Source organism: Peribacillus sp. NPDC101481, from assembly GCF_044767165.1.
Taxonomy (GTDB): Bacteria; Bacillota; Bacilli; order Bacillales; family DSM-1321; genus Peribacillus.
In genome coordinates, this window is the sequence record NZ_JBIWNJ010000004.1 from 169,259 (window position 1) to 348,291 (window position 179,033).

At 41.4% G+C, this 179,033-nt stretch carries 165 protein-coding genes, 2 rRNA genes, 1 pseudogene, 4 riboswitches and 1 other annotated feature (1 of these 173 cut by a window edge); of the genes and pseudogenes, 41 read left to right on the top strand and 127 right to left on the bottom strand.

From position 1 onward, the window contains the following. The 3 genes and pseudogenes from ribH to ribE all read right to left on the bottom strand — a co-directional run. Positions 1 to 294 carry the 5' portion of a 6,7-dimethyl-8-ribityllumazine synthase gene (gene ribH, locus ACIROD_RS22475; protein WP_048685088.1) on the bottom strand. The gene continues 177 nt to the left of window position 1, outside the view, so only the first 294 of its 471 coding nucleotides appear in the window; its start codon is at positions 292 to 294; the stop codon falls past the left edge of the window. 77 nt (positions 295 to 371) lie between these two features. Then, a pseudogene (ribB, locus tag ACIROD_RS22480) lies at positions 372 to 1,010 on the bottom strand (3,4-dihydroxy-2-butanone-4-phosphate synthase); the annotation flags it as partial. Positions 1,011 to 1,028: 18 nt separating this feature from the next. Next, positions 1,029 to 1,667, bottom strand: a complete 639-nt coding sequence (gene ribE / locus ACIROD_RS22485; protein ID WP_101224897.1) for a riboflavin synthase — start codon at positions 1,665 to 1,667, stop codon at positions 1,029 to 1,031. Between the two features lie 146 nt (positions 1,668 to 1,813). Next, positions 1,814 to 1,944: riboswitch (FMN riboswitch) on the bottom strand. 202 nt (positions 1,945 to 2,146) lie between these two features. Here ribE and ACIROD_RS22490 point away from each other — a divergent pair. Beyond that, positions 2,147 to 2,884: a TspO/MBR family protein gene (locus ACIROD_RS22490; RefSeq protein WP_402944452.1), complete on the top strand. Its 738-nt coding sequence runs from the start codon at positions 2,147 to 2,149 to the stop codon at positions 2,882 to 2,884. On the opposite strand, the gene megL is transcribed toward ACIROD_RS22490, so the two are convergent. The 4 genes from megL to putP form a co-directional block, all read right to left on the bottom strand. Next, complete coding sequence (gene megL, locus ACIROD_RS22495) at positions 2,881 to 4,056, bottom strand: methionine gamma-lyase (protein WP_402944455.1); 1,176 nt, start codon at positions 4,054 to 4,056, stop codon at positions 2,881 to 2,883. The genes ACIROD_RS22490 and megL overlap by 4 nt on opposite strands. Positions 4,057 to 4,268: 212 nt before the next feature. Further along, positions 4,269 to 5,405, bottom strand: coding sequence for a DEAD/DEAH box helicase (locus tag ACIROD_RS22500; protein ID WP_402944458.1), 1,137 nt, complete (start codon positions 5,403 to 5,405; stop codon positions 4,269 to 4,271). A 47-nt stretch (positions 5,406 to 5,452) separates the two neighbouring features. Beyond that, positions 5,453 to 6,778 (bottom strand): ATP-binding protein, encoded by a 1,326-nt coding sequence (locus tag ACIROD_RS22505; protein ID WP_402944462.1) that lies wholly within the window; start codon positions 6,776 to 6,778, stop codon positions 5,453 to 5,455. A gap of 114 nt (positions 6,779 to 6,892) precedes the next feature. Next, positions 6,893 to 8,362, bottom strand: a complete 1,470-nt coding sequence (putP, locus tag ACIROD_RS22510; RefSeq protein ID WP_230177863.1) for a sodium/proline symporter PutP — start codon at positions 8,360 to 8,362, stop codon at positions 6,893 to 6,895. Positions 8,363 to 8,513: 151 nt separating this feature from the next. On the opposite strand from putP, the gene ACIROD_RS22515 reads away from it, so the two are divergent. Beyond that, positions 8,514 to 10,562: a molybdopterin oxidoreductase family protein gene (locus ACIROD_RS22515; protein WP_402944466.1), complete on the top strand. Its 2,049-nt coding sequence runs from the start codon at positions 8,514 to 8,516 to the stop codon at positions 10,560 to 10,562. Positions 10,563 to 10,892: 330 nt separating this feature from the next. Here the strand turns inward: ACIROD_RS22515 and ACIROD_RS22520 are convergent, their stop codons facing one another. The 3 genes from ACIROD_RS22520 to ACIROD_RS22530 form a co-directional block, all read right to left on the bottom strand. Next, on the bottom strand, positions 10,893 to 12,413 hold the full coding sequence (locus tag ACIROD_RS22520) for an aldehyde dehydrogenase family protein (RefSeq protein ID WP_402944469.1): 1,521 nt from the start codon (positions 12,411 to 12,413) through the stop codon (positions 10,893 to 10,895). A gap of 217 nt (positions 12,414 to 12,630) precedes the next feature. After that, positions 12,631 to 14,064 (bottom strand): aldehyde dehydrogenase family protein, encoded by a 1,434-nt coding sequence (locus ACIROD_RS22525; RefSeq protein ID WP_402944788.1) that lies wholly within the window; start codon positions 14,062 to 14,064, stop codon positions 12,631 to 12,633. Between the two features lie 18 nt (positions 14,065 to 14,082). Further along, positions 14,083 to 15,408, bottom strand: a complete 1,326-nt coding sequence (locus ACIROD_RS22530; protein WP_101224905.1) for an aminotransferase family protein — start codon at positions 15,406 to 15,408, stop codon at positions 14,083 to 14,085. Positions 15,409 to 15,814: 406 nt separating this feature from the next. Here ACIROD_RS22530 and rpoN point away from each other — a divergent pair, with 406 nt between their 5' ends. Continuing rightward, positions 15,815 to 17,158, top strand: a complete 1,344-nt coding sequence (rpoN, locus tag ACIROD_RS22535) for an RNA polymerase factor sigma-54 (protein ID WP_402944474.1) — start codon at positions 15,815 to 15,817, stop codon at positions 17,156 to 17,158. A gap of 117 nt (positions 17,159 to 17,275) precedes the next feature. Here the strand turns inward: rpoN and bluB are convergent, their stop codons facing one another. From bluB to dacB, 3 genes are all read right to left on the bottom strand, one after another. Next, positions 17,276 to 17,917, bottom strand: coding sequence for a 5,6-dimethylbenzimidazole synthase (gene bluB / locus ACIROD_RS22540; protein WP_101224907.1), 642 nt, complete (start codon positions 17,915 to 17,917; stop codon positions 17,276 to 17,278). Between the two features lie 91 nt (positions 17,918 to 18,008). Further along, positions 18,009 to 18,614, bottom strand: coding sequence for a uridine kinase family protein (locus ACIROD_RS22545; protein ID WP_402944479.1), 606 nt, complete (start codon positions 18,612 to 18,614; stop codon positions 18,009 to 18,011). A 296-nt stretch (positions 18,615 to 18,910) separates the two neighbouring features. After that, positions 18,911 to 20,332 carry a D-alanyl-D-alanine carboxypeptidase/D-alanyl-D-alanine endopeptidase gene (gene dacB, locus ACIROD_RS22550; protein WP_402944791.1) on the bottom strand — a complete coding sequence of 474 codons (1,422 nt, stop codon included), beginning with the start codon at positions 20,330 to 20,332 and terminating at the stop codon, positions 18,911 to 18,913. A 301-nt stretch (positions 20,333 to 20,633) separates the two neighbouring features. On the opposite strand from dacB, the gene ACIROD_RS22555 reads away from it, so the two are divergent. The 3 genes from ACIROD_RS22555 (at position 20,634) to ACIROD_RS22565 (ending at position 24,799) form a co-directional block, all read left to right on the top strand. After that, positions 20,634 to 21,128, top strand: a complete 495-nt coding sequence (locus tag ACIROD_RS22555; RefSeq protein WP_034305830.1) for a PH domain-containing protein — start codon at positions 20,634 to 20,636, stop codon at positions 21,126 to 21,128. Continuing rightward, entirely contained in the window at positions 21,128 to 22,600 is a 1,473-nt protein-coding gene (locus ACIROD_RS22560; RefSeq protein WP_101224910.1) for a PH domain-containing protein, read from the top strand. The genes ACIROD_RS22555 and ACIROD_RS22560 overlap by 1 nt, the downstream gene beginning before the upstream one ends. Positions 22,601 to 22,804: 204 nt before the next feature. Then, positions 22,805 to 24,799: a methyl-accepting chemotaxis protein gene (locus ACIROD_RS22565; RefSeq protein WP_402944483.1), complete on the top strand. Its 1,995-nt coding sequence runs from the start codon at positions 22,805 to 22,807 to the stop codon at positions 24,797 to 24,799. A gap of 49 nt (positions 24,800 to 24,848) precedes the next feature. Here the strand turns inward: ACIROD_RS22565 and ACIROD_RS22570 are convergent, their stop codons facing one another. After that, a complete protein-coding gene (locus tag ACIROD_RS22570; protein ID WP_241590034.1) occupies positions 24,849 to 25,355 on the bottom strand; it encodes a general stress protein in 507 nt (168 codons plus the stop codon). Positions 25,356 to 25,518: 163 nt separating this feature from the next. Here ACIROD_RS22570 and ACIROD_RS22575 point away from each other — a divergent pair, with 163 nt between their 5' ends. The 5 genes from ACIROD_RS22575 (at position 25,519) to ACIROD_RS22595 (ending at position 31,721) form a co-directional block, all read left to right on the top strand. After that, on the top strand, positions 25,519 to 26,583 hold the full coding sequence (locus ACIROD_RS22575) for a M20 family metallopeptidase (RefSeq protein ID WP_260356441.1): 1,065 nt from the start codon (positions 25,519 to 25,521) through the stop codon (positions 26,581 to 26,583). A 392-nt stretch (positions 26,584 to 26,975) separates the two neighbouring features. Continuing rightward, positions 26,976 to 27,533 carry a 3D domain-containing protein gene (locus tag ACIROD_RS22580; protein WP_101224913.1) on the top strand — a complete coding sequence of 186 codons (558 nt, stop codon included), beginning with the start codon at positions 26,976 to 26,978 and terminating at the stop codon, positions 27,531 to 27,533. A 157-nt stretch (positions 27,534 to 27,690) separates the two neighbouring features. Next, positions 27,691 to 28,602 (top strand): ketopantoate reductase family protein, encoded by a 912-nt coding sequence (locus ACIROD_RS22585; RefSeq protein ID WP_402944489.1) that lies wholly within the window; start codon positions 27,691 to 27,693, stop codon positions 28,600 to 28,602. Between the two features lie 228 nt (positions 28,603 to 28,830). After that, positions 28,831 to 30,099, top strand: coding sequence for a dicarboxylate/amino acid:cation symporter (locus tag ACIROD_RS22590; RefSeq protein WP_230177878.1), 1,269 nt, complete (start codon positions 28,831 to 28,833; stop codon positions 30,097 to 30,099). A gap of 203 nt (positions 30,100 to 30,302) precedes the next feature. Beyond that, entirely contained in the window at positions 30,303 to 31,721 is a 1,419-nt protein-coding gene (locus tag ACIROD_RS22595) for an NAD-dependent succinate-semialdehyde dehydrogenase (protein ID WP_402944494.1), read from the top strand. A gap of 44 nt (positions 31,722 to 31,765) precedes the next feature. On the opposite strand, the gene ACIROD_RS22600 is transcribed toward ACIROD_RS22595, so the two are convergent. The 9 genes from ACIROD_RS22600 to ACIROD_RS22640 all read right to left on the bottom strand — a co-directional run bounded on the left by ACIROD_RS22600 (position 31,766) and on the right by ACIROD_RS22640 (position 44,136). Beyond that, on the bottom strand, positions 31,766 to 32,872 hold the full coding sequence (locus ACIROD_RS22600; protein WP_101224917.1) for an AI-2E family transporter: 1,107 nt from the start codon (positions 32,870 to 32,872) through the stop codon (positions 31,766 to 31,768). Between the two features lie 337 nt (positions 32,873 to 33,209). Next, positions 33,210 to 34,736, bottom strand: coding sequence for a succinyl-CoA:acetate CoA-transferase ScpC (scpC, locus tag ACIROD_RS22605; RefSeq protein WP_101224918.1), 1,527 nt, complete (start codon positions 34,734 to 34,736; stop codon positions 33,210 to 33,212). A gap of 130 nt (positions 34,737 to 34,866) precedes the next feature. Further along, positions 34,867 to 35,517 (bottom strand): LytTR family DNA-binding domain-containing protein, encoded by a 651-nt coding sequence (locus tag ACIROD_RS22610; protein ID WP_133351753.1) that lies wholly within the window; start codon positions 35,515 to 35,517, stop codon positions 34,867 to 34,869. A gap of 570 nt (positions 35,518 to 36,087) precedes the next feature. After that, entirely contained in the window at positions 36,088 to 36,450 is a 363-nt protein-coding gene (locus ACIROD_RS22615) for a P-II family nitrogen regulator (RefSeq protein WP_063235326.1), read from the bottom strand. Between the two features lie 15 nt (positions 36,451 to 36,465). After that, on the bottom strand, positions 36,466 to 37,680 hold the full coding sequence (locus ACIROD_RS22620; protein WP_230177882.1) for an ammonium transporter: 1,215 nt from the start codon (positions 37,678 to 37,680) through the stop codon (positions 36,466 to 36,468). Positions 37,681 to 37,984: 304 nt separating this feature from the next. After that, positions 37,985 to 38,188, bottom strand: a complete 204-nt coding sequence (locus tag ACIROD_RS22625) for a YbdD/YjiX family protein (RefSeq protein WP_101224922.1) — start codon at positions 38,186 to 38,188, stop codon at positions 37,985 to 37,987. A 13-nt stretch (positions 38,189 to 38,201) separates the two neighbouring features. Further along, positions 38,202 to 40,256: a carbon starvation CstA family protein gene (locus tag ACIROD_RS22630; RefSeq protein WP_101225040.1), complete on the bottom strand. Its 2,055-nt coding sequence runs from the start codon at positions 40,254 to 40,256 to the stop codon at positions 38,202 to 38,204. A gap of 366 nt (positions 40,257 to 40,622) precedes the next feature. Next, entirely contained in the window at positions 40,623 to 42,488 is a 1,866-nt protein-coding gene (locus ACIROD_RS22635) for an ABC transporter ATP-binding protein (RefSeq protein ID WP_402944501.1), read from the bottom strand. Further along, positions 42,388 to 44,136, bottom strand: a complete 1,749-nt coding sequence (locus tag ACIROD_RS22640; protein ID WP_402944505.1) for an ABC transporter ATP-binding protein — start codon at positions 44,134 to 44,136, stop codon at positions 42,388 to 42,390. The genes ACIROD_RS22635 and ACIROD_RS22640 overlap by 101 nt, the downstream gene beginning before the upstream one ends. A gap of 448 nt (positions 44,137 to 44,584) precedes the next feature. Here ACIROD_RS22640 and ACIROD_RS22645 point away from each other — a divergent pair, with 448 nt between their 5' ends. Then, on the top strand, positions 44,585 to 45,145 hold the full coding sequence (locus ACIROD_RS22645; RefSeq protein ID WP_402944507.1) for a nitroreductase family protein: 561 nt from the start codon (positions 44,585 to 44,587) through the stop codon (positions 45,143 to 45,145). Between the two features lie 664 nt (positions 45,146 to 45,809). Here the strand turns inward: ACIROD_RS22645 and ACIROD_RS22650 are convergent. Both ACIROD_RS22650 and queF read right to left on the bottom strand, forming a co-directional pair. Beyond that, positions 45,810 to 47,156 carry an aspartate kinase gene (locus tag ACIROD_RS22650; protein ID WP_402944510.1) on the bottom strand — a complete coding sequence of 449 codons (1,347 nt, stop codon included), beginning with the start codon at positions 47,154 to 47,156 and terminating at the stop codon, positions 45,810 to 45,812. A gap of 204 nt (positions 47,157 to 47,360) precedes the next feature. Further along, positions 47,361 to 47,861 carry a preQ(1) synthase gene (gene queF / locus ACIROD_RS22655; RefSeq protein ID WP_034305880.1) on the bottom strand — a complete coding sequence of 167 codons (501 nt, stop codon included), beginning with the start codon at positions 47,859 to 47,861 and terminating at the stop codon, positions 47,361 to 47,363. Positions 47,862 to 48,164: 303 nt separating this feature from the next. Between queF and ACIROD_RS22660 the strand changes: the two genes are divergently transcribed. Next, the gene (locus ACIROD_RS22660) at positions 48,165 to 49,001 is read left to right on the top strand and encodes a DMT family transporter (RefSeq protein ID WP_101224928.1); all 837 of its coding nucleotides are present in this window, start codon (positions 48,165 to 48,167) and stop codon (positions 48,999 to 49,001) included. A 124-nt stretch (positions 49,002 to 49,125) separates the two neighbouring features. Then, positions 49,126 to 49,383: a BA3454 family stress response protein gene (locus tag ACIROD_RS22665; RefSeq protein ID WP_230177886.1), complete on the top strand. Its 258-nt coding sequence runs from the start codon at positions 49,126 to 49,128 to the stop codon at positions 49,381 to 49,383. A gap of 584 nt (positions 49,384 to 49,967) precedes the next feature. Here the strand turns inward: ACIROD_RS22665 and ACIROD_RS22670 are convergent. From ACIROD_RS22670 to ACIROD_RS22705, 8 genes are all read right to left on the bottom strand, one after another. Beyond that, positions 49,968 to 50,417, bottom strand: coding sequence for a YfmQ family protein (locus tag ACIROD_RS22670; protein ID WP_260356415.1), 450 nt, complete (start codon positions 50,415 to 50,417; stop codon positions 49,968 to 49,970). A 307-nt stretch (positions 50,418 to 50,724) separates the two neighbouring features. After that, positions 50,725 to 51,009, bottom strand: coding sequence for a cytochrome aa3 quinol oxidase subunit IV (gene qoxD / locus ACIROD_RS22675; RefSeq protein WP_101224930.1), 285 nt, complete (start codon positions 51,007 to 51,009; stop codon positions 50,725 to 50,727). A 1-nt stretch (position 51,010) separates the two neighbouring features. After that, positions 51,011 to 51,607: a cytochrome aa3 quinol oxidase subunit III gene (gene qoxC / locus ACIROD_RS22680; RefSeq protein WP_101224931.1), complete on the bottom strand. Its 597-nt coding sequence runs from the start codon at positions 51,605 to 51,607 to the stop codon at positions 51,011 to 51,013. Continuing rightward, complete coding sequence (gene qoxB / locus ACIROD_RS22685; protein ID WP_101224932.1) at positions 51,607 to 53,553, bottom strand: cytochrome aa3 quinol oxidase subunit I; 1,947 nt, start codon at positions 53,551 to 53,553, stop codon at positions 51,607 to 51,609. The genes qoxC and qoxB overlap by 1 nt, the downstream gene beginning before the upstream one ends. 73 nt (positions 53,554 to 53,626) lie before the next feature. Next, positions 53,627 to 54,556 (bottom strand): cytochrome aa3 quinol oxidase subunit II, encoded by a 930-nt coding sequence (gene qoxA / locus ACIROD_RS22690; RefSeq protein WP_101224933.1) that lies wholly within the window; start codon positions 54,554 to 54,556, stop codon positions 53,627 to 53,629. 1,046 nt (positions 54,557 to 55,602) lie between these two features. After that, complete coding sequence (locus tag ACIROD_RS22695) at positions 55,603 to 55,917, bottom strand: hypothetical protein (protein ID WP_101224934.1); 315 nt, start codon at positions 55,915 to 55,917, stop codon at positions 55,603 to 55,605. Positions 55,918 to 56,172: 255 nt separating this feature from the next. After that, positions 56,173 to 57,408, bottom strand: a complete 1,236-nt coding sequence (locus tag ACIROD_RS22700; protein ID WP_402944520.1) for a S1C family serine protease — start codon at positions 57,406 to 57,408, stop codon at positions 56,173 to 56,175. A 195-nt stretch (positions 57,409 to 57,603) separates the two neighbouring features. Further along, entirely contained in the window at positions 57,604 to 58,293 is a 690-nt protein-coding gene (locus ACIROD_RS22705; RefSeq protein WP_402944523.1) for a hypothetical protein, read from the bottom strand. Positions 58,294 to 58,481: 188 nt separating this feature from the next. Between ACIROD_RS22705 and ACIROD_RS22710 the strand changes: the two genes are divergently transcribed. Further along, on the top strand, positions 58,482 to 58,838 hold the full coding sequence (locus tag ACIROD_RS22710; protein WP_402944526.1) for a hydrolase: 357 nt from the start codon (positions 58,482 to 58,484) through the stop codon (positions 58,836 to 58,838). Between the two features lie 119 nt (positions 58,839 to 58,957). Here the strand turns inward: ACIROD_RS22710 and ACIROD_RS22715 are convergent, their stop codons facing one another. From ACIROD_RS22715 to ACIROD_RS22760, 10 genes are all read right to left on the bottom strand, one after another. Beyond that, positions 58,958 to 59,410 (bottom strand): helix-turn-helix domain-containing protein, encoded by a 453-nt coding sequence (locus ACIROD_RS22715; RefSeq protein WP_101224937.1) that lies wholly within the window; start codon positions 59,408 to 59,410, stop codon positions 58,958 to 58,960. A 629-nt stretch (positions 59,411 to 60,039) separates the two neighbouring features. Further along, positions 60,040 to 60,294, bottom strand: a complete 255-nt coding sequence (locus ACIROD_RS22720) for a YciI family protein (protein ID WP_101224938.1) — start codon at positions 60,292 to 60,294, stop codon at positions 60,040 to 60,042. A gap of 12 nt (positions 60,295 to 60,306) precedes the next feature. Beyond that, a complete protein-coding gene (locus ACIROD_RS22725) occupies positions 60,307 to 61,749 on the bottom strand; it encodes an aldehyde dehydrogenase family protein (RefSeq protein WP_402944531.1) in 1,443 nt (480 codons plus the stop codon). A gap of 37 nt (positions 61,750 to 61,786) precedes the next feature. After that, positions 61,787 to 62,092: a hypothetical protein gene (locus ACIROD_RS22730; RefSeq protein ID WP_101224939.1), complete on the bottom strand. Its 306-nt coding sequence runs from the start codon at positions 62,090 to 62,092 to the stop codon at positions 61,787 to 61,789. Positions 62,093 to 62,196: 104 nt separating this feature from the next. Continuing rightward, positions 62,197 to 62,757 (bottom strand): NADPH-dependent FMN reductase, encoded by a 561-nt coding sequence (locus tag ACIROD_RS22735; protein ID WP_402944534.1) that lies wholly within the window; start codon positions 62,755 to 62,757, stop codon positions 62,197 to 62,199. A 57-nt stretch (positions 62,758 to 62,814) separates the two neighbouring features. Then, positions 62,815 to 64,299, bottom strand: coding sequence for an aldehyde dehydrogenase (locus ACIROD_RS22740; RefSeq protein ID WP_402944537.1), 1,485 nt, complete (start codon positions 64,297 to 64,299; stop codon positions 62,815 to 62,817). Continuing rightward, positions 64,296 to 65,108, bottom strand: a complete 813-nt coding sequence (locus ACIROD_RS22745) for an alpha/beta fold hydrolase (RefSeq protein WP_402944541.1) — start codon at positions 65,106 to 65,108, stop codon at positions 64,296 to 64,298. Before ACIROD_RS22745 ends, ACIROD_RS22740 begins: the two co-directional genes overlap by 4 nt. After that, entirely contained in the window at positions 65,108 to 65,686 is a 579-nt protein-coding gene (locus ACIROD_RS22750; RefSeq protein WP_057278565.1) for an amino acid synthesis family protein, read from the bottom strand. The genes ACIROD_RS22745 and ACIROD_RS22750 overlap by 1 nt, the downstream gene beginning before the upstream one ends. Further along, the gene (locus ACIROD_RS22755) at positions 65,687 to 66,832 is read right to left on the bottom strand and encodes an LLM class flavin-dependent oxidoreductase (protein ID WP_101224942.1); all 1,146 of its coding nucleotides are present in this window, start codon (positions 66,830 to 66,832) and stop codon (positions 65,687 to 65,689) included. Between the two features lie 20 nt (positions 66,833 to 66,852). Continuing rightward, positions 66,853 to 67,560 (bottom strand): GntR family transcriptional regulator, encoded by a 708-nt coding sequence (locus ACIROD_RS22760; RefSeq protein ID WP_230177894.1) that lies wholly within the window; start codon positions 67,558 to 67,560, stop codon positions 66,853 to 66,855. Between the two features lie 327 nt (positions 67,561 to 67,887). Here ACIROD_RS22760 and ACIROD_RS22765 point away from each other — a divergent pair, with 327 nt between their 5' ends. Next, on the top strand, positions 67,888 to 69,300 hold the full coding sequence (locus tag ACIROD_RS22765; RefSeq protein ID WP_402944547.1) for a purine-cytosine permease family protein: 1,413 nt from the start codon (positions 67,888 to 67,890) through the stop codon (positions 69,298 to 69,300). Positions 69,301 to 69,649: 349 nt separating this feature from the next. Here the strand turns inward: ACIROD_RS22765 and ACIROD_RS22770 are convergent, their stop codons facing one another. Together ACIROD_RS22770 and ACIROD_RS22775 are read right to left on the bottom strand one after the other, a co-directional pair. Beyond that, the gene (locus tag ACIROD_RS22770) at positions 69,650 to 70,633 is read right to left on the bottom strand and encodes a ketoacyl-ACP synthase III (RefSeq protein ID WP_101224945.1); all 984 of its coding nucleotides are present in this window, start codon (positions 70,631 to 70,633) and stop codon (positions 69,650 to 69,652) included. A 305-nt stretch (positions 70,634 to 70,938) separates the two neighbouring features. Then, complete coding sequence (locus ACIROD_RS22775) at positions 70,939 to 71,289, bottom strand: winged helix-turn-helix transcriptional regulator (protein WP_101224946.1); 351 nt, start codon at positions 71,287 to 71,289, stop codon at positions 70,939 to 70,941. 125 nt (positions 71,290 to 71,414) lie between these two features. On the opposite strand from ACIROD_RS22775, the gene ACIROD_RS22780 reads away from it, so the two are divergent. After that, the gene (locus ACIROD_RS22780; protein WP_260356388.1) at positions 71,415 to 72,038 is read left to right on the top strand and encodes a nitroreductase family protein; all 624 of its coding nucleotides are present in this window, start codon (positions 71,415 to 71,417) and stop codon (positions 72,036 to 72,038) included. Positions 72,039 to 72,210: 172 nt separating this feature from the next. Here the strand turns inward: ACIROD_RS22780 and ACIROD_RS22785 are convergent, their stop codons facing one another. The 5 genes from ACIROD_RS22785 to ACIROD_RS22805 form a co-directional block, all read right to left on the bottom strand. Next, positions 72,211 to 73,215: an ABC transporter permease gene (locus ACIROD_RS22785; RefSeq protein ID WP_101224948.1), complete on the bottom strand. Its 1,005-nt coding sequence runs from the start codon at positions 73,213 to 73,215 to the stop codon at positions 72,211 to 72,213. Between the two features lies 1 nt (position 73,216). Further along, positions 73,217 to 74,719, bottom strand: a complete 1,503-nt coding sequence (locus tag ACIROD_RS22790) for a sugar ABC transporter ATP-binding protein (protein WP_402944558.1) — start codon at positions 74,717 to 74,719, stop codon at positions 73,217 to 73,219. A gap of 57 nt (positions 74,720 to 74,776) precedes the next feature. Then, positions 74,777 to 75,889, bottom strand: coding sequence for a sugar ABC transporter substrate-binding protein (locus ACIROD_RS22795; protein WP_101224950.1), 1,113 nt, complete (start codon positions 75,887 to 75,889; stop codon positions 74,777 to 74,779). A gap of 115 nt (positions 75,890 to 76,004) precedes the next feature. Then, positions 76,005 to 76,110: riboswitch (SAM riboswitch) on the bottom strand. A gap of 95 nt (positions 76,111 to 76,205) precedes the next feature. Then, entirely contained in the window at positions 76,206 to 78,947 is a 2,742-nt protein-coding gene (locus tag ACIROD_RS22800; protein ID WP_402944562.1) for a GTPase domain-containing protein, read from the bottom strand. A gap of 449 nt (positions 78,948 to 79,396) precedes the next feature. Further along, on the bottom strand, positions 79,397 to 79,570 hold the full coding sequence (locus ACIROD_RS22805) for a hypothetical protein (protein ID WP_164468807.1): 174 nt from the start codon (positions 79,568 to 79,570) through the stop codon (positions 79,397 to 79,399). Positions 79,571 to 79,777: 207 nt separating this feature from the next. Beyond that, positions 79,778 to 80,024, top strand: a binding site (T-box leader). A gap of 98 nt (positions 80,025 to 80,122) precedes the next feature. On the opposite strand from ACIROD_RS22805, the gene brnQ reads away from it, so the two are divergent. From brnQ to rluF, 4 genes are all read left to right on the top strand, one after another. Continuing rightward, positions 80,123 to 81,454: a branched-chain amino acid transport system II carrier protein gene (brnQ, locus tag ACIROD_RS22810; RefSeq protein ID WP_402944565.1), complete on the top strand. Its 1,332-nt coding sequence runs from the start codon at positions 80,123 to 80,125 to the stop codon at positions 81,452 to 81,454. 122 nt (positions 81,455 to 81,576) lie between these two features. Then, on the top strand, positions 81,577 to 82,509 hold the full coding sequence (locus ACIROD_RS22815) for an aldo/keto reductase (RefSeq protein ID WP_101224952.1): 933 nt from the start codon (positions 81,577 to 81,579) through the stop codon (positions 82,507 to 82,509). Positions 82,510 to 82,674: 165 nt separating this feature from the next. Further along, positions 82,675 to 83,574, top strand: coding sequence for a DMT family transporter (locus tag ACIROD_RS22820; RefSeq protein ID WP_402944567.1), 900 nt, complete (start codon positions 82,675 to 82,677; stop codon positions 83,572 to 83,574). Positions 83,575 to 83,688: 114 nt separating this feature from the next. Then, on the top strand, positions 83,689 to 84,396 hold the full coding sequence (gene rluF, locus ACIROD_RS22825; protein WP_402944570.1) for a 23S rRNA pseudouridine(2604) synthase RluF: 708 nt from the start codon (positions 83,689 to 83,691) through the stop codon (positions 84,394 to 84,396). Between the two features lie 411 nt (positions 84,397 to 84,807). Here rluF and ACIROD_RS22830 read toward each other — a convergent pair whose 3' ends face one another. From ACIROD_RS22830 to ACIROD_RS22895, 14 genes are all read right to left on the bottom strand, one after another. Beyond that, positions 84,808 to 85,557 (bottom strand): ABC transporter permease, encoded by a 750-nt coding sequence (locus ACIROD_RS22830; protein WP_101224955.1) that lies wholly within the window; start codon positions 85,555 to 85,557, stop codon positions 84,808 to 84,810. Continuing rightward, entirely contained in the window at positions 85,558 to 86,319 is a 762-nt protein-coding gene (locus ACIROD_RS22835; RefSeq protein WP_230177908.1) for an ABC transporter ATP-binding protein, read from the bottom strand. It lies immediately after the preceding gene. A gap of 199 nt (positions 86,320 to 86,518) precedes the next feature. Continuing rightward, the gene (locus ACIROD_RS22840) at positions 86,519 to 86,872 is read right to left on the bottom strand and encodes a DUF1048 domain-containing protein (RefSeq protein WP_101224957.1); all 354 of its coding nucleotides are present in this window, start codon (positions 86,870 to 86,872) and stop codon (positions 86,519 to 86,521) included. Between the two features lie 71 nt (positions 86,873 to 86,943). Then, positions 86,944 to 87,264, bottom strand: coding sequence for a PadR family transcriptional regulator (locus ACIROD_RS22845; RefSeq protein ID WP_142644260.1), 321 nt, complete (start codon positions 87,262 to 87,264; stop codon positions 86,944 to 86,946). 729 nt (positions 87,265 to 87,993) lie between these two features. Next, the gene (locus ACIROD_RS22850) at positions 87,994 to 88,962 is read right to left on the bottom strand and encodes a sugar phosphate isomerase/epimerase family protein (protein ID WP_101224959.1); all 969 of its coding nucleotides are present in this window, start codon (positions 88,960 to 88,962) and stop codon (positions 87,994 to 87,996) included. A gap of 22 nt (positions 88,963 to 88,984) precedes the next feature. Next, positions 88,985 to 90,025, bottom strand: coding sequence for a Gfo/Idh/MocA family protein (locus ACIROD_RS22855; RefSeq protein ID WP_034305944.1), 1,041 nt, complete (start codon positions 90,023 to 90,025; stop codon positions 88,985 to 88,987). A gap of 17 nt (positions 90,026 to 90,042) precedes the next feature. Next, a complete protein-coding gene (locus ACIROD_RS22860; RefSeq protein ID WP_402944579.1) occupies positions 90,043 to 91,065 on the bottom strand; it encodes a Gfo/Idh/MocA family protein in 1,023 nt (340 codons plus the stop codon). Positions 91,066 to 91,083: 18 nt separating this feature from the next. Beyond that, positions 91,084 to 91,803, bottom strand: a complete 720-nt coding sequence (locus ACIROD_RS22865) for a ThuA domain-containing protein (RefSeq protein ID WP_402944582.1) — start codon at positions 91,801 to 91,803, stop codon at positions 91,084 to 91,086. A gap of 227 nt (positions 91,804 to 92,030) precedes the next feature. Then, positions 92,031 to 93,065 (bottom strand): LacI family DNA-binding transcriptional regulator, encoded by a 1,035-nt coding sequence (locus ACIROD_RS22870; RefSeq protein WP_101225045.1) that lies wholly within the window; start codon positions 93,063 to 93,065, stop codon positions 92,031 to 92,033. A 57-nt stretch (positions 93,066 to 93,122) separates the two neighbouring features. Then, on the bottom strand, positions 93,123 to 93,941 hold the full coding sequence (locus tag ACIROD_RS22875) for a carbohydrate ABC transporter permease (RefSeq protein WP_101224962.1): 819 nt from the start codon (positions 93,939 to 93,941) through the stop codon (positions 93,123 to 93,125). Continuing rightward, positions 93,941 to 94,801: a carbohydrate ABC transporter permease gene (locus tag ACIROD_RS22880; RefSeq protein WP_098370419.1), complete on the bottom strand. Its 861-nt coding sequence runs from the start codon at positions 94,799 to 94,801 to the stop codon at positions 93,941 to 93,943. The genes ACIROD_RS22875 and ACIROD_RS22880 overlap by 1 nt, the downstream gene beginning before the upstream one ends. Positions 94,802 to 94,968: 167 nt before the next feature. Beyond that, on the bottom strand, positions 94,969 to 96,258 hold the full coding sequence (locus ACIROD_RS22885) for an ABC transporter substrate-binding protein (protein ID WP_101224963.1): 1,290 nt from the start codon (positions 96,256 to 96,258) through the stop codon (positions 94,969 to 94,971). Between the two features lie 362 nt (positions 96,259 to 96,620). Then, positions 96,621 to 96,806 carry a hypothetical protein gene (locus tag ACIROD_RS22890; protein ID WP_034305959.1) on the bottom strand — a complete coding sequence of 62 codons (186 nt, stop codon included), beginning with the start codon at positions 96,804 to 96,806 and terminating at the stop codon, positions 96,621 to 96,623. Positions 96,807 to 96,960: 154 nt separating this feature from the next. Next, the gene (locus tag ACIROD_RS22895; protein WP_101224964.1) at positions 96,961 to 97,800 is read right to left on the bottom strand and encodes a YitT family protein; all 840 of its coding nucleotides are present in this window, start codon (positions 97,798 to 97,800) and stop codon (positions 96,961 to 96,963) included. A 399-nt stretch (positions 97,801 to 98,199) separates the two neighbouring features. Here ACIROD_RS22895 and bioF point away from each other — a divergent pair, with 399 nt between their 5' ends. Genes bioF through bioC form a run of 3 tightly spaced genes read left to right on the top strand, consistent with a single transcriptional unit; the run spans position 98,200 to position 100,956 of the window. Next, positions 98,200 to 99,399 carry an 8-amino-7-oxononanoate synthase gene (gene bioF / locus ACIROD_RS22900; protein WP_402944591.1) on the top strand — a complete coding sequence of 400 codons (1,200 nt, stop codon included), beginning with the start codon at positions 98,200 to 98,202 and terminating at the stop codon, positions 99,397 to 99,399. Further along, on the top strand, positions 99,396 to 100,142 hold the full coding sequence (locus ACIROD_RS22905; protein ID WP_402944594.1) for an alpha/beta fold hydrolase: 747 nt from the start codon (positions 99,396 to 99,398) through the stop codon (positions 100,140 to 100,142). The genes bioF and ACIROD_RS22905 overlap by 4 nt, the downstream gene beginning before the upstream one ends. Beyond that, on the top strand, positions 100,135 to 100,956 hold the full coding sequence (gene bioC, locus ACIROD_RS22910; protein WP_402944596.1) for a malonyl-ACP O-methyltransferase BioC: 822 nt from the start codon (positions 100,135 to 100,137) through the stop codon (positions 100,954 to 100,956). Before ACIROD_RS22905 ends, bioC begins: the two co-directional genes overlap by 8 nt. Positions 100,957 to 101,123: 167 nt before the next feature. Here the strand turns inward: bioC and ACIROD_RS22915 are convergent, their stop codons facing one another. From ACIROD_RS22915 to ACIROD_RS22930, 4 genes are all read right to left on the bottom strand, one after another. After that, the gene (locus ACIROD_RS22915; protein ID WP_101224968.1) at positions 101,124 to 101,801 is read right to left on the bottom strand and encodes an ABC transporter ATP-binding protein; all 678 of its coding nucleotides are present in this window, start codon (positions 101,799 to 101,801) and stop codon (positions 101,124 to 101,126) included. Next, positions 101,798 to 102,904: an ABC transporter permease gene (locus ACIROD_RS22920; RefSeq protein WP_101224969.1), complete on the bottom strand. Its 1,107-nt coding sequence runs from the start codon at positions 102,902 to 102,904 to the stop codon at positions 101,798 to 101,800. Before ACIROD_RS22920 ends, ACIROD_RS22915 begins: the two co-directional genes overlap by 4 nt. A gap of 99 nt (positions 102,905 to 103,003) precedes the next feature. Then, a complete protein-coding gene (locus tag ACIROD_RS22925; protein ID WP_402944600.1) occupies positions 103,004 to 104,383 on the bottom strand; it encodes a sensor histidine kinase in 1,380 nt (459 codons plus the stop codon). Beyond that, on the bottom strand, positions 104,380 to 105,099 hold the full coding sequence (locus ACIROD_RS22930) for a response regulator transcription factor (protein ID WP_101225046.1): 720 nt from the start codon (positions 105,097 to 105,099) through the stop codon (positions 104,380 to 104,382). Before ACIROD_RS22930 ends, ACIROD_RS22925 begins: the two co-directional genes overlap by 4 nt. Before the next feature lie 316 nt (positions 105,100 to 105,415). On the opposite strand from ACIROD_RS22930, the gene ACIROD_RS22935 reads away from it, so the two are divergent. Continuing rightward, entirely contained in the window at positions 105,416 to 106,387 is a 972-nt protein-coding gene (locus ACIROD_RS22935; RefSeq protein ID WP_402944609.1) for a bile acid:sodium symporter family protein, read from the top strand. Positions 106,388 to 106,631: 244 nt separating this feature from the next. Next, positions 106,632 to 107,888: a DUF445 domain-containing protein gene (locus ACIROD_RS22940; RefSeq protein ID WP_402944612.1), complete on the top strand. Its 1,257-nt coding sequence runs from the start codon at positions 106,632 to 106,634 to the stop codon at positions 107,886 to 107,888. A 135-nt stretch (positions 107,889 to 108,023) separates the two neighbouring features. On the opposite strand, the gene ACIROD_RS22945 is transcribed toward ACIROD_RS22940, so the two are convergent. The 13 genes from ACIROD_RS22945 to ACIROD_RS23005 all read right to left on the bottom strand — a co-directional run bounded on the left by ACIROD_RS22945 (position 108,024) and on the right by ACIROD_RS23005 (position 118,111). Then, positions 108,024 to 108,407, bottom strand: coding sequence for a hypothetical protein (locus ACIROD_RS22945; protein WP_402944617.1), 384 nt, complete (start codon positions 108,405 to 108,407; stop codon positions 108,024 to 108,026). A gap of 24 nt (positions 108,408 to 108,431) precedes the next feature. Beyond that, positions 108,432 to 108,707: a hypothetical protein gene (locus tag ACIROD_RS22950; protein WP_402944620.1), complete on the bottom strand. Its 276-nt coding sequence runs from the start codon at positions 108,705 to 108,707 to the stop codon at positions 108,432 to 108,434. Between the two features lie 333 nt (positions 108,708 to 109,040). Then, positions 109,041 to 109,244 (bottom strand): hypothetical protein, encoded by a 204-nt coding sequence (locus tag ACIROD_RS22955; RefSeq protein WP_402944622.1) that lies wholly within the window; start codon positions 109,242 to 109,244, stop codon positions 109,041 to 109,043. Between the two features lie 110 nt (positions 109,245 to 109,354). Next, positions 109,355 to 110,377, bottom strand: coding sequence for an ADP-ribosylglycohydrolase family protein (locus ACIROD_RS22960; RefSeq protein ID WP_402944625.1), 1,023 nt, complete (start codon positions 110,375 to 110,377; stop codon positions 109,355 to 109,357). Between the two features lie 344 nt (positions 110,378 to 110,721). Next, positions 110,722 to 110,961: a hypothetical protein gene (locus ACIROD_RS22965; RefSeq protein WP_402944627.1), complete on the bottom strand. Its 240-nt coding sequence runs from the start codon at positions 110,959 to 110,961 to the stop codon at positions 110,722 to 110,724. A 148-nt stretch (positions 110,962 to 111,109) separates the two neighbouring features. After that, positions 111,110 to 111,544, bottom strand: a complete 435-nt coding sequence (locus ACIROD_RS22970; protein ID WP_402944629.1) for a hypothetical protein — start codon at positions 111,542 to 111,544, stop codon at positions 111,110 to 111,112. A 176-nt stretch (positions 111,545 to 111,720) separates the two neighbouring features. Beyond that, positions 111,721 to 112,077: an Imm3 family immunity protein gene (locus tag ACIROD_RS22975; RefSeq protein WP_402944631.1), complete on the bottom strand. Its 357-nt coding sequence runs from the start codon at positions 112,075 to 112,077 to the stop codon at positions 111,721 to 111,723. 28 nt (positions 112,078 to 112,105) lie between these two features. Next, positions 112,106 to 112,651, bottom strand: coding sequence for a deaminase domain-containing protein (locus tag ACIROD_RS22980; protein ID WP_402944632.1), 546 nt, complete (start codon positions 112,649 to 112,651; stop codon positions 112,106 to 112,108). A gap of 683 nt (positions 112,652 to 113,334) precedes the next feature. Next, positions 113,335 to 113,799, bottom strand: coding sequence for a hypothetical protein (locus ACIROD_RS22985; RefSeq protein WP_402944796.1), 465 nt, complete (start codon positions 113,797 to 113,799; stop codon positions 113,335 to 113,337). A 2-nt stretch (positions 113,800 to 113,801) separates the two neighbouring features. Further along, the gene (locus ACIROD_RS22990) at positions 113,802 to 115,766 is read right to left on the bottom strand and encodes a ribonuclease YeeF family protein (protein WP_402944635.1); all 1,965 of its coding nucleotides are present in this window, start codon (positions 115,764 to 115,766) and stop codon (positions 113,802 to 113,804) included. Then, positions 115,763 to 116,050: a YwqI/YxiC family protein gene (locus tag ACIROD_RS22995; RefSeq protein ID WP_402944638.1), complete on the bottom strand. Its 288-nt coding sequence runs from the start codon at positions 116,048 to 116,050 to the stop codon at positions 115,763 to 115,765. The genes ACIROD_RS22990 and ACIROD_RS22995 overlap by 4 nt, the downstream gene beginning before the upstream one ends. After that, a complete protein-coding gene (locus ACIROD_RS23000) occupies positions 116,050 to 116,475 on the bottom strand; it encodes a YwqH-like family protein (protein WP_230177927.1) in 426 nt (141 codons plus the stop codon). The genes ACIROD_RS22995 and ACIROD_RS23000 overlap by 1 nt, the downstream gene beginning before the upstream one ends. Positions 116,476 to 116,707: 232 nt before the next feature. Further along, complete coding sequence (locus ACIROD_RS23005) at positions 116,708 to 118,111, bottom strand: M28 family peptidase (protein WP_402944641.1); 1,404 nt, start codon at positions 118,109 to 118,111, stop codon at positions 116,708 to 116,710. A gap of 271 nt (positions 118,112 to 118,382) precedes the next feature. Between ACIROD_RS23005 and ACIROD_RS23010 the strand changes: the two genes are divergently transcribed. From ACIROD_RS23010 to ACIROD_RS23020, 3 genes are read left to right on the top strand one after another with little or no spacing between them, the layout of a single operon-like run. Beyond that, a complete protein-coding gene (locus ACIROD_RS23010) occupies positions 118,383 to 119,531 on the top strand; it encodes an iron-containing alcohol dehydrogenase (protein ID WP_402944644.1) in 1,149 nt (382 codons plus the stop codon). 12 nt (positions 119,532 to 119,543) lie between these two features. Continuing rightward, on the top strand, positions 119,544 to 121,157 hold the full coding sequence (locus ACIROD_RS23015; RefSeq protein WP_402944647.1) for an ATP-binding protein: 1,614 nt from the start codon (positions 119,544 to 119,546) through the stop codon (positions 121,155 to 121,157). A 4-nt stretch (positions 121,158 to 121,161) separates the two neighbouring features. Next, positions 121,162 to 122,592 (top strand): sigma-54-dependent transcriptional regulator, encoded by a 1,431-nt coding sequence (locus tag ACIROD_RS23020; protein WP_402944649.1) that lies wholly within the window; start codon positions 121,162 to 121,164, stop codon positions 122,590 to 122,592. Between the two features lie 42 nt (positions 122,593 to 122,634). Here the strand turns inward: ACIROD_RS23020 and adhP are convergent, their stop codons facing one another. Beyond that, positions 122,635 to 123,648, bottom strand: coding sequence for an alcohol dehydrogenase AdhP (gene adhP, locus ACIROD_RS23025; RefSeq protein ID WP_402944799.1), 1,014 nt, complete (start codon positions 123,646 to 123,648; stop codon positions 122,635 to 122,637). A 298-nt stretch (positions 123,649 to 123,946) separates the two neighbouring features. Between adhP and ACIROD_RS23030 the strand changes: the two genes are divergently transcribed. Then, a complete protein-coding gene (locus ACIROD_RS23030; protein ID WP_101224982.1) occupies positions 123,947 to 124,243 on the top strand; it encodes a DUF3892 domain-containing protein in 297 nt (98 codons plus the stop codon). Positions 124,244 to 124,324: 81 nt separating this feature from the next. Here ACIROD_RS23030 and ACIROD_RS23035 read toward each other — a convergent pair whose 3' ends face one another. Together ACIROD_RS23035 and ACIROD_RS23040 are read right to left on the bottom strand one after the other, a co-directional pair. Then, on the bottom strand, positions 124,325 to 125,137 hold the full coding sequence (locus ACIROD_RS23035; RefSeq protein ID WP_402944653.1) for a hypothetical protein: 813 nt from the start codon (positions 125,135 to 125,137) through the stop codon (positions 124,325 to 124,327). Positions 125,138 to 125,272: 135 nt separating this feature from the next. Next, positions 125,273 to 125,794 carry a YbaK/EbsC family protein gene (locus ACIROD_RS23040; RefSeq protein ID WP_402944655.1) on the bottom strand — a complete coding sequence of 174 codons (522 nt, stop codon included), beginning with the start codon at positions 125,792 to 125,794 and terminating at the stop codon, positions 125,273 to 125,275. A 167-nt stretch (positions 125,795 to 125,961) separates the two neighbouring features. After that, a riboswitch (PreQ1 riboswitch) is annotated at positions 125,962 to 126,006 on the top strand. 6 nt (positions 126,007 to 126,012) lie between these two features. Between ACIROD_RS23040 and ACIROD_RS23045 the strand changes: the two genes are divergently transcribed. The 3 genes from ACIROD_RS23045 to ACIROD_RS23055 all read left to right on the top strand — a co-directional run bounded on the left by ACIROD_RS23045 (position 126,013) and on the right by ACIROD_RS23055 (position 129,024). Beyond that, positions 126,013 to 126,498 (top strand): QueT transporter family protein, encoded by a 486-nt coding sequence (locus ACIROD_RS23045; RefSeq protein ID WP_402944659.1) that lies wholly within the window; start codon positions 126,013 to 126,015, stop codon positions 126,496 to 126,498. Positions 126,499 to 126,621: 123 nt separating this feature from the next. Next, positions 126,622 to 127,278: a TVP38/TMEM64 family protein gene (locus tag ACIROD_RS23050; protein WP_230177933.1), complete on the top strand. Its 657-nt coding sequence runs from the start codon at positions 126,622 to 126,624 to the stop codon at positions 127,276 to 127,278. A gap of 114 nt (positions 127,279 to 127,392) precedes the next feature. After that, positions 127,393 to 129,024: a PAS domain S-box protein gene (locus ACIROD_RS23055; RefSeq protein WP_402944663.1), complete on the top strand. Its 1,632-nt coding sequence runs from the start codon at positions 127,393 to 127,395 to the stop codon at positions 129,022 to 129,024. A gap of 51 nt (positions 129,025 to 129,075) precedes the next feature. On the opposite strand, the gene ACIROD_RS23060 is transcribed toward ACIROD_RS23055, so the two are convergent. Next, positions 129,076 to 130,569, bottom strand: coding sequence for a cadherin-like beta sandwich domain-containing protein (locus ACIROD_RS23060; RefSeq protein ID WP_402944666.1), 1,494 nt, complete (start codon positions 130,567 to 130,569; stop codon positions 129,076 to 129,078). A 302-nt stretch (positions 130,570 to 130,871) separates the two neighbouring features. On the opposite strand from ACIROD_RS23060, the gene ACIROD_RS23065 reads away from it, so the two are divergent. After that, positions 130,872 to 132,506 (top strand): copper resistance protein CopC, encoded by a 1,635-nt coding sequence (locus ACIROD_RS23065; RefSeq protein ID WP_402944669.1) that lies wholly within the window; start codon positions 130,872 to 130,874, stop codon positions 132,504 to 132,506. A gap of 18 nt (positions 132,507 to 132,524) precedes the next feature. Beyond that, positions 132,525 to 133,187, top strand: coding sequence for a YcnI family copper-binding membrane protein (locus ACIROD_RS23070; protein ID WP_402944672.1), 663 nt, complete (start codon positions 132,525 to 132,527; stop codon positions 133,185 to 133,187). Positions 133,188 to 133,233: 46 nt separating this feature from the next. On the opposite strand, the gene ACIROD_RS23075 is transcribed toward ACIROD_RS23070, so the two are convergent. The 5 genes from ACIROD_RS23075 to ACIROD_RS23095 all read right to left on the bottom strand — a co-directional run bounded on the left by ACIROD_RS23075 (position 133,234) and on the right by ACIROD_RS23095 (position 137,671). Then, positions 133,234 to 134,232 carry a S8 family peptidase gene (locus tag ACIROD_RS23075; protein WP_402944675.1) on the bottom strand — a complete coding sequence of 333 codons (999 nt, stop codon included), beginning with the start codon at positions 134,230 to 134,232 and terminating at the stop codon, positions 133,234 to 133,236. A gap of 333 nt (positions 134,233 to 134,565) precedes the next feature. Then, the gene (locus ACIROD_RS23080; protein WP_402944679.1) at positions 134,566 to 135,072 is read right to left on the bottom strand and encodes an SEC-C metal-binding domain-containing protein; all 507 of its coding nucleotides are present in this window, start codon (positions 135,070 to 135,072) and stop codon (positions 134,566 to 134,568) included. Positions 135,073 to 135,264: 192 nt separating this feature from the next. Next, positions 135,265 to 135,834 carry a nitroreductase family protein gene (locus ACIROD_RS23085; RefSeq protein WP_402944682.1) on the bottom strand — a complete coding sequence of 190 codons (570 nt, stop codon included), beginning with the start codon at positions 135,832 to 135,834 and terminating at the stop codon, positions 135,265 to 135,267. Positions 135,835 to 135,845: 11 nt separating this feature from the next. After that, positions 135,846 to 137,018: a toxic anion resistance protein gene (locus tag ACIROD_RS23090; RefSeq protein ID WP_402944685.1), complete on the bottom strand. Its 1,173-nt coding sequence runs from the start codon at positions 137,016 to 137,018 to the stop codon at positions 135,846 to 135,848. Then, complete coding sequence (locus tag ACIROD_RS23095; protein ID WP_101224994.1) at positions 137,015 to 137,671, bottom strand: 5-bromo-4-chloroindolyl phosphate hydrolysis family protein; 657 nt, start codon at positions 137,669 to 137,671, stop codon at positions 137,015 to 137,017. The genes ACIROD_RS23090 and ACIROD_RS23095 overlap by 4 nt, the downstream gene beginning before the upstream one ends. A gap of 354 nt (positions 137,672 to 138,025) precedes the next feature. Between ACIROD_RS23095 and ACIROD_RS23100 the strand changes: the two genes are divergently transcribed. Continuing rightward, entirely contained in the window at positions 138,026 to 138,358 is a 333-nt protein-coding gene (locus tag ACIROD_RS23100; RefSeq protein WP_427574747.1) for a hypothetical protein, read from the top strand. Positions 138,359 to 138,703: 345 nt separating this feature from the next. On the opposite strand, the gene ACIROD_RS23105 is transcribed toward ACIROD_RS23100, so the two are convergent. From ACIROD_RS23105 to ACIROD_RS23115, 3 genes are read right to left on the bottom strand one after another with little or no spacing between them, the layout of a single operon-like run. Then, complete coding sequence (locus ACIROD_RS23105; protein WP_101224995.1) at positions 138,704 to 138,931, bottom strand: group-specific protein; 228 nt, start codon at positions 138,929 to 138,931, stop codon at positions 138,704 to 138,706. 47 nt (positions 138,932 to 138,978) lie between these two features. Continuing rightward, complete coding sequence (locus ACIROD_RS23110) at positions 138,979 to 140,256, bottom strand: ammonium transporter (protein ID WP_402944690.1); 1,278 nt, start codon at positions 140,254 to 140,256, stop codon at positions 138,979 to 138,981. Continuing rightward, complete coding sequence (locus ACIROD_RS23115; RefSeq protein WP_402944693.1) at positions 140,253 to 140,429, bottom strand: hypothetical protein; 177 nt, start codon at positions 140,427 to 140,429, stop codon at positions 140,253 to 140,255. Before ACIROD_RS23115 ends, ACIROD_RS23110 begins: the two co-directional genes overlap by 4 nt. A gap of 493 nt (positions 140,430 to 140,922) precedes the next feature. Between ACIROD_RS23115 and ACIROD_RS23120 the strand changes: the two genes are divergently transcribed. From ACIROD_RS23120 to ACIROD_RS23135, 4 genes are all read left to right on the top strand, one after another. Continuing rightward, positions 140,923 to 141,126: a DUF1657 domain-containing protein gene (locus ACIROD_RS23120; RefSeq protein WP_101224998.1), complete on the top strand. Its 204-nt coding sequence runs from the start codon at positions 140,923 to 140,925 to the stop codon at positions 141,124 to 141,126. Positions 141,127 to 141,360: 234 nt separating this feature from the next. Then, positions 141,361 to 142,365 (top strand): stage V sporulation protein AD, encoded by a 1,005-nt coding sequence (gene spoVAD, locus ACIROD_RS23125; RefSeq protein WP_101224999.1) that lies wholly within the window; start codon positions 141,361 to 141,363, stop codon positions 142,363 to 142,365. Between the two features lie 230 nt (positions 142,366 to 142,595). Beyond that, entirely contained in the window at positions 142,596 to 142,802 is a 207-nt protein-coding gene (locus tag ACIROD_RS23130; RefSeq protein WP_101225000.1) for a DUF1657 domain-containing protein, read from the top strand. 30 nt (positions 142,803 to 142,832) lie between these two features. Then, positions 142,833 to 143,693 carry a DUF421 domain-containing protein gene (locus ACIROD_RS23135; protein WP_402944698.1) on the top strand — a complete coding sequence of 287 codons (861 nt, stop codon included), beginning with the start codon at positions 142,833 to 142,835 and terminating at the stop codon, positions 143,691 to 143,693. On the opposite strand, the gene ACIROD_RS23140 is transcribed toward ACIROD_RS23135, so the two are convergent. From ACIROD_RS23140 to ACIROD_RS23230, 19 genes are all read right to left on the bottom strand, one after another. Beyond that, positions 143,690 to 144,214, bottom strand: coding sequence for a YitT family protein (locus ACIROD_RS23140; protein WP_402944701.1), 525 nt, complete (start codon positions 144,212 to 144,214; stop codon positions 143,690 to 143,692). The two genes, ACIROD_RS23135 and ACIROD_RS23140, sit on opposite strands and share 4 nt — an antisense overlap. A gap of 329 nt (positions 144,215 to 144,543) precedes the next feature. Continuing rightward, positions 144,544 to 145,914, bottom strand: a complete 1,371-nt coding sequence (rlmD, locus tag ACIROD_RS23145; protein WP_101225003.1) for a 23S rRNA (uracil(1939)-C(5))-methyltransferase RlmD — start codon at positions 145,912 to 145,914, stop codon at positions 144,544 to 144,546. 231 nt (positions 145,915 to 146,145) lie between these two features. After that, positions 146,146 to 146,328 (bottom strand): hypothetical protein, encoded by a 183-nt coding sequence (locus ACIROD_RS23150; protein ID WP_157831128.1) that lies wholly within the window; start codon positions 146,326 to 146,328, stop codon positions 146,146 to 146,148. A 38-nt stretch (positions 146,329 to 146,366) separates the two neighbouring features. Next, positions 146,367 to 146,942 carry a GNAT family N-acetyltransferase gene (locus ACIROD_RS23155; protein WP_101225005.1) on the bottom strand — a complete coding sequence of 192 codons (576 nt, stop codon included), beginning with the start codon at positions 146,940 to 146,942 and terminating at the stop codon, positions 146,367 to 146,369. Between the two features lie 62 nt (positions 146,943 to 147,004). Continuing rightward, positions 147,005 to 147,919 (bottom strand): diacylglycerol kinase, encoded by a 915-nt coding sequence (locus ACIROD_RS23160; protein WP_101225006.1) that lies wholly within the window; start codon positions 147,917 to 147,919, stop codon positions 147,005 to 147,007. A 180-nt stretch (positions 147,920 to 148,099) separates the two neighbouring features. Then, positions 148,100 to 149,026, bottom strand: coding sequence for a LiaF transmembrane domain-containing protein (locus ACIROD_RS23165; RefSeq protein ID WP_402944707.1), 927 nt, complete (start codon positions 149,024 to 149,026; stop codon positions 148,100 to 148,102). Continuing rightward, positions 149,023 to 150,087: a hypothetical protein gene (locus tag ACIROD_RS23170; protein WP_402944710.1), complete on the bottom strand. Its 1,065-nt coding sequence runs from the start codon at positions 150,085 to 150,087 to the stop codon at positions 149,023 to 149,025. The genes ACIROD_RS23165 and ACIROD_RS23170 overlap by 4 nt, the downstream gene beginning before the upstream one ends. Continuing rightward, entirely contained in the window at positions 150,080 to 150,547 is a 468-nt protein-coding gene (locus tag ACIROD_RS23175) for a hypothetical protein (RefSeq protein WP_402944713.1), read from the bottom strand. The genes ACIROD_RS23170 and ACIROD_RS23175 overlap by 8 nt, the downstream gene beginning before the upstream one ends. Next, positions 150,544 to 151,086: an RNA polymerase sigma factor gene (locus ACIROD_RS23180; RefSeq protein ID WP_230177948.1), complete on the bottom strand. Its 543-nt coding sequence runs from the start codon at positions 151,084 to 151,086 to the stop codon at positions 150,544 to 150,546. Before ACIROD_RS23180 ends, ACIROD_RS23175 begins: the two co-directional genes overlap by 4 nt. A 154-nt stretch (positions 151,087 to 151,240) precedes the next feature. Next, positions 151,241 to 152,668, bottom strand: coding sequence for an Asp-tRNA(Asn)/Glu-tRNA(Gln) amidotransferase subunit GatB (gatB, locus tag ACIROD_RS23185; protein ID WP_101225011.1), 1,428 nt, complete (start codon positions 152,666 to 152,668; stop codon positions 151,241 to 151,243). A 12-nt stretch (positions 152,669 to 152,680) separates the two neighbouring features. Further along, complete coding sequence (gatA, locus tag ACIROD_RS23190; RefSeq protein ID WP_402944718.1) at positions 152,681 to 154,141, bottom strand: Asp-tRNA(Asn)/Glu-tRNA(Gln) amidotransferase subunit GatA; 1,461 nt, start codon at positions 154,139 to 154,141, stop codon at positions 152,681 to 152,683. A gap of 12 nt (positions 154,142 to 154,153) precedes the next feature. Further along, positions 154,154 to 154,444: an Asp-tRNA(Asn)/Glu-tRNA(Gln) amidotransferase subunit GatC gene (gatC, locus tag ACIROD_RS23195; protein ID WP_076372748.1), complete on the bottom strand. Its 291-nt coding sequence runs from the start codon at positions 154,442 to 154,444 to the stop codon at positions 154,154 to 154,156. Between the two features lie 350 nt (positions 154,445 to 154,794). Then, the gene (locus tag ACIROD_RS23200) at positions 154,795 to 155,964 is read right to left on the bottom strand and encodes a CamS family sex pheromone protein (protein WP_402944721.1); all 1,170 of its coding nucleotides are present in this window, start codon (positions 155,962 to 155,964) and stop codon (positions 154,795 to 154,797) included. Between the two features lie 11 nt (positions 155,965 to 155,975). Then, positions 155,976 to 157,982, bottom strand: coding sequence for an NAD-dependent DNA ligase LigA (ligA, locus tag ACIROD_RS23205; RefSeq protein ID WP_402944725.1), 2,007 nt, complete (start codon positions 157,980 to 157,982; stop codon positions 155,976 to 155,978). 101 nt (positions 157,983 to 158,083) lie between these two features. Continuing rightward, on the bottom strand, positions 158,084 to 160,330 hold the full coding sequence (gene pcrA / locus ACIROD_RS23210) for a DNA helicase PcrA (RefSeq protein ID WP_402944728.1): 2,247 nt from the start codon (positions 160,328 to 160,330) through the stop codon (positions 158,084 to 158,086). 61 nt (positions 160,331 to 160,391) lie between these two features. Beyond that, a complete protein-coding gene (pcrB, locus tag ACIROD_RS23215) occupies positions 160,392 to 161,075 on the bottom strand; it encodes a heptaprenylglyceryl phosphate synthase (RefSeq protein ID WP_063235730.1) in 684 nt (227 codons plus the stop codon). 220 nt (positions 161,076 to 161,295) lie between these two features. After that, the gene (locus ACIROD_RS23220; protein WP_034306094.1) at positions 161,296 to 161,610 is read right to left on the bottom strand and encodes a YerC/YecD family TrpR-related protein; all 315 of its coding nucleotides are present in this window, start codon (positions 161,608 to 161,610) and stop codon (positions 161,296 to 161,298) included. A gap of 26 nt (positions 161,611 to 161,636) precedes the next feature. Then, the gene (locus ACIROD_RS23225) at positions 161,637 to 162,674 is read right to left on the bottom strand and encodes a DUF3048 domain-containing protein (RefSeq protein WP_101225017.1); all 1,038 of its coding nucleotides are present in this window, start codon (positions 162,672 to 162,674) and stop codon (positions 161,637 to 161,639) included. A 43-nt stretch (positions 162,675 to 162,717) separates the two neighbouring features. After that, positions 162,718 to 164,463: an adenine deaminase C-terminal domain-containing protein gene (locus ACIROD_RS23230; RefSeq protein WP_402944733.1), complete on the bottom strand. Its 1,746-nt coding sequence runs from the start codon at positions 164,461 to 164,463 to the stop codon at positions 162,718 to 162,720. Positions 164,464 to 164,610: 147 nt separating this feature from the next. Between ACIROD_RS23230 and ACIROD_RS23235 the strand changes: the two genes are divergently transcribed. Next, positions 164,611 to 164,877: a YgaP-like transmembrane domain gene (locus ACIROD_RS23235; RefSeq protein ID WP_402944736.1), complete on the top strand. Its 267-nt coding sequence runs from the start codon at positions 164,611 to 164,613 to the stop codon at positions 164,875 to 164,877. A gap of 49 nt (positions 164,878 to 164,926) precedes the next feature. Here ACIROD_RS23235 and purD read toward each other — a convergent pair whose 3' ends face one another. The 15 genes from purD to ACIROD_RS23310 all read right to left on the bottom strand — a co-directional run. Beyond that, on the bottom strand, positions 164,927 to 166,201 hold the full coding sequence (purD, locus tag ACIROD_RS23240; RefSeq protein ID WP_101225049.1) for a phosphoribosylamine--glycine ligase: 1,275 nt from the start codon (positions 166,199 to 166,201) through the stop codon (positions 164,927 to 164,929). A gap of 19 nt (positions 166,202 to 166,220) precedes the next feature. After that, entirely contained in the window at positions 166,221 to 167,756 is a 1,536-nt protein-coding gene (gene purH / locus ACIROD_RS23245) for a bifunctional phosphoribosylaminoimidazolecarboxamide formyltransferase/IMP cyclohydrolase (RefSeq protein WP_230177955.1), read from the bottom strand. A gap of 18 nt (positions 167,757 to 167,774) precedes the next feature. Then, entirely contained in the window at positions 167,775 to 168,350 is a 576-nt protein-coding gene (gene purN / locus ACIROD_RS23250) for a phosphoribosylglycinamide formyltransferase (RefSeq protein WP_101225021.1), read from the bottom strand. After that, on the bottom strand, positions 168,350 to 169,375 hold the full coding sequence (gene purM / locus ACIROD_RS23255) for a phosphoribosylformylglycinamidine cyclo-ligase (RefSeq protein WP_034306111.1): 1,026 nt from the start codon (positions 169,373 to 169,375) through the stop codon (positions 168,350 to 168,352). The genes purN and purM overlap by 1 nt, the downstream gene beginning before the upstream one ends. A 42-nt stretch (positions 169,376 to 169,417) precedes the next feature. Then, complete coding sequence (gene purF / locus ACIROD_RS23260; RefSeq protein ID WP_134784427.1) at positions 169,418 to 170,833, bottom strand: amidophosphoribosyltransferase; 1,416 nt, start codon at positions 170,831 to 170,833, stop codon at positions 169,418 to 169,420. Next, positions 170,818 to 173,037: a phosphoribosylformylglycinamidine synthase subunit PurL gene (purL, locus tag ACIROD_RS23265; RefSeq protein WP_402944744.1), complete on the bottom strand. Its 2,220-nt coding sequence runs from the start codon at positions 173,035 to 173,037 to the stop codon at positions 170,818 to 170,820. The genes purF and purL overlap by 16 nt, the downstream gene beginning before the upstream one ends. Beyond that, positions 173,021 to 173,707 carry a phosphoribosylformylglycinamidine synthase subunit PurQ gene (gene purQ, locus ACIROD_RS23270; protein ID WP_402944747.1) on the bottom strand — a complete coding sequence of 229 codons (687 nt, stop codon included), beginning with the start codon at positions 173,705 to 173,707 and terminating at the stop codon, positions 173,021 to 173,023. Before purQ ends, purL begins: the two co-directional genes overlap by 17 nt. Beyond that, positions 173,704 to 173,958 (bottom strand): phosphoribosylformylglycinamidine synthase subunit PurS, encoded by a 255-nt coding sequence (purS, locus tag ACIROD_RS23275; protein WP_034306118.1) that lies wholly within the window; start codon positions 173,956 to 173,958, stop codon positions 173,704 to 173,706. The genes purQ and purS overlap by 4 nt, the downstream gene beginning before the upstream one ends. Then, complete coding sequence (purC, locus tag ACIROD_RS23280) at positions 173,951 to 174,670, bottom strand: phosphoribosylaminoimidazolesuccinocarboxamide synthase (protein WP_402944750.1); 720 nt, start codon at positions 174,668 to 174,670, stop codon at positions 173,951 to 173,953. Before purC ends, purS begins: the two co-directional genes overlap by 8 nt. Positions 174,671 to 174,773: 103 nt before the next feature. Further along, on the bottom strand, positions 174,774 to 176,066 hold the full coding sequence (purB, locus tag ACIROD_RS23285) for an adenylosuccinate lyase (protein ID WP_402944753.1): 1,293 nt from the start codon (positions 176,064 to 176,066) through the stop codon (positions 174,774 to 174,776). After that, positions 176,063 to 177,223, bottom strand: coding sequence for a 5-(carboxyamino)imidazole ribonucleotide synthase (gene purK, locus ACIROD_RS23290; protein ID WP_402944756.1), 1,161 nt, complete (start codon positions 177,221 to 177,223; stop codon positions 176,063 to 176,065). Before purK ends, purB begins: the two co-directional genes overlap by 4 nt. Then, entirely contained in the window at positions 177,207 to 177,695 is a 489-nt protein-coding gene (gene purE, locus ACIROD_RS23295; RefSeq protein WP_076372819.1) for a 5-(carboxyamino)imidazole ribonucleotide mutase, read from the bottom strand. Before purE ends, purK begins: the two co-directional genes overlap by 17 nt. 179 nt (positions 177,696 to 177,874) lie before the next feature. Then, positions 177,875 to 177,976, bottom strand: a riboswitch (purine riboswitch). A 74-nt stretch (positions 177,977 to 178,050) separates the two neighbouring features. Next, positions 178,051 to 178,251 (bottom strand): NETI motif-containing protein, encoded by a 201-nt coding sequence (locus tag ACIROD_RS23300; RefSeq protein ID WP_402944759.1) that lies wholly within the window; start codon positions 178,249 to 178,251, stop codon positions 178,051 to 178,053. 513 nt (positions 178,252 to 178,764) lie between these two features. Beyond that, positions 178,765 to 178,880 (bottom strand): 5S ribosomal RNA (rrf, locus tag ACIROD_RS23305). A gap of 64 nt (positions 178,881 to 178,944) precedes the next feature. After that, a 23S ribosomal RNA gene (locus tag ACIROD_RS23310) occupies positions 178,945 to 179,033 on the bottom strand; the annotation flags it as partial.

A 179,033-nucleotide genomic window follows, 5' to 3' on the forward strand; every position in this document is an offset into this window, starting at 1 on the left:
AGCCGCTTCATTACAGACATAATCATAATGTGAAGTGGCACCCCTGATTACCGTTCCAAGACCGATTACCGCATCATATTTACCTGTATTCACAAGTTTTTTTGCAATTAACGGTAGTTCAAAAGCACCCGGGACCCAAGCGATGTCAACATCATTCTCATCAACGCCATGACGCTTAAGGCCATCCAATGCCCCTCCTAAAAGCTTGCTTGTGATAAACTCATTAAATCTTCCTACCACGATACCGACTTTCAATCCTGATCCGATTAATTGTGCTTCAATAGTTTTCCCCATGTCCAATTCCTCCTAATTTTAAAAAACAATATAATTTTTTGTTCTGTAAGATGTAATTACTTAAATCCTCAAGCTTTCGGGATGTTCAGTTCAAGCTCCTGGTTCCCGATAGTATCATTTTGTTGAAGATACCTAATCAAATCGGCTATCGTAATGAACTTCAGGTTGAATTTATCAGCGATGACTTCTAAATCGGATACCCGGGCCATCGATCCATCTTCATTCATGATTTCACAAATGACACCAGCTGGAGCGGCACCGCATAACTTCGCCAAGTCCACCGATGCCTCTGTATGTCCCGCCCTCCTTAATACGCCGCCTTCTTTTGCGACTATCGGAAAAGTGTGACCAGGCCTTTGGAAATCTTCAGCGACCGAATCTTCATTAAGAAGCTCAAGGATGGTCAAGGACCTTTCAAAAGCACTGATTCCTGTAGAGGTGCTTTTATGATCGACACTTACCGTAAAAGCAGTGCCATGATGATCGGTATTTTCTCCAACCATAGGATGCAGTTTCAATTTCGCTGCCAGTTCTTCAGTGATGGTTGTACAAATCAAACCACGTCCATGAGTCGCCATGAAATTAATCGCTTCAGGTGTCGCCTTTTCGGCCAGCACTACAAAATCCCCTTCATTTTCACGGTCTTCATCATCGGATACGATTACTACCTTGCCTGCCTTCAAATCTTCTAATGCTTCTTCTATTGTATGGAACATCATTACACCGCCCTTTTATTAGAATCCATGCTCTGCCAAAAACTCTAAATTAAGTCCTGGTTTTGGATTGCCATTTTTCATTTGATGTATTATATATTTCCCTATCATGTCGTTTTCGATGTTAACGATATCGCCAGCCGCTTTTTGTCCCAATATGGTATCCTGATGAGTCAATGGAATCAGTGATACAGTCAATAGGTTCCTTTCGATCCCAAATATCGTCAAGCTCGTTCCATCAATGGCCACGGATCCTTTTGGAATGCAAAAGGCACTGAGCCCCTCTTCCAATTGGATTACATAATAAACGGCATTTTCTTTCCGTTCTTTTTTGATGATCGTTCCGGTTCCGTCGATATGACCTGAAACAAAATGACCGCCAAACCTTCCCTGTGCACTCATGGCTCGTTCAAGATTCACAGGTGATCCCAATTTCAATGTCCGTATCGAGGAAGCTTTGACCGTTTCCGGCATCACGTCGACCGTAAACAAACTTTTCGTGAAGGACGTTACCGTTAAGCAGACCCCGTTTACTGAAATACTATCCCCCAGATGAACATCTTCAAGGATTTTTTCAGAACGAATCGATAACTCCATACTGCTTTTTCCTTTGTTCATGGAATGAACGGTACCGATATCCTCAATGATTCCCGTAAACATGTTTTTCCCCCTTTTATAAAATATAAAAAACCCCTTAGGATGACCTAAGGAGTTAGCAGGAGAAATGAGTGAAAAAAATTGTATACCTAAAAAGCCCAACATTTTCATTTTTGAAAAATTAGGCGTACGTATACACTTGGGTTCCACACGTCCTTCTCCCATCCAGACTTTACTGTCGGCTTTGGAATCTCACCAAATCCTGCCTTTAACAGGCTCGCGGGCTTAGAATTTCTTCATCACCGCCGGTTGGGATTTTCACCCGACCCCGAAGGACTAAAATAATATGAATCTTTGAATATTTTATCACCATAAAGTGAAGATGTAAAATTTCTAACCTTAAATGGTTCAATTGTTACAGAAACTTCCTCTCTTTATGGAAAAACGACCTCCAAAGTCCCCGATGTGCTCCAAAGAGGTTAATCAGGCTAAATATGTGGAATAGGGTTAGAGGATCACAATTCATATAAGGAGGAAGCCTTATGCTTATTTCCATCATCAACTTGATTTTCTATCTGTTCGTCGTCACGATAAATTTTTTAGCTAATTACCTGCCATTGAACGGCCAGACATCAGGAGAGATTTCCGATAAACTTGATGTCCTTTTCACTCCTGCAGGATATGTATTTTCCATATGGGGCTTGATCTATTTCCTGCTCGCCATCTGGGTATTCAGGCAGTTTTTAAGCAAACACCAAAACAGCCCTGCCTATAAGGCATCCTTCCCTTGGTTCGCTTTAAGCTGTGTCTTGAATGGCGCTTGGCTTTTGGCTTGGCACTATGAGCACTTTTTGTTATCCGTATTCATTATCATTGCTCTTTTGGCTACTTTAATGGTCATTTATACTAACATAAAAAAAGTGAAGCATGCGTCTTTCGACCTATTTCCGTTTTCCGTTTATACAGGCTGGGTAAGTGTTGCAACGATCGCTGACATTTCTTATTACCTCACGTATATCAAATGGGGAAGTTTTGGGGTTTCCAGTTCAACATGGACGATCGTCCTGCTGATTGCAGCAACAATCCTGGCTTTTGTCTTTGCAGGTAAAAACCGGGATTGGTGCTATCCTCTCGTATTCGTTTGGGCGTTCATAGGCATCGGGATACGAAATAGCTCCGCCTATCCGGTAATTACGGACATTTCTTATATCCTGGCTGTCATCACTTTTATCGTATCCATCACCATCTTCATTAAAAGCAGAAGGAATATGGTAGCCTAAAATGCTTGCTGAAGATCTTGCCAGACATCCTGCCAAGCTTCTAGGCCAACTGAGAGACGGACCAGCTGGTCACTGATGCCCATTTGTTTCCGTGAGTCTTCAGGAACTGCAGAGTGCGTCATGGTAGCGGGATGCTGGATCAATGTTTCGGCATCCCCAAGACTTACGGCAATTTTGATTAGTTTCAATTTATTGAGGAATTCCTGTGCATCCTGTTTTGTGCCATGCAATTCGAAAGAGATAAGGCCGCCGCCATGTTTCATCTGTTTTTGCATTATATAATGATCCGGTGAAGCTTCATCACCTGGATAATATACCTTTTTCACTTTTGGATGTTTCTTAAGTTCATGAAAGATTTCCATTGCATTGGACGAATGACGGTCCATCCTGACAGGCAAGGTCTTTAACCCCCGCAATAGTAACCAGGCATCGAAAGGTGAAATGATTCCACCGATATCCTTCTGTGTAGTCCCTGCTACCTGATTCATGAATTCCTTCTTACCTACGACAAGTCCTGCAACGACATCCCCATGCCCGCAAAGATATTTCGTAGCGCTATGAAGGACGATATCACAGCCATACTCAAGCGGTCTCTGTAGATATGGCGTCGAAAACGTATTATCCACTACGACCGTCACATTATGTTCCTTCGCAACTTTCACCACCATCGGTAAATCAATCATTTTCATCGTCGGATTGATCGGGGTTTCTACATAGATGCAGGTCGTTTCCGGCCGAATCATTTTCCTTACCTGTTCTTCTGTATCCATCTCACAAAAATCATGAGTGATGCGGTATTTATTTTTCATAAGCTGCAGAAGGCCAAATGTACAACCATATAACCCCTGTGAGCATAGGATGTGGTCATCTGTTTTCGTTAACGCAAAAAGCACAGCTGAAACGGCGGCCATGCCTGAACCGAAAGCAAGGCCAGCTTCCCCGCCTTCCAAAGCGGCAATCTTTTCTTCAAGCACATGTACCGTTGGATTTCCAAGTCGTGAATATATATATCCATCTTCCATACCGGCGAAACGCCTCTCCCCTTGCTCGGCATTTTCGAAAGTGAATGTTGAGGTTTGAAATAAGGGTGTTGCCAAGCTTCCTAAATGCTTCTTCGAGTCATATCCTTCATGGATGACTGCCGTTTCAAACTTTTTATACTTTCCTGTCATACCGTCTCCTCCTAACCTATGTCTATTGCTATCATATGTCAAAAACCTATATAAAGGAAGCGTTTTCATTCATGGTCATCACCTATAAATGAACCCCTGAATTTAGTAAAGATGATATGATTTCCGTAGGGCAATAGATGAACAAGTTCAGATGGATTTACCCGGGCATTCGTAAAAAAGGGACAGCCGCCATGGCCGCCCCTTTTTCCGAATCATTCATCGACTACGATGTTTCCACCATAGAAGGTTACTCTCGTTAATGGCAGCTCTAGTTCACGAGCCATTTTTTTCAACTCTCGCTCTTCTCTTTCCGTTACGATTGAAATGACAGTGCCATCTGCACCTGCACGCCCAGTTCTACCCGATCTATGGATATATTGTTCGATGTTGTCAGCCATATCAATATGAACGACCGCAGTAAGGCCTTTTATATCTAGCCCCCTTGCCGCTACATCCGTTGCTATCAGCATCGGGGATTTTCCTGAACGAAGCTTGCGCAGCGCTTTCTCCCTGTCGACTTTATTGGATTCGCCGTGAAGCACGCCCATTTCAATACCTTTATAGCTCAGCTTTTCATGTAAGACGCTCAGCTCTGCTATATCATTCAGGAAGGCAAGGGCCTTCACATCTTTAAGTCTTGTGATTTTCTCTAGAATCTTGGACTTTTCCCGTCTCTCAACAACAAAGTAAAGATGGTCCACCTTTGATTCCATTTTTTCATGCTTATCAACCTTGATCATTTCGGGTTCATTCATGAATCCCCTGGCCGCTTTTTCCGTTTCCTCCGGCAGGGTCGCTGAAAACACCATGATTTGCCGGTCTTTTAGCGTTGTTTTGATAATATTATTTATCGTTCCCATATGCTCCGGAGTGATCAATTGGTCACCTTCATCAAGTACTATCGTCTTAACTTCGTGCATTTTCAATTTCTTTTGGGCAATCAATTCGTAAATCCGTCCCGGTGTTCCAGCAATCACCTGTGGACGCTTCTTCAGTTTGTCCAATTGCCTTTTCACATTTGCACCGCCGATGAATGCTGCGCCCGTAATGCCGCTTCCCTCTGACCAAATGCGAATTTCTTCATTGATTTGCATGACCAGTTCTCGTGATGATGCCAAAATCAAAGCTTGGTGCGATTTTTTTTCAGGATCTATCTTTTCCAGCAATGGCAGTAAATATGCTAATGTTTTCCCTGTACCTGTCGGTGATTCGGCCATGATATCTTTTCCCTCGACAATCACGGGAATTGCTTTCGTTTGAATCGGGGTAAGTTGTCCGAATCCGGACTTTTTCCAGACCTCTTGTATATATGGTTTTCTATCGTTTATTAATGCGGGTAATTCGCTCATATCGTTCTCCTTTAATATAAAACTTTTCCTATCTTTCATAGTACCATTTATTCTTGTCCAGTAGCCAACGGAATGCGAATTGTAACCGTCGTCCCTTTGTTTATCTCACTTTCAAAATCCATTTCCCCCTGAAGGCGATGAACGATCTTCCGGCAAATTGCAAGCCCGATCCCTGTGCCCTTTTCCTTCGTTGAGTAAAAAGGCTCACCAATCCGTTCAAGACGCTCGGGCCCCATTCCCATGCCATTATCACTCACGCTGACTACAGCTTGTCCATCGATGATTTGCAGTGAAATTTCAATTTCGCCATTATCCTTTATCGCTTCAATGCTGTTCTTTATGATATTGATTACCAACTGTTTAAGTTCAATTGAATCAGCCATAATATAAATCGGTTCGGCAGTTTTAACCCTGAATCCCATTTCGATATTATTCAAATTCGTTTCTGCCTTCATCAATGTGAAAACCTGCTGTAAACAGTCGGCAAGATCGATCCTGCGAAATGCGACATCCTGTTTCTTCCCGAGAACCAAAAGTTCGCTTGAGATAATATTGATTCGGTCAATTTCCTTCAACATGATATCGGAATGCTGCGGGTTTACTTCCTGGGTCATATCCATTAACTGTACGAATCCTTTTAACGATGTAAGTGGGTTCCTTATCTCATGTGCGACGGCGGCAGCCAGATGTCCGATAACAGATAGCTTTTCAGACATGATCATCAATTCCTCTTCGCGCCGCAATTCAGTAATATCCCTAACGATTGCATATACCCCTAGCATTTCCGCGTGAACGATGATCGGTAAAAAGGTCACACGGATTATCCGTTTTTCATCACTGCTATTCTGGATGGTCGTTTCGAATTTAACAGCCTCTCCTTGAAGGGACTGTAAAAAGAATTCAGATACTTTTTCACTTTCATTCCAGTTGAGGAGATGATTCGCATTCCTGCCTTTCAAATTGTCACTATTATGCCCCAACAGTTTCTCAGCTTCCGGGTTTAGCGAAACTACATTTCCTTCGAGATTCAGCTCAAGGACACAATCCGGGTTATGCTTGAACAGCGACCGATACTGTTCATCCTTCAGAATGAATTCCTGTTGGGACCTCAACATTTTCCCCGTCCAATACCTGATTATGAAGTATAGGAAAAGCCCGGTTATGAAAATGAACATCCAGCCTTTGGAATGTTGAAACATTGCATATATCTGAACATCTGCCCTTGCCTGTGTCATAGAGATGTAATCCGTAACGACAATCCATAAGACCCCAATGGTTATATATATAAAAGCCACTTTACATGCAATTTTATGAGATTGGTTCATATTTTTTCCTTTGTATTGTTTTTGGTTTATTATTCCCAAATCACTCAAAAAAAGCCCTCATGTTTTCAACATAAGGACTCTATCGATATTGTACCATATATATTGCAATCATTGTTTTATATAGCTAAAAAATCCAGAGCATTTTAACTGGACCTTCAATGATCAAGAGAGGTTTTTAATGGCTTGATTGAATTCTTCTTCTATATCTTTTGTAGGCTTGGCCGATAATAAGCTGCAAACGATCACCGCTATTGAACCAGCAATGAAACCAGGAATGATTTCGTATACTTCAGCGAACTTATCGATCATATCCCAAACGATCACGGTTGCCGTACCGACAATCATTCCCGCCAGGGCTCCCCATTTCGTCATCCGCTTCCAGTATAGGCTTAATAGAATGACAGGACCGAATGCCGCTCCGAAACCAGCCCATGCATAACCCACCAATTTAAGGATTGTACCGCTTGGATTAAACGCCAATAATAAGGCAATGGCAGATATCGCCAATACACCAAACCGACCTACCAGCACTAATTCCTTATCAGATGCTTTCGGCCGAATGAACTGCTTATAGAAATCATCGGTCAGGGCACTTGCCGATACTAACAGCTGAGATGCAATCGTACTCATGACCGCTGCTAAAATCGCAGCCAACAAAAAGCCTGTAATTAGGGAAGGAAACAGTTCTTTTGCTAAAATGATGAAGACGGACTCAGCATTTTTTTCCCCTAAAGGACTGCTTGTCAGGTTAAAATAAGCAATCCCCACCAACCCGGTGAACATCGCTCCGACGATGGCAAAAATCATCCAGCCCATACCGATTCGCCGTGCGCTTTTCAATTCTTTAACAGATGAAACCGCCATGAATCGAACGATTATATGAGGCTGCCCGAAATAACCAAGCCCCCATGCCAGAAGAGATATGATGCCAATGGTCGATGTTCCTTCAAAAACATGCAATAAATTCGGATTGATCGATTTTATTTCATTGAAAGTGGGATCCCAGCCTCCAATATTTACAATTGTGACAACCGGGACTAGAATTAAGGCAATGAACATAATCGTACCTTGTACGAAGTCCGTCCAGCTAACAGCCAGGAATCCGCCGAATAATGTATAAAGAATAACGACGCTCGCTGTCAGCCAGATGCCCCACCGGTAATCCAAATTGAAAGCCGTGCGGAAAAGCTCACCGCCTGCTACCATGCCTGAAGATGTGTAAAAGGTGAAGAAAATTAAAATGACCGATGCCGATACCACTTTTAAGACCCGGGAGCCATCCTTGAACCGATTTCCCAAGAAGTCGGGAATCGTAATCGAATTACCGGCCAATTCCGTATATGTCCGAAGTCTTGGTGCCACGAATAGCCAGTTTAAATAAGACCCTGCACACAGGCCGACGACAATCCAGCCAGCACTCAATCCGCTTATGTACATTGCACCCGGAAGACCCATCAACAGCCAGCCGCTCATATCGGAAGCACCTGCACTCAATGCAGTTACAGCCGGGCCCAAGTTCCGTCCGCCAAGCATGTAATCGGTTAAGTTTGCCGTTTTCCGATAGGCCAAATAACCAATTAACAGCATGCCTGCCATGTATATTCCAATTGATATTATAATTCCGTAATCCAAAAATGAATCCCCCTAGGTTAATTTTTCATCTAGTAAGCTTATCAGAAAAAAAAACATATGTTAAGAAGTTCTTGCACCTTTCACCGATTTCACTTTCAATATAATTAAGAAAATTCATTTTATTAGATTAAATTATAAGGAGGAATACGCCATGCAATCCTATATCAATCAGCCAGATGGAGTCTTTCCCTCTGTTTGCTCTCTTGACTGTCCTGATCAATGCGGTTTACTGCTGCACAAAAAAGATGGGAAAATCATTAAAGTTCAAGGAGACCCTGATCATCCAGTCACAAAAGGGAATATTTGCAACAAAGTCCGCAACATGACTGCCCGTCTATATGACCCAAATCGCTTAAAGCAGCCATTAAAGCGCATCGGTCCGAAAGGAGAAGGGAAATTCGCTCCAATCAGCTGGGAAGAGGCCATTGACACAATCACTTCCAAATGGAAAGACCTGATCGATATGCATGGTCCGGAAAGCATACTTCCCTACAGCTTTTACGGAAACATGGGCAACCTTAGCGCTGAAGGAATGGATCGCCGTTTTTTCCACAGGCTCGGTGCAAGCATGCTTGAACGCTCCATTTGTAACGCGGCCGGCTCAGTCGGATACAGCTATACAATGGGTGGTTCATTCGGCACCGACCCAGAAGAAACGATTCATACAAAACTTTTCATCATGTGGGGCATTAACGCTGTGAGCACAAATATGCACCAAGTAACGCTTGCCCAGCAAGCCCGAAAAAACGGGGCCAAAGTAGTTGTCATTGACGTACATAAAAACCAAACAGGCAAGTGGGCGGATTGGTTCATTCCCATTCTGCCTGGTACAGATAGTGCGCTCGCCCTCGGATTAATGCATATCCTATATACCGAGAATCTAGTCGACCAGGCCTTTCTCGATGAATACACAGTGGGTGCTGCTGAATTGCGCGAACACGTCCGCCAATATGACCCTGCGACGGTCTCCGCGATCACTGGAGTTCCAATTGATGACTTATATGAATTAGCCAGGATGTACGGCACGACCAGTCCATCATTCGTCCGGATAGGCAATGGCCTGCAGCACCATGACAATGGCGGCATGGCAGTACGCACCATTGCCTGCCTGCCTGCCCTTACCGGCCAATGGATGGCGGAAGGCGGCGGAGCCATCAAAGGGAATTCAGGATATCTCGCGTTTAATACAAATGCCTTAAGACGTCCGGATTTATTGCAAAATAAAGCTACACGGACCATTAATATGAACCAAATCGGGCAAGCTCTTCTGGAAAAAGAAAACCCGATTCGCTCCATGTTTGTTTACGGCTCCAATCCAGCACTTGTCGCTCCAAATGCAAATAAGGTACAGGAGGGTCTAATGCGGGAAGATCTATTCACAGTGGTCCATGACCTATTCTTAACCGAAACGGCCATGTTTGCCGACATCGTCCTTCCTGCCACGTCATCTTATGAAACGGAGGATTTTTATAATTCATACTGGCATAATTACGTCCAAATACAAAAACCTGTAGTCGAAAAATATGGCGAATCTAAATCGAATGTTGAATTGTTCAAACTGTTGGCTGTTGGAATGGGATTTGAGGAACAAGCATTTAGAGATTCAGAGGAAGATATGATACGGCAGGCGCTGGATTTTCCCGACAACCCGCATTTGGAAGGCATCACCTATGACTCCCTTTCGAGGAATCAATTTCTCAAAGCCAAAATGCGGCCGATGTTCCCAGGCAAACTCCCGACACCAAGCGGTAAAATCGAACTTTATTCCGAAAGGATGAAGCGGGATGGATACGAGCCTTTGCCAACATATACACCCATCATTAAAGACAGCGACCTGCCATTTTTATTCATACCGGCACCTAATCACAATTTCTTGAATTCAACCTTTTCAAATAATGCCAAACATATCTCCATGGAAAAGGAACCAAAACTGCACATGAATGCCGCTGATGCCAAAACAATGGGGATAGCACCCGGAGATATCGTTAAAATCTGGAACGATCGCGGTGAATGTTTGCTTACCGCTGCTCCTGGAGAAAATGTGTTACCAGGCGTTCTTGTCAGCCAAGGCTTGTGGCAGAATACGCCCGAAACAAAGCAACACATTAATTCCCTTACCCCAGATCGGCTCGCAGATATGGGTAATGGCGCCGTTTTCTTCTCAGGACGGGTGGATCTTGAAAAAATCCAACAAAAGTAGATTAACGTTGAGCAATCTCTGAATATATAGCTGCGATTATTTGAAATATATCTCCGATTTTCGGAGTTTTATCTGCGATTCCGGCATTTTATCTGCAATTTCGGAGTTTTTATCTGCGATTCTCGGACTATTTCTCCAATTTTCGGAGTTTTATCTGCGATTCCAGCATTTTATCTGCAATTTCGGAGTTTTTATCTGCGATTCTCGGACTATTTCTCCAATTTCGGAGTTTTATCTGCAATTTCCCTGAATATATCTCCGATTTCAGAAATATATCTGCGATCTACAAAAAAGGCTGTTCCCTAAGGAACAGCCTTTTCGTCAAGCTATTTACTCTTCATCAAACCAGCCTGTTGGCTGGATATCCAAGTTGTTATTGATTTGCTTCACTTCCGTATAAGCTTCGTAACCGAAAGTTCCCAGTTCGCGTCCATTTCCGCTTTGCTTGAACCCTCCCCAAGGAGCTTCGTTATAAGTTGGGTGATATGAGTTAATCCACGTGATGCCTGCACGCACTTTTTTAATGACACGGTATGCTTTTGCGATATCATTCGTGAACACCGCTCCCGCTAAGCCGTATTTCGTATCATTGGCAAGTCGAAGAGCTTCCGCTTCATCCTTGAATTTTTGAACGACAAGCACCGGCCCAAAAATTTCTTCCTGCACAATCCGCATGTCCGGTGTCGTATCAACAAAAATAGTAGGTTCGACAAAGTAACCTTTATCCATGCCTTCTTCTTTAATTCGATTTCCACCGACGATTAATTTGGCACCTTCTTCTTTTCCGATTTGGATATACGATAATATTTTGTTCATATGGGCTTCTGAAACGATAGGTCCCATCTGGCTGTTTTCATCAGAACCTGAACCTACTTTGATCTTTTTCGCCTTCGCAGTAAGACTTGCAATGAACTGATCGTAAATGGACTCTTCCAACAACAAACGGGAGCCTGCTGAGCACACTTGTCCTTGATTACAGAAAATCCCATATAGAGCATAATCAACGGCAGTCTCAAAGTCAGAGTCCGCAAATACGATATTAGGCGATTTCCCGCCGAGCTCCAATGTCACTTTCTTTAGGTTACCCAGTGAAGCCTCCATGATCTTACGTCCTGTTGCCGTTCCTCCTGTAAAGGCTACTTTATCGATTTCGTCATGTTCGGCAATGGCTTGTCCGACAACTGGCCCCGCTCCTAAGACAAGGTTTGCGACACCCTTTGGCAATCCGACCTCATCCATGATTTCAAATAGTTTGACCGCTGTCACCGGAGTGATCTCAGATGGTTTGAATACAACGGAATTTCCTGCTGCAAGCGCCGGAGCCAGTTTCCAGGCTGACATCATTAGAGGGAAATTCCATGGGACGATCTGACCGCATACACCGATCGGTTCCCTTACGACCATCGCTTGCTGGCCGTCAGGAACTTCAAAAGTCTGACCTGTCGGTTTTGTAGCCAATCCTGCATAATATCTAAAACAGGCTGCTGAATCCGCTATATCATAACGAGCCTCACGCAATGGTTTCCCATTATCCAATGTTTCCAACGTAGCTAGTTCTTCAGCTTTTTCTTCTATTTTGTCGGCTATTTTGAATAAAATGCGAGCTCTTTCCACTGCAGGAGTTCCCCACCAACCACCTTCATAGAAAGCATATTTTGCTGCCTCGACCGCTGCATCCACATCTTCCTGTGTTCCTTCCGCAGCTTTGGCAATAACTTCCCCTGTAGCCGGATTCAATACATCCCTCTTCTCGCCTGAAGTCGAATTCACCCATTCCCCATTGATGAACATCTTTAAGTCCAGTGCTCCCGTTCCTTCTTTTTTCTTGTTATTTTGCAAAGTTTCCTGCATGTAATTTCCTCCTCGGTTTTAAGTTATCTACCTATATATTAGATATGAGCAAGATTCATGCCAGTTTGAAATATTAGGTAACTCACGGTTTTTTGCCCTTTCCTGTCTCATTTAAATTCAGTGGTGAATTACCTATTCATTTTTGCATAAGTCATGGGCCAAACTCTTTCAAGATTCATAGAAAAAAGAGATGAGCATCTGCTCACCTCTTTTCTGATTAATTCCGGTTAATAATGACCAATTTCATTTCCGTCATTTCTTCAATTGCATATTTCAGCCCCTCGCGGCCAGTTCCGCTTTTTTTGACTCCGCCATATGGCATGTTGTCGACACGGTAAGTTGGGATATCATTAATGATAACACCGCCGACTTCCAATTTTTCTGCGGCAGAAAGAGCCAGATTGATATTTTCTGTGTAAATCCCGGCCTGCAATCCGAATTCGGAATCATTGACCAAGTCAATCGCTTCCTCAACGGAAGAAACCTTATTGATCAAAACAATTGGAGCGAAGACTTCCTGACAAGATACCTTAAGCATTGCATCCACTTCCAGCAACACAGTTGGATGCAGGATATTCCCTTCAGATTTGCCTCCTGCTGCAACAATCGCACCGTGTTGTTTAGCTTCAGCGATCCAATCCAGGCTTCGCTGTACATCGCCAGCGCTGATCAATGCCGAAATATCCACCGACGGGTCCAAAGAATCTCCAAGTTTCAAGCCATTCGTTGCTTCTGTGAATTTTTTGACGAACTCATCATATACCTCTTCATGAACATATGCACGCTGTAAGGAAATACAGACCTGCCCTTGAAAAGCGAATGCTGCGGATACACAGCGTTGGATGATTTTATCGATATTGATCCCTTTATCAACGATGACAGCCGCATTCGAACCTAGTTCAAGACTCACTTTCTTTAACCCGGCCTTATTGCGGATCCCGATTCCGACAGCCGGACTTCCTGTAAACGAAATGCTCTTTACCCGTGAATCTGTGACTAATTTATCACCGATTACCGAGCCGCTTCCGGTAACTAAATTAAACGCACCTGCCGGCAAATCCGTTTCAGCTAATAGTTCAGCAAGGAATAGCGAAGATAGCGGTGTTTGGCTCGCAGGTTTCAGGATAAGTGTATTTCCGGCAGCAATCGCCGGGCCTACTTTATGAGCAACCAGGTTCATCGGAAAATTAAAAGGCGTAATCGCACCTACGACACCTAGAGGCTCACGGACTGTGTATCCTATTCTTCCTTCTCCGTCAGCTGTAGCATCCATCGTCAATGTTTCTCCATGAATCCGTTTTGCTTCCTCTGCTGCAAATTTATATGTGGCAATCGTCCGGGATACTTCAACCATTGCCGTTTTAATCGGTTTCGCTGCCTCTTTAGCAATTATTTCAGCTGCCTCATCTTTGCGGCTTTCCAAAAGGCTCGCAAGCTTTTCAAGTATGGCAGCACGTTTATGACTAGGTAAAGCTGCCATTGATTTTCTAGCTTGATAGGCTGATTCTATTGCCAACTCGACATCTTCAAGGCTTGCCGAAGGAATCTCCGCAAGAACTTCCCCGCTATAGGGAGACTTTAGTGTCGTGAAATTTTCAGCTTCTTGCCATTTACCATTAATGAATAATTTCTTTTTCAGCGTTTCTGTCATGACCATCACTTTCACCTCTTATAAAATTTCTTTTTCGACAGCAGTAAATGTCTCATCAAGGATTTCAATTATTCTTTCGACTTCCGATTTAGTAATGATTAAAGGCGGTGCGAATACGAGTGTATCTTGATCAAACGTAACAGACCGGCAAATCAAACCATTCTTCGCCGCTTCAGCAACCAGCCTTGGAGCAAGCTGAGTCTCAAAGCCTTCGCCTGTTTGTTTGTCCTTTACGATGGAGATGCCTCCAATTAATCCAAGTGCCCTGACATCACCAATAATCGGATGTTTGCTTTGAAGCTTCTTAAAGCCGGCAAGCAACTCTTCACCACGCTGTTTCGAGTTTTCTATCAGGTTTTCACGTTCAATTATTTCAATATTTTTCAAAGCAACCGCACAAGCCATAGGATGGCCACTGTATGTGTAGCCGTGTAAAAGCGTGCCTTTTGAAAGGGCAATGAAATCCTGATGCATCTTATCATTCAGGACGACCCCGCCTAACTGTGCATATCCGCTTGTCACACCTTTTGCAAAGCACATCATATCAGGTACAACACCAAAGTGTTCAATCCCAAAATAAGTCCCTGTTCTTCCGAAACCTGTAATGACTTCATCCGTCACCATTAAAATGCCGTATTCATTACAAATCTCCCTTACTTCTTTAAAATAGCCTTCAGGAGGAAGGTTCACGCCGCCGGCCCCTTGAATCGGTTCAGCGATAAATGCCGCAATCGTTTCCGGTCCTTCCTGTTCTATGACCTTACGCAACTCCTCAATGGAAGAACCGTCCACATGGTAAAAATCCGGTGCGATTGAATTCGTGAAGTCTCGGAACGGCTTCAGGCCAGTCGCACTTGTGGCTCCCATTGCCACTCCATGATAGGATTTCGAGCGGGAAATGATTTTTTGACGGTTAGGCTGCCCTTTCAAAAGCCAGTAATGTCGAGCAAGCTTGATTGCCGTATCATTCGACTCCGATCCACCTGAAGTGAAGAAAACTGCATTCAAATCCCCAGGAGCGATGGAAGCGATTTTGGCCGCTAAACGGATTGCCGGTTCATTGCTGAAAGTGGCGAAACTTGAGGTGAAAGCTAACTTCGCCATTTGTTCCTTTGCGACATCAGCCATCTCTTCTTGTCCATGTCCAATATTCACATTCCAAAGTGAAGCCATGCCATCAATTACAGTCCTGCCCGTTACATCCGTAAGATATATTCCCTTTCCTTCCTTAAAGATGAAACTTGGACCATCTGCCTGCTGTTGCTCAATTGACGTAGTCGGATGGATAAAATGCTTTTTATCCAAATCGATTAATTCCTGAATACCCGTAGTCTCTTTAATCATGTAAAAAACACCCTTCTCATGTATGGATTTTTTTCAAGCTAGTTTATTTTTTATATTTATATATATAGATATAGCAAGATGCATGCCAAATTATATGAGCCTTATATTAAAGGTATTCAAGTTAATACGATTCATAAGTGAATCATTAGGAGTGTGTGTTAATTCATATACAAATCATTTGATTCGTATTTGAATCACTCGACTCCCATTCATTAAATTAAATCTTAATTTACACAAATTTTTGAATCCCCCTCTTTATTTTCTAATTGATGTTATAAAACCTGACATACAATGTTGAATTTTCGGAAGATTTGTATTATTATCATGTTAATATTTTTTCATTCCTTTTGAACCGCTATGTTAATCTAAACGAAAGAAGTTGATATATATGCAGGTAGGATTTGAAATGTACCAAAAACAAACATTGAAATTGTCATTAACACCTGAATTACAGCAATCAATCAATATCCTTCAATATTCCTCCCATGAACTGATAGATTTCCTGAACCGACAGGCTTACGAAAATCCCGTTCTCGAAATTAGCTTTAAAGAACCCCTCGCATCATTTTCTGAATCTAGCATTCATACACATAAAATAAATTCTCAGATACGGTCCTATAAAAGTAAAAGTTTTAACGGAGACAATGATTACAACCCTATCAATAATTATTCAATCAACACAGAAACACTGGAAAGCCATTTACTGGAACAATTAAGTTTACTAAGTTCGTTGAAAGCATTTGAAAAGAGAATTCTCCAATTCTTGATTGGGAACTTAAATGAATATGGATTTCTTGAATTGGATGCCAATTGGGCTGCCTCTCATTTTTCCGTGTCCGTGGAAGAAATCGAAAATATGATTCAAGTATTGCAGTCCCTTGACCCCATTGGAGTCGGGGCTAAAGATCTGACCGACTGTTTACTCATTCAGCTGCGTGAGCATGAGGATTACAATGAATTGGCGTATAAGATCGTTAAAAAGCATTTAACGGATTTAGCAGAAAAACGCTACAGGAAAATTGCCGGTCTTTACCAGGTGACCGCTCAGGAAGTACAAGAGGCCTCGGATTTCATCCGTACGTTAAACCCGCGTCCAGTCAGTCACTTTTCCAATGATATGACTCATTACATAGTTCCGGATGTTTACGTGGAAAAAGATAAAGAAGGTTTTCTGATAACGGTCAACAATAGCTGCATGCCTAAACTTTCCATCAATCCTTTCTACAAGAACCACGTTGCTATGAATTCAGTTAATCCAGCTAAAGATTATATAAAGGGGCACATAAATGATGCCCAATTACTTTTAAAAGGGCTTGAGCAAAGGCAAATGACACTTTATAAAGTGACAGCATCAATCGTGGACGAACAGCGAGAGTTTTTCATGAAGGGAATTACTGGATTAAAACCTATGACACTGAAAGACATTTCGGAAAAACTTCAGCTTCATGAATCAACGATCAGCAGGGCGACGAGCAATAAATATATCCAGACGCCGCATGGCCTCTTTAAACTAAGGAACTTCTTTACTAGAGGGTTACACCGCGTGAACAGCCAAGCAACCGAATCAACGACCACCATCAAAGAAAAAATAAAGGTATTGATTGCCGATGAAGATAAGATAAGGCCTTTTTCAGATCAGAAACTTTGTCAAATATTCGAAAATGAAGGAACGAAGATCTCCCGCCGTACTATTGCAAAATACCGTGAAGATCTCGGTATACCGGGATCTTCAAAACGGCGCAGGTTTTAACTTAAAAAGACTCTTACAAAAGATGTATCTTTCGTAAGAGTCTTTTATGTCTTCATCACAACCAAAAAGCCCTGAACCAGAGCTTAATAAAAAGTTTTGGAATCTTAATATATCGTTTTATTTATTACCCCATTTATCCTCGAAAATAAGTTCATCCATCGGCCTTCTTTTTTCCCAATTAGCAAGTTCAAGAATGGGCTTATCCGGATATTGATCCGTATAGCCAATCGACAGGAGTGCAACGGGTTCTACATGCGGCGGAATCTCCAAAATATCACGAATATCATTTTTCTTATAAAAGCTTACCCACCCCATTGCCAATCCTTCCGCACAGGCAGCCAGCCACATATTTTGAATTGCGCAGGCTGTGGATAGAATATCGGTTTCCGGAATGGAGTTCCTCCCTAAAACATGGGAGCCGCCCCGTGTCGGGTCGCATGTAACACAAATGGTGTATGGTGCTTCTTTTAACCCTTCCACTTTCAAACTAAGAAACTTATTTTCTTTACCTCCTTCATAATGAATAGCGAGTGCCCTTCTTTCTTTATCCGCTGCCCATGCCAAACTGTTCTTGGTTTCCTGAGACGAAATCACGATGAAACTCCAAGGTTGCATGAATCCTACAGACGGCGCATGATGTGCAGCATCCAAAATTCTCCGGAGTATATCCTTTGCAATTGGCTTTGGCAAAAAACTCCTGATATCCCTACGGTTATAAATGGCTTTATATACGGCAGCTTGTTCTTCATTAGTAAACATAGTTTCCCCCCTGTTTCCGGCTCCCCAGAAATTTATCTAAACATACAATCTATTTTATAGGTAAACCCTTACAATTAAAATATCCCCGGATTCATCTCGTTCCGTCCACAACAAGATTCGCTCTTTCTTGAGGCCTTTGCGCACCCACATAGAGAACTTCATGAACCATCCAATTATCCTCCCACATTTGACGAGCATCTTCACCATCCCGCTCAAGGCCACGTTTCAAACGCTGATCACGGGGACATTCCACCCAAATCGTGAAATCATGGTACCCTGCCAATTCTTTACGGATAGAATACGTTCCTTCTATTATGACAAGGCCCCCAGCAGGAACCTCATGCCATTCGGCCATAGTGTCCGTTTCCCAATCATACCTTTGATACCTTCCTTCTCCTCCCTCCGTAAGCGGTTTCAGGATTTGGTTACAAACACGTTCCCAATCATAATCCGTTCCAATCGGCTTTTGGGATGGAGGCAGTTGAACCCTATCCGATGATGGCAAATAAAAGTCATCCATATGTACGACCGCGCTGCCCGGACATTCTGCCTGGATACGGGCAGCGAGTGTACTTTTTCCAGACCCGCCCCGGCCATCTATGGCCAATATATAGAGAGATCGTTCTTTGGAAATTTCATGAATTTTAGTTATAAGACTGCTAATCGTATACGGTCCATTAAGTGTTGGAAAGTTCATAAGCATTCCCCCTATACTACTTATTTCTATTCATCCTCCCTTAAATTCCTTCCTTGAGGGGATAAAATGAAAAAACTAAGATGAAGGTACTGTTATTAGTTTCAAACAAAAAATAGATTTGGTCCATCACTAAAAAAACGTTTAAGGTTCTTCGAACAGAAGTAAGCTGGACAGGGTATACTCTTCTTGGATTACAGGCGTTTAACTAACAGTCTTGGTAACTATATAAAAATGCTTAGGCTGAAGCCGACCTTTTTCTCGCATATCCTGAACTTCAACTTAGCTTTCCATGAATATTAATGGCCGCTTTCCAATAGGTTTTCCTGTTCTGCGAGCATTACGGCTATCTTATCCTGAATTGCCGTAATGCCTTTTTCTTCTACAAAATTATTCAAGATGATTGAAAATATGATTTTTTCCCCTCTTTTGGTCGTCACATAACCTGATAAGGAGCTCGTTCCTGAAATCGTCCCTGTTTTCGCACGAACATTCCCGGCTGCAAGTGTCCCTTTCATCCTCTTTCTAAGCGTACCGCCCACCATCCGATTTTCGTTGCCTGCAATCGGTAGAGCATTCAAGTAAGCAGGAAACCACGTTTTTTCCTGAACGGCATACAGCAGCTTCGTTATTTCATTCGCTGGAATCATATTGACTTGGGAAATTCCAGATCCATCACGCATCATGATCGTTTGCATATCGAGACCCATACTCTTCAGCTGATTTTGAGTAACCTTCAAACCATCTTTCCAGCTTCCCTCCCCTTCTGCCTCTTTGCCCATTTCCTTTACCAAAACCTCGGCATGGCTGTTATTGCTCAATTTCATGAAAGGAATAAGCAGCTGTGAAAGCGGCATGGACTGATGAGTGGCAATCATGTCCGCTCCTACTGGCGTTTTCCCTTTTTTCCTTTTTCCCAACACTTTAATTCCATGTTTCTTCATTGATTTTTCAAATAGGCTCAGCGCATATTCTGTGGGATCTTCCACCGAAATCCACTCTTTGGTCACCCCGGCATCTTCCGGAATGGTCCCGGTCACCGTAATGACTTGTGTGCCATGAGACCGTTCGACTTCAATCTTGTTATTAGCGTCAGCCGATACAGTTTTCGTTTTGTTGATGACCTTCACGTGATCGGTTTCAGGCTCCAGCTTCACCGTTGCCCTCTTCCCAGCCTTTTCCGCTGGGGTCATTTCCACGATGATGGTACCGGTATCGTAATCTTCATTCGGGGAAGCGGTTAAAGCCGAAACGGCTGCACCGTAATATTCCTGTTCATCGCTCCAAACTAAGTCTTGGGAATAACGAACATCATCATACCAAGAATCATCGCCTATAAGATCTCCGTGAACGAACTTAACTTGACTTTTCTTCAGTGAAGCTGCCAGCTCATCAAAATCCTTTTCCAATAATGTGGGATCTCCTTTTCCCTTCAGATATACATTGCCCTGCAGAACATGGCCAACCTGCACCCCTTTTATGTATAGTTCCGTTTGAAAAACATGATCTTCCCCTAAAGTTTCCAGCGCAGCTGCTGCAGTCAAAAGCTTAAGGTTCGAAGCAGGCCGCAATCTCGTTTGCGACCCCCGTTCATAAATCACTTCCCCCGTTTCAGCTGAACGGATGGAAATTCCCGTCAACGCCCCATCCAGTCCTGGCGAATGCTCCAATATTCGTTGAATTTCCTGCCCTAGGTTTCCATCATCATTCGCAGCCTGCATCGATTCTCCATTAAAAAAACAAATCAAAAACAGGAAGAATATAAAACTCAACTTCCTTTTATACGTCAAACCTATCACTCCCACTTTAGAAACTCACCACTTCTATCTTGTCCATTTTTCGATCATATAAAAGGAAAAGATCCACTAGAAAACTCCTTATTTATATACTCGGGAAACTGCAGGATTATTCGGCCGCCACTCCATGGTATGCGGCTGCCAATTTCTATACATGCACCTATAATAGGGAACTTTTTTGCAAGATAATCCGTATAAGTATAAAGACATAGTAAGGAGTGAATATATGTATTCCAAGATACAGCCACCAACGAAGAAAATATCCAAAGAATCAGTGAAGGTGTGGCGGATGACCGAAGCTATTACCAATCTCATTATCCTCGCCGTCCTTGGCATCCTATTATTTGTTGATGATTATTTCACTTGGAAAGAATGGATTGGATGGATTTTAAACGGACTTATCGTATTATCTTTTTTCCATGCTATCTGGTCCATCTTCATTGAACCGATACTGTTGCAAAAGTATTGGCGTTACGACGTGAACGAAGAATTCATTCAAACAAAACGTGGAGCCTGGAGTGAAACGCATGAACTCATTCCGATGACGAAGGTTCAATCCGTCAAATTGAACCAAGGACCGTTTTTGCGAAAATACAACCTTTATTCCCTAAGCATCGGAACAATGGGCGACTCTCATGACATACCAGCCATCCCCGAGAAGGAAGCGTATGAATTACGAGATAAAATTGCCCATTTCGCAAAAATTAAGGAAGTGGATTAATGATGGAAGAACAAGCAAAACGATTACACCCTATCAAAATCCCTTTCGAATTTTGGAAATTGCTGAAAGGAAATGTATTTTTCATAATCATGCTTTATGTCTTGAATTTCGGTTCTGAAAAGATGTATATGAAGGTACTCCAAATCGGCTTTCTAGTTTATCTGGTTTGGAAAGTCATTTCTGTCATCCTTAAATGGTATACATACAAATACCAAATCAAAGAAGGTACCTTATATATTACTTCAGGGCTTGTCTCAAAATCGTATCGAACTGTCCCGCTTCATAAGGTTCAGAATGTCCAGCAACGCACGACGTTATTTCATAAGATTTTCAGATTGACCTCTTTAACATTCGAAACAGGGATGACAGGTGATCAGGGTAGTGTACCTTTCGAGATGATTTCCCGAAAAGAGGCCGAACGGCTTGAGGGGGAATATGCTTCAAAACAGGAACTTCCGGTTAACGAAGCGGATATTCCCGAAGAACGAATTGCTGAGGATATGGAACCAGCCAATGAAAAAACGATTCATTTCACGCCAAGCAAACAAGATGTGCTGAAAGCTTCCTTTACATCACTCAGCTTCCTGGCTCTTATCCCGATATTGGCTACTTTATATAATACACTCGATGATTTTATCGATTTGGAGAATGCCGAAGGGTTTCTTGCCAAGTTATTGGATTCATGGTGGATCATTACCATCGTTTTTGCAGGCCTCATATGTGTCGCCGTTGCCTTCGGAATCGTTTCCACATTCGTTAAATATGGAAAATATGAAATTTCATCCGATCATGAGCGCATATATATCAAGAAAGGCGTACTGGACGAATCTGCTTTTTCCATTCGGAAAGAAAAAGTGCAAGCAGTCGAAATCACCCAATCAATCATTAAAAGATTGCTAGGGTTGGCAGAAGTGAAACTGATCAGTGCAGGAAGCACCGGTGATGAAGAGCTGGAAACGAACACCCTCTATCCTTTTTTATCAATTGAACGGGCATATGGGATGGTAGAAGAGATTTTACCCGCTTATAAAGTGGAACGATCAATGAAGTCACTATCGAAACAGGCCTTCAAAATCCGAATGCTGCGGCCCAGCTTTTTCTGGATTCTCACAACATTGGCAATCTATTATTTCAACGTCTCCCTATGGTATATCTCACTGATTCTACTCGTTCTCATTTATACATTGAGAATAATGGATTACAAAAATAGCCGTTACTTGTTAAATGATGAGTTCATTCAGTTCAAAGCCGGAAGTTTGGAAACATCACTATTCATAACCAAAAGGAGCAAGGTCATTCAAATTGAGGTGGAACGTTCGAAGCTGCAAAAGCTTTTCGGGCTTGCCACAATTGAAACGATCAACCGCTCCAAGCCTGTACACCATACAAAGCTCCAAGATGTATCCGTTGAATACGCAGACGAGTTTTACACATGGTATATGGACAGGACAAAAAATATCCAAGTCGAATAGTAATCATTGAAATGAAAGAGTTGACGACGGCAGTCAACTCTTTTTTTTATCCTCTATATCCCACTCCCTTCCCACCTTTGCACTTCATGACAAAATTAATATTGGAATTTTCTAACTTAATCACTTCAAAAACGCGAAAGAAGACCGAAATATCAAATAGAAGCCAAAATTAATTAGAAGTTTATAAGAAGGAGGTTTTTCCAAATGAGAAGACTGACAGACTGGTATTTTAATTCACTAAAAAAACAAATATTGATTCCCTTTTTAGCTTTGATCATGATAAGCGGAATGGCCATTTCCTACATGAGCTATAAAAATAGTATCGAGTTGACGACCCAGGAACTTACCGGAACGACGGAAGAACAAGTGAAGTCAATGAACGATTCTTTCGAGACCTTCTTTCAAAAAACGGAAAATCAATTGGATAGAATCAGTAAATATCCTATCATGATTTCTTATGATAAGAACCTCGAATCCATAATGGATGAATTTTCTTATACGCAAACCAGTAACTCTGAAATAAATGGTATATATCTCGGCACAGAGAAGGATGGAAAAGCATTTATATTCCCAGAAACTGAATTGCCGGCTGACTACGACCCAAGACAGAGGGATTGGTATCAATCCGCATTAAAACAAAAAAACAAGACCATTTGGACGGAACCTTATACCGATCAGGCTACGAATGAGCTTGTCATTACGGCAGCAAAAGCCATATATGATGATCGTGATGAATTAATAGGCGTGCTCGGTGTCGACATCTCGATCGATACATTGATCACGATGGTCAATAAAACGAAATTCGGCGAAACGGGCTATACAGTTTTGCTGGATCAGAAAGGGTCATTCGTTACACATCCAGACAAGAAAAAAATTCAACAGGATATATCAAAGGAAAATATTTTCAAAAAAATGAAAGGTGAATCCGGATCAATGATCGAGGAATTTGAAGGGCAAAGCCGGATCGTCGGATACGCCACAAATCCTACCACTGGATGGAGAATAGCAGGGGTAATGGAGGAAAATGAAGTGAAAGTCCGGGCAAGCCCGATGATAATCGATAATATCATCACACTTTTGATTGTCTTTACCGTCACTGCACTATCTGCCATCTTCATCACCCGTTCTTTAACAAATCCCATTAAAAAGCTGCAGGAATCCATAAGAAAAATGGCTAACGGCGATTTCACCTCCAGGAATTCCATTTCCAGAAAAGATGAGATAGGCCAACTTGCAGAAGACACCAGCTTAATGACGAGGAATATGAGTCATATGTTAGGAGTTGTCAACAACCTTTCCGATAAAGTATCGGATTCCTCCATGACGCTAGTGGCTAGTGCCGATGAAAATTCAGCGGCAGCTAACGAGGTGGCCATGACGATGGAACAAATAGCAACCGGTGCCATAGACCAAATCGAAGTCGGGCAGAATAACGAAATGGCCGTAAAGCTATTGGCTGACAAAATCAATGATCTTGAGGCGCAAACGGGCAAAATGGCCACGGAATCCGAAAATATGTTCAAGGCTTCCGAAAACGGAATCACTCAAGTACAAGGCCTGAAACAACAATTCAATGAGACGTCCCTGATATCCAATAAGATGAGCACGGCAGTCAAATCATTGGATGCACGATCCAATGATATTAGTGAGATCGTAAAGACCATAAGCGCCATTGCAGGGCAAACGAATTTACTCGCCCTGAATGCTGCCATCGAAGCAGCCAGGGCTGGTGAACACGGAAAAGGGTTTGCAGTCGTTGCCGATGAAGTGAAGAAATTGGCCGAACAGACGGAAAACTCACTGAAAGAAATCTCTGAAATCATTCAAGCCATGCAAACTGATACAACCAATACCGTGCTTTTGATTGATCAAGTCAATCAAAAAATTCATCTTCAGGATACTTCTGTAACGGATACGGAAAATGCCTTCAGTCACATTGCAGCCATCATCGCGAACACATTCAGCAATTTTGATGAAATCAAAAAGATGATGAACGATATGGTAAACGAGGTCACACGGATGGCAAGCAATGCAGAAAAATTAAATTCGATCAGTCAGGAAACTGCAGCAGGAACTGAAGAAGTATCTGCTTCCGTAGAACAAACGAATGCTTCCATGGAACAATTAAATGCCCTGGCTAGTGAATTGGATGCCCTATCCCAGGAAATGCACAAAGAAATAAAGAAGTTCACATTCTAATCACAAAAAAGACGGGTCCTAAGGGACCCGTCCTTTTTTAACTTACGACCTATAGAGTTCTTCTACCGTTCGTTAGCGTTTCATCGGTTTCCGTTATTCCTGAGTAAGAAGAACTGGATTTTCTCGCATCCGAATCGACTAACACAAGCAGCTTGCCACTCTTTACATCCGCTTCATAACGATTCGCCTCGTCTTCAGGTATGCCCATACCGATTAATGTACCGGCCAATCCGCCTGTACCAGCACCTACAGCCGCTCCGGCTAATGTTGCAGCTAGAGGTCCAGCTGCCAGTACCGGTCCGATTCCCGGAATTGCCAATGCACCCACACCTGCTAATAATCCGGCTGCACCGCCCAAAATACCTCCGGTCGCTGCACCAGCTGCGAGTCCCTCTTCAACTTTTGTACCCGTTTCTTCATTCACTGCATTTAATTCTTCTTTATCTTTAGCTACCACCGAAATATCTTCACGATCATATCCTTGGGCCTGTAATGACTCAACAGCCTTTATGGCTTCTTCTCCAGTTTCATATACACCAATTATGCGTTTATCCATATCTATCATCCTCCTTAAAGAATGTAAATTGTCGCTCCCCCTTTACATACCCCAGAGGATGAAAGTGCTAAACGTTATTTAACAGGAAAAAAATTTTAAGTTAACCCTTACTCAGAAAGGGTATATATAATCATAGTATGCATATTTTTAGGAGGTTTTCTTTTTGCTCATCGAGTTACTTAAAAATTTAGTATCTATCGACAGTTCATCGAAAGAAGGAGCTAACCAAGCAGTTGATTACTGTGCGGACTGGCTTAAAGATCAAGGACTTACCGTGAATGTGATCGTAAATAACGGTTATAAGATGCTTGTAAGCGAGATTGGCAGCGGAGATAAAACCCTAATTTGGAATGGCCATGTCGATGTTGTCAGCGGAACGCCGGATCAATTTTTCCCTGAGGTTCATGAAGGAAACTTATATGGACGCGGGACAGCCGATATGAAAGCTGGAGTTGCAGGGATGATGTGTGCATTTACCGAACTGAAAGATAAGGACTTAGGTTTGAAAATCCAGCTTCAAATCGTATCGGATGAAGAGATTGGCGGGTTGAACTGTTCCGGATATTTAGCGAAACATGGTTATAGAGGGGACTTTGTGATCTGTGCTGAACCGACGCAATTGGGAATCGGACTCCAGGCAAAGGGTGCCCTTCGTCTCGATATTGAAGTGTCCGGCAAATCCGCACACGGAAGCCGTCCATGGGAAGGCGTGAATGCAATTGAAAAGGCCTATGATCTTTATCAAAAAATAAAGGAACTTCCTTTCACCCGGGATCATACTCCCCTTTACTCTTCCCCTTCACTTAACCTAGCAAAAATAAAAGGCGGGGAGGTCTATAATAAGGTACCGGATGCCTGTTTGCTAAGTCTTGATATTCGCTATCTTCCTACGCAAACAATGGAAGATATCATTGCTCAGATCGAAAGTGTGACAGGAAATAATGTCCACCTTAATATGTACAGTAAACCTGTAAAAACCGAAGAGTCAGACCCATTCATCACTCTGCTCCGTCCGATTATCGAAAGAAACACCAAGCAAGACGCAGTCATTTTTGGACAACATGGCTCCGCAGATACCGTCTTTTTTGCGGCATATGATATCCCAGCGATTGAATTCGGACCAAAAGGTGAGAACTGGCATGGAGATAGGGAATGCGTCAATCTTGAATCGGTAGCAGTCTATCAAAAAATGCTTGTCGATTTCGCTTCTGAATTTGTTTTACATTAATCCAAATCATGAAAAAAAGCCGGCATCACATAGATGTCGGCTTTTTTCCGCATATCCTCTCCTACTAAAATAAACAGCATTCAATCGTCTATTATTACGTTGTTTTTTTACAAAATATACAGGACTTTAAAACCAGGGATTACACGTCCATATATTACCTCATTAAACAGGATACGCCATTACATCAACACTATTTAACAAAAATACGCTTATACTGACATAATAAATAATATATTTACATTTCTTAGATGAGTACTTTTGACCTAGTTTATATTACATTTATTTATCAAGGGAAACCTTTTTGTAACACAATTACTATTCCACCGAAACATTATTGTCATAAAGACCTGTTATTCTAAGTCTACGATTTAAAACAAAGGAGACTATTCATTTTGAAAAAAATACTACTTCCACTATTCACTGCTTTCTTTTTGGTATTTAGTTTTTCCGGAGTTTCATCGGCTGCTACTACTACATACAAAGTTAAAAGCGGCGACACACTATGGGGTATCGCCAATAAACATAATATAACAGTCAATCAACTCAAAAGTTGGAACAACCTGAAAAAAGATAACATCCATCCAAAACAAGTTTTAAAGGTCAAGAAAACATCGACCGCAGCTAAACCTAAAGCTAAAACATCATCATCATCAAAAAAATATAAAACGATCACGGTGAAGGCAACAGCATACACAGCAAACTGCAAAGGCTGCAGCGGGATTACAGCATCGGGTCTTAACTTAAAGAAAAACCCTAACGTAAAAGCAATCTCAGTCGACCCTAAAGTCATTCCACTTGGAACAAAAGTTCATGTAGAAGGATACGGGGATGCCATTGCTGCAGATAAAGGCGGCGCAATCAAAGGTAATAAAATTGACGTCTTCTACTCTTCTCACTCAAAAGCTATCAATTGGGGCAGAAAAACCGTTAAAGTAAAAATCTATAAATAATGATAAGCACCAGCCTGAAACCTTTCAGGCTGTTTTTTTTGTTTTTCCCATTCTTGCAAACAACTAAACAACCAGTTACCGTCAAACGGAAAACATTTACCGAAAATTCAGTCAATGTTATGATTAGTATATCTTAATCAAAAGAGAGGTGTGCGCTTTGAATATTGTCATTATAGGGGCTGGGGCACTCGGCTCCTACTTTGGGGGCAGGTTGCAGCAGGCCGGGCAGGATGTTCAATACCTTGTCCGAAAAAACCGCGCTAAACAATTGAAGGAAAACGGGATCAACTTAACCAGCCCACATGGAAACTACCAATTCAACGACCTTCATATCACAGAGAATGTAAATGATATAGAAAAGGTCGATCTTGTGATTCTCGCTGTAAAAGGCCAGCATCTGCCAGGCACTCTTACAGATTTAAAGGTGCTTGTTGAAAGGGGCGCAAAGGTCCTCCCGCTTTTGAATGGGTTGGAACATGTATCCATTTTACAGGACGAACTGGGCGAAGAAGCCGTCTTGGGAGGAAGCGCCTTCATCATAGCAACCCTTGATGAAAAAGGTCATGTCATTCACTCCAATGAAAATCACGATTTAATCTATGGCCCGCTTCATCCGTCACAAAAAAAGGTTTGTGATGAATTCGAACAGGCTACCGGGTCAGCTATCATGAAGGCAAGCAGAACGGAAAACATATTGATCAGGATGTGGATCAAATATATGTTCATCACCGCTTTTTCCGGCGTGACAACTGCATCTAACCTCCCTATCGGCACGATACGGAGATTCCCGGAAACCAATGGATTGCTAGAAAAGGTCCTTGTTGAAATGAAAGAGCTTGCAAATGCTTATGACGTCGGTATTACTGTGGAGAATATTGCTCAAGCGTTAGAAAACATGGCAGGTTTACCTGACGAATCCACCTCTTCCATGCACCAGGACCGCCGGAAGGGCCTAACCCTCGAAGTGGAACATTTACAGGGCGGTGCACTGCGCCTTGCCGAAAAGGCCGGTTTGAAACTTCCTGTGATCGGAACCCTATATGCACTCATAAAACCTTTTGAAAATTGATTTTCGCCAATACCGGTGCTCCACCGGTATTTTTTTTTGCAGCTTAGTAATCTATCTATATCCTAATGGCACTTTTAATTCCTCTTCTTCCCTTCAGTTATTAAAAATCCCCAAGACCAAAAAGAACAAAAAGAAAACAATATCACCAAAAGAATATTCTGATTCTTTCTTCTGTTACACTATTACCAAGTTAAGAAAGCGCTATCATATAATAAAGGAGAATGCACCTTGAAAATATTAAAAAATCTAACAGTTCAGGTCATCATCGGTATCATTCTGGGTATAACAGTCGGTTTCTTCTTCCCTGCTTTCGGTGAACAACTGAAGATATTAGCTGATTTATTTATTAAAATGATTAAAATGGTCATTGCACCAATCATCTTCTTAACCGTCGTAATCGGAATTGGCGGTATGGGTGATATGAAAAAGGTTGGCCGCATCGGCGGAAAGGCCCTGCTCTATTTTGAAATCGTTACCACTTTCGCACTTGCCATCGGTATCATCGTAGTCAATCTGCTGGGACCTGGTAAAGGCTTTAACATCGATTCAGTCGAGGGCGGAGATGTATCACAATATACAACAGCCGCTTCCGAAACGGAACATGGAGCCGTTGCTTTCATTTCTAATATCATTCCTGATAATGCCGTTGCAGCACTGGCCGGCGGAGACTTACTCCCTATTCTATTCTTTGCCGTATTATTCGGATTATCAATGGCGGCAATGGGACCGAAAGTGCAGCCAGTCGTTTCTTTCTTTCAGCATATTGCCGACATTTTCTTCGGCATCGTAGGTATGATCATGAAAGTTTCTCCATTGGCCGCATTTGGAGCAATGGCTTATACAATCGGTAAGTTTGGCCTTGGTTCTTTAACCTCGTTAGGACAATTAATGGGCAGCGTATATATCACAATGGCACTATTCATCATACTAATCCTTGGCTCGATCGCAAAAATGTACGGCTTTAATATTTTCAAGTTCATTGCCTATATAAAAGAAGAGATCCTCTTAGTTTTAGGAACATCTTCGTCGGAATCCGCCCTGCCAAGCGTGATGAAAAAACTCGAAAAATACGGTTGCTCAAAATCGGTAGTCGGTTTGGTTGTCCCAACAGGTTATTCTTTCAACCTTGATGGCACATCCATCTACTTATCCATGGCTGCAATTTTCATCGCCCAAGCATATGGTGTCGATTTAAGCATCTGGCAGGAATTGACCCTTCTGGGAATCTTGATGTTAACATCCAAAGGTGCTGCTGGTGTAACCGGATCCGGTTTCATTACCCTTGCTGCAACATTAGCTGCCTTCCCAATGATTCCAGTTGAAGGAATGGCATTACTGCTGGGTGTCGACCGCTTCATGTCTGAAGCACGTGCCATCACCAATCTAATCGGTAACAGTGTTGCTACAGTGGTCATTTCTAAATCAGAAGGTGAATTCAATCCAAACCAAGCCATCTCAGGTGATATGAATGAAGTGGCCGTCTCATCGGAAAAATAATCGAACACTAATGAAGAGGTGTGTAACTTGCACCTCTTTTTTTTATTGCTCCCTTTCTATCAATTAGCCAATTTTCTATAAATAGCCAATCAAATAAATTTCAGAATCAGTGAAAAGTGTTTATACTTTTATGTAACAGGTAAAAGTATAAAGTTAAAAGTTTTAGTAGTTTGATGGATTTAACCAAATTAGGAGGTTTTATCATGAAGGATTACGGATTATTTATTAACGGTGAGTGGTCGGATTTTGGATTGGATAAAATTGAAGTAAGAAACCCGGCAACGGATGAAATAGTTGCCACCGTTCCTAAAGGCGGTGCAACTGAAGCGGCGAAGGCTGCAGATGCCGCATATGAAGCCTTTACGGGCTGGGCTGCACTCTCAGTCTACGAACGCGCTGAACTGATTTGGAAATGGCATCGATTGATTGATGATAATAAAGAAGAACTGGCAAAAATCATGACTGAAGAGCAAGGCAAGCCCCTTAAAGAGGCTCTTGGTGAGATGACATATGCAAACGGATTTTTATCTTGGTTTGCCGAAGAAGGAAAACGGGTGTACGGCGAAACGATTCCTGCTTCCGTGTCCAATAAGCGTCTTTTCGTGACTAAACAGCCTGTCGGAGTTGTAGCTGTCATTACACCTTGGAACTTTCCTGCAGCCATGATTACAAGAAAAGTGGCACCAGCGCTTGCCGTCGGCTGCACAGTCGTCATTAAACCGGCAAACCTGACTCCAATAACAGCTTTAAAAATGGCTGAATTAGCTGAAGAAGCTGGCATTCCAAAAGGTGTCATCAATGTCGTGACAGGAAAATCATCAGAAATCGGTGAAACTTGGCTTCAAGATACGAGGGTTCGTAAATTGACGTTTACCGGTTCTACAGAAGTCGGCAAAACCCTTATGAGGGGCTCGGCTGACACAGTTAAGAAAATCTCGCTTGAACTCGGAGGACACGCACCAGCAATCGTTCTTGAGGATGCCGACCTTAATAAAGCGGTTGATGGCATCATCAGTTCAAAATTCCGTAACGCAGGACAAACATGCGTCTGTTCAAATCGCATTTATGTCCACGAAGCCATACAAGAAGCCTTCATCAAAAAGCTCGTTGCCAAGGTAAAGGAACTAAAGGTAGGAAACGGACTGGAAGATGGCGTCGATATCGGTCCGCTTATCGATCAAAATGCAGTGGATAAGGTTCAAAAACAAATAGATGAAGCAATCAGCAGCGGGGCTAAGCTCGAAGCTGGCGGTAAATCAATAAGCGGCCTTTTTCTTGAACCAACCGTACTGTCCAACATTGATGACAGCATGCTCTGCATGAAGGAAGAAACATTTGGTCCACTAGCTCCTATAGCCTCCTTTAAGACTGACGAGGAGGCAATCAAGAGGGCAAATGACTCCATCTTCGGTTTGGCAGCTTACGTCTTCACTGAAAATATCACCAAGGGCATCAAATTCACCGAGGCACTTGAATTTGGAATTGTAGGCTTGAACGATGGACTTCCTTCTGTTCCGCAAGCTCCATTTGGCGGATTCAAGCAAAGCGGACTCGGCCGTGAAGGCGGACACCAGGGCATCGAAGAATTCCTGGAAGTAAAATATATTTCCTTAGGTTTGTGACACTAAGAAAACGGGCCCGACTCAATTGAGTCGGGCCCGTTTTTTCATTCCAATATATCTTCTTCAAGCTTTTCCTCTTTTCGGATCCTGATGAATTTAACGATATTCAATACTATCGTTTTAACAACCGAGTAAGTCGGAACGGCCAAAATCATGCCGATGATACCGGCAATGTTTCCGGCCACGAGCAATAGGATGATGATGGTCAGCGGATGCGTGTTCAATTTTTTCCCAATGACTAGCGGTGAAATGAAATTGCCATCCAATTGCTGAATGACCGTTACAACCAGAATGACCAATAATGCCTCTGTCGGTGAATGAATCAATGCCACAATGACAGCAGGAGCGGCTCCGATAAACGGGCCTACATATGGAATGATATTGGTTACAGCACCAATCAGCGCGAATAAGAACGCATAAGGTAAACCAATGATCAAATACCCGATGAACGTTCCGATCCCGACAAACATGCAAACAAGCATCTGCCCTTGTATGTATGTAGTAAGCGTCCCGCCAGTTTCCTGAAGTACTGTTAAAGCTGGTTTTCTATAGCGAACCGGTACGAATTTCATAATGGCGGCCGGAAGCTTATCCCCATCCTTCAACATATAAAACAGGATGAAAGGAACCGTTACGACCACTAAAGTAATATTCGTCACTACGCTGAAAACGGAAGTTAAACTGTTCGTTATATTACTAGGTAAATCAGTCAAATATTTCTGAAGCGAATCCCCTACTTCTTGCAGAGGTACATAATCTTGTTCCACCGTCCATAAAAACCATTTTGACTCCGCTGAATCTTCAATGAACTTCCTTGTTTGATTGAAATAATCCGGAAGGTTATTGATTAAGTCCGTAACCTGTTTGGAAAGTGACGGGCCAACCAAACCGACCAATAAACTAATCAATCCCAGGAAAAATACATAAAGCAATAATATCGCCAATCCCCTAGGCACTCTTCTTTTAACGAGGAAATCAACAGTGGGATTGAACAGGAAATAGAGAAAACCTGAAATCAAGATGGGAAAGAACAATGTCGAGGTAAAAATCACGATTGGTTCAAAAAGAAAAGAAATCTTTGTACCAACATAAAAAAGTAAAGACAAAAGTAATAACTCTAACGTCCAAAAATGCAGTTTTTGCTTGAACAAATAATCTCCTCCACTATAAGCATTCTATATGACTCCTTATTTCTAAGGAAACGAAAAAATTCTATGTATGATAATCCTTCATTGTTAGCAGTTTACCATACTTCTATAACTTGAATGAATAATTATATACAAAAATAAAAGAAAAAAGCCTAAAGATACAGTTCCCTATCTTTTTGATGGTTAAGCATCATTTTACACTTTAAATCTTTTATATGTTAGAGGAAAAAAACTAATATGCACCATCATGCAAATTGAAAGATTCATGGTTTTCCACCCAATACGGGAAACGGACCCAAATAAAAAAAACCCCGCTGTATTGGCGGGGTGGTTTTGAGTCTTATTTTTGATCTTGAAGTACTGCTTCAAGCATCGTACCGTTTTTAGCTAGGTTTGTATGCCATGAAAATGCTTTTTCAAGAATGTGTGGAGTTTGATGCCCGCCAGTTTGCGCAACAGCTTCAGTGAAGTATGCACGAAGCTGTGGACGGTAGTCAGGATGCGCACAATTTTCAATGATTAACTCTACGCGCTCTTTTGGTGCCAAACCACGTAAATCAGCGATCCCTTGCTCTGTCACTAATACATCCACATCATGTTCAGTATGATCCACATGAGAAACGAAAGGAACGATACTGGAAATCTTGCCGCCTTTTGCATATGATTTCGTTACGAAAATGCCTAGGCGTGAGTTACGGGCAAAATCTCCCGATCCACCGATTCCATTCATCATTCTTGTCCCAGAAACATGTGTCGAGTTTACGTTACCATAGATATCACACTCTAACGCTGTATTGATTGAAATCAAGCCAAGACGGCGGATGATTTCAGGATGGTTAGATATTTCTTGTGGACGAAGAACTAGTTTATCACGGTATTTTTCAAGTTCACCGTAAACTTGTTTACCTTTTTCTTCAGCTAATGTGATCGAACACCCTGAAGCGAATTTCACTTTTCCAGCATCGATTAAATCAAATACCGCATCTTGCAGCACTTCTGAATAAACTTCCAAATCTTTAAATTCAGAATCAAGGAAGCCAGCGAATACAGCATTTGCCACTGAACCTACACCCGACTGAAGCGGAGCAAGGCTTTCAGTTAAACGGCCAGCCTTGATTTCTTCACGAAGGAAGTTAATGAGGTGGTTCGCGATTGTTGCAGTTTCTTCATCCGGCGGCACGATTGTAGAAGGTGCATCAAGATCTGTAGAAATGACGATTCCCATTACTTTTTCAGGGTCAACCGCAATACCGATCGATCCAAGGCGATCACTAGCTTTAGTCATAGGAATCGGTTCGCGTTTCCCTTGTTCAGCTGGTGTATATATATCATGCATCCCTTCCAATCCTTCTGGATGGGACACGTTCAATTCAATGATTACATGTTTAGCTTCTTGAACGAATATGGCTGAGTTACCTACAGAAGTTGTCGGGATGATCAACCCTTCTTCCGTAATCGCCAATGCTTCGATGATTGCAAAATCTATAGGTCCGACAATGCCTTGACGAACTTGTTCAGCTGTATGAGATAAATGTTGGTCCACATAAGTGACTTCATCAGCATTTATTTTATTGCGAATGCCTTTATCCGCTTGGAACGGCAAACGTTTGTTTATGATACCGGCTTCCGCCATATGTTGATCGACTTCCGGTCCTAATGAAGCACCAGTATAAACGTCAACTTTGAATTTTTCAGTTTTTGCTTTTTCAACTAGAGCCATCGGAATAACTTTAGCATCACCAGCACGGGTAAATCCACTCATCCCGAGTTTCATCCCATCTTTAATCCATGAAGCTGCTTCTTCCGCTGTAACTACTTTCCCCTTAAATTGTTCATTGCGAATTTTTTTGAAAACGCTTTCGTTCATACAAAAGACCCCCATTTTCGCTTTTCTTACACTTAATTTTACCAATCCTGTGTAATCGTCACATTCATTTTTGAATGAAAAGCCTTAAATAGGGCATAAACCAGCATTTTATTCACACAAGGGAGAATCATTAAAATCCTAAAGCCCTCCTGAATTGACTTGCATACGTTTGACTGACCTGGATTTTGGAATTGTCTTTCATTATCAGTAAAAATGTAGAATGAAAATCGGGAAGGATTTCTTGAATATAGTTGATATTGACGATGTACGAACGATGCACGCGAATGAATAAATCACTAGGTAAAATGAATTCCAATTCACTTAAATTCATTTTATGAAATCCACTCACACGTTCGGACTGAATTTTAGTTTTCCTATTTTGAGCTTCCAGATACATAATTTCATCATATGGAAGCGGTATCCAGCGATCTTCGGTTTTAATGGTCAAGAATGATGTAGGTAAAATTAATGGCTTTGTCGGCAAGATGGCCGTGACCGCTCCTAAAGGATTGCCCTGGTCCATGATAGGAACACTCAGCCCATAATAAGGTACGCCAAATACATTGCTTTCAACCTGCACCCCTATTTTTTTACGGACACTCAGTGCTTTATATGTCGCTGTGTTTTCACTGATTAAATCACCTGGTTTTATTCTTAAATCAACTTGTTTGCTCGGTTGATAATAAATGTATTTTTCGGAATCAGCCACAGAAATTGAAGCATCCTTCGGTACAAATTCCCTGATGATATTTAAAACGGATTCGACCGTAAATTGATCCATTTCCTTTCACCTCTTAAAAGAACATATTAATAATTTCCCTATTATTAAACAGGGCATTCATAAAATAATTCATCATTTTTTGGAAAACTTACATTTTTTTGAATTTATTATTCATAAAATTAAAGAAAAATTGAAATAACTAAGCGAAAAGCGTCAAAAAAGGCAAAAAAATCGTATTTAAATTTACATCCTTATTCATTATAGTTGGAAAGCTCCCCGATTTCCATGGGGGATTCAAGAAAAAAGTTTCCTTATATACTAACATTTAAATGTCGCGAGGGTGGAAATCAAACGCATAAAAAAGCCGCTCTCCCCATATAGGATAACGGCTAAGGGTCATTTTTTAAAACGGGGATTTTGAAACGAGGATTTTATTCTTAGAGATAGTATCTCTTCTAGATTTTTCAGTGGCAATTCCAATAAAAAGGGTCGGTCATCAGGTTGATATACATCCTCTGAAATGAGCGTATTAACGATCTTCTGTTTTTTTGCATTAACAATTCGGACCAGTCTCCCCATTTTCAGCTCCCTTTCTTTAATCAACTGTATCCGGCACATTCGGCCGGACATTCAGATGTCATTCTTTAACGCATCATGACCTTCTTTTCCGGTACGGATATTCACAACATTCGCCAATTCATAAATGAAGATTTTTCCGTCACCTGGTTTACCTGTACTCAGGAATTTCCTTGCTACATCCACAACATCCTGAACTGGCACTTCACACACGACGATTTCGATTTTCATTCGATCATGTAGTGACATTTCACGATTTCTGCCTCTATAGGTTTCCACATAACTTTTCTGAAGACCCGTTCCTTTTACTTCCGATACAGTCATTCCGCTTACCCCTATTTTTGCAAGTTCCGCTTTGAATTGTTCAAACTTGATCGGACGTGTAATGATTTCTATTTTGGTTAAAACCTCGGACATATGGGCAACCCCCTTTTAAATGGATTCGTGATAAGCTTTTTCTCCATGAAGTGTAAGATCAAGCCCCATTGACTCATCTTCTTCACTGACACGCAACGGTACGAAAAGGTTAATGACTTTAGCAACGACATATGTGACCACGGCAACGAAGATATATGTCGCAATGATCGCTACAAGCTGCTTCCACAACAAGTTGAAATCTCCATAGAATAAACCATCTGCACCGTTTTCGTTAACGGAAGTGGTCGCGAATAAACCTGTAGCGATCCCACCCCATGTCCCGCCGATCCCGTGCAATCCGAAAGCATCAAGTGCATCATCGTAACCGAGTTTATTCTTCAGGAAGAATACGCCCCAGAAACATACGGCACCACCAATGACACCGATGATGATGGAAGAGGCAGGGGTTACGAATCCGCAAGCAGGTGTAATGGCCACCAAGCCAGAAATAGCTCCTGATACCGCACCCAGCAATGTTGCCTTTTTATTAGCCATATACTCAACGATCAGCCAGCCTATGATACCAGCAGCGGCCGCAACAGCTGTATTGACGAATACATTCATCGCCACTTCATTGATTGTCAGTGCGCTTCCGACGTTGAAGCCGTACCAACCGAACCATATTAATGATCCGCCAAGGAATGTTAAAGGAAGATTATGCGGTGCACTGTCACCCGACTCTTTCCTTTTACCTAACATGATCGCTAAAACCAGACCTGCAACCCCTGAAGAAATATGAACAACGTTGCCGCCTGCAAAGTCAAGTGTACCAAGTTCCGCTAACCAGCCGCCTCCCCATACCCAGTGTGCAACGGGAGCGTATACGAATAAAGACCAAAGGATCGTAAAAATCAGGAATGCTGAAAATCTCATCCGCTCGGCAATGCCACCTGCAATGATCGAGACGGTTAAAACGGCAAAAGTCATTTGGAATAACATGAACAAACTATGAGGAATCGTTTCACTGTATGGTCCAGGTGCAAAGCCTACATCCTTTAAGCCAACCCAGTCCAGACCTCCCAGAAGTGTATTACCAGGTGAAAATGATAATGAATACCCAATCAGCACCCAAAGAATCGAAATGACAGCCAATGGCATATAGCTATGCATTGCCGTATTCAGGACATTTTTACTTTTTACCATCCCTCCATAAAACAGGGCAATCCCTGGTGTCATTAACCAAACCATCATTGTCGCCAAAAACATGAATACCGAATCTGCCATTTGCATACTGTTTTTTTCCCCCTTGTTTTTTATATATGTTATGTTTGTTAACACTATTATGTTATATTTTTTATCATATACTTAATTTTCTAATAATTCAACTTAATTTTTATATTTCATAAAAAAAATGTTAGGTTATATAACATCACTGTGAATAAAAGCTTAGATAATTTGATTTTTTTGTCTTATAATTAATTTTCCACCTTTTTACGACTCCATTACTATTACATTTCCCCTCTACCTATGCCCCACTTCAAAAAAACCAATAAAAAAAGGGCCCTCATATTGAGGACCCTCAAAAAATATTCAATTAACAGCAACGAGACACTTTCCCACCCTTTGCGTTATACCGTTCATCCTGGGCCTCGCAGAAAAATTCTTTCCTGGTTTTCACGCGCTCTTCAGGATGATGCTTTTTCATATGTGCCACATACGTATCATAACTTGGCACGCCGACGAGCAAACTGACGAATTGCTTTCTGTAGCTGAGAATTGTAATTATTCTTTTCAACATTGCTTTCCCTCCCTTATGACGACCTTGATACATAAGGCGTTTCATGTAAATCTATTTTCTGGTTCTTCAAGACTTTTATCCATAACCTAATGGCAGATATCAGGACAGTGATCACCACGATCATGAAGATGGCACATAGAGCAGCATCCACATAATCATTGACGATAACCCGCTTCATCTCGGCCAGATTGGCTGCAGGAGCAAGAACTTCCCCACTATCATAAGCCGCTTTAAATTTATCCTTATGTGCTAAAAAGCCAATTGCCGGGTTTTCATGGAACAGCTTCTGCCACCCTGCCGTCATGGTCACTATCAACAAGAATGTAGTGGGCACAAGAGTGACCCATGTGTACGCTTTTTTGCCCATTTTGAAAAGGACCGTCGTCCCAAGCAGCAACGCAATGGCGGAAAGCATCTGATTCGCAATTCCAAACAATGGCCAAAGGGTATTGATCCCGCCAAGAGGATCAATGACCCCTTGATAAAGGAAGTACCCCCAACCGATTACACAAATGGCAGTTGCAATTATATTAGGCAGCCATTTATTCGTTTCGGCAAATGGTTTGTAAAAGGTGCCGATGATATCCTGTATCATAAAACGTCCCACCCTGGTTCCTGCATCAATGGTGGTCAATATGAACAATGCCTCGAACAAGATCGCGAAATGATACCAGAACGCCATCAGGGACGCCCCCCCAATAACTTGCGAGAAGATATGGGCCATGCCGATTGCAAAGGTCGGTGCTCCTCCAGTACGGGATATGATGGTCTCTTCCCCAACATCGTCTGCAAGGCCGGTAATCATCTCAGGTGTCACAAGGAAACCCCAATCGGATATGGTAGCAGCCACTTGCGCTGGTTCCGTTCCCACAACGGCTCCCGGGCTGTTAATGGCAAAATAGATACCTGGCGTCAATACACATGCGGCAATCATCGCCATGATGGCTACAAAGGATTCAGTCAACATCGCCCCGTATCCGATTGGACGTGCATGCGATTCGCGTTCAATCATCTTAGGAGTTGTACCTGAGGAAACGAGTGCATGGAATCCCGATACCGCTCCACAAGCGATCGTAATGAATAGGAACGGGAATAAATTTCCGGAAAATACAGGTCCTGTTCCATCGATGAATTGAGTGACTGCAGGCATTTCAAGGCTCGGCATGACAATAAAGATACCAAGTGCAAGTCCGATGATAGTACCGATTTTCAAGAATGTACTTAAATAATCACGCGGTGCCAATAACATCCATACAGGCAAAACGGAGGCAACGAAACCGTAGACAATCAACATGATGGCAATCGTTTCCCCGCTGAAAGTGAACATTGGCGCCAATGTTGCACTCTCGGCTACAAAGCGGCCGAAATATAACGCGAGCATCAAAAGTATGATTCCGATAATCGACCCTTCACCAACCCGTCCCGGCCTTATATAACGCATGTAAATGCCCATAAGGACTGCAATCGGTATGGTCGAGGCAATCGTGAACATTCCCCACGGACTGCCCACCAGCGCTTTTACGACAACCAGGGCAAGTACCGCCAATAAAATGATCATGATACCGAGGATACCGATCATCGCTATCAAGCCTGTAATCGGTCCAATTTCCTCTTTGATCATCTCTCCCAAAGATTTGCCGTTACGGCGCATCGAACCGAAAAGAATGATGAAATCCTGTACGGCACCAGCCAAAACAACTCCGACTACAAGCCATAGCGTCCCTGGCAAATATCCCATCTGCGCTGCAAGGATGGGACCTACCAGAGGGCCAGCTCCGGCAATTGCTGCAAAATGGTGGCCAAACAACACCCATTTGTTTGTAGGAACATAATCTTTCCCATCATTATTCGCTTCCGATGGAGTCTGGCGATTGTCATCTAGCTCAAACACTTTCCGTGCAATGAATTTACTATAAAAGCGGTATGCAATTGAATAAACACAGAGAGCTGCAGTGACAATCCACATGGCATTGATGCTTTCCCCCCGGTTCAGCGCGACGAAACCAAAACTCACCGCCCCCAAAGCAGATATGATCCCCCAAAGTACGACTGACTTAAGCGCTTTCATTTTTTCCATCTCCCCTCCATTGAACTATTTTACAACTATAAAAAACCTTCATTTATAAGGGACCTGGGCTGAATTACTCCCCATGCCCATTAAATTTAAAGAATTTTATATATATTCTGAATTATATGTCACCATAAGGATTTTTAGCAATAGTAAATTGGTCAATTTGTAAAGTATTTTCCATTATTTTGTCGATAATTACCTCTTTTCCCACCAATATGGATTTATGAATTCACACTCTTTATAAGAATCGCATTGGGTAAATAACCCCATTTTTTGAAGGTGCATCATTAAATGAAACGGAAGTTGTCCTTGTTATTGGACCAACAACAAAAAAATGTGCGCCTGACGGCACACATTCTTTCTTCATCCAATCTGATTTCCCCTTAAAGAACTGCGAAATAGGTCGTAATAAAAACCCCTCTGCCGCAACAATTCATCATGGGATCCCTTTTCAATGACCCTTCCTTCATCAAGTACAAGGATTTGATCACTCTGCTGAATTGTATTCAATCTGTGGGCAATGACAAAACTTGTCCTTCCCTCCATCAAGCGGTGTAATGCTTCCTGGATTTTAAGTTCGGTAATCGTATCTATGCTACTTGTCGCTTCGTCCAAAATCAATAGAATGGGATCGGCTAAAATAGCCCTGGCAATCGATAATAACTGGCGCTGCCCCTGACTTATTCCACTGCCCTCTTGATTCAAGATGGTATCATATCGATCTGGCAGTTTCATGATAAAGGAATGGGCATTGGCAAGCTTGGCTGCATTCACCACTTCTTCATCTTCCGCCTCCAGTCGGCCGTAGCGGATATTTTCACGAATCGTACCTTGAAACAAGAAGGAATCCTGTAAAACGAAGCCCATATGCTTACGGAGACTAGACCTCGTCACCTGTTGGATATCCTGCCCATCAATCATTATCCGGCCGCTGCTCGGCTCGTAAAAACGGGCAAGAAGATTAATGATCGTGGTCTTACCGGCCCCAGTGGGACCTACAAGCGCGATGGTCTCCCCTTTTTCCGCCTGGAAATTAACATCATATATCGTTTGCTCCTCATCATTATACGAAAAGGAAACACCCTCAAAGACCACCTCACCGCGGACATCTCGAAGTTCAGAGGCCTGCTTCTCATCCACTTCCTCTTCTTCTTCATCAAGTATGGCGAAAACCCGCTCCGCACCGGCAACAGCTGAGAGGAGTGTATTGAATTGGTTAGCCAGGTCATTGAGCGGACGGGTGAATTGCCTTGAATACTCGGTGAAGATGACAATTACCCCGATGGAAACCGTTCCTATGCCACTCAGCGCCAAAAACCCGCCGACAGCAGCTATTACCGTGAAACTTAGGTTGTTCAGTAAATTCATCAGTTTTGGAATCAGCCCGGAGTATGATTGTGATAGGAAGCCGGCTTTCTTCAAGTTTTCACTCCGGATGATAAAATCCCGGATCACTTTATCTTCCTGTGAAAAAGCCTTTACGATCCGTTGTCCGGAAATCGTTTCTTCTATAAACCCATTCAGTTCCCCAAGGTTCTTCTGCTGTTGTTTAAACAGCTTTCCTGTCCGGTTCGTTATCCACTTCAGACCGAAGAACATAAGCGGAACGATGAATAAGGTTAAAACAGTTAATAAAGGGCTCAGATACAGCATGACTCCGATCGTCCCGACCAGTGTCAGCACACTTGAAAAAATCTGGATGACGGAACTATTCAAAGTGGAACTGACATTTTCTATATCATTCGTGACCCTACTCATCAATTCCCCATGCTGGCGCCGGTCAAAAAAGGGGATGGACAGCTGATGAAGCTTTTTAAATAATTGATTGCGCATTTCATAAACCGTATCCTGCGCGATTCCAATCATCCAATAATTCTGAAGCCACATGGATAGGGAATAGAATATATAGACTCCAAGAAGTCCGAAAAGAAGGGTGATCAGCCCCCCGCTATCTTTTGTGACAATATAATCATCAATGGCCATCCCAACAAAAAAGGGGCCAAGCAACCCCAAAACCGAGCTTATCAGCACCATGAAAAGGACACAAAATAACAGGCTTTTATTCGTTGCTAAGTAGGGAATGATCCTTTTTATCGTATTCCAGGAGTTGACCGGTTTAGACTTTGCCTTATCGGGAGATATTCTTTGACTCAAGCGAAATCCCCTCCTCCCCAAACTGTGAGTGAACGATTTTTCGATAAAGATCGCTTGTTTGAAGCAAATCCTCATGTTTCCCCAGTGCAAGGACTTGACCGCTTTCCAGCAACAAGATTTTGTCCGCCTCCATGGCTGTACTGATTTTTTGTGTAATGATGAGCGTTGTGCATGTATATTCCTTTAAAGCGGCAAGCAATTTACTTTCCGTTTTCAAATCCAGCGCACTCGTACTATCATCCAGAAGGAGAATCTTCGGTCTGCGCACCAATGCTCTTGCGATCGATAAGCGCTGTTTTTGCCCTCCGGACAGATTCACTCCTTTTTGCCCTAACTGGGTTTCATATCGCTTCGGAAGTTTCATTACGGTCTCATGCACCTGAGCATGCTTGGCCGCAGCCATGATTTCCTCCATCGAGGCACCTTCTTTTCCCCAAGCGACATTATTTTTTATGGTTCCTGAAAAAAGCAGCGCCTCTTGCGGTACATAGCCGATCCTTTTCCGCAGAGAATTCAGGGGGATATCTTTCAGAACTTGGTCATCAATTTGAATGGAGCCGCTTTCAACTTCGTATAATCTCGGAATCAGCTGAAACAGAGATGTTTTCCCTGATCCTGTCGCTCCTAAGATGGCAAGCGTTTCTCCCGGATCGATGGAGAAGGTCAGGTTTTTCAATATCGGCGTATCGGTTCCAGGATAACGAAAAGATACATCCAAAAACTTGATGCCTCCCCCATTTACGGCCCCACTCTTGCTTTCCGCCTTACCTTCATCAATATCTATCGGGGTTTCAAATATTTCCGTCACACGCTCCGCTGAAGCCTTCGCACGGGAAATGACCATGATCAGCCATGAAAAAACGGAAAGGGATGCCGCAATTCTTGTGGCATAGTTGACAATCGCCACAACTTCCCCTACCTGTATATCTCCCGTTGTTATAAATTCGCTTCCAAGCCAGAGAATGATCAGAATCGCCACATTCATGACCAACATCAGTACAGGCATCGTCGTTTCTATTAGACGAAGCGAAGTCACGGTCTTTCTTTTCAACTCTTCATTCGCATCGTCAAATCGGCCGATTTCATGCTCCTTACGAAGAAAAGCCTTGATCAAGCGCATGCCTATCAGGTTTTCCCTCATTACGCCATTAACATTATCGAGTTTTTTCTGTACGAGCTTAAACAGCTTGGCTGCTCGTTTCATAACCCATCTCAGGAAGAAAACAAGAATCGGAATTGAAATGACCAAAACAAGTGATAGTTTCAAATCGACCGCAATAGCCATTATCGCTCCGCCGATTACGATCAACGGCGCCCTCGCCATGATACGCAAGCCCATAAAAACCGTATTTTGAAGTTGTGTCACATCATTTGTCATCCTTGTTATCAACGAGGAAGTCGGGATATTATTCAAATTCGCAAAAGAAAACGCCTGTATTTTACCAAAAAGGCTTTTCCTGACATCATGTCCAAAGCTTTGACTTACATGTGATGCCGTAAATGAATTAACGATCCCGCCAAGAAATGAAAAAACAGAAAGTCCAACCATGACACTTCCCCATTTAATCACCACCGATAAATCTTTCTGCAAAATGCCATCATCAATTATTTTTGCTATAAATAAAGGTTGTAACAGCTCTACCCCGAGCTCGACAATCATTAAGGATAAAGCAAGAATGATCAAAAGCCAGTACGGCTTAAGAAATGAGGACAATTTTTTCATCTATGACACCTTCGATTCTTCTTATGTAGATAGCATTTTTTTATCCTCTCATTATACATTTTTATACAGATTTTTTAAAAGATTTTAACCGTTTTAAAGCATTGGTAAATATCTTGAATTTTTTTTATAAATACCCTTGACAAATAACAGGAAATAAGCGAAAATTCTAATTGATAATGATTTTCAATTTCATTATCGATCTCTGAAATTTGATAAGCAATTACGATATTCTCTTATCGTACCCTTTTGATATTGTACATAGATACAATGTCGCCCCGGCTTCTCTGTGCCTAGTAAAATTATATGCTCATTAGCGAATGCAAGTCACTAGAATATTGCCCCCTCTTTATTCAAGTAATTTATTCACGTTGGAAGCATATTAGGCAGCCGGGGATTATTTTTTTTCAACTATTAAACTTACATATATGATTAAAGGAGCAGGATGATCATGAAACTAGAAGATATCATTAAAGAACGGCGCAGCATCAAACGATTTAAGGACATTCCTGTTCCTATTGATACCATTCAATCATTATTGGAAACTTCGACATGGGCACCGAACCATAAAATGACCCAGCCATGGCGCTTCGTCGTGGTGCATGGTGATAGCCGTTTAAAACTCGCAGAAGCAACCCGTGCATTCATGGAAGGCAAAGAGAAGGACCCTGAAAAGAAAAAAGCAGCCGGACAGCGAGGATATAATAAACTTATAGGTGTACCGATGTTTGTCGCAGTGATCATGGAAGAGAATCCGAATCCCATGACACGTGAAGAAGATTATGCGGCTACAAGTGCCTTGATCCAGAATTTCAGCCTGCTTGCCTGGGAACAGGGAATCGGGATGATATGGGAAACATACGGCATGATACACAACATGGAGTTTCGTGAAGCTTTGGGCGTGAAACCAGGCGAGAAGATCGTCGGCAGCCTTCACGTTGGCTATCCCGATATGATTCCTGCCCCTCGTCCAAGGACCGCGATCGATCAACTCCTGACCATTATGGACTAACATAAAAGGAAAGCATCCAATCTTCTATTTGGAGACTCAGACTGTAGACAAACTTGATGAAAATCGAGTTTTCTACAGTTTTTTTATGGCTTTTACAATTTGAACGTTGATTTTCCGCTCCAGGCACTCGCTTTCCGCGGGCGGTCCGGGAGCCTCCTCGGCTTACGCCTGCGATGTCTCCTCTAGACGCGCTTTTCCCCCAGGAGTCTCGCCCCTTACACTCCAATCAACTTTGTTTTAACATATAGATAGAACTTATCCCTACATTCTTTTTTGTATTATTATAGAAGTATTTAACTTGGGTGATATGGATGCTTTCTAAACATGATTCTATTCAGCAAGATCAACTCAGTGAATCATTTGGCTCGTAAACTTGATGTGCCTTTGACATCTCTTTCATTTTTAATTTGGTGAAAGATATGTATTCAGAGGTTGGAGCGTCAACTCCGTTCTCCTCTAATTGCTTTAACCACTTGACAAATAGGTATTAAATTAATAAAGACGCCCTGAACCCTACAGCGCAACTGTTAGCTTGTAATGATTATCCCCACACGGTCATTGCCACTATCATAAAGAACCGAATGAAAAATCCAGCGTATGTATAGTGACTAAAAGCTCAATCAAAAAAACCCCCTTCTAAAAGGAGGTCCCTGAACGCCCATACTCAAAAGAACTCGTGATACAATGCCTGAATCGCCGTCTCTTCGTTGTGCCCTTTCACACCGAACATCATGCTTACCTCCGAAGAGCCCTGGTTGATCATCTCAATATTCACCTTAGCTTCGGCCAAGGCTTTTGACGCTCTTGCCGTTGTACCGACATTATGGCGCATTCCTTCACCTACAACCATGATCAAGGCAAGATCATGCTCCACATTCACTTCATCGGCATGCAGCTCTTTCTTGATTCGGGAAATGATTTTTCCCTCGGCTTCACCTTTCATCTGGTCCTGCCTTAGAATAAGCGTCACATCATCGATGCCTGATGGAATATGCTCATATGAAACTCCATAATCTTCAAGGATGTGCAGCAGTTTCCGGCCAAAGCCAACTTCCCGGTTCATCAAATATTTGCTAATGTAAATGCTGCAAAATCCTTTATCACTCGCAATCCCAATAACGGGCCCGTTCGTATTATCCCGTGTATTCACAATGCGGGTCCCTTGTGCCGCCGGATTGTTCGTATTCTGGATATGGACAGGTATTCCCGCACGGAATGCAGGAATCAGTGCCTCATCATGAAATACCGAGAAGCCTGCATAAGAAAGCTCACGCATCTCACGATAGGTTAATTCCCGGATTCCCTTCGGATTGGAAACCACATTTGGATTCACCGCATAAACGGCATCCACGTCCGTAAAGTTCTCATACAAATCAGCTTTGACCCCATTCGCAAGAATCGAACCAGTAATATCGGAACCGCTTCTTGAGAAGGTTAACACATCACCATCCAACGTATAACCGAAGAACCCCGGGAATACTACGATTCCAGGCTCATCACGCAGAGCATATAACCGATCATAAGACTCTGGCAGCACCTTGGTAAATCCACCTTCATCCGTTACGATCAAGCCGGCCTTCTTTGGATTTATATACTGCGCCTCTACACCACGGCTTTGGAAATATCCTGCGACCAGCTTCGCATTATTATCCTCGCCGCTGGCCTTCAAGGCATCCAGATAGCGCTTCGGGTTAGTTTGGTCTGCATGCAGCAGTGCCATTAAATTTTCATGAATCCCAGTGATGACACTCTCGGATATATCCAACTCTTCAGCAATGCTCGCATAGCGGGATACGACATCTTCTATCAAATGCTCTCCGTTATCCCCGCGCAGCTGCTGTTCCGCAGCTTCAATCAATAAATCCGTCACCTTTATATCATCGGAATTGCGTTTCCCTGGAGCCGAAACGACTACAATCTTTCTCTCTGGATCAGAAACAACAATTTCGAATACCTTCCTCAACTGTTCACCTGACGCAAGTGAACTTCCACCAAACTTCGCAACTTTCATCTCGACATCCCCTATTTTCGTAAATATTCTGTCAAAATCAACTCTCCCTATTATTACGCTTTTTCTCGAAACAATCAAGTGTAAATTCCATTATAGGAGGACATTTGTATTTTTAAAAAGGACATATCATCAAGACGAAGGATCAAGAATGGCTAAAAACAAATAAAAAGACAACGGGCATATGCCCATTGTCTCTCCTATTCTTTAGCGATTATCCACAGTTTCCGGGTATAAGTCATGGTTCATCAAGCGGTAATTCGCCATTTCCTCATACTTCGTGCCTGGTTTCCCATAATTCGTGTAAGGGTCGATGGAAATTCCGCCCCTAGGTGTAAACTTGCCCCAAACTTCAATATATTTAGGATCCATCAATTCGATTAAATCATTCATGATGATGTTCATGCAGTCTTCATGGAAATCACCGTGATTGCGGAAGCTGAATAAATAAAGTTTCAAAGACTTGCTTTCCACCATTTTCACACTGGGAATATAGCTGATGTAAATGGTAGCAAAGTCCGGCTGGCCCGTTATCGGACATAAGCTAGTGAATTCCGGGCAATTGAATTTGACGAAATAATCCCGGTTCGGATGCTTGTTATCGAATGACTCAAGGATTTCAGGCGCATAGTCAAATGTATATTTTGTTCCTTGATTACCAAGCAGTGTGATATCTTTTTTTAATTCTTCTTCTTTTCTTCCAGACATGAAAAGTCCTCCTAATCCCACGTTTCAGGGAGATTCATAAAATGGGCCTCTATATAACAAAAACCATATCTCCTCAAAGATATGGTTGATTCGCGAAAAATATCAAAGCCATAGTTTTTTTAAGAGGGTGATGCTATGAACCTCTCCCGATTATCGGGAAATATTTTAAAATTGTCTTAGTAAATATAAAAAAAAATAGTCAATCTGTCAATGCAACTCTCTTAAATTGGGTTTGATTCATTTATATATTCAGTTTAAAATGGAAAAAGCAGTTCAACCTATAAGAAAGAAGAGAATATACACATGTGGATTTTTGCAGCACTCATCACCAGCTTATGTTTCGGAATCAATAACAGCATTTTCAAATGGAGCAGCGGAAAAGGCTATTCCAAGATACATATCCAATTTTTCTTTTATTTTTCAGCTTTTATTTTGTCCATTATTTATGGAATGTTTATGGATGGTTTGCAGCTGAACTGGCTGTCCATCATGCTTGGTGCAGCAATTGGTGTACTGAACGCTAATGGTAACATCCAGATGGCAAGCGCCTTTGAAAAAGGGCCGGCAAGCTTGACATCACCATTAATCGCAGCGAATGCCATATTCCCCATACTCTGTGCAGCTTTAATTTTTCACGAACATATTTCTTCCTTGCAGTGGAGTGGAATAGTCTGCATGTTTCTCGCTACATTAGTTATCCAGTATACACCTAACGCCAAAGGTAACCATCAGTATGTCCCTTGGATCATGCACACAGTATTCTCCATCTTATCATTCGGAGTGCTCGGAATTCTAATGACGACATCAACACGTCTTCATTTAAACTCCCTTGATATCCTTGTATCAATGTATGGAGGCGGAATGCTTTATCTTCTTTCGGCTCTGGCCTTAAAAAAAGAAAAAATCAAGCTAAAGGAAGTCAAAATCGGTTCCTTAGTAGGTTTTTTAAGCATGATAGGCTATGGATGTTATTTCTTTGCATTGAACACCGGAATCGCAAGCATCATTTTTCCTGTCGTCAGCCTGAATTGTTTAGTTGTTGTATTCGCTGGATGTTATTTATTCAAGGAAAAACTAAAAACCTATCAAATTGCCGGTGTTCTTGCAGCATTAATCGGTATTATTTTAACTAAAATATGAATATAGTACGTTTACAAAAACAACCTGGCTGTCATGTGTACAAGCCAGGTTGTTTTCTATTTAATGGGAAATGGGGTAGGTCAAAAAAAAAATGTTGACACATCCGTAAAAATATCAGATAATTTTGAATATTAATTCTTTAGATTTAACAGCTTTTGAAATGTTTGAAAAATCCTCTGCCACGGGTATTAAAGAAATAGGTACAACCACCTCATTTAATTCTGAATCAAGAAAGGAAAGATGCATTATGGTAAAAGTTACAGTAACAGTTGATTTCCAAGGAAAATCTTATCAAACTAACGTCCTTACTAAACCGGGTACAGATCATGAAGTAATTTTACAACAAGCCCTTCATCAAGTTGAAAAGCAATGGAAAGCGTAAGAAGGCAGGCATCGCAATAGATACCTGCTTTTTTATTACCATTTTAATAATTTCCAAAATAAGTTTCATATGAACTATTAAAGATCCTCTTGCAGCAATTCCCTCACACTTTTAATTATTTTTATTCAAAAGACACTAAAATTAAGATGTCAGTTTGTGTACTAGAATTTTTTATAATAAAAAAAAATCCAATTGAAATGGGATTATATAATAAAAGTCTTTTAAAAAAGACGGTCTTTTAAAGGACCGTCTCAACTGTAGACAATTTAACCGTTGATTTCCATTCCAGGCACTCGCTTTCCGCGGGCGGTCCGGGAGCCTCCGTTCCAATCAACTTTGTTTTAAAATTTAGATAGAACCCCTTTTGTCCACAAACAAGCTAATAATTGATTTTCCTGCAGTTTTTGTTGAGGGTTTGTTAAATTCAATCGTTTATTTCCTCTCCTGGCACTCACTTTGCGCCTGCGAGGTCTCCCCTGGACGCGCTTTCCCCGCAAGGGTCTCGCACACACCATTCCAATCAACCTTGTTTTTAATTTAATACAGAACCCTTTTGTTTACAAACTGAGACCAAATTACTGTTATTAAACTAAATTTCTTATTAATGGCATGGAACGTTCTTGGAGGTTATCGGAAAACAGGCTATAAGAAATGACTTTCTTCTTGTACTGTTTAACTACATCCACTCGGTCATTGTAAATATACACAAATAACTTAACATCAATTTTGCCTTTTTTAGTATCAATGACTAATGGAGTCCCACTGTCCTCTGGATGTAAAAACAATTGCTCGTTACCCGGGAATATGTGATTTTTCTTCAAAAATCTGGCGTTATTAAAATAATTAATAACTTGAATTTTTTCTTCACCTTCCAAACGTTTTCCGTCAAAGGATACGATCGCATTCCCGCCACTAATTTCTGAGTGTATTTTAAATTTGCTGATAATCCAATTAACAGCATCGGTTGGAAGACAGGAAACCAATATTTTTAATAAGCTTAATATAATTGTCAAAATCAAAACCGGCAATGTCAATTCATCATCTCCGCTACATTTATAAATTAATTCTTTATAACTTATTATATCAATAGGGCTGGCAATTTTTCATAGAAGATGTGTCCGTTCTATTAACGTTTTACTTTGGGAAAACATTGTACTTAAACACAATTTACCCTTTATAAATATAATTTTCCGAAATGGTTATACTAAACATAATGGTTTCATCCACATCCTTCTTAACAAATTTCCATGAATGAGATGGATAGATCTGTATAAGAAATTATATTTATTAAAGTACAAAAAAACTGGGCGTCATCAAGACGCCCAGCTTTTCCGGAATCGATTATTGATATCCCCAAATCATTGTTAGCATTGTACCGAAAATTGTAACCAATGCAACGAACAATCCGTAATAAACGTTTGTGTAAATCGATGCTTTATCTTCAGACTCACCTGCGTGCATGAACATAACTAATTGCAGTGCAGCTTGCATGAAAGCTGTAACAAGTAGGATGATCACACCCATTTTTAGTGAGAGATCATACATAATAACTGATAGTGCGACCAAAGTCAGGACTAGAGAAAACGCAAATCCCATAACTTGGCCCCGTGGGAATAATTCTTTCATATTACATCATTCCTTTCAGGTAGACGAAACTGAAGATGAAGATCCAGACAACGTCCAAGAAATGCCAGTAAAGTGAAAAGATGAAAGCCTTGTTTGTTGTTTCTGGAGTCATACCGCGCTTTTTGATTTGCATGACGATGAAGGTTCCCCAGAATAAACCAAGTGTAACGTGAGCTCCATGCGTACCTAGTAATGTAAACAAACTAGATAAGAAAGCACTTGTTTGAATGGTTGCTCCTTCATGTACATACTCCACGAATTCATAAATTTCGACTCCCAAGAAGCCTAAACCAAGAATAAGGGTGATAATGAAGAAACCAATCGTTGCTTTCTGTCTGCCAAGTCTCATTGCATTGATTCCAAGACCTATGGTAAAACTACTGGTTAAAAGAAAGATTGTTTGGAACATCAGGGTTGGGACTTTAAAAAGATGTTCCCCTGTTGGACCATTTCCAGTTCCATTGACCAATACAAAATAAGTGGCGAACAGTGTAGCGAAAAGAGCTATTTCTGCTCCTAGGAAAATCCAGAATCCAAAAATCTTTAAGCGATTTTCTTCCGTGCTATATTCTAGTGGCAGCGAGTTATCTATTTTCATTACTTAGCACCTCGCAATTTATTTTCAGTTTCTTCGATCTCTTCAACAGAGATATAACGTCCGTGATCTTTTTCGAATGAACGGTGAATCATACAAGCAAAGATACCGATCGTTGCAATGATAGCAATGATCCACATGCTGAATACCATCGCAAAGCCCCAAACGAAGAAGATACAGCTCATGATAAACGGCACACCACTGTTATTTGGCATATGGATCTTTTCTACTTTACCGCCAAATAACTTAAAGCCTTTTTTCTTTGAATCCCAGAATGCTTCTGTAGAATCAACTGTTGGCACAATTGCAAAGTTATATTCAGGGATTGGTGTATGTGTAGCCCACTCTAGAGAACGTGCATCCCATGGATCGTTTGAAATATTTCTTGACGCATAACGAGTGCTCCAATAGATATTGTACACAATAAGTGCAAAACCTATTGCCAAGCCAATCGCTCCAACGAAAGAGAGCATATTCAATGGACCATACCCTGTTGATTCAGAGTACGTATACATACGACGTGCCTGCCCATCTAAACCAGTGATGAACATCGGGAAGAATGTAACATTAAAGCCGATTGTAATGAACCAGAACGACCATTTCCCAATTTTTTCGCTCAACATGAAACCGAACATTTTTGGCCACCAGTACGTGAAACCAGCAAGTACGGCAAATACAGTACCAGGGATTAAAACGTAGTGGAAGTGAGCTACTAAGAACATTGTATTATGGTATTGGTAGTCAGCACTTGCCATTGCAAGCATGACCCCTGTTACCCCACCGAGCGTGAAAATCGGAATGAAAGCTAAAGAGTAAAGCATCGGAACGGTAAAAACGATTTTACCTTTCCAAAGTGTGAACAACCAGTTGAAAATCTTAACACCGGTCGGGACGGCAATTGCCATCGTTGTAATCGAGAAGATACCATTAACCATTGCACCGTGACCCATTGTATAGAAATGGTGAGCCCATACAATGAAAGATAGAGTAGAAATAGCTACCATGGAGATAACCATCGAATTATACCCGTACAGGTTACGACGTGCAAATGTCGAAATGATTTCACTGTATATACCGAAAGCCGGAAGAATTACTATATAAACTTCAGGATGTCCCCAAACCCAGAACAAGTTCGCCCAAAGCATATCGCTACCGCCATTGGCCATCGTAAAGAATTGAGTTCCGAATAGACGATCCATTGTCATCAACGCAAGTGCCACTGTCAATACAGGGAAAGCGAAAACGATAATGAAGTTTGTGATCAAGATAGACCATGTGAACATTGGCATTTTCATTAAATTCATGCCAGGTGCTCTCATTTTCAAGATTGTTACGATAAAGTTGATACCAGTCAGTAATGTACCGATACCAGCTATTTGAATTGCAATCGCGTAATAGTTCGAACCTACTGATTCACTGAAATCATTACTTGCCAGCGGGAAGTAAGATGTCCAACCTGCATCAGGAGAACCACCGACTACGAAAGAGATGTTAAATAGCATTGCCCCCATGAAGAATAACCAGAAGCTTACTGCGTTCAGACGTGGGAATGCTACGTCACGCGCTCCAATTTGCAATGGTGTGACAATGTTCATTAACCCAATGATAAATGGCATAGCCATGAACAGGATCATGACGACCCCGTGTGTTGTAAATACCTCATTATAATGCTGCCCATCCAAAAGACCGTTATCTGGAATAGCCGTTTGAGCACGCATCATAAGAGCATCCACGCCACCACGGAAGAGCATAAGAAGTGCTGCCAAGATGTACATGATACCAATACGTTTATGGTCAACCGTTGTTAACCACTCACGCCATAAGTAACCCCATTTTTTAAAATAGGTAATTCCGGCAACAACCGCAATCATGGTTAAACCAATGGCAACCATGGATGCATAAATCGCAGGACTTGGATGAGGTACGGCAAATCGATCAAAGTAATCCATACTTTTGTGACTCCTTTCAGGAAAATATTCCTTATCTTGTAAACCTAGTTGTTTTATCGAACGAAATTAATTCTTAGTGATCATGATTCATGTTGCTGTGTTCTGAATGTTCATCGTGTGAATCCTTGGAATCATTTTCTTCCGTATCAGAAGATCCGTGGTCATGACCAGCATTTTCCCCTTCAGGAGCTGGAGAAAACTCTAAGTGAGTTCCAGTGTAAGTGGATTGTCCCACATGACCAGGTTTTAATAATTCATTGAATTTTTTCTCAGTAATCGGTTTAGCAGTAGCTTTAATTTCATCTACCCACTTATCGTATTCCTCTGCGGATAGTACATTAACGTTGAAAGTTTGCTGAGCAAAACCTGAACCACTGAAGTTTGAATTTCGACCCATATACTCTCCTGGTACATCAGCTGCTAAGTGCAACGTATTAACCATGTCCGACATCGCGTATTTTTGTCCTCCAAGTTGCGGAATCCAGAAACTTGAGATTGGACCGAATGAGTAAAGTTTAAATTCAATTGGTCGGTTAGTAGGTAAAAACAGATAGTTGACTGTTTCGATATCTTCTTCCGGATAACTAAAATGCCACTTCCAGTTTGAAGATGAAGCGTAAATAATTAAAGGTTCTTGATCACCGTATCCTTTAGGTGTTGCCTCAACTTCATTTGTTGTTTTAACAGTAACAACGGATAGGAAAGCGACGATTAGAATTGGGATCGCAACCCAAATTATTTCAAGAACCTTACTTCCTTCAATATGAGGCGGTTCATAATCATCACGTTGTTTGGAAGCACGATATTTCATTATCATGAAGATATACAGTACCATAACGACAAGGACGACAAAGGCCATTGTCCATATCGAAATCATAATAACATCTGCTTGTGTTGCAGCTACTGGCCCTTTAGGGTCCAAGACCATTAATGGGTTATCGCAACCGGTTAGCACAGTGGCAATAGTAAAAAGTATAGTTAATAGAGCCCATTTTATTTTCATAGTACTACCCCTTTCTTACATAATAAAATTCCAATTGGTAATTATTCGGACAAAGTGTTACCATGTTCACAAACCCCGACATACCAATATTAATCCCAAGTCTAAAAAAAGACAATACAAAGTGACATCTGTCACATAAAGTTCATTAAAGAGCAGTAAGAAGATGGTAAATGAACTGAAATGTTCGAAAATCTTCAGCAAATGAAATATAATAAATGTTTCATATCTTGCCTTTGAAAATTCACTTATCAGTGCAGGATTACAAATAGTACCGATCCTCTTTCCATTTAATATTACTTTAATATAATGAAATAAAAATTTCACATTATAGTCACCGTGTATATTGCCTCAAAACTCTTAAAGATTATGAATTATATTACCTATCTTGTCAATTAGGTATTTATCGTTAGATACCATGATTTAAACCGGATTTTTTTCACTCGGCCAAGGAGGTTGGTAAATGGTAGACACATGGGACACGATGTTGTCTCCATGCTTCAATACCCTTATGAACCAACACAGGTCAATATTATATATATATAAGGAAACAACGAGTTGAAATGAAATTGGGTTCTTTTTGCAATCCTTATGCCCTGTCAGTATTTTTAAACAGCCGTGTAGCAAAAGCGTAGTAAGTAATTCAGGTTTGCTATCAAATCTGCCTTTAGCAAAACCACTGCTCAATAACCCCATATTGATACCTATATCCCTTTCCCTTTTGAATTTTCATTTAAAAGTACATAAAAAAAAACCACAAAAAAAGGACTTCTTAAAAGTGTCCTTTTCTCGTAGATATTGTTTAAAATGTAATTGAGACTTCCTGGCGTGCAGGCAGTTGGTTTGGATGTACAAGCACATCGTGTGTTTGGCAATGACGAGTGGCAGTATATTGAATTAAAATGTAACAAATCGATAATTCGATTCTGATAATATGAAATGAAAGCGCATTCATTAATTGTGATCAAGTTGACTCAAATTCTGCAAGTTAGGTAAAAGAACAACTAGTTTTGTTTAGAAAAACAGTATATTGCGCTATATTCCTCGCTTTAGTTACTGAATTCTGTACTTCTGTTTGTTGGAGCTTTAGCCTTTGTTTTCATTTTTATGATTTTAGTCGTTTCCGGTTCAATTCTTTCGCCTTTACGTGTATTCATTACCATTTCCTCTGTCAGGACAAAAAATATACCAACTAGAAAAATGGCAGCTGCGCTTAATGTGATGGCGATTCCAACAGCGGTGAATATATAATCCTTATTGTAATCGCTTACAAAGAAACTTAAAGCAAAAATAATAATTCCGATTACACAACCTGTGCCCGATACCCATTTCACTGCATCTAACATCTTCTGATTAGCTTCCATAATTTCATCCCCTTTCTTTCTATTTTATGACATTTCACAAATTTGTCAAATCTTTTCTATTTTTTAACATATTCACGATGAAAACCTTGACAAATAGAAGGCGCCACCATTCACTTTTAGGTATTCAAGACTATATGAGCAAACTTCAAAACAGTGCAAATACACTATCTATTTTTCCGATATTAGCCCACTGTATACTATTAAAAAAACTCCAATAAAAGACCCCTGTTGAATAATCAGGGGCCTTACCTCATTCTATGGTTTTTGCAAGGTGATCGTTACCGTTTTCTCTTTAGTGCCTCGATATACTTTAATCTTTACTTTATCTCCGATTTTCTTATCTGTATATAAGTACTTCCTTAATGCAGCGGCAGTATTTATTTTCGTTCCATCAATCTCAACGATGATATCCTGTTGCTTAAGCCCTCCATTCGCCGCAGCCGATCCCGCCTCTATACTCGTCACCATTACGCCGGACTTTACGGCTTCTGGAACATTTTGAATGTAATATTGCGGCAGTTCTTCCATACTGGCCAAGCTGACTCCTAAATATGGGCGCGTGATTTTTCCATTTTCAATCAGCTCCGTAACAATCGGAATCACATCATTACTTGGTATGGCAAACCCTAAGCCTTCCACACCGTTTTCGGAAATCTTCAAACTGTTTATGCCGATCACTTCCCCAGCGGTGTTGATCAATGCACCCCCGCTATTGCCGGGATTGATCGCTGCATCTGTTTGAAGGACATCAAGTTCCCACTCCCCGTCCGAGGTATCGACTGAAATGGAGCGTCCGGTCGCACTGACGATCCCTTGTGTAACCGATCGTGAAAAATCAAGTCCAAGTGGGTTGCCAATTGCCAATACTTCTTCTCCTGGACGCATGCTATCGGAATTCCCGAATTTAATTCCCTCAGGTGCTTTCGAGGCATCAATTGTCAAAACCGCTAAATCAGTCAAAGCATCAGCCCCGACAACCGTCGCCGTTGCCTTTTGTCCATCATACAATGAAATTTCGACTTCCTTAGCGCCTTCAATAACATGATTGTTCGTGATGATATAGGCTTTCCCATCAGCTTTTTTATAGATGACCCCTGAGCCGGTGCCGCTTTCAACCGTTTCGCTCTCCGTGCTTTGCTGCTGGTACGGGTACTGGTTTTGCATCTCCTGTAAATTCACGACCCCGACTATCGATTTGGATGCTGATTCGACCATCTCTGCCCTATCATTTGAATCCGTACTTGTCGATAACTTTTCCGCCGTGACACTCTTATCCTTTTCAACACTTTCCGTTTGCTGTACACCTGCCGTTTTGGTTGACTCATTCACTGGACTATTCCCTTGACCTATAAAGTCCCCGCCAAATAGAAATACAGACGATGTAACCATAGCAGCAACCGTTCCGGAAACAAGGCTAGTTAGCCAAAGAGACTTACCCTTTTTCCGTTCTGCCTTTACTCTGACTTGCTCATCACCATTATAATTTTCCATCTTTATCCCTCCTATGATTGTCCTTTATCCTTTACTTGACTCAATCATAAACAGGAAATATTAAAAAATTCTTAAGAAATAACGAATAGGGCGACATTTTACAAAAATTATAAAATTTTATCGAATCCTGTATCTTGCCGCCTGCAAAATAAAAAGGCCTCAACAGGGGCCTTCAATTCGACCATACAGTTATCCTTACAAGACTTCATAAACTTCTTTAGTCTTCTTATTCACGCCATACCAGCCCCAAGTGGTTTTGTGGCCACTTTCCTGACTAGGTTCATCCACCTCGAAAACATGAAAAATGTAATCTCCCTTTTCGGCATCATGATCATATTCGATATCTAAATCAGGAAAATTTTCCATGTCCACATAATCCTTAACTAGCTTCTCTGCCTGAGATTTACTTAATGTACTAACCGAAGCCTTGCTCTCTTCTTTGCCTATTGTATCCGTTGCCGCCTCATCTTCTGCTTTGGATCCATTGGTTCCGTCCACGGTTGCTTCCTCCGCCGGCTCCGCCTCGTCATTTCCCTCTACTGCTTCTATCGTGGCGGAGTCTGATACCGGTTGCATTTCCACCGCCTTAGAAACCATTAGTTTACCTTCCCGGTATTTTGCTTTATATGCGGTTGCTTCTTCAAAATCTCTTTTGGCCGAATCAAAATCCTGTTCGTCGTATTTCTTCATTCCATTCGCCAGAAAACCTGAAAGATCCATTAACTCCCTTGCTTCCGGTGTATTTGCTTCTTTATAAGCTAATTCAAATGCCTCGTGGGCTTCTAAATAATTTTCCTCATTCAACTGACTTTTCCCTAAATCCATATTGGAATCATAATTCCTTGTTACGCAGCCTGAAGCAATCAACACCAAAAAAATAACCATGATTGACCTCTTCACTATATCACCCCTTGATTTTCCATATTATTCTGTAAATTCATCTTATACCATTTGATAAGAAATCCGATACCTCTATTTCCTATCTTTTTCATTAAGGAAATGTTTACATTGATGATTAAATTTTTACAAATAGTGGTACAGAATAGATAAACGCTTGAAAGGATGATCACATAATGATGCAGGAAAAACAGACCTATCATGTCGATTTGGTCAGCGGCGACGTACTCGGACAAAAACTTGAAGAGAATCCAAGCTTCACTGTACACGCAACTGATGAGGAACTTGCAGAATTGAAACAATGCTTGGAGGAACACCGGACAGATGACCTGGAAGCATATGCCCGTTCACATGTGCCCTACCTACTCTATCATCATGACCGGGCAAATGATAAATACGATGCAGCCATGAAAAGGCTTTATGCCCTCATTTATAAATTAGGGGATGAAACGGCACGAAACCATATTGAAGAAATCGGCATATTGAAAGATAACAAATTCGAGGGAAAAGAAGAAGTGCAAAAGTTCAAATAAGAAATAGGAACAGAACCTGATTCAAAGGTTCTGTTCTTTTAATATCATGTCCCCAATAAAAGGGAAAACAGAAGATTCTATTTTATGATTCACTATAAAGTTTTATAAGCAGAGTTCTTTTAATCTACATATTTATCCTTCAAATAATCTGAACCAATACCGCCAATGACCATCAAAGCTAATGGTAAAAAATTCGATACGACTGGCATGCTTTTCAAAATGGTAATATCTGTGCCGGCAAATTTATTAAGTCCAAAAATAATTAATTTAGACACTAACAAAAATGCTCCTATTAATAATACGATATCAAAAAACATTTTCCTTTTTGGAAATGCTAACTGCTTACTTTCCCTTATTATTTTTTCTTTCAATTCCTCGTCACTCCTTAATAATTCATCTACCGTAATTTGAAATAAATCACTTAAATTAATTAGTACTTCAATACTAGGATAATTTTTTCCCGTTTCCCATTTGGACACAGATTGGCGACTCACATGAATCTTCTCCGCAAGATCATTTTGTGACCAATTTCTTTTTTCCCGTTCTTTTTTTAATCGTTCGCTAAAAATCATAATGAGTTCATCGCCTTTCCTACTCCTAGTATTGTGAGATGAATTATGCAAAGTAAAGATAGTAATAAGCGCATTACTATGCAACTTATGAGTGACACCGAAGAAAACCTTGATATATCAAGGGAATCAGATTAATTTTCCGGAACTGCTGCAGAAGGGTAAAATTTTATAAGATTCCAGTTGATTTCAGAAATCCGCTCCCTTTTCGCCGACTGTCTGCCAAGCCTCATCAAAGCAAGCGACTCCGGGGTCGTAGCTAGCCAGTTAAGCAGCTACTCAATTCTATAATTTTTCAACTGAATAAGCCATCTTGCCATCACATAATTCAGCTTAATTCAAAAAAAGCCTTGTATAGACAAGACTTTTAAACCCATTTTTTCCTGCCTGTTTAACTACACGAAGCATTTTTTTATTTCGCTCTTTGATCCTTTTTCCACTAATACTTTCACAATATAACAACTGGTAGTTATCAAAGATAATTCCTCACTTTGGTATAACTTTACCTTTTCGTTATCGAGTTGCTTTGCACATAAAAAAGGTTGCCTCGGCAACCTCCCTTTAATGAAGGAACTGTCTCCAGATCCCAGTATATATTCATCGTATTGACACGCAATCATAACGTTTCATTATTAAATGTTCCATTCTTTTAATTCGAGTCTCCGCACTTTATGTACAACGTGAGGATCATTTTCCGCTAAAGAGAGTGCTTCTTCAAATGTGTCTGCAATATAAACAACCAAGCCGCCTGAGCCATCCGCAAAAGGGCCTCTTGCAAAAACCTTCCCTCTACGATCAAGTTCGTTTAAATACTCGATATGATGTGGACGAACTTCTATATTTTTTTCAGCATCAATCATATGTAAAATTGCTGCATAATAAGCCATGCTTTCCACTCCCTAATTTCGGTTCCAGACAACCAGCTTCATTTCTGTCATTTCTTCAACTGCATATTTTAATCCTTCACGTCCAGTTCCACTTTCCTTCACTCCACCGTACGGCATATTATCCACACGGAATGTCGGAATGTCGTTGATCATGACTCCACCAACTTGTAAATTTTCCGCTGCATCCAGTGCTGTACCTACATCGTTCGTATAAATCCCTGCCTGCAGGCCATAAATTGAATCATTCACCAAATCAATTGCTTGTTCTACTGATTGAATCTTGTTAATCAAAACGATTGGGGCGAACACTTCTTGACAAGATACCTTTGTGTGAGTATCTGCATCCAATATGACGGTCGGATGAAGGATATTGCCTTCCGTTATTCCACCTGTTGCAATCTTGGCTCCACCTTGTCTTGCCTCTTCAATCCAATTGAGGCTTCTTTCAACATCATTTTGGGAAATCAAAGCGGAAACATCCGTTTCTGGATCAAGCGGATCACCTAATTTTAATAGTTTGGTAGCTTCTATAAACTTTTCAACAAAGCGATCGTAGATTTCTTCATGAGCATAAACTCTTTGCAAAGAAATACATACTTGTCCCTGATTGGAAAACGCTCCCGTCACACAACGAGAAATGATCTTATCGATATCCACACCCCTGTCAATAATGACAGCGGCATTTGATCCCAGCTCCAGCGTCACTCGTTTCAATCCGGCTTTGTTGCGGATGCCAATCCCGACTCCTGGGCTGCCGGTAAAAGTAATCATACTTACTCTAGAATCAGTGACCAACTTGTCTCCAACCACTCTTCCTCCACCTGTGACCACATTTATTGCTCCTGCAGGCAATCCGGCTTCCTGTAATAATTCTCCGAGGAACAGAGAGGATAGAGGTGTTTGGCTTGCTGGCTTTAATACAATTGTATTACCTGAGGCGATGGCAGGACCTACTTTATGAGCGACTAGATTCATGGGGAAATTGAAAGGTGTTATGGCCCCAATCACTCCAATCGGTTCACGTACAGTGTAACCGAGTCGGTTTTCGCCACCTTGGGCGGCATCCAGCGAAAGCGTTTCTCCATGAATTCTTTTCGCTTCTTCAGCCGCAAACTTGTAGGTTTCAATTGTTCGCGCCACCTCGCCCTTAGCGGTTGTAACCGGCTTTGCTGATTCAATAGATATGATTTTTGCGGCTTCATCCGCGCGCTCTTCAAGAAGATGGGCCAATGTTTCCAGGATTTTCGCACGTTGATGGGCTGGCATTTTTGCCATCACCTTAGCAGCTTTTTGCGCCGCTTCAATAGCTTGGTCGGTTTCTTCGTCTGTGGCCAGGGGGATTTCAGCTATGACTTCTCCTGAATAAGGAGAACGAAGCAAACTATACTCCTTCGCCTCCACCCATTCCCCTTTAATTAGTAAATGTTTTTTTTCTACTTTATCTATGATTGTCATGTTCTCAGCCACCCTTCACTCTTTGTAAGTGCTTCATCTAAAGATTAGAGGCAATTTTTGAAACAGTCGATTCCATTCTTGGAAAATAATACTCTTCTAATTTTGTAGTTAAGCCACCGTGACCAAATTTACAGTGATTATTTTCACTCTCGGAACTTCGCTTAATAAATTCAAGAAAATACAATATACTATTGCGCCTTTCTAGAATGTTACTAATTCCTTGCTTATAAAACCAGGCATCGATGGTATTATAAACTCCTCTATTAATCCCATACTGTTCATTACAAACTTTAATAAAGGATAAATCAGTTAAGTTTATTATCTCTTCTACATCTAATAGCAATTTGTCCCCTCCTTGCTACTTAGCTCTGCTAATTGAAATGTACTCAATTCCAAAACGTTTTTTTATCAGCTGGAGTTTATTAAATCTCCTAAATCTACCGCCCTTTAGCTTAATTGATGCTCTGGTTTAGTACTTTTCAGTGCTTTTTGCATAAAAACGATTTCTTCACCCAGCATTGAAATACGTTCCAAAACTTCCTCATCAACCAGTTCGTTTTGTGAATTGAAATGGTCGTTATGAGCATAAACAGAGCCAGGTGCAACAAATGCACGGAAATAGCTGGCTATAGGTTTCAGCTGATTTTCAATGACTAAATAATGCTGGTAGGTTCCACCGGTAGCCACTAGCCCCATTACTTTATTACGGAAATCCTTCGGGGGGATCAAATCAAATAAGTTTTTAAGAGCTCCTGTAATTGACCCTTGGAATATTGGGGTTCCTATAATGTAAAAGTCTGCTGAGGTAACGATATCAATTACTTTTTTCGTATCTCCAGTGTATGTTGACGGATTACGGCCATCACAAAATTGAACATCATACTTTTTCAAATCAAGCAATTCGACTTCGATATCAGGATGGTTATTCTTAACTTCCTCTAAAACCTTTTCAATAACAACTTTCGTCTTCTTTCCTATTATCGTTCCTGAAATCCCCAGTAATTTCATTTCACTTTTCCTCCTTTTTAAACCTCTTAGATAAAAGTGCCTACCTAAAAATTCCCATTATCTCATTATGAACGGGTCAGGAATCGGTTCAGATGATGTATTGATCCAAACAACTTTATCTTGCATATATTCATGAATCGCTTCATAACCGCCTTCTCTTCCATAACCGCTTAGGCCAGATCCGCCGATTGCAGCAATTGGTGAAATACTTCGATAGGTATTCACCCAAACAATTCCAGCACGTATAGCTTTCGCGACTCGATGAGCTTTTGCAATATCACTCACCCAAATTCCAGCTGCCAATCCGTAATCAGTACTGTTTGCTAATTGAATAACCTCTTCTTCATCTTTAAAAGGGATAACACTTAACACAGGGCCAAATATTTCTTCCTTTGTAATACGGGAATTATTATCGTGATGCTCGAAGATCGTGGGTTCAAAATACCAACCTTTTTCTAAATATTCAGGCTTTTTGCCTCCGCAAACAAGTTTACCACCTTCATCTAACCCGATAGCCACGTATTTTTCGACTCGCTCCAATTGGGCCTGCGTAGCCAGCGGACCCATTTCTGTTTCATCTTGAAAAGGATCACCGATCTTGATTTTCGATACTCTGTCTACGAGTTTTTGCATCACTTCATCGTAAATATCAACATGTAAAAATGCACGCGAACCTGCCACACAACTTTGTCCTGAAGCACCAAAAATACCAGCTATGATACCCATCGCCGCATTATCCGGATTAGCATCCTCAAATACGATATTGGGTGATTTCCCTCCAAGTTCAAGCGATACCTGCGCAAAATTTTGAGCCGAATTACGAACAATATGCCGTGCTGATTCTGAACCTCCCGTAAAGGCCACACGCCTTACAAGAGGATGGGAGGTGAGTGTATCGCCTACAGGAGTTCCAAAGCCGGTAACTACATTGACTACACCAGGTGGAAAACCAGCTTCTTCTACCAGTTTCACCAATTCCAATAGAGAGGCCGAAGTCATTTCCGAAGGTTTAATGACTATGGTATTTCCTGCAATAAGTGCAGGTGCAAGCTTCAAGGTTGTTAAATAAAGAGGGGAATTCCAAGGAGTAATGGCGGCTACTACCCCCAGCGGCTCTTTGGATGTAAAAGCGAACATATCTTTTTTATCAATTGGTAAGGTTTGACCATGGATTTTATCTGCTAGACCCGCATAGTAATAGAAAAATTCAGGTAAATATTTTACCTGACCGCGCATTTCGCGTATTAATTTCCCATTATCCAGTGATTCGACTTTCGCAAGCTCTTCAGAGTGATCAGCAATCAGCTCTCCAAGATTTCTAACCAGACGCCCCCGCTCCGTGAATGTCATATTGGTCCATCCCGAATGCAGGAATGCATTATGCGCAGATTGAACGGCATGATTTACATCTTCAGCATTCCCTTTAGCGACTTGACACCAAGCTTCTTCGGTTGCAGGGTTATAACTATCGAAATATTCACCACTTGATGATTCTATCCATTCCCCGTTTATATACATCTGATATTTCTTCAGCTCTTTCACATCGAGTCACCCCTTTGCTTTTGTCTTTCAATAAACGACCTAATAGCTTCGTTCACTATTTTGGCTCCTTCTATCGGCAGCATATGCCTCATATTTGGTACTATCATTAATTCTGAATCCACAATCTTTTCATGCATTTGTCTTGCCATTTCGGGATTTGAACCTACATCATGCTCCCCTGTTATAATTTGGGTCGGTATATTAATCTGGTGGATCTGCGGCCACAAATCTTCATCCGCAGTTGCAAAAAGTGTATAGGCCGCTAAATATGAAGCAGCATCGTTTGTCTGAAGTCTTTCCCGAATTTCACTTACAGTTTCTTCCTTTGATTTCAAGAATTCAATATTAAACCATCGTTTAATGGCCGGTTCAATTGTTGCCAAAGGGCCCGTTATTTTCACTTCTTCCACTCTTTTTAAAACGGCTTTCCTCTGTTCCTTCGTCCGATTGGCCACTGCGTTCATAATTGTTAGCGTTTTCACTTTATCCGGATATTTTAATGCAAATGCCTGAGCGACCATACCACCCATGGAGAAACCAATAATATGACTTCCTTCAATCCGTAAGTGATTCATTAGTTCTTCTAACTGCTCAACAAACTGTGAAAGGGAATAAGGACCCGGAGGATGCTCAGATCCTCCGTGCCCAACCATGTCATATGTGATAACACGGAAATGTTTCGACAAATCTTCAACTTGTTTTTTCCACATCGTAAGATCAAGACCAACACCATGAATAAAGATAAGCGATTGCCCCATCCCTTTCTCTTCATAATGAAGCGAATCTTTTCCATGCAATGTAGTTGGCATTAAACCAGCCCCATTTCAACCATATCTTGATGCCTGTTTCCTGTTCTCGGATGAGGACGTCCTCCTGTAGAAGCCCCAATGGCAACAACGATCTCATCGGCCCTAGGTGCATCAGGTATAGAAGCTTCAAATGTAATGAAATGAGAGCGTTCAGACTCATCTGTCTTATGTACCATCGGTATGAGCACCGCAGATCCAGCGCCACCACGCTTATTAGTAAAGCTTAAGATACTCGTTCCTTTCACGGCGTCCCTGAATTTGTTACCGAATTTCAAAGTGTGGATAAAAGCTGATGCATGCTCAACCTCCCCATCAACACCCACGACAGCTGCCTTGCCGAATGCTTCGACGTCATCAGCGGAATCAATGTGCTTAAATAGTTCAGCAACTAATAGTTCGCCAATTTGCGGTGCAAATTCATCAATTTCCGGTTTTAAATTATCAACATATCCTCTTCCAGCCCATGGGTTTTTGATAACCGCCATAGTTGTTATCATCTTGATGGGATTCTCTACTTTTTTACCGCCCTCAATACGTGTTTCTTCTATAGCTGTATACACTTTACGAATATCTAACATTTACATTACCCCCAATTTAGTTTTTGTGAATCTTGGCATTACTTCTTCCGTGAACAATTTTAAACTTTTCATCATTTTTTCATGTGGCAAACCATTATGGTTCACCCAAAGCAGTAATGTTTCCAAATTCAGTTCTTCCTTCAATTCCTGAATTTTCTCTGCTACATAGTCAGGTGTACCAAACAATAAATTTCTTGGGTGTAAGAATTCATAGTTCAATTCCTGCCCTTCTTTTACTGTTTCGCCCGGATCCATAAGGTTGCTAAGTCCTCTCCAGTGACAAATCCAGCGATAATTGTTCAATACTGCTTCTGCCGCATCTTGACGAGCCTGTTCCATCGTTTCCGCTACATATACATCACGTACCAAAGCAATACCCTGACCAAGTGGCACTTCATAGCCTTTGGATTTAGAAGCCCTTTCACGGTACAGTTCAAAACGGCCTTTTAATTCTTTGACGGTCGGCATCCAAAACATTCCTTGTATATCGTTCTCCGCGGCCAATTCAATAGAACGCGGTGAATCAATTACCTGCCACAGAGGAAGTGATTGCTGGTAAGGTCTAGGCATAAGGGAAATCTTATCAATTTCTCCTTTCTCCATATCCATAAACTCCGGTGTTGATGGGCTCATAGGGTGACTCCACTTTAAACCTTTAGGAGGAAATTGATAGATGTCACCTTGATGTGAAAAGAATCGGTTTGACCAAGCCTTTTTTAAAATTTCCAATGTTTCCTCAAACAGTGCACGGTTTTGTTCTTGATTTGCCGGATCAGCCAAAGTGTTTAAATTAGCCGCTTCCCGTCCGTATAATCCACGTGCCAGACCAACTTCCACACGTCCTTTGCTTAACTGATCAAGCATTGCTATGTCTTCCGCCAAACGCAGCGGATGCCAGAAAGTGGCGACATTCGCAGCTTGTCCAATTCGAATGTTCTTTGTACGTGCAGCAATATCAGCCCCCATTAAGATCGGGTTAGAAATCAATTCATTTCCTTCATGACCAAAGTGGTGCTCGGTATACCAAATCGAATCATAACCATTTTCATCACAATAAATAGCTTGCTCACGGGCTTCGTCCAGCACTTTATAATATTCATCATGTCTTCCCTGTCCTGCAAGGTTTGCAAAGATTCCAAATTTCATAGTACTCATTCCCCCTCATATCACTTTTTTTGACCAAGTTTCTTTGCTATGTCCATTTTAAGTTGCATTCCACTTGCTTTTACATGCTCTCGCATGGCCTTCTCCGCTTCCTCCCGATTGCCTTTCTCTATAGCAATCAAGACCGCCTGATGTTCCTTTAGTGATCTCTCACGGCGATTCGGATCTTCAATGGTTAAAAAGACATACTGTCTATAAGGTATTTGATTGAGCAGCAAATTTAGCATGTAACTTAATTTAGAGTTATTGGCGCCTTCTTGGATGACTGAATGAAAAACATCATTAGCCTCGACATATAGCTTTTTATCCGAGGTTTGTATAGCAACCTCCATGTCAGACACTGCTTGCTTAAGGTTATTAATGTCTTCAGCACTCCCGCTTTCTGCAAGCAGCCCCGCTGCGAGCCCTTCCATTACTTCCTTTAAAGTAAATAACTCATCCAGTTCCTTTTCAGTTGGTTTGGTCACACATGTTCCAACCCTTGGAATGATCTCGACTAACCCTTCTCTTTCTAGCTGTTTAAATGCTTCCCTTATAGGGGTTCTACTAACTTTGTAATATTCAGATAAAACAGTTTCCGATAATTTTTGTCCTGGTTCATAATCTCCAGTTACTATGGATTCGCGTATAGCGTTCGTAACCTGAGCAGTAATCCCCAACGTTAAGATAGCTGTAATGAAAAGCCCCTCCTTTTTAAAAGTTTGTACCATGTACCATGCAAGCTCTTGATAAGTGCAATTATAGGTCATGGAAAATAGACTGTCAATTCAAAAAATATAAAATTTTTATTTTTTATTGGAAGACATGTTGTTCCACAATTTTCAAACTAGAGTTTAATATTTCCAATCATTCAGTCTAATGATCAATCTGATTTATTGAAATTCACTAGATGAATGAACGGATATTTTATGATAGTTACCTAAAAATTATTTTTTCTGAAAATATTGACATCTGTATACGCTTACAATTATAGTGATTCTATAAAATAAGCTTGCATGGTACATGGTAGTATACCGAATTTGATAGGGGGTAAATTGATGAAAGTTGAAACTCGCAGTATAGAATATATTCCGGCAGATGAACGCCATGGCAAGGCCCGTGATTTATTTCCAATTTGGTTTGGGGCAAATATGCATATTACCACCCTTGTGACCGGGGCATTGCCCATTACATTAGGTCTTAATTTATTTTGGAGTCTGGCTGCAATTATTGTCGGTACCTTATTAGGCGCCATTTTCATGGCCTCCCATTCAGCTCAAGGACCTCAACTCGGAATTCCGCAAATGATCCAAAGCCGGGCTCAATTTGGTGTAATCGGAGCCATCTTCCCCTTGTTTCTCGTTATGTTTGTCTATTTAGGCTTCTTTGCCAGCAGCGGTTTGCTTGCAGCACAAACCTTAAGCAGTTTAACAAAGATCGACCAAACATGGAGCATAATACTTTTAAATGTACTTTGTTTCGTGGCCACCATTTATGGCTATAACTTAATTCATAAAATGCAAAAATTATTATCCTGGGCGTCTCTTTGTATTTATATTGTAGCTACATATATAGTCTTCCAATTGCAAGTTCCGGCAGGCAGTTGGGCCATTGGGAATTTGGATATACCAGTGTTTTTGCTGGCAGTGAGTATGGTTGCTACATGGCAATTGGCTTATGCCCCCTACGTTGCAGACTATTCTCGCTATCTACCGATAACCACACCCACGGCCCATACATTTTGGTATAGTTACGCTGGCACAGTCATCGGGACTATATGGATGATGACATTAGGCGCAACCTTAACCATAGCGATTCCTAACTTCCTTGATCACTCTGGCGGTAACTTGGCCAGCCTGTTTGGAAATTTTGCTATAATCATGTTCTTTATAATCATCTTTGGACAGCTTGCTATAAATGTCTTTAACCTATATGGAGCATTCATGGCAACCATAACAACAATTGAACCGTTTATTAAATTAAAGGTCACACCGAAAGTACGAATAGGAATGATATTCTGTGTAACAGTAGCAGGTACCGTTTTGTGCTTACTAGGTCAGAGTAATTTCCTATCCTTTTTCTTGAATTTCATCTTTTTCATTAGTTATTTTTTAATTCCCTGGACATCCATCAACCTTGTTGATTATTATTTGCTGCGACATGGCCATTACAATGTAAAAGATATTTTTGATGTGAACGGTCAATATGGCAAAATAAATTGGATTACTTGTATGGCATTTCTTGTATCAATCTTGGCGGAAATCCCTTTTATAAACACATCATTCTATGTAGGACCGATAGCCAAGGCTTTTGAAGGAGCAGATATCGCTTGGATTATTGGGTTAGTTGTCCCAGCTGTTTTGTATTACTTCCCAATGAGAAAAAAGTTGAATACCGCTGAAAATGCAATAAACAAACAAAAGATTGGTTCAATAGAGAATACAGACGCTTCCGAAGAGAATGTTAAGTAAGATAATAGAGAACCGTAAATGAACTGCACCCAAAATGGAGGTGCAGTTTTTTTGACCAAATATAAAATAAAAAGGCATGAGCCCGGTAGATTACCGGGTTCATGCCTTCAAGGCTGTTTAAATAAAGTGACTAACCATTTGGGTTCACTTCAGTTCAAAGGTTCTGTTTTTTTTAGAGGATGATGTGGTATACCTCTAGTTGTCTAAATACAAATAAGGGTCCAGTTGAATTATCCTGACTCTTCATTTAAGTTTGAATGAAACTTTTTCAAAGAATCATACTTTAAGAAGGCCCCCAATGAGAGGCCTTCTTTTGGTACAAACTCGTTATTAGTTGTAGAAAAAAGCGTTATAAGGTCCAATTGATAAGCAATCCAGCTTGAGCTAACCCACCGCCGAAACCATATAATAAAACCTTCTCACCACCACTGAGCTTCCCTTCTTTTAATCCTATTTCTAAAGCTAATGGAATTGTCGCTGAAGAAGTATTTCCATACTCCACTAAGCTATATAAAGTACGCTCAATTGGAAAGCCACTTCTATCACATATTGATTCAATCATTCTTAAATTTGCACTATGCGGTACGAACCAATCAACATCATTCAATTGATATTCGGCATTTTTCATCACAGTTTGCATTCCTTTTGGAACGGTCGTGACAGCCCATTTATAAACCTCACGTCCATTTTGTACAAGGTTGCCACTATTATTTAAGTCTTCACCATTTATTCGTGTCGATAGGTTTGTACTATATAAATGTTTTCCGCCTTCTCCCTCAGAATACAAATGTGAAGAAATAAAACTTGGCTGTTTTTCATCATATTCTACAAGAACTGCTCCTCCGCCATCTCCAAATAAAATACAAGTGGCTCGATCTTCATAGTCCATAAGTTTAGATAAAGTATCAGCTCCAATAACAAGAACTTTCTTGTTTAAACCAGATGTTACTAATCCATTAGCTACATGCAGCCCATAAGTAAATCCTGCACAGGCAGCGTTTAAATCAATAGCTCCAGTATTCTTAATACCTAGCTTTGCTTGGACTAAAGATGCTACACTTGGAGTGTTGAAATCAGGTGTAAAGGTACAGACAATGATCATATCAACATCTTCGACAGATTTATCATACCGTTCCATTAAATCCTTTACAGCTTTATAACCTATATCACTAGTAAACTCTTCTTCATGTGCAATTCTTCGTTCTTTAATACCAGTACGTTTAACAATCCATTCATCATTGGTTTCAACCATTTTTTCTAAGTCTTTATTTGTTAACCTTTTTTCAGGAACATACGAACCTATCGCAGTAATACGTGCTTTGGATTTGAACATAGAATAGCCACCTCGTGTGTATGAATTGCATCATTTTATAACTTGATATTAACACCTGGTACTAATTATAAAGCAAAAAAAATCTTATGCAACTAACCGTTACATTTTAAGAAAAAGAGCGGGGCAAAGCAACTATTTTAAAGTAAAGCACCTGTTAGTTTATTACAATCTCTAGAGAGACTGCCAAAAGTCATCTTCAAGACATTTTGTATTTCTGACAATTATACTGATAGCTTGAATAAATTCTGCTTGCATCACTGAACTTGTCAAAAAAAAAGCCATACTCCTAGTTGATGCAGCTCTTACTATTTATGATGGCGACAGATTTGTTCTTGTCTTTCGAGATTTTGTTCAACTGCATATGTAGTGCCCCATTCACACATTGTATTTAATACAGGTACAAAGGATTGACCCAACTCAGTTAAACTGTATTCTACTTTTGGTGGTACTACTTTATATACTTCTCTTCGGACAAGCCCATCTCTTTCTAACTGCTTTAATTGGTCGGTCAAAACTTTCTGGGTAATGGCCGGTATTAGAATATAAAACTCTTTTGTCCTCATTGGTTTTTGACTCAGAAAAAAGAGGATTAAGCATTTCCACTTTCCTCCTACAGTATTCATGAAAATATTTATTCCAGTATTTAAACTCTTCATTCCTCATTCCTCCTGAATAGGCACATAAAGGTGGCTATGCCACTTTATTGTGCGTTATTTTCTTCTACATCATGGGTCCATTATACTCTGATTATGAAGCAAATATAACATTGGGAGTGAACACGATGAGTGTAAGGGAGATTATAGAAAAAAGACGTTCCGTAAGGCAGTACGATCCCGATTATAAAATTAGTCCCGAAACGTTGGCGACATTTATTGAAGGAGCCAGTAAATCGCCTAACGGAAACAATATTCAAGCAACACGATACCTGGTTATAGATGAACCATATTTAAAGAATTTGTTACTGCCCATTGCTTTTAATCAGCAACAGGTAATTGAGGCCTCAGTACTGATTGTTATACTAGGTGATTATCAAGCATTTGAAAAAGAAAATATCATAATGATACATGAGGATGAGTTTCAAAAAGGTTATTTTGACGCATCAGTAAGAGATTATCTAACAAACGCGGCAATCAATTATTATCTAAATAAATCAAAAGAGGATTTAAAGGTTGAATTAATAAGAGACGCAAGCCTGGCGTCAATGTCGTTAGTTTTATTGGCGAACGAGGCAGGTCTTGAAACCATTACAATGTCCGGGTATGATTCCGAACAATTAAAGTCAGCTTTAAAAATTTCTGATAGGTATTTAGATGTTATGCTTATCGCCATGGGGAAAGGAATTAAAGAAGGTCACAAAACAGTAAGACACGATGTGAACAAAGTCATTTATAAAAACAAAATATAGTGAGTGTTTTTACTTTTTAAAAATTTGAATATTGGAGATTAGTGTGGAAAGAGGGTTAAAAAGAACCCTCTTCCCCTATCATCTTATAGTTAAAACTCACCACGAGTTACAGTCTCACATTTCATCCACATGCAGACTTATCATATAGTCATATAAACGTAACGGATTCATTTTAGTGTTTTTGTTTGTAATAAGTTACAGCGAGAGCAAGGGCCAGCACTGTTCCTTTGACGATATCCATCGCATAATACGGAACGGACATCATGATCAGCCCATTTTGTAGGATTCCGATCAGGACTGCTCCGACAAAGGTTCCAAAGGCATTCGGTTTTCCCGCTCCTAAAACGGAGGAACCAATGAAGGCAGCCGCGACGGCATCCATTAAATAGGGTGACCCTGAATTGATTTCCGATGTCATGACCCTTGAAGCAAGGACAATCCCCCCGATTGCAGCAAATAGAGCCGAAAGCAGATAGGCAAGGATTTTGTATTTATTGACCGATATCCCGGAAAGTCTCGCCGCTTCCTTATTTCCCCCAATAATGTACATATAACGACCGTGCTTCGTATAAGTCAAAAAGATATGGGTCGCTATCACAATGACGGCCATGATCAGGATTATCCACGGTACCTGGCCAATTTTGGCGAAAAACGGGCTGATCAGTCCTGTTGCGAACGTCCCGTCTGGCATGACCATATTTTGCGAAACCGTGGCCCCTTTTGTATAGGTAAGGGCAATTCCCTGGATAATGAACATGGTAGCCAAAGTCATCAGCATGTCGGGAATTCTCAATTTAACGATCATGAATGAATTCAAGGCGCCTACGACAAGTGAGGCACCGATCGCAGCTAATATGGCAATTAATGTATCCTGTGAAAACCAGACAAACATCGAGATGACGATGGCATTGGCCAATGATGCGACGGAGCCGACGGAAAGGTCGAAGCCATCCACGGTCAGGGATATCGTAATGCCGATCGCAATGATGGTCACGATTGAAATGGAACGCAGGATGTTGACCAGATTCGTAGTTTGAATGAAAGATGGATTGGACACGGCAAAAATTCCAATCAGAATGATAATCGTCAATATTGTGCCGTATTTATAGAAAAAGTCGAATAGTTCCACCTTTTTCTTCACTTTCGCTGTCTGTGTAACAGGATTGGGTATGCTCATTCTATTTTCCTCCTGTTGAATAGAATAGTAGTTCTTCTTCATTCGTTTTACTTGTTTCTAATTCGATGACAGTGCTCCCGTCATATAACACATATGTCCGGTTGGTAATGCCAATGATTTCGGAAAGCTCGGATGATGCATAAATGATCGCCTTCCCATTCCTTGCAAGCTCTGCAATCAATTCGAATATATCCTTCTTGGCTCCAACATCGACCCCTTTCGTTGGTTCATCGAATATGTATACATCCGCATCGGCCATAAGCCATTTCCCGATGGCAACTTTTTGCTGATTGCCACCTGAAAGGTTTTCGACATTCACTTCCCCTGAAGGAGTTTTAATGCCGAGGCTTGCGATCATTTCCTTCGCTCTTTCCTTTTCCGCCTTGCGATTCACGAAGCTGAATGTCTTGGAGAATTTGCCAAGACTGGCTGCCGTCAAGTTCGCCGAGACTGATTCCTGAACAAGGACCCCTTCTTTCCTGCGTTCCTCAGGTACAAGTGCCAGACCGCTTTTTACTGCTTCGTGTGGTGATTTCAAGGAAAGCTTTCGACCATTCAGGATGACTTCCCCCGCTGTGATGGACGTATGGCCGAAAAGGGTTTTACACAGCTCCGTTTTCCCAGCCCCGACCAACCCTGCCAAGCCGATTATCTCGCCTGCTTTAATATTCAAACTGACATTTTTAACTTTCTCTGCATCTGACAATCCGTTCACTTCCAGAATAACGTCGCCAATCGAAGCATTCACTTCAGGAAACTGTTCATCCATGGTTTTTCCAAGCATGTTCTCTACGACTTCGGTACGGGTTATATCTTCCTTCTTTCGACTTGTGACACGCTCCCCATTCCTCATGATTGTAATTTCCTCACAGATTTCAAAAATTTCGGGCAGACGATGTGAAATGAAAATGATTCCCACGCCTTTTTGCTTTAATTCATTTACAATTCGAAAAAGTTCTGTAGTCTCCGTTTGACTTAACGGAGCAGTTGGCTCGTCGAGAATCAGGAATTTGCATTCTGTCGAAACGGCTCTTGCTATCAGGACCATCTGTTTTTCAGCCAAGGTAAGGTCTCTTACCAGCTTTTTCGAAGGGACACGAATTTTCATATCTTCAAGAATAGAAGCCGCTTGGTTATGCAGCTCTTTCCATTGGACCATCTGTTTTTTTCCCATGTTTTGGACCATATCATTCAACATTACATTTTCCCCAACCGTTAAATAAGGGATGAGGGCGGTATCCACTTCCTGATAAACAATTTGAATGCCTTGTTCTTGAGCCGCTTTTGGTGAGCGGATATCCCTCTTCACCCCATCAATATAAATGTCACCTGAATAATGAACATGGGCTCCCGATAAAACTTTCATTAACGTCGATTTCCCTGCTCCGTTTGCACCGACCAATGCGTGGGCTGTCCCCGATTTTACGGAAAAATCAACATCACTCAGCGCCTTCACCCCCGGAAATTCAATCGAAATCTTCTTCATTTCTAGTTGCGTGCCCATGTCCATTCCCCCTTATTGAACAGACACTCCCTTCTACTTGAAAGAGAGTGTCTCTTTTTAATTTTTATAATGATCTTTCAAAACCTTCATCCAATCTTCTTCAAATTCCGTCGATACACCCCAGCCATCGACAATACCAGACAGATTTGCCATGTTCACCGCTTCTTTAGACGCTTGGATTTGCTTTTGTGAAATAAGTGAAGCCTTCAAGTCATAGGTTTGCGGCGTTTCTTCGCCCGCTAATTTTTTAGCCAATATCCTCATATTCACTGCACCGATCAACTTGGGATCTACTGCTGCCGTGTAGGACCATGAGCTATCAGCCGATTGGATTTCCTGGAGATCTGCATTCGAGACATCTATTCCATATATCTTCACTTCATCGCGGCCCGCCTCTTTAATCGCCCGGGCTGCACCGATAGCAAAGGCATCCCATGTTGCGAAAATGGCATCCAATTTACCTTTAGGGTATTTATTCAGCATTGCGGCTACAGCATTTTGTGTCTGAACCGATGTATCAGCAGATGCCACTCCGAATCTTTCGACTTCTTTGATTCCAGGATTTTCTTTTAATTTTTCCTGATAGACTGCATTTCTTCTTACCATTGGAGGAAAACCGTCCACCCAAAGGTATGCAATTGCCGCTTTACCTTTCTGTTCTTTTATCAGCTTATCAAAAGCCAGTGTTGCCAACGCTTCATCATCTTGTGAAGTTAATGTCACGCCTTCTATTTTAGATAGATCGCTTATTGAATCGAATGTGACAACGCTTTTACCTGCATCAACCAACTTTTGAACGTCATTCACAGTTGCTGCATCATCACCATGTGAAATGATATAGCCGTCATAATCTTCCTCCAAAGCCTGCGCTATCGCATCATGGAATTTAGCCGTATCACCATTGGCTGTGTAAGTATCCACTTGAAACCCCAGTGCTTCTCCTTCTTCCTTCGCCCCCGCCAGGTATTGGGCCGTATGATCATCACCGCCAATTTTACGGATCACTTTGATTCTGGCTCCATCTCCATCAGCGAATCTTTCCGGAACATTTTCAAATGATACTTTTTCTTCTTTCTTCGACTCTGTGGAACTCTGACCTGTAGAGCACCCCGTTAAAAGCAAAGCGGAAGCGATGGCTGAAATGAATATACCTTTAATAGACCTTTTCATCTTGTTTCCCTCCATTTTTTCTTATTAGTCTTATCAGTTAAGTTGGTGTAAATCCCAAAATAAAAACCTCTCTAATATAGAGAGGTTTAATCGGCTGTTTTGCAGACTTGTCCCTCTCTTATCTGTCAAAACATTTCTGTTTTGCAGGATTTAGCACCAATTCCTAATGGAACGGTTGCTGGGCATCTTAGGGCCAGTCCCTCCGCCACTCTTGATAAGAGATATATCGTGTTACGTTTTCGTAATTATCACTTTATAGGGATATAGTCGTAAAGTCAATAGATTTTTGAATATTTGAAATGTTCCCCGTTATTTTTTATTTTCTTTGAAGCTGGGCTAGACGCTTTTTCTCAATCTTTTCAAGCCGCTCCAACTGCCTTAATTTCACTTCGAACAAAGTGATAGGGTCACGGTAAACTTCCGGATTTTGTTTCATATGCTCCAATGCAGCCTGGTAGTCTTTTATTTCAGTCTGCGTTTGCTCTATCGTTTTTTGAAGTAATGCAAATGAACCGCGATAGAAAAGGGAGATGTCACGATCCAAAGATTTTTCAAACAATCCAAATTGGGTAAGGAAACGCTCCGTGATCATTTCCGCAACATCCAGGTAATCTTCACTTTCCAGGTATTTCTTATAACGATTGTACATATTGGCTTTATTTTGCGGTATCGCCCCAAACAGCTTCCCTGCCCCTTTAAGCAGTAATTGAGATGGAGTCCTGCGCAAAAGGATATTGACGTTTTCGATGCGGATGCTGCTTGTCATCCTGTCGGCATCACGGCGCCAGTCATCCAATACTCTGAAGTCGCCTGCAAGCGTAATCCGTTCTTCTTTGTATAATTCATTGAAACCGGCACTCATCTCATCCATAAACTGCTGGCTTTGTGAGAACTCCATTTGGGAACTGGCAATCCAGTCTTGAAGAGAACGGTAATATTGAGGCATGATCTTGTCAGAAATGAAGTTTTGAATCCGCTCATTCATTTCCTGATTTAACTGTACATGGACCTGACTGAAATCACTGCTTTCCGTTAACGATTTAGAGCAATCCCTCAGTAATTCAGGAATTTTTGAATAAAGCTGATTTTTCACTTCGTCCTTAAGCGAACGATACGACCTTATGATATTTTCACTTTTCTCTTTTTCCAAATCAGCCAATTGGTTGACAGCCCCATTCAGCTTGACTTCCATCTGTTCATTCCAAGAGATGGAATGCTCGCATTTCCGCTCATTGGCTGCCCGTTTTTCTAACAGATAAGATAAAGTTTTACGAATGAATGCCAGGATTTTTTCAGATCTTCTTTCCTTCCAATTTTCATCTTGATAATTCGATTGAAGGAAAGCTGAAAGGTCCTTCAATTGCTGCCGGCTGTCATAATGTTTAGAGAAAGCGAATACTTTCGCATTCGGGAAATAGGCATTCACTTTATCCCATGTTTCGTCTTCCATCCGGACTGCGACCTGATCACTGTATATCGTATCCATTTTATTTAATAAGAAATGAATCGGCAGTTTCGGAGCCATCATTTGAATTTCCAATAACAGATCCCGTTCGCTGCCGGTGAAAGGCGCCCGGGCGTCAAGAACGAACATCAATCCATCACTGCCATGTAAATAGCCCTGGAAATCGGATTCCACGCTTTTTTCCCCATTGAACCCAGGAGTATCCAATAATCGAAGATGATTATTCCTTAAGTAGTCACTGATGATGGTCACATCGACAATAGTCCCGCGCTGGCGGCGTGTTTCATCCAAATCAGTTAGCTCCTCGACAACTTTGCTATCTGTATCGGTAATTTCAAGGATTTCCAAATCATCCCCATCTTTGACACTGACTAGTGACGAATGATCTTCAGCGGCAATGCTCTCACCAACGATTGACTGAATAAAGGATGTCTTGCCATTTCCTGTACTTCCAGCAAGAAGAAGATTGAAATTCCGGGTATCCTTAAGCCCGTCTACCATCCATTTAAGCTTATTGCCAACCTTTAAATCATTATCTTCAGCCCACTGGATAATGGAATTGAACAGTTTCTCTCCCGCTTCCAGTCCGCCACCCAATTTAGGCGATTTCGAAAGCAGGCTCTCTGCGTCCTGAATGACCAACGCATTGATCGTATCCGGGAAGATTTCATTCCAGGACAACGCGGATGCCGCCGCAAACAGCGAGAGCTCCCCGTCTGCGATTTTGAGCCAGTTTTCCAGCAACCTTGGCACGACAGGACTTAATTCCTTGATTAGGTGCGTTCCTTCTAACAGACCTGCATATGCATCCCTGTAATAGACGGAAAGCTCATCCCATACATCCGCATGGTTCAATTCGATGGTATCTATCAAGTTATTAATCACTCTCAGCCATTCGAAATAAGAATCCGTATATTTATAGTTTTTCCAAAGGGCAACCGTCACCTTTTCGAAACGTTCCTGGTCGAGTGTGTATAGCGAACCAAGGACAGTTGAAAAATAATCCGGATCCATCGATTGGGCAACACCTTGCTGGATATACGTTTTCAGCACATCGAACCAGCCCATTGATTCTGTACGGATACTTTCATTCGCCGCTAATACCACCGCACTGTTCCAATCCTTTTGTTCTTCAAAAAAGGCACGTGCAATTTCCGTGACATTCGGGTAGTCCGGTTGGAACTCGACTGCTTCTTTCACGACATTGGAAGCCAGGTCATTTCTCGATTCCACTATGTACAGGGAAAACAGTTGCAAAAGAACCTCTGTTTTCAAGACCGCTTCATCCGTATCGACGGATTTATAGATATCCTCTGCGGTTGAATACATTTCCAGTTCAAAATAAGCATCAGCGATGTTTTTCTTCGCCCATGAACCAAGTTCCCCTTCTATGTTTTCCCATTTAAAAATGGCTGCCTCATAGTCATGATGCTGAAAATATACTTCTCCTTGAGCAAATCGAATTGCGGTTAAATCCGCTCTTTCCTTTTTTTGTTCTACGAGAAACATTTCACCCAAAGCTTGAATGGGGTGCTTCCTTGTATCCTCAATCATCGTTTCATAATATTTTTTTCCGATCAGACGTTCGTCCATCTTTATTCCCCCGATATATTTCATATTTTCAATTAAAGGATAATCACTGATTCTATAAGCCTTCTAGTAGACCTAACATTCAATCTATAGGTTCCTTTAGTTAAAAAATCATTTACAAAACCTTAAAATGTTATTTTAGCAAAACAATATGGTAACAACATGTCACCACTCTTACAATTTTAAAACAGAAACAACTGGAACTGTAATGTTTTTAATAAACCGATACAGAGATGTCATTTCCATATTCGAGAAAATATGTTTTTTCTAGAGGTGAGCGAACCATTCTTTATCCCTCTAAATTACCAGAAGCCCACCCTTCAACTTACCTATAAACGGTAAAAAGCAAACTCACCCTGCCTCTTCCATATAAAAAAGCAGTACCCTCATTCATAAAAGGTAACTGCTCTCTGATAAGCTCCGAACAGTACTTGTCCTTTGACAAATTAGGATTATACCCCTGTACGCTTACGTTGGTTATTCGGCTTTTTGGTCAACTGGCTTTTAAGCTGTTTCGTTTTTTTCACAACGCCTGTTTCCAGTTTATCTTTACTTGATCCCGCTTGCTTTTGAGCCAGTTTTTGTTTGACTGCATCCGCCAGGCTTAATTTTTTATTTTCAGACATACTGTTGTCTCCTTTAGTGTTCTGCCTTCTATTATAATATAGTTGGGATTAGAAAGATAATAGGGAGTTATAGCCTATTCTTGTTCAAAAAATCCTCTGGATAAAGGAAGTTTCGCTAACGAGGGACTAATTTCCTGCTCCTTTTAAAGGATTTATGATAAATTATGTTGACTTCATAATCAGAATTTGCTAAATTGTCTTTATATTATAAAATCTATGAAGAGAAAGAGTAAGATGGGAACCCTGTTCCACAGAGAGTCGACATGTGGTGGAAGTCGATGTCCAAGGCCTATCCGAAAATCATCTCTGAGATGCAAAGCTGAAAATGCAGTAGGCTTTGACGGGTTTCCGCCGTTACAATGGATCACGTATGAATTCGTACGTTGACTGAGTGCCGCAGCTTCTTTGTAGTGCGGAATATGGGTGGTATCGCGAGCACAAACTCGTCCCTGATTTTCAGGGGCGAGTTTTTTATTTGCACAAAACACTTTAATTAGCCTTTTTCAGGCCAGTCGGCGAGAGTTATCATTTTTAAAAAAAGGAGAAATCACCATGAAAAAAACAGACACATTATTTATCGGCCTTATGCTTTTCTCAATGTTCTTCGGAGCGGGGAATCTTATATTCCCTCCATTTTTAGGAGCATCTTCAGGAACTTCATTCTGGCCGGCCATTGCCGGTTTTGTCGCCACCGGAGTCGGCCTGCCAATTTTGGTGCTTCTTGCAGTCTCACTTGTTAAGGGCGGGGCACAAACCATCGGTGCCCGTGTACATCCACTATTCAGCACGTTGTTCATGGTTGTCATCTATTTAAGCATCGGGCCGTTCCTCGCCATTCCGCGGAATGCGAATGTTGCCTATGAAATGGGCTTCAAGCCGTATCTTGGAGACTCAATGAATCAATCACTATTTCTATTCATGTTCACAACCGTATTTTTCATCATCGTATATGCCATTTCATTGAATCCAGAAAAAATGGAAACCTTCATGGGACGCTGGATTACACCCGTTCTTCTTTTATCCATGGTCATTCTCTGTGTCGTTGGGTTCGTAAAGCTTGATGCTCCATTCCAAGCTCCAACCGAAGAATATGCTGCAGGAGCATTTTCGAAAGGGTTCATTGAAGGCTACAACACGATGGATGCTCTAGCTTCCCTGGCTTTTGGGATCGTCATCCTTACTTCAATCCAGCAAAGGGGGATTTCAGAACGAAAGCAATTGACCAGATATACAGTAAAAGCGGGTCTCATCGCTGGTGTTTTGCTTTCTTTAGTTTATATCTCCTTAGGAGTAATCGGAGCACGCATGGCAGCAGATGGTTCATTCGAAAACGGAACGGATATCCTCACTGTCGCATCGACCCTTTTACTTGGAACTGGCGGAAAGGTCCTTCTCGGCATCATTTTCACTTTAGCATGCTTCACCACCGTTGTCGGATTGACCACTGCTTGCGGACAGTATTTCTCGAAACTTTTCCCCAAACTGAACTATAAAACCGTCATTCTGATTGTAACAATCGTCGGTTTCATCCTTTCAAATATGGGTCTGAATCAAATTCTGAAAGTATCGGTACCATTCCTTGTGATGGCTTATCCGTTAACGATCGTCCTGATTGTCCTGACATTCTTCAGCCGTCATTTCAAAAACCCGAAGAAGGTTTATCGCAGTGCAATGACTTTCACAGGAGTTTTCGCCTTGATGGATGGACTGAATGCTTTCGGCCTACAATTAGGACCGGTGCAAACCTTGAGTGATGTCCTTCCCCTTTCCGCCTACGGCATGGAGTGGATCATCCCTGCTCTCGTCGGTACAGCCCTTGGCGTTCTGCTCAGTCAAATCGGACAAACAGCGCCAGCTGAGGATTTGGAAATCGAAACACTATAATAATGAAGTAAGCAGGTGATTTTACAGATCATCTGCTTATTTTGTGCACGCCTGCATTGCTTTATTTTGGAAATCGACATCCACTTTTTGTTATGATGGGGTCAAAGGAGATGATAAGTAATATGTCTAAGCAAACCCGTATTGGTAAAACAGATCTATATGTAAATCCGATTGGCCTTGGCACGAATGCAATTGGCGGACATAACCTTTTCCCTAATCTAAGTGAGGATACAGGAAGGGATGTTTTGAGAACGGCGTTGGAAGAGGGAATCAACTTTTGGGATACAGCTTACATTTACGGTCCTGAGCGTTCAGAAGAACTTATCGGTGAAATCCTTAAAGAGAGTCGCAGACGCGATGACATAGTCCTTGCCACTAAAGGGGCACATAAATTTGTCGATGGCAACATCGTATTTGATAACTCTCCGGCTTTTCTGAAAGATGCCGTGGACTCGAGTCTAAAAAGGCTCCAAACAGACTACATCGACTTATTTTATATCCATTTCCCTGATCGCGATACCCCTAAAGATGAAGCAGTAGGTGCCTTAAAGGAATTGAAGGATGCAGGTAAAATCAAGTCAATCGGCGTCTCGAACTTTTCGTTCGAACAATTGAAGGAAGCGAATAAAGACGGCTATGTCGATGTCCTGCAATCCGAGTACAATCTATTCAAACGTGAGGCAGAACAAGACCTGCTGCCATATACAGCCGAAAATGATATTTCCTTCATTCCTTATTTCCCGCTTGCGTCCGGTCTGCTCGGCGGCAAATATAATCAGGAATCAACATTCGATGACGGCCGGGCAAAAAGTCCGCTTTTCCAAGGACAAGCCTTTGTAAGCAACCTGCAAAAAGTGGAAGAAGTACGGGCGATAGCCAACAGGAAGCATACCGAAGTTGCCGATGTCGTCCTAGCTTGGTATTTAACTCGGCACTCGATTGATGTACTCATTCCCGGAGCGAAAAAGCCAGAACAGGTCACACGCAACTTACAAGCATTGGATGTCGATTTAACCATGGACGAAATTGCCGAAATCAGTGCCATTTTCGCTTAATTATAGATGTGAAAAAGGCTGTTCAGTTTAAGCTGAACGGCCTTTTTATCCTGCTCTGCGGTTCATACTTGTACTTAAATTAACCGTAGGCTCTCTATATTGCTTAGGTACCTCTACTTTGTTATATTTAGTGAATATTCCATAAATTAAGGAAGAGGCAGTCTTATGAAAAAATCTATTGTTATTTTATTTCTTATCTTGGCAAATTTGTTCTGGGCCGGTAATTACATTTTCGGAAAATACGTTGTGACAGAACTTTCCCCGATCCAGCTAACATTTACGCGATGGCTAATTGCCGTTTTCTTATTGTTTCCTTTAGCGCAGTGGATTGAAAAGCCACACTGGAAGACTGTATGGAAAGCCTGGAAATTACTATTAGTCTTGGGTGTGCTCGGGATCATCAGTTATAATTTTTTCCTTTATTGGGCTTTAACCTATACAACTTCCATGAATGCCGCTCTTGTCAATTCCATGAACCCTGCCTTAATTGTTCTTTTTTCCGCTTTGCTATTAAAGGAGAAAATTTCATCCCTCCATGCACTCGGACTTATCATTTCTTTATTAGGCGTTTTATTGGTCTTGACAAAAGGACACCTTCTGGATATTTTCCAGCTCACCTATAATAAAGGCGACCTATTGATGATTCTGGCGATTCTCGTTTGGACCTTCTATTCAATAATCGGTAAAAAACTGAAAAACATTCCGATCATCTCTGCTACTGCCGTTTCCGTATTTCTCGGATTGATTCTCGTCGCTCCATTTGCCATTGGTTCGGGAATGAACCTTGAATTAAGCAGTAAAGCCATCACGGGTCTCTTATATATTGGAATCTTCCCGTCTGTCGGCTCATTTATTTTCTGGAATGTTTCCCTTCGTCATATCAATGCCGGCCAGGCTGGAATTTACCTGAATCTGATTGCTGTATTTACCGCCATCCTTAGCCTGGTTTTAGGTCATGTGATTTCGCTCATCCAAATCCTCGGTGGCATCCTGGTCTTTATTGGTGTCTACCTGACAAGCAAAAAGAAAAAGGCATATCCGGCAGCTGTCACGAGGAACATGTAAAGAACATCCAGTAATTCTAACCAACGAACGCTTTCTGTCTTTTCCCCTTGTCTATGCACCATGATTTACGTTATCCTTTAAAGAAGAAAATCTGAATGTAAAGGTGTGCTTTAGTTGAGGATCAATAAATTTATCAGTGAATCCGGAATTACCTCGAGACGAGGCGCAGACAAATGGATAGCCGATGGCCGTGTGACGATTAATGGCACGGTAGCTGAGCTTGGCAGTCAAGCTGAACCCGGCGATGATGTCCGTGTCGACGGCAAGCCGATAAAAGTCGAACAGCAAAATGTCTATATTGCACTGAATAAACCGATAGGGATTACAAGTACGACCGAAAAACACATAAAAGGGAATATCGTTGATTTTGTAAATCATCCGCTTCGCATTTTTCATATCGGACGGCTGGACAAGGACTCAAGCGGTCTGATCCTTCTTACAAATGACGGAGACATCGTAAATGAAATCCTTCGTGCAGAAAACAAGCATGAAAAAGAATACATCGTAACCGTGGATAAGCCAATTACCGCGTCCTTCATTAAAGATATGTCCTCCGGAGTGGAGATTTTGGATACGAAAACACTTCCTTGCAAAGTTGAGCAGTTGACCAAATATACATTTAACATCACTTTGATGCAAGGACTGAACAGACAAATCCGCCGTATGTGCTCCGCACTGGGCTATGAAGTCCGTGATTTACATCGAATCCGGATCATGAACATCCATCTGGACGGACTGGCGAACGGACAATGGCGCGACCTGACCGAGGATGAATTGACGGAACTATTTAAGGAATTGGATTACACCCCAAGGCAAAGATGATAATGAAGATGCCCCCAGAATTCCGGGGGCATCGCTTTTTTAATTTCAGAAGAATTTTCAGCAATCATTTGCTTTTTAGTATTGCGGATATTCTCGTGAGTTTTGCTGTTTTTTTACTCGTGAATTCTACTTTACTCGTGAGTTTTACACTTTCACTCGTGAATTTTGCACTTTTACTTGTGAATTTTGCCGATTTACTCGTGAATTCTACTTTACACGTGAGTTTTCCACTTTTACTCGGAACATGCATGCAAACCTCGCGTTGGGATAACTGATCGAGCCGCCACTAATCACAGCAATTTTGAGGGTTTCCATGTGATGGTTGCCCCGGCATTCAAGCAGCCTTCCATGTGATAGCAATGCTTTCATCGCATCGGCTGACCATTGATTTGGCCTCCCTTTATGGTGTACTTACCCTAACTGGCGTTTAAATGCTTTACTGGCGAAGAAGTAAGCGATGACCATGATGCCGACGCACCAGGCAAGCGCGATCCAAATATCGTTGCCAACAGACCCTTCATACAAGAGGGCACGAATCGCATTCACGATTGAAGTCACGGGCTGGTTCTCAGCGAACGCACGGACAATTTTAGGCATGGTTTCCGTGGGAACAAAGGCTGAACTGATAAACGGCAGGAAAATCAGCGGGTATGAGTAGGCTGTCGCCCCTTCCATAGACCCCGCTGTCAATCCGGGAATGACCGCCAGCCATGTCAGCGCTAGCGTAAACAGCCCGAGTATCCCAGCTACCGCGAGCCAATCCAGGATATCAGCGTTGGAACGGAAGCCCATCAAGAGCGCGACAAGGATAACCACCACGACAGTAAGCGCATTGGAAACAAGCGAGGTCAACACGTGAGCCCACAATACTGACGAGCGCTTGATGGGCATGGTAATGAAACGTGCCATCAGTCCGCTCTTTACATCCGTAAACAGCCGCACGGATGTGTAAGCGACGCCGGATGCGATAGCCATCAGCAAGATTCCCGGCAATAAATAATTGACGTAGTTGTCTGTGCCTGCATCTATAGCGCCGCCAAATACGTAGACAAACAGCAGCAGCATCATAATCGGCGTAATCGCCACCGTGATAATTGTATCCGGGCTGCGCATGATGTTACGCATTAAACGTCCTAGTAATACCCCTGTTTTACTTTTCATTTAAATCTCCTCCTTTTTGCCGATGATCGCGAGGAAAATTTCCTCCAATGTCGGCTGCTTCTCGATGTACTCCACTTTCGCTGGCGGGAACATCTCCTTGAGTTCGGTAAGTGTCCCGGTCGAGATGATTTTTCCGCCATGCAGGATGGCAATACGATCCGCCAGATGTTCGGCTTCCTCCAGGTACTGGGTCGTCAGCAAGATGGTCGTGCCTCCGCCGGCAAGCTCCTTGACGGTATCCCAGACTTCAATCCGCGCTTCGGGGTCAAGCCCTGTCGTCGGTTCGTCGAGAAAAATGACTTCTGGCGTCCCGATCAGGCTCATGGCGATGTCAAGCCGGCGCTTCATCCCGCCGGAATATTTATCCGCCCGGCGGTTGGCCGCATCGGTCAGGCTGAATCTCGCAAGCAGATTGTCGGCGACTTGAGCAGGATTGGAAACTCCCCGCAACTTGGCGATCATCATCAGGTTTTCCCGCCCGGTGAGCATACCGTCTAAAGCTGCAAACTGCCCTGTCAGGCTGATGCTCTGGCGAACATGATCCGGTTGACTCTGGACGTCAAAGCCGCAAATACCTACTGCGCCGCCATCGGCCTTCATCAGAGTCGAGAGGATATTGACCGTCGTCGTCTTGCCTGCTCCATTTGAGCCCAGCAGTGCGAAAATTTCGCCACGCCGCACCTCAAAATCCACCCCCTTTAAGACTTCATTGTCTTTAAAGGATTTTTTTAACCCTTTAACAGAAATCGCTGCATTGCTCATACTTTTTTCCTCCTTTTAATAGCGCGGCAAGGCCGCTTGTAAGTTTCGTAATTATCCGTTCGAGCGCATAGCAGAACTAGATTGCCTATTCTCCTCTATTTAGTCTGACTGATATTCTGTATTACTTACTACCGTGTTAAAAATATAACTGAATAGCGAAGGTGGCAATTCACATTTGTAACCAGCTATTCAGTCTGCATTATTTATTGAATTTATTTTTTCCCAGTCGCTTCAAGATGCTATCATTCAAATCTTCACGATACTTGGCGAAATAGGTTTTAGCATTTGCCACTAGTTCGTCGGCAAAGGACGCGACGTCATCCCCAGTGATTTCCAGCACTTGTCTGCCTTCCGCCGCACCGGCTTCGAACAACTCGATTAATTCATACTGCATGTGCAGCATATCCATCCCGTTGCCCGCTGAGAAATTCCACATGTAGTTTTGTATTTTCTTAAATACAAACTGGTAGTCCTCTGGCAAGGCTTCAACCCGTGCCATCATCATTTTATACTCTTTTTTATCACCAATCATTTTCTTGAACAATTCCATCATGTTATTTTTCCTCCTTATTGATAAAGCTGATCAAGACACTCCAAAAATAGCGTACGGAATATCTTATGAAGCTAGACTGACTTTAAGACATTGATTTTTGATGATACAAAATCCCATTTTTTCCAAAACAATTCGAGTTCCTGGCGGCCAGCCTCATTAAGTGAGTAAAACTTTCGGGGCGGCCCCATATCTGACGGTTTCTTCTCTATGTTAACCAGTTTTTTCTTTTCTAATCGCACGAGGATGGTGTAGACCGTCCCTTCCACGACTTCAGTAAACCCAAGCTCGTTCAGGCGGCGGGTAATCTCGTAGCCATAGGTTTCATGGCGGCTGATGATTTCCAGCACGCAGCCTTCCAGCGAACCTTTCAGCATTTCAGTTAAATTTTCCATGATCAGAGCCTCCTCTATTTTGTGACTTGTAACTTAGTTCTGAGGGGAATTTTTACTGAATAGCTTTTTGGTAATGTATTCACGCTATTTAGTATTACTTATTACAACTAAACTGTAACACCGAGTAGCAGAGGTGTCAACTCCTATTCTTAATAACATTTTTGCAACTTCACTATTCAGTGCTGTCGGTACCCAGTGTTACTTACTATAGAGTATGCTGTAACACGTAGTAGGTGACAGTCAACTTGAATTTTTTTTAAAAACCAGCTATCTCCATTGGATACAGCTGATTTCTTTTATGAAGCCTTTACTTCCTGCTATGCTTCTTGTTTACACGTATATTAAGAAAGGCGAAAGATTTCGGTATATTGACAGTTCCAAGAGCCCGTTTAAAAGTAAGGGGGGGAAAGGGTCATACATAATATGTTTGTCTCTAACACAATTGATGTGAAAAAGATAACATATTATTAATTCCTCTTTACTCGTGAAGTTTTACACTTTTACTCGTGAATTATACTGTTATACTCGTGAATTTCACGCCTTTACTCGTGAATTTCACACTTTTACTCATGAGTTTCGAACTTTTACTCGTGAGTTTCACGCTTTTACTCGTGAGTTTTACACTTTTACTCGTGAGTTTTACACTTTTACTCGTTAATTCCACTTTTTCATGAGTAACGAACAACATAAAAAGCAACCTGCGTTAGGCTGCTCGTTATCAACTCTAAATTATACCCACCATAAATCAGTTGGGCTTTCGTTTATGAGTACAGTTTTCAGATTGGTTACGGCCCGTTGGAAGCCTTCTTCAACTGACATTAGCGGATCTTCGTGTTCGATGCTGACGACGTAATCGTAACCGTATGTGCGAAGGGCACTCATGATGTCGGACCACTCTTGCAGGCTGTGGCCGCATCCTACCGAGCGAAAGTTCCAGGCACGGCTCTGGATATTTCCATATGGCTGCATGTCGGTTAACCCATACATATTGATGTTATCCTGATCCAAGTATGTGTCTTTTGCGTGGAAATGGTAGATTGCTCCCGCTTTCCCGAGGATTTTGATGGCCCCGACTGGTTCGATGCCCTGCCACCAAAGATGGCTTGGATCAAGGTTGGCGCCTATTGCATCAGATGTAGCTTCCCGAAGTTTTAACAAGGTGTAGGGTGTGTGCACAAGAAAGCCCCCATGCAGTTCAAGGCCGATTTTTATATTGTGTTCATCGGCAATGGCGGCCGCCTTTTTCCAATAAGGGATCAATTTTTCTTCCCATTGCCATTTCAGCACATCTGTATACTCATTCGGCCATGGGGCGACGGGCCAGTTTGGATATTTAGCTCCTTCGTGATCACCTGCTGTACCGGAAAAGGTATTGACGACCGGGACGTTCAGTAAGGATGCAAGCTTGATTGTTTTAATCAGTGTTTCATCACTTTCTTTAGCGAATGCTTCATCTGGAGAGATCGGATTGCCGTGGCAGCTGAATGCACTGATCGTTAACCCTCTTGTTTGAACGGATTCGAGGTATTTTTGGCGCTTTTCTTCACTTTCCAGCAGTTCATCGAGCGGACAATGGATATTCCCTGGATACCCGCCTGTACCGATTTCAACTGTTTTTAATCCGGAATCCGCGACATAATCAAGCATATCCTCGAATGATTTTTGAGCAAATAGCACTGTAAAGATCCCTAATTTCACATGCCCCACCTCACCTTTTTCATTAATTTATGCTCATGACCTTCCCACTTGCCGAGCTTTGATAAATGGCTTCGATTATTTTTGAAACTTTCATGGCTTCCGATGGTTTTACCAATGGTTCCGCCAATCCTAGGCAGCTATTAATAAAGTTCTCTGCCTGTTGCAGGTCTGGTGTATCTTCCCCTGGCATCCATACTGCTTCACTATTTAAAAGCATTCCGTGCTTAGCCTGATTCAAGACTAGAGGGAACACATCAAGTCCGCCCTGCGTTCCGGATAAACTCAAAACAGTTGCTTCTTCACGGATATTCGCGGCCCAGGATGTTTCGAATAATAGCGATGCTCCGTTGGCAAATTTGATATATGCAGTGGCATGGTCATCCACTTCAAATACCGATGCATCGAAATTCCCCCATAAATTGACCTGATCGACACCCTTACTGACATAATTATATGTCGAACCTACGATTTCAATCGGTTCTGGGTCATCCATCAGCCATAATGCTAAATCAAGCAAATGGCAGCCGTAATCGATCACGCTTCCTCCGCCTTGCAATTCCTTGCTTGTAAAAACTCCCCAGCCAGGGACTTTGCGTCGTCTGATTGCCTGTACACGCGCTACATACGGTTCACCGATTTCACCGGCCTGAATCATTTTTTTGGCAGCCTGAGCTTCCTTCATGAAGCGGTAATGATAAGCAGTCGATAACACTTTACCTGATATGTTTGCAGCCTCGGTTATTGCTAAACATTCCTCAGTTGTAATGGCCATCGGCTTTTCACATAACACATGAACACCCGCTTGCAGAGCAGCAATGGAAATCTCCGCATGGAACTTATTAGGCGTTGCAATCGTAACAGCATCCACTTCAGCAAACATTTCTTCATAATTGGTGAAAACCTTCTCGATATGAAATTCACGCGCCACTTCTCGCGCCTTCATTTCATCTATATCCTGAATGGCGTATAAAACCACTTTATCTTGAAATTTTTGAAAAGCTGGGATATGCCTTTTTTGGGCAATTCCGCCAGCACCGATAATACCCATTTTTAATTTGTACATGATGACTTTTAACCCCTTTATAAGCGGATGATTTTTCGGGATGCATTTGATTCCATCGCGCCAAGAATGACTTTTAATGATTTTAACCCTTCAACTCCTGAGACAAGAGGCTCCTCATTGTCCACCACACATTTTACAAAGTGGCTGATCACTTCGGAATCATGCTGTCCTTCTGAGTCATTAGTCTGGATGCTTCCTAATTGGATGGTATCTGTCTTTCCATTATCATGATGGATGATCAGTGAGTATTTCGGATCGTCTTCAAGGCGCAATACCGCTTTTTCCGCATAAATGACCGTAGCATTGTCTTCTTTTGCATAAGACCAGCTGGCGGTAAGAGTTCCGATGATACCGCTCTCCGTCCGGAGGATACAGGCCGCACTGTCATCAACGTCTGTATTTTTCTTGGCAGTCGTTTCCACAAAGGCTCCCACTTCAACAAATTCTTCTCCAAGGATATACCGTAATAAATCAGCTTTATGAACCCCTAAATCGCCCATTGCACCAATGACTGCCTGATCCTTCTTAAAAAACCAGCTTTCCAGTCCGTCCACGCTCCAGGTTTCCGGCCCGGAATGTCCAAAAGCCGTCCGGAAGCTATAGACCTTCCCTAGGTCCCCGCTCTCAATAAGCTGTTTTGCCTTTTGATGAGAAGGAACAAAACGCTGATTATGACCAATCATTAGTATTTTGTCGCTTTTCGCTGCTGCTGCATTCATTTTTTCAGCGTCCACCAAAGAAGTAGCCATTGGTTTCTCACAAAGGACATGCTTACCAGCTTCCAAGGCTGCAACCGTGATGCGTGCATGCAGGTAATTCGGTGTACATACACTGATCGCTTCAATCTCCTCATTCTTCAAAAGTTCTATATAATCAGTATATGCTTGGGCGCCATACCTTTGTGCTGCTGCATTCGCCCGGTCCTGCACAATATCACAAACAGCAATGATCTCCGTTTCATGATGTGCATCATACTCCGGAAAATGCCTGTTTTTTGCGATACTCCCGCATCCAATGACTCCTACCTTCACTTTGCCCATTTTGTTCTCTCCTTCACTTCATCTCTTTGAGATGGATTCCAACGGTTCGGCTTTCCCATAGTTCGTTACGACTCCAGATTCCGGCTTGACCCAATCAACGGCATTCTTAATTACCCGTTGAATCTCCGGATTATGGAAAGTAGGATATGTTTCATGACCTGGACGGAAATAGAAAATCTTCCCTTTTCCCCGCTGATACGTGCAGCCGCTTCTGAATATCTCCCCGCCTTCAAACCAACTGACGAATATCAATTGATCTGGTGCAGGAATATCAAAATGTTCCCCGTACATCTCTTCCTTCTCAAGCTCTATATATTCTCCAATTCCATTAACGATAGGATGACTGGGATCGACAACCCAAAGCCGTTCCTTTTCATCCGCGACCCGCCATTTCAAATCGCAAGTCGTGCCCATAAGCCGTTTGAAGATTTTTGAAAAATGACCGGAATGGAGGACGATGAGACCCATACCCTCGAGTACTCGCTTGTGGACCCTTGCAATGATTTCATCCTGAACTTCATCATGTGCAACATGCCCCCACCAAAGAAGTACATCGGTTCGTTCCAGCTCTTCTTCAGTTAATCCATGCTCTTCTTCATCGAGAGTAGCGGTCCTCACCTCGACCTGCTCACTTTGTAAAAAGCTAGCAATTGCACCATGGATACCATCTGGATATACTTTTGCCACTTCAGGCTTTGTTTTCTCGTGGCGATACTCATTCCATACCAGGACTCTCATGAACAACCTCCTCCATTCTAGATTCATTTCACGGCAACTTGCTTTTCATGTTTAACTATTACCTCTTTATCCATAACGCAAACGTTTGCGTTAGGTGTGATCAAAATATAAGAACATACTTATTGACTTCAGTAAGTATGAATTTTCAAAAATAATAGTGATAATCTATATTGTAAATTTATGTTAGCAAAAATCAAGCTTTAATTGGTAAAACATTTCTACATTTTTCATTTAATTTCCTTTTCAGCAACAAAATGCGACTCCCGCTTTATGATTTTGGTAGGAATACTGATACTCTTTTCCATCATTTCCGGATTTGCAATTAGATCAAACACGCATTTTGCCGCCTCAAACCCTAACTGATACGTATGGATATCAACCGTTGTCAGCGGCGTACTTAAAAATTCTATGAATTCTGAGTGGTTAAAACAGACGACGCTTATTTGCTCTGGCACTTTCAAGTTCTTTTCAGCTAACACCCCAAGCAAGAGAACACCCAATAAAAGATCCATAACCAAAAATGCGGTTGGTGCCTCTTTCAGCTCCAGCAATTCATCAATGGCCTTTATTCCATCCGTTCGATTTAAAGGAATCAATTTGATATATTCCTGTCGCACATCCAGCCCGGCCTGCTCCATCGCTTGTTGAAAACCTGTCAAGCGGTCCTGGATCACCTCAAACTCGGGACTGCCCCCTAAAAAGGCGATTCGCTCATGTCCAAGACTTATTACAAACTCCGATACTTCCCTGGCCGCTTGAACATTATCGTTATCAATGAACGTGATTCCGCTCATGTTCGTACTTGGCTTCCCGATCAAAACGAACGGGAAGCCCTGCTTTAATAAATACGGCACCACTTTATCGTCCTTTTTAGAGTACAAAACAATCATGCCATCCACTCTTCTGCCCTGAACCATTTTCACGACATCCTCAAAGATTGCATCCTCCGTCTCGCCGGTTGTCAGGGAAAGACTGTACCCTTCTTTATTACAGAAATCCCCGATGCCTCGGATCACTTCTGGAAAAAAGGGATTATAAAGTGATTCCCTTGCCGAACTTTTCATGACGATCCCAATGGCCTTAGTTGACTTCGTGACTAAGTTCCGGGCATTTTCATTCATATGATAGCCCATTTCCTTTAATACCTTGCGTACTTTACGCTTTGTCTTTTCACTGATTGTCGGGCTGTTATGGATTACACGCGATACCGTTGATGGAGCGACATTTGCTTTTTTTGCAACGTCTTTTATAGTAACAGACAAATTCATCAACACTCCCCGTTCACCGCACATGGCTTAATATTCCCTATATTTAAATAGTTATTTAACTGCTCCATCTGCAATTCCTTTGATAATTTGCCTCTGAGCAAAAAAGTACGCAATGATGACTGGAATGATGGATAAAGTAAGTCCAGCCAAGGCAAGATGCCATTGCTTCGTATATTGACCGAAAAAGAAGAATAATTTAAGTGGGATGGTCTCCGATCCTGCACCGCCAATAACAAGGGATGGCAGCAAATAGTCATTCCATATCCAAATGACATTTAAGATTCCAACTGTAATGGACATCGGTTTTAATAATGGAAATATAATATACCAAAATACTTGAAAGCGGTTTGCACCATCAATCTTTGCTGCCTCATCAAGTGAGAGGGGAATCCCTTTTAAAGTACCATGATAAAGGAATATGGAAAGACTGCAGCCAAAACCTAAATACATGAAAATCAGTCCGGCCTTGTTCAACATCCCCAGCTGGCCGAATTGGGCAACGAGCGGTATCATCACAGACTGAAACGGGATCAGCATGGCTGCTACAAACACAAAGAAAAGCAGGGAACTTATTTTACTTTTATTTCGGGAAAGAGCGTATGCTGCCATCGCAGAAAAGATGATGATGATGACTACACTGACGCCCGATATCAATAAAGAATTGAATAAAGTCCGGAGGAAATCCAATTGCTCGAAAGCTTGAGTGAAGTTTTCGAATGTCCAGGTTTCAGGCAGTCCCAATGTATCGGCAAATATATCCCGTTTCATTTTAAAAGCATTGACAAGCATTAAATAAAACGGAGTGAGCCATAATATGGCCAATATGAATCCGATGAATCCAATCAGCCACAATTTCCATTTTCCCCTCATTACAGCTCAACCTCCCGTTTTTTATTGAAATAGACTTGTGTCAGCGAAACGACCGCCACGATTACGAAAAAGATAACGGCTTTTGCCTGAGCATATGCCATGTCGTTTTCGGTGAAGGCGGATTTTACAATGTTCATCGCAACCATTTCAGTTGAATTATAGGGAGCTCCATTCGTCAAGGAAAGGTTTTGATCATAAATCTTGAACGAGTGGGAAAGCGTCAAAAACAAACTGACAGTAAAAGCAGGTGCCACTAGCGGAAAAGTTATATGGCGAAAACGCTGGAAGCTGTTCGCTCCGTCAATTTTTGCCGCTTCTATCAAGTCTTCAGGAACAGCCTGCAGATAGGCAATATAAATGATCATGATATATCCGGCCATCTGCCAAGACGTTAAAATGATCAATCCCCAAAAACCTGTATCAGTCGTTGATAACCACCCATTAAATGCTTCGATCCCAGTCAAATCACCAATCGCACCGAAGACCTTAATAAAAATGAACTGCCAAATAAAGCCGAGTATCAAGCCGCCAATTAAATTGGGCATAAAGAAAACTGTCCGCAATATGTTGCTTGATTTAATTTTCGAAGTCACGATGAGGGCCAAACTTAATCCGATGATATTGATTACCACAATTGCCGCTACGGAAAATTTAATGGTGAACCAAAATGTATCAAGGAACCCTTTATCCGTAAACAAGTCTATATAATTCTTAAGACCAATGAAATCCGGAGTCCCTAAACCGTTCCAGTTCGTAAAGGAATAATAAAATCCGTAGATGAGCGGCACGATCACAACCAAAATGAGTGCAGCAAGAACAGGTGTCAAAAACAGCCAATATGCAGCATCCCGATTTCTCAACGAAACCGACCTCCTTCAAATGATTTAATAGTTAATGGGTTTAGATCATGACTGTGTTATTTGATGAATCCCTTGTTGAGGCAAATTCCCTCAGCGACTTTTCTATAATAAGGAACAACCAATCGACACATTTTTCATGCCGATTGGTCACTTGCATTTCCCAACGCTTATTTGCTATGAATCTTCTCCCAATTTTCAATGTTCTGTTGGACAAGTTCCTCCCAAGTCAATTTACCAGTTACGTATTTTTGGACACTTGCACCAAGATCATCATTCCAACCGACCGGATATCCATTAAACACCCACCCAATCGTATTTCCTTCTTGGGAGTATTTATAAATTTCTTTTGAAATTGGATCGGCAATTTTTTCTACATCATATCCTTCATAAGCAGGAATGAATTTAAAGTCTTCCAAAACGGCTTTCTTCCCTGCTTCGGATGTATACATCCAATCGAGGAACTTCTTCGCCGCTTCCTGTACCTTTTCATCCGATTTCTTGTTCACTGCCCAATAGTTCGGTACGCCTACCGGCATGCCTGCATTGTCTCCATTTGGAATCGGGATGATGCCAATTCCCTTTTCAGCTAACTCAGGATCCATATCATAGACTGTGTTATACACCCAGTTACCCTGCTGAATGATCGCAACCTTTTCAAGCGAGAACAGCTCCTCCACTTGTTGGGAATAATCAAGACTTGCTGTCGGCTGCACGGAATACTCATTTTGGATATCGACCAATTGTTTAAACTTGTCACCATCCGTGAATTTAACCGTAGGTGCTTTACTTGCTTCTAACACATTTCCATCAAACTCCGGTGATAAGAATACATTGGATAAATGGTTTCCAGTCACCCACTTCTCTTTTACCGGATATGCGAAAACTGCTTCGAGCTTCAATTTGTCTTTTTGTGAATCGATTTTCTTAACTGCCGCCTCTAAGGCTTCATAACTTGTAATTTCATCAGGATTAATTCCGGCTTCTTTAAATATTCGTTTGTTATAGATCAAGCCGTATCCTTCCTGGTTAAATGGAAGTCCAAGGACTTGCCCGTCCTCTTCCACGCCATCCAAAGTACCGTCAAGCGCTGCAGCAGCAGCTTTCGTGTCCTTTAAATCTGTTAATCTATCTTTATATTGTGCGACATCTACCGGTCCGCCAATGTTAAAAACCGCTGGCTCCTCACCTGAAGCGAACTTTGCCGTTATGGCAGATTTATAATCATTACCGCCGCCGACTGTCGATACCTTGATCTTCACATTTGGATTTTCTTTTTCATATTGTTTTGCCAATGTCTCGAATTGCGACTTGAATTCTACCTTGAATTGAAATATATCGAGCGTCACGACATCCTTTGAGTCGCTGTTTCCGCCAGTTGAAGAAGAGCATCCTGCCAAAATTACACTAAAAATTAATAAAACAGTAAGAATTCCCCCATACCATTTTTTACGCCTCATGCCTACCCACTCTCCCTTTTTCTCATAATATTCATGCAATTTTAAGAAAACGTTTGCATAAAATTAGTAAAATAAAAGCCATTCATTCTATAAAATTCATAGTCTAGCGTACTTCTTTTACATCACCTCCTCACAAAAAAATGTTGCAAACGTTTACATTTATGCGCTTTATATTACCACCAAATTCCATACTTTACAATAAAATTGTAGTATATTGTAAAAAAAGGATGTTAAGAACTCTCTTAATCTAATTATATGATTCAGAAACCTTTGATTATTCCTTTATCCGATTATTTATTGTACGGGCCATTTTCATTCCTGGCATTATACGAAAAAAGGGAAACCCGTCGGTTTCCCTCTTATCACTTCAATATCATCTTCACATTGGAAGGACCGTATTCATCCTTCAATTCATAATATTTATCGCTTGCTTGTCCAAATTCCTTAAACACACCGCTAATGATCAATTCATTCGTTTCCTTATCAACGACACTGTACTTGATATTGCTTTTCCCAAACTTTCTGTCATCCACTTTTAAAAGGATCATCTTGGACACCTCCACATTTAATGGCTGCACTCCTCAGGGTGTGTGGTTTCTTACTTACATAATATAACAAATTATTCTAAATTTACAGATTTTTTGCAGTACAAAATAAAAAAGCCTATCAAGGCCTTTTCATTTCGCTTATACTTTATTCGCGTCAGGACTTCGAGATATCCAGGAATCCTTCACCAAATACGTCCCGAACGTCATGTATGGCTATAAACGCATTGCTATCCGTTGACTGCACTATTCTCTTTAACTTTAGCACCTCTTGCTTACTTATAACGATATATAAAATATCCTTGGATGCCTTTGTATAGTATCCATGGCCGCTAAAAACAGTGACACCCCGGTCCATCAATTCGGTTACTTGCTTTGCAATCTGGTCCGCTTCTTTTGAAATGATGGTAATCGCTTTTTTCGGGTTCAATCCCTCAATGATGAATTCCATCGTTTTTGTTCCAATATAAAGCATAAGGATAGTGAGCATCAGACCTTCTGCACCAATGATGAAATAAGATGAGAACGCAACGATTAAATCGAAAAACAGAAGTCCATAGCTTAAGCTCCATCCCAAATACTTATTAGTAATTCGGGCAAGGATTGTCGTACCGGCAGTAGTGCCCCCAACACGAATGATCATGCCAATTCCTGCACCGGCAAAAACCCCGCCAAATATCGCATTGATGACCAATTCATCTGAAGATATCGTCCAGCTTTCGGTTAAATGAAGGAAAAGTGAATTGAAGGCAACGGCTACGATTGTATATACCGTTGTTAATTTCGACAAAAATTTATAGCCGACAATGAGCAGGAAAGCGTTAATGATCAAACTTAACAGCCCTGGTGACCATTCAAAAAGATAAAACAAAATGATGGTTATCCCAGTGACTCCTCCCTCACCAAGCTCATTGGGAATGACGAAAAGATTTATTGCCAAAGCGAAAATAAAAGCTCCTATTAATATAAAGAAAACATCCAAAGAAATCTTTTTCATATTTATACCCTTCCTTTATGTAATGGTTAATGTGAATTCGGTTAATTTCACTGCTCTATAGTAACATGGAATTCCATTTAATCCTTCAAAGATTTGAAGGTTTAACAAAAAGACTACCTTGGAAGTTAGATTATCTTCAATGAATGAGCTTAATACATAAGAAGTCACTATTTTTCACTAAGCTTTTTTATACATTAGCTTAACAAAGCCGCTGCCCGATTCTCCTTTAATCAAAATAACCAACCAGCTTTTTTTGACCCTTGATTTCTCCAGATTAATGATTATTAGTTTATTCTCATGCTCCTTTTCAAAGCTTGACAGTTTCATTGAGTCATGATTAGAATGTTTTATATGTTAACCTATATTAATTTTAGTTGACATATAAAAAGGAGAATGGCCATGCACAGTGAAAAACAATTGCCTTGTTGGGAAGAAAAAATAAAAAAAGAACTGGCTCATTTAGAAGAGATTTCGCAAAAGCGTGAACTCGTATCAACCGTATGTGCCGAGCAGCCTTGGCTTACAATCAACGGGTGCAGGATGCTTAATCTAGCTTCTAATAACTATTTAGGGTATGCCGGAGATGAGCGGCTGAAAAAGGCTATGGTTGATGCAGTACATACATATGGTGCAGGAGCAACGGCTTCACGTTTAATTGTTGGCAATCATCCTCTTTACGAGCAGGCGGAACAAGCTCTTGTCAATTGGAAGAAAGCCGAAGCAGGACTCATCATCAATAGTGGATATAACGCAAACCTTGGAATAATCTCCACCCTGCTGTCCCGTAACGATATTATTTATAGCGATAAATTAAATCATGCAAGCATTGTCGATGGAGCTCTTTTAAGCAGAGCAAAGCATATACGCTATCGTCATAATGATTTAGATCATTTAGAAGCATTTTTGAAAAAATCACCGATTGAAGCACGGAAATTAATCGTGACGGATACGGTCTTCAGCATGGATGGTGACTTCGCTTTTCTCGAAGAACTTGTTCGGCTAAAGGAACGTTATAACGCACTGTTAATGACAGATGAAGCACACGGAAGCGGTATCTATGGTAAACATGGTGAAGGCTATGCCGGTCACCTCCATCTTCAAAATAAAATAGATATCCAAATGGGAACATTCAGTAAAGCGCTCGGTTCATTCGGGGCCTATGTCGTCGGGAAAGAATGGCTCATCGACTATTTAAAAAATCGCATGCGCGGATTCATATATTCAACTGCACTTCCCCCGGCCATACTCGGTGCTATAAAAACAGCGATTGAACTTGTGCAGCAAGAACCAGAACGCCGCTCACTGCTCCAAACACACTCAGAACACTTTAGACAAGAACTCACATATTACGGGTTTAATATTTGCGGAAGCCAATCACAAATTGTTCCTATCGTCATCGGGGAAAACGAAAAAGCGATGGAATTTGCTGCACGTTTGCAGAAAGAAGGAATTGCCGCTATTGCTGTAAGGCCGCCGACCGTTCCTGAAAATGAAGCTAGAATCCGTTTTACCGTTACGGCTCTCCACGATAAAAAAGATCTTGATTGGGCAGTTGAAAGAGTTTCGATCATTGGAAAAGAAATGGGTGTTATTAAATGAAACAGCCGAATTTAATCCTGCTTCCTGGCTGGGGAATGGAAAAAGATGCGTTTCAACCGTTAATCCAACCGCTGTCAGAACTATTTCACCTTTCATTTATAGACTGGAGAGATATGAAAGCACTAAATGACATTGAAGAACGAGTCATAGAAACAATCACTTCCATAGATGGTCCTGTTTATTTACTGAGCTGGTCATTAGGATCAATAGTATCACTTGAACTTTCAAGTTCGTTTCGAGAAAAAATAAACGGTTTTATCCTTTTTGGAGCAACAAGTCGGTTCACCACCGGAGAAAATTACACATTTGGCTGGGATCCACGAATGGTCGAGCGCATGAAGAAACAACTGCAGCGCAATAAAGAGAAGACTTTGACTTCCTTCTATGAAGCAATGTTTTCCGATACTGAAAAAGAAGCAGGTTTTTATGATCAATTCATCAAGACAATTCAACGCGAGTTTCATGGAGATGATGTGTTTTCGCTTCTGATTGGTTTGGATTATTTACTTCAGAAAGATGCTAGAGCAAGATTCGACCGGATTGAAGCCCCCTTTATATTGCTTCATGGGAGGGAAGACAAAATTTGTCCACTTGAAGCCTCCTCCTTCATTAAAGAAAACCTGGGTGGGCAAGCCGAGCTTCATATTATTGAAGGTGCTGGTCATATTCCATTTTTCACAAAACCACAGGAATGTATGGAGCATATAAAAACATTTATTCAAAAGGAGTACGTTCATGATTGATAAACGATTGTTAAGCAAGCGGTTTAGTGAACACGCGAAAACATATGATGCGTATGCCAATGTTCAAAAAAACATGGCAAGAAAATTAGTGGATTTGCTTCCTCAAAAAAACACCAATCATAAAATCAATATTCTTGAAATCGGCTGCGGCACTGGTTACTTAACCAGGTTACTCGTCAAAGCATTCCCTAATGCCGCCATTACGGCTGTTGATATTGCACCCGGAATGGTTGAAGTGGCGAAAGGAATGACAAAGGAGGACCGTGTTACATTTTTATGTACGGACATCGAAGAAATGGCGCTAAATGAAAATTTCGACTTGATTATTTCCAATGCAACATTTCAATGGCTGAATGATCTTCCTGCAACCCTTGAAAAACTGTGTACACGATTAACGGCTGAAGGAAGCCTGATATTTTCAACGTTCGGAATAGATACATTTCAAGAGCTTCATATGTCGTATGAACAGGCGAAAGAAAAGCTTCAACTTTCCATTGATAGTTCACCAGGCCAAATGTTTTACACACTAGAAGAATTATCCCAAATTTGTGAAGAAGCGCTCCCCTTTTCATCAGCATCTCCAATCAAGATAACAAAAATGGAAAAGCTTGAACTGGAGTACTTTCAGACAGTACGTGAATTTTTCACTTCAATTAAAAAGATTGGTGCAGCTAACAGCAACAAAGAAAACTACTGCCAGCGCCCTTCCCTTTTTCGAGAGTTAATCAACATATACGACACAGAATACCGAGATGAATCAGGTGTAAAAGCAACCTATCATTGTTTGTTCTTTAAAATGAAAAAACATGATTAATCCGAAGATAACCATCTGGGATACTAGCAATATATTATACATAAATGCAAATCGTTTAGATAAAGTAACGACTAGTATACCAACCGCTTACCAGGTTCCCATTCAGCAATTCAGGCCGCCGCCACTCCTAATTCCTTTGAAGAGGCTGCGGCCTTTTACCTATAACTTCATCCAAATACCTTGCCATCTGTAATATTGACCACTCGATCACATAAATCTAACATTCTTTCATCGTGCGTTACCATGATGGCCGCTTTATTTCTTGATTTCACCTCATGTGCAAGCATTTCAACAACATCCCTGCCTCTTTTGGAATCAAGACTTGCGGTTGGTTCATCCGCTAAAATGATTTCTGGATCATTCATCAGCGAACGGGCAATGGCTACACGCTGCCGCTCACCGCCCGACAGTGCTTCTGGCAGGTGATCTGCCCGATGTCCAAGTCCAAGGTGGCTAAGCAATTCGTCCGCTTTTTTCACAGTTTTTTTATCTCGCTTGCCAATCAGTTCAGAAAGTAGCAGAAGCTGATCTCGTACGGTGAGATATGGCACAAGGTTCGATGATTGGAATACAAATCCGATCTTTTCGAGGCGAACTCTAGTCAATTCCTTTGGTGATAGTGTTGTTATATCTTCATCATTCAGCAGTAAGCGACCTTCGCTCGGAGATAGTAACGCACCCGCTATTGAAAGAAAAGTACTTTTTCCTGAGCCTGAAGGACCCACGATCGCGACGAATTCCCCCGCTTTCACATTCAGGGAAATATTATCAAGGGCAGTCACCTTATTAACGCCTTCCCCATAAATCTTACTGACGTTTTCAAATAATAGTTTATCCCTCATCATGATACCCTCCCTATTGCTTCGATCGCATCTATCTTCGCTACTCGGTATAGTGATAGCAGCGAACCCAATACGGATACAACCAAAAGTAACACGGAATATTTAATGACCAAATCGGTACTCAATACGAATGGCATTCCCTCTGGCATGATTAAAGTGACGACATATGTCAGTGCAACACTGATGGCTATGCATGTCACTGCAAGCAGCATTACTTGACCAACAATACTTTTTGCCAGGTAACCCGTATTGGCCCCGAGTGCTTTAAGGACTCCAAATTGATTAGTCTTCTGCAAGGTAATCACATAAAAGAATACAGCCAAAACGAATGCTGCAATGACAAACAAGAAGGCAATCATCATCGTCAATGTACCCTGTTCCTCTTTGAACCCTGGTATACTCTGAAGTGATTCTTCTTTCGAAATGAGCGTTACTCCTTCAGGCAATGATTCACGTACATTCTCTTCTGCCTTCGAATCCATTTGCACGGCTATTGCGCTGATTGAGTCTTTTCCTTGATTTTTCAATCCAGGATTAATCTCCTGCCACCCCTTAACATTCATGTAAACTGCCGGTGAATGGCTGTAAGACTGCTTTTCAGTAAAACCAACAATGGTGAAAACCTTACCTGATAGGTCATCTTTAAGTGAATCACCCAATTTATAACCCACTTCTTTTAAAGAACGATCTGCAACTACTTCACCTTGTTTCTTATTGTCATAGCTCGTTCCTTCTATGACCTTCGGTGCTAGTATCCCACTGGCATCGGTCGCAAAAATGGTGACATCCGTTTTCTCCGATGATCCGGTTTTATTCAATGTGATCATCATTTGCCCCAGCCCTTCGGCTGCTTTAACATCCGATAAAGCCTGGATGTCATCAAGCTTTTCCATGGATATGATGGATCGATTCAATTTATTTTTAGAGTCATGCTCCATAACGAAATAGTCGGCTTTCATGTTTTGTATGGATGAAGCATTATCTGATGAAAGTCCATTAGCTAATCCTGAAATGATAAAAACAAGCAAAGCGACCAATACCATGATCAGTCCAATCAGCAGATAACGTAACTTTGAATGCTTTAGTTCACGTATTGCCAAAAACATCATTACATCTCCCTTTTCTTTTGTTTACCAATCGAGTCCTGCTTCAATCGGTATGACTCGATTGTAAACAATCAATATGAATGGAAGATGAACAACTGATTACATAAGGGGCAGCCGTATATAAAAAGTGGTCCCTTTACCAAGTTTGCTTTGAACTTCGATCGTTCCTCCATGAAGATCAACCGTCTTCTTCGTGATCGAAAGTCCTAACCCGCTGCCTGTTTCACTCCTATTCCTCACTTTGTCGACTTTATAAAAGCGATCAAGGATATAAGGAAGGTCTTCTTCTGGAATTCCCATGCCCGTATCCGCGATCATCACTTCAACAGCACTGCCTATACTTTTAATCTGAATATTGATCGAACTGCCGCTTTCCGAGTATTTAATGCTATTGGTTATCAAATTCGTCCAAACTTGATTTAAAAGTTTCTCATCTGCAGAAATGACGGTTGACGGCAAATCCATTTCGATCACCATATCTTTTTCCCGCCAATTCCATTCCAGCATGAACAACACCTGCCGGATTTGCTGCGCTAAATCAAAATTTGACCGTTGTAGCGGATCTTCTTCTTTATCCAAAGAAGCAAGCATGAGCAGCTGTTTGCTTAACGACGACATGCGCCTGCTTTCTTTTTCAATGATGGACAAGTACTGATTTCTTTGTTCTTTTGTTAATTCCTCCGATTGGAGGGTTTGAGAAAAACCTTGGATGGATGCGAGCGGAGATTGAATTTCATGAGATACATTCGATACGAACTCCTGCCTCATATCATCCAACTTCTGTATGCTTTGAGTCATTTTCGAGAAATGCTGTGCCAAGTCCCCTATTTCATCTCTTCGGGTGACATTCAATTCACTACTATAATCCCCATCGGCGATTCTTTTTGTAGCTTCCGTTAATTTCGTAATCGGCTTAACGATGAAACGCGTATTAATGATCACAAATAAAAAACTAAGAAGAAGCGTCAGTACGAGCAAAACCGCAAGGAAAAAGCGAAATTCACCAAACTGCAGCTCTATATTCGGCCTTACAAACAATGCATGCTTTTCGCCATTCACGTTTAACGGGACCCCAATGCTATTAATTAAAACATCTTCAAAAAAACCGGTAATAAATAACCCATTATTATAATTGACGATCCCTTGATAGGTATTTCCATTCAAAACTCCGGAAATCGTGTCGCTATCCAAACTGGTATCCCGAAACGGCTCACCATATAAAGTTCCTTCACCCTGCTCATTAAATAGATACATTTGATAGTGCAAACCTGCAATATGGTTTAAATACGCATCAATATCCTGATCAGGATTCTCCTCATATAAGGAGACGATCTCACTTGCGACTTTGCCTATCTTCTTACCATTGTTGGGTTTTTGAACCTGATGATAATAAACATTGGAAATTAAAAAAGCGATGACACTGGCAAGCACCATGATCAAAATGGTTTGAATAACTATCCTGAAATAAAGTGTTTTCACTTCTTGTTGACCTCCAGTTTATAACCTAAGCCACGGACAGTCGTTATGACAAAATCATCGGTCCGTCCGGCAAAACGTTCCCTCAACCGTTTAATATGAACATCAACCGTTCGATCATCCCCTTCAAAATCAGCACCCCAAACCAGTTCAATAAGCTGCTCACGCGTAAAGACCTGATCTGGAAAACTCCCAAGCTGAGCAAGCAGCTCAAATTCCTTAAGCGGCAGGAGCAGTGTATTCCCCTTTATTCGCACTTCGTAACTTCTACGGTCAATCACCGTTTGATTCAATGAGATGGATTCAGAATTCACCATACGGTACCTTCGCAATAGCGCTTTTATCCGAAATAGAAGTTCCCGTGGCTCAAACGGCTTTACGAGGTAATCATCCGTACCTGCAAAGTACCCCTTTTCCTTATCGATAAGTTGATCTTTAGCTGTCAATAAAATGACGGGCAGATCATATTGATCCCGGATTTCCTTACAAAGATCCAGTCCGTTTTTAAACGGCATCATAATATCGACAACAGCCAGATGGACCCGTTCCTTCTCCAGTAGCAAGGAAGCTTCATTACCGTCCTTCGCTTCGAATACCATGTACCCTTCCTTTTCCAAGTGAAATTTAAGCAACTCCCGAATATGCCGATCATCATCCGCAATTAATATATGTATCAAAGAAACCACATCTCCACTTCTTTTATAGCCCTGGCTAAACATACAATAGCAATAATTAAAACTGTAAAACAACAATTACTAATTCCATTTCCGGTTCCTCATAAACTAGTTTGCCACTAATATACAGCACCCACTTATTTTTTTAAAAAAATAAAGTAAAAAAGCGAACAGAATCTAAAAACCCTGTCCGCTTTTTTCCTATAGTAAATCTTCATATTCACACTAGTTCAGCGCAAGAGAATTATAGTTCCAAAAGGCTGGATAGAAAACTTATTGATATTTTTATTGCCCGAAAGGGTTTTAAATATTCAGAATATAAATTATAATTGTTTTATTTTAAAACATCTAGGAGGTCACTATGGGAGTAGTAGAGAAAATCAGCGGTTTTGCTGGTAAAACGTTTACCTTATGGGTCATTTTATTTGCAGTTATTGCGTATATCTTACCTAATCAGTTTATATGGATTGGAGCCTATATTGTTCCATTACTAGGAATTGTCATGTTTGGCATGGGACTTACATTATCAGCAGCGGATTTTAAAGAAGTATTCCGACGGCCGAAAGAGGTCGCACTAGGGGTAGCAGGTCATTTTATCATTATGCCCTTATTGGCATTCGGATTAGCAATAGGGTTCGATTTGCCCAAAGAAGTGGCTGTTGGTGTTATTTTGGTAGGATGTTGCCCTAGTGGAACAGCTTCAAATGTCATGGTGTTTCTTGCGAGAGGAAATGTTGCGCTTGCAGTTGCCATTGCTTCTGTTTCCACTATTCTAGCGCCTATCGTAACGCCCCTGCTTATTCTGCTCTTGGCAAGTAAATGGGTCAATATCAGTATTGGGTCATTATTCATTTCGATCATTCAAGTGGTAATTATCCCACTGCTGCTTGGATTCATCGTTAAAAAGTTTTTCGGCAAACAGGCAGAGGCCGGTGCAAAGGCTTTACCTCTAGTATCTGTCATTTCTATCGTTCTGATCGTATCTGCCGTAGTGGCAGGCAGCCAAGCACAGCTGGCTAAAACAGGTTTGCTCATTTTTGCAGTCGTCGTTCTTCATAATGTTCTTGGTTTTTTACTCGGCTTCTTCTTTGCTCGTTTATGCGGGATGGATTTAGCTAAACAGAAAGCTGTTGCAATGGAGGTTGGTATGCAGAACTCTGGTTTAGGTGTAGCCATAGCAACAGCCCACTTCTCGCCTTTGGCTGCTGTACCTAGTGCCATTTTCAGTGTTTGGCATAATATATCAGGTTCCGTTCTAGCCTTTATTTTCAGTCGCATGAAAGATAAAAAAAATACAGGGACAAATAATTCGATAAAAACAGAAGTATCATAATATTGTTGGATGAATAAAAAAAGCCGATTGAGTGAATCGGCTTTTTTTGTGCATTTATCATCTGAATATTGAACATTCAAGGGAAAATGACAAATATTCTATGCCCAAAATTAATGAACTTACTGCCTTGTTGTGGTTATTTTTTTGAACTACCTGCTATACTACTAGATGAAAGTAAGTTATAAAATTTGCTAATGATTCGGGTTATAGTAATTGACTATCATTTTAAGGATGAGGGAATATAATGTCACCAAAAATAAAATCTTCAAGAAAAATAGCTAGATATTCACTAATTATCATGGGGGCAGGTTATATTGCAACCACTCCATTTCAAGGTTCATTGCCGTTAGATTTATTACATGGAGGGTTTGAGGCTGGTTTAGTCGGCGGATTGGCAGATTGGTTTGCAGTCACTGCATTATTCCGCCATCCGCTTGGATTACCGATCCCCCATACAGCGCTTTTGCCCAACAATCGTAAAAGAATGACAAATGCACTTGTTTCGATGTTAAAAAACGACTGGCTTTCTAAGGAAAGCATTCAGGACAAAGTAAAACATGTTCCTTTTACTGAAAAATTGATCCCTATTTTAGTAAAAGAGATTCAAAGTGAGACTTTTAGAAAAGTCCTGATTAAATTAATCAAGCAAATGATTGGTTATATAGATATAGAAAAGATTACACCTTTCGTTGCTAAAAAAATTAAAACATCACTTTCTAACATAGACATGAGCAAGATTATACATTTAGTAAGTTCACAGTTACTTAACGAAGAGTTTGATAAGAAGGCTTTGGATCATGTTTTGAAAAAAGCAGAAGATTGGTTAGGAAAAAAAGAAACCAGTCACCGACTTGGCACTGTTTCCATGGATGTACTCAGTAAGATTGAACTGGAAGGTATGCTTCAGTTCGCCGTTAAATCCATTCAAAGTCTACTTAACGAAGAGAAACTTGGGAATATCATACAAAACCTGTTATTAAGTGTCGTAAATAATTTACAAAACGAGAAAGAACCAAATAGAGAGGCTTTAATCTTATATATCAGGAAAGAGATACAAGGCATTAACCATAACCGGGAACTGTTAGAAGGAGTTGAAAAATGGAAAAAACAACTTCTGACAACATGGGAGCCTGAGGCGACAATAAAGGGAACTCTACAACAAATTCAACAAGAAGCATTGGATTTTGTCGAAGATGAACATTTCATGGATGCTTATCTGACTCCAATGATTCATCACGTACTGGACAACATAAAAGAAAATAGCACGCACATCGATAATTGGATACAGAAACAAATTACTGTTCTAATTGAAAATAATCATACGCAGATCGGCAATCTTGTACAAGAAAATTTAGATAAGCTAGACAACGAAACGCTGATTGATATGATGGAAAACGGTGTAGGAAAAGATTTACAATGGATTCGTGTGAACGGAGCGGTCTGTGGTTTTATTATAGGGATTATCCTAACAGGCGTACAGGCTCTGCTTAGGCTATTATAATTCAGGCACCTTCGGGCGATTTGGTAACGGCAGTATCTGTCGCTTTTCAAATCAACTGGGGCTGATTCGTTGCCTTTAGATTGATACCCCTCATAAAAAAAGGCCCTTATCCTTAAGGGCTTTTTAACGGGGTAACTAATCTAATGTATAGGGTTTCCTCTCCTCGATTATCTCCACTTCATCCCATTCCACAGATTTGGAGTACATATATTTATCTGTACGTTCAAACCCCATCTTTTTGGCAAGTTCAGTGTTTGTTGTATCCAACAATACTTTTCCGGTTTTTCTTTCTTCAGATGCTGGAAACAACTCCCCCTTATATATTGCCTTTGAATTTATCTTAAATAAATCTACCTCTTCTACAGAAACATTTTTTATATAGATATTTTCATCTAAATGTTTGAAACCTTGAGATAGATCAGCATGTTTATGACTTATTAACCTTATAGACTTATCTTCCAGTAGATTAAAACTATACTCGCTACCTTTATGTATTGCATACTTTCCTTTTCTTATCATAGGTTCCTCCATTTTCAAACTTTATCAAGCATTGAATAATTCTCTATTTATTTTTTCAGCTTTATGTAATTCTCCTAATAACGGATTTAGATAGTCATTATAACTATCCATATAAGCCCTTACGCCGCCTATAATATTTAATTCTCTTATATCTTCATTATTTTCCATTACATCCAATGCGTCCTTATATCTTTTATATATAAGTTGTAACACGCCCCTTGTAATTTCATTATAATAATCATTTTCAAGATTATTTATCACAACTTTTATTTGATCGATTAACTGCTTTTTCTTATCCATTAATTTCATCTTCCTATCTACTCGCCTACAAAGGAGACCTTTAACAAAACAGTGCCAAAGCTCATTAGGGGGATAGTACAATAAATATAATCGCGTTTGAAATGAAGAAATTAATCTAATGAATAAGGTTTCCTCTCCTCGATTATCTCAACTTCATCCCGTTCCAAAGATTTAGAGTACATATACTTATCTGTCCGGTCAAATCCCATCCTTTTAGCAAGTTCAGTGTTTGTTGTATCCAACAATACTTTTCCGGTTTTTCTTTCTTGTGATGCTGGAAACACCTCTCCCTTATATACAGCATAGGGATTTATAGAATATAATTCTTTAACTTCATTTACACCTACTATTTTCGTGTAAATATTTTTTTATAATAAGTAAGCCATTGTCCATTTCATTTTTATCATTACTAATTAATTCAATAGCTTCCACTAAATCAGATTCTATGAATCTATACTCTTTACCATTATAGATCGTATACTCACCTTTTCTTAGCATTTTCCCACTCACTCCATTATTTAATTTCCCATCCCCCAATTCAAACTGCTTGCTTTCCGTTTAACATCGCATAAACTGGACTCTGGACATAAAAAAACTCCTATAAAGTTATTTTATAGGAGTTTTTTTGTTTATATTGGGGATTTACATCAATCCCCATACTCTTCTTTAATTGCTTTATCTGCACAAAAACTATGGAATTGCTCGATTAATTTATCAATATCTTCTTTTCTGGTGATTTTCTCAAGCCATTCTTTAGGAATGTCGTCCATTTTATAGTACATACCTGCCAATGTTCCCGTAATGGCACCTACTGTATCCGTATCATCCCCTAGATTCACTGCTTTTAAAACGGCATCGCTAAACGAATCTGAATTTCCTAAGCACCAAATGGCTGCTTCCAACGTATGAACGACATAACCATCTGACTGAATTTCTTCTTGTGGTAATGAAAAGAAATCTTCCTCAAAAATTCTTGAATAGGATTGCAGCTCTTTTTGGTATATATGATCTTTTTCGAAATTCTCATCAAAAAGTTCTTTTATCTCCCTTTTTGAAACTTCAGGAGAATTATTATAAAAAAGTCTAAGTAAAAACTCGACATAAATAATAGAACCTACCACAGAACGCGGATGAGAATGTGTAACTTCAGTATATTTTTTAATGGTTTGGATTTTTTCAATGAAATTAAAGTTATTAAAAAGGATAAATGCTACTGGAGCGATCCTCATCAACGCCCCATTCCCATTATCAAACATGGCGTTTCCGCCACATTCTGGCGCTGGCGTTCCATTTTTAAACTTGATTACGGCTTCACTGGTCGTTCTTCCAATATCAAACATTTCATGATGTGGTGTCCAATAGCCATATTCCATATATTGAACGAATTTTTGCATTAGCTCCGCTGAATCGCTTTCTTCAATTAAGTTTTCAATTAAACATAAAGTTAATGAAGTATCGTCCGACCAAGTGCCTGGCGGCTGATTATACGTTCCATATCCCGTTATATCATTAATAGCAAAAGTCCCTCTTTTTTTAAATTCAACTGGAACACCAAGCAAGTCTCCAACAATACCGCCATACAGACTTGGTAACATTCTTTTTTTTAGATTAAATCTCAAAAAACTTTTACTATCGTCTTCCCATCTGTCTACCATTCTTCTGCCTGTCATTCATTACACCTACTTTTTGTTTAAGTACCATTTCTCAGTACCCTTGCTTAACAAATGCCCTATTGATTGATTAAATTCATACTTTGTTTTTATGTATGCTAACACCTATACTACAACCACTATAATATCTTTCCATTTAAATACAAGAGCAAAATCAGTTCGTATTTCCAAATTACCTGCTTACCATCATAGTCCTCATACAATTATTTAAAACTGCCCATTTCATAAAAAAACTCGAATGGCTTTAGCCACTCAAGGTTATTTTATTCTAGAGAAATACGGATTTCTTTTTCGTTAATCTGAATATGCTAGGATAAAATTAATATACGTTATCGCCAATAATTCTACATACCTATTTTCCCCATCGTTATCATATATAAAAATTTAAAAATTGGATCCTCATTACCCTTTTCGATAATTGAAAAATTTTGTCTTTCATCCACATCATACAAAATCCAATTTCCATCTTCAAAGTAACAACCTGTTGAAAATGGTACATTAGTTTTTCTTCCAATAACAATATTAAATTCTTGCAAATCTATACGTAACTCTTTTATCTTATTTTCATATTCATTTCGTGTCATTTTACCAACCTCCTTTAATTAAGTAATATCCCTGATATCCTCCAGGGCTTTCACTTTAATTGGAGTATTATTTCAATTCATTAAAAAACCTTGAATGGCTTTGGCCACTCAAGGTTTTATTCTATTCTAGCAAGATTGGTTTCCTGTGTCATTTTTTATAACTGATCCAGATCTCTACTTGTCCACTTTTCTTATCTTCAAATGAAGTGACTTCTCCCCAAGTTCTATTATAAATTAATGAGTCTCCTTTTTTAATATCTGGTTTACCTAATATCTCTTCTACCCATTTATCATGTATCTCTTTCTTTTTTTTAGCTTTATAATTAGCCCAATTATTGAAAGTATTTTTCAAATTTTCATCAGCATTGTCGAGTTCAATACGAGAAACTTTATCATTTTGAAAGTTAACCACAGCCCAAAAATAAATTCCATTTAACATAATTGCGTCCTTAAAAACAAACATATTATTCGATATATCGCTTGATAATAGTTCATTTTGAAAATTTATACAAAAATCCTGTTTATTTGTATTTCCATTAAGTATTTTTCCTTTCACTAAAATATCACCTGTTAATCCATTCAAATTAAAAACCTCATTTTCATTTAATTGAATTCATTATTTTACTATATTCTTCAAAGGAGATTTCAGAATTTTATGGTTTTTCTATCATTGCACACAATACTCCATGATGTTTCAATCACCATGAGCTTTTTACTTTTATATAACCCGCTAATGTAATCAATCCTTTATAAATATCGCTATTCTGCTGAGGAATTATAATCAACCTCTGCATTTCTTAGTCCTTCTAATACTTTTTTTATTCGTTTCGATAAGTCTTGTATTTCTTCTAATGTTAAGTCAGCTTCTGCTTCTTGTGGGGTAAACATGCTTAACCTCTTTGTTATACCTTCAATGCGCCCAACAAATACTTTTTCATGGCCGATTGCTATTTCTCCAATAGCAGTATCAACAATAAAATCTTCTATCTTGCCTAATCTATCAAATTCATCAGCTAGTTTTGCTATAGCATACCTATATCCCCTATCTTCATCTAACAACTCTTCATATGTCTCCTGAATTGCATCAAATAATTCATTATATTCCCAATCTTTCATTAGTTTTCTCCTCCAATAAAAATTAAGTTTAAGAAATAATTCTATTACCATTGTTGTGTATGACTTCTAATTCAATATTTTTATATTTAGCAGCAAACTCTGCTATGACTTTATTACAACTGTCACAAGTATCCAATTCTGTAAATAACTTAATTTTCCCATTAGTTTGTGTATTCTCTCCAAGCCTAGAAGCAATGTCATTTAGTATTTTATACTCCGTATCTGTATTCCTTAAGTAACTCTCTCCCTCTTTACCAACTGCTTCTGTAGCTTTAAACATTGGATTTTCAGGTTGTAAAGAAATATCAGGCACCTTATCCTCAAGACTTCCTTTGAGTTCATTTATGCTACTTTGAGCATAAAATTCAGATTTACTTATCCCACTGACATCCACTTCTGCAACAGCAAAATTACCAGATTTCTTATACCTACTTGTTAAATTCCCTCTTAGCTCTTTCACTCTATCAATTATATGTGTTTCTGCTACTGAATCTATTTGTCTAGTTGGATACACTTTACCCGTACCCTTAGGAACACTCTCCCCTGAAACACCCTCTACTTTTCTATCCTTCACAGTGAATTTCTGATAGGCTTCCTTAATTGTCTATTTTCCCATTACAATTTGGGGAAGGTTTGGTCCTCCAGCGAGTGAAACTTGTTCCACAATTATTCGTTTAGGTATTTCTTTTTTACCTAGTTCGTCACCTATATTTTTTAACGTGGTTTTTCCTGATCTCGCGATGTCTGTTATTGTAGCTTGAACCTTCTGTACCTGCTTTTGCGCAAATTCCTTGCTGTAAGGGACGAACTTTGTTCCACTAGCTACTTTTTTCTAAGCCACCTTGCCTTAAGTAAATCTATATGATTTTAAGTCCTCACGGCCTATTATCTGTGGAGCCAAATATGGCGTAAGATGATACATATTCATATCAACAATGAAAAGACCTTAACTTTTGGGTTAAGGTCATATAAAAGAAAAACAAGTTGCACCTTATTCGGTAAGCTCTCTTAGCCGATTAAACTGCACATCCAGCCATGTAAAATGTCATCTCGCCCAGTTCCCGTTCTTTTTTCGTTATCATTGCATTTTAAAAAAACTCCATGATGGTTTTACCTTCATGGAGTCTCTATTTTATAAGTATCATTTTTCTTTTTGTCTAACTCAATATTTTATTTATCTTTAGTTCACTTGCCTTATGTGTTACTGATAAATGACAACCTTTTGTATATCTAACTTCGGCACTGGAGAGTGCCCCGTTATCTTTCCTCTTTGCACAAATGAATGTACTGACCAAAATCAGGAAATACGTCCCAGTTTCTTTCAAGGGTATCGCTAATTTCGCGTTCCTCGACTGAACCGGTTGTAAAGTCTCTCTTTTCCATTGCTATATAGCCATCTTCTCGGAAGCCCAAAATCAAGCTACTTACTTCCTTATCAGTTTCATCATCATATTCCCAATACATTGCTGTTCTTAAAAAAATCTTTCCATCATTCATAACTTCAAAGTCATAATTTAGATACTTACGAGTGAAACCATCATAAAAACTTACCGAAACCCATTCATTTGTTACATTTACAATATATTGAGGTTTTTCATCTTCAGTTAATACCGCCGTATATGGTTCATGTTTTTGATGGCATGTGTATGCAGTACGTTCATCAAGAATGTTCCAAGGCTTTTTTTTGATATCTGACCACTCGTCACAATAATAAACTTTCATAGTCAATTATACACCTTCCCATTAATATCCTTAATAATAATTCTGTTTTTTGTTGCTTCATCAAGAATTGTTTGCGGAATTAGTTTATTTTGAACTGGCACTTCTAATATTAATTCACCTTTAAGTCGCCCTCCTTTGAGAGCGTTTGGATTAAAAGAGCCATTTGATATTTTAGAGCCTGAAGGATATTTTTTTGTAATTTCATTTAAGTAACTCTTAGCTGTCTTTTCCTGCACTTCACTAAGTTGAGTGAATTTTCTCGATACTATTTCCTTATTGGGTGCATATGAATCAACTACGTACTTTTTGCCGCCTACTTCTTTCGCTTCCAACTCTACCTCATTATAAGGGTAACGAGGACGATTTTCCTTATTAAAATTATTACCTGCTTCCCATCGCTCTTTAAGCCAATCCGGCACAGTTTTCTTTTTAGGTGTAACTTCATCCGTACCCTTAGGAATACTCTCCCTTGAAACACCCTCTACTTTGCTATCCTTCACAGTAAATTTCTGATAGGCTTCCTTAATTGTCTGCTTTTCCATTACAACTTGGGGAAGGCTTGGTCCTCCTGCGAGGGAAACTTGTTCCACACTTATACGTTTAGGAATTTCTTTTTTACCCAGTTCTTCACCTATATTTTTTAACGTGGTTTTTCCGGATCTCGCTATATCTGTTATTGTAGCTTGAACCTTCTGTACCTGCTTTTGCGCAAATTCCTTGCTGTAAGGGACGAACTTTGTACCACTTGATATTTTATCTGCGACCTTCGCAGCACCTGCCACACCGCCGATTCCGAGTGCCATCAACAGCCCGTTCTGGCGCTGTTCCTCGGTCAGTTGGTTGCCGAACATGTCTTTGCCTGTGGCCGCTTCGCCGAGGCCGTTGGCTGCGAGGAGTCCGTATATCCCGTATTCGGTTTTCTGGAGGAGGCTAAAGCCTTTTGTCGTTTTATAGGCATCGAGCGCGTGGTTCGCTGCGTTGAGTCCTTTGGCCGTTTTGTAGATGGCGCTGCCGCCTTTAATGGCCCGGCCGGCCCAGCCAACGACGGGGATGAAACCAGCTGCTGCCATGGCGCCGGCGGCGATTCGTTCGGCATCGGACAGCTTGCGGCCCGTTACTGGATCGACTCCGGTCGAGGCCCTGATAGAATCATAATACCCCGTAAATTCCCCTGTAAAGGTTTTTGTCGTATCCCAGGCCTTTTCGTACCATGGGCGGTTTTCGAGTTCTTCCATTTCCTGTTCGATTTTCCGGGCTTCGGCTTGCTGCTTTTTGAAGGTTTGATAGTCTTTCATCTGACCGGCGACTTCATCCTTCACTTGATAGACGTCACTGCTCTTGAATGCCGATTGATCGAACGTCATCGGCGAAACGTTGCCGCCCTGTTTGGTGGCATCAAGCAAGGCACGGAAGAGGCCAACGGCCACGTTTTCCTGTCCAACGGACACATCATATTCCTCGACCAATTGCCGGTCGACATTCTCGACCTTTGTCACGGTATCATCCAGTCTATGTCCGGCCAGCGTGATTTTTTCATTAAAGTCCTTTTGATCGAACATATCAAGAGGCAGGATATCGTCAATGCTGTTCAGGATTCTTTGGAGATCGTTCGCTTGCTCATCGACAAGCGATTTCGCTTGGTTGATGCCGTTTGACACTTCGCCGTCTAAAAAGGGAACCTCGACCACCGTATTTCCGGAGAGGTCCGCCTCTTCCAGGGTGGCCGGTATGCCTTCCAAAAAACTGATTTGGGTCGTGAATAGTTCCATCCAGGCGTCCGCCACTTCGATTTGTGCTTCATAGAAGCTTTTGATGGCGGCAGCACCGGCTCCCTGAAACTCGTTATCCAGGCCGACGATGCCCTGAAATTCCTTTTTCAGGGCTGTGACTTCCTTCTTTAGTTCTTCATATTGCTTGGCGCGCGACTTGGTTGCGGCCGTCAATGTCTCGGCTTCATATATCTTCATCGCTGATACCCATGTGAAGACGTATGGGCGATGGCTTCATCCTGTTCTTTTAATAAGTCAATGTTGGCACGGGTATCTTCCACATTTTTCTGGACAATTTTGATATATTGCTCGAAGACCTTCTCCAGGTTCGTTTCGCGGTCGATCCATTTCGAGGTGAATTCCAATTTATTATTGCCAAGCACGCCTGCCGGCAAATTTCCAAGCGTGACTGTACCAAGTGCCGTCTTCACCTGATCGACTTGCTTCGTTACGGCAGGATGATTCAGTTTGATTGTCGTCATTAAAACAACCACCCTTTTAAATATGATATTTTGCTTTCCAATTGATCTATGACGGCTTCTCCTTTGCCTAAAAGAACATCCGCTTCATGTGCTATCGTACCTGCTGCACTCAGAGCCTTTTTCTCTATATTAAGTATCATGATTTTACCGTCGATTTTCTCTTGATAGTCGTCATAATCATCATGAATGATCGTTGACATTGCCTTGTATGCATCAATACGGGCATCTTGAAAGTCTTCTGCACGGTTTCCCGTCCAGCTTTTTGCCAAGTCCGGATTTTTAATTTTAGCGATTTCCCCAAGACAAGCATTCTGTTCTACTTTGATTTGACTTTTTGCATGCTCCAAACGGTTGATTTTTTCATTCACATCGGACATTTTACTGGAAAGGGCTGAGTGTATTTCACTCAATGAATTTGCATACACTTAAAAAATCACCTCAAACATACTATTCTCATTATGTAGACTGTCATATTTTTCATAATTTTTATTATAAGGATTATAGTCTTAGAGTTAAATAGGGATAAATAAGCTATTTATGCTAGGTGTTTAGGGAATTCATCCCACACGCACAAATTCCAGATTAGACTCCCCCCCGTTTTTCCATTTTTAAACATAAAAAGAGAGTGCAGGCTGCACCCTCTAAATATTTACAGCATTATTTGAATTCCTTTTCGTCAAATAAATGCGGAACTTTCACCTTTTTCCCTTTTTTATGATTGAGATCAGGTTTTCTAGCTTCGATTTTAGCTTGGTCATATACAGCGGTACCGACAATTTCAGCAACATCCTGAAGCTTTTCTTTTGAGATTTTATCAATGGTATCATCAGGAGTATGATACCAAGGCTCTGATGGACTGTGGATGAATAAAGCAGCGGGTATCCCAGCCTCAGCAAAGGATACATGGTCACTTCTCCCGCCTTGTCCATATGGAGTCGGCTCACCATTCAATCTTGTACTTGATGCCTGGGCCAGCTCGGTTACAAGGTTCATTTCTCCATCATTAGTCAAAATGACCAAATCTCCGGCATCCTTGCTTCCCACCATATCGAGATTGAAGTTGGCAATGATCCGCTTGATATCATCATCAGGGAGATTGCTCACATAATGCTGTGAACCCAGCAATCCATTTTCCTCTGCCCCAAAGGTGACGAAGCGAATTTCGGTATCTGTAGGAAGATTCTTCAGAACACGGGCAAGTTCAAGGGTGACGGATGTTCCTGATGCATCATCATTCGCTCCGGGTGCACCTGCGACGGAATCATGATGGCCAGTAATATAAATGATATCGTTCTTTTTTGCTTTAATGTTCTTTGTTGCTTTTTTCGTTGCCACTACATTATAAGAGGTTTTTTCTCCGGAATAGGCTCCTTCAATTTTTAATGATGCTGTCAATTTGACTTCAGCATTCAGTTTTTCCAGAAGGGCTTCTCCATCCTTTTTGGTGATCGTGACGGATGGAATATACTTGTCATTAGCCCCTCCGAGTGTCCCATTTAATTCCCCATCGGCATTATTGAACAGGATGACACCCGCTGCCCCTTTTTCCGCTGCATTCAATACTTTCTCTGCAAAAGTGAGGCTGCCTCTTTGTATAAGGGCAATCTTCCCTGCAACATCGGTTTCCTCAAGCTCTTCTTTCGTTCCTAAACCGGCATATACCACTTCACCTGATAGGTCCCCATTAACTGAATAGGTTAAATGGTTCGCTTGGATTTCGCCATCAAATCCGGCAACGGACAGCTCGACCAGATTTGGGTCTGTATAAGATAAAAAATTGAACTCTTCAATATCGGCTTTATAGCCATAAGATTGAAATTGCTTTTTGATGAATTGGACGGCTTTATACTCAGAATCCGTACCGGCCACCCGAGGTGTTTGTGAGAGGTATTCAATATTCTTGTAGATTTTATCGGCATCGATTCTTTTAATGACTTGCTTGTCCGTGGATGGCGCTGATAGCACCGGCGATGAATGTGGCGCTGCTAAAGCGGTGGTTGTCCCGGCTGTCCCGAGTGTAAATGCTGCGATTAATGTTACCGACAGAAATTGTTTTTTCATAGATTGCCTCCCAGTTTAATAGATTCCTCCATAATTTTACAATATATAGAAAATACTAACTAGGTAGGTTTATCCCTATTCATGCATGTCTAAAGTACCGAATTTACAAATCCAAGAAATCAACAGGAGGTTTGACCCGTGCCAAAAGTTATCTATCATTCGATATTTTGTCATATTATATAAAAATACCTGTAATCCAAACAGGATTTTCGCTCTTTTTCGGGAAAATAATACAGAAGAGATAGAATTTCTACAGGGAGAAGGCGCAAAGATGTCGATAACTAAATTCGTGATGCCGGAAGTGATTTTTGGAAAAGGTTCGATTGAACAAGCTGGCGAGGCCTGCTTGCGGCTGGGTGCCAAAAAGGCTCTGATAGTAAGTGACTCCGGGGTGGCCAATGCTGGCTGGTTAGATAAAGTCATTGAATCCTGCCAAGATGCAGGCCTTGCTTTTGCTACCTTCATTGAAATGACGACCAATCCGAAGGACAGGGAGATCGAGGCCGGCTGTTTGGCATTTAAAGAACAAGAATGTGATGCCATCATCGGGTTGGGTGGAGGCAGTGCTTTGGATGTCGCCAAAGGGGTTGCCCTTTTAGTAACGAATGGCGGCATCATCAGTGATTATGAAGGGGTTGATAAAGTCCACTCTCCCCTCCCGCCCATGGTGATGATCATGACCACTGCAGGATCGGGTTCGGAAGTATCCCAGTTTTCGGTGATCGTCGATTCATTCCGCGAGAAAAAAATGACGATCATTTCAAAATCACTCGTCCCCGATATTGCAATAGTCGACCCTGGTACCTTAACCACTTTGGGACCGGATTTGACCGCAGCTACGGGAATGGATGTTTTAACCCACGCCATTGAATCCTATGTTTCAATCGCTGCGACACCTTTGACAGATGTACAAGCTAAAAACGCGCTTTTCATCGTTTCCCGCCACTTACGCCCCTCTGTTGCATCCAGGCATAATGAGGAAGCAAAAAGAGCGATGGCGATGGCGAGCCTGCAGGCTGGACTGGCTTTTTCCAATGCCATTTTGGGAGCTGCCCATGCCATTTCACATGCTATAGGCGGCAAGTATCTCCTTCCGCATGGTGAAATCAATGCTATACTCCTTCCTCATGTCATGGATTTCAATCGAATTGCCTCACCAAGGCGATTCAGCGAGATTGCCGACATCATGGGCATCGATACACGGGCATTGACCGAGCAGCAAGCAGGAATGGCAGCCATTAGCTTCGTAAGGGAATTATCCCAGGATATAGGGGCTCCCAAGAGTTTAAGTGATGTCGGCATTACGCAAGAAATGATAGATCCCATAGGGATGACCGCTCTTGAGGATGCCTGCATGATCACAAATCCTCGTGATATGTCATTAGAACAGATAAATCAGCTGCTTCTTACAGCCCTATAAGAGGTGAAAAGCATGAACAAACTTGAAATGATAGATTTAATGACAGGCGTTAAATCTTCAAAGAAAACGTATTACACGGAACTTAAGAAAACCGTGGATCAGCTGAAGAAGAAGAATATGCAGCTTGAAATCATGAATGACATCACTAAAAATATGAATATGGACATCGACATCCAAGAGATTCTCCGAAATGTTATTGCAAAACTTAAGCAGCTCATTACCTTCGATGACAGTCATTTTGTCATATTGTATGAGGAAGAACCTGCCCTGCTTCACATCTGCCCTAATGGTCACTGCGAACTTGAAATGGATCCCAAAAACTTGTTACACCCTTTTCAGGATTTCTCATCCGCCTTGATGGACAAACAGCCGATTCAGGTGGAAGTTAAACGGTTACCGGAATTTCCAGAAAAGGAACGTCTATTATCCCTTGAAATCGAATCACTTCTATTAGTCCCTTTATACGGAAAAAGTAAAAAAATCGGAATTTGGACTTTCGGCAGGAAGAAAAAGAAAACATGGCATGATGATGAACTCGAATTTCTTGAGCAACTATCCAATCAGCTCGCGTTAACTTTGGAGAATGCCCAGCTTTATAAGGAAGTTCTTCATTCCAAACAGGAATGGGAGGATACATTCAAGGCAGTTGAAGATATGATCATCGTCTTTGATCACAAAGGAACGGTCTATCAATCCAATGATTCAGCCAGGGACTTTTCCGACCTGCTTGCTTTAATTGAAAAATCCCAATCTCTGATTCAAGATACCTTTACATGTAATAAGCCAGGGTCTCAGGAAATTCTCCTTCAGCATGATACCATCTTGGAAATGCATGCCTACCCAATTCAAAATAAGGAGCATCAAGTATATGGGGTCATTGCTTATTATAAAAACGTCACCGAAAGAAGACAGATGGAAGTCCAGCTATTGCATGCCGGGAAACTTGGGGCGATTGGTGAAATGGCAGCTGGGGTTGCCCATGAATTGAATAGCCCATTAACGGCCATTCTTGGTAACTCGCAAATTTTATTACGGAAAACCCCAAAGGACAATCCGGATTATATGCTTTTGGACGATATCAAGATTTGCGGAGACCGATGCAGGCAAATAGTGAAAAGCCTGCTTACCTTTTCAAGGCAGGACGAGTATAGATTCCACTATTATTCTATTAATGAAGCCATTAACCAAGTCCTGAACCTTTTGAAGTTCCAACTTGGGAAGAAGCAAATCTCCCTCCATCTTACCCTTCAGGAAGACCTTCCTTTCATAAAGGGCAGCCAGCCGCAGATAGAACAGATCATCATCAACTTGCTATTGAATGCCAAGGACGCATTAGATGAGTCCGTCCAAACGGAAAAATCAATTGCGATCACTACCTATACAGAAAACAAGTTCATGGTGGTTCAGGTGACTGATAACGGAACGGGGATTGAAAAAGAACGCCTGCCCTTCATATTCCATCCCTTTCATACGACTAAAGACCGTGAAAAAGGTACAGGTTTGGGGCTGTCTGTAAGCCTTGGCATCGCCAAAGACCATGGCGGAATGATCGACGTTTTGAGCACACCAGGACAAGGAAGCACTTTTTTCCTGAGGCTTCCCTTACAAGGAGAGGAAAGGGGATGATAAGGTGGTTCATTTACTTGTGGTAGACGATGAGAAAGAGGTTGGGACTTTTCTATCCCGCCTTTTTACGATGAAAGGTTACCTCGTACAAGTTGTGAGTAGCGGCAAGGAGTTTCATGAGATCGATTGGAATCAGCAGCGTTTTGATGTCGCAATGATAGATTTGAAGCTTCCGGATTGTGATGGACTTTCCCTCCTGCAGCATCTAAAACAACTGCAGCCGCGTTGCAAGGTACTGATCATGACCGGATACAGCACCGTCAAGACCGCTGTTGATGCAATGAAGCTCGGCGCGAGTGATTACATGGAAAAACCCTTCGTGGATATTGAAGTACTGGAAAGGCAGATTGACAACCTATTAAATGAAAATGAAGCTTTGAATCAGCATTTCATTCATAAGCTAGCCGTGGATTCAGGACTCATTGTCGGTGAAAGTCCTTTAATGAAGAATTTGATTGAAACGGCTTTCAAGGTGGCCCAAAAATCCGTCAATGTATTAATTGAAGGAGAAACTGGAAGCGGTAAAGAAGTGCTTTCCCGCTTCATCCACATTGCCAGCCCCCGGAACCATGAACCTTTTATCGGCATCAATTGCGGAGCGATCTCGGAATCCCTGCTTGAAAGCGAATTATTCGGTCATGAAAAGGGCGCTTTCACCGGAGCGACCCAGCTGCGAAAGGGTTTTTTCGAAATTGCAGGGAACGGGACGCTTTTCCTTGATGAAATTGCGGATGCGAGTCCCGCCATTCAAGTCAAATTGCTTCGGGTTTTGGAAACGCGGGAATTCATGCGGGTTGGCAGCAGTGGAACATTACGGACGAACGCCCGGTTAGTGGCAGCCTCCAATGAAAACCTGCAGCAGGCCGTGGACAAGAATAAATTTCGGGAAGACCTATTTTACCGACTGAACGTCGTGACTCTGGATATCCCGCCATTAAGGGACCGAAAAGAGGATATTCCCTTGCTTGTCCGTCACTTGATTGAGAGAAATGGTCATGGAGATATTTCTTTTTCCAATGAAGCCATTGAAAAATTACAGCAATACAACTGGCCAGGCAACATACGCGAACTTTCTAATGTGGTCATGCGCACGCTAACTCTTGCAGACAATAAGTCGGTAATAACCGCCAATGATATCTCTCTATCCAACAGCCAGATCACCACTGACAAAAATGTGTCCCTTAATGAGATTCAGTCAACAGAAAACCTTCTTGAAGAGTGGCGAAAAAGACTGGTGGCCGATTTTAATGAGAAGGATGAACTGATGCTTGAAGAAATCCTTACGGAAATCAAACAGCTTCAATCGACAATTGGAAAGGAGCTCGTCATGCAGGCACTGCAAAAAACCTACGGCAACCGGAATGAAGCTGCCAAACGCTTGCAAATATCCATAAGGAAATTGCGCTATATATTAAATGAGAAGAGCCAGACATAATAAAAAGGAGGTTGCCCCGTTCCAGGGCTTCCTCCTCTGTTACTATTCTAGCGTCAATACGATGCGTCCGTTGATTTCTCCCTTTTCCATCATTGAAAACACGTCATTGATTTCATCAAGCTTTCTTGTTTCAATATTCGTTCTGACTTTACCCTCAGCCGCAAATTGAACAGCTTCCTGTAGATCTTTTCTCGTCCCGACGATGGACCCTTTTACAGTTACCCCATTTAACACTGTATCAAAAATCGGGATTGGAAGTTCATCATTCGGCAATCCGACTACGACAAGTGTGCCTCCCCTCTTGACAGAACTGTAAGCCTGTTCGAATGCTTTTTTCGTAACCGCTACAGAAATCGATGCCTGCACACCGCCAACTTTATCCTTTATGGCCTGTACAGGATCTGTCTTAAGCCCATTAACCGTGTAATCCGCCCCCAGTTCCGTTGCCAGATCAAGCTTATCATCTTGAATATCGACAGCAATCACATTAAAGCCCATCGCTTTCGCGTATTGCAGGGCAACATGTCCCAATCCACCAATTCCATAAACCGCTACCCAATCACCAGGTTTTGCTTCTGATACCTTAAGCGCTTTATACGTCGTTACACCTGCACAGAAAATCGGTGATACCTCCGCAAAGTCAAGCCCTTCAGGAACCTTCACCACATATTTGGCAGGTGCTTTACAATATTCCGCATACCCGCCGTCCACGGAATAGCCTGCATTCAATTGATCCAAGCAAAGCGTTTCCCTGCCGGTCAGACAATATTCACAATCGCCACAGGCTGAATAAAGCCAAGGGATCCCAACACGGTCACCCACTTTCAAGGAAGTTACGCCTTCTGCCACCTTTTCTATAATGCCCACACCCTCATGTCCGGGGATAAGCGGAAGCTTGGGTTTTACCGGCCAATCACCATGTACCGCATGTAGATCGGTATGACACACGCCACAGGCTTTAATTTTCACTAATATCTCACCATACTCCAATTTCGGAATGGGTACTTCTTTAACCTCAAGTTTTTGGTTAAATTCATTGACGACCGCCGCTTTCATTGTCTTGACCGGTTGTTTTGCATTTACAGTGCTTGCCCCTTGTTTTACATTCATGATTCATATTCCTCCTTAATTCAGTGGATATTATTTCTTGCTACTACTTAAATTTGCACTACTGCACTACTTAAAATAGATGCAAGTGCCATGCCACTGCAAAAAGGCCAATAAGACAGCAATCACAAAAAAAAGTGCCGAAAAATCGGCCCATTTGGACGAAATAACGGCTCAAGTTGGACGAAATCCGGTTTGTATATTGCAGAAAAAATGGCTCACCCTATAAATAGGAGGTGTCTAAAACATGGACCAATTTGAAAAAGCCTATGAATCATATAAACAGCAGGGAACACCGCAAGCAAACCAACCTGATTCAGCAGGAAAAGAAGAAATCATCGCCGTAAGGAAAAATGAAGAGGACAATATTATCGCCATCAAGACGAACTCCGGCCGCGAACTCGACTACCCCACAGCCCTTGCGGAAGCAAAGGCGGGCAACCTGGCCAATGTTGACGTCTTTCATAAATATGGACGTGACATATTGCGGAGTGAGCCCGATGGGATAAAGGAAAATAACCTGGATCAACTGCCGGAGTTTTGAAATTTCGGGGAGACTGCCTGATATGGGCAGTTTTTTTCTGTCTGGATGAGCTAAAAAAGAACCAGCATGATTAGCCGGATCTTATTTTTCGTAAGGATAGGATTCAGAGATTTCGAGCAGTCGGCCGCAGGACTCGACAACCTCGATGATTTCCATCCATGACATGTCCAGACCCAGTTCATTAGCATGGGAAATCTTATCCCGTAATTTCCGGATGGCATTCGCATCCTTCTTCCCTTTACTTTTCGAAGGGATTTGGAAGAAGTGCCTCAATTCTTTATCTTTATGTATAATATCGAATTTATCACTGATTTGCAGGCACTCTATTATATTGATATCCTCATTTTTATCGATTCTCCTTCTATATAATTCGGTTGCCTTTTCTAAACGGTCTTCGCTGATCATTGGATACCAGCTGCCATCGCCGAATCTATCCAGGATGATATCGCTCATCCTCATTTCCAATAAGGTAATATATCCGAATATCAGCATCCTGATCGGAGGCTTTTGAAGGTCGGCATGGGTAATCAACATTTTAATTGAATTATTCTCCAATACGAACACCCTTGTTTTATTCTTGAAAATATGGAGAAGCTGGATCAAAGGGGTTGAGTCCGAAACCATTTCCCTTGGTGAAAAGTTTCTCATAAATTCAGAAATACTTCCTTCACCTAGTTCTTCCCTTTCGATATACCCGATGATTTCCCCTTGATCTTGGACAGCCAATATATCAAAATTCTTTTTTTCCAATGCCTTCTGAATATCCAGCGCCAGATCATTTTTATGGCAAAACTCAAGCTCCTGGGCAATGCTCTTAACCGTTATATTTTCTTCATAAAGAGTTTTAAGACTAAGATAGCTGCTATTGCTTTTTCTTTCGCTTCCATTTAACATCTTTCAACCTCCGCTCAGGAACACTTTCTGCCCGCTTTCCGCTTTAATCATGGAAATGCATGCGGCCCCCACAAATAAAGTCCACTGCAGTGGACTCAATCCCAATCATGTGAATCTAATTTTTTGTTACATTAATCAAATGACATCAACTGCATTGCCTACCGCCGTTTCCTCATTGTCCTTTTCTTCCCAACCTTTACAAACATCCACCCACTCCTTCGCACCTGAATATTCAAACAATTCAGCGAGTGTAAGTTCTATTGCAGAGTTCGCACTGCCGCAAGCCGGGAACAATGACTCGAAGCGCTTCATCGATACATCAAGAAAAACAGCTAAATCGTTTGCCAGACCAAACGGGCAAACGCCTCCGATTGCATGGCCGGTCTGTGCAAGCACTTCTTCAGGCGAAAGCATTCGTGCCTTGAAGCCGAATGTCTGACGAAATTTCTTATTATCCACTTTGGCGTCCCCTGCGGCAACTACCAAAATCGCGTGTTCACCTTCCCCTTTAAAGGAAAGAGTCTTAGCAATCCGAGCTGGGATAACACCGATGGTTTCCGCTGCCTCAATCACCGTAGCACTCGATGTTTCGAACTCCTTTACGTCGCCTTCCCGATTCCATTGTTTAAAATGGCTTTTGACACTCTCGATTGACATTTTATATTCACTCCTTTGACGTACATATTGAAATAATATCATCCTTCATTGCAATAAATCAAAATCCTATTGTCTACTTCTACTGGGGAAACTAATAAATTAAAACCATTCTTTACAAATTGACGAAACAAGCGTACATGGGATACTATTAATAATCGGGTAAACGCCTAAACGTGGTTCGTAACCATCCCACGATAAAAAACTAGGGAGAGAGTAAAATGAATGTTCGTACACTCGTGATAAACGGGTTATTGGCTGCCTTGTATGTGGCGGTCTCATTGGTGTTTAAACCAATAGCTTTTGAGATGTTCCAATTCCGTGTACCGGAAATGTTGAATCATCTGATTATATTCAATAAAAAGTATATCTACGGTATCGTTGGCGGGGTCTTCATATCGAATCTGCTCTTTTCGCCGATGGTGCCATATGATTTGATTTTTGGGGTGGGGCAATCCCTGCTCGCCTTATTGCTTGTCATTTATATTTCTCGTTTCATAAAAGGCATTAAAGGACGGATGATCGCCACGATTATCTTTTTCACGTTCACAATGTTTTTAATTGCAATTGAACTGAACCTTGCCTTTGGCTTGCCATTCTGGCTAAGCTGGATGACTACAGCTGTCGGTGAGTTCGTCGTCCTCCTGATCGGAGCGCCAATCATTTATGGAATGAACAAAAGAATTCAGTTTGAAAAGTGGCTTTAAAAGGAATCTTCGCGCCGTTAGGCCACTATAATGGAAAAGAGCTGTCTGCATGATGCGGCAGCTCTTTTTTTTCACCAATGAACTCGAAAATGATAAACTATTAGTAAGAATGGTGGTGGCCCTTTGAAAAAAGTCCTGACCATATTAGGTCTACTTGTAATCGCAATATTTATATACTCTAATGCTGAGCTGTTCACTTTGGTTTGGAAAAGTGACCTGGATTCTGTTATTGGTATATTGAAGGAAAACCTTCTGCTTACATTTATTGTGACATTCGTATTGATGTTTGTACAAAATTCTTTTACAATCATCCCCTTAATTTTGCTCCTGACTATCAATGTCACGATATTCGGATTCATATATGGCTATCTATGGAGTTGGTTTACAAGTGTTGTTGCCTCAGGATTCATTTTTTATGCAGCAAGAAACTGGTTTCAGGAGCTTCTCTTAAAGAAGATTGGTGAAAAATGGCAGGAAACCGTTGTGGAGCATGGCTTCATGTACGTTTTTACAGGAAGGATTTTCCCGCTTATCCCAACAAGCTTAATTAACTTGGCAGCTGGAGTCAGCACTGTCACGTTCAAGGATTTTTTATTAGCGACGGCGCTTGGCAACCTTATATACTTTTTCTTCCTATCGCTGATTCCCTATGGACTGCTATCTGTTGAAATGAACCAATATACGCTAGCTGCACTCGCACTCCTCTTCTTACTATTTTTCATTATCTATAAGCGTGCAAAAAAGAAAAAGAAACTTACCTTCTTCAGAAAAAACAGGTGACCACATTGGCCCCTGTTTTTTTATTTAGGATTCTGCATATATTTTTTTTCGATAGTTTGTTAAAATGTGTATGTAATTTTACCTTTGAAATGTCTAAAATCAGGGAGAATCTCCATGTCCAAACGCTCCATCTTAGCAATATATATCCTATCCGGGATTCTTACATTAGTCGTATTCGACTATTTTTTAACTACAAATATCCAAAACAAGGAAGTCTTCGTTCAACTGCAAAGAGTGGAAGGCTTTGTTTTCCTTTTATCAATAGGCTTGGTCTTATATCTTTATTTAGCTAAAAGGGAAGAATTCAAACGATTAAAAGAGGCGGAACAACGTCGGCGTACACTCATCAATTCGATGGTTGATTTCGTTAACTTCAAGGATGGTGATGGCCGATGGCTTGAATCCAATACCTTCGGGCTGCAATTATTTCAATTGGAGCATGTAAATTATAAAGGAAAAAGAGACAGTGAGCTCGCCGAATACTCCGAATTTTATAAAGAGTCGTTGATCTACTGTGAAGTTTCCGATGAAGAAACGTGGGTAAAAGGGGAAATCACACGGTGTGAGGAAATCATCCCACTTCCCGATGGCAATCACAAGACCTTTGATACGATCAAAGTTCCCCTGTTCAATGAGGATGGTTCACGAAAAGGCTTAGTCGTCATTGGCAGGGATATTTCTGAAAGGGTTGTCGCGGAGAATCAATTATTCGAAAGTGAACAACGCTATAAGTCATTGTTTGAACACAACCCATATCCGATGCTGATGCTTGATTTAAACGGAATGATCACGACGGTGAATCCTAGATTTGAAACGGTAACAGGCTTTCAACAGGAAGAAATACATGGAGCCTCATTCATTAATTTGAACTTCTCAGCAGAAGACGCGGAATTGATCCGTACATCTTGCCAATATGTCATGGAAAACCATAAGGGAATCAAAAAAGGTAAAGATATAGAATTCCTGACGAAGTACGGGAATTCCATCTTACTTTCTTGTACGTTTGTCCCGATGATGGTTGGCGAGGATTTAGTCGGAATCATTACTTATGCTAAAGAGGTCACTCAAATCCGGGAAACCGAAGCCCGCTTAAGAAGAACCGAAAAATTATCGATAGTCGGCGAACTTGCCGCAAGTGTGGCCCACGAGGTACGAAACCCGTTGACTTCTTTAAAAGGTTTCGTCCAGCTGCTTAAAAAGAGCGACCATCCCTATGAACAATACTACACAATCATGTTAAGTGAGTTGGACCGAATCAATCTTATTGTAAGTGAGTTACTCGTTCTGGCGAAACCACAGGAACTTCCATTCAGCAAACATCAAATCATCGACCTGATGAATGATGTCAAAACCTTGTTGAAACCAGAGGCGGACTCGTACCCCACCCAAATATCAATATCTGTTAAAAACGAAATACCGCTTCTTTTATGTGAGGGAAACCAATTAAAACAAGTTTTCATAAACATGCTCAAAAATTCAATGGAGGCATCCGCAGATCACATTTGGATTGATTTCGAACGCATGGATAATAACCTTTCCATCACCATCAAAGATAATGGAAGCGGAATTGAAAAAAACCGGATAAAGCATCTCGGAGAACCTTTCTATTCTTCTAAAGAAAAAGGAACCGGATTAGGACTGACAGTCAGTTGCCGAATCATCGAAGCGCATCGGGGAAAGGTCCGCTTTAACAGCGAACTAAACTATGGAACCGAGATCCAAATCATTTTGCCCATAAAATTTTGAATCCGAGGACAAGCCTAAACCTTGTCCTTTTTTGCAGGATTCAGAACGATTCTATTTAAACAGGGAGGTGAAGAAATCCTTTATATTCCCAAAGAATGACACAGTCTCGACAGGCTGTATCACATTAACCTGGCCTTCTGTATCTTTCGATGTATCGCTCACATTCTTGCCAGCCATACTCATTTGTGCAGCCTCAACTTCCTCTGCCTCTTTTGTTTTGACATCATCCACGGTTTCTTCCTCATCCATCTCCACATCCATATCCTTTTCGAAAACAAGGACGTAAGTACGGCGCTCCCCATCCTTCGAAACGGTAACGGATATGGCCGTCTTCGCTTTATCCTTGATCTTCACTTGTTTACTGCTCTCACCGTCATATTCAATCGTTGCTCCGCTGGCATTTGTCACTGCATCCATTTCGACTGAAGAAATATCATTATCGACCTCGATATGATAGGTATGCTCATTAGATACAAAAGTTTTGTTCCATACTCCAGTTGATACTGTCAGATTGTTTAACACTGGTGCATTATTGCCTTCCTCGCCTAAAGAATCTGCTGACGCTGCCTTCTCTATAGAATCCGTTTTCAGTTTTTGTGTTGAATTACTTTCAATTTGCTGTGCTTTCGGCACTTGGCTGACACCACTGCTTAGTTTTAGATTATTGGAGGATTCCTCTGATGTTAAAGGTGATTTATTCCCATTATCCGAGGATTCTGTTGATGTTAAAGATGATTTATTCCCATTATCCGAGGAAGGTTGAGCATTACTTGTTTCTGTGGATGGCTCCTTTTGAACTTCACTCTCTTTAGGAGCATCTTTCGATTCGGTTACCTTGGCTGCAGCCCGTGTAATCGTTAGCGTATAGGTTTTTTCATCTCCATTTTCTGCTGTAACGATAATCTTCACCGTTGTCTTACCGACTGGAAGTGTGACCTTTACACCGGCACTGGTAGCATCCTTTCCATTCACCTTTACAATTGCGGTACTGTCACTCAATGTTGGAGTTACCATAACGGACTGGACTTCATTTTCAACTGAAGCATTATAAGCTGTCACTTTAGAATCGAATGTTAATGAGCCTTTTGATAATCCAATCGATGTTAAAAGGTTATCATCACTTTCAAGTTTTTCGACCTTGAGAGTATACGCAACCGTTTCATTTTCCCCATCGCTGACGGTGATTTTAAACGTGTTCATGCCAGTTTGAAGAGTTAAATCCTTCACTTTACCATCTGTCATTTTTACACCATTCACGTATATGGCTGCATTCTCGTTAGGACTTGCTGCAAGCAATGTGATCTTTTCCACATCATTCCCCACTGCCGAACTATAATCGTGTACATCTTCCGAAAATTTTTGATCCAGTTCTATCCCTTCTATTTCTAGCTTTGAAAGACTATTTACCGTTTGTGCCTCTTCCTGAATGACAGACGCGCCTTCCGCAGCCCATGCCTCGGGCATATAAGTGGATGTTCCCATCCCTACAAGAGAACCAACCAAGATCACCTTCACGCTTTTTTCTTTTAACCCCTTCTTTAGCAAAGCCTATCCCTCCTATAATTCCTGCAAACATGATAGGGCCAGGTTACCAAAGGAACCTTAATTATTTCTTAATGGATTTTTTCGGAGGATACCTATTGATTCTTTGGTGCAAAGCGGAATCCCCAACCAATACTATGGTTATAATGGATGGAGGGAGGCAGGTCATCTAACCATATTGTTATCACCTTTCTAGCGAACCTCTTAAACTGCCTTTAGATAACTAATTTATTTTCACTGTTTTTTCACATTTTCCTTTTATAATAAACTTACATAATCTGATGAAAGGATGATGGCACACCAAGATGAAAAAATATTTTTGGCTGATAGTCAGCCTGTTCGTTTTGCTTTTAAACCCAGCAATGGCTTTTGGTCATGCTACAATAATAAGCTCTAATCCTAGCCCGAATGAAGCAATGGATGCTCTTCCTGAAAAAATCAGCATTCAATTCAGTGAGAATATCCAGCCAGCTTTCCATTCGCTTGAGGTATTCAGCCAAGATGGGGACAAAATTCAAATCCAAGACAGTGCAATCTCGGAACAAAGTGAAAAAGTACTGGAAGCTAAGTGGAAGGACACTATCGATGAAGGGATTTACTACATTAAATGGAGAGTGGTTTCGAGTGATGGCCATCCCATCGAAGGAACAATACCCTTTCAATTCGGAGATTCAGCTGGTCTTTCAGGCCAAGAAAATTCCGAAGTAAATGCAAGTTTTCCGAATTCCATCAATGTAATCCTGCAAAGTCTTCAATACATATGCTTCGCTGCCCTAACCGGAATCCTTTTTTTCAGATTATCGTTAATGAAGGATTCTCGACTTTTTGAAGCTAGCAAAAGAACTCGTCTATACCTTTGGAGTTCATATGCAGGTTTAGCATTTTCCATCTTCTGCAGTCTGCCTTTAAAAGTTACGCTTGATGCTGGCGTGGGTTGGACTGATGCATTTAAAGTTAGTTATATAAAAGAAGTATTGAATGCTACAAACTTTGGATCGGTCTGGATCATTGAAATTCTGATATTGCTGCTTCTATTTTTAGTGATTTATTTCATGCTCGAGAACACCCTGAATAAATCACTACCTTACCTTTCTTTCATCATAATTGCCTGCTTGATGATTTGTAAGGCTTTAACTGGACATACAGCAGCCGTTCCTAATCAGGTCCTGGCCGTTTTGATGGATTTCCTTCATTTATTATCCATGGCTTTATGGCTCGGCGGCATTATGGCCTTATTGGTAATTTTGCCTGGGCTAGCCAATCGTCAGGCAGTCCAAGAAGATAAGAGAACGTTTTACTGGTCGATCATTTCCAGGTTTTCAAAATGGTCATTTCTGTTTGTAATCATACTGATTGTCAGTGGGATATATAGCAGTTTACAGCATGTACCGACTATCCATTCATTGTTTAACACAACATATGGCCAATTGTTACTAGCGAAAATCGGTCTCATGTTAGTCATGATCGTTTTAGGAGGCTTTCATTTTCTCCGAGGGAAAAAGCAAACGAAAAAACTTGGTTATAGTGTGGGAATGGAGTTTGGTTTAGGGATCGTCATACTTGTCGTTGCAGCTCTATTGACAAATGTCCAAACTGCCATGTCTTCTCCCGGGCCCATTGAAAAGACGTTACTGACTGAAGAAAATAATGAGGTTACATTAATGGTGACCCCCAATGAAGTAGGGGATAACCTGATTCAAGTAAACCTTTCCAATGAAGGCAAGCCAATTGCTGAAATAGAGCAGCTTACAATCACAATGCAGTCATTGGATACGCCAAATGGTGAAATAAAGCTGCAGATGAAGGAGAAAAACACAGGTACATTTACATCAAAGTCTATATTAACCATGCCAGGAAAGTGGAGTATCCATGTTCACGGATTAACTGAAAGCCTGGATTCAATCAATGCTGATTTTATAATTTTCATAGGAAATTCATAACAGGAGGAATTAATACTAATGAAGAACATTTCAAAGCTTCTTATTTTTACATTTGCTGCACTATTCATTTTTTCCGGTTCAGCGTATGCTCACGTTACAGTCAAGCCTAGTTCATCTGCCCCTGAGGCGTGGGAAACTTATACACTCAAAGTACCCGTCGAAAAAGAAGCTGCCACTACAAAGGTGACTTTAAAAGTTCCTGAAGGGGTTACTTTTGAGAGCTATCAGCCTGTACCGGGATGGAAAGTAACTACAGAAGGTGACAAAGATGGGCATGTAAAAACGGTAACTTGGGCAGCAACTGATGAAGGTATCGGAGCAGGACAATTCCAGCAATTCTCTTTCGTAGCACAAAATCCTAAAGAAGAAACGAAAGTTGCCTGGGATGCATTTCAATATTACGAAGATGGTGAAATTGTTGAATGGAGCGGTGAAGAAGGCTCAGACCTACCGCATTCTGTAACGGAAATTACGGTTGTGCCTAATGATAGTGCAGAACCAGCGAACCATGGTCACAAAGATGAAGCTGACACTAATGATTCCACGACAACTGACAATTCAAAGGAGTCAGCAACAACAGAAGATGATAGCAACCAAACGCTGATCATCACCCTGGCTGTCATATCACTAATTCTTTCCATTGTAGCGCTTTTAGCAGCTCTAAGGAAAAATAAAAAATAATCATTATGGAAGGGTGCCCCAATTTCTTGAGGCACCTTTTTCTTTTCTAATATTCCATGACAACCGATTTACTCGGTAACTTAAGGTTCTCTGATTCTATCGTAATCTTAATCGATTTTTCAGCTCTTTGGTCCGTTATCGTTAAGTTAAGCAATCCATTTCCCTGTGCTTTTTTGCTTATTCCCAGATCTTCCGTACTTTTCACCAGCTGTGCATATAATTCCGCTTCAGTTAAATTGCGCTCAAATTCCTTTTCAGCAATCACTTTCAAGAGAGCTGCTGCACCGCTTACATGGGGCGTAGCCATTGACGTTCCGCTCAACCTCGCATATTTATTGCCTGGATACGTAGAGAGAATATCAACCCCTGGCGCCACCAAGTCAATTTCATCATTTGTATTTGAAAAATCCGCTAAATTTCTGCTTAAATCCACAGCTCCGACTTCCACTACCTCGGGATATGCTCCTGGATAATCCAATTCATCCGTTTCATGACGCCCATCACCGCTATTTCCGGCTGCACAAACTACAAGGATATCGTTCTGAAGGGCCTTTTGAATGAGTTTGTGTTCAGTCTCATCCGGAGGTCCGCCAAGTGAAAGTGAAATAACCGAAACCTTTTCTTCATTAGGTCCCCGCCAATTGATTGCATACTCTAGAGCCCCATTAATCCAATCTATATCGCCTTGTCCTTGACCATTTAGGGCCTTTAACGCTAATATGCTTGCTTTCGGAGCCACTCCCACTACACCGGCATTATTAATGGCAGCTACAACCGTACCGCTAACATGTGTCCCATGCCCGTTATCATCTTGATAATCCCCGGTACTGGTAAAATCCTTCCCGCCAATGATTCTTTCCTTGAGGTCTGGATGTCCCTTGTCAATGCCTGTATCGATGACGGCAACTACCACGCCCTCACCATAATTGCTTTTTTCCCAAATCGCCGGTGCTTTCACAAGCTCGACACCCTCAGGAATCTTCTCTTTCACCGTTTCCATTACTTCTAGAACTTTGTAAGGTATTAATCTTTTTTCTCTTGTCATTTGATTACCCCTTCCTTCGTTCAATAAGTTAAACTGCCATCAGTGTGGGGATTTTTATCCCGTCTGGTTGCCGTCTACCGTTGAAAGAGATGAGATCAAAAAACTCTTCTCTCTTATATATACCAGATTTATGAAAATAAAAAAGAAGTTTTCGGAAAATTCCGTCTAAATAACTAGTTTTTATTTCTTTTTATGTTATTATCTGGTACTCTCATTATAGAACAAACGTTCGATAAATACCACATTTTTTTATTCATTATTCAGTTTTTTTGCAAGCATGCGCTTTTCCAATTAAAAAAGAAGCGACTCCGAATCGAGTCAGCTTCCAAAATGTTAAGCTGCACCGCAGCATTTTTTGTATTTTTTCCCGCTTCCGCATGGACAAGGCTCATTTCTGCCAATGACTGGTTCTGCATGAACATGCGGCATTTTAGCAGCCTTAGCACTTTCCGTGATAATTTGCGTGCCTTTTTCCTTCATTTGCTGATACCGCTTTTTAAATAATTCCATTACATCTTTACTGTACTTCAGCGTATCTTCCGCGATATCCATCGCCTTTTGCTTGGAAATATTATAATCCTCCAGGACAAATTGATTATCCCCGAAAGAAACCCTCACTCCAAAATGCTGTCCCGCCTGTTTATTGCCTTTAAGCTCCTCAACGAATTCAAGGTATACTTCCTGGCAATCACAAGTTTGATGCATGCAATAATAATCATATATCCAATACGATTTATCTTCGTACTTACTCTTTAAGGCAATGCCATCCTCAACGCCAAATACATCCAAATATTTTATCGCTTTTCCATCGAGTATCTCAAATGGATCAATCGTTCTCATCTATAGACACATCCTAATTCATCAAAATTTATTCTTCCTATGTATTGTACAACCTAATTCATCAATCGTCACTTGAAACGAAGCTTGGCAAAGCCAAATCCCCTTCATTAAATGCAGATTTAAGGAAGCCTTATTGAAGGCAATAAAAAAGCTGCATCAGTATCTATAAACTGATGCAGCTCCCTCAATCTTTCATCCGATCCATGTGGTCAATTCATCAATCGATGTTCTCTTGGCAGGTTTCGGCTCCATGTCAGGATAACCCAAGTATATGAAAGCCAATACCTCGCCCTTAGAGGATAAATTGAAAAATTCACGGACCTTTTCATGATACGTTATTTTCCCCGTTCTCCATACTGCTCCCAGACCTAGAGAATGTGCTGCAAGAAGCATATTTTGGATGGCACTGTTCACTGCCGCATATTCTTCTGTCACAAGGACATTATTCTTATCACTAGGCTCTATGCCCACTGCGATGATGACTGGAGCCCTTAATGGATTCTTTTTTTGCCGTTCGAGCTTGCTGATTAAATTTTCAGGGGTATCATCAGCATTTTCAATTCTTGTGATTTCTTCGAATACCTGGCCAAGTTTATTTCTTCCTTCTCCAGTCAATACAAAAAAACGCCAAGGTTCCGTTCGATGATGATTGGGTGCATACGTTCCGGCTTCGATGATTCGCTCGATCATTTCCTTAGGTACCGGATCTTGCTTTACGATTCCAATGCTTCGTCTCGTTTTTATAGCTTCGATAGTTTCCATTTTATCTCCCCTTATCCCTTTATCTCTAATAGTTTCTGTTTCAGCTCATTTTCCATTGATGCCAATTCCTGTTCGGCTTGCCTGCGTTTATGCCTGCCTTCTTCTTGAATCCGCATTGTTTCCTCAAGCGTGGAAATCAAGTTAGCTTGAGTTTTCTTTAATGTTTCGATATCGACAAGTCCGCGCTCATTTTCTTTAGCCGTTTCAATGGTATTCGTTTTCAGCATCTCGGAGTTCTTCAATAACAAGTCATTCGTAGTCTTGGAAACCTGTTTTTGTGCTTCTACAGCATGCCTTTGCCTGATTAGGGTCAATGCAATCGCAACCTGATTCTTCCAAAGGGGAATCGCGGTCATGATCGAAGATTGGATTTTCTCGACTAGTGCCTGATTCGTGTTTTGGATCAGCCTGATTTGCGGTGCGCTTTGAATCGTGATTTCACGACTCAATTTCAAATCATGAAGCCTTTTATCCAACCGTTCAGCAAATTGCAGAATATCATTGACCTCTTGAAACTTCATTTGATCATTGCTTGATTCAGCGGACTTCCTTAGCTCCGGAATCGTTTTCCCATGAATTTCTTCTAGTTTGATTTCCCCAGCTGCAATATAGACATTCAATGCCTGAAAGTAATCCTTATTCGTTTCATATAGCTTTTCAAGAATTACGATATCCGATAACAGGATATTCTTGCTCCGATCGAGTTTCACACTGATACGATCAATTTGGGCCCCTGTTTTTTGATACTTGGATAGTACCTCCTGTACAGATCCCGAGAGCTTCCCGAACATACGCGCAAAGAATGATGGCTTATCCGGTTTTAGCTCATCCGGGCTCAGCTCGTTTAACTTTTTCATTAAATCACTGATAATGTTGCCCACTTCACCCACATCTTTTTTCTGGACATGCTCAAGCATCGAATTAGAAAAGGTCAGGAGCTTTGATTGGGCGGGTGTACCATAGGAAATCATTGCCTGATGATTCGTTGGGTCGATTTGTTCGGCAAGCTGATAAGCCTTTGCCCTGTTCTCTTCAGGGATGACATCAATCAGCTTAACCGGTTTCGCTTCCTGTGAAGATGCTTTCTCCACCTCCTGCACCCCATCAAATGGATTGGCTAAAAGATCATCGATCAAACTGGCATCGTTCGTTTTATTCAACAGGTTTGGATCATTGTTATTCATTTTAACCTCCTGCTTTCATCAATTACTTGTGACTCTTTTCTCGTTTTAATGGATTGCTTAGCAACATCCAATTCGAAGTTAAGGTTATCGATATCATCCGCAATCACTTTATATAAATCCTTTTCTATCGTATTAGTGAGTTCCTTTAATGTTTTACGAGTCTCAGTTAAGGAGAGTTCGAGTTCCCTATTCTTTTTTGGCTGCTGTGCTAAAAAAACATACTTCTCCGCAAGCTCCATGGCGGAATCCAGATGCGAGTAATAAAATTGTTCCGCCTGGTAAAATCGCTTCGGTTCTTTTTTCGTCAGACTGTATATTTTCCTGATCATTTTAATCATATCTTTCCTCTGTTTGAAAGAGGAGATATGCCTGACCGAGATTAGTGCTTTTTGCACCCGCCAAATCTTTGGTTTTGCTTCAGTTAAATTTTTCTTTATATATTGATATTCTTTTCTCGTCAATTCATGTTTTTTGAGGTATCTGGATGAAAAATATACGGAACTTAGCCAGTATGCAAGCACCCCTCCTGCTAAAGATATGACAACGGACAGGGCAAACGGTTGATTCAATACAAAATAGCTAATTATCCAAACCGGCAAAACCATTGGAAATGCAATCAATATCGGAACAAAATCAGCAAGAAATCGATTCATAATCATTACACTCCTGACTTACACTCTTTTCTTTATATACGGATTATCCTTGGAATTGGTTTCAAGTTGGATAAAAGAATTTCTCCTCCCCTAAACGATATAGGAACCGGATGGTTTCTGCAAATTTATTGAAATTTTTTCTGTAAATTACCCCTTCTTCCCGCTAATATGGGCTAACGCCTAGTCACTTCACCGGAACTGACATAAGTTATAGGGTATCCATCCTGATTTTAAAAAGGAGAGTTGACCATGAATTCATACGGATTTTATCCTTATCCACAACAAAATGGAAATCATCAGTACTTTGAACCAAATTTTAACCCATACTTCCAACAGCCTGAACGATTTGATTATATGCCACAGCAAGATTGGAACCTTCAGCAGGTACAAGAAAATCCATATAGCCATGTGCCAGACCAATTCGATATTGAAAGGCAGCCTCAACAACTTGAAAGAAGAATCCGGGAACTTGAGCGTCAAAACGAGCGTCAAACGAGGGAACTCAATCGGCAGAACCAAGAAATCACGCGGATAAATCGTGAAGTGAACCGCATTAACCAGGAAATCACAAGGCTAAGTCAAGCGGATCAGCGACATACGAATAGGTTAAACAGACTGAATCAAAGACTTCGGGCAGTGGAAAGAAACCTTAACATCCCCTTCACCGCGACAGATGATGGTTTTTAAAGATAGCAGGAGCTCATTATGGGCTCCCGCTTTTTTATTTTTCCATGCTTTTATCGAAGGCCTGGTAGTCAGTTCATGAAATTTAATCAAACGATTGATTAAATCTTTAAAGATCCGCTAAACCTTTGTCCGCGTTACTTAAACTCTTAAAAGAATACCTTTTCGTTTACAGTCATGTTTTCGCTGCCTTAAATGTTATTCCTGCTATCTTCTTTAAAAAAGCAGTTACAATTACTTTTGCACCGAATAAAAAGAAAATAGGAGTCAGATTCCCGCGCCCAATCCCTTAAATCGTTTAATAAGAAAAAACAAAAAAAACGGAAGTCATCCTCCGTTTTTTTCCCTTTACAACATTAACCGTTTCAACTTTTCGTTTCTTGATTCCTGTTCCTCCTGGGTAGACAAGTCATACTTCTTCAATAGATGAAAAAGTTCATTCAATGTTTCCTGCGAATTCCCTTTTTCCAGATATCGATCTAATGTTTGACTTATTTCGCTTGGTAAAAATCTCTTTTGACTTTCAAATTTCAGCCTGACATCTTGCTGCGAATGATTAAGATTGCATGCACCCATTTAAATTCACCTCTTACTTATCTTGATACTATCTTGTATTATAGTCATTACCTTGTCAATTCTTCATCCTGCTTATAGTAGTCCTCGACCTTGATGAACTCCGGCGAGGTATGTGTGGCCATGATGCCATGATAACTGATATCCAATCCGAGTTCTTCTTCTTCTTCAGTGGATCTGATAGGCAGCCAAACATTTATAATTTTAAAAACGAACCATGTCAATGTAAAGCCCCAGATGCATAACACCACTAATCCTAATGTTTGAACTCCGAGCAAATGCCATCCCCCACCGGCGAACAATCCGTTTTCAGTGGAGAAAAGCCCTACCGCTATCGTACCCCACATCCCTGATGCCGCATGAACAGGAAAGGCGCCAACCGGGTCATCAATTTTTCGGGTTTCCAGCCAATTGGTCGCAGCTAACATCAACATTCCAGAAACTGCTCCAATCAACAATGCCGAAAGATCACTAACGAATGCACAGCCAGCCGTAATCCCGACAAGACCTGCAAGTGATCCATTGATGACGGAAGGTGCATCCGAGCGTCCATATCTAAAAAGTGTATAAAGCAAGGTTGCCGCTCCCCCTGATGCAGCTGAAAGCATCGTGACAATTGCAATATGGCCAATGCGTCCATCAGTAGCTTGCAAGGTGCTTCCAGCATTAAACCCAAACCAGCCAAACCATAAAAGAAATGCCCCAACAGATGCCAGTGGGAGATTGCTCGGCAGTGAAATGGAGCTAGTCCCCCGTGAAGTGAATTTTCCTGCTCTCGGCCCGATTACAATGGCGGCCGCAAGTGCAGAAAAACCGCCTAGTGCATGTATGACTGCTGACCCTGCGAAGTCCTGCATGCCTAACAAACTTAACCAGCCACCACCCCATACCCAGTGACCGGCAATCGGATAGATGAATGCCGTCATCATTACGACAAAAATAAGATACGCCCGAAAATTGATCCTTTCTGCAACGGCTCCCGAAACGATGGAAACGACCGCGATGACGAATGCCCCTTGAAATAACCAAAATGCGTCGATGGAAATCGTAAGGTCTATATGCGACAAATCACCTTTCAGCAGAAAGCCGCTTGCTCCAATAATTCCAAATACATCCGCTCCATACATTAAGCCAAAACCAACGACGAAATAGCAAAGCGTTCCAATCGTAATATCGGCAAAAACCTTCATGATGATGTTCACATTATTCTTCGTACGGACGAACCCTGCCTCCAATAAAGCAAACCCGCCCTCCATCAATAGAATCATGGCTGCTGTCAGAACCACCCAAATCGTATCCAAGCCAGCGTTTAACGTTTCTAGAGTCATCTTGGGGTTCCCTCCGCTTTCTGCCAGGCCATTATTTCTTTAATGATGTCTGATGGTAAATTAATTTCCCGTTTTTCCGGTTCAGCTTCAAGTAAACCGATCATCTCATTTAAAAAAGCGACCTTCTGTTTTATTTTCTCGATTTGTTTATATCTATCTTTAACATTCACCAAATGCTCAACGGCCTGGTGATGACTTGGAGCACGCCCTGTAAAAAAACGTTTAAATGGTGATAGGGATTGATACCAAGCTTCCTCAGCTCTTCGTTTTTGCTCATATTTATGAATTTTACCTTTAATCGATTCAATTTCCGACTCTTGGTTGCTTTTATGGAATAGCAGTCCTTTTACAACTTCTTCAGATGAAATTTCAAAAACAACTCTACTATATAAATCATCATGAATATAAATGTCATATCACCTCACGTAGTCACGTTATGTTTTCTAATTATATTAATAATTCTGAATTCAGTCAATAATTAAGAAATAAAAACCACTTTGCGTAATGAATGATATTAACCTCACTTTTTGTCTGTTGTCCTTCATTAATCAAACGTTTGATTAATGGACTGAGATAGTTAACTCATCCAGATAAATATTGGAAGGTATAGATAATCATTTTTTTCTTATTCTAAACAAGAAGATATAAACTAGGGAGGTCCTATATATGACAGTAATAAACGATGTCAAAACAACATTAGCCGGGCTGAAAAGTGCTCAAGCGAGCTTTGAAACCTTCGCCCTTTCAACAGATAATGAGCAAGCCAAACAACTGTACCAGCAAGCTGCCCAACAAACACAAACGATTGTGGACAGCATCACTCCTCGCATTGAAGAGATTCAAAATGAGGAACCTCAATATAAGCAATAATCATTCATATAAAAAAGGGTGGTTAAGGCAACCAGCCCTTTTTTGTATCCATTCATTTCTTTTCTATATCAAGCGTTTTTCCGTCCTTACCGGACTTATGGTGTATTGAATTGGCGGTAATGCAGCTATATCTGTTAGGGAACGGCACCAATATATTCAAATTGGCGAATCATTTATGTTAATACTTGGTTTTACCTTAGCACTGACAATACTCATACATTGGGGTGGTTTATAATGCTTACGGGGCATCGCACATGGGTGTTTGATCAAAAGCCTGTCATCGTCTCCACAGGAACTGTCGGCGGTCCATTTGAAGCAGACGGTATGCTTGCGGATGATTTTGATCTTCTCCATTCCGATTTATGGATAAATCAAGATACCTATGAAAAGGCACATAAAGTCTTATTGGAAGAAGCGAGCACAAAAGCAATCGAAAAGGCTGGTCTTCAGAAGGAACAGATTCAATTTTTCCTTGGAGGCGACCTTATCAATCAAATAACACCTACCAGTTTTGCCTGCCGAACACTGGGAACGCCTTATCTCGGCTTATTTGGCGCCTGCTCCACCTCCATGGAGGGATTGGCGCTTGGTGCTTATCTTGTCAATACCAAAGGAGCAGAGTATTTATTGACAGGAGCATCAAGTCATAACGCCGCAGTAGAAAAACAATTCCGCTACCCAACTGAATACGGAGGGCAGAAACCTCCAACAGCCCAATGGACCGTTACAGGAGCCGGCGTGGCTTTATTAAGCAGCGCCGGGGAAGGACCAAGGGTCACTTCAGCTACGATAGGCCGGGTCATCGACATGGGCCTCACTGACCCTTTCAATATGGGAGGTGCCATGGCCCCGGCCGCCGTGGATACGATTGAAGCCCATTTAAGAGAAAGAAACCTCGACCCATCCTATTATGATCTGATAGTGACCGGGGATTTAGGGAAAATTGGACATGAAGTTTCTCTGGAATTATTTAAGAAACATGGTACGCCGATTAAAGAGGAGCAATATAAAGATTGCGGTTTAATGATATACAGGGATGGTCAACCCGTCCTGTCCGGGGCAAGCGGCCCAGGATGTTCCGCAACCGTCGTTTATGGTCACTTATTGAATCGCATGAAAAAGGGAGAAATAAAACGATTGCTCGTCGTGGCTACAGGTGCTCTATTATCTCCCCTTTCCTTTCAACAAAGTGAGACGATTCCATGCATTGCCCATGCCGTATCGATTGAATATGAGTAACCACAACCATGATTTACTTGTGTAACGGGACAGATAAGATTTGAAGTATACAAACAGACGCCTGCTCATACCGGATGAACATTCTGCGGAGGTGGTTTCGGAAGCGTTAGCGGATGCGGAAAAGACTGGATTGTTCGGTTGTTGCCGCTCGCATGTTTGAAGTAACCGGTGCATGGGATAACAGCCTGGAGTGTTCTGACCCATAGACCTAAAGATTAGGAGGATGCTGCATGACGATAGCTTCCAATGTAAAGCAATGTGTATCTAGCCTAAAAGGAGTTGAAGCAGGTTTATCCAGCTTAGCACTCCGGACTCAAGACGATGAATCTAAACGCATCTTACATGAAACGATGCTGGTGGTGAATGAAGTTATTAAGGATGTACAGAAGCGCGTAGGCGAGTTAGAAAGGGAAGAACCGCAATATAAAGGTTTTTAATGACCATGATCAAGCAGGAGGTGTTTGGTAATGCCGGGTTGGATAGAAATTGTTTTGCGTTCATTTTTCTTTTTAATTGTTCTTTTTTTGATCACTAAAGTGTTAGGAAAAAAACAATTATCCCAGCTCTCCTTTTTTGAATATGTAACGGGCATAACCATTGGTAATGTTGGGGCAGAATTAGCTACAAAAGTGGAGGGCAATATTATACATGGCGTACTGTCCATTCTCGTTTTTGCCATAGCACCCTTCATTGCAGGTTTAATATCCTTAAAAAGTAAAACTTTCCGTGATCTTGTGGAAGGAAAAGCATCGGTTTTAATCAAAGATGGGAAAGTCATGGAAGATAATTTAAAAAAAGAGAAATATACCATCGATGAATTGTTAGGATTGCTCCGGAAAAAGGATGTCTTCGATATTTCTGAAGTTGAGTTTGCCTTATTGGAAGCCAACGGGGATTTTTCCGTAATGTTAAAGAAGCAAAATCAACCTATAACAGCCAAGGACCTTAACTTGCCTGTAGCTGCAGTAAAGGAGCCACAAACCATCATTATGGACGGCAGCATACTTGATGAACCACTTTCCACGATTGGTCTGAACCGAAATTGGCTTCATACTGAATTGGATAAGCTGGGTGTACTCCTAGAAAATGTGTTTCTTGGTCAAGCTAATTCTAACGGAGAATTAACTGTGGACCTTTATGATGATAAGCTTAAAGTTCCTTCCCCTCAAGAAAAACCTCTTTTGCTCGCGACCTTGAAAAAATGCCAAGCGGACTTAGAGTTGTTTGCCCTTGGAACTGAATCAAAGGAAGCTAAAGAGATGTTCAGCAAAAATAGCGAAAAGCTGCAAAGGGCAATAGATGAAGTAGCCTATATCTTAAGGAACTAATTATTCCTTACTTTCATAAGCGATGTGATCAGTCCAATGATGACGATCGTCACACATGAAAAAAGAAAAATTTCGATCCCTAAGGTAAATGCTGCAGCTGAAATGATTAGTGTATCTATGACGATAATCGCCAAAGCAATATCCATGGAAGTAGATTTTGAGATGATTTTAGCTAACATATCCGTTCCCCCGCTGCTTGTCTCATATCGAAGCATGAGTCCTATGCCCATCCCTATGATGGCACCGCCAATCAAAGAGCTTGTTAGTATCGAAATGGAAAAGACCTTTTTCAATGGATTAAGCCAATCCATAAAAAGGGATGTCAAAAGCAATCCGTGAACGCTGCTATAGAAAAAAGGCCGTTCATAGTACCAGGCATATAAAAATATAGGAATACTAAGGATCAACATGGAAAGCCCCGTTTGAAAACCAAAGAAATAATGAAGGATAAGTGCAATCCCAATAACGCCGCCATCTATTAAATGATGGGGAACTAAAAAACCATTGATTCCAATGCCCACCAAAAAGCTACCAACAATTACAGCCACCGCTTTTTGAAAATTAATAAAATCACCTTGCCTCCCAATCCATATATTCCTTAATATATGTCCAAGTCAAAGCGTCAAGAATAAACATGAAAAAAAAAAAAAAAAAAAAATGTCCCTCCCTTCCCCTCAAACTAATTACGGTAAAAAGGTCCCGATCATTTAGACCGGGACCACAGTTTGTAGGGAAAAGCGCGTCTAGGGAGACCCGCGGAAAACGAGTGCCTTAAACAAAAATCAACGTCCAAATTGTACAAGCCATAGAAAAACTGTAGGCCCAGTCAATTAGACCGGGCCACACTCATTCATTTCAACTCTAATAACACTACATTTTCAACATGTGTCGTCATTGGGAACATATCGACAGGCTGGATATCAACCGCTTTATATCCGCCTTCTTCCAATATATGAAGATCACGCGCTAAAGTGCCTGGGTTGCATGATACGTATACGACTTTGTTAGGTTTCATCTCGATGATCGTATTCAGAAGGGATTCTTCACAACCTTTGCGAGGCGGATCCACAACGATGACATCCGCAGTGTTGCCCTTTTGATACCATTCAGCAATAACGTTACCTGCGTCGCCGACCATGAATTCTGCATTTGAGATTTCATTCAATTCAGCGTTGCGGCGTGCGTCTTCTATCGCATCTTCGACCACTTCGACACCGATTACTTTTTTCGCCTTTTTAGCTAAAAATAAAGAGATGGTTCCAATGCCGCAATAAGCATCTATCACCGTTTCTTCACCCGTCAGCCCTGCATATTCAAGAGCTTTATCATAAAGGACTTTCGTTTGGTCTGGATTGATTTGGTAGAAGGATTTTGCTGAAATCGCAAACTTCACATCACCGATCATATCATGAATCACTTCGTCGCCCCATAGTACAGTCATTTTATCGCCTAAGATAACATTCGTTTTCTTGGAATTCACGTTTTGAACAATGGATTTCACTTGCGGAAGACGTTCAACGATTTCCTTCACGATGGTTTCGATGAAAGGAATACTTTTCGTTCTTGTAACAAGAACAATCATTAATTCGCCTGTTTGCTTGCCATAACGGGCCATGATGTGCCGTAAAACACCTTTATGTGCCTCTTCATTATAAGCAGGAATACCAAGTTTACTGAAAATCTCCTTAACAACTTGAACGGCTTCATTGATCACTTCATTTTGGATAATGCTTTCTTTCGTTTCAACAATTTCATGTGTCCGCGGTTTGAAGAATCCAGCTATTAGCTTGCCATCCTTTTCACCAACAGGTACTTGCGCTTTATTGCGATAGTGGGTCGGGTTCTCCATCCCGATGATCGGGTGAACCTTCGCATCCTCAAGTTTCCCGATTCGTGTCATCACTTCACGCACTTGCTTTTCCTTGAATTCCAACTGTCCTTCATAGCTCATATGCTGCAGCTGACAACCACCGTATTTAGGGTAATCTTCGGTCGTGACCTCAACACGGTATGGACTGTTTTCGATAATCTCCATCAAGCGGCCGAAGCCATAACCCTTATTAGCTTTCATCACTTTAATTTTTGCTTTTTCACCTGGAAGGGCGCTCTGAACAAAGATCGGGTAGCCATCGACTTTAGCGACGCCAGCCCCTTCATGTGTTAAATCTTCAAATAAAACCTCTATAATATCATTTTTAGCAACTGGTGCTGTTTTTTTCATATCATCTTCTCTTTTCTTTTTTATGCTAGCCTGTATTTTACCACAATAGAGGCCTTGTCACAAAACCGCTCACCAATTTACCTTGGTTTTCATAAAAATATAGTGGAAGGAATTACGGATTTTTCATAGTTCCATGAATAAAAGTTCACTAAAAAAAGAAAAATAAGGAAAAACAGATGAGGTGAGGAAATGGGTTTATTTAACTCTATATCGGCCTGGAATGCTACAAGGTTAGAAAAACATCGTGCAAGTATGGAGGAAAAAGGCCTCTGTCCAGATTGTTACGGACGTGGATACAGCTCCTTCGTACCTACGGAATATCATTTTTCCGATATACACGACTGTCCCGGCTGTAATGGCACCGGCGCTTACGCTGATTGGGCCGCCATGAATGGACAGCAAATGTAATCGCATACAGTGCCATATATTAAATGAGTAAAAAGAACCCCCTGTTAAACAGGAGGTTCTTCTATTTCCTTTACCATATAGCGAAATTCATGACCGCTAATCGGAATGGTTTTAATTTCCACATACCCCAATCTGCCATAGAGACGATTCGCCGCTTCATTTTCCTTTTCAACAACCAAAGAAACCCTTGGATATCCCTTATGTTTAGCATATCCCTCAACATATTGAATCAGTGCACTGCCAATACCTTTTCCTTGAAAATCCGGGTCGACGGATACTGTATCCAAATAAAAGTCTCTCATTTCCGCTTCCTTATCGAGCGTAACGCTTGGGTCTTTCATCTTCATCCTTAATTGTTTCACTATCGGTTCATCCAAGCTTTCGGCATCCTTGCCATGGTAAGCAATGATCAATCCAGATACTTGTCCATCATGTTCACTGACAAGCGTATTTTCATAGCTGACCCGATTCCCACTTTTCCTGAACAAATCGGCAAGAACGGAAAGTATCTTTTCTTCTTCCGTTTCACCAGTCAAAACCTCTGCAATTTCCTTAATCGCTAACCGTGTCAATACGGCTGCCTTTTTTGCATCGTCCGGTGTCGCTTTCCTGATATACATGTTTGTAATTCTCCTTGCTTCATTAAACTGAAAAGGCCACCAGATTCAGTGGCCACTTCAACCTATTTATTTGCCGGATCATCCGGCAGTATTCCTTGCGGGATGAATACATCAAAATGGCGGTACTGATTTACGAATTCAGCTGGGGCCATCCCGCCAAATTCCCCATCCAAGTTAAGCATCATGTCCTTTTTGGCATGTACTTTAATTCGATTGGCTTTTTCATAAATGACGTTTTTATCATGTATATGTTCACCGCGCATTGCCAATGTTGCGACACGGACAATATCAGCGAGGTTTGCCTTTTTCAAAATAAGCAACGTGAACATCCCATCATTCAAAGAGGCGTCAGGAGCCAGTTTCTCGAAGCCGCCGACCGAATTCGTGTTAGCCACCAAGAAAAGCATGATCTCTCCTTCAAAAAGCTTTCCATCATATTCAATAGAAACTTCCGTCGGCTTAATTGAAGGAAGCATTTCAATTCCTTTAATATAGTAGGCTAGCTGACCAAGCATGGTTTTCAGCTTGATTGGCACGTCGTAGGTCAATTCGGTCAATCTGCCCCCGCCAGCAATATTGATGAAATACTTATCGTTCATTTTCCCGATATCGACCGGCATCGTATGCCCACCGGCTATAATTTCGGCCGCTCCTTCGATCGACTTCGGTAAATGCAGCGCCCGGGCGAAATCATTGGTCGTTCCCGTCGGAATGATTCCTAGTTTCGGACGTTTCTCTGCAGTGGCCAGTCCATTAACAACCTCATAAATCGTACCGTCGCCTCCTGCTGCAATAACTACATCATAGCCGCGTTCAATCGCTATCTTAGCCGCTTTCGTCGCATCCCCGGCACCGGTCGTCGCATGTGCAGAAGCTTCATAACCAGCTTCTTCAAGTTTTGCTAGCACACCTGGCAGGCTCTTCTTAATGGCTTCCCGGCCCGAAGTCGGGTTGTAAATCAACCTTGCTCTTTTCATTTCCCATCATCCTTATACATATTGATTCCATAATTTACATCTTAATCCTTCGTTACATGAAAAGCAATATTCGAAAAAAAGAGGACCGTATTTCGGTCCATATCTTTTACATTTTACTAGAAATCGCATCAGGGAAAATTATAATGCTTTTTACAATTTTATTCTAGTAAATGATTTCAATCATGGATATTGAACGTTCACGTTAAATGTATCGGTAACCATTAAAGTATGTTTCCCATCACCAGTATTGAATATCCCATTCTTTTTTACAATGCCTTCATCACTTGTTCCTTTTTTCACTTCAGTCATCTTCCAGCCACTCTCGGGGCCTTCAAGTTCCTCGACCCCTCTAGCATCTATCTTGATATCACTATTATCCTGAAGGACTACACTTAGATTTCCGCTGTCCTTCACACTCCAGTCATTCAAGAGGTTTCTAGGCTTCAAGACAAGATCGGTACTTTGTCCGTCAATTTCCACTGCCAATTCAGCAGGGATTATAAGGGTTGCCTTAAGATTCCTTGTACCACTGTCCAAAAGTCCATTTTGACTCGGTAAATCCTTGAAGCTAATATAAAGAGTATCACCATTTCTTTCAACAAGTAAATAATCTTCCGCTTTGTTCAACAATGAATCATCATCTTCCATTACCCGCTCACCATATGTTCCAAAAACGGAAACTTCTTCGTCCTTACCACTTTCAATTGTCAATGGGTATGAACCAGTGTCCAGGACAACTCTCTGTATGCCCTTTCCTGCCTTTTGATTGAAACCAGGCAAATTGACCGTTTTCTCTTCACTATTAACGGCAGCCCTAACTTGATCCAACAATCCGCTGGATGTAAGCAGAATTAAAACTATTCCCGTCGTTCCAAGCAATCCAACGAAAAGAATGCTAAGAATATCATACTTTACAAAAGAACTTTCTTTTCTGGAAAAATAAATATAAAAGAGAATCTCTGCACCCAAGATAATGAACAGCAACGGCCACCACGATAGCAGAATCGTCGTCAAATTCATATCCGAAATTTGAGAAACGAGTAAAACAAAACCCAAACCAACCAGGGAGATCCCCATTGAAATCGTTCCGACTCTCCATGTTCTCATTTAGTCTCCTCCTCGGCTCTACCTTTTTTACTTCCCGACAGCAGTTTGATTCCCCCGCCTATGAGAAGGATGCATACAAGTCCTTTTTGAAAATAATCTCTAAACCAATACTCCAAGTTGCTTCCAATCCATTCATCCAAATGAGGGGCAATGGCCGGGACGATTATATTACTGGCCAAGAAATAGATTCCAATTCCCACCAACCCCAATCCTAGCCATTTTTGGTGATTGACCATACCCGAAATGATGGGCGTATCTTCTACTGGTCCCTCTTCCATTTTCGAGGCTTTTTGCAATCCATCAAAAAAACTATAAAACCAGATAATCGGAATAAGGAAAAAGAAGAAACCTAACCGGAGTAAATCCAGTATGTAAATGGCGAATAAAAAGCCGGCCATCAATTGAATTCCACGTTTTTGCAGCCCCAAATATAAGTGACCTGCACCAGGAAAAATGGCGAGTAAAGTCGCGACCGATTTACTCTTCTTCCCGGATTCCCTTCTCTCCTCGAAGTCTTCCAAAACGGTCCGATCGATAAGCTCCTCACCTCTTTGCTTTTTATTCAGCTGTTGAACAGAATCAAAAAAGCTGTAAATCCAGATAACAGGCAATAATGCCATGAATATCAACAGACCTTCCAATTGTGTCATCACACTGATGAATACAACCATGATGCCAAGGCCTAAAAAGCCGATGAGAAAAATGAGTCCCCGATTCATGAGACCCAGCTGAAAATGCCCTAATCCTGGAACGAATGACAGGATGATTACATAAAATCTTTCCGTCTCCGGCTGATCGGCCCCTACATTCTCTTCATTTTTAGGATTCCTCAGTGAGGTGACCACCAAATCAAATATACTGATGAAATAAAACACCATTCCAATAACGGAAAAAGCCAGAAACGCATCCGATTGACTGATCAACGAAAGAAATAGACCTCCAAGCCCCAATCCAGCCGTGGCAAGAAAATAAAATAACCCTTTATATTTCCTTCCTAGGTAAAAATGTCCGAAACCTGGCAGAAACGATAATAAAAAAGCTAATACCGGACTTTTATTCATTTCTAAACCCCTCCTTATTCTTCTTTTCGATTGTGTCCATCCAATTAAATGTTTTATCAATAAGTCCATCGGTTAAGGACTGCGTTTCCCTTCCGCTGCTTGATTCCACAGAATCCACGTATTCCGTCAATGATTGAAATACTCCGCCTGCCATCAATAAAATGGTAAACCCGGCCGCGATCAGATAATGTCTTGTAATCGTCCGAATTGATTTCTCTTTTCGGTGTTGTTTAGCCTCTTCACCAGAACCTTCTTTCAATCGGCTAATCGAGTCCATGACCGGACCTGCAATATCAAATCCTTCGATGTCCAGACTGGTTTCTTCTTTTTCCATCGCTTCCATATAGGCGGACAAACACTTGTCACAGGAGTATAGATGATTTTCATATTCAATTTTTAGAGCCTCTGGTATTTCATCTGCCAAATATGCAACCCATTCTGCTTCAGGAACATGATTCACGAAAAATCCTCCTCTTTCCAATGTTTTCTCATCCAATTTCTTGCCCGATATAGCTTTACCTCGACAGATTTCACTTGAATATGCTGTTCCTCTGCAATTTGCTTGAATGTCTTTTCCTTTATGTAATAGCTATATACAACATCCCGATATCCCTCTGGAAGGTCATTCAGCTTCCGTAATACTTGCTTTCGCCTTTCATTCAGAAAGAATACCGCCTCGACATCATCCGTTAAGCCCAAATTAGCTTCCGATGAATGTTCTTCCTGCAATTCTTCCTTTTGGCGTTCCCTCTTTCTCTTTAAATCAATTGCATGATTTACCGCAATTCGGGTAATCCAGGTTTTGAAACCTTGGTTCTTATATTGAGGAAGAGAGGTGTAGATTTTGATAAAGACTTCCTGGGTAACATCTTCTGCATCCTTTTGATTCCGCAAGACGGAATAGACGGTCCTATAAATCGTCTGTTTATATGTTTCAATCAACATTCGGAATGCATGATCATTCCCAGCCCTTACCTTCTCAACTAACTCATCCGTCACTTCTCTTCCTCCTTTCCTTTTAATCATTCATGTAATAGACGCACAAAAAGGAGTTACCCCTACAGATAACTCAAAAATTTTTTCGCTTTTTCACAGTAAAATCTTTTCTTAATCAAGAGAAAACCGTACCACTTTAAAAGTGATACGGTCAATATTAACGTTTATTGATTTCTTCCACCAAAATTTTATTAACAAGCTGTGGATTGGCTTGTCCTTTTGTCGCTTTCATGATCTGTCCGACAAGGAAGCCGATTGCTTTTTGTTTACCGGCCTTAAAATCTTCAATTGATTGCGGGTTATTATTCAATGCTTCTTCAACGGCTGTACGCAATGCGCCTTCATCGGAAATTTGGACTAGTCCCTTCTCCTTGACGATCGTTTCAGCATCCCCGCCGTTTTCAATCAATTCTTTGAAAACTTTTTTAGCGATTTTAGAAGAAATCGTGCCATCTTCAATCAGCTTGATCATTCCAGCCAACGATTCAGCAGTCAATTTGACTTCATGCAGCTCTTTACCTTCTGCATTCAAGAAGGCGGAAACCTCACCCATGATCCAGTTAGATGCCAGTTTTGCATCAGCTCCTGAAGCGACTGTCGCTTCAAAGAAATCAGCACTTTCTTTCGTTACCGTTAAAACGGCTGCATCATATTCAGGTAAGCCAAATTCTTCGACATAGCGTTTTTTCCGGGCATCCGGAAGTTCCGGAATCTCGGCAGCGATACGCGCTTTCCATTCTTCATCGATATGAATTGTCAATAAGTCCGGTTCCGGGAAGTAACGGTAATCATCGGAGCCTTCCTTAATTCGCATTAGTACCGTTCTGCCTGTAGCTTCGTCGAACCGGCGTGTTTCCTGTTCGATTATGCCGCCTTCATTCAAGATTTCCGCTTGGCGGATTTCTTCATGCTCCAACCCTTTGCGGACGAAGTTGAATGAGTTCAAGTTTTTCAATTCGGTTTTCGTACCGAATTCTTTTTGGCCGACAGGTTTCAAGGAAATGTTGGCATCACAGCGAAGTGAGCCTTCTTCCATTTTACAATCGGAAACGCCGGTGTATTGAATGATGGATTTCAATTTTTCCAGATATGCATAAGCTTCTTCTGGGGAAGTGATATCCGGTTCGGATACGATTTCAACTAGAGGCGTACCTTGGCGGTTATAATCACAAAGTGAATAGTTCCCTTTATGTGTCAGCTTTCCAGCATCCTCTTCCATATGAATGCGGGTAATGCCAATTTTCTTTTTCTTGCCGCCCACCTCAATCTCAATCCAACCATGCTCACCGATCGGCTGATCGAATTGTGAAATTTGGTATGCTTTAGGATTGTCCGGGTAAAAGTAGTTTTTCCGGTCGAATTTCGTAATCTCCGCCACTTCGCAATTCAGGGCAATTGCAGCCTTCATTGCAAAATCAACAGCCTTTTTATTGACGACAGGCAATACACCTGGGTAGCCTAGGTCGATTACAGTCGTGTTACTATTTGGAGCGGCACCAAAATGATTTGGGCTCGCTGAGAAAATTTTAGAATCCGTTTTTAATTCTACGTGTACTTCTAGACCAATCACCGTTTCAAAGTCCATTTTTTTCACCCCTTACAGCTTAGGAAATTGTTTATGAAAATCTGTTGCTTGCTCAAATGCGTGAGCCGCGCGGTAAATCGTGCTTTCATCAAAATGCTTACCAATCATTTGCAGTCCAAGCGGAAGACCATTCGCTGCGAATCCACATGGCACGGATATACCCGGTACACCAGCAAGATTGACTGGAATCGTCAAGATATCATTTGCATACATCGTTAATGGATCGTCGACTTTTTCACCAATTTTAAATGCAGGCGTAGGTGTAGTCGGCCCAACGATGACATCGTATTTTTCAAAAACATCTTCAAAGTCTTTTTTGATTAACGTACGTACTTTTTGAGCCTTTTTATAATAAGCATCATAATAACCTGAACTTAAGGAGAAAGTTCCAAGCATGATACGGCGTTTCACTTCGTCACCGAATCCTTCTGCACGGGTTTGCTTATACATTTCTATAAGTGTTTCTGCATTATCTGTACGGTGTCCGTAACGCACACCGTCAAAACGTGAAAGGTTAGCCGAAGCTTCCGATGAAGATAGCAGATAATAGGCAGCTAAAGCATATTTGGAATGCGGCAAGGATACCTCTTCCCATTCAGCTCCAAGCCCCTCTAATACTTTTAATGCTTCAAGTACGGAATTACGTGCTTCTTCACCAACGCCTTCACCAAGATATTCCTTAGGCACAGCTATTTTCAATCCTCTAACATCGCCTGTTAATGAATTCACAAAATTCGGCACGTCAACATTGGCAGAAGTCGAATCCATTGGATCTACACCTGAAATCGCTTCAAGCAAATAGGCGTTATCTTCAACCGTTCTTGTAACTGGCCCAATTTGATCCAGTGAAGACGCAAATGCTACTAGTCCGAATCGGGAAACCCGTCCATATGTAGGTTTTAAGCCGACAACTCCACAATAGGCAGCTGGTTGGCGGATCGATCCACCCGTATCGGAACCTAAAGAGAATAGGACTTCACCGGAAGCGACAGATGCAGCTGAACCGCCCGAAGAACCGCCTGGCACATATTCCGTGTTCCAAGGGTTGCGTGTTGCCTGAAATGCGGAGTTCTCATTGGAAGAACCCATCGCAAACTCATCCATATTCAATTTCCCGATCGTAACCGTTTCTGCTTTCTGTAGCTTTTGAACAACGGTTGCATCATAGATTGGATCAAAGTTCTCCAAAATTTTGCTCGCACAAGTCGTACGCAAATTTTTAGTGACAATATTATCCTTCACTCCGATTGGCATACCAAATAAAGCGCCTTCGTTCTCGCCTTTTACCAATTGATCATCCAATCGTTTTGCTTGATTGCGGGCGTTTTCTTCATCAAGTGTCAAAAATGCCTTCACCTTGTTCTCTACTTGTCCGATTCGCTTATACGATTCGTTAACAAGATCAGTGACACTTATCTCTTTCTTATGTAAGCGTTCATGAAGCTCAGAAACCTTTTGTTCGAACAACGACATCATTGTCCCTCCTTATTCAATTATTGATGGTACACGGATATATCCTTCTTTGCTATCCGGTGCATTTTTAACTACTTCTTCAACTGGCAATCCCGGTTTTGCGACATCTTCGCGCATAACATTCTTCATATCCAAAACGTGAGAAGTCGGGTTTACTTGATCCGTATCAAGCTCATTCAACTGCTCCGCGAATGAAATCATTTGGTCAAGCTGATGCTGAAACTGTTGTGCTTCTTCTTCCGTAATGGCCAAACGAGCCAAATGGGCAACGTGTTTAACTTGTTCCATAGAAATACGTGACATTCTCTTCACCTCCGAAAAAATATCCAAATCGACTGAATTTCGTCGCTTTTCTCCATATAATCATCGTTTAAATCATATCAAACTATTACACAGTAAAGCAACAAGAGATACAATGTCGAAATTCAATTATTTCATAAGGAAAAAGAGATATTTTCCGGGAAATATGGGGAAGTTGCCGGAATTTCCGGGGAAATGACAATAAGTCCTTTAAAATTCGACAAATGTTCCCTTTTTAAAGCAGTTGCTCCCTAAGATGGAAGGGTTTACTTCCTGTTTAAAGGTTATTTTGGATACATTCCCATTTAAAAGCGGGACACAAAAAAGATGAAGCCGCTAAGCTTCATCTTTTTTCATTCATATATATGAACGGTTGGTTCGTCCTGATTCGCTTCACGGACTATGAGTGCTTCAGGTCCATTTACAGAGGTGATGGATACCTGTACGGCAATATAGTTCGGGAAACGTTCCATTACAAGGCCAGCAACATATTGGGTAAAGCCGATCGCTTCGGAGTTCCCATAAAATTGAATGGGGATATCGATGTTCAGACTTTGCAATTGATCATCCATATAGAACGCCCTGCCGATGACTCCGTTAAAGTTAGGGAAGTATTCTTCGACATCTTCTTTAAAGTTCGTGAATGTATTGACGTCATCACGGTATTTTTTTTCAGCCCCTGCAGAAGGAAATAGGAAATACTCTTCGTCCAGGTTCGTCCATTTTCCAATATTGTCAGAGTTTTTATCGATATTCGTATAGGAAATGAAATTCCCAGGGACTACTGAAGATTTTTCATTTTGCTCGAATAAGGCAATCGTAATCGGAACATTTTTCAGCTTGTCCATTTTACGCAGCCTTTTCAGGACTTCTGCAGCAATTTTCTCCCCTTCTTGCTTTAGCTTGTTACTATCGATTTTATTTTCATAGGTGGCACCGAATTCTTCCTTTTGATAGTAATGCACTGAATTCAACGCAAGACCTATTACAACTCCGCCAAGGCTCACTGAATTATCTTTTGTTTTCACCAAGTAATTATGTTCTAAAATATGGGCAAGATAGATCGGATTTTCTTCATTCCGCTTATCAATGTCACCTTTACCCGGATCAACCGGATTCAAGCCAAGGTTCTCTGAGGCTTTCTTCTTCTTTTCTTTCAACTGACTATCGGTATATTTTCTGTTCAGCCAGGAAGATATCGTGGAACTATCTAGCATTTGCCCCTCTTGAAACAGGTAATCTTCCGGGTCGAATTGGGTTTGTGCCAACCGCATCAAACCATTTTCGAATTCTTCAATGTCATATCGGGTATTTAGATTGGATACGACCAAACCGCGTGCTTTTGATGGTTCAAACGGTAGGATTGTTTGATAATATTCTTCCGAAATTTTATACTTCGGAATAATTGCCGATTCTTTTTTGTCTTTGGAGTCTTGAACTACCTCTTGCTTATCCTCAAAACTAGGCGCACATCCAGCAAGAAGCAGTATAAGAATCATCCCCAAAATAGAGTGTTTCCTCATAGCTACACCTCTTATTTATTTAGTTCCTCAATCAGTCTCTCTTCATCCCATACCATGACGCCTAGGCTTTCAGCTTTTGCCAGTTTGGAACCGGCATCTTCGCCAGCTACGACCAAATCGGTTTTCTTGCTGACACTTCCAGCAACATTAGCTCCTAGCGCCTCTAATTTCTCTTTTGCTTCGTTACGTGTTAACTGATGCAGTTTCCCCGTTAAAACGACTGTTTTACCGGAAAAAATGGAGTCGATATCTTCTATAGAAATAGCTCTTTGCCCTTTGAAAGTAAGATTCACACCGGCTGCATCCAGCTCATTCAATAATGCATGGACTTCTTCCAATTCAAAATAAGCTACGATGGAATCAGCCATCTTATCGCCTATTTCATTAATGGCCGTTAGTTCTTCACGGCTCGCCCTGCTTAAGGCCTCCATCGTCCCGAATTCCCTCGCAAGCGTCTTGGCAGCTTTGGAACCAACATGGCGAATGCCCAGCCCGAATAGTAATTTTTCCAACGAGTTGGTCTTCGAAGCTTCGATTGCTTGAAGAAGTTTATTGACGGATTTATCCCCCATCCTTTCCAAAGCAATCAGTTGATCGTATGTAAGCTTATAAATATCAGCCACATCTTGTATGAGTTCTTCTTTAAATAACAAGCTAATCACTTTTTCACCAAGACTGTCTATATTCATTGCTGTACGGGAAACAAAGTGAATCAAACCTTCCCGTATTTGTGCAGGACACTTCGGGTTGATGCAGCGTAAAGCAACCTCCCCGTCCAGCCGGACAAGTTCACTGCTGCATTCCGGGCACTCAGTCGGCATCTGGAACTCGACTTCTTCCCCTGTACGGCGGTCTGCCAGCACATTGACTACCTCTGGAATGATATCGCCCGCTTTTTTCACGACCACTTGATCTCCGATTCTGATGTCCTTTTCACGGATTAAGTCTTCGTTGTGAAGTGAAGCTCGCTGTACAGTGGTACCTGCTACCCGAACGGGATCCAAAACTGCGGTAGGGGTCAATACACCCGTACGGCCAACATTCAGCTCGATATCCCTTAGGGTTGTAATGACTTCTTCAGCTGGGAATTTATAAGCAATCGCCCATCGCGGACTTTTTGCAGTAAATCCTAATTCATCCTGCTGTTCAAGGGAATCCACCTTTACGACAATTCCATCAATATCATAGGCTAAGTTTGGACGTTGTTCCGTCCATTCTACTATATAGGCCAGCACTTCTTCTATATTCGAGCATCTTTTTCTTTCCCGATTCGTCTTAAATCCGAGTCGATCCAATAAATCCAGACCCTCACTGTGGGAACGGACCCCTGTTTCGCCCAAATCGGCAATCGCATAAAGGAAAATATCCAAGCTACGTTTCGCAGCAAGTTTTGGGTCAAGCTGCCTTAACGAGCCCGCAGCTGCATTTCTTGGGTTTGCAAATGGTTCCTCACTGCGTTCTTCCTTAGCCTTGTTTAATGATTCGAATGATTTTTTTGGCATGAAGGCCTCACCGCGCACTTCTATGGCAACCGGCTCCCGCAGCTTCAATGGAATCGATTTGATCGTTTTTAAATTAGCGGTAATATCTTCACCGATCGTTCCATCTCCACGGGTTGCCCCTCTTACGAAATATCCATTTTCATATTGAAGAGTGACGGCAAGTCCATCAATTTTCAATTCACATACATAGGAAAAATCGTCACCTACAGATTGTCTGACCTTTCTGTCAAAATCCCGTAAGTCACTTTCATTGAAGGCATTGCCTAAACTAAGCATTGGTGTGGTATGCTCCACTTTTTCAAACATATCCAAAATGGCGCCACCGACCCGTTGTGTCGGTGAGTCCGCCGTTTGCAGTTCCGGAAATTTCTCCTCATACTCAATAAGTTCACGGAGCAGACGATCATATTCAGCATCAGGTACTGATGGCTGGTCCATGACATAATATTCATAGCTGTATTGGTTCAACAGCGTTTGCAGCTCTAGAATTTTCTTCTCTGCAGCTTGTAAGTCCATACGTTCAATCCTTTCTAAAGAAGACTCCACCGCACTTCTTATAGAAGAGCGGTGTCTAAAGTCAGATATCCCTATTCTTTACCAGTGGAAGCATATTAATCTTAAGCCTTTTCAACTGGTGCAAATTTCGCCAATAGCCGCTTGATTCCGATTGGACTTGGAAAGGCTATATCCAATTCCTTCCCTTCGCCTTCTCCTTTTACTCTCACCACGGTTCCTATTCCCCATTTTTTATGGGAGGCACGGTCACCGACAGCCCAGCCGATCTCTTCGCCGCCCGTTGCGGATGGCGCAGAAACAGCTCTTCCGAAGGCAGGCACTTTTCTTGTTGAAGCAGTTGAAGGAGATCCGGTTCTCGAAGAACTGAAAGGTGTTTGCCTAGCTCTAGGAGCCGGTTTCGGTTTTAGATCTTCAAGAAGTTCCTCTGGTATTTCACTAATGAAACGGGAAACGGGATTCATGCTCGTCCGTCCATACAATGTCCGCATTTGGGCATTGCTTATGAATAGTTCATTTTCAGCCCTTGTAATTCCCACATAAGCCAGACGGCGTTCTTCTTCCATCTCCTCTTCATCCATAAGCGATCGGCTGTGAGGGAATACCCCTTCTTCAAGGCCCAATAGAAAGACCACCGGATATTCAAGTCCCTTCGCTGAATGCAGCGTCATCAACGTTACCGTATTTGTAGCTTCTTCAGTATTCTCGTCAAGTTGGTCTATATCTGCAACCAACGCAAGGTCAGTCAAAAAGCCCACCAATGATTTGTCTTCGCTGTTATCTTCGAATGCTTTCGTAACAGATAAAAACTCATCTATATTTTCAAGGCGGCTTTGTGATTCAATCGTTTTTTCTGCCTGCAGCATCTCACGGTAACCGGTTTTCTTAATGACTTCCTCCACAAGTTCCGTTACGGATAAGTATTCCTGCTGATTTGTATAATTAGTGATCAGCGTATGGAATTCCCTTGCCGCTTTGGTAGCCTTCCCGCTTATCCCTACCATTTCCACAGATTCCAGTGCTTTATAAATGGAAACATCATATTGATCTGCATAATCTGCCACTTTATCCATTGAAGTTGCACCAATTCCGCGTTTTGGTACATTGATTACACGGCGAAGACTGATGTCATCATCAGGATTCGCAATAAGGCGAAGATAGGCAAGTAAATCCTTAATCTCTTTACGGTCATAGAACTTGGTGCCCCCGACTATTGCATAATTTATATTGGATTTAAGCAGAACTTCCTCCATGACACGTGATTGTGCATTTGTTCTGTAAAGTATTGCTATATCTGAATATTTCCGGCTGCCATCCTGGACTAACTCATTTATCTTTCCGGCTACGAATTGCGCTTCCCCTTGTTCATTGTCTGCACGGTAATAGAATATCTTATTGCCATCTGCATTCTCTGTCCAAAGATTTTTCGGCTTCCGGTTTTGATTGTTATCGATGACCTTATTCGCCGCTGCAAGAATCTTTTTCGTTGAGCGGTAATTCTGTTCAAGGAAAATCATGTTGGCATTCGGATAATCCTTTTCAAATGAAAGGATATTCGCGATATCCGCACCGCGCCAGCGATAGATCGATTGATCGGAATCCCCGACAACACAGAGATTACGGAAGCGTGAAGCCAGCAGTTTAACAAGCATGTATTGAGCCCTGTTCGTATCTTGATACTCATCAACATGAATGTATTGAAATTTACGCTGATAATATTCAAGCACCTCAGGTACGAGCTGGAACAATTGAATCGTCATCATGATCAAATCATCGAAATCGAGCGCTGAATTTTTACGCAGCCGTTTTTGGTATTCCGTATATACATCGGCAGTTACTTTAGTGAAGTAATCAGACGCCGTCTTCAGGTACTCTTCCGGCCCGACCAATTCATTTTTCGCTGAACTGATGCTACCCAAAATGGCACGATAATCATATTTCTTTGTATCCATATTACGGTCTTTCATGATTTGTTTTATGACCGATTGCTGATCCGTTGTATCCAATATCGAGAAGTTCCTATTAAATCCGATACGGTCGATATCTCTTCGTAAAATACGGACACACATCGAGTGGAAAGTCGAAATCCAGATATCTTCGGACGCACCGCCAAGTATGGCTCGGATCCTCTCCTTCATCTCACGTGCCGCTTTGTTGGTGAACGTGATTGCAAGGATGTTCCAAGGCGCTATTTCCTTCTCGACCATCAAGTAAGCTATTCGGTGAGTCAGCACACGCGTCTTTCCACTTCCTGCCCCAGCCATGATTAAAAGTGGGCCATCAGTTGCTTTCACTGCTTTTTGTTGCTGTTCATTCAAACCTATTAGTAATTTTTCCGCTAAATATTGCATTATCACACCACCTATACGAACATTCGTTTCTGTTTTAGTATACTATATTTATTACATGTTTTCATTTAACTGCCGAAACTGTTGCAAGTGCCACTTTCAAATCTTCATAAATCACATTGCCGACAACGATGACATCCGCAATCTTGGACATCTCTTTGGCCTGTTCAACTGATTTTATCCCACCGCCATAGAATAGTACGGTATCCTCCAAACTCTCTTTGGCAGCTTCCACCATCTGGACATCGCCATAATCACCGCTGTATTCCAAATAAAAAATCGGCAGGTTGAACATCTTTTCTGCCATCATCGCGTATGCACCCACATCATCCATATCCAAATCGGTATTGGCTTTCGTCAACTGGGCCGCCTTGCACTCAGGATTCAGGATACAGTACCCTTCAACGAAAATTTCATCCCAATTCAAAAGGTATCCATATTCCTTGACTGCTTGCTGATGCAGTTTCATCATCCAATCCGGGTTGGTGCTATTCAGGACACTCGGAATGAAATATAAATCAAACCCCGGGGTCACGGTTTCAACAGAAGAAATTTCCATCACACATGGGACGGTATATCGTCTGACACGTGCCATTAAATGAAGCACATTCTCTAGCGTGATTCCATCCGTTCCCCCGACCATGATTGCATCAGTACCGGATTCACAGACTTTCTCTAGGGCCTCATCACTTATTTCTTTATTTGGATCGAGTTTGAAAACATGTTTCCACTCGCGAAAATCGTACATTATAATCCTCCATTCACACTTCCCATTACACCATTATAGCATTAAGATTTTTCATTAAAAAAGAGAAGTATCGATAAAATGTTATTACCAAATGGAACCTCTGAATCTAAAATCCAATATAACACGGATATGGTTGAAAGACAGCCGGCAAAGAGAGCCCTGAACTCAAAATAAAAAGCCGGGAAATGAATTCCCCGGCTTTTTATTTTGATCGAAAGAATTAGGATTCAGTTGTTTCCTCAACGTTATCCTTAATACGGTTAAGTGCCATGGAATAAGCATCATTTCCGTAATTCAAGCAGCGTTTGACCCTGGAAATCGTAGCCGTGCTTGCACCCGTTTCCGTTTCGATTTTATGATAGGTTTTACCTTCTTCAAGCATGCGGGCTACTTCAAGACGCTGTGCCAGTGATGAAATTTCATTAACTGTGCATAAATCATCAAAAAATCGATAGCATTCGTCCAAATCACGCAAGGAAAGGATCGACTTAAACAGCTGATCCGTTTCTTTTCCTCTTAACTTATCAATTTGCATGTTACTCCCCCTCAATTTCATGGGTATCAAAATGAGACGTCTCCAACTAAACCAGGTTCATCCGGAATAATATTGATCCAGGTTTTCCCTGGAATCAACCCTACTTCTTTATCGTTTTTCACTGGTATAATCCGACCATCCTTATTAACCCATTCTACTTCATTCGCTTTTCCTTTTTGAAGTAAATAACCATTTCCGCCACTTTTCAAGTCGATTTTACGACGCCCTTTATCGTCGATCACTTGATGAGCAGCCTCAATGATCAATATATTATCCAGTAAAATAGGTTTATTCGATTTATGCTCGACTGTTTGCTCTCCGTTCGAATAACGTTTATATTTCTCTTCCGTGGCTTCGTATTCATACTGTACATCATACTCGTCTGATCCGTAGGAAACCTCGGTTTTCAATGCCGGTTCCCCTTGAAGTCCAGCTGCCTCTTCCTTTGTAAGGAAAGCATAATGCTCCGGTGCACCATTCAACTCATATCCCTTTTCCTTCGCGCCTTTTTGGATATCCTCAAAGGAAGTGTAGGAATTATGCGGTGCTTTTCGATCTGCCGAACGTTGAAACAAAGTACCATCATAATATAATCCGTTCAAGTTATCAATATACCCTTTGTCCAGCATGGTTTTTGCCTCGGGGCTGTTTCCATGACAGACATAGATGCAATCAAGGCCTTTTGCCAATTCGATATAATAGTCCCTTGCACTCCGGATCGGACCGATTTGGCTTGGCATTTCACTTTGGAAGATGGCTAAAAATCTGGTTATATCACCTTCTGCGAGCATTTCAAAGACGATATCCGCTTCTGAGAGGCCCGATTGTGGGCGTGCTTCCGGATGGTTATTAATCATCACTGCTGCAGCCCTGCGCTCACTGTCTTCATCGGTGGCTATACCTGTTAGTGGAAACTCATTGGAAGGTTCATTTTTCACATCTGTATTTTTGATGACAGCTTGGTCTTTCGGCTTATTGTCATCCGATGCAGAATCTTCTTTCGTAGAACATCCTGCCAGCAGTAAAATAGCAATAACGATGAAAAGAACTCTCTTTAGGTTCATCTTTCCACTCCTCTGATTTATTAGCCATTTCTTCTCTTATATTTTAACGCATTATAGTAGGAAAGAGTATAGTTTTATTCATTACATCATATACTCCTCGCTGGGTTAGCCTTATATATGGGAGATGGGTTGTCGAAAAGAACGAAAGGGTGTAAACAGGATCGGCGAAGCGATAACCTCTCTCACGCAGTAAATGTTTCAATTCATTTTCTTCTTCTATCAGTTCTGGAACCTCCTTGGTGGACATGACCCCCTTTAATTTCAGAGGAAGTTCATGAATCACCTTGCCTTGTTCCGTTAAAATGATTCCACCGCCGATTTCCTTCAGCCGGTTAAATGCCAAATGCATATCCTTTTTCCTTTTACCGATCAGTATGATGTCACCTGTATTTGTGTAAGAGCCGGCGAAGCCGCATAATTTGTCCGCAAACCCTTTTAATATCGTATTGATGCGCCATTTCCCTTCCCGATCGATAAGCATGAAAAAGCATTCATCATCCTCAAAGTTCAGTTCTTCATGGCCAACATCATTGGCAAGCGAGTACGGTTTTGTAATTACATTATTGACCAATTCAATTCCAAACGGCATGGAAAATTCAAAATCTTCCTTTAAACTAAGATCCCAATCAAGATCGAGCGGTTTAAAATCGAAATCACTCCATTCGATTTCCTGTTTATCCGGAATGATTTCACCATCCCTTTTAACCCATTTCCCTTTTGCCATTACCGAAACCGGTGCGGGTTCCTTTACATCGGTCAGGAAGTTGATGTTCGCTACCCTTCCAGTGGCAATATTGCCATGAAGGTATTCGATATTATAATAACGTGCGATGTTGATAGTTGCCATATTGTATGCATCGATGACCGGAACGCCATGCTCTATCGCTATTTTGATCAAGCAGTCTATGAAACCACCTTCATAAAAGGACGGCGGCGATCCATCTGTCGTATAAAAGAATTTGTCATAATGATCGATGCCCAGTTCATGGATTTCCCGTATCAGCTTTGGTAAATCCGGACGGATCGAAGAATGTCTTAACGATACATAATAGCCCTGCAGCAAGCGCGACATTACCTCATCACCTGTCATTGCCTCATGATCACAATCGGCTCCGAACAAGGTCATTTTTGCTAAAGTCTTCTCTGAAGCACCTGGAAAGTGTCCTTCTATTTTCTTCCTCATTCGCTTGGCTTCCTGAATCCAGTGCAGCATCATGTCATCCCCATCGAGAAGCTTCGGCCATCCAGTCAGTTCCCCGCCCTGTAATACGGCATCATGCTCCAGCCATGATTTAACGGCCCCATGGGAAAAGACCATATCTTCATCGATCAATTCCGTTTGTCCGTCAAAACGGCTCCACCAATACATTGTTACAGGAATGTTACGTAATTCTTTCAAAAGAGAAAACGCTTTCTTTTTATCTAACTGCAATAGAAACGGCAAGTTATCATTGATCAATGTCGTTGTGCCAAAATGAGATGCATAACGTGAAAAAGAAAGGGGATTATATAATTGAGAAGGGTGTGAATGCGGCTCAATATAACCCGGGACCAAGTACTGGTTTGTACAGTCTACCATTTCACAGCGGTCTATATTATCAGGAAGCTTATCGCCAACATATATGATGCGATCATCATATATCCATATATTCGCCTTCACCCATTTTCGTAAAGCCTGATTTAAATAAGTCGTATTTTTAAGCAGAATGTGTGGTGCCCTATTGCCATCCAGCACATCTATTTGTTCTCTTAGATGTTTATTTTTCCATCTATAGCGCTGTTCAAGCATAAAACATTCCCCCATAAGTTATTAGAAACAGATGTATGAAAAAAACCATTTTCAATCCAATTTTATTTCATAGTAACATACTTGCCCCATTAGAACAGTAATGTTATCCAGAATATTGTTAAATTTTTGTGAAGGGATGGACTTTAAATGAAGTTTAAACAAAATATCAGTATAATAAATGCATTAATTCGAATTACCTGTGGTTTTACATTTTTAACATGGGCCATGGCTAAAATGGTGAAAAAACCATGGAAAAACCAATCTTACATAATCGTGGTGATGCTTTCTGCCATGAAAATAGGCGAAGGCATACTCCGCTATTGTCCTGTCGTAGATGCGATGGAAAACGGACAGAACTTGATGAAAAGTGAGCCAAAATATGAAAGTGAATCCAATCAATCTGATTCATATTAAGTTTTTTCTAAAGAAGAAGCTGACTCCGCTTAGAGTCAGCTTCTTTATATTATGATGAAAAATTGTATTTTATTGCTCGGTAGCCAATATCCGTTCGCCAAAATAAACCGTCTTTCTCAATATGCCCTAACTCTTTATATACTTCAGCTTGCGCAGAGGCCAAATCTTTCCCTTTTGCAGCAACCAGAAGTACACGTCCGCCATTCGAGATGAAGTTCCCTTCATTATTGAGAGCCGTTCCAGCATGATAAACATGGGCTTTCGGATCAATCTTTTCCAAGCCTTTAATGATAGATCCCTTTTTATATTCCCCTGGATATCCATCAGCTGCGACGACCACTCCAAGCACGGCTTCTTCATGCCATTCAAGTTGTAAATCCTCTCCAGAAAGAACCGCTTCAAGCGTATCCACGAAGTCTGTTTTTAGGCGCGGTAAAACGACTTGCGTTTCCGGATCGCCAAAACGGGCATTGAACTCAATGACTTTTGTGCCTTTTTGAGTAGCGATCAACCCGGCATATAATATTCCTGTAAAACTCCGATTCTCAGAAATCATCGCATTTACCGTGGGCTTAAGAATCGTTTCGACTGCAGTCTGGATCATTTCATCGGAAATTTGCGGCACCGGTGAGTATGCACCCATTCCACCTGTGTTCGGACCCTGATCTCCATCGAAAACCCGCTTATGATCCTGAGCAATGACCATCGGATACACTTTTTCCCCATTTACGAATGCCATCAATGAAAATTCTTCGCCATCAAGGAATTCCTCAATAACGACTTTGGCAGATGCTTCCCCGAACTTTGCCCCGACTAGCATATCATGGATGGCGTCTAACGCCTCTTCCATCGTCATAGCAACTACGACACCTTTTCCAGCAGCCAAACCATCCGCTTTTATGACGATGGGTGCACCCATTTTTTCGATATACGCCTTTGCTGAATCATAATCAGAGAATGTTTCATATTCCGCTGTCGGAATGCTATAGTTCTTCATTAAATCTTTAGCAAAGGATTTACTTCCCTCGATGACAGCAGCACGGCCATTAGGGCCAAATACCTGTAATCCTGCCTCCGCAAAATCATCGGCAAGTCCATTCAACAATGGTGTTTCGGGCCCGATCACCGTTAATGCAACTGCATTATTTTTGGCAAAGGCAACCAATTCCCCGTGATTGTTTTCATCAATTGGAACAAGAGTCGCTACATCGGTCATCCCTGGATTTCCCGGTGCTGCAAAAACAGTCCCAACCCGTTTACTTTCAAATAGTTTGCGGGCTATGGCATGCTCCCTGCCGCCCCGGCCAATTACTAGTACATTCATTATCGCACCTCGTTTTTGATTAATGTTTAAAGTGACGAATTCCTGTAAACACCATTGTAATCCCATATTCATCAGCTTTCTTGATCGAATCCTCATCTTTAACAGATCCACCAGGCTGAATGATTGCCGTGACGCCCGCTTTTGCTGCCGCTTCTACAGTATCATCCATTGGGAAGAATGCATCTGATGCCAATGCACTTCCTGTCGCTCTTTCCCCAGCTTGTTCCAGAGCAATTTTTGCAGCTCCCACACGGTTCATTTGACCTGCGCCAACACCTAATGTCATTTGATCGTTACAAACCACTATTGCATTCGACTTGACATGTTTCACGATTTTCCAGCCAAGTTCCATGGCTTTCCACTCTTCAGGTGTAGGCTCACGTTTCGTTGCCACTTTTACCTCTGCATCCTTTAAGCTATGTGCGTCCCGATCTTGAATAAGTAATCCGCCTTCAATGGATGTCAATTTACGTTCAGGCTTTTTAACCGCGTCAAAATCGATCGTTAATAAACGTAGGTTTTTCTTGCTTGTCAATACTTCCACTGCCTCTTGTGTAAACCCAGGGGCAATGATGATTTCAAGGAAAATTTCATGAAGCTTTTCCGCAGTCGCTTTATCGACTTCACGGTTCAAAGCGATGATCCCACCGAAAATGGAGGTGGCATCTGCCTCATAAGCTTTTTCATATGCTTCCAAAATGGTCGCACCGACACCGACGCCGCAAGGATTCATATGTTTGACTGCAACTGCAGCAGGCTCATTGAATTCTTTAACGATTTGAAGTGCTGCATCAGCATCATTGATGTTGTTGTATGATAGTTCTTTTCCATGTAATTGCTTCGCTTCTGCAATTGAGAAAACGGAACCAAGCGGTTTTTTATAGAATGCGGCTTTTTGATGTGGATTTTCCCCATAACGAAGCGACTGTTTCAATTCATAGGTAACAGTCAATGATTCAGGATTTTCTTCATCGGCAAGCTCTGTCATATACTCTGAAATAACTGCATCATATGCTGCCGTATGACGGAAGACTTTTGCAGCCAGGCGGCGATTCGTGGTTTTTGCTACCCCGCCGTTTTGTTTCAGCTCAGCCAATACGGTAGGATAATCATTGGAATCAACGATAACAGTCACATATTCGTGGTTTTTAGCAGAAGAACGAAGCATTGTCGGTCCACCGATATCGATGTTTTCAATAGCATCTTCCACAGTGACTTCCGGTTTGGAAATAGTCGCTTGGAATGGATATAGGTTTACGCAGACAAGTTGAATGGGTTCAATGTTATGCTCAGCAAGCTGTGCTGCGTGACCTTTGTCATCATGTTTTGCCAACACTGCTCCATGGACATTCGGGTGAAGCGTTTTAACACGTCCATCCAAAATTTCCGGGAAACCGGTGACGTCACTGATTCCAATAACCTCAATACCATTTTCCTGAAGCGTTTTTTTGGTACCGCCTGTAGAAATGATTTCAAAACCTGCTTCAATTAAACCTTGAGCAAATTCTACGATACCTGTTTTATCCGATACACTAATTAATGCGCGTTTCTTCATGTTATGTTGGTCCCTCCATTAAGTAAGTTTCTTGTGGCATAGCTCCTGCAAAACTGATGGATACAAATCATGCTCCATTTCCTGAATCCTTTTCTGAAGGATGTCTTTCGTATCCCCTTCAAGAATTGGCACTGTTTTTTGGGCAATGACCGGTCCTGTATCCATTCCATCATCAACATAATGAACGGTTACCCCCGTTTCCTTCACTCCGGCATCAAAAGCCTGGCCAATTGCATCCTTGCCTGGAAAACTTGGCAGAAGTGAAGGGTGGATGTTCACAATCCTCTGTGAATACTTTTGTAATAATGTCGGACCGATCAAACGCATATAACCAGCAAGAATGATGAACTCTATCTCATACTGGCGAAGTTTTTCCAGGATTTCCGATTCATATTCAGTCTTGTTGGAGTAATTCTTTGCTGAAAAGGAGAAAGAGTCAATATTCTCAAGCTTTGCTCTCTCAAGCACATATGCGTCTTCACGATCGCAAACGACAAGACAGATTTCCGCCTCCAACTTTCCACTTTTTATTGCTTCAGCAATTGATTGAAAATTACTACCGTTACCTGATGCAAAGACAGCAAGGCGTTTCATTATTTGAACGACACTCCATTTCCATCCACGATCGTTCCAATAATTGAGGCTTCTTCACCGCAAGACTTTAGGTGGGCTAGCACATCCGATGCCACTTCTTTTTTGACGACAGCCGTCATCCCAATACCCATATTGAAGATATTGAACATTTCCTCTTTTACAAGGTTTCCTTTTTCTTCAAGGAATGAAAATATAGTTGGAATTTCCCAGCTTCCAAGCTCGATTTCAACACCGCATCCTTCAGGAAGGATACGCGGAATATTCTCGATGAATCCTCCACCGGTGATATGGGCAAGACCATTAACCTCAAATTTTTCCAACGTCGATAAAACGGACTTCACATAGATTTTCGTCGGTTTTAATAATTCCTCTCCCAACTTGCAATCCAGTTCCGGTACGAAGTCATGAAGCCCCATACCTGAGTCTTCAAGAAGGATCTTACGAACAAGGGAATACCCATTACTGTGTATGCCGCTTGAAGCGAGTCCAATAACGACATCACCAGCCGAGATCGCTTCACCAGTAATCAGACGTGATTTTTCAACGGCACCTACAGTAAAACCTGCCACATCGTATTCTTCCGTCTCATACATGCCCGGCATTTCAGCCGTTTCTCCGCCGATTAAAGCACAGCCCGCCTGCTCACAGCCATCTGCAATTCCTTTGACGATCATTTCAATTCGTTCAGGATCTGCTTTACCGCAGGCAATATAATCTAAAAAGTATAAAGGTGCAGCACCTTGAACGACAACATCATTGACGCACATAGCTACACAATCCACTCCAATTGTATCGTGTTTATCCATCATGAACGCCAACAAAAGTTTTGTACCCACTCCATCCGTACCAGAAATGAGCACAGGTTCTTTAAGGTTCAAGGAAGATAAGTCAAACATGCCGCCGAAACCGCCCAGACCATTCATTACTTCTGGACGAAATGTGCGCTTTACATGTTTCTTCATTCGATTTACCGCTTCATAACCAGCCTCAATATCCACACCAGCCTGTTTATATGCATTAGCCATTTGAAATCCTCCTCCGAAAATCAATCATCATTGCCGACTTGATTAACATTTTGTTTTTTCTCGTTCGTATTCAAAAATTTCAGTCGGATAATTTCCGGTGAAACAAGCTAGGCATGAACCGCGCGTTTCTCCAGGAAACGGTCGTCCAATCGCTTCGACCATACCTTCGACACTTAAAAAAGTTAAGGAATCAGCTTCAATGATTTCCCTTATTTCCTCCACCGATTTTGAGCTTGCAATCAGTTCTTCCTTTTTAGACGTGTCTATGCCATAAAAACATGGATTCTTGATCGGTGGTGAGCTGATTACTACATGCACTTCTTTCGCTCCGGCATCTTTTAACATGCGGACAATCCTTCTGCTCGTTGTCCCACGGACGATTGAATCATCAACCATTATGACCCGCTTGCCTTCCACTACCCCTCTTACAGGTGATAGTTTCATCTTTACGCCTTGTTCACGCAGACTTTGTGATGGCTGAATGAAAGTCCGTCCAACATAACGATTCTTTATTAAACCCATTTCATAAGGAATGCCTGCAGCTTCAGCATAGCCAATCGCTGCCGAGATGCTGGAATCAGGTACACCTGTAACTACGTCTGCTTCAATTTTGGTTTCGAGTGCCATTTGCTTACCAAGGTTTTTACGTGCCGTATGAACATTGATACCATCAATGTTGCTATCCGGACGGGAAAAATACACGTACTCCATCGTGCACATTGCCTGTTGGCTGGAAAGCGAAAAGTATTCGGATGTGATTCCCTCATCATTAATGACAACCAGTTCTCCCGGCTCAATATCGCGGATGAATTCTGCACCTACAATATCAAGTGCACATGTTTCAGATGCAGCGAAATATGCATCGCCTATTTTCCCCAAGGAAAGTGGACGGAAGCCATGCGGATCTCTTGCCATGATCATTTGGTTTTCGGTCATGATGACAAAGGCATAGGCTCCCTTCAGCATGCTTAAACTGTTCTTCACAGAATCTCTTACATCCGAGTAGCCGGAGCGTTTAATCAGATGTGCCAGAACTTCCGTATCAGAGGTCGTTTGAAAAATGCTTCCTTGTCCTTCAAGCTGTGCTTTTAATTGATGGGCATTGACGATATTCCCATTATGAGCAAGGGCCAGCCCCCCTGTATGAGAATTGAACAGGAAAGGCTGAACATTTTGATACCCGCCGCCGCCTGCCGTTGTATAACGGACATGGCCTATTGCCGCTTTACCGCTACCGGAAAGTGCCTGCATTTTTTCCGCAGTGAATATCTCTGTGACAAGTCCTTCGCCCTTAGAGATGGACATCTGCTCACCATCCGTCACGACGATGCCCGCTCCCTCTTGACCACGATGCTGCAAGCTATGCAAACCGTAGTAAGCAAGCTGCGCTGCATCGGGATGTCCCCAGACTCCAACAACACCACACTCTTCGTTTAGGCTTCTTATTTCAGCAAGCATGGTATGGCTCCCTTCCAAGCTGTTTGTAAATCTTCAACGTCCGCTTCCAACACTTTGCTATCACTTGTTGCTACGACTAATTTATTATCAGCCGTTACTGAGCCTATGCAAATCGCATCTTCAACAAGAGCTTCAAATGACGCTTGATTATCAGGATTGATGGTCAGTAAGAATCGTGATTGCGTTTCACTGAATAATTCAGATACAGGTTCCCCGGATATATTCACTTCTGCCCCTAGTTTGCTAGCCCCGAATAAAGATTCAGCTAAAGCCACTGCCAAACCGCCTTCCGAAAGGTCATGGGCTGATGCAACAAGTCCTTTTTGAATTGCCGTCAGAATTTGCTGCTGACGTTTTTGTTCAAGGTCCAAATCAAGTTCTGGAGCGCGTCCAAAGATTTTACCCTCGAGCATTTTCTGTAATTCACTGCCTCCGAATTCAACTTTCGCTTCACCGACCACGTAAATCAAATCGGATTCATTTTTAAATGTTTGTGTTGTGATGTGCTTAAGGTCATTGACTAGACCAACCATTCCAACTACAGGCGTCGGATAAATCGCTTCACCATTCGTTTCATTATAAAGGGAAACATTTCCGCCGATTACAGGAGTACTTAAGCTTCTGCAAGCTTCACTCATACCGTCTGCCGCTTTTTCCAGTTGCCAGAATATTTCTGGTTTTTCTGGATTCCCAAAGTTCAAGCAATCCGTAATCGCTAAAGGTTCCGCACCCGAGCAAATGATGTTACGGGCTGCTTCAGCCACAGCGATTTTGCCGCCTGTTTCAGGATCTAAATAAATAAAGCGGGAGTTACAATCCGTCGTCATGGCAAGGGCTTTATTCGTACCACGTACACGCACTACCGCTGCATCCGATCCAGGTGAGACGACTGTATTCGTGCGGACCATGTAATCATACTGGTCGTAGACCCATTCCTTACTCGAAATTGTCGGTTGCTTCAATAGTGATACCAATGTTTCTTTATAATCTTCAATGACTGGCACTTCTGCCGTCATGCTTTGGAAGTCACGGAAATATTGCGGCTCTGCAGATGGCTTGTGATAAATAGGAGCTTCTTCAGCCAATGCATCAACCGGAACCTCAGCAACGATTTCACCTTGATGGGAAAGGGTTAGGTTTTTATCATCCGTCACTACTCCAACAGCAACCGCTTCTAGGTCATATTTCGTAAACAAGTCGACGATTTCCTGTTCGCGTCCTTTAGTGACAACGATCAGCATCCGCTCTTGTGATTCAGATAGCATCATTTCATATGCTGTCATTCCCGTTTCACGCTGCGGTACCAAATCCAGGTTCATTTTTATTCCTGAGCCAGCTTTGCTCGCCATCTCGGCAGATGAGCTTGTAAGACCTGCTGCTCCCATATCCTGAATGCCAACAAGGGCATCATTTTGAATCAATTCAAGGCATGCTTCCAAAAGCAGCTTCTCCATGAATGGATCGCCTACTTGTACGGCAGGCCGTTTCTCTTCCGAAGACTCTGATAGCTCTTCAGATGCAAATGTTGCTCCATGAATACCATCACGTCCAGTTTTGGCACCCACATACATCACTGTGTTGCCCACTCCATGCGCTTGGCCTTTTTTAATGTCCTTATGATCGATCAAACCGACACACATTGCATTGACAAGAGGATTTCCTTCATACGATGGATCAAATTGAATTTCTCCGCCGACAGTTGGAATTCCGATACAATTCCCGTATCCTGCAATCCCTGCAACCACTTCTTTAAATAAATATTTCACACGATCATTGTCTAGCTCACCGAAGCGAAGCGAGTTCAACATCGCAATCGGACGGGCTCCCATGGAGAAAACATCACGGATAATTCCGCCGACACCGGTAGCAGCACCTTGATAAGGCTCTATTGCCGAAGGGTGGTTATGACTTTCAATTTTAAAAACGACAGCCTGATCGTCACCGATATCAACGATACCTGCTCCTTCACCAGGACCTTGTAGCACTTTCTCCCCTGTAATCGGGAATTTCCTTAAGATGGGTTTTGAATTTTTGTAGGAACAATGCTCTGACCACATAACCGAAAACAATCCAGTTTCCGTATAATTCGGCAGTCTGCCTAAGATTTTCTCCACCATTGCAAATTCATCATCGGATAGTCCCATTGTTGCGTACAATCGATCCGATTTAATTTTTTCCGGACTTGGTTCAAGCTGTAATAACATGTGATTCCCTCCAGTTTTTTACGATGGATTGAAAAATCTTTAAGCCGTCTTTACTGCCAAGCAGCGAATCAACAGCACGTTCGGGATGAGGCATCATTCCGAGGACATTTCCTTGTTCATTTGTAATTCCCGCTATTTGCTCCAAGCTTCCGTTTGGATTTTCACCATCATACGTGAACAAGATGCGGTTATTTTGTTTTAATTCAGCCAATGTCTCATCATCGCAGTAGTAATTCCCTTCACCATGTGCAACAGGGATCGTAATCGTTTCATTTAAATCATATCCTGTCGTGAACATCGATTGGTTATTTTCAACCTTCAGTCCTACATTGCGGCAAATGAATTTCAAGCCTTCATTACGGCGCATCGCACCAGGTAAAAGTCCTGCTTCAAGTAAAATCTGAAAACCATTGCAGACACCCAATACAGGCTTTCCTGCTTGTGCCGCTTTTACGACTTCTGCCATTACATTCGAAAATCTTGCAATTGCTCCAGAGCGTAAATAATCTCCATAAGAGAAACCTCCAGGAAGAAGAATCCCATCATACTGATCTAGATTGTCTGTAGAGTGCCAAACATACTCCACTTCTTCCCCCAGTGCATCCTTTATCGCATGGTACATATCGACATCACAATTGGAACCAGGGAAAACTATGACAGCAAATTTCATTGGGTGATAACCTCCTCAACATCATAGCGGTAAGCTTCAATTACCGTATTGGCCAATAGTTTTTCACACATTTCCTTTACAAGTTGATCTAAATCACGATCCGTATCCTTAATTGTAAGTTCAATGTATTTCCCCACTCGAACATCACTGACTTCGTTATAAGTCAAACTATGAAGTGATTGTTGCACTGCTGCTCCCTGTGGATCTAGTACACTTTCGCGTAGTGTGATATATACTTTAACCTTATACATGTTGAGTGCCCTCCAACTTTGCTAGTATTTTTTCGTAAGCATCTGTTAAACTTCCTAAATCACGGCGGAATACATCTTTGTCTAACTTTTCGTTCGTTTTAATATCCCATAATCGGCAGGTATCAGGTGAAATTTCATCTGCCAGCAGAATGTCTCCATTCGGGGTTTTACCAAACTCTAATTTAAAATCAATCAATTTAATGTCTAACTCTTTAAAGAAGGAAGTTAAGACGATACTGATTTCTTCTGCCTTTTCTTTTAAAATCGCTACATCTTCCTTGCTTGCAAGTTCCAATTCTTCAATATGGTCTTCCGTTAACAGAGGATCGCCGAGTTCGTCATCTTTATAGTAAAACTCAATCAGCGTTTTCTTGAGCGGCTGGCCTTCTTCAATGCCAGTTCTTTTAGAAAAACTGCCGGCAGCCGTATTTCTGACAACGACTTCAAGTGGAATGATGGATACCCTCTTGACTATCTGCTCCCGGTCGGAAAGCATTTCAATAAAATGGGATGGGATATTCTCTTGGGCAAGCTTTGAAAATAGTAAGCTAGTAATTTGATTATTCAACTTACCTTTTCCGGCAATCTCTGACTTCTTCTCACCATTAAACGCTGTTGCCGAATCCTTGTATTCCACCCAAACTATTTCACTGTTGTCCGTTGCAAAAATCTGTTTCGCTTTTCCTTCATACAACAATTCTCGTTTTTCCATCTGTCCAGACCCCCACATTGTGAATATTATGAATCTTCCTGCCATTGATCAGGCTTGGCAAACATATCACCGTTTAGAGGTGCCATGTTTGCCGCCTTCACTTTTATAAACCTAAACGATCAAAGATTACATCAACATTTTTCAGGTGATGTGTAGGATCGAAACAATCATCAAGTTCTTCTTTCGTAAGCAAGCTTGTGATTTTATCATCCTTTTCGATCAGGCTTCTGAATGGAACCTGAAGCTCCCATGCTTCCATCGCTTTCGGCTGAACCGTATCATAAGCTTCTTCACGGACAAGTCCTTTATCGATAAGGGAAAGCAGTACACGTTGTGAGAAAATCAATCCAAGCGTACGGTCCATATTACGTTTCATATTTTCTGGATAAACGGTCAAGTTCTTCACTATGTTGCTGAAACGGTTCAGCATGTAGTTTAATGCGATCGTTGCATCCGGCAAGATGATGCGCTCAGCAGAAGAATGCGAAATGTCACGTTCATGCCATAATGGCACATTCTCATATGCTGTCATCATGTAACCGCGGATTACACGAGCCATACCCGTCATATTTTCAGAACCGATTGGATTCCGTTTATGAGGCATTGCCGAAGATCCTTTTTGTCCTTTTGCAAAGAATTCTTCCACTTCGCGTGTTTCACTTTTTTGCAAGGCGCGAATTTCAACTGCGAATTTTTCAATTGATGTCGCAATTAAAGCCAATGTGCTCATATAATGTGCGTGACGATCGCGTTGCAATGTTTGTGTTGAAATTGGTGCTGCTTCAAGGCCAAGCTTTTCACAAACGAATTTTTCAACGAACGGGTCGATGTTTGCGTAAGTTCCGACAGCTCCAGAGATTTTCCCAACCTCAATGTTCTTTCTAGCTTCTTCAAAACGTTCTACATTTCGCTTCATTTCTTGATACCAAAGAGCCAGTTTCAACCCAAAAGTGGTCGGTTCAGCATGAACTCCATGTGTACGTCCCATTTGAACCGTGTATTTATGTTCTTTCGCTTTATTTTTCAGGATCTCCACGAAGTTATTTAAATCCTTGGCAAGTATCTCATTCGCTTGCTTTATCACATATGAAAGAGCTGTATCCACCACATCAGTGGAAGTCAGTCCGTAATGGACCCATTTCCGTTCTTCTCCCAATGTTTCAGAAACCGCACGTGTAAAAGCAACAACATCGTGGCGTGTATCTTTTTCGATTTCATTGATACGGTCTACATCGAATGTAGCATTTTCACGAAGAAGCTTCACATCTTCTTTTGGAATGACACCTAGCTCAGACCATGCTTCACAAGCTAAGATTTCAACTTCCAACCACGCATTAAAGCGGTTCTTTTCTGTCCAAATGTTTCCCATCTCTGGGCGGGTATAACGTTCAATCATTTTACTTCCTCCGTTTCAACCTGTTGATTCCATATTTTGCTTCGATCACTTTCCAAAAGAGCTTCCTTGATCGTTGGACGTAAAATATTCACATGACCCATTTTCCGCTTAAGCTTGGCTTCTTTCTTACCGTAAAGGTGAACCTTCCAATCTGAAAGCGTCGGAATTTCATCCATTAAGGGCTCGATATGCTCACCAAGGATGTTTATCATTACCACAGGCTTCAATAACTCCGTATTGCCGAGCGGCCAATTGCAGACAGCCCTTATATGCTGTTCGAACTGTGAAGTCTCACATGCTTCCATTGTATAATGGCCTGAGTTATGAGGTCTTGGCGCTAATTCATTAATGATGATATCATCCTGATCGGTTAAAAACATCTCGACCGCCAATGTCCCCACCAAATCAAGTTTCTCTGCAAGCTGCAAAGCTTCATTAATAGCTTTCCGTTCAGCTTGTTGACTAATACGGGCGGGAACAATGCTTTTATGAAGAATGTTTTCAACATGAATGTTTTCCGCAATCGGAAAATGACTTGTCTCGCCATCTGCCTTACGCGTCACGATAATGGATATTTCTTTTACGAAAGGAATCCAGGCTTCCAGCACACATATACCTGTTTTGAGCAGGGATTCAGCCTTTTTGATGTCGGCTTCTTCCTTAATGACCAACTGCCCTTTTCCATCATAACCGCCCCGCGTCGTTTTTAACACACTAGGGTACCCTAATTTCTCTATATGAAGGTGAATTTCTGAAATATCCTGTATTTCCTGATATGGAGCAACGGAAGCTCCTGCATCAGATATGGCTTTTTTTTCAGTCAGTCTATCCTGTGTCAGCTTTAATAATTCTGAGCCCTGTGGAAGAAATGCATGTTGCTTTAACCAATCCAGTGCTTCTGAACTGATATTTTCAAACTCGTATGTTATGACGTCACTGACCTCAGCCAACCTTTTCAATGCTTCGATATCATCATAAGCACCAGTGATTTCAATATCCGCCACTTGAGCACATGGACCTTCTGCTGTCGGCTCAAGGACCGCTATCTTAAAGCCAGATGCCTTAGCCGATAAGGCCATCATCCTGCCCAATTGTCCACCGCCGATTATTCCAATGGTCTGTCCCGGTAAAATGATTGTATTATTTAAGTTGTTCACTGCTCTGTAACACCTTTTCTCTGGTTTCGTTTCGTAAAGCCTCTAACCTATCAGCAATGTCAGAATCAAAAGCTGCTAATATTTGAGCCGCAAACAAACCGGCATTGACTGCGCCCGCTTTTCCGATCGCAACCGTTGCAACCGGTACGCCACCAGGCATTTGAACAATCGATAATAACGAATCCATCCCATTTAATGCCTTCGACTGTATTGGAACACCTATCACAGGGACAATCGTTTTAGCGGCTGTCATACCTGGAAGATGTGCAGCCCCGCCTGCTCCGGCAATAATCACTTTAATATCTCTATCTTTTGCACTCTCTGCATATTCAAATAGTAAATCCGGCGTCCGGTGGGCGGAAACGACTCTTTTTTCATAGGGAATCTCAAGCTGTTCCAATGATTCACAAGCGTATTTCATCGTTTCCCAATCCGAGACACTTCCCATAATAACCCCTACTTGCGGTTTCATATCATCTTTCCCTCCAACACTCATATTATGGCGTCCCGGGTATGCAGACGGACGCTTATCATTTTTATCTATAACATGTAAATTAAAAAACCGGACAGGTTGCTTCCTCATCGAGAAAGCAACCTGTCCGGAAAAGAAAGTCCTTTTGAAAAAACAAAAAGACTTGGCTAGTTTCCGAAATAGTCAGATGCTTTTCTCATAGTCCGATGATTTACGGTCATCAGGTAGAAACTTTTGGGCCATATCCCCATGATTATATGAGATGTATTAATGTAACTTCATCTTACCTTCCGGCCATTTTAATGTCAAGTTAAAATCGAATATTTTTACATGATATTAATTAATCGTTCGTGTTTTACTCAATTAATTTTGCTTCGAATACAATTTTTCGATCAACTGGCACATAATGGACCTTGCCATTCTCAATTCTCTCGGCAAAGATAGGCTCTTCCGTTCTCCTTACAGGAAAGTACCCCGCCGCTTTAATTCGATCTAAACATGCATCAATTGTCTCGCCCTCGAAAACTTCAAACTTTTCCTTACTCTTTTTACCCACAATACCGATTCCTTCCATAATCCTATTTTTTCAGTCTTCTTCTTTAGCATCCAACTTGCTTTATTAACATTATTAAATTCTTCCCAGTATAATGAAAAGAACAAGTAAAGACAAGTTACATTTCAAAAAAGAGGATTACTTTATAATGGAAATTCCATAATACCTAAGATTAGGATATCCCTGTCTTCCGTAAAAGCACCTGCACCCATAAATTATACATCTCCTTCAATATCCTACCCTTCTTCCCCTCTCAATTACCATAGCCTTATTCATGAAATTAACCTCTGCTCCATATTCGTATCTTGCTCTCGCGAATTATTTCAATTCAAGTAAGACCTAACTTATAAGTCAGCTTTTGTAATTTGAGAGGATTTAACGCAGGTCGATTTATTTCATTCTAGGTCGCAAGGTTAGGATTCAGGTCGATTAGATGTAATTTACGTCACTCCTCCCTGAAAGCCGAAAATATTGCAATACAAAAAAAGACCAGCCTGATGGCTGATCTTTTGAATGGCTTGGCGGCGTCCTACTCTCACAGGGGGAAACCCCCAACTACCATCGGCGCTGAAGAGCTTAACTGCCGTGTTCGGAATGGGAACGGGTGTGACCTCTTCGCTATCGCCACCAAACATATAAGGAACGTTGTTCCTTCAAAACTAGATAATAAGAAGGTATTTCATTTTTTAAAAAGCGTTGGTTAAGTCCTCGATCTATTAGTATCAGTCAGCTCCACATGTCGCCACGCTTCCACCTCTGACCTATCAACCTGATCATCTTTCAGG

What these genes read in the sequence shown, in the direction of transcription:
- ribE (WP_101224897.1), bottom strand. Translation starts at nt 1,667, where the DNA reads ATGTTTACGGGAATCATTGAGGATATCGGTACCGTTCATTCCATGAAC.
- ACIROD_RS22490 (WP_402944452.1), top strand. Translation starts at nt 2,147, where the DNA reads ATGCTTATTTCCATCATCAACTTGATTTTCTATCTGTTCGTCGTCACG.
- megL (WP_402944455.1), bottom strand. Translation starts at nt 4,056, where the DNA reads ATGACAGGAAAGTATAAAAAGTTTGAAACGGCAGTCATCCATGAAGGA.
- ACIROD_RS22500 (WP_402944458.1), bottom strand. Translation starts at nt 5,405, where the DNA reads ATGAGCGAATTACCCGCATTAATAAACGATAGAAAACCATATATACAA.
- ACIROD_RS22515 (WP_402944466.1), top strand. Translation starts at nt 8,514, where the DNA reads ATGCAATCCTATATCAATCAGCCAGATGGAGTCTTTCCCTCTGTTTGC.
- ACIROD_RS22520 (WP_402944469.1), bottom strand. Translation starts at nt 12,413, where the DNA reads ATGCAGGAAACTTTGCAAAATAACAAGAAAAAAGAAGGAACGGGAGCA.
- ACIROD_RS22525 (WP_402944788.1), bottom strand. Translation starts at nt 14,064, where the DNA reads ATGACAGAAACGCTGAAAAAGAAATTATTCATTAATGGTAAATGGCAA.
- ACIROD_RS22530 (WP_101224905.1), bottom strand. Translation starts at nt 15,408, where the DNA reads ATGATTAAAGAGACTACGGGTATTCAGGAATTAATCGATTTGGATAAA.
- rpoN (WP_402944474.1), top strand. Translation starts at nt 15,815, where the DNA reads ATGTACCAAAAACAAACATTGAAATTGTCATTAACACCTGAATTACAG.
- bluB (WP_101224907.1), bottom strand. Translation starts at nt 17,917, where the DNA reads ATGTTTACTAATGAAGAACAAGCTGCCGTATATAAAGCCATTTATAAC.
- ACIROD_RS22545 (WP_402944479.1), bottom strand. Translation starts at nt 18,614, where the DNA reads ATGAACTTTCCAACACTTAATGGACCGTATACGATTAGCAGTCTTATA.
- dacB (WP_402944791.1), bottom strand. Translation starts at nt 20,332, where the DNA reads ATGCAGGCTGCGAATGATGATGGAAACCTAGGGCAGGAAATTCAACGA.
- ACIROD_RS22555 (WP_034305830.1), top strand. Translation starts at nt 20,634, where the DNA reads ATGTATTCCAAGATACAGCCACCAACGAAGAAAATATCCAAAGAATCA.
- ACIROD_RS22560 (WP_101224910.1), top strand. Translation starts at nt 21,128, where the DNA reads ATGATGGAAGAACAAGCAAAACGATTACACCCTATCAAAATCCCTTTC.
- ACIROD_RS22565 (WP_402944483.1), top strand. Translation starts at nt 22,805, where the DNA reads ATGAGAAGACTGACAGACTGGTATTTTAATTCACTAAAAAAACAAATA.
- ACIROD_RS22570 (WP_241590034.1), bottom strand. Translation starts at nt 25,355, where the DNA reads ATGGATAAACGCATAATTGGTGTATATGAAACTGGAGAAGAAGCCATA.
- ACIROD_RS22595 (WP_402944494.1), top strand. Translation starts at nt 30,303, where the DNA reads ATGAAGGATTACGGATTATTTATTAACGGTGAGTGGTCGGATTTTGGA.
- scpC (WP_101224918.1), bottom strand. Translation starts at nt 34,736, where the DNA reads ATGAACGAAAGCGTTTTCAAAAAAATTCGCAATGAACAATTTAAGGGG.
- ACIROD_RS22610 (WP_133351753.1), bottom strand. Translation starts at nt 35,517, where the DNA reads ATGGATCAATTTACGGTCGAATCCGTTTTAAATATCATCAGGGAATTT.
- ACIROD_RS22615 (WP_063235326.1), bottom strand. Translation starts at nt 36,450, where the DNA reads ATGTCCGAGGTTTTAACCAAAATAGAAATCATTACACGTCCGATCAAG.
- ACIROD_RS22620 (WP_230177882.1), bottom strand. Translation starts at nt 37,680, where the DNA reads ATGCAAATGGCAGATTCGGTATTCATGTTTTTGGCGACAATGATGGTT.
- ACIROD_RS22625 (WP_101224922.1), bottom strand. Translation starts at nt 38,188, where the DNA reads ATGTTGAAAAGAATAATTACAATTCTCAGCTACAGAAAGCAATTCGTC.
- ACIROD_RS22630 (WP_101225040.1), bottom strand. Translation starts at nt 40,256, where the DNA reads ATGAAAGCGCTTAAGTCAGTCGTACTTTGGGGGATCATATCTGCTTTG.
- ACIROD_RS22635 (WP_402944501.1), bottom strand. Translation starts at nt 42,488, where the DNA reads ATGAGGATTTGCTTCAAACAAGCGATCTTTATCGAAAAATCGTTCACT.
- ACIROD_RS22640 (WP_402944505.1), bottom strand. Translation starts at nt 44,136, where the DNA reads ATGAAAAAATTGTCCTCATTTCTTAAGCCGTACTGGCTTTTGATCATT.
- ACIROD_RS22645 (WP_402944507.1), top strand. Translation starts at nt 44,585, where the DNA reads ATGAAACTAGAAGATATCATTAAAGAACGGCGCAGCATCAAACGATTT.
- ACIROD_RS22650 (WP_402944510.1), bottom strand. Translation starts at nt 47,156, where the DNA reads ATGAAAGTTGCGAAGTTTGGTGGAAGTTCACTTGCGTCAGGTGAACAG.
- queF (WP_034305880.1), bottom strand. Translation starts at nt 47,861, where the DNA reads ATGTCTGGAAGAAAAGAAGAAGAATTAAAAAAAGATATCACACTGCTT.
- ACIROD_RS22660 (WP_101224928.1), top strand. Translation starts at nt 48,165, where the DNA reads ATGTGGATTTTTGCAGCACTCATCACCAGCTTATGTTTCGGAATCAAT.
- qoxD (WP_101224930.1), bottom strand. Translation starts at nt 51,009, where the DNA reads ATGAAAGAATTATTCCCACGGGGCCAAGTTATGGGATTTGCGTTTTCT.
- qoxC (WP_101224931.1), bottom strand. Translation starts at nt 51,607, where the DNA reads ATGAAAATAGATAACTCGCTGCCACTAGAATATAGCACGGAAGAAAAT.
- qoxB (WP_101224932.1), bottom strand. Translation starts at nt 53,553, where the DNA reads ATGGATTACTTTGATCGATTTGCCGTACCTCATCCAAGTCCTGCGATT.
- qoxA (WP_101224933.1), bottom strand. Translation starts at nt 54,556, where the DNA reads ATGAAAATAAAATGGGCTCTATTAACTATACTTTTTACTATTGCCACT.
- ACIROD_RS22695 (WP_101224934.1), bottom strand. Translation starts at nt 55,917, where the DNA reads ATGGAAGCTAATCAGAAGATGTTAGATGCAGTGAAATGGGTATCGGGC.
- ACIROD_RS22700 (WP_402944520.1), bottom strand. Translation starts at nt 57,408, where the DNA reads ATGGAAAATTATAATGGTGATGAGCAAGTCAGAGTAAAGGCAGAACGG.
- ACIROD_RS22705 (WP_402944523.1), bottom strand. Translation starts at nt 58,293, where the DNA reads ATGGTTATTTTTTTGGTGTTGATTGCTTCAGGCTGCGTAACAAGGAAT.
- ACIROD_RS22710 (WP_402944526.1), top strand. Translation starts at nt 58,482, where the DNA reads ATGATGCAGGAAAAACAGACCTATCATGTCGATTTGGTCAGCGGCGAC.
- ACIROD_RS22715 (WP_101224937.1), bottom strand. Translation starts at nt 59,410, where the DNA reads ATGATTTTTAGCGAACGATTAAAAAAAGAACGGGAAAAAAGAAATTGG.
- ACIROD_RS22720 (WP_101224938.1), bottom strand. Translation starts at nt 60,294, where the DNA reads ATGGCTTATTATGCAGCAATTTTACATATGATTGATGCTGAAAAAAAT.
- ACIROD_RS22725 (WP_402944531.1), bottom strand. Translation starts at nt 61,749, where the DNA reads ATGACAATCATAGATAAAGTAGAAAAAAAACATTTACTAATTAAAGGG.
- ACIROD_RS22735 (WP_402944534.1), bottom strand. Translation starts at nt 62,757, where the DNA reads ATGAAATTACTGGGGATTTCAGGAACGATAATAGGAAAGAAGACGAAA.
- ACIROD_RS22745 (WP_402944541.1), bottom strand. Translation starts at nt 65,108, where the DNA reads ATGCCAACTACATTGCATGGAAAAGATTCGCTTCATTATGAAGAGAAA.
- ACIROD_RS22750 (WP_057278565.1), bottom strand. Translation starts at nt 65,686, where the DNA reads ATGTTAGATATTCGTAAAGTGTATACAGCTATAGAAGAAACACGTATT.
- ACIROD_RS22755 (WP_101224942.1), bottom strand. Translation starts at nt 66,832, where the DNA reads ATGAAATTTGGAATCTTTGCAAACCTTGCAGGACAGGGAAGACATGAT.
- ACIROD_RS22760 (WP_230177894.1), bottom strand. Translation starts at nt 67,560, where the DNA reads ATGGTACAAACTTTTAAAAAGGAGGGGCTTTTCATTACAGCTATCTTA.
- ACIROD_RS22765 (WP_402944547.1), top strand. Translation starts at nt 67,888, where the DNA reads ATGAAAGTTGAAACTCGCAGTATAGAATATATTCCGGCAGATGAACGC.
- ACIROD_RS22770 (WP_101224945.1), bottom strand. Translation starts at nt 70,633, where the DNA reads ATGTTCAAATCCAAAGCACGTATTACTGCGATAGGTTCGTATGTTCCT.
- ACIROD_RS22775 (WP_101224946.1), bottom strand. Translation starts at nt 71,289, where the DNA reads ATGAAGAGTTTAAATACTGGAATAAATATTTTCATGAATACTGTAGGA.
- ACIROD_RS22780 (WP_260356388.1), top strand. Translation starts at nt 71,415, where the DNA reads ATGAGTGTAAGGGAGATTATAGAAAAAAGACGTTCCGTAAGGCAGTAC.
- ACIROD_RS22785 (WP_101224948.1), bottom strand. Translation starts at nt 73,215, where the DNA reads ATGAGCATACCCAATCCTGTTACACAGACAGCGAAAGTGAAGAAAAAG.
- ACIROD_RS22790 (WP_402944558.1), bottom strand. Translation starts at nt 74,719, where the DNA reads ATGGGCACGCAACTAGAAATGAAGAAGATTTCGATTGAATTTCCGGGG.
- ACIROD_RS22795 (WP_101224950.1), bottom strand. Translation starts at nt 75,889, where the DNA reads ATGAAAAGGTCTATTAAAGGTATATTCATTTCAGCCATCGCTTCCGCT.
- ACIROD_RS22800 (WP_402944562.1), bottom strand. Translation starts at nt 78,947, where the DNA reads ATGGACGAACGTCTGATCGGAAAAAAATATTATGAAACGATGATTGAG.
- ACIROD_RS22805 (WP_164468807.1), bottom strand. Translation starts at nt 79,570, where the DNA reads ATGTCTGAAAATAAAAAATTAAGCCTGGCGGATGCAGTCAAACAAAAA.
- brnQ (WP_402944565.1), top strand. Translation starts at nt 80,123, where the DNA reads ATGAAAAAAACAGACACATTATTTATCGGCCTTATGCTTTTCTCAATG.
- ACIROD_RS22815 (WP_101224952.1), top strand. Translation starts at nt 81,577, where the DNA reads ATGTCTAAGCAAACCCGTATTGGTAAAACAGATCTATATGTAAATCCG.
- ACIROD_RS22820 (WP_402944567.1), top strand. Translation starts at nt 82,675, where the DNA reads ATGAAAAAATCTATTGTTATTTTATTTCTTATCTTGGCAAATTTGTTC.
- ACIROD_RS22830 (WP_101224955.1), bottom strand. Translation starts at nt 85,557, where the DNA reads ATGAAAAGTAAAACAGGGGTATTACTAGGACGTTTAATGCGTAACATC.
- ACIROD_RS22835 (WP_230177908.1), bottom strand. Translation starts at nt 86,319, where the DNA reads ATGAGCAATGCAGCGATTTCTGTTAAAGGGTTAAAAAAATCCTTTAAA.
- ACIROD_RS22840 (WP_101224957.1), bottom strand. Translation starts at nt 86,872, where the DNA reads ATGATGGAATTGTTCAAGAAAATGATTGGTGATAAAAAAGAGTATAAA.
- ACIROD_RS22845 (WP_142644260.1), bottom strand. Translation starts at nt 87,264, where the DNA reads ATGGAAAATTTAACTGAAATGCTGAAAGGTTCGCTGGAAGGCTGCGTG.
- ACIROD_RS22855 (WP_034305944.1), bottom strand. Translation starts at nt 90,025, where the DNA reads ATGTACAAATTAAAAATGGGTATTATCGGTGCTGGCGGAATTGCCCAA.
- ACIROD_RS22860 (WP_402944579.1), bottom strand. Translation starts at nt 91,065, where the DNA reads ATGGGCAAAGTGAAGGTAGGAGTCATTGGATGCGGGAGTATCGCAAAA.
- ACIROD_RS22865 (WP_402944582.1), bottom strand. Translation starts at nt 91,803, where the DNA reads ATGAGAGTCCTGGTATGGAATGAGTATCGCCACGAGAAAACAAAGCCT.
- ACIROD_RS22875 (WP_101224962.1), bottom strand. Translation starts at nt 93,941, where the DNA reads ATGAGGGGAAAATGGAAATTGTGGCTGATTGGATTCATCGGATTCATA.
- ACIROD_RS22885 (WP_101224963.1), bottom strand. Translation starts at nt 96,258, where the DNA reads ATGAGGCGTAAAAAATGGTATGGGGGAATTCTTACTGTTTTATTAATT.
- ACIROD_RS22890 (WP_034305959.1), bottom strand. Translation starts at nt 96,806, where the DNA reads ATGATCCTTTTAAAAGTGGATGACAGAAAGTTTGGGAAAAGCAATATC.
- ACIROD_RS22895 (WP_101224964.1), bottom strand. Translation starts at nt 97,800, where the DNA reads ATGAAAAAGATTTCTTTGGATGTTTTCTTTATATTAATAGGAGCTTTT.
- bioF (WP_402944591.1), top strand. Translation starts at nt 98,200, where the DNA reads ATGCACAGTGAAAAACAATTGCCTTGTTGGGAAGAAAAAATAAAAAAA.
- ACIROD_RS22905 (WP_402944594.1), top strand. Translation starts at nt 99,396, where the DNA reads ATGAAACAGCCGAATTTAATCCTGCTTCCTGGCTGGGGAATGGAAAAA.
- bioC (WP_402944596.1), top strand. Translation starts at nt 100,135, where the DNA reads ATGATTGATAAACGATTGTTAAGCAAGCGGTTTAGTGAACACGCGAAA.
- ACIROD_RS22915 (WP_101224968.1), bottom strand. Translation starts at nt 101,801, where the DNA reads ATGATGAGGGATAAACTATTATTTGAAAACGTCAGTAAGATTTATGGG.
- ACIROD_RS22920 (WP_101224969.1), bottom strand. Translation starts at nt 102,904, where the DNA reads ATGTTTTTGGCAATACGTGAACTAAAGCATTCAAAGTTACGTTATCTG.
- ACIROD_RS22930 (WP_101225046.1), bottom strand. Translation starts at nt 105,099, where the DNA reads ATGTTTAGCCAGGGCTATAAAAGAAGTGGAGATGTGGTTTCTTTGATA.
- ACIROD_RS22935 (WP_402944609.1), top strand. Translation starts at nt 105,416, where the DNA reads ATGGGAGTAGTAGAGAAAATCAGCGGTTTTGCTGGTAAAACGTTTACC.
- ACIROD_RS22940 (WP_402944612.1), top strand. Translation starts at nt 106,632, where the DNA reads ATGTCACCAAAAATAAAATCTTCAAGAAAAATAGCTAGATATTCACTA.
- ACIROD_RS22945 (WP_402944617.1), bottom strand. Translation starts at nt 108,407, where the DNA reads ATGATAAGAAAAGGAAAGTATGCAATACATAAAGGTAGCGAGTATAGT.
- ACIROD_RS22950 (WP_402944620.1), bottom strand. Translation starts at nt 108,707, where the DNA reads ATGGATAAGAAAAAGCAGTTAATCGATCAAATAAAAGTTGTGATAAAT.
- ACIROD_RS22960 (WP_402944625.1), bottom strand. Translation starts at nt 110,377, where the DNA reads ATGACAGGCAGAAGAATGGTAGACAGATGGGAAGACGATAGTAAAAGT.
- ACIROD_RS22965 (WP_402944627.1), bottom strand. Translation starts at nt 110,961, where the DNA reads ATGACACGAAATGAATATGAAAATAAGATAAAAGAGTTACGTATAGAT.
- ACIROD_RS22975 (WP_402944631.1), bottom strand. Translation starts at nt 112,077, where the DNA reads ATGAAAGATTGGGAATATAATGAATTATTTGATGCAATTCAGGAGACA.
- ACIROD_RS22985 (WP_402944796.1), bottom strand. Translation starts at nt 113,799, where the DNA reads ATGAAAGTTTATTATTGTGACGAGTGGTCAGATATCAAAAAAAAGCCT.
- ACIROD_RS22990 (WP_402944635.1), bottom strand. Translation starts at nt 115,766, where the DNA reads ATGAAGATATATGAAGCCGAGACATTGACGGCCGCAACCAAGTCGCGC.
- ACIROD_RS22995 (WP_402944638.1), bottom strand. Translation starts at nt 116,050, where the DNA reads ATGACGACAATCAAACTGAATCATCCTGCCGTAACGAAGCAAGTCGAT.
- ACIROD_RS23005 (WP_402944641.1), bottom strand. Translation starts at nt 118,111, where the DNA reads ATGAAAAAACAATTTCTGTCGGTAACATTAATCGCAGCATTTACACTC.
- ACIROD_RS23010 (WP_402944644.1), top strand. Translation starts at nt 118,383, where the DNA reads ATGTCGATAACTAAATTCGTGATGCCGGAAGTGATTTTTGGAAAAGGT.
- ACIROD_RS23015 (WP_402944647.1), top strand. Translation starts at nt 119,544, where the DNA reads ATGAACAAACTTGAAATGATAGATTTAATGACAGGCGTTAAATCTTCA.
- adhP (WP_402944799.1), bottom strand. Translation starts at nt 123,648, where the DNA reads ATGAAAGCGGCGGTCGTCAATGAATTTAACCAAAAACTTGAGGTTAAA.
- ACIROD_RS23030 (WP_101224982.1), top strand. Translation starts at nt 123,947, where the DNA reads ATGGACCAATTTGAAAAAGCCTATGAATCATATAAACAGCAGGGAACA.
- ACIROD_RS23035 (WP_402944653.1), bottom strand. Translation starts at nt 125,137, where the DNA reads ATGTTAAATGGAAGCGAAAGAAAAAGCAATAGCAGCTATCTTAGTCTT.
- ACIROD_RS23040 (WP_402944655.1), bottom strand. Translation starts at nt 125,794, where the DNA reads ATGTCAATCGAGAGTGTCAAAAGCCATTTTAAACAATGGAATCGGGAA.
- ACIROD_RS23045 (WP_402944659.1), top strand. Translation starts at nt 126,013, where the DNA reads ATGAATGTTCGTACACTCGTGATAAACGGGTTATTGGCTGCCTTGTAT.
- ACIROD_RS23055 (WP_402944663.1), top strand. Translation starts at nt 127,393, where the DNA reads ATGTCCAAACGCTCCATCTTAGCAATATATATCCTATCCGGGATTCTT.
- ACIROD_RS23065 (WP_402944669.1), top strand. Translation starts at nt 130,872, where the DNA reads ATGAAAAAATATTTTTGGCTGATAGTCAGCCTGTTCGTTTTGCTTTTA.
- ACIROD_RS23070 (WP_402944672.1), top strand. Translation starts at nt 132,525, where the DNA reads ATGAAGAACATTTCAAAGCTTCTTATTTTTACATTTGCTGCACTATTC.
- ACIROD_RS23075 (WP_402944675.1), bottom strand. Translation starts at nt 134,232, where the DNA reads ATGACAAGAGAAAAAAGATTAATACCTTACAAAGTTCTAGAAGTAATG.
- ACIROD_RS23080 (WP_402944679.1), bottom strand. Translation starts at nt 135,072, where the DNA reads ATGAGAACGATTGATCCATTTGAGATACTCGATGGAAAAGCGATAAAA.
- ACIROD_RS23085 (WP_402944682.1), bottom strand. Translation starts at nt 135,834, where the DNA reads ATGGAAACTATCGAAGCTATAAAAACGAGACGAAGCATTGGAATCGTA.
- ACIROD_RS23090 (WP_402944685.1), bottom strand. Translation starts at nt 137,018, where the DNA reads ATGAATAACAATGATCCAAACCTGTTGAATAAAACGAACGATGCCAGT.
- ACIROD_RS23095 (WP_101224994.1), bottom strand. Translation starts at nt 137,671, where the DNA reads ATGAATCGATTTCTTGCTGATTTTGTTCCGATATTGATTGCATTTCCA.
- ACIROD_RS23100 (WP_427574747.1), top strand. Translation starts at nt 138,026, where the DNA reads ATGCCACAGCAAGATTGGAACCTTCAGCAGGTACAAGAAAATCCATAT.
- ACIROD_RS23105 (WP_101224995.1), bottom strand. Translation starts at nt 138,931, where the DNA reads ATGGGTGCATGCAATCTTAATCATTCGCAGCAAGATGTCAGGCTGAAA.
- ACIROD_RS23110 (WP_402944690.1), bottom strand. Translation starts at nt 140,256, where the DNA reads ATGACTCTAGAAACGTTAAACGCTGGCTTGGATACGATTTGGGTGGTT.
- ACIROD_RS23120 (WP_101224998.1), top strand. Translation starts at nt 140,923, where the DNA reads ATGACAGTAATAAACGATGTCAAAACAACATTAGCCGGGCTGAAAAGT.
- spoVAD (WP_101224999.1), top strand. Translation starts at nt 141,361, where the DNA reads ATGCTTACGGGGCATCGCACATGGGTGTTTGATCAAAAGCCTGTCATC.
- ACIROD_RS23130 (WP_101225000.1), top strand. Translation starts at nt 142,596, where the DNA reads ATGACGATAGCTTCCAATGTAAAGCAATGTGTATCTAGCCTAAAAGGA.
- ACIROD_RS23135 (WP_402944698.1), top strand. Translation starts at nt 142,833, where the DNA reads ATGCCGGGTTGGATAGAAATTGTTTTGCGTTCATTTTTCTTTTTAATT.
- rlmD (WP_101225003.1), bottom strand. Translation starts at nt 145,914, where the DNA reads ATGAAAAAAACAGCACCAGTTGCTAAAAATGATATTATAGAGGTTTTA.
- ACIROD_RS23150 (WP_157831128.1), bottom strand. Translation starts at nt 146,328, where the DNA reads ATGCGATTACATTTGCTGTCCATTCATGGCGGCCCAATCAGCGTAAGC.
- ACIROD_RS23155 (WP_101225005.1), bottom strand. Translation starts at nt 146,942, where the DNA reads ATGTATATCAGGAAAGCGACACCGGACGATGCAAAAAAGGCAGCCGTA.
- ACIROD_RS23160 (WP_101225006.1), bottom strand. Translation starts at nt 147,919, where the DNA reads ATGAAAAGAGCAAGGTTGATTTACAACCCGACTTCGGGCCGGGAAGCC.
- ACIROD_RS23165 (WP_402944707.1), bottom strand. Translation starts at nt 149,026, where the DNA reads ATGAGAACATGGAGAGTCGGAACGATTTCAATGGGGATCTCCCTGGTT.
- ACIROD_RS23170 (WP_402944710.1), bottom strand. Translation starts at nt 150,087, where the DNA reads ATGAATAAAAGTCCGGTATTAGCTTTTTTATTATCGTTTCTGCCAGGT.
- gatB (WP_101225011.1), bottom strand. Translation starts at nt 152,668, where the DNA reads ATGGACTTTGAAACGGTGATTGGTCTAGAAGTACACGTAGAATTAAAA.
- gatA (WP_402944718.1), bottom strand. Translation starts at nt 154,141, where the DNA reads ATGTCGTTGTTCGAACAAAAGGTTTCTGAGCTTCATGAACGCTTACAT.
- gatC (WP_076372748.1), bottom strand. Translation starts at nt 154,444, where the DNA reads ATGTCACGTATTTCTATGGAACAAGTTAAACACGTTGCCCATTTGGCT.
- ACIROD_RS23200 (WP_402944721.1), bottom strand. Translation starts at nt 155,964, where the DNA reads ATGAGGAAACACTCTATTTTGGGGATGATTCTTATACTGCTTCTTGCT.
- ligA (WP_402944725.1), bottom strand. Translation starts at nt 157,982, where the DNA reads ATGGACTTACAAGCTGCAGAGAAGAAAATTCTAGAGCTGCAAACGCTG.
- pcrA (WP_402944728.1), bottom strand. Translation starts at nt 160,330, where the DNA reads ATGCAATATTTAGCGGAAAAATTACTAATAGGTTTGAATGAACAGCAA.
- pcrB (WP_063235730.1), bottom strand. Translation starts at nt 161,075, where the DNA reads ATGTACGATTTTCGCGAGTGGAAACATGTTTTCAAACTCGATCCAAAT.
- ACIROD_RS23220 (WP_034306094.1), bottom strand. Translation starts at nt 161,610, where the DNA reads ATGCAAATTGATAAGTTAAGAGGAAAAGAAACGGATCAGCTGTTTAAG.
- ACIROD_RS23225 (WP_101225017.1), bottom strand. Translation starts at nt 162,674, where the DNA reads ATGAACCTAAAGAGAGTTCTTTTCATCGTTATTGCTATTTTACTGCTG.
- ACIROD_RS23230 (WP_402944733.1), bottom strand. Translation starts at nt 164,463, where the DNA reads ATGCTTGAACAGCGCTATAGATGGAAAAATAAACATCTAAGAGAACAA.
- ACIROD_RS23235 (WP_402944736.1), top strand. Translation starts at nt 164,611, where the DNA reads ATGAAGTTTAAACAAAATATCAGTATAATAAATGCATTAATTCGAATT.
- purD (WP_101225049.1), bottom strand. Translation starts at nt 166,201, where the DNA reads ATGAATGTACTAGTAATTGGCCGGGGCGGCAGGGAGCATGCCATAGCC.
- purH (WP_230177955.1), bottom strand. Translation starts at nt 167,756, where the DNA reads ATGAAGAAACGCGCATTAATTAGTGTATCGGATAAAACAGGTATCGTA.
- purN (WP_101225021.1), bottom strand. Translation starts at nt 168,350, where the DNA reads ATGAAACGCCTTGCTGTCTTTGCATCAGGTAACGGTAGTAATTTTCAA.
- purM (WP_034306111.1), bottom strand. Translation starts at nt 169,375, where the DNA reads ATGGCTAATGCATATAAACAGGCTGGTGTGGATATTGAGGCTGGTTAT.
- purF (WP_134784427.1), bottom strand. Translation starts at nt 170,833, where the DNA reads ATGCTTGCTGAAATAAGAAGCCTAAACGAAGAGTGTGGTGTTGTTGGA.
- purL (WP_402944744.1), bottom strand. Translation starts at nt 173,037, where the DNA reads ATGTTATTACAGCTTGAACCAAGTCCGGAAAAAATTAAATCGGATCGA.
- purQ (WP_402944747.1), bottom strand. Translation starts at nt 173,707, where the DNA reads ATGAAATTTGCTGTCATAGTTTTCCCTGGTTCCAATTGTGATGTCGAT.
- purS (WP_034306118.1), bottom strand. Translation starts at nt 173,958, where the DNA reads ATGTATAAGGTTAAAGTATATATCACACTACGCGAAAGTGTACTAGAT.
- purC (WP_402944750.1), bottom strand. Translation starts at nt 174,670, where the DNA reads ATGGAAAAACGAGAATTGTTGTATGAAGGAAAAGCGAAACAGATTTTT.
- purB (WP_402944753.1), bottom strand. Translation starts at nt 176,066, where the DNA reads ATGATTGAACGTTATACCCGCCCAGAGATGGGAAACATTTGGACAGAA.
- purE (WP_076372819.1), bottom strand. Translation starts at nt 177,695, where the DNA reads ATGAAACCGCAAGTAGGGGTTATTATGGGAAGTGTCTCGGATTGGGAA.